Genomic DNA, 226,009 nt, shown 5'->3' on the forward strand with positions numbered 1-226,009 from the left:
GCCGAAGAAGGCGGCGAAGCCTTCCGGGACCCTGCTGAGGAGGCCGCTGCCGGGCCGTCGTATCGGGCCCTCGGTGTCCTTCGCCGGGGCGGCCTCGGCGGTGGCGGTCATGTTCCGACTGTAGGAACTGCCCGGCGACCTCGCCCGTCGGCAGGTGCCCGCGTGACGGCGGGACCGGTGCTTTCCGATAGCCTCCGTGCCGTGACGGAACAGCACTCGCCCCAGTTCGAGCGGGGCACGGACGGGCCGAAGGTCATCGTCGTGGGAGTGGACGGCTCCGACTCCTCCCTCCGGGCCGCGGCCTATGCCGGGGGCCTGGCGCGCCGCCAGCACGCGCTCCTCGCCGTCGTGTACGTACGGCCGGTGATGGCGGGGGGCGCGGCGATGGGCGCGCCGGTCGCCGAGACGACCGACGAGATCGCCGAGGACCTGGTCGCCCAGATCCGGGAGGCCACCGAGCGCACGAAGGGGATATTCGATGTGCGCTGGGAGTTCCACACCTTCCCCGGCGACCCGTACGGCGGTCTGGTGAAGGCGGCGGACGAGCTCAAGGCGGACGCGGTGGTGGTGGGCGCCTCCGAGCAGGCCGGCCACCGCATCGTCGGCTCGGTGGCCGTACGGCTGGTGAAGGCCGGGCGGTGGCCGGTGACGGTGGTGCCCTAGGCGCCCTCGGACACCTCCGGTGATGCCCGGCCCGGAGGTCCCTACAGGTCCCGCAGGAAGTCCAGCAGGAGGCTGTTGAACTCCTCGGGCCGTTCCAGGTTCGGGAAGTGCGCGGCGCCCTCCACGATGACCGAGCGGCCCTTGCGGGCGGTGTGGGCGTAGAGTTCCGCGTCCGCGATCAGGTCCGGTGAGTCGAGCGCGCCGTTGACCATGAGCACCGGCATGTCGAGCGTCCGTACCCGGGGCCAGGTGTCGGTCATGGGGACGTGCCAGTTGCGCTCGCCGGGGGTGTGCTTGGCGATGGTGTGCAGGGCCATCTCGCGCAGCCGGTCCTGAAGTGCGGGGTCGGTGTCCTCCGCCTCGCGGAAGGGGCCCGCCATGCTCCGCAGGAACACCTTCAGCCAGGCCTCGATGTCACCGGAGTGCAGGGTGCGGGCCGACTCGGCGACGATCTCCCGGGTCTTGTCGTAGGTGTACTCGAAGTCGCTGACCGAGGCCCCGCTCAGCACGATCCCGCGGACCAGTTCCGGGTATTCGATGGCGGTGTCGCCCGCGATCGCCCCGCCCATCGACACGCCGGCCAGGACCGCGGGACCGGCGTCGAGGTGTTTGAGCAGGCAGGCGAGATCGTCGGCCCAGCGGAAGGGTTCGCTCGCGTTGGCGGACCAGCCGTGGCCGCGGACGTCCGCGGCGACGACCCGGTACCCGGCTTCGACCAGGGCCGGGGTCTGGTCCTCGAAGAGACGGTGGTCGACGTAGCCGGAGTGGAGCAGGACGACGAGGTCGCCGGTGCCGGTGTCCCGGTAGGCGAGGTCGCCGTCGGTGGACGGGAAGTAGCTGATGTCCGAAGCAGCTGTCATGACACCCAAGGTGTCATCTCTCGAGGGATTTGACAACCAGGTTGTCATGATGAGTTCGGGGCATGATGTCCCGGTGAACGACATCGACGCCCCGCTCCCCCCCGACGAACTCGGTCACCGCGTCTCCGAGGTGTTCGACCTCGTCGGCGCCCTCTACCGCCGCGGCCTGCGCAAACTGGAGCAGAGCGAGAAGGACGAGGGCATCTCCGTCGGCGTCCGGTCCGTGCTCGTCCTGCTGCGCCGGTACGGGCCCATGACGGTGCCTCAGATGGCCCGGATCATGGCGCTGACCCGGCAGTTCGTGCAGCGCATGGTCAACGACGCGGCGGCGGGGGAATGGGTGGAGGTCACGCCGAATCCCGCGCACCAGCGCTCCTCGCTCATCCGGATCACAGGCGCGGGCGAGGAGCTCATCGACGGCGTCCTGGCGCGCGAGCACGCCCTGAACCGGCAGGTCGGAGGGGATCTGACCGAGGCCGAGCTCACGGCGTGCAGGCGCGTCCTGAAGGAGATGCTGCGGACCTTCGACGAGGCGGCCGCCGACTGACCTACTCCCCCATCGTCAGGCCGTCCTGCGCCGCACCCCGGCTCAGCACCACGTCCCGGATGCGGTCGCGCACGCCGGTCAGCTCGGCACCCTCGGCGATGGCCCGGTTGAGGTTCACCACCCGGCCCGCGTCGATGTCGAACAGCTGCGGGATGAACTCGGCCTTCTTCACCTCCCAGCGCCCGCCCGGCTTCTCGGGCGCGGCGAAGGTGAAGCGGCCGATCGTGGACTGATTGCCGCGCGGGTCCTGGGCGCCCTCGTGGTTGAACATCTCGCCGGCGATCTGGTCGCCCATGCCGTAGATCACCCAGGTGCCGTTGACCTTCTCGTACGCCTGCGGGATGTGGGCGTGGGTGCCGAGGATCAGGTCGATGTCGGGGCGGTCGCCGGTGCGGGCGGCGGTGAGCGAGCGGGCCAGGGCGAGCTGGCGGTCGTCGGGGGCGTCCTGCCACTCGGTGCCCCAGTGCACCGAGACCACGACCACGTCGGCGCCCGCCGTCCGGGCGGCCCGGGCGTCGCTCAGGATCCTGTTCTCGTCGATGATGTCGACGGCCCAGGGCTGACCGGCGGGCAGCGGATAGCCGTTCGTGTCATAGGTGTAGGAGAGGTGGGCGACCTTCGCGGCGCCCGCGCGCAGGACCGTGACGGTGCGCGCCTCGTCCTCGGTGCGCGCGGTCCCGGCGTGCCGTACGCCCTGGCGGTCGAGGGCGTCGAGGGTGCGGCGGATGCCCTCGGCGCCGTCGTCGAGGCTGTGGTTGGAGGCGGTGGAGCAGCTGTCGTAGCCGGTGGCGGCGAGCCCCTGGGCGACCTCGGGCGGGGACTTGAAGGCGGGATAGCCGGTGTAGTCGCCGTTCGCCCCGTAGACGGTCTCCATGTGACACAGCGCCAGATCGGCGCGGGAGACGACCGGTTCCACGCCGGAGAGCATCGGGCGGAAGTCGTAGCCGTCGCCGCCCGCGTCGAAGCGGGCGCGGTCGATGATGGAGGAGTGCGGGAGGACGTCACCGGAGGCGACGAGCGTGAAGCCGCGGGCGGTGTCGGCCGACGGGGCCGGATGGCCGCTGCGGGCGGGCGGATCGGGCTTGTCGTGACCCCGGGCCTGACAGGCGGCGCCCGCGGCGAGGAGCGCGGTCAGGGCCAGGGCCACTTGTCGACTGCGTGCAATCATCAGCTCACCCCACTGTGATCATATTTACGCACAAATAGGTACGAAGCTGATGCCGGCCGCAAACGGGCCGGGCCCCTTCATTCGCCCGATGGGCGCGGCATTCGCCCGACGGCGAGGCGGAGGGGACCGTTCGTCGTACCGTTCGTCGACGCGATCGACCGCCCGCCGCAGATCCGCGCGCACGCCCTGTCCCTCACCCCCGCCCTGCGATGCCATACGGCCATGACGGCCGGAACCACGCTCACGAACGGGACGACCGCCGAGCACGAGCTCGCCGCACTGCAGCGGGAGCACGGCCGGCCGCTCTTCGCACTGCTCCTCCGGCTGTGCGACGGCGACCGGCAGCGCGCCGAGGACCTGGTCCAGGAGACCCTCGTACGCGCCTGGCAGCACCCCGAGGCGCTGCGCGCCGACGACTTCGACTCCGTACGGCCGTGGCTGCTGACCGTGGGACGGCGGCTGGCGATCGACGCGCGCCGGGCCCGGCAGGCGCGTCCGCCGGAGGTCGGCGACGCGATCCTGGAGAACGCGCGGGTGTGCGCCGACCACGCCGAGCGGGCCGCCGCGATGCTCGATGTGCGCGAGGCTGTGAAGACACTCACTCCGGAGCACCGTGAAGTCCTGGTGCTCGTGTACTTCCAGGGGGCGAGTGTGGCGGAAGCCGCGCAGACCCTCGGGATTCCGCCCGGTACCGTGAAGTCCCGCGCGTACTACGCGCTGCGCGCCCTGCGCCGGGTCCTCCCGGGCTACGCGGCCGACCTGCGATGAAACTCATGGTGAAGCAAAGCCTTCGCAAAGCGCCTTGCTGAGGACCATGGTTGAGTAATCGGCTGTCTTCATCCGTGTTCCCGACTGGGAGCCCAGCCGCGGGCGACGCGCACGCACCGGAGGAAGGCAGGAAGGGATGCTGCACAGAGGTCAAGAGAGCACGGACGGCGCCGGTGGTGGCGAACTCACCGTTCCCATGGCCTGGTTGTACGCCGAGTACATCGCCGACGAGCTGCTGCGGACCGGCGATCTCATGCCGCCGACGTCCTTCGAGTTCCGTGCCGGGCGGGACGCCCTGGCGCTGACCATTTTCCTGTCCGACACCGACGGCGAGCTGTCCGGCATCCGGGTCGTCTCCCAGCTGGAGACCTGGCTGTCGTTGACCGCGTACGACCAGCCCTGGCAGGACTGGGTGCGCGACCGCATGGCGAGGCTCGCGGCCGAGGCGATCGACTCCGGCGGACCCGACCCCGACCTGGACCTCGCGGAGGCGGCCTGGCGCTGGCTCCAGGAGACCGAGCTGCTCGCCCCCGACCTGAACGCGGTGCCGGGCGGCGGCCCGGTCATCGGCGAGGACGACGGCCCGAAGGTGTGGACACCCGCCTGGCAGCTCGGGCTGCCGCTGGGGCATCTCGCCATCCACCTCTTCTAGCCACGCCGCCGTCCGCGTACATCCGGTCCCGGACTTTTTTTCGAACGGGACCAATCCTCGTGCCCGGCCGCTCCGAACCCCTTGGTTGCGATTCTGTGTGGGGCTTGAGTGATTCGGCGGTCCGGTGCGTACCGGTGGGAGCAAGGAGTGACCCCACCCGCACCCAACGGCACGAGGATTCCGCATGAGGTCCCAGGAGAGGCATCGCGACGTCGCCGCGTACGCGCTCGGCGTGCTGGACGAGGCGGACGCGTTCCGTTTTGAGGACCACCTCATGGAGTGCCCTCGGTGCGCCGCGCATGTCACCGAGTTCGGTCCCATCACCCGGCAGTTGATGCTGTACCGGCGCTCGACACCGCAGTTCGTCCACCCGCTCACCAAGCCGGGCCCCCGGCTGCTGGACCGGCTGCTCTCCGAGGTCGGGGCCCGGCACCGGGCCGGTCGCCGCCGGTTTCTCTGCGCGGTGGCGGCCACCGTGGCCTTCGCGGTCGCGGGCCCGGGTCTCGTGGTCCTCGCGGGCGGCGGGAAGGGCACCGTCCAGATGTCCGCGACCGATGCGCGGTCCGGCGTCTGGGCGCAGGTCACCACCGAGGACTACGCCTCGGGCAGCCAGCTGGAGCTGAAGGTCAAGGACGGTGCGGGCCCCCGCACCTGCCGTCTGGTCATCGTCGGTACGGACGGCTCCGAGGAGACGGTCACCACCTGGAGCGTCCCGCGCCACGACGCCCGCGAACTCACCATGCAGGGCTCCTCGTCCCTGCACCCCGACCAGATCGCCCGCTACGAGGTGCGCTCCTCGGACGGCGAACACCTGGTGACCCTCAAGTCCCGCTGATTCCGGGCGAACGCGGAGCCCGGTTCCCGCGTCTCAGGAGCGATACGGTCCGCCGTCGCCACCGTCCGGTCCTGGGGGAACACATGCGACACCCGTCTGCACATCTCGCGCGAACTCTCGCCCTCCTCCTGCCCCTTGCGCTGCTCGCGGCCGGCTGCGGCAGCGAGCGGGCCGACACCGGCTCCCGGCCCGCCGGCACCGGGGACAGGGCCCGTGAGGTGGCTGCCGCGTGGGACGGCTCCCGGGCTGCCGAGGTGTGGCGCGCGGGCTACTACCCGCTGGCGGACGTCGTCCAGCTTCCCGAGCACGCCTTCCGCAACGACGACGACAAACGGGCGTACTCAGCAGGGAGCTTCGTCCTGAAGGCCGAACTGCCCTCCGGCACACCGGAGAAGGGCAAGGTCGAGTGGGAGAGCGGGAGTTCGCTCAGCCTGCCCTTGATGGACGCGCGGGAGGCCTACGACAGTGTGGCCGCCGGCGGCGGCGACGGACCGCATCTGACCGTGACGGCGGTGCGGCTCGGCGGGACGACCCTCGTCACCAGCCGCGGACCGGCGACCGTACCGGCCTGGCTGTTCACGCTGGACGGGTACGACACCCCCCTGAAGCGGGTCGCGCTGAAGCCGTCGGCCCTGCCCGGGTCACCGATCGAAGCGGTCGGGGAAGTGCCCACGGACGACCTCATGCAGGTCGAACGGCTCGTCGAGGTCAGCGGGGACGGCCGGTCCGTCACGGTCCTCGCCGGGCACGGTGCCTGCGACGACGGGGCCGCCGTGGACGTACTGGAGACGTCCGGGAGCGTGGTGCTGTCGGCGTCGGTCGTCGGGGCGAGCGACGGGGACTGCACCGCCCAGTTGGTGTTGCAGGAGGTCACCGGGGAACTGAAGCGGAAACTCGGCGACCGGGTCCTGCTCGACGCCTTCACGGGGGCGCCGGTCGCGCCACGCCGCGTCCCCACTACTTGAGGAGCCTGGACATCCTGCGGTCCGCCAGCGGCTTTCCGCCGGTCTGGCAGGTGGGGCAGTACTGGAGCGAGGAGTCGCTGAAGGAGACCTCGCGCACGGTGTCGCCACACACCGGGCACGGCTCGCCGGTGCGGCCGTGGACCCTGAGGCCGCTCTTCTTCTCCGCCTTGAGCCGGCCGGCCGCCACGCCGCGCGAGCGCTCGACGGCCTCGCTCAAGGTGGCGCGCAGGGCGGTGTGGAGGCGGGTCGTCTCCTCGGGGGTGAGGGACGCGGCCAGTTTGAACGGGGACATCTTCGCCGCGTGCAGGATCTCGTCGCTGTAGGCGTTGCCGACCCCGGCGATGAGGCTCTGGTCGCGCAGGGCGCCCTTGATCTGGCGGCGTTCGGCGGCCAGGAGCGCCGCGAACCTCGCCTCGTCGAAGTCGTCCGCGAGCGGGTCCGGGCCGAGCCGGGCCACGCCGGGGACCTCCTGAGGGTCCTGGACCACGTACACGGCGAGCCGTTTCTGGGTGCCGGCCTCCGTCAGGTCGAAGCCGGCGCCGGTCTCCAGGGCCACCCGCAGGGCGAGGGGTCCCTTGCCGGGGCGGGGCATGCCGCTGGGCAACTGGTCCTTCCAGTGCAGCCAGCCCGCGCGGGCCAGGTGGGTCACGAAGTGCGGGCCGCCGTCGGTGACCAGGTCGAGGAACTTGCCGTACCGCCGCACCTCGGTGACCTCGTGGCCTTCGAGGGCGGTGAGCGGTGGGTCGTACGTCTTCAGGACGCTGATCGCGACGGGCAGCACCCGGACGATCTCATGGCCGACCAGGTGCTCGGTGAGGAAGTCCTTGAGCGCTTCCACCTCGGGGAGTTCCGGCATACGTCCAGGGTGCCATCCCCCGTCACGCGCGTCCCGGGACGACGAACTCGCACCACACGCACTTGCCGCCGCCCCGCGCCTCCACCCCCCACAGGTCCGTGAGCAGGTCGACGAGGAGGAGGCCGCGGCCGGAGACCCCCGACTCCCCCGCCTCGCGGCGGCGCGGCAGGGCGCTGGAGGAGTCCTCGACCTCGACGCGCAGGCGGCGGTCGGAGCCGGCCAGCACTCTGAGGGTGACGACGGCGGCGCCCTCGGTGTGCATCAGGGCGTTGGTGATCAGTTCGTCGGCGACCAGTTCGATCTCGTCGGCCCGCTCCCCCGAACCCCAGGCCCGGACGGCGGCCCGGATCATGTGCCGGGCCTCGGACAGCGCCTCGGGGTCGCCGGGGGCGACGTGCTGCTGGAGCCGGCCGCCGGACTGCGGGGCGTCCAGGCCCCGGCGGCGCAGCAGGAGCAGGGCCACGTCGTCGTCGCCGCCGCGTTCCTCGGCCACCTCGATCAGCTTGTCGGCGAGGTCGCGCACGTCCGCGGGGCCGGAGCCGATGAGCGCGGTGAGGGTCTGCATGCCGTCGTCGAGGTCGGCGCCGGGCTGCTCGACCAGGCCGTCCGTGCAGAGCAGCAGGGTGTTGCCGGGGTCGAGCTCGACGGTGGCGACGGGGTATTCGAGGCTGCCGAACTCGGCCGACAGCCCGAGCGGCAGCCCGCCCTCGACCGGGACCCGGCGGCAGCTGCCGTCGGCCTGCCGCACCAGGGGGTCGATGTGGCCGGCCCGGACGACCTGGACGACTCCGGTGGCGAGGTCGGCCTCGGCGTAGAGGCAGGTCGCGAAGCGGTCGGTGTCCAGTTCGTGGAGGAAGACGGAGGCGCGGGCCATCACGGTGGCGGGGGTGTGGCCCTCGGCGGCGTAGGCGCGCAGCACGATCCGCAGTTGCCCCATGACGGCGGCGGCGTGCGTGTCGTGGCCCTGGACGTCCCCGATGACCGCGCCGACCCGGCCGCTGGGCAGCGGGATGAGGTCGTACCAGTCGCCGCCGATGTCCCGGCCCAGGGAGCCAGCGGCGGAGCCGGCGCGGTAGCGGACGGCGACGTCGGCGCCGCGCACGCTGGGGATGGTGCGCGGCAGCATGGCCTGTTGCAGGCCCGCGGCGAGGTCCTTCTCCTGTTCGTAGAACATGGCCCGTTGCAGGCTCTGCGCGATGCTGCTGCCGAGGGCGACGAGGACGTTGCGGTCCTCGGGCGAGAAGCCGCGCCGGTCGCTGTAGAGCAGGCCCATGGCGCCGATGGGCCTGGCCTGGGCGATCAGCGGCAGATAGGCGGCCGCGGTGATGTCCAGGCCGGTGATGTGCGGCCACAGGACGGGGTAGCTCTCGGCGAACTCCTCCGGCGACTCGATGAAGCGCGGGGTCAGGGTGCGCACCACCTCGCTCATCGGGTACGGCTCGTCGATGCGGGTGACGTCGGTGCCGGGCACGAAGCTGCCGGCGGGGCCCTCGGCGATCAGCCGGATGCGGCCCGCCTCGACCAGGCCCATGACCAGGCTGGTGGCGCCGAGGTGGGTGAGGCCGTGGGTGTCCTTGAGGACCTCGATGACGTCGTCGACCGTGCGGGCGTAGGCGAGGGCGGCCGTGGTGAGCTGGACGACGTTGGTCTGCTCCTGCCGGGCGGCGTCCAGGCTCGCCTGTTCGCGCCGGGCGGCGAGGTCGTCGAGTTCCTGGGTGGCGTCGCGGACGATGCCGACGATCCGGCGCGGGCGGCCCGTCTCGTCGCGCCGGATGTAGCCCTGGGTGTGGGTCCAGCGCAGTGCGCCGTCGCGGCAGCGGATGCGGAAGTACGTGCCGTAGTTCTCGCTGCCGTCCTTCATGGCCTGGGAGACCAGGGTGTCGAGCCGGTGGCCCTCCGGGGCCGGAACCCGGATCGCGAGGCTCTCGGGGTGCCCGTCGTATTCGTCGGGGCGCAGGTCGAAGACCTCGTGGGCCTGGGCGTCCATGTGGAACAGACCGGTGTCCAGGTCCCAGTCGAAGCTGCCCATGCGGTTGAGCGCCAGAATCGGGTCCGGATGGGCGGGCCAGTCGTCCGGGAGTGACAGGGCGCTCGCTCCCCGATCAACCATGGGGCCACCTTGCCAGGATTTGTCCGATTCTTCGACTGGGGCCGGTCGTCGTCGGTGTCAGCTCCCGAAGACGTCCGTGGGGCTGTCGAAGATGCTGTCGGTGGTCGCCGGCTCGTCGGGCTCGTCCGGGATCAGCCCGCCGCCGTCGGGCAGGTCGGGGGTGTCGGGGACGGTCTCGGGGCCGACCCCCTGCCAGGTGTCCGTGGGCTCCGCGGCCGAAGGCGCGTCGGGGACGGTCTGGGTCTCCGGCGCGGTCTCCGGGGGCGTCGCGGTGACGGTGACCGCGGGGCAGGCGGGGTCCGGTGTGCCGGGCGTCGCGGGGAGGGGGCCGCCGGGGGTGACGGTGACGGTCGGGGTGACGCAGTCGTCCGTCAGCCGCTGCCCGTCGGACGGGGAGGCGGAGTCCTCGTTCCCGCTCCCGCTCCCGCTCTCGCCAGGTGTCACGCTCACGCTCGGCCCGGTTTCCGAGGGACTGGTCGTCGGAGTCGGCGTCGGCGTCGGCGTCGGCGTCGGGACCACCGGTTCCGGCGGCGGTACGACGTGGTCATGGCGTACGTCGTGTCCGCAGCGTCGCTCGATCCAGGTGTGGTGGACGATGTCGATGATCGTGACGTGGGTGATGACCTGGGGCGCCGGGGTCACCACGACCACCTGATCGTGCCGGTAGCCGGACCAGGCCCGTCCCCGGGTCTCCGGGTTCCCGCGCGGTGCCGTCGCGGCCGTCAGCGGGTTGCCGCAGGCGCAGCGGACCCGCGGTACGCCGCGGTTGTCGACGAAAACGGCGGTACCGGCCTGGAGGACCGCCGGGAAGCCGGTGGCCTGCCCGGCCCGGTACCCGTGGTTGGTGACGCGGGTGTCGGCGCGCAGGACGACCGAGGTGAGGGAGCGCAGATAGGCGGGGATCGAGGCCTGAGAGATGCCCGCGGCCTGCGCGAAGGCGCGCCCCTTGGACCGGTCGACGGTCAGGTGGCCGATCTGCCGGTTCACGTCGCAGCTGCCGGTCCGGGCGGTGCCGCCATAGAGGCCGGGTGTGCCGCCGGAGATCGACCGCACGCCCGATGCGCGGGGTTGCTGCGTTCGGGTGACGGGCGCCGGGGAGGCCGCCTTGGTCGCCGTGGACGTGGTGAAGGGGTCCGGCCCCTGGGCCGCGGCGGGCTGGAGGAAGACCTCCTCGCCCGTCCGGCCGTCGCTGCCGCCCGCGCAGCCGGCGACGATCAGCGCCGCCGAGAGCGCGCAGGCCGTGACGAAGGTTCCGGTGGGTGTACGCACCGTTCTCTCCCGCCTCATACCGGGCAATTCATCACTATTGTCTGCGTCACTCACTTGGGTTACGCAAGCGGAGGCACGGTACACGGAGAGTGACATAGGGTTCCCGCGCGACAATGGCAGGGAGGAGCACCTGGCCGTGGACTGGTTCACCGCATCCGACTACTGGCTGAGCCGGCTGGTCTGCCAGCGGGCCCTGGCCGGCGTGTACCTCGTCGCCTTCCTGACGGCGGCTCTCCAGTTCCGGGCGCTGCTCGGCTCACGCGGCCTGCTGCCCGTCCCGCGCCATGTCTCACGGGTCCCCTTCAAGGCGGCCCCGAGCCTGTTCCAGCTCCACTACTCGGACCGCTTCTTCGCCGTGTGCGCCTGGTCCGGCTGCGCGGTCTCGGCGGCGCTGCTCGCGGGCCTCGACGCCCGGCTGCCGTTGTGGGCGGCCATGCTGCTGTGGCTGGTGCCCTGGCTGCTGTATCTGTCGATCGTCAACGTCGGCCAGACCTGGTACGCGTTCGGCTGGGAGTCGCTGCTGCTGGAAGTCGGCTTCCTGGCCGTCTTCCTGGGCAACGACGACGTGGCGCCGCCGATCGTGGTGCTGTTCCTGCTGCGGTGGATCCTGTTCCGGGTGGAGTTCGGCGCGGGGCTGATCAAGATGCGCGGCGACGCGTGCTGGCGGAAGCTGACCTGTCTGGACCACCATCACGAGACGCAGCCGATGCCGGGCCCGCTGAGCTGGTTCTTCCACCATCTGCCGCGCCCGCTGCACCGGGTCGAGGTGGCCGCCAACCACGTCACCCAACTCGTGGTCCCCGTCCTGCTCTTCACTCCGCAGCCGCTCGCCACGGCCGCCGCCGCGCTGATGATCGTCACCCAGTTGTGGCTGGTGCTGTCGGGGAACTTCTCCTGGCTGAACTGGATCACCATCGTGCTCGCCCTGTCCGCGGTGGAGTTCCCGTACGACGCCCCGCCGACGCCCGCCGCCCCGCTCTGGTACGAGATCGTCGTCCTGGCCGTCGCCGCACTGCTCGTCTGCCTCAGCTACCGCCCGGTGACGAACATGGTCTCCCGCCGTCAGATCATGAACCGCTCCTTCGACCCGCTCCACCTGGTCAACACCTACGGAGCCTTCGGCAGCGTCAGCCGTGTCCGCTACGAGGTGGTCGTCGAGGGCACGGCCGACGACGTGCCGCGGGAGGACTCGGACTGGCGGGAGTACGAGTTCAAGGGCAAGCCCGGCGATCCCCGGCACTGGCCGCGCCAGTTCGCGCCGTACCACCTGCGCCTCGACTGGCTGATGTGGTTCGCGGCGCTGTCGCCCGGCTACGCGGGGTCCTGGTTCGGCACGTTCGTGGAGCGGCTGCTGGAGAACGACCGCGACACCCTCAGGCTGCTCCGCCGCTCCCCGTTCCCGCCCGACGCGCCGCCCCGCTTCGTCCGCGCCCGGCTCTTCCGCTACCGGTTCACGAGTTGGCGGGAGCTGCGGGAGACGGGCGCGTGCTGGGAGCGGACGTACGTGCGGGAGTATCTGCCGCCGACGCGGCTGGCCGGGGCGGCTCAGAGGTCGTAGACGCGTTCGGCGGTCGCTCCGAATACCTGGGGGTCGGAGCCCGCCAACCGGCGTGCAGCGGCTAGCACTTCGCCGTAGGTCGCCGCCAGTCGGCAGACCGGCCAGTCCGAGCCCCACATGAGGCGGTCCGGGCCGAAGGCGTCCAGGGCCGTCTCCGCGCAGGGGCGCAGGTCGTCGACGGTCCAGGTCTCGGGGTCGGCCTCGGTGACCAACCCGGAGAGCTTGGCGACCGTGTTGGGCAGAGCCGCGAGGGCCCGCAGGTCGGCGCCCCAGGGCTCCAGGACGCCCGACGCGATCGGCGGCTTGCCCAAGTGGTCCAGGACGAAGGTCAGTTGCGGCAGCAGGGCCGCGGCCTTCGCACACGCCGGCAGCTGATGGGGCAGGACCACCAGGTCGTACACCAGCCCCGCCGCCGCCACCGCGGCGAGTCCCCGCAGCACGTCGGCCCGCAGCAGCCACTCCGGGTCCGGCTCCCCCTGTACCTGGTGCCGGACGCCTTTGAGGAACCGCCCGCCCGGCAGCTCACGCAGTCGCGCCAGTTCGTCGGCCACGGCGGGGCTGGTGAGGTCGGTCCAGCCGACGACACCGGCGATCAGGTCGTGCTCCGCCGCGAGCGCCAGGAACTCGGGGGTCTCCTCGGCGACGGTGACGGTCTGCACGAGCACCGTCCGGCCGACTCCGGCGGCCCGCGCCTCGGCCGCGAGGTCGTCGACCGTGAAGTCCCGGCGGATCGGGCTGACTTCGGGAATCCAGTCCTGGTCGCGCACCGACAGGTCCCAGAGGTGGTGGTGCGCGTCGACGACGGTCACGGCAGCTCCCAGACGACGGGCAGGCCGGCCTCCTGGTCGCCGTAGTCGTGGACGACGTCCAGCAGTTCGGCCATCCTCGCCTGCCAGGCGACGTTGACGGGCAGCTTCTCCAGCTCGGCGAGGAGGCGGCCGTAGTCCTCGCAGTCGAGCACGTGGAAGAGGTCGGTGCCGCTGCGCCAGATCGTCCAGGAGGTCGCGCCCGCGGCGCTGATGGCGTCGGTGAGTTCCTTCGGGACCTCGCGGTGGGCGGCCTCGTACGCGGCGACGCGGTCCGCGCGGACCTTGGTGTGCAGGGCGATCCTCATGACGGCGGCTCCTCGATCAGTCCCGTCTCCCGCAGCTCGTGCCAGAAGGATTCGGGTACGGGTGTCGCGAACTGGTCGGCGCAGTCGTGGACTTCGGCCGCCGAGCGGGCGCCCACGAGGACGCTGGTGACGGCCGGGTGGGCCGCGCAGAAGGCCAGGGCGGCGGCGCGCAGGCTGATGCCGTGCCGGTCGGCGACCGCCTTCATGCGCAGGGCCCGGTCCAGCAACTCCTCCGGAGCCCGCGCGTAGTTGTACGTCGCTCCGGGCTTCGGGTCGGCCAGCAAGCCGGAGTTGAAGGCGCCGCCGATGACGACGGACGTCCCTTTCGCGAGGGCCGCCGGGAGCAGTTCGGTCAGCGCGCTCCGGTCGAGCAGGGTGTAGCGGCCGGCGCACAGCACCACGTCGACGTCCGTCTCACGGACGAAGCGGGCAAGCATCCCGGCCTGGTTCATCCCGGCGCCTATCGCGCCGACGACGCCCTCCGCGCGGAGCTTCTCCAGGGCCGGGTACCCCTCCCGGAAGGCCTGTTCGGCGTGGTCGTCCGGGTCGTGCAGATAGGCGATGTCGACACGGTCCAGGCCGAGGCGTTCCAGGCTGGCGTCGAGGGTGCGTCGGATGCCGTCCGCGGTGAAGTCCCAGACCCGGCGGTGGGTGGCGGGGACGGCGAAGCCGTGGGCCAGGTCGTCGCCGCCGCCGGCCGACGGCTCCAGGCGGCGGCCCACCTTGGTCGAGATCAGGTACTCCTCGCGCGGGTGCTCGCGCAGGGCCGCGCCGAGGCGGCGTTCGGACAGGCCCAGGCCGTAGTGGGGAGCGGTGTCGTAGTAGCGGATGCCGCGGTCCCAGGCGGCGGCGACCGCCGCGTGCGCCTGCTCCTCGGGGACCTCGGTGTAGAGGTTGGCTATGCCGGCGGCTCCGAAGCCCAGGCCCCGCGGGGTCGTCACCGGCCCGCCGGGCGCAGTCGCAGGCCCTGCATGCCGCCGTCGACGGCGAGGGAGGTGCCGGTGGTGGCGCCGGAGAGCGGGCTCGCCAAGTAGGCGATGGCGCCCGCGACTTCGTCGGCGGAGACGAGCCGGCCGGTGGGCTGGCGGGCCTCCAGGGCGGCGCGTTCGGCGGCGGGGTCGGGGGCCTTGTCGAGGAGGCGGCCGATCCACGGGGTGTCCGCCGTGCCGGGGTTGACGCAGTTGACGCGGATGCCCTCGCGGACGTGGTCGGCGGCCATGGCGAGGGTCAGCGAGTACACCGCGCCCTTGGTCGCGCTGTAGAGGGCGCGTTGCGGCAGGCCCGCGGTGGCGGCGATGGAGCAGGTGTTGACGATCGCCGCGTGCTGCGAGGCCCGCAGGTGGGGCAGGGCGGCGCGGGCGACCCGGACCATGCCGACGACGTTGACGTCCAGGACGCGGTGCCATTCGGCGTCGTCGTTGTCCTCGACGGTGCCCTGGGCGCCGATCCCCGCGTTGTTGACCAGGACGTCGAGTCCGCCGAGCTCGGCGACGGCGGCGGCGACCGCCCGGCGGACGGAGGCGTCGTCGGTGACGTCGGCCTGGTGGGCGAGCAGCGGTTTCGGCACGGACGACGGGTCGAGGTCGAGGACGGCGACCTGGGCGCCGCGCGCGGCCAGGAGTTCGGCCGTGGCCCGGCCGATGCCGGAGGCGCCTCCCGTCACCAGCGCCTTGAGACCCTCGAAGTCGCTCATGCCGCGTGTCCCTTCGTGTCGTCCTGCCCGGCGAGGTCGGCGGCCCAGAAGGCGCCGTCCGGGAATGTGTAGCGCGCGATCGACTCGGGCCGCATGGCGGCCGAGAAGCCCGGCGCGGTGGGTGCCGTGTAGTGACCCTCTCCGATCACCACCGGGTCGAGGAAGTGGTCGTGCAGATGATCGACGTACTCGATGACCCGGTCCTCGGTGGTGCCGGTGACGGCGACGTAGTCGAACATCGACAGGTGCTGGACGAGTTCGCACAGGCCGACGCCGCCCGCGTGCGGGCAGACCGGGACGCCGAACTTGGCGGCGAGCAGCAGGATGGCGAGGTTCTCGTTGACGCCGCCGACGCGGGCCGCGTCGATCTGGACGACGTCGACGGCGCCGGCCTGGAGGAGCTGCTTGAACACGACCCGGTTCTGGACGTGTTCGCCGGTGGCGACCTTCACCGGGGCGACGGCCCTGCGGATGGCGGCGTGGCCGAGGACGTCGTCGGGGCTGGTGGGCTCCTCGATCCAGTACGGGTCGAACTCGGCGAGCGCCTTGGTCCAGCGGACCGCCTCCTCGACGTCCCAGCGCTGGTTGGCGTCGATCGCGATGCGGATGTCCGGGCCGACGACGTGGCGGGCGACCCGGCAGCGCCGTATGTCGTCGTCGAGGTCCGCGCCGACCTTCAGCTTGATCTGCCGGAAGCCGTCGGCGACGGCCTGCTCGGCGAGGCGGGTGAGCTTGGCGTCCTCGTAGCCGAGCCAGCCCGGGGAGGTGGTGTAGGCGGGGTAGCCGCGTTCCAGCAGGGTGCTGATCCGTTCCTGCGCGCCCTCCCGCCCGCGGCGCAGCAGGGCCAGCGCCTCCTCGGGCGTCAGCGCGTCCGTGAGGTAGCGGAAGTCGATCTGCCGGACCAGCCACTCGGGATCGGCGTCGGCGAGCAGCCGCCACAGGGGCTTCTCCGCGCGTTTGGCGGCGAGGTCCCACACGGCGTTGACGACCGCGCCGATCGCCATGTGCATCACGCCCTTCTCGGGGCCGAGCCAGCGCAGCTGGCTGTCGCCGATCAGGTCGCGGTTCAGGGTCCCCGGGTCGGCGCACAGCTCCTCGACGGACCGTCCGACCACGTGGTGCCGCAGCGCGTGGACGGCGGCCACCTGGACCTCGTTGCCCCGCCCGATGGTGAAGCTGAAGCCGTGCCCCTCGTGCCCGTCGGCCGCGTCGGTGCGCAGGACGACGTACGCCGCCGAGTAGTCGGGGTCCGGGTTCATCGCGTCGGAGCCGTCGAGCTCGCGCGAGGTCGGGAAACGGATGTCGTGGGTGTCGACCGCGATGATGCGGGCGGGCGTCGCAGACACGAAGGGCCTTTCCGTAGGTGACAGGGGGTCAGTCCTGGGCGCGGCCCGTGGTGACGCGGGCGATCATGAGGGCGAGGAGGATGATTCCGCCGTAGATCGCCTGGATCCAGAAGGACGGCACCTGGGCGAGGGTGAGCAGGTTCTGCACGACGCCCAGCAGGAGTACGCCGGTCAGCGCGCCGAACATGGTGCCCCGGCCGCCGTCCAGGCTGATGCCGCCGATCACCGCCGCCGCGAACACGGTGAAGATCATGTTGTTGCCCTGGTTGGCGCTGATCGCGCCGACGTACCCGGTCTGGATGATGCCGCCGACCGCCGCCAGGGCGCCCGCGACCACGAACACCCCGAGCATCACGCGCTCGACGCGGATGCCCGCGGCGCGCGCGGCGTCGGCGTTGCCGCCGATGGCGTACAGGGCCCGGCCGACGCGGTGGTACTTGAGCACGAACCCGGCGACCGCGAAGGCCAGCGCCGCCAGCCACACCGACATCGGGATGTTCAGGAAGGTGGTGGTGGCCAGCGAGTAGAAGCTGTCCGGCATGCCGAAGAGGGTCTTGCCCTTGGTCGCGCCGACCAGCAGACCGCGCAGCACGATCAGCATGGCGAGCGTCACGATGAACGCGTTGAGCTTGAACTTGACGACCAGGACGCCGTTGAAGGCGCCGACCGCCGCGCCGACCAGGATGACGGCCAACAGGGCGAGGGCGGCCGGGAGTTCGGTGCCCCAGCCGGACTGGGCGGACGGCAGTACCAGCAGCGCCCCGACCGCGGGCGCGATGCCGACGACCGACTCCAGGGACAGGTCGAACTTGCCGGTGATGAGCACCAGCGACTCGGCCAGCACCACCATGGCGAGCGCGGCGGAGGCGCCGAGGATCGAGATGAGGTTGCGTTCGGTGAGGAAGGAGTCGTTCACGACCGCTCCCAGCACCATCAGCAGCAACAGCGCGGGGACGAGGGCCAGTTCGCGGGCGCGGCGCAGCAGGACGGTACGGGCCGAGCGGGGGGCCGCGGTCTTTTCGGGCGCGCGCGGCGGCGCCTGCATCTCAGTCATCCCGGGCCTGCTCTCCTCGGCCGGGGGTCCGGGGGTCGTCCCCCGGGAAGGCGCAGTAGCCATCGTGGTCCACTCCTTCGATGGAGGCGATCAGCTCGTGGTCGCGCCAGCCCGCCGCGTGCTCGGCGACCACGCGGCCGTGGAAGAGGACGAGGACGCGGTCGCAGCGGCGCAGGTCGTCGAGTTCGTCGGAGACGACGAGGACGGCGGTGCCGTCGTCGCGGGCGCTGTCCACGTGGGCGAGCAGCGACTCCTTGGACTTCACGTCCACGCCCGCGGTGGGGTTGATCAGGACGAGGAGACGCGGGTCGGAGGCGAGGGCGCGGGCCATGACGACCTTCTGCGCGTTGCCGCCCGACAGGTCGGAGACGGGCTGGTCGGGGCCCTCGGCATGGATGTCGAGCCGGTCGATCAGCTCGCGGGCGACGCCCCGTTTGCGGTCGCTGCCGACGAAGCCGTGGCGGCCGAGCCGGCCGAGGACGCTCATGGTGGCGTTGTCGCCGATGCTCATGCCGAAGACCAGCCCCTGGCCGTGCCGGTCGCGGGGGACGCATCCGACGCCGGCCTTCAGGGCGGCCTGGACGTCCCCGAACGGGAGGGGTTCACCGGCGAGCCGGGCCGTGCCGCTGGTGGGCGTGTGCAGTCCGGTGAACGACTCGGCGAGCTCGGTCTTCCCGCTGCCGCTGATGCCGGCGAGCCCGACGACCTCGCCGCGGCGGACGGTGAGGTCGATGTCCCGGTAGGCGTCGGAGGTGAGCCCGCGGGCGTCGAGGAGGACCGGAGCCTGCTGGTCGACGGCGGTGCCGCGTGCGGTCTGTTCGGCGACCGTCTCCCCCGCCATGGCCTCCACCAGTGCCGCCCGCGGGAGGTCCGCCACGGGTGCCGTGGTGATCCAGCGGGCGTCGCGCAGGACCGTGACGGTCTGGCAGACCTCGTAGACCTCCTGGAGGTGGTGGGAGATGAACAGGAAGGTGACGCCGGACTCCTGGAGGGCCCGCATCCGGGTGAAGAGCCGTTCGATCTCCCGGTTGTCGAGCTGGGCGGTCGGTTCGTCGAGGACGATGAAGCGGGCGCCGAAACTCAACGCCCGGGCGATCTCCACCATTTGGCGGTCCTCGACCTTGAGGTCGGCGGTACGGGCCTCCGGGTCAACGTGGACGCCCCAGGTGTCGAGGAGTTCGGCGGCGTCGGCGCGCAGTTTGCGCCAGCTGATGAACCCGCGGTGCAGGGGCTGCCGGTTGATGAACAGATTCTCGGCGACGGTGAGTTCGGGGACGACGGTCGGCTTCTGGTAGACGCAGGCGACCTTGCGGCGCCAGGCGTCCCGGTCGGCGAGCGCGGGCGCCGGTTCGCCGTCGAAGCGGACCGTGCCCTCGTCGGGCGACTGGAGGCCGGTGAGGATGTTCACCAGCGTGGACTTCCCGGCGCCGTTGCGGCCGACGAGGGCGTGCGACTCGCGCGGGAGGACGGTGAGGCGGCCGTCGGCGAGGGCGGTGGTGGGGCCGTACCGCTTGACGACGCCGCGGGCTTCGACGAGTGGCGTGGTCATTTGACGGTGTTGCCCCACAGGCCGGGGTCGTCGACGTTGTCCTTGGTGACCAGGGGCGCGGGAAGCTGGTCCTCCAGGATGCCGCTGGGCAGCTTGACGATCGTGGAACCGTGGTCGGTCGGGCCGGGCTGGAAGGTCTTCCCCTGCATCGCGGCCTTGATGTAGTACATGCCGTACTTGGCGTACAGGTCCGCGGGCTGGGAGACGGTGGCGTCGATCTGGCCCTTGCGGATGGCGTCGTACTCCTGCGGGATGCCGTCGTTGGAGACGATCGTGATGTGCCCGGCCTGCCCGGCCGTCTTCAGCATGCCCTTGGACTTGAGGGTCTGGAGGGTCGGCGCGAGGTACACACCGCCGGCCTGCATGTAGATGCCCTTGATGTCGGGGTTGGCGTTCAGCAGGGTGTCGAGCTTGGAGGCGGCCGCGTCGGACTCCCACTTGGCGGGGATCTCCAGCACCTTGAGCTTGGGGAAGTTCTTCTTCACGCAGGCCCGGAACGCCTCCGAGCGGTCCCGGCCGTTGACCGAGGCGAGGTCGCCCATGATCTGCACGACCTTGCCGGAGGGGATCTGCTTGCCGAGGTACTGGCAGGCCTTCTCGCCGTACGCCACGTTGTCCGCGCGGACGACCATCGCGACCTTGCCCTTGTCGGGGGCCACGTCGACGGCGACCACGGGGACGCCCTTGCGTTCCGCCTGGTCCAGGCCCGCTTCGATGGCGGCGCTGTCCAGCGGGGCGACGACCAGGCCCTCGACGCCCTGGTTGAGTTGGGTGTTGATGTCGGTGATCTGCTGCGAGGGATCGCTGTTGGAGTTGACCGTCTTGAGCGCGTCGACGCCCTCGGACTTCGCCATCTTCGGGACGTAGTCGTTGTACGACTGCCAGAACGGCGAGGTGAGCAGGGGCAGGATCACCCCGACCTTGCCGTTGCCGTCGCCACCGGCGCTGGTGGAGCCGCCCGTGTCCTTGGTGCTGCCGCATGCCGTGAGCGCGAGTCCCGCGCAGGCGGCCGCAGCCGTCGTACGCATCGCCCACGCGGATGTTCGCCTGTTGCGCCGTCCGTTCCGCACTGTCCAGCCGGCCATCTCTCAGCTCCTCGTCGAGCGTGATGTCGAGCGTGATGTCGAACGTTTTGTTGAGCGTTTCGTTGAGCGTTTCGTTGAGCGCTCTGTCGAGCGTGGTCTCGAGCGTGATCGAGCGGTCGCCGCATATTTATCAGACCACTTCGCCTCCACAACACCCTCTGGCACCGATTTTCGAGCGTTCTGGCCATAGTGGTCCGACCACCTCCGCGGATAGACTGCCGCGCACGGCGAGTGGAGGAGTGGTGGCGTGGAGGAGACCCCGCAGAAGGGCACGGTGACCCAGCGGGCGATCGAGCAGATCAAGGCGATGATCGCCCAGGGAAGCCTGGAGCCCGGGCAGCGGCTGCCCACGGAACGGGATCTGGCCGCGCAGCTGGGGATCTCGCGCAGCTCGGTGCGGGAGGCGATCCGCGCGCTGACGGTGCTGGGGGTACTGGAGGCCCGGCACGGCTCGGGCATCTACGTCACGCAGTTGGAGGCGGGCGACCTGCTGGAGACGTTCGGCGTGGTCGCCGATCTGTCCCGGGGGCCGCGGCTGGTGGAGCTGCTGGAGGTGCGGCGCATCCTGGAGTCGACGGCGACGGCGCTGGCGGCGGCCCGGATCACCCCGGACCAGCTGGCCGAGGTGGAGAAACACCTCACGGCGATGAACGCCACCGACGACCCCGAGGAGATCCTCGCCCACGACCTGGCCTTCCACCGCGAGATCGCCATGGCCGCCGGCAACGAGACCATGGCCGCGATCCTGGACGGCCTGTCCTCACGCACCTTCCGTGCCCGGGTGTGGCGGGGCTACCAGGAAGAGGGTGCGTTCGAACGGACGCGGCGCGAACACACCGCGATCCACCGGGCGTTGGTGGCCCATGACCCGGAGGCGGCACGGGCCGCCGCGGCGGCGCACGTGGGAGAGGTCGAGCAATGGCTGCGGAGTCAGATCAGCGAGGCCTAGCGCGGTCGGGCCGGCCCTCACCGGTGAGCACCCGCACCTGCGCGTGGGGGAGCTTGCTCCACCAGTGGCCGTAACGGCGGTAGACGGTGGGCTCACGGTCGGCGAGGAAGGCGGTCAGTGCTCGCGCCTCGTCCGACAGCGCGTCCCATGCCGGCGCGGGCAGGCGGTGAAAAGCGGTCGCCTCGATGCCGCCCTCCACCGGGCGCCACACCCCGGCCACATACCCGTCCACCAGCAGTGCCGGCAGGACGTCGCCGTTGGTGCGGATCACCAGCCTGCGGTACTCCGGCGGGATCACCCGGTCGCGGTCGTCGTAGGCCAGCAGAACGCTGTCCCACATGGGCAGCAGACGGGGCGGCGCGGGGGTGTCGGCGGACGGGCGCAGGCCGCCCCGGACGTCGTACAGCGACTGCCTCTCGGGCCCGGCCAGTTCCTCCACCGTCTCCCCGAGCGCCTGCAACGCGTCCCGGACGCGCAGGCGTTGCACCGTGGCGAACTGGGCGATGTCCGCCACCGACGCGGGCCCGAAGGCTGCCAGGTAGCGCAGGACGAGGGTCCGCAGTGCAGCTTCCGGCTCGCCGGTGAAGCGGCCCTCGGGCGCGGCGACGTACGCCGGTGAGTAGCCGAACGACCAGGGGCCGCCGGTCGGCACGTGCACCAGCGGCGCGTACGACCGCAGCCCCCACCACGCCCCGTCCTTCCTCTCCGCGCCCACCCGCTCCGCCAGCCAGCCCGCGAGGTCGCCGTTCGAACGGGGCCGGCCGGCGAACTCCAGCAGCCCCGGCTCCAGTTCGGCGGCGTCCGCCGGGGTGAGGCCGGCGGCGGCGAAGCGGTGACCCAGCCGGGAGGAGTACAGCGTCGGCTGCATCGCCTCCCGGACCGTGCGGTAGTCGTCGGAGTGGACGGCGTGCAGGGTGATGCGGAGCAGGGTCGCCTTGAGGAGGGTGCGGTCGGCGAAGGCGTCGTCCAGCGCGGCCGGGTCGAAGCCGTCGAGCCGGTTCCACAGCGCCAGATAGGGCGACGCGGGCTGCTGCGCCTGGAGGGCGAGGAGCCGTCGGACCGCCTCGGCGGCACCCAGCGGCTCCCGGCGCAGCAGCAGCTGACGGGCGAGGGTGGCCCGGTTGAGTTCCCGCGCGGTGATGGTCACCTTCCGGATTCTGCCCTCCGCCGGCGCCGGGTGCCGGGTCACCGGAGACGCACCTGGCCGCCGTACCGCCCGAGGGCAGCTCAGACCTGTGACTTGTACAGGCCGAACTGCGCGATGTGCACCGCGCCCCGGTGCGCGGTCACCCGCACCCGCCAGCGCCGGGCCCGCACGGCGGCCGGCAGCAGCAGAATCCGGCTCGCCCCGACCGTGCCCGCCGTCGCGGCCTCGCGCCAGGCCCCGTCGTGGTACGCCTCCACCACCAGGCTCTCGATCTGCTGACCGTGCTGGATGTCCTCCGCCAGCCGGACGCGGTCCACGGCGCGCACGGCGCCGAGGTCGACGGTCACCATCTCCTCCGAGGTGGTCGTACGAGCCCCGCGCGCCAGGTCCTCGGGCAGTTCCCGGTCGATGCGCTCCCGGAACTCGCGCAGCCGGGTGACGTCCGCGGCGGGCAGCAACCCGTCCGTGTCCGGAGGGATGTTGAGCAGGAGCACCGAGTTGCGCCCGACGGACCCGAAGTAGATGTCCGTCAACCGGTCGACGCTCTTGGGCTGTTGGTCGGCGTGGTAGAACCAGCCGTCACGGATGGACACATCGCACTCCGCGGGCCACCACTGGAGGTGGTCCGTCCTCGGCTGGGCCGCGACCAGGGCGGCCCGGCTGCCCTCGTCGGGGGTGTCGTAGGACAGCGCCCAGTCGGTGCGCCCGTACTGGTTCTCCTTGACCGGTACGACACTCCACTCGTCCTCGCGGGCCAGTCCGCTCTCGTTGCCGACCCAGCGCAGGTCGGGGCCGGTGACGGCGATCGCCGCGGCCGGGGCGAGGGCGCGGACCAGGGTGTACCAGCTGTCCCAGTCGTAACTCTCCACCTTGTCCGGCGGGATGTGGCCCTGGGCGCCGTCGAACCACACCTCGTCCACCGGGCCGTACTCGGTGAGCACCTCGTAGAGCTGGTTGAGCATGTGGGCGCCGTAGTCGGTGGCGTCCAGGGTGTACGTCGCCGGGGGTGTGCGGTCGTCGCCGTCGACCAGGGTCGGGACGGTCCGGGCGGTGCGGGCGCTGCCGTTGGCGTAGACGCCGTGGAGGTACTGGTTCTCGTCGGCGGGCGAGATGTAGACGCCGACCTTCAGGCCGTGGCGGCGCATGGAGTCGGCGAAGGACCGCAGCACGTCTCCGCGCCCGGCACGCCAACTGCTGCTCGCCACCGAGTGGTCGGTGTAGCGGGAGGGGTAGAGGACGAAGCCGTCGTGGTGCTTGACGGTGAGGATGGCGAGCTTGAAGCCGCCGTCGCGCAGGGCCCTGGCCCACTGGTCGGTGTCCAGGCCGGTGGGCTGGAAGACGTCCGGGTCCTCGTCCCCGGTGCCCCATTCCAGGCCGGTGAAGGTGTTGACGCCGAAGTGCAGGAACGCGGTGCGCTCCAGTTGCTGCCAGGCGATCTGCCGTGCGGTGGGGCGGACTCGGGATGCCTTGCGGACGAGTTCGTCGGGGGTGTCGTCCGGGCTGACGGGGATGCGGTAGGCGGGCTCGGCCGGGGGTGGGGAGCCGAGTGCGGGGGTGGCGGTGAGGCCGGTCGCGACGAGCGCGGAGACCGAGCCGGCGACGAAGGTGCGTCTGGAGACGGTCATGGGAACGGGGCTCCTCAGGTCGACTGCCATACGGCGGGCGGGTGCTGGTCGGGCGGGTACTGCACGATCCGGCCGTCGCCGGTCACGCTCAGGGCCATCCGTGTGATGGCGTTGACGAGGCGGTGTCCGCCGCCCGCCACGGGCTGCACCTCCCACCGCTGCAAGGTGTTCGTGGCGGCGCAGGTGTCCCAGGTGGCCTGGACACCGGGCTGGAGCGGCACGTTGAGGGTGAGCTTGCCGCCGCTCACCGCGAGGCAGCCGGAGGGGCCGCGCAGGGTGACATAGCCGTCCGCGGTGCGGGTCAGCTCGGCGTCGAAGGACGCGCCGTCCGTCCGGAAGGTGTACGACCCGTCCGGCAGCGGCACCGTCGTCAGGTCCCGCCATCCGGGAGCGTGCCCGACGGCCGTGCCGCGCGCGGCGAAACCGGCGTAGGTGAGGTCCGGGTGCGGGTCGCCCCAGGTGGCCTGGGCGAGGTGGCGCAGGGCGGGCCAGAGGCGGCCGGCGACCTCGTTCTCGGTCTCGCCGCGCCCGTTGTCCGGCCACAGGCTGATCTTCGCCCCGGTGACGCCCCTGGCGGAGGTGAGCTTCTCGCCCTCGAAGCTGCGGGGGTCCCAGCTCTGCTCGTACAGGCCCTGGGTGTCGCTGTGGAAGCCGCCGCGGACGAGGTAGAGGGAGTAGGCGGCGTTCATCAACGGATGTCCCTGGGCGATGAGTTGACTGGGTTTGGTCGCCACGTTCAGCCAGTGCTCGACGGTCGTGCCCGCCGCCACCGGGACGGTGTTGGCGCCGGTCAGCCCGTCGTTCCAGATGCGCAGCCGCTTGCCCTTGGCCGCCGCGTAGGCGTGCACGCGGTTGACGAAGTCGATGAAGGCGTCCTGCGGGGTGGCGCCGGAACCGTACGTGTCCTGGGCGTACTTGAGGATCTGCGGGTACTTGGCGAAGTCGGAGCCGAGCATGTACTCGTCGGCGCCCATGTGCCAGGCCGGGGACTTGAAGACCTGGGCGTACTCGTCGATCAGGCCGGCGTAGTAGGCGAAGGCGGCGGGCCGGGTGATGTCGAGCCGCGAGGGCTGCTTGGCGCCGTCGGCGTCGGTGAGCTGGAGATCGGGACGGTTCTCGATCCACGGGTCCATGTGTCCCGGGGAGTTGATCTCCGGGATGATCTCCACGTGGTATTTCTCGCCGAGGGCGACGAGCCGCCGGATCTCGTCCTTGGTGTAGTAGCCCCAGGTGTTGGCCTCGGGGTGGGCGTCGCTCTTCACCTTCAGCTCCAGGAGCAGCTGGTTGAGCTTGTGGTACGCCATCTCGCGGACGAGGTTCTCCAGCCAGGGCAGGGAGATGTGGATGTAGCAGGCGCAGACGCCGACCCCGCGTTCCGTGAAGCGGGGTATGTCGACGGTGTGTCCGGCGGGGACGCGGTCGCCTTGGGCGAGGAGTTGCAGGACGGTGCGGGTGCCGTGGAAGGCGCCGGTCTCGGTGGCGCCGGTCACCGACAGCCGCCCGGCGGCGCGGAGTGCGTACCCCTCGGCGCCGAGTGACTTCCTGGCCGGCTGGATGTCGACAACGATGTCCCCGCTGCGGGCCGCGCCGGCGGCCACCGGGACGGTGCCGTGCCCGGCCGCCCGCAGATCCTCGGCGAGCGTGTCGGCGACTCTCGTCTCGGCGGGGGTGCCCGCGACGATCCGGGTGCCGGTGCCGAAGACGTAACTGCCGGATTCCGGTGTCCAGTCGGTGAGGGCCGGGACGGTGACCGGCGGCTCTGCGGCCTGCTGCCGGGCGAGGGCCGGGACGGGCGACAGGAGCAGGGCCAGTGCCGCGGCGACACCCACGAACCGGCGTCTGGGAAACGTTCTCACACGCCACTCCAATTCATCGGATGGCTGATCATTGGACGGCCCTCAGGGGCTGTCAATGGGAGCGGGAATCAGTCGAGTTGGCCTATTGATCGGATGACCTGGGCCTCTGCGCCGACCGCTTCGCGAAAAGTCCAACAACACCGGCGCGATTGTCCAAGGGAGCCGGCCTCTCGACTCCAAGACCGGGCCGGGGCACAGTTCTCCCTACATACTCGCCAGTACGAGGAGAGACCCGTGACCAGCTGGACCGGCCGGACCGCCGCCGAGATCGCCGCCGCCGTGCGGGAGAAGCGGACCACGCCCCGCGAGGTGGTGGCCGAGCACCTCGCCCGGATCGAGCGGCTGGACAGCCGCGTCGGCGCCTTCCGGACGGTGCGGGCCGAGGCGGCGCTCGCCGAGGCCGACGAGGTGGGGGCCCGCGCCGACCTGGCCGAACTGCCCCTCGCCGGGGTGCCGGTGGCCGTCAAGGACAATCTGGCGGTGCGCGGTGAGTCCAAGCGCATAGGCTCGGCCGCGACGCCCGACACCCCGTCGGCGGAGGACCATGTGACGGTGGCCCGGCTGCGGGCGGCCGGCGCGGTGGTCGTGGGCCTGACCAACGTGCCCGAACTGTGTGTCTTCGGGACGACCGAGGGCGTCCACGGCACCGCCCGCAACCCGTGGGACCCCTCGCGCACGGCGGGCGGCTCCTCCGGCGGCAGCGCGGCCGCGGTCGCCGCCGGCCTCACCCCGATCGCCCTCGGCAACGACGGCATGGGCTCGCTGCGCATCCCGGCGGCCAACTGCGGCCTGGTCACCATCAAGCCGGGCCACGGCGTGGTCCCGGCCGGCGTCAGTGACGGCGACTGGTTCGGCATGTCCGAGAACGGGCCGCTGGCGACGACGGTCGAGGACGCGCGGCTGATGCTGGGCGTCCTGGCGGACACGGAGTTCGCACGGCCGCCCGAGCCCGGTATGCGCAAGGTGGCCGTCTCGCTGCGCAGCCCGATCGCCGGCATCGCGGTCACCGCGCCCTACAAGGCAGCCGCCCGGGAGGCCGCGGCGGTGCTGATGAAGGCCGGCCACCAGGTGCGCCGCGCCGACCCGTCGTACCCGGTGTCCCTGAGCCTGACCTCGCTCGCCCACTGGACGGCCGGGACGTCGGAGGACGTGCGGGGCCTGGACCCGGCGCGGCTGACCCGTCGGACCCGGGTCCACGCGGCGGTCGGACGCCGCTTCGTGCAGCGGGTCGGCACCGGCAGGGGCCGCGAGGAGCTCCGCCGCCGCCTGGAGCCGTTCTTCGAGGAGTACGACGTCCTGCTCACTCCGGCACTGGCGCGCCGCTCCCCCGCGTCGGCGCCCTGGCACGAGCGCGGCTGGCTCCGCAACGTCCTGGCCAACACCAACTACTCGCCCATGACCCCGCCGTGGAACCTCACCGGCTGGCCCGCGATGTCGGTGCCGTTCGGCACGCTGCCGTCCGGCGCGCCCTGTGCCGTACAGCTGGTGGGCCGTCCGGGCGCGGAGGCGTTGCTGCTGGAGACGGCGGAGCAGTTGGAGAAGCTGCAGCCGTGGCAGCGGACGGCGCCGCTGGACTGAGTCCGGCCGGCGCGGGCGAACGCGGCCCCGGACAGGCGGGAGCCGCGGCCGGTTCCCGGCCGCGGCTTCTGTGCTCGGCAGGGGCGTGCGGCTCGCGCGCCCCTGCCGTCGGCGATCGCGACGAAGACCGCCCGCGTCAGTCCACGCTGGGCAGGATGTGCGGCTCGGCCAGGTCTTCTTCGTAGCCCGCGAGGCGGATGGGGGCGGACCGCGCCCACACGTCGAGGCTGCCGAGCTGTCCGGGCCTGCGGCCGGCACGCTCCGTGCGTTCCTTGGGGCGTTGCTCGCGATTCGTCTTCTCCGGTGTCACCGCGCACTCCTTATGTGTCGGGTCACCCTCGGGGCATACCAGCCAGGATGAGGCCTGGCGCCGGACGCCCGCTCGGGTCTGAGTCGAAAACAGTTCGGACGCGGTGGCGCCGGTAACTCTGATGAGTGCAGGCCGTGGTGACCGGCTTGCCCCAGGACGGACCGTGGGTGTGGGTGGGACCCCGTACTGCTGTCCGTCCGCTACAGACTAACCAAATGAGCAGGGGCGCGCTCGATGGGGCTGAAAACAAGGGGTAACCATCACAAGTCGCCCGTGTTCATTGGGCCTTCTATGTGCATGTTTGCCCTCATATGCCCTACGCGCAAGCTCACTCGTTCGGCCTACGCGCCCGGTCGCGCCTTCGAGGACACCTCGCCCCGGCCGCACGGTTCAGGTCCCGTTGGCCGAGACCCCTGTCATCTGACGCCCCGTCATGAGACGGTTCGCCGATGACGTCGTCGTACGGACTGGGTGGGAAGGCCGCCGTCGTCACCGGCGGCACGCGCGGGATCGGGCGCGAGGTCGCCGGGCAGCTGGCCGACGCAGGGGCGCTGGTGTGCGTGACGGCCCGGGACGCGGACGCGGTCCGGCGGACCGCCGCCGAGCTGGGCGGCATCGGTGTGGCGGGCAGTGTGGCCGACCCCGCCCATCTGTCGGAGGTGGCCGCGCTGGCCCTGCGCGCGTTCGGGCGGATCGACGTCGTCGTCAACAACGCGGCGACCAATCAGCCGTTCGGCCCGCTGATGGACGTCGACCCGGACTCCTGGCGTACGGCGTTCACCGTCAACGTCGAGGCGCCGTTGCGGCTGGTGCAGTACGCGTGGCGCGCCTGGATGCGGGAGCACGGCGGCTCGGTGATCAACATCTGCACGGAGGGCGCCGCACACGTCGGGCCGCACGTCGGCGCCTACGGCACCAGCAAGGCGGCGCTCCGCCACCTCACCCGACAGCTCGCCGGGGAACTGGCCCCGCGCGTGCGCGTCAACTCCGTCTCCCCCGGACTGGTGCGCACCGAGATGGCCCGTTTCGTGTGGGAGCCGGGCGAGGCGGAGGTCGCCGCGGGGCTGCCGCTCGGGCGGATCGGGGAGCCGGCGGACGTGGCGCGGGCCGTCGTCTGGCTCGCCTCGGACGCCGCCGAGTGGGTCACCGGCGCGGATCTGCTCGTGGACGGCGGCACGCGGGTCAGGGCGGCGCACCCGGGCGGGTACGCCGTCCACGACCGGCTGCGGTCCGCGGCGCCGCCGCGGGCCTGACAGCGGATCTCTGTCACGGGAAGAGCGCGATCCCCATGAGGACGATCAGCACGACGAACGCGACGAGCGCGATCGTGCCCCAGGTCCAGGGGTGCTTGTAGGGATCGTGGGCGCCGCCGCGGGGCCGGTCCTCCGGGAGGACGGGACGGGCCGGACGGTCGCTCGCGTAGAACTCCTCGTCGGTCGGGTAGTGGTTGCGCGGGTCGTTGAGCGCCCGCGGATCGATGCTGTGGGGACTGGCCATGACTCACTCCTGGCGCGGTACTCAGGAGAGTCCGGGTTCCCCTGTGGGCGCCGGGACACACCTCACGGCCTGCGCGTCACCACTTGCCGGGCGCGTAGTCCTTGAGGAAGACGCCGTACAGGTCCTCGCCCTGCTCGCCGCGCACAATCGGATCGTAGACCCGGGCCGCTCCGTCGACCAGGTCCAGCGGGGCGTGGAAGCCCTCCTCGGCCAGGCGCAGCTTGTCGAAGTGGGGTCGCTCGTCGGTGATCCAGCCGGTGTCGACGGACGTCATGAGGATGCCGTCGGTCTGGAACATCTCCTGGCCACTGGTCCGGGTGACCATGTTCATGGCGGCCTTGGCGGCGTTGGTGTTCGGGTGGCCCGCGCCCTTGTAGCCGCGGCCGAAGACGCCCTCCATGGCGGAGACGTTCACGACGTACGCCCGACCGCTCGCCGCCTTCTTCGCGGCCTCGGCCATGGCCGGGCGGAGCTTGCTGATCAGGATGAACGGCGCCGTGTAGTTGCACAGCTGGGTCTCCAGCAGCTCCACCGGGGAGATCTGCTCGATGGTCTGCACCCAGGTATTGGTGTCGACGACGTCGGGGACCAGGCCGCCCGCGTCGATGGCGGTGCCGTCGAGGTGCCTGGCGACGCTGGCGTTGCCCGCGACCAGCGCGAGGTCGGCGACCTGCTGGGCGTCGAGGCCGGAGATCCCGGCGGGCAGCGAGGCCAGGCCGTCGACCGCGCCGGAGCCGAAGGCGCCGATGACGTGGTGGGCGGGCAGCTCACCGGCGGGCAGCGGGGCGCTCTCGCCCTCGACCAGGGCGGCGTACGCGGACGGCAGGCGGCGTACGGTCTGGGTCGCGTTGTTGACGAGGATGTCGAGCGGGCCGGCCTCGGCGACCTGGTCGGCGAGGGCGACGGCCTGGGCCGGGTCGCGCAGGTCGATGCCGACGACCTCCAGGCGGTGCATCCAGTCCCCGGAGTCGTCCATGGCCTTGAAGCGGCGGATGGCGTCCTTGGGGAAGCGCGTGGTGATGGTGGTGTGGGCGCCGTCGCGCAGCAGTCGCAGCGCGATGTACATGCCGATCTTGGCGCGGCCTCCGGTGAGCAGGGCGCGCTTGCCGGTGAGGTCGGCGCGGGCGTCGCGCTTGCCGCGGTTCAGGCGGGCGCAGTCCGGACAGAGCTGGTGGTAGAAGTAGTCGACTTCCACGTACCGGGTCTTGCAGGTGTAGCAGGAGCGCGGGCGCTGGAGTATCCCCGCGATCCGGCCCTCCTCGGTGATCGACGACGGCAGGATGCCCTCGGTCTCGTCGTCGATGCGCTGGGCGGAGCCGGTGGCGGTGGCCTCGGTGACCGCCTTGTCATGGGCGGTCTTGGCGGCCCGGCGCTCCTGGCGGCGGCGCTGCTTGACGGTGCGGTACACGCCGGCGGTGGCCCGGCGCACGGCGATCGCGTCGGGGTGGTCGACCTCCAGCTTGTCGAGCTCCTCGAGCACGCTGAGGCAGACGGCCAGCCGCTCGGGGTCGATCCCGGGGCCGTACACGACCTCGTCCACGGCCTGGCCCGTGATCGCCGAACCGTCCTCTGTCACCGTCATCGCGCTGCCGTTCCCTGCTGCCCCGTGCGGCGCTCCGACCGCGTCCGCTTTCGAACGGGGAATTCTACGGAGCGCCGGGCCGGTCCTCCAAAAACGAAGGAGGTCAAGCCTCGCAGGCGGTGATGAGCGTCTCGACCTCCTCGGTGACGGCCTGGGCCAGCACGTCCAGGTCCGGCACGGCCTCGGCGTCGGCGACCAGGCCGTAGTGGACGTGGCCGCGGTACGTGGAGACGGCGACCGCCAGGGACTGGCCCCGGGCCAGCGGGGCGAAGGGGAACACCTCGGTGACGGGGTTGCCGCCGAGCTTCAGGCCGAGGCCGGGCAGCGGGACGCTGGTGACGAGGATGTCGAACCAGAGCCGGGCGGCCTGGCTGACCAGCGGGCCGCCGAGCCGGTGGCCCAGGGCGGGGACGTGGTCGGCGAGCAGCGCCACGGCACCCGCGCCGCGGTTCGGCCCCGCGTCCTTGTTGCGGTCCATGGCGGCGCGGACCGTGTCGAGGCGGGCGAGCGGGTCGGGGTCGCCGACCGGGAGCCGTATCAGGTAGCCGGAGAGCCGGTTGCCCTGGGGGTGCGCGCTGCGCGGGCGGCGCTTGGAGACGGGGATCAGGGCGCGGGGCGCGACGCCCTCGCTGCCGTCGCCGCGGTCGTCGAGCCAGCGCCGCAGGGCGCCCGCGACGACCGCGATGAGGACGTCGTTGACGGTCCCTCCCCGGGACTTGCGGACGCGGTGCACGTCGTCGAGGTCGACGACCACGCCCGCGGTGCGCCGGGTACCGCTCGGTTCGGCGGTGAGGGCCGAGGAGGAACGTACGCCGACCGTGGACAGCGCGACGGACGTCCCGATGTCGAGGGCCCGGCCCACGTCGGAGACGGCGCCGCGGACCAGCCCCGGCAGCTTGCGCACGTCCGGGAGGAAGCCCCTCGACGGCTCCTCGGGCCGCGGCTTGCGGGCCGGCAGGTCCATCGGGTCCAGGATCGCCGCGGCGAGCGTCAGGGCGCGCAGACCGTCGGCCAGGGCGTGGTGGAACTTGAAGAGCACGGCGAAGGAGACGCCGTCCTCCCCCGGCAGGACGTGCGCCTCCCACGGGGGCCGGCCGCGTTCCAGCGGGCGTTGCATGAGCCGGCCGGCGTCGGCGTGGAAGTCGGCGGTGGGCGCGTGCAGCCGTACGTGCTCCAGCGGGTCGAAGTCGGGGGCGGGCTCGCGGGTCGCCCCTCCGAAGGACAGCGGCTGCCAGACGTCCCGGATGCGCATCCGGAGGCCGGGCACCGCGGCGGCCCGGGCCGCGAGCAGGTCGGCCGCGTGGGCGCCCGCGGTGGGCGAGTGCGCCGTGAAGACGCCGAGGGCGCCCAGGTGCATGGGGTGTTCGGCGGACTCGATGTTCCAGAACGCCAGGTCGAGAGGGGCGAGCAGGTCAGAAGTCAATGGCTTGCCTCGCGTCGACGACGGGTGGGCAAGCAGTCAATCGCCCTCTGGCGATTACGGTCAAGTACGATCAAGCTACGCACAGTTAACAGCAGATTAAGTCCAGCCATCCGCGTCCCAGGATTCACCGGAGCACCGGACGGCAAGGGGACGACGAGGTCAGGACACCTGCTGGCCCTTCCCGAGTGCGATCACCCCGCCCTTGGAGACCGTGTAGAGCTCGGCGTCCCGCTCCGGGTTCACGCCGATGGTCGCGCCCGGAGGCACCTCCACGTTCTTGTCGAGCACCGCGCCCCGCACCACGGCGCCCCGCCCGATCTTGACGTTGTCGTGCAGCACCGACCCCTGCACGACCGCCCCCGGGTCGACCACCACCCCGGGCGACAGCACGGACCGCGTGACCTGCCCCCGGATGAGGCAGCCCGCGCTGATGATGGACTCGCCGGCGATGCCGCCCGCGTTGAAGCGGGCCGGGGACAGCTGGCCGGAGTGCGTGTAGATGGGCCACTGCCGGTTGTAGAGGTTGAACGCGGGGCGCTCGGCGATGAGGTCCATGTGGGCTTCGTAGTAGGCGTCCAGGGTGCCGACGTCCCGCCAGTAGCCGCGGTCACGGTTGGTCTCGCCGGGGACGTGGTTGGCGCTGAAGTCGTACAGCTGGGCCTCGCCGCGCTCGGTGAGCTGGGGCAGGATCGAGCCGCCCATGTCGTGCACGGAGTGCTCGTCCTCGGCGTCCCGCTGGAGGGCCTCTATCAGGGCCTTGGTGGTGAAGATGTAGTTGCCCATGGAGGCGAAGACGCACTCCGGGTCGTCCGCGAGGCCGGGCGGGTCGGCGGGCTTCTCCAGGAAGCGGTGGACCGTGAGTCCGTCCGAGCCGGGCGTGATCACCCCGAACGAGGAGGACTCCGAGCGCGGGACGCGTATCCCGGCCACCGTCACGCCCGCGCCGCTCTCGATGTGCTGGGCGAGCATCTGGCGCGGGTCCATGCGGTACACGTGGTCGGCGCCGAACACCACGACGTACTCGGGCTGTTCGTCGTGGACGAGGTTGAGGGACTGCAGGATCGCGTCCGCGCTGCCCAGGTACCAGCGCGGACCGAGCCGCTGCTGGGCGGGGACGGGGGTGACGTAGTTGCCGAGCAGGCTGGACATCCGCCAGGTGGTGGTGATGTGCCGGTCGAGCGAGTGCGACTTGTACTGCGTGAGGACGCAGATGCGCAGGATGTCCCCGTTGACGAGGTTGGACAGGACGAAGTCCACCAGGCGATACGTTCCGCCGAAGGTGACCGCGGGTTTCGCGCGGTCCGCGGTCAGGGGCATCAGGCGCTTGCCTTCCCCGCCCGCCAGTACGATCCCGAGCACCGAAGGTCCGCCACGACGCATGGTCGCTCCCCTCACCCTGGTTGTGACCCATGCCTGCCCCTGCCCGGGGCGCACTACGCCTGTTTGCGGATCTCCTCGTAGAGCCGCACCGTACGGCGGGCGACCGCGTCCCAGCCGAACTCCCCCACCGCGCGCTCCCGTCCGGCCTCGCCCATCCGCCGGGCGCCCTCCGGATCGCCGAGGACGGAGTCCAGGGCGCGGGCCAGCGCCGGCTCGAAGTCGTCGTCCACGGGGACGAGCAGCCCGGTCTTGCCGTCGTCGACGACCTCCGGGATGCCACCGACGCGCGAGGCCACCACGGGCGTTCCGCACGCCATGGCTTCGAGGTTGACGATGCCCAGGGGTTCGTACACCGAGGGGCAGACGAACACGGCCGCGTGGGTGAGGAGTTGGATCACATCCGGGCGGGGCAGCATCTGCGGGATCCAGTGCACGCCCTCCCGGGCCCGGCTCAACTCCTCGTACAGCTGCCGGAACTCACGGTCGATCTCCGGGGTGTCCGGCGCTCCGGCGCACAGCACGACCTGGGCGGCCGGGTCGATGTCCCGTACCGCGCGCAGCAGATGGGGCACGCCCTTCTGGCGGGTGATGCGGCCGACGAACAGCACGAACGGCCGGTCCGGGTCGAGGCCGATGCGGGTGAGGGCCTCGGTGCCGTGGTCCGGGCGGTAGAGGGTGGTGTCGATGCCGTTGTGCACGATGTGCACGCGGGCCGGGTCGAGGGCCGGGTAGCAGCTGAGGATGTCCTCGCGCATGGCGCCGGACACGGCGATCACCGCGTCGGCGGCCTCGATCGCGGTGCGCTCGGCCCAGCTCGACAGGGCGTAGCCGCCGCCGAGTTGCTCGGCCTTCCAGGGGCGCAGCGGCTCCAGCGAGTGGGCGGTCATCACGTGCGGGACGCCGTACAGGAGCTTGCCGAGGTGGCCGGCGAGGTTGGCGTACCAGGTGTGGGAGTGCACGAGTTCGCGGCCTTCGAGGCCCGCGGCCATCGCGAGGTCCACGGAGAAGGTGCGCAGCGCGTCGTTGGCGGTGTCCAGCGCGGGCCAGGGGCGGTGGCGTACCACGCCCACGCCGCGGCCCTCGCCCCAGCAGTGCACCTCGACGTCGACCAGGGAGGCCAACTCCCGGGCGAGAAACTCGACATGGACGCCCGCGCCGCCGTACACGTCCGGCGGGTACTCCCGGGTCAGCAGGCCCACTCGCACCCGGAACCCCCTGTTCTCAGCGGCTGGTTGCCCTTCATGGTCACCCAGATGCGGCGCGCGGGGAAGAGCGCGGGGGTCGCGCGAAGCAACAGTCGCCGCACACGCCTCCGCCGGGGACGCGGTAGTAGAGGCAGCAGCTGCGGCGCCGGAACGCGGCACCGGTCAGGGTTCCGGCGCCCGCGAGCAGGGGGTGGGCGAGGAGCTCCGCGGTGCGGGCGCGGGTGCGGGCGGCGGCCTCCGGGCGGGCGTGCGCGCGGGCCCAGCCCTCCAGCTGGCGGGCGGCTCCGGCGAGCGCGGAGGCGGCGTTGCCGCGCAGCAGGCCGGGGGCGAGGCGGTACCGGGCGCGCAGTGCCGCCGCCAGGGGCTCCAGGTGCCCTTCCAGGACGACCGCCGCGAGGGTGCCCGCGTCGCCGGGCAGCGGGCGCACCTCGGTGAGCCACAGGTCGTCGGGCGCGCTGCCGTCGGGGTCCCAGTGCAGGAGCCGGGCGTCGAGGTCGGGCACGTGGCCGTAGAGCACGGCGCAGCCGAGCGCCGCCGACCACAGCCGGGCCGCGAGGCCCTGCTGGGCGATCGAAGCGGCGACCCGCGGCTCGGACACCCGCAGGGTGTCGGCCACCTTCTGGACACGAAAAGTCACGGATTCTTCGTAAACGTCCGATTTTTCGATGCCATACGCGCGTGCGAGGGTCGGCAGCGTTGAACGCGGCGGTGCGGCCGTGCGTAGTAGGAAGAAGCCGCCGAGCGGGCGGAGCGCGGCGAGATCGGCGTCGAGGTCCACGAGGAGCAGTAGTACCAAGGCCCCTAGGGGGCGCCACCAGGGGGGCCGCGGGCAGTGTCACCCACCCTGGGGAGGACTGACCCTCCGTAGTACTCCATCGGCAGTAGGACCCATTGCGTGCTCAGGTACGACGACGGGAATGGCATTTCACGGCATCGTGTTGCACATGGAAGCCGACCGTTCGCCGCGCCGGGGTGACCAACCCCGCTTCACGCAGAGGAGCTGCTGATGAGCGCCCTCGCGTTGTCCGTGGTCCTCTCGCTCGTCTCCGCCGTCGCCTACGCGGGCGGGGCGATCGTCCAGGAGCAGGTCGCGGTGTCCTCCCCCGAGCAGCAGTTCGCGCCGCTGCGCCGGCCGAGCTGGTGGGCGGCGGTCGCGCTGAACGGCCTCGGCGGCCTGCTGCACGTGGTGGCGCTGGCGTACGGCCCCCTCAGCCTGGTCCAGCCGCTGGGCGCGCTGACCATCGTCTTCGCCCTGCCCATGGCTGCGCTGTTCGTCGGCCGCAGGGCCGGGGCCACCGCGTGGCGCGGCGCGATCATGGCGACCGTGGGCCTCGCCGGTCTGCTGTCGCTGGTCGGCGCCTCCGACGCGCAGTCCCTGGACACCACCCAGCGGGTGGCCGTCGCGACGGTGACCGGCGCCGTGGTCGTGGCCCTGATGATCGCGGGCCGGGCGGCCCACCGTCACCCGGCGGTGCGCAGCATCCTGCTGGCCACCGCGTCCGGCATCGCGTTCGGCATGTCCTCGGTGTTCACCAAGACCGTGGCGGTCGACTGGACCGGCGGCGTCTCGGTGGCCGACGTGCCCTCCCTCGCGGTGATCGGCGTCCTGGCCACGGCCGGCATGCTGCTGTCGCAGGCCTCCTACCGGGGCGCCGGACTCGCGGCACCGCTGGCCACGCTGACCGTCGTGAACCCGGTGGTGGCGGCCGTCGTCGGCATCACGATGTTCGGCGAGACGTTCCGCTACGGCACCACGGGCACCGCGCTCGCCCTGAGCTGCGGAGTGGTGGCGGCGGGCGGCCTGATCCTGCTGACGTCGGAGCGGATCGCCCGCACGGAGTCCGTCCCCGAGCCGCAGCCGGTGCGCCTGCCGGCCCAGCCCGAGGCGCTGGAGCCGCCGCGGATCGTCCGGGACGACGAGGTGCGGGTACAGGTGCCCGCCTCGGCGGCGGAGCTGCTCGCGGCCCTGCCCGCGCAGACGGCGGCCCGCGAGGAGGCCCTGGTCGCCGCGGCCGAGTCGGCGGTCCGGGAGGACGTCCTGGTCGCGACCGCCGAGTCGGCCCTGGAGGAAGTGCTCGTCCCGGCGGCGCAGCCGGGCGAGGACGCCGGGGCGCAGGCCGCCGACGAGCACCCGATCTTCTACGTCGGCCCCCTCTACGGCGCCTCCTACATCCCGATGCCGGTCCTCGACCGGCATCGCACCAGGGTCAAATCCTGAGGGTCGGGTCCTGATCCTGACGTCAGACCCTGACCCCGCCGGCCCGGAGATAGGCGACCGGGTCGACATCGGTACCGAAGCCGGGTCCCGTCCGCACCTCGAAGTGCAGATGCGGGCCCGTGCTGTTGCCCGTGGACCCCGAGCGTCCGATGCGCTGCCCGGCGCCGACGCTCTGCCCGCTCTTCACGGAGATCGCGGACAGGTGGGCGTACTGCGTGTAGCGCCCGTCGGAGTGCCGGATGACCACCTGGTACCCGAACGACCCGGCCCAGCCGGAGGCGACCACCCGGCCCGCGGCGACCGCCTTCACGGACGTGCCCGTGGGGACGGCGAAGTCGACGCCGGTGTGATAGCCCTTCGACCAGGCGGAACCGGCCTTGTGGTACGGGGTGCCGGTGGGGGCGTCGACCGGGGCGACGAGGGTGTGACCGGTCTCCTCGGAAGCCGACTTCTCCTTCGCCGGCGCGGTGGACGTGGACGTCTGCGTCGTGCTCGTGGCCGCCTTGCCGCGCAGGCTGAGCCGCTGCCCCGGCAGGATGAGGTCGGGATCGGCCCCGATGGTCTTCCGGTTGGCGGCGTAGAGGCCCCGCCAGCCGCCCCGGACGTCCTCCCGCTCGGCGATGCCGGACAGGGAGTCGCCGCGGACGACGGTGTACATCTCGGCGGAACCGGCCCTGGACTGGGGCGTGGTCTGCGGCTGCACGTCCGGGACGGCGGCCTTGGTGCCCCCGGCCGGATGCACGCCGGGGGTGCCGCCGCCCCGCGTCAGCCCGGCCCGCACCGAACACGTCGGCCAGGCTCCCGGCCCCTGCCCGTCCAGCACCTTCTCGGCCACGGCGATCTGCTGGTCCTTGCCGGCGAGATCGGCGCGCGGGGCGTACCGGGTGCCCCCGAAGGCCTCCCAGGTGGACTGGGTGAACTGGAGTCCGCCGTAATAGCCGTTGCCGGTGTTGATGCTCCAGTTGCCGCTCGACTCGCAGGCGGCGACCTTGTTCCAGGTGTCCACGTCGGCCGCCTGCGCCGTTCCGGCGCCGATGAGGGGGATCGCCATTCCGGCGCCGCCCGCCGTGACGGTGAGCGAGGCGCGGTTGATCCTGTTCGGCTGATACCGGCGGTGCCGGCCGCGTACGGCCATGGAGCGTCCCCCTACGACAGACGTCGGAAGGGCCAAAAGTAAGCGCCCCGAACAGGCCATGACAAGACGGCAATCGGCCGCGTCGTGCCGAATGCCGTTCCCGCAACGGCCCGTTGGGGGCACGCCGACGGCTACACTCCGTCCCATCCGCAGGATTGCGCAGGTGAACGGGGCGGCGGTGGAATACGAGTTCGACGTGTTCGTCAGCTACAGCAGAAGCGCGGGAAACGTCTGCGAGTGGGTCTGGAACCATTTCTATCCGGCCCTCAAACGCTGCCTCGAGGACGAGATCGGCAAGGCCGAGATATTCATCGACCGGCAGCTGGACGAACACATCGGCAAGCCGTGGCCGGACCAGCTCGCCACCTCGCTCGGCAGGAGCAAGCTGCTCGTCCCGGTGCTGTCCGCGCCCTACTTCCGCTCGCCCTGGTGCCGGGCGGAATGGGCGACGATGGAGAAGCGGGAGGAACAGGCGAACAACAACGGGCTGATCTTTCCGGTGGTCTTCGCGGACGGCACGAGTTTCCCGGACGAGGTACAGCGGCGCCAACTCCACAAGCAGTTCAAGAACTACAACGTGCCGTACCCCAAGTACGTGGAATCCGAGGCGTATCCGCACTTCCACCGGGAGGTGCAGAGCCTCGCGGAGCTCATCGCCGTCCGGCTGACGGAGGTTCCCGAGTGGAGCCCCGACTGGCCCGCCCTCAGACCCCCGCTGCCCGACACTCCCCTGCGCGGCCGCCTCCCCCGCTTTGGAGCGTGATGGACACCGGACAGATCGTTACGTTCTACTCCTACAAGGGCGGCGTGGGGCGCAGTTTCGCGCTCGCCAACACGGCCGTGGTGCTGGCTCGTTGGGGCTACCGCGTGCTGTGCGTGGACTGGGATCTGGAGGCGCCGGGGCTGTCGTACTACTTCGACGAGTTCCTGGTCGCCCCGCCGCGGGCCGGTCTGCTGGAGATGATCGAGGAGGCCCGCGAGTCGCCTGAGCTGGCGCGCACCGCCGCCCTGCGGCACCGCACCATGGTCCGGCTCCCGGAAAGCGCCCCCCTGAGCCTGATCACGGCCGGCCGGAAGGACGACGCCACCTACATCTCGCGCCTGCAGCAGGTCGACTGGGAGGCGTTGTACGACGAGCACGACTTCGGCGCGACGCTGGAGTCCTGGCGGGAGGCGTGGATGCGGAACTACGACCTCGTCCTCGTCGACAGCCGCACGGGCATCACCGACGCCGGCGGGATCTGCACCGCTCAGGTGCCCGATGTGCTGGTCTTCGCCTTCACCGCCAACCAGCAGAACGTGGACGGGGTGCTGGACATCGTCGACCGTGCCATGAAGGCCAGGGACGGGTTGCCGTACGACCGGCCCCGGTTGCTGACCGTGCCGCTGCTGAGCCGGTTCGACGCGCAGCCCGAGTACGAGCAGGGCGAGACGTGGCGGCGCAGGCTGGCCGACCGGGTGGAGCCGCGGCTGCGGGACTGGGCCCCGCGGGGCAGTTCCGCGGGGGAGCTGCTGCAACGCCTGACGATCCCCTACTTCCCCGTCTGGTCCTTCGGCGAGTTGCTGCCCGCGCTCAGCGAGAGCCCCCGCAACGCGGAGCAGGTCACGTACAGCGTCGCGAGCCTCGCCGCGCTGCTGGCGCGCCGGCTGGAGGACGTGGGCCTGCTGATCGACAACCGTGACTCGTACGTGGAGACCGCGCGGCAGGCCGCTCGCCGGGACTACGAGGCCGACGTGTTCATCAGCCACAGCAGCGGGGCGGAGGAGCTCGGACGGGCCTTCGAGCTGCTCCTGCGGGAGAACGGCCTGAGCACGCGGGTCGCGGCCGACTTCCCGGACCGCCGGACGAGGATCATCGACGCCTGCCGCCACTTGGTGATGATCGTGGACGAGGACGGCGACGACCCGCTCCAGAACCAGGACACCAGCCACTTCCTGCGCCACTCCGTCAACGCGTCGACCGAGCGGCTCGCCCTTCCCGTCGTCACCACCTCGCAGGCCATCCGCAATCTGCCGCGCCTCGCGCAGTCCCTCCAGGTGTTCAACCTGGAGGACGGCACGCTGCCCCAGGCCGCGCGTGCCATCGCCTCGCGCATCCGGCAGGACTCCCGGTCGCTGGAGCCGCACTCGTCCAGGGGCGGTCGCTACGACGTCTATCTGTCCTATGCCCACGCGGACTCGAACTGGACGCTGGCTCTGGCGGAGAACCTCAAACGGCTCGGGCTGACCGTGTTCGTGGACGAGTGGGAGCTCCAGCCGGGAGACCACTGGCCCTCGCGGCTGGAGGCCGGTCTCCGGAACGCCGACACGGTGGTGCCGGTGGTGAGCACAGCGTGGAACCGGTCGGAGTACGCCTTGCAGGAGTACAACCTGGCCGCCCAGCGGGCCGAACGCCAGCAGTTGATCCCCGTCCTGGTGGGCGACGTCCTCCCCCCGCCGCACGTGGCCGAGCGGAAGAACATCGACTTCCGCCATGCCCTGACACCGCGGGACTACGTGGAGCATGTCCGGTTGCTGGCGCGGGCGGTCCTGCGCCTGCGCGAGGACGATCCGCTCCCCCGCAGCGCCTCGGTCGTCCTCCCGGACACCCTGTTCTAGCTGAACACGACAGGGCCCCCGATCCGTATCTGCGTAGGCTGCTAACCAGCACGGCCGGCATCACCCGGCACCACCGGTACACGACCCACGCGATCCACTGGATCTTTGGCTTTGGGAGCAGACGGTATGAGCACTACAGCGCAGATCGGCGTCACGGGCCTCGCGGTCATGGGCAGTAACCTCGCCCGCAATTTCGCCCGCAACGGCTACACGGTCGCGGTGCACAACCGGACGGCGTCCCGTACGCACGCCCTCGTCGAGGAGCACGGGCACGAGGGCGACTTCATCGCCGCCGAGACGGCCAAGGAGTTCGTCGCCGCCCTGGAGCGGCCGCGGCGGCTGGTCATCATGGTCAAGGCCGGCGACCCGACCGACGCGGTGATCCAGGAGTTCGCCCCGCTCCTGGAGCCCGGCGACATGATCATCGACGGTGGCAACGCGCACTTCGCCGACACCCGGCGCCGCGAGCGCGAGCTCCGCGACAAGGGCATCCACTTCGTCGGCACCGGCATCTCCGGCGGCGAGGAGGGCGCCCTCAACGGGCCGAGCATCATGCCGGGTGGCTCGAAGGAGTCCTACGAGTCCCTGGGCCCGATGCTGGAGAAGATCTCCGCGAAGGCGAAGGACGGGGCGCCCTGCGTGACGCACGTCGGTGCCGACGGCGCCGGGCACTTCGTGAAGATGGTGCACAACGGCATCGAGTACGCCGACATGCAGCTGATCGGCGAGGCGTACCAGCTGTTGCGCGATGTCGCCGGGTACACGCCCGCGCAGATCGCGGAGATCTTCCGGACCTGGAACACCGGCCGGCTGGACTCCTACCTGATCGAGATCACCGCGGAAGTGCTGTCGCACGTGGACGCGGCGACCGGCAAGCCCTTCGTGGACGTGGTGGTGGACCAGGCCGAGCAGAAGGGCACCGGCCGCTGGACCGTGCAGATCGCCCTCGACCTGGGCGTTCCGGTGTCGGGCATCGCCGAGGCGGTCTTCGCCCGGTCGCTGTCCGGGCACGCGGCGCTCAGGGAGGCCTCCCGCGGCCTCGCCGGCCCCTCGGCCACCCCGCTGAGCGAGGCGGAGGCGGGCGCGTTCGCCGACCGGGTCGAGCAGGCGCTGTACGCCTCCAAGATCGTGTCGTACACCCAGGGCTTCCACGAGATCGCGGCCGCGCGCGAGGAGTACGACTGGGACATCGACCTGGGTGCCGTCTCCGCCATCTGGCGCGGAGGCTGCATCATCCGGGCCGCGTTCCTGGACCGCATCCGCGCCGCGTACGACGCCCGCGCGGATCTGCCGAGCCTGCTGTCGGACGAGACGTTCGCGCGGGAGATCGCCGAGGCGCAGGACGACTGGCGTGAGGTCATCGTCGCGGCGACCCGGCAGGGGGTGCCGACTCCGGGCTTCGCGGCGGCGCTCGCCTACTACGACGCGCTGCGTGCGGAGCGGTTGCCCGCGGCGCTCACGCAGGGGCAGCGGGACTTCTTCGGGGCGCACACCTATCGGCGGACCGACCGGGACGGTTCGTTCCACACGCTGTGGGGCGGGGACCGCTCGGAGGTGTCCGCCTGAGCGGGCAGGGCGGCTCGGTCCGAGGCGCACGCGCAGGGGCGCGGGGGCTGCTCGCGCAGTTCCCCGCGCCCCTGCGGCGCATCAGCCGGACCGGCGCCCTCAGCTGAGCGGAGGTCCCGGTTCCGGATTCGGGACCGGCTCCGGGCCCGGTGGGATGGGTGACGGGTCCGGCGTCGGCTGCGGGCCCGGGCCCGGCGGGGGCGTCGGGGTCGGGGGCTGCGGGGGTTCCGGCGTCGGGCCCGGTGTGGGTGTCGGCGCCGGGTCCGGCGTGGGCCCCGGGGTCGGATCCGGATGCACCGGGTCCGGGAACGGGTTCGGGGGGTTCGTCATCGTGTCCTCCAGCCTGGTGTGACGTCGGCCCTGGACTTCTCCCCCGCCTACCCGGTCCGCGTCGGGCCAGTCACCCGGACGGCCGGGTCAGAACCGGCCCGGATGCGCCACCAGCCACTCCTTCGCCGCGCGCAGCAGCTCGAGGTCGGCGGCCGGGGCCTCGTCGGGGTGGCGTTCGGCCCACTTGACGACGTACGGGCACAGCGGGGCGACGACCACGCCCTCGCGCGCGGCGATGCCGTACAGCTCGCGGGCCAGGGAGCCCGCGATGCCCTTTCCCTCGTGGGCCGGTTCCACGATCGTGTGGACGGGGACCAGGGCGCGCTCGGGCGACTCGAGAACGAAGTACTCGATGCGGCCCACGACTTCGCCGTCGCCGACGGCCTCCAGGCGGCCGGCCTCCCGGTCGTCGCGGATCTCGATGTCACTCACGGGCACGCTCCTGGTCTCGACCGTCTCTGACTCAGGCCGGTACGGCCTGCGGGCTGCGCTCCTGGTCCGAGCCCGGCACCGGCGCCGACGGGTCCGCGCCCAGGGCCACGATGCGGTTGTCGTGGTCCACGTGCACGACCCGGGGCTCCAGTGCCCGCGCCTCGGCGTCGGTCACCTGAGCGTAGCTGATGATGATCACCAGATCACCGGGGTGGACGAGATGGGCGGCGGCCCCGTTGATACCGATCACACCGGAGCCGCGCTCGCCCTCGATGACATACGTCTCCAGCCGGGCGCCGTTGGTGATGTCGACGATGTGCACGAGCTCACCGGGCAGCAGGTCGGCGGCGTCGAGCAGGTCCGCGTCGATGGTCACCGATCCCACGTAGTGCAGGTCGGCCTGGGTGACGGTGGCGCGGTGGATCTTGGACTTGAACATGGTGCGCAGCATCAAGGGACTCCCGAGTCGTGGCTCCCTGCCCGCATCGCAGGTCAAGGGCCTTGTACGACAGACAATGCCCTCAGGATACGCAGCGGCGCGCGGCGTGGAAATGAAACGCAGGTCACTCCGTGTCCGGTCGGTCCGTCGCCGTGGGCCGTCGTGAGATCTCGGTCGCCCGGCCCACGTCCGTGATCGGGCGCAGCCGGTAGGTGTAGGCGTAGTCCCGGTCCGCGAACAGCTTGTACTCGTCGTGGGTGTGGGCACCCCAGCTGTTGTCGCCGCCGACGCCCATCTGCCGGTGGTTCACCCGCAGGACGACCTCCTTGCGCGGGGTGAGCTGGTAGTCGTGGCGGGCGCCGACCGAGAGGTCCTCCGGGGTGAAGTGGGAGGCGTTGATCTCCAGGAGCGGCTCGCCGCTCACCAGCAGGCCGGTGCCGTCTGGGCCGGTGAGGGCGGCCCAGCGGACGTCGGTCTTGTTGCCGTTCTCCTGCGGGCGGATGTAGGAGGTCCACTGGTCGGCGACCGAGCCCGCGTACAGGCCCACGTCGGTGCCGTTGTTGCGGTCCCAGTGGTTCTCCTCGGGACCCCGGCCGTAGTAGTGCAGCCGGTCCAGGCGGCCGGGGAGGAAGAGGAGGGTGCCGACCTCGGGGATGTACGGCAGTGAACTCGCGCCGGGGTGCAGGGTGTTGTCGACCTTGATCTCACCGTTGCCGAAGACGGTGTAGGTGGTGGTGTACGTCGACTCCACGGTCGTCGGCAGGGTGCCGGTGACCTTGATCTCGACGGCCCGGTCCCCCAGCGTGCGCACGCTCACACCGGTGACCTCGCGGCGCGCGCCCGCGTCCCGCCACGTCTGGTTGCGGGTGTGCTGGCCGTTGCCGTGGTCGTTGTCGGTGGGCGCCCGCCAGAAGTTCGGGGCGGGGCCCGAGGCGATCAGCGGGACACCCGCCGCCTCGTAGGAGGTGAGGATGCCGCTGCTCTTGTCGACGGTGACGGTGAAGTCCTCGCCGGTGACGGTGACATGGGCGGCACCGTCGTCGTGGGTGAGGGCCGGGACGCCGTCCAGGGGCACCGGCGTGACGGCGGGGCTGCCCGCGTCGAGCGGGAGTTGGGCCTTGGCCACCTCGAAGCCGGCCTCGGCCCACTTCGTGCGCTCCTTGGTGGTGAAGGACAGTTCCAGGAAGTACTCCGCGCCGGGCGCCGGGTTCGACGGCGGCCGCACGGGGACGGTGATCTTCTTGCTGGACAGCGGGGCCACGTCGAGTTGGTCCCGGGTGAGCCTGCCCCGCCGGACCGGTTTCCCGTCGGCCACCAGCGTCCAGGTTCCGGTGAATTCACGGAGGCCGGTGAAGAGGAACTCGTTCGTGAGGGTCAGCGCGTCCGCGTCCCCGGTGACGTTGATCGCCTGGTAGATCCGCTTGATCTCCGCCGCCTTGCCGGTGTGGCCGCGGTCGGCGGTGACGATGCCGTCGGCGACGAAGTTGCCGTCGTTGGGGTTGTCGCCCCAGTCGCCGCCGTAGGCGAAGAAGGTCTTCTCGCGGGGTCGCAGCTGCTCGCGGCCGACGGTCGCCGCGTCGAACCAGAACCGGACGCCCTCGTCGCCGGGCCCCCGGCCCTCGGAGGCCAGTTCCGCCGCGCTCAGGGCGCGGGCGTACACCCGTGCCCTGCGGATGGTGCCGCTCAACTCGCGGGTGATGTTGTCGACGTCGGTGGCGAGGGAGAGGGGAGCGGTGTTGCTGCTGGGGCGCCTGGTGGTGGTGCGGGTGGCCCGGACCGTGCCGTCGACGTGGAGGGTCAGGGTGCCGGTCGAGGCGTCGAAGACTCCGGCGACATGGTGTTCGGTGCCGGTCCAGTCGCCCGGCAGGGCCCAGTCGGCGGAGATCCACTGGCCGCCGCCGTGGATGAAGAACTCCAGGTTGTTGCCGTTCTGCTTCAGGGCGTACTGGGTGTCGCCCTTGGCGATGACGGGCTGGTGGTTGCCGAGCACATGCGGGGTGAACCAGGCTTCCAGGGTCAGCGAGCCGGTGAGGTCGAGGCGGTCGTCCCGGGCGAACACCGTGCCGCCGGAGACGCCCTTGGCCCGGTCGAACGAGCCGCCGGGGGCGATGAGTTCGCCCTTTGTCGCGCCGGGGCCCTGTTCCGTGAAGCGCTGCCGCGCGGGGGTGGGCCAGCTCAGGGACTGGTCCACGAAGTCCCAGATCCAGCCGCCCTGGAGGACGGGGTGGCGGCGGACGACGTCCCAGTACTTCTTGAAGTTGCCGTTGGAGTTCCCCATCGCGTGGCAGTACTCGATCATGACGTACGGCCGGGTGTCCGCCGTGTCCTTGGCGCGCGCCTCGACGCGGGCGGGGCTCTCGTACATCTCGGAGCGGATGTCGCTGACGCCGGGGCTGTCGTCGCCCTCGTACTGCACCACGCGGGTGGTGTCGTAGGACTTGATCCAGTCGTGCATGGCGGTGAACGTGCTGCCCGCGCCGGCCTCGTTGCCGAGGGACCAGATGACGACCGAGGCGTGGTTCTTGTCGCGGTGCACCATGTTCTGGGCGCGCGCGACGCAGGCTGCGGTCCAGTCGGGGTGGTTGCCGGGGTACTCGCCGCGGATGCCGTGGGTCTCCAGGTTGGTCTCGCCGACGAGGTAGAGGCCGTACTCGTCGGCGAGTTCGAGCCACTGGGGGTTGTTCGGGTAGTGCGAGGTGCGGACGGAGTTCATGTTCATCCGCTTGATGATCCTGATGTCCTGGATCATGTCGGCGCGGGTGAGGGCGGTGCCGCGGTCGGGGTGCATCTCGTGGCGGTTGGTGCCGCGGAAGGACACCGGGCGGCCGTTGATGCGCATCAGGCCGTCCTCGAGCGCGAACTCGCGCAGCCCGACCCGGTGGGACAGCGTCTCGGTGATCCTGCCGGCCGGGTCGCGCAGCCGCAGCACGGCCGTGTACAGGTAGGGGTGTTCGGCCGACCACAGGCGCGGCTCGGGCACGGCTCGCGCCGCCTGTACGGTCGTGTCCTCGCCGACCGCCCGCACGTCGGCGGACTGCTGCAGCGGCCGGGTCCAGACGGGGTGCCCGTCGGCGTCGTACAGCTGGGTCTCGACGGTGTAGGTGCCGGCGTGGCCCGCCTCGTAGGCGCGCACGCTCGCCGTCACCGACAGCCGGGCGGAGGTGTGGTCGTCGGCGAGCGGGGTGTCCAGCTTGAAGTCGCGCAGGTGGACGGCCGGGGTGGAGTAGAGGTGGACCGAGCGGAAGATGCCGCTCAGCCGGATCATGTCCTGGTCCTCCAGCCAGTCGCCGTCGGAGTAGCGGTAGACCTCGACGGCGATCTGGTTGGTGCCGGGCCTGAGGTGGTCGGTGATGTCGTACTCGGCGGGGGTGAAGGAGTCCTCGTGGTACCCGACGAGTTCGCCGTTGATCCACACGTAGTGGGCCGACTTCACGCCCTCGAAGTGCAGGAACGTACGCCGCCCGGACCAGCCGCGGGGCACGGTGAAGGTTCTTCTGTACTGGCCGACGGGGTTGTAGCGGGTCGGCGCGGCGGGCGGCTGCGGCTCCTCGCCCAGGCCGTTGGGACCCCAGTAGGGGTAGGTGATGTTGACGTAGATCGGGCGGTCGTAGCCGTGCTTCTGCCAGACGGACGGGACGGGGATGGTGTCCCAGTCGCTGTCGTCGACGTCGGTGGCGTGGAAGTCGGGGTCGCGGTCGTCGGGGCGCTCGGCGTAGGCGAACTTCCATGGGCCGTCGAGGCTCAGCCGGTAGGGCGAGTCGGTGCGGTCGGCGGCGAGCGCCTGGCCGAGGTGCCCGTACGGCATCAGGGTGGTGTGGGGCGGCTGGGTGCCGAGCCGGAAGACGTCGATGCGGCCGTTCCACTCGGGGGAGCCGGCCGCGGCGCGGGCCGTGCCGGTGGTCCAGGCGGGGAGGGCGAGGGCGCCGACGAGGGCGGCCCCGCCCTCCAGGAGCCGGCGGCGGCTGACGGGTGCCCATGCGGGGTGGGCGGGGGTCTCGGGAGTGTGCGACATGACCGTTGCCTTCCTCGGTACGGCCGGGTGGCCGTGCGGCTTTGAGGGAGCGTCAGATCCTGTTCGGTGATGTTGGGAAACCGAACGCACACTAAGGTTGTGAGTCAGATGGTGGCAATGATGCTGTCGGGCTTTGTGTCCTTCTGATCGATGTCTGTGCTGACCTTGGCCGAATCCCGTTCCTCGAACTGGGTCCGGTGCAGTTCGGCGTAGCGCCCGCCGACCGCCAACAGCTCGTCGTGCGTGCCACGTTCGACGATCTGCCCGGCCTCGACGACCAGGATCTGGTCGGCCGCGCGGATCGTGGAGAGCCGGTGGGCGATGACGATCGCGGTCCTGCCCTCCAGCGCCTCCGTCAGCGCCTCCTGCACCGCGGCCTCCGAGGTGTTGTCCAGGTGGGCGGTGGCCTCGTCGAGGATGACGACGCGCTGGCGGGCGAGCAGCAGCCGGGCGATGGTCATGCGCTGGCGTTCGCCGCCGGAGAGGCGGTAGCCGCGCTCGCCGACCACGGTGTCCAGGCCGTCGGGCAGGGACCGTACGAGCTCGTCGAGGCGGGAGCGGCGCAGGGCGTCCCACAGGTCGTCCTCGGTCGCCGCGGGGCGGGCCAGCAGCAGGTTGGCGCGGACCGTGTCGTGGAAGAGGTGGCCGTCCTGGGTGACCATGCCGATCGTCTCCCGCAGGGACTGCGCGGTCAGGTCGCGGATGTCCTGCTCCCCCACCCGCACGGCGCCCGCGTCGACGTCGTACAGACGCGGCAGCAGCTGCGCGATCGTCGACTTCCCGGCGCCGGAGGAGCCGACCAGGGCGACGGTCCGGCCGGGCTCGGCGCGGAAGGAGATGCCCTTGAGGACCTCCTCGCCGCCCCGGGTGTCCAGGGACGCGACCTCCTCCAGGGAGGCCAGGGAGACCTTGTCGGCGGACGGGTAGCCGAAGCGGACGTCGTCGAACTCGACCGCGACCGGGCCGTCCCCGACCTCGCGGGCGTCCTCCTTCTCCTCGATGAGCGGCTTCAGGTCGAGCACCTCGAAGACCCGCTCGAAGCTGACCAGCGCGCTCATCACCTCGACGCGGGCCCCGGCGAGGGAGGTGAGCGGGGCGTACAGCCGGGTCAGCAGCAGGGCGAGGGAGACCACGGCGCCGGGTTCCAGGGTGCCGCGCAGGGCGAACCAGCCGCCGAGGCCGTAGACGAGGGCGAGCGCCAGGGCGGAGACCAGGGTGAGGGCGGTGATGAAGACCGACTGGGCGGTGGCCGTGCGCACCCCGATGTCGGCGACGCGCCTGGCGCGGGCCGCGAACTCCTCGGACTCCTGCTCGGGACGGCCGAAGAGCTTGACCAGGGTGGCGCCGGGCGCCGAGAAGCGCTCGGTCATCCGGGTGCCCATGGCGGCGTTCAGGGCGGCCGCCTCGCGCTGCATGCGGGCCATCCGGCTGCCCATGCGGCGGGCCGGGATCACGAAGACCGGCAGCAGGGCGAGCGCGAGCAGGGTGATCTGCCAGGACAGGGTGAGCATGACGGCGAGTGTCAGCAGCAGGGTGACGAGGTTGCTGACCACTCCGGAGAGTGTGTTGCTGAACGCTCTCTGTGCCCCGATGACGTCGTTGTTGAGTCGGGAGACCAGCGCTCCCGTACGTGTCCGTGTGAAGAACGCGACCGGCATGCGCTGCACATGATCGAACACAGCCGTCCGCAGATCGAGGATGAGTCCCTCTCCGAGCGTGGCCGACAGCCGTCGTCCGAGGATTCCGAGCGCCGCCTCCGCGACCGCGATGAGCGCGATGAGCAGGGCCAGCCGTACGACGGTGCCCTCGTCGTCGCCCGTCACGATCGCGTCCACGACATGGCCGGCGAGGATCGGGGTGGCGACGGCGAGCAGCGCGGTGGCCACCCCGAGCACCACGAACTGGGCGATGCGGGTGCGGTGCGGGCGGGCGAACGCGCCGATGCGGCGCAGCGTGGCGCGGGCGAACGGGCGGGTCTCCGTCTGCGCGTTCATCACGCTGTGCAGCTGTGTCCAGGCTGTGGTTTCCATGCTCATGGGAGCGAACGTATGACCTCAAGCGTTGTTGAGGTCAACGTTCCAGGAAGAATCACTCGCCGTACGTCCCCCTCCCCCTTCGCCTCCCCCTCCTTCTCCTGGCCCCCGTCCCCGCCATCGCCCCGCTCCCCGAAGGATCCGATGACCGTACGCAACGCCCCGTCCGCCCTTCCGCAACCCGCAGTTGGCGCGGCAGGGAAAACCTCTCCGGACGTGAGCCCCCGCCGCCTCTCCGTCCCCCGCCCCGGCCGCCGCGCCCGGCAGATCCTGTGCCTGCTGCCGCTGCTGCTCGTCTCCGTGGTCGCCGTGCGGCACCGCTCGGTGCTCGCCGAGGGCTTCGCCCATCTGGAGTCCGCCGAGTGGCCGTGGCTGCTGGTCGCGGTCTGCGCCACCTGTCTGACCTGGGTCGCCGCGGCCTGCACCCGGCAGGGCGCGGTCGTGGCGCGACTGCCCAGGCGGCGGCTGCTGGCCACGCAGTTCGCGGCGGGTGCCGCCAACCACCTGCTGCCGACGGGCCTCGGCGCGAGCGCGGTCAATCTGCGGTTCATGACGGTGTGCGGGGTGCCGCTCGCCCGTTCCTCGGCGGCCCTCGCGCTGTATCTGCTGGCCGAGTCGGTGGGCCGGCTGGGACTGCTGGCCGCGCTGCTGCTGGCCTTCCCCGACGCCCTGAGTGTCGGCTCGCTGCTGCCCGAGGAGGCGGTCGGCGCACTGCTGCCCGCCCTCGGCGCGGTACTGCTCCTGGTGGCCGGGGTGCTCGTCCTCGTACGACGGGTGCGGACGGCGGTGACGTCGTTCCTGCGGACCGCGCTCGGCGAGCTGCGCGAGGTGCACACCCGGCCGTCCCGGGCGCTGGCGCTGTGGGGCGGGTCCCTCGCCTTCCCCGCGCTCCAGGCGGCGGGGCTGGCCGCGGTGGGACAGGCCATGCGGCTGCCGGTGCCGCCGCTGCACATGGCGGTGGCGTATCTGGCGGCGACGGTCGCGGTCGCGCTGGTGCCGACGCCGGGCGGGCTCGGCTCGGTGGAGGCGGCCCTCGTCGTGGCGCTGGTGGCGGCGGGCGGCCCGGCGGCGGTGGCGACCGCCGTGGTGCTGGCCTACCGGATCATCACCGTGTGGCTGCCGCTGCTGCCGGGGGCGCTGACGCTGGGGGCCCTGGTGCGGCTGAAGGTCATCTGACGGCGGGGATCACGCCACTGCCGGCGACCGGGAGAAGTAGCCTCGGTCGCGGTCGCCGCCGTCAGGAGGAACACGATGTCCGTCCGCACCGAACGCAAGGGCCCCGTCACCACGGTCGTCCTCTCCCGTCCCGAGGCCCGTAACGCGGTCGACGGCCCGACCGCCGCCGAACTCGTCTCCGCCTTCCGGGAGTTCGAGGCGGACGAGGAGGCACGGGTGGCGGTGCTGTGGGGCGAGGGCGGCACGTTCTGCGCGGGCGCCGACCTCAAGGCCCTCGGCACCGAGCGGGGCAACCGGGTCACGGAGGAGGGCGACGGCCCGATGGGGCCGACCCGGCTGCGGCTGACGAAGCCGGTGATCGCCGCGGTCGCCGGGCATGCCGTGGCCGGTGGTCTGGAGCTGGCGCTCTGGTGCGATCTGCGGGTCGCCGAGGAGGACGCCGTGTTCGGAGTCTTCTGCCGCCGCTGGGGAGTTCCGCTGATCGACGGCGGTACGGTACGGCTGCCGCGGCTGATCGGCGCCAGTCGCGCCCTGGACATGATCCTCACCGGGCGGCCGGTCCCGGCCCGCGAGGCCCACGGGTTCGGCCTGGCCAACCGGGTCGTCCCCACCGGCACCGCCCGCACCGCCGCCGAGGAACTGGCCGCCGGGATCGCCGCCTTCCCCCAGGCGTGTCTGCGCGCGGACCGCGCGTCGGTGCTGGACCAGGAGGGCCTGGCCGAGCAGGCCGCGCTGCGCACCGAACTCGGCCATGGCATGGGGGTGTTGGCGGAGAGCCTGGAGGGGGCCGCCCGGTTCGCCTCGGGTGCGGGGCGGCACGGGTCGTTCAAGGACGCATGAGTGCGGCCACCCGGGCACCCGCACGCGCGGCTCCGGCCGCGCTCTCTCCCGGATGCGTCAGTCCTCCGGCGGCGAACACGCCGGGCTGTGAGGTCCGCTGTGCGTCCGGGTCCAGGGTCAGGCCGCCGCGCCGGGCGAGTTCGTGCTCGGCCACGAAGTCACCGGTGAACACCACGGTGTCACAGGCGAGTACGGCCGTACGGCCGTCCCGGCGCCGGACGCGCACGCCCGACAGGCTTCCGTGGCCGAGGAGTTCGGCGACGGTGGTCCCGAGGAGGAGAGGAACGCGCCGCCGGAGCCGGGCGTCCTGGGCGCGGGCGAGGGACGCCTGCGACCGTTCCGCCTCCGTGACCATGGCGACCACCTGTGCTCCCGCCGCCCGTACGGTGTCGGCGGCCCGGTACGACACCGGCTCCGCGCCGACGACCACCGCACGGGTGCCGATCCGCTGTCCGAACAGATGCACCGCCTGCTGGAGTTCCCCGCTCGTGTGGACGCCGGCGGGGCGGGTGCCGGGCACGAGCCGTGCTGCGCGGGGGCGTTCGCGGGCGCCGGTGGCGAGGAGGATCGCGCGGGCCTCGATCGTCTCCGGCCCGCCCGGGCCGACGGTGTTCAGCGCCAGGGGCCCCGCCCAGTCGAGGGCGGTCACACCGGTCCGCACCACCGCCCCGGCGCGCAGCGCGGCCTCGACGAGCCGTCGGGCGTACGCCGGGCCGGTCAGTGGGCGCCGCCAGCTGCCGAAGCCGCCGTGCGCGCAGTGCCGTGGCACTCCCCCGGCCCGCTGCTCACGGTCCAGCACCTCCACCCGCCCGGCCCCGGAGGCCGCGAGGCGGGCGGCGGCACTGAGTCCGGCGGGACCCGCGCCGACGACGAGGACATCGACCTGACGTACCGTCACCGGGGTCACCGGCCTGTCTCCGTCGGCCTGCCTTGCGCCACCGGGATCACCAGTCTGTCTCCGTCGTCCTGACGTACCGTCACCGACCCGCCTCCTCGAACAGTGCGCGCACCGCCGCGCCGCAGTAGAACCCCTGGCAGCGCCCGCCGCGCGCCCTGGTGCGGCGGCGCAGTCCGTCCAGGCTGCCCGGCGGGACCGTACTGGCGAGGGCGTCCCGGATCTCGCCGCGGGAGACGCGTTCGCAGTGACAGACGAGGCTGCCGTACTCCGGGTCGGCGGCGATGAGGTCGGGGAGCTGGTAGGGACGGGGGAACGCCTCGCCGAGGTTGGGCATGCGCACCGGTTCCAGCTCACGTCGTGGCCCCAACTCCATGCCGCTGGAGGCCAGTTGCTCCACCACATACGCGGCGATGGCGAGCGACGCGGTGAGCCCGGTCGAGCGGATGCCGCCCACCGTGAGATACGCCTGCCCGGGGTGGGCGGTGATGCGGTAGTCGTCGTGCTCGGTCGCGGCCCGCAGCCCGGCGTAGACGGCGGTGACCTCCTCGTCGAGGAGGGCGGGCAGGATACGGCGGCCCTTCTCGCGCAGCAGCGCGAGACCGTCGGCGGTCGACTCGGTGGCCCGTTTGTCGTCGAGGTCCTCGGCGGTGGGGCCTAGCAGGACGTTGCCGTACACGGTGGGCGCGACGAGGACGCCCTTGCCGAGTGCCGTCGGGACGGGGAGCAGGATGTGCCGGAGGAGGGCGCGGGCGAACTTGTCGAAGACGACGAGCTGGCCGCGGCGTGGGGTGACGGTGAAGTCGTGGTGGCCGAACCGGCGGTCGAGGGTGTCGGCGTGCAGGCCGGCGGCGTTGATCACCCAGCGGGTGCGCAGGTCACCCCGGTTCGTCGACAGCAGCCCCTGACTCGCCTCCTCCACCCGGCAGTCGAGGTGCAGGTCCACTCCGTGCCGGACGGCCTGGGTGGCGTACGCCAGGGTCGTCGTCCAGGGGCAGATGATGCTCTCGCCGGGCACGTGGAGGGCGCCGAGCGCGCCGGGGCCGAGGTGCGGCTCGCGCGCGTACAGTTCGGCCCGTCCCAGCAGCCGGGTCTCCTTGTGGTCGTTGCGCTCGGCCTTCTCCGCGAGGCGGGGCAGCGCGGCGAGCTGCTCCTCGTCCCAGGCGACGAGCAGGGCGCCGACCGGCTCGACGGGGATGCCAGACTCGGCGGCGTACTCGGCGAGTCGACGCGAGCCCTCGCGGACGAGCCGGGCCTCCAGGGAGCCGGGGACGGCGTCGAAACCGGTGTGCAGGATCGCCGTGTTGGCCTTGGAGCTGCCCTGGCCCACGTCGTCCTGCGCCTCGACGACGGCGACCCTCAGCCGCGCATGGTGTGCCAGTTCGCGGGCGATGGCGCTGCCGACGACGCCGGCGCCGATGACGGTGACGTCGTACGGCGTGGCCGGCAGCGGTCCGCGCGTGGTGACCGTCATGCGGGGGTCCGGTCGAGCAGTGCGGAGACCTCGCCGCGGAAGCGGGCGCGGCGGTCCTCGGCCTCGTCGGGGGTGATCCGGGGTTCGTACACGGCGGCCGGTTTCCAGTCCGGCAGGACCGTGGCGACCGTCTGCCCGGGCTGGGCGCCGAGGCGGGCCAGGGCCGCGACGCCGAGGGCGGTGGCGTCGGGCAGGGCGGAGACCTCAACGGGGCGTTGCAGCAGGTCGGCCTGGGTCTGCATGAGCAGGGCGGAGCGGGTGAGGCCGCCGTCGACGCGCAGCGTGGTGAGCGGTGCGCCGAGGTCGGCACCGGCCGCGTCGGCGAGTTCGGCGACCTGGGCGGCGATGCCGTCGCACAGGGCGCGCACCAGGTGCCCGGCGGTGGTGTCGAGGCCCAGGCCGGTGAGCGAGCCGCGCAGGTCACCGCGCCACCAGGGGGCGGCGAGGCCGGCGAGGGCGGGCACGAAGGTGACGCCGCCGCTGTCGGGGACGGCGCCGCCCACGGTGTCGAGGTCGGCGGCGCCCTGGATGACGCCGAGGTCGGTGAGCCAGCGCACCGCGGAGGCGGCCGTGTAGACCTGGCCGTCGAGGCAGTAGTCGGTGCGTCCGGCGAGCCGCCAGGCGACGCAGCCGACCAGGCCGCTGCCGCCGCGTCTCGGGGTGTCGCCGGTGTGGGCGAGGAGGAAGGCGCCGGTGCCGTAGGTGCACTTGGCACGGCCGGATTCGGTGACGTGCTGGGCGAGCAGCGCCGCCTGTTGGTCGACGGCGAGTCCGGTGAGAGGGATCTCGGGGCCGAACTCACGTGTGGTGCCGACCGGTTGGGCGTTGTCGACGACCTTGGGGAGGCGTTCGTCCGTGAGGCCGTAGAGGTCGAGGGCGCGGGGTGACCAGCCGGCCCGGTCGAGGTCGAGGAGCTGGGTGCGGCCCGCGGTGGCCGCGTCGGTGACGTAGGCGCCGGTGAGGCGGTGGACGAGCCAGGCGTCGGTGGTGGTGACGACGCCCTCGCGGGTGAGATGGCAGCGTATCCAGGCCATCTTGGGCGCGGCGAAGTACGGATCGAGCGGCAGGCCGGTCAGGTCGCGCAACTCGTCCGCGTACGGCGCGAGTTCGTCGCAGACGCTCCCGGCGCGCCGGTCCTGCCAGACGAGGGCGTCGGTGAGCGGGCGGCCGGTGGCGGGGTCCCAGGCGAGCACGGTCTCCCCCTGGTTGGCCAGGCCCAGCGCCACCACGGGTTCGCGGGCCTCGGCGAGGGCTCGCCGGCCGGCCTGGACGACGGACGCGTACAGCTCCTCGGGGTCGGCCTCGACCAGGCCGCCGGGCAGGTGCCGCGGGCGGACCTCGGCGAAGCCGGCGCCGATCACTCCGCGTTCGGGGCAGACGACGAGCGCCTTGGTGCCGGACGTGCCCTGGTCGACGGCCAACACCGGACCGGTCATCGAGCCCTCCCTCGGCGATCAACAGGGCGCCAGCCTGCCGCCGCCCGCCACACCGCGTCAAGCAACATCGACCGTCGGTGAATTTTCAACCACAGTGACGCTCAACGCCCGTGCGTCACAACGGAGTTCGAAGAGATCGAGAAACCGGAGGAGATGCGGAACCGCCGCCTCTATAGTGACCGCCGACCGGTACGAGCTCCTCAACCGCCGCCCGGAGGAGGGCTGTTGTTACTCCACCCCGCCGTCCCACCCCACCCGTCGACGGGGGACGGCTGATGGCCAGAGAAGGAGCACGCCCCGTCTACGATCCGGCGGGCCATGACGCCGCCCTGCGGGCCACCCTCCAGGAGGTACGCGCCGGGCGCTGGATGTCGATGCGCCGGCTGCTCGGGGAGACGACGGCCTGGTGGCAGTGGACACAGCGCACCCAGGTCCTGGGCGCCGCTGCCGCCGGAACCGACGTGGTGCGCACCTGGCTGACGGAGGAGCCGGACAGCGTCCCGGGTGCCGTCATGCACGCCCGGGTCGCCGTGGAGCGGGCGTTGCGGGCGCGCCGCGGGCAGCACGCCAGCACCCTCGACCTGTGGCGGGAGGCCTGGCAGGCAAGCCACGCGGCGGCCGGTGCGGCACCCCAGGACCCCGTTCCGTGGGTGTGTCTGCTGGCCCTGGCCCGGCTGGACCGGGAGCGGCGGTGGGACGAGCACCGGGTGCCGCCGCCGGGGCCGATGCTGCCGCCAGGCCCATGGGGGCTGCTCGCCGAGGCCGACAAGCGGGACCCGTACAACCGCGAGGCCCACCACCGGATGCTCCAGTTCCTCTACGAGCGCGGCACGACGGGCCGGCTCGCCGAGGCGGTCGGCTACGCCCACTGGGCCGCCGACACCGCCCCGCCGGGCTCCGCGCTGCACGTGCTGCCGCTGTACGTCCGGGTCGAGCGCTACCGCCGCTCCGCCGGCCGGGACGCGGCGCTCGACCTGCACTGGGTCACCGAGGACGCCGGCCGCGAGGCGGACCGGGCGCGGTACGCCTGGTTCGAGCAGAGCTTTCCCGCCGAGCGCTCACCGCTGGACCTGAACCACCTCGCGCACGCCCTGTGGGGCGCCCTCCGCTTCCCGGCGGCGGCCCAGGTGTTCGACGCCCTCGGCCCGTACTGGACGCCCGTGCCCTGGACGTACCGCACCCCCGATCCGGGCGACCGCGGCCAGGCCGTGGAGGTGTTCCTCCAGGCCCGGGCGCGCTGCCGCCCCGCGTGACCCGTCCCCCTTTCCTTTTCCGGAGGTTTCCGCATGTCCCGTACCACCGACGGTCCGACACCACCGCGCGACGAGGAACGGCGTCTGCGGGAACTCGGCTACCGGCCCGTCCTCGCCCGCCGCATGGGCGGCTTCGGCAACTTCGCGATCAGCTTCTCGGTGATCTCGATCCTGTCGGGCTGCATGACCCTGTACGGCTTCGGCCTCGGCGCGGGCGGCCCCGCCGTGATGCTGTGGGGCTGGGCGGGCGTCGGCCTGTTCGTGCTGTGCGTGGGCCTGGCGCTCGCCGAGGTCACCAGCGCCTACCCGACCTCGGGCGCCCTGTACTACATGGCCGACCGGCTCGGCGGGCGCCGCTGGGGCTGGTACACCGGCTGGCTGAACCTGCTGGGCCTGCTGGGCGCGATCGCCGGCATCGACTACGGCGCGGCCCTGTTCACCGGCGCGTTCCTGAACCTCCAGTGGGGCTTCGAGCCGACGCCGGAGAAGACGATGCTGATCTTCGTGGCGATCCTGCTGCTGCACGCCGTCCTCAACCTCTTCGGCGTCCGACTGGTCAGCCTGCTCAACTCGGTCAGCGTCTGGTGGCACTTGGCGGGCGTGGCGCTGATCGTGGGCGCGCTCGCGATCGTGCCCGACCACCACCAGTCGCCGTCCTTCGTCTTCACCGAGTTCGTCAACGACACCGGCTGGTCGAGCCCGTTGTACGTGGCGGCGATCGGCCTCCTCCTCGCCCAGTACACCTTCTCCGGTTATGACGCCTCGGCCCATCTGTCGGAGGAGACCTCCAACGCGTCGGTGTCGGCGGCGCGCGGCATCGTGCGGTCCATCTGGGTCTCCTGGATCGCCGGTTTCGTGCTGCTCATGGGACTGACCTTCGCCATCCAGGACTACGACGCCACCCGGGCCACCGACACCGGCGTACCGCCCGCGCAGATCCTGCTGGACGGCCTCGGCACGGACGGGGCCAGCGCGCTCCTGATCGTCGTGATCGTCGCCCAGCTGTTCTGCGGCAACGCCGAAGTCGCCGCCGCCAGCCGCATGGTGTTCGCGTTCAGCCGGGACGGGGCGCTGCCCGGCTCCGGGCTCTGGCGCACGGTCAGCGCCCGCACCCAGACGCCGGTCGCCGCGGTGTGGCTGTCGGTGGCGGTGGCGTGCCTGCTGGCGCTGCCCTCGCTGTACTCGGCGACGGCGTACGGCGCGGTGACCGCCATCAACGTCATCGGCATCACACCGGCGTACGCCATCCCCGTGCTGCTGCGGCTGCGCGCGGGGGACCGTTTTCAGCCGGGTCCGTGGAGTCTGGGCAAGTGGAGCAGGCCGATCGGCTGGACGGCCGTGGTGTGGGTGGCGTTCGTGACGGTGCTGTTCTGTCTGCCGCAGTCGTCGCCGGTGACGGTCGACACGATGAACTACGCGTCCGTGGCCCTGGCAGTCGTCCTGATTCTGGCCACGGTGTGGTGGTACGCGGCCCGTCGCTCGTACGGAACGCCCACCACCGCCGCCTACTCCGACGAGGAGCAGACCGAACTTGCGGAGGGCATCGTCTGAAACCCCGCCGTCCCGCACTGGACCGGCTACGAACTCCTGTGCCCGATACGGCAGGATGAGCGCTCGCGCCGACCACGGAACCCGCACCCGGAATCCACACGGTCGGCGCGAGCGCACATCCAGCAACTCGAACAGGTGGCAACGTGACGGCATTTCAACGGGATCTCACCATGGACGACCTGGTCGTCGCCGGAATCCCCGTGGTCGCGGGCTTGGTGGCGGCGTTCCTGCTGCGCATGGTGCTCAAGTGGCTGGGCAAGCACGCCGACCGCACCAAGTGGACCGGTGACGACGTCATCGTGGCCGCGCTGCGGACGGTGGTGCCGTGGGGCGCGATCGTGGGCGGGGTGGCCGTCGCGGCGGCGGCACTGCCGCTGAGGCCGGGCTTCCAGCGCAACACCAACCAGGTGCTGACCGTCCTGATGATCTTCGTGGTCACGGTGGCGGCGGCCCGGCTGGTCGCCGGTCTGGTGCGGACGGTCACCCAGTCCCGTTCCGGCGTCGCGGGCTCCGCCACGATCTTCGTGAACATCACCCGGGTGCTGGTCCTGGCGATCGGCTTCCTGGTGGTGCTGCAGACGCTGGGCATCTCGATAGCGCCCCTGCTCACCGCCCTCGGCGTCGGCGGTCTCGCGGTCGCCCTCGCCCTCCAGGACACCCTGGCCAACCTCTTCGCGGGCATCCACATCCTCGCCTCCAAGACCGTCCAGCCCGGCGACTACATCCGGCTGAGCAGCGGTGAGGAGGGCTACGTCGAGGACATCAACTGGCGGCAGACGACCGTGCGCGCCCTCTCCAACAACCTGATCGTCATCCCCAACGGCGAGCTCGCCAAGACGAACATGACCAACTTCATGCGTCCCGAGCAGCAGTTGACGATCCTGGTCCAGGTCGGGGTCGCCTACGACAGTGACCTGGACCAGGTCGAGCGGGTCACCTGCGAGGTCGTCAGCGAGGTGATGACCCGGGTCGAGGGCGCCGTGCCGGAGCACGAGCCGCTGGTGCGCTTCCACACCTTCGGCGACTCCCGGATCGGCTTCACGGTGATCCTCGGGGTCGGCGAGTTCAGCGATCAGTTCCGGATCAAGCACGAGTTCATCAAGCAGCTGCACAAGCGGTACCGCCAGGAGGGCATCAGCGTCCCGGCGCCGACCCGGACGGTCTCGCTCCAGCAGGGCGCGGTGGTGATCCCGCAGCAGCGGGTCGCCGAAGAGGCGGGCGAGGTGACCGCCGCCCGCCTCGACTGACCCGACGTCTCAGAGCGTGGCCGAGTTGTCGTGGTGGCCGCTCGGCCGGTTCTGCGGCCGGCGCAGCGAGGAGCTCACCGGCGTCACCGTCCAGTCCGGGTGGCCGGGCATGCGCGGGGTCTTCGTGCCGTAGAGCCAGTCCCGCAGGAAGCCGGACTGGTCGGAGCCGGAGACCTCGGAGGCGACGGCGATGTAGTCCGCGGTCGATGCCGAGGAGTTGCGGAAGCGCTCCAGGAAGGTGCGCTCGATCGCGGTGAAGACGGTCTCGCCGACCTGCTGACGCAGCGCGTACAGGACGAGGACGCCGCCGAGGTAGCGCTGGCTGTCGAAGAGGTTGGCCTCGTTCGGGGCCGCGACCGGGCCGGAGGACTGACGCCACTGGTCGCCCTTGGCGTAGGTGTCCTTCATCCGGGCTTCCATGGTGGTCAGGCCGATCGAGTCGGCCCAGCCGCGCTCGTAGCGGTACAGCAGCCCGTAGAAGTCGGCGTGGCCCTCGTTGATCCACAGGTCGGCCCAGGTGGCGGGGCTGACGCTGTTGCCGAAGTAGGAGTGGACCAGCTCGTGCATCATGTGCGAGCCGATCTTCGGCTCGGCCTGGAGCAGGAAGTTCGGCTTGTACAGGGTCAGGGTCTGGGTCTCCAGGCCCGTGAAGTCGAAGGCCGTCGAGGAGTCGTTGTTGCAGGGCAGCAGGCCGTACGTCTCGAAGGGGTAGGCGCCGAGCCGCTGCTCGATCCAGCCGACCAGGTTCGGGGTGAGGGCGAGCGCCGGCTCCAGGGCCTCGGCGCGGGCGACGGGGACGACGTCGCGCAGCGGCAGCCCGTTCGGGCCCTGCCGGTCCTTGACCACGTAGTCGCCGACCGTGATCTGCACGAGTTCGGTGGCGATGGGCTCGCGGGAGCGGTAGGTGTACGCGGTCCGGCCGTCGCCGAGGTCCTCGGTGCCGGTCAGGCTCCCGCTCGCGACGCCCTTCAGGCCCGCCGGGACGGTGATGCGGACGGTGAAGGCCGCCTTGTCCACCGGGTGGTCGTTGCACGGGAAGACGGTGTGCGCGGAGTTGGGCTGCGGGCAGACCGCGAAGCCGTCCGGGGTGGGCACCCAGGCGGTGTGCGCGAGGGTGCGGCGCGGGTCCGCGGAGTACGCCACGGTGACGGTGACCCGGCGCTTGGCCGGCAGGCAGCGGGCGGGCGTGATGCGCAGCTTCTCCCCCGCCTGCTCGAAGGACGCCGTCCGGCCGGCCACCGTCACGGTGCGTATGTCCAGGCCGAGGGCGTCGAGCGAGAAGCGGGTCAGGGCCTCGGTGGTGACGATCCTGAGGGTGGCGGTGGCGTCGACGAGCTGGGTGCCGGCGTCGTAGGCGAGGTCGAGGTGGTAGGCCGACACGCGGTAGCCGTCGTTGCCGAGGCCCGGGTAGACGGGGTCCCCCAGGGTCTCCGGGCCGGCGACACCGCTCGCGGCGGCGGCCTGCGCCGGGGCTCCCCCGATGGTCAGGGTCGCGGCGGTACCGATCAGGGCGGCGGGTGCCGTCACTCTGGTGCGATATCTCATGGTCCGCTTTCGCTCGGGCGGCCGGGGTGGTCGGGTCCGGCCGTCGGATGAGTGTGATCACCTTCCTTCACTCCGAGATCGGGTGTCCGGGTTGCATGGGATGCCGCGGAAATTCCGGCAGGGCGACCGGCCGGAACCGAGAGCGTGTGCGAGGACCCCTGTCGAGCCGGACCCGATCACGAGATATCTTGATGTCGAGCAATGTTGCAGACGTGGAGCGGAGCACCCGGTGACTGACTCGACCATCATCTATACGCACACTGACGAGGCCCCGGCCCTGGCGACGTATTCCTTCCTGCCGGTGGTCCAGGCGTACGCCTCGCAGGCGGGTGTCGCCGTGGAGACGCGGGACATCTCGCTGGCCGGCCGCATCATCGCGGTGTTCCCGGAGTACCTGACCGAGGACCAGCGCATCCCGGACGCCCTGCACGAGCTGGGCGAGCTGGCGAAGACGCCCGAGGCCAACATCATCAAGCTGCCGAACATCTCGGCGTCGATCCCGCAGCTCAAGGCCGCGATCGCCGAGCTGCAGGCGCAGGGCTACGCGCTGCCGGCCTACCCCGACGACCCCAAGACCGACGAGGAGCGGGAGATCCAGGCCCGCTACGACAAGGTCAAGGGCTCCGCGGTGAACCCGGTCCTGCGTGAGGGCAACTCCGACCGCCGCGCCCCCGCCTCGGTCAAGAACTACGCCAAGACCCACCCGCACCGCATGGGCGCCTGGTCGTCGGAGTCCAGGACCAACGTCGCGACCATGGGGCAGAACGACTTCCGCTCCACCGAGAAGTCCGTCGTGATCTCCGAGGCCGGCGCGCTGAAGATCGAGCTGGTCGCCGAGGACGGCACCACCACGGTCCTGCGCGAGTCCGTCCCCGTCCTGGCGGGCGAGGTCGTCGACGCCTCCGTGCTGCACGTGGCCGCGCTGCGCGAGTTCCTCACCGCGCAGATCGCCGAGGCCAAGGCCCAGGGCGTGCTGTTCTCCGTGCACCTGAAGGCCACGATGATGAAGGTCTCCGACCCGATCATCTTCGGTCACGTGGTGCGCGCGTTCTTCCCGAAGACGTTCGCGAAGTACGGCGAGGTCCTCGCCGGCGCCGGCCTGTCCCCGAACGACGGTCTGGGCGGCATCTTCAAGGGCCTGGAGACGCTCCCGCACTTCGGTGAGGAGATCAGGGCCTCCTTCGACGCCGAGCTCGCCGAGGGTCCGGCCCTGGCGATGGTCGACTCCGACAAGGGCATCACCAACCTGCACGTGCCGTCCGACGTCATCGTCGACGCCTCGATGCCGGCCATGATCCGCACCTCCGGCCACATGTGGGGCCCGGACGGCCAGGAGGCCGACACCCTCGCGGTGCTGCCGGACTCCTCGTACGCCGGTGTCTACCAGGCCGTGATCGAGGACTGCCGCGCCCACGGCGCCTACGACCCGTCGACCATGGGCTCGGTCCCGAACGTCGGCCTGATGGCGCAGAAGGCCGAGGAGTACGGCTCCCACGACAAGACCTTCGAGATCAAGGCGGCCGGCACGGTCCGTCTGGTCGACCAGGCCGGCACCGTCCTCATCGAGCAGCCGGTCGCCGAGGGTGACATCTTCCGCGCCTGCCAGACCAAGGACGCGCCGATCAAGGACTGGGTGAAGCTGGCCGTCACGCGCGCCCGCGCCACCGGCAACCCGGCGGTGTTCTGGCTGGACGAGACCCGCGCCCACGACGCCAACCTGATCGCCAAGGTCAACGCGTACCTGCCGGAGCACGACACCGAGGGCCTGGACATCCGCATCCTCGCCCCGGTGGAGGCCACCAAGCTGTCGGTGGAGCGCATCCGCCGCGGTGAGGACACCATCTCGGTCACGGGCAACGTGCTCCGCGACTACCTCACCGACCTCTTCCCGATCCTGGAGCTGGGCACCAGCGCCAAGATGCTGTCGGTGGTCCCGCTGATGGCGGGCGGCGGCCTGTTCGAGACGGGCGCCGGCGGCTCCGCGCCGAAGCACGTCCAGCAGCTGGTCAAGGAGGACTACCTGCGCTGGGACTCCCTGGGTGAGTTCTTCGCGCTGGTCCCGTCCCTGGAGCAGTACGCGACGGCGACGAACAACCCCAAGGCCAAGGTCCTCGCCGACACCCTGGACCGCGCCACGGCGACCTTCCTCAACGAGGACAAGTCCCCGACCCGTCGCGTCGGCGGCATCGACAACCGCGGCAGCCACTTCTACCTGTCCCTGTACTGGGCCCAGGAGCTGGCGGCGCAGACCGAGGACGCGGACCTGGCGAAGGCCTTCGCGCCGCTCGCCGAGACGCTCGCCGCCAACGAGCAGAAGATCGTCGACGAGCTGATCGCCGTCCAGGGCAAGCCGGCCGACATCGGCGGCTACTACCAGCCCGACCCGGCGAAGGCCGCCGCGGTCATGCGCCCGTCCACCACGTGGAACGAGGCGCTGGCGTCCCTGAGCTGACGCGAGCCCTCATCCGGTGACGCTCCGCCCCGGCCGGCGAACTGCCCGGCCGGGGCGGACGTATGTCATCCCGGAGCCGCCCCGGGCGACCAAGGGACTTCTCCCACGCAATTGCGTGAGCCACATGTCTTGGGCCAACTCCTCGTGGGTACAAGCACATTCGAGGCGGGGCACAATTGCGTCGAGCAATACTCCGCAGTGCCGATTGCGAGAGGTGAGGCGATGGCCACGGCCGGGGGGCCCACGGTACGACGACGCCAGCTCGGCGCGGAACTGCGACGGCTGCGTGAGCAGGCGGGCAGGCGGATCGAGGACGTCGCCACCCACCTGGAGTGCTCGATGTCGAAGATCAGCCGGGTGGAGACGGGCCAGGCCCCGATCAAGGCCCGGGACGTCCGCGATCTGCTGGAGTGGTACGGCGTCGCCGACCCGCAGCACGTCGAGACGGTCATGCAGATCCACAAGGACGCGCAGCAGCAGGGCTGGTGGGCCCATTACGGGGACGTGCTGCCCTCCGGCATGGCCACCTACGCGGGCCTGGAGGCCGACGCCCGGGTCCTGAGGTCGTACGAGTCGATGGTCGTGCACGGACTGCTCCAGACCGAGGAGTACGCCCACGCGGTGATCTCCGCGTTCCAGCCCAACCGGCCCGACGAGACGGACCAGTTGGTGCGCTTCCGCAAGGAGCGCCAGGCCCTGCTCACCCGGCAGCCCGATCCGCTGGAACTGTGGGTGGTGATGGAGGAGAGCGCGTTGCGCCGGCCCGTCGGCGGCAAGGAGGTCATGACCGCCCAGCTGCGCCACCTCGCCGAGGTCACCACCCTGCCGAACGTCACCCTGCAGATCATGCCGACCTCGAAGGGCGCCCATCCGGCGCTGTCCGGGGCCTTCTCCCTGCTGGAGTTCGAGCCCCACACGCCCACGGTGGTCTACGTCAACTCCATGGCAGGCAACGTCTATCTGGAGAAGGAACGCGACGTCCGCTCCTTCATCCAGACCTTCGACCTGCTCCGGGCCGCGGCTCCGGACCCGCAGGAAGCGGCCATCCTGCTGGAACAGCTCACAAGGGAGATGCAGGACTCATGAACACCCGGGGCGGCATACGTCCGCCACTGCGCGGACTCGACAACGCCGTGTGGCACAGGAGCAGTTACAGCGCGGGCAACGGAGCGTGCGTCGAAGTCGCCCGCACCGAGGGCGCCGTCGCGGTCCGGGACTCCAAGGACACCGGCCGGCCGGCGCTGGCCTTCTCACCGCAGGGGTGGCGCGCGTTTCTCCGAGCGGCCGGCGCCGACCGTCCGCACCGAAGCTGACCGACCGGCGCCAGGGGGGCTGCCCGTGTACGACGACCTGTCCACCCGGACCGTCGCGTCCGACTCCTTCTACGCGGCGGACACCTTGGTGGCCGCGGCCGGCGTCGTCGCCGCCTTCATCGGGATCTGGGCCGTGCTGCACGTGGCACACCCCCGGCGACGGCTCAACTACACGGTCAGCCACGCCCCGCTGGTCCCCGATGCCGCCGCCGGCAGTCTGGAGGTCAGTCACAACGGCACCGCGCTCGTCGACCCGCACGTGGTCACCGTGGTCCTCCACAACCCCGGCCGCCGCGACATAGCCAGCAGCGCCTTCGACCGCGGCGAGCCGATCCGGGTGCGCCTGGGCGTGCCGTACGCGAAGCTCCTGACCACCGCGTCGCACCCCAGCGCCGCCCAGGCGCCGCCCGCCCGGGTGCAAGGCTCCGAGCTCCACATAGGTCCCGGGCGGCTCGGGTCCGGCACGACGATCACCTACCGTGTCCTGGTCGACTCCGTCCCCGGCCACGAGTGCCGGCACTCGCTGCTGGACGTACGGGTCGAACGCACCCACGCCGCCACGCCCCTCGCGCTGTGATCGTGCGCCACCTCCGCGACGACGCCCCGGGAGCCACCGCATGACCTCCGCCGCACCCTCCTTCGAGCTGCTGCCCGGCGCCCCGGCGTCCCCCGTGATCCTGCACGTGCCGCACTCGGCCCGGCGCATCCCGGCCGGGGCGCGCGCCGGCATCGTGCTGGACGACGCCGCGCTGGAGCGCGAGCTGGACCACATCGTCGACGCGCACACCGCGGAGCTCGCCGAGCGGGCGGCCGGGCTGGCGGCGGTGACGCCGTGGCGGTTCGTGAACCGGCTCTCCCGGCTGGTCGTCGACCCCGAACGGTTCCCCGACGAGCGGGAGGAGATGCTCGCCGCCGGGATGGGCGCCGTCTACACGCGGACCACGGACCGGCAGGTGCTGCGGCCCGCGCAGACCGACCCCGAGCCGTTGCTCGCGCGGTACTTCCGGCCGTACGCGCGGGCCATGACCGAGGCCGTGGCCGAGCGGCTGGCCGTCGCCGGGCGGGCCGTGATCGTCGACGTGCACTCCTATCCCAGCGCGGTCCTGCCCTACGAGCTGCACGGCGAGGGCCCGCGACCGCCCGTGTGTCTGGGCACCGACTCCTTCCACACCCCGCCGGCGCTGCTCGCCGCGGCCCGCGAGGCCTTCGGGGAGACCGGGGTGGACAGCCCGTTCAGCGGCACGTACGTGCCGCTGGAGTTCCACGGCCGTGATCCCCGGGTCGCGGCGCTGATGGTGGAGATCCGGCGGGACACGTACATGACCGAGCCGGGCGGGCCCGCCGGACCGGGCCTGGGGCGGCTCGCCTCGGCGCTCGCGGCGCTCGTCGACGCCGTGGCCCGCTGACCTCCGGCTGGAGCACTCCCGCGCGACACCCGGCCGTGCCACGGTGAGGGTGGGGGGCATGACCGAGGAAACCACCACGCTCACCGGCCCGCCCGTACGGGACTGGCCCGCCCTCGACCTGGCCGGGACGGAGTTCGACCCGGTGCTCGCGGAGCTGATGCGGGAGGGGCCGCTGACCCGGATCCGGCTGCCGTTCGGGGAGGGGTGGGCGTGGCTGGCCACCCGCTACGAGGACGTCAGGTCGATCACCAACGACCCGCGGTTCAGTCGTGCCGCGGGGGTCGACCGTCAGGTCACCCGGCTCGCCCCGCACTTCGCACCGCGGCCGGGCTCCCTCGCCTGGGCCGACCAGCCCGATCACAACCGGTTGCGCAAGGCCGTGGCCGGGGCGTTCACGGTGAGCGCGATGAAGCGGCTGCGGCCCCGGGCGCAGGAGCTGCTCGATCCGCTGGTGGCGGGTGTCGTACGGGACGGTCCGCCGGCCGATCTCGTCGAGCGGGTCCTCGAACCCTTCCCGGTCGCCCTGATCTCCGAGATCATGGGGGTGCCCGCCGCCGACCAGCCCCGGATGCACGCCTGGGCGGCGCAGATCGTCTCCACCAAGGGCGGGGCCGAGGCCTCCGCGGAGGCCAAGAAGGGCATGTTCGGCTGGATCGCGGACACCGTCCGGGCCCGCGCCGACAGCACCGGCGACGACGTGTACTCGCTGATCGGCGCGGCCCTGCGGCGCGGTGAGATCAGCGCGGAGGAGGCGGTCGGACTGGCCGCGCCCCTGCAGATCGGCGGCGAAGCCGTCACCCACAACTGCGGCCAGACGCTGTTCCTGCTGCTGACGCGCCCCGAGCTGATGGAGCGGATGCGGCACCAGCCCGAGGCCCGGGCGAACGCCCTGGACGAACTGCTGCGCCACGTCCCGCACCGCACCGCGGTCGGGCTCGCCCGCATCGCCCTGGAGGACGTCGAGCTGGGCGGGCAGCGCATCCGCGCGGGCGATCCGGTGTACGTGTCCTACCTCGCCGCCAACCGTGATCCGGACGTCTTCCCCGACCCGGACCGCATCGACCTCGACCGGGACCCCAACCCGCACCTGTCCTTCGGCAACGGCCCGCACTACTGCACGGGCGCGGTCCTCGCGCGGCTCCAGATCGAGCTGATGGTCGGCACGCTCCTCGACCGGCTGCCGGGGCTGCGGCTCGCGGTCCCGGCCGACCAGGTGGTCTGGCGCCGGAAGACGATGATCCGCGGGCCGCAGTCCCTGCCCGTCACCTGGGACTGAGCCGAACGGTCAGCCAGTCGGTGACGATCGCCTCGCTGCCGGTCCGCAGTCGCAGTGCGAAGGGACCGGCGGGGGGCTCGCCGTAGGTGAAGCGCCCCATGTCGTCGGTGGTCAGCGGGGCGCCCGTCTGCGGACCGCTGAGCACCTCGACCAGCGCCTGCTGGGGCGGCAGCACCTGCCCCATCAGCCCCTCCCCGGTGACCTCCACGTCCACGGTGACCTCGCCCGCGCGGAAGGTCAGCATCCGCGGCACGTCCGTGGCTCCCCTGACGGGGATGGCGTCCACCACCGAGTCGAAGGTCAGCTCGGCGATCCGGGCGTCGAGGTCGTGCAGGGCATAGGCCTCCACGGCGATCTGCCGCAGCTGGGCCGGCACCGGGTCGAGGATGCCGGCCGCCCTGCGGAGCTCCTCCTCCAGCAGATCCGCGTCGGCGTCCTGACCGCCGTAGGCCTCGTCGAACGTCTCGTCGTCGTTCATCTCGTCCCTCACACCGCCCCCCGCGCTTCGAGCCGGGCCCGCAGCCGGCGCAGACAGCGCTGACGCAGCGGTCCGATGCTGCCCACGGCGATGCCCAGCGCGGCGGACACCTCCTGGTAACTGGGCGGCGGCGAGGCCATCAGGATGCGCAGCAACTGCCTGCACCGCTCGCCGAGTTCCTCGAACTCCTGCCACAGGTGCCGGATGCGTTCGCTCTCCGCGGCCGCCTCCTCGGAGTCGAGGAAGGTCTGCTCCGGCGTGCGGTCCTCGCTGACCCGGTCGAGCAGCTGCGGATCGTCGGTGGGGGTCAGTCGCCTCAAGCTCTTGAGGACCTTCAGGCACTCGTGCCGTGCGGTGCTGGCCAGCCACGAGCCCGCCTTCTGCGGTTCCCGGATCCGGCCGAGGTGCTGGGCGAATCGGAACCACACCGTCTGGTACACCTCGTGCGCGTCGGCGTCGCTCAGCCGGTGCGCCCGCACGACGGACCACACCAGTGGGCTCAGCCCTTCCACGAGCGCCTTCCAGGCCGCCGCGTCGCCGTCGACGGCGGACTGGACCAGCGCGCCGACATCTGCTCGGTCCACGGCCCCACCCCTCGTGTACGGCAAGTCATCGTACGCCGTGGAGGGGGCGAGTTCGGCCCTCATGCCCCAGGAGAGAGCTGTACGACCGTCCCCTGACGCCAGGTGGGCGGTATGAGCGCCGGGACGTGCGCCCCGCGTACTTCCGCGAACTCGGTGTTGGCCGCGAGCAGTTGCCGGCCCGCGGCGCGCGGGTCGGTCTCCTTGTGGGCGGTCATGTGGGCGGCGACCAGCCCGGCGGCGGCCGGGGTGGCGAAGGAGGTGCCGCTCCAGTGCGCGTACCCGTCGAACATCACCTGGTCGGGCTTGGGGGTGCCGCCGTCGTCGCTCAACACGCCGTTGTGACGCGGGTGTTGGCAGGTGCAGAGGTAGGTGAAGTTGAAGCGGCAGGCGTCGTAGGTGGAGTGCTGGTACACGTACGGCACGGGGGCGTCGAAGCCGGTGAGAGTGCTGGTGAGGCGCTCGCCGGGGGCGTAGGCGTCGACCCAGGAGCCGTGGTTGCTGAAGCAGGCGCCGTGGTCGCCGTCGGTGCGCAGGGCGCCGATCGACAGGACGCTGTCCGCGTAGTCGGGCAGGGCGGCGTAGGCGGCGGGCCAGAAGGGCGTCGCGCTGGCGTTGTTGCCGGCCGCGGCGACCAGCAGGGTGTGCTGCTGCCGCAGTTCCTGCATGAAGGCGTCCAGGCCGAGCAGGCCGTCGGTGCTGCCGTTGGAGGTGCCGGCGGAGAGGCTGATGATGTCGGGCCAGCCGTCCCGGTCGACGGCGGCGAACAGGGCGTCGCCGAAGTCGGATTCGAGGATCGCGCCGGCGTCGTTGAGGGTGTTGCGCACGGTGATGTTCGTGTTGGGGGCGACGGACGCGAGGATGCCCGCGATGAACGTGCCGTGACCGACGTAGATCTTGAGGTTGCCCTGGTCGTCGGTCTCGGTGCCGTGCGGGTCGCCCTGGACGTGCGCGAGCAGCGGGACCAGGGTGTGGTCGTGGGTGAGGCCGTTGTCGATGACCAGGACACGGACGGCGGTGTCCTGGTCGTACCCGGCCTCCGCGGGGGCCGGGTTGGTGCCGCCGGTGAGCGGGGCGGGCACCGGCTCGTCGCCGGGGCAGGAGTTGACCGCGATGGACACCACGTGGTTGCGGCTGACCAGCCGGCGTCCGGCGCGGCCCTCCGGCTCCCGCATGGCGCGCAGGGCGTTCGCGACGGCCCGGTCGGCGCGGCGGTCGCCGTGGCCGGGGTCGCCGACCTGGATACGGGTGATGCCCGAGCGGTTGGTCTGCGGGCTCGCGCGGCGCACCTGGTCGCCGCTGAGGCCGGTCGCCGCGGTGAAGTGGTCGCGGACCGTGTTCTCGACGAGGGCCGCCTCCTCACCGTCCCGGGCGAGGACCACACCTTTCTCGTAGATGAACTCGGCCGCGTCGTCCGGTCCCATCGCGAGGGGGACGTCGGGCATCGATCGCTGGATCTGCTCGAACTGCTCCGGGAATCGCTGAGGTGCCATGGCGTGTCCTCCCACTTGAGCGGTGGTCGTCAGTCAGAGTCTCGGAGCCGCTGATTGATACAGCTCCGAACCGGTGTCGCACACGACCCGGAGCACTACCATCCGTGGAGTGACAGCGGGAAGCGACACGGTTCTCGAACTGCTGCCCATGGTGTTCGCCGCGCCCCGGCAGGCGCTGGCGAGGGCAGAGGAAGTAATCGGCTCCGATCCCTCACCGCTGCATGCCTCCGTGGCCCATCAGGTGATCGGCATCTGGCAGCGCGACTGGGGCGACATGAAGCTCGCGCTGCACCATCTGCGCCGCGCCCGCGATCTCGCCGTGCGCGCCGAGTCGGCCGACCGGGAGGCGGATGTCCTGGCCGCGCTCGGCGTGGCGCTGGTGACCGCGGGGCGTACCCGGCAGGGCCTGGACGCGCTGGAGCGCGGGGTCTCGGTGAGCAGTGGGCACACCCGCGCGCGCGTGCTCTTCCGGCGGGCCTACGCCTCCTGGGTGCTCGGCCGGCACCGGGAGGCCCTGGAGGACGTGCGCCGGGCGATTCCCGTGCTGCGGCAGATGGACGACGTGATCTGGACGGCGCGGGCGCTGACGCTGCGCGCGACCGTGCACCTGGCGGTCGGTGCGGTGGAGCGGGCCGAGGCCGACTTCGCGGCGGCGGAGACGCTGTTCGACACCACGGGCCAGGAGCACGACAAGGCGGACGGGGTGGAGAGCCGGGGGCTCGCCGCGTTCCGGTCCGGTGACGTCCCGGCCGCGCTGCGGCTGTTCGACGAGGCCGGGGAGCGGTACGCCAAGCTCGGCACGCCGTCGTTCATGCTCTACATCCGGCGCTGCGAGGTGCTGATGGCGGCCGGGCTCGCGCCGGAGGCGCTGGCGGAGGCGGACGCGGCGATCGCCGTGCTCGACGGGATCGGCGGGCAGTCCACCCTCAAGGCCGAGTTGCTGCTGGCCGCGGCGCGGGCGGCCCGGCGGACGGGTGATCCGCACACCGCGATCGCGCGCGCGGCACTCGCGGTGCGGCTGTTCGCCGCGCAGCGGCGGCCCTGGTGGGAGGCGCACGCCCGGCTGGTGCTGGTCGAGGCGCGGCTCGCGGCGGGACGCGGGTCGGGGCGGCTGGTGGCCGACGCGGCCGAGGTCGCCGAGCGGCTGGCCGGGTTCGGCGCGCCGGCCGCGCCGGAGGCCTCGCTGCTGGCGGGGCGGATCGCGCTGGGCCTTGGCTGGACGGCGGACGCCGAGCGGCATCTGGCCGTGGCCGCCCGCAGCCGGCGCAGCGGTCCTCCGCTGGCGCGGATGACGGGCTGGGCGGCGCAGGCGCTGCGGGCCCGGGCCGCCGGGTCGCAGCGGGGCGTGCTGGAGGCGTGCCGACGTGGTCTGGACGTGCTCGACGACCATCGGATGACGCTGGGGGCCTCGGAGTTGCGCGCCCGGGCCACCGAACAGGGTGCGGAACTGGCCGCGTTGGCGCAGCGGGCGAGTCTGGACTCCGGCAGCCCGCGCCGGTTGCTGGTGTGGAGCGAGCGCTGGCGGGCGACCGCGCTGGCGGCGCCGCCGACCCGTCCGCCCGCCGATCCGGCGCTGCTGGGCGATCTGACGGCGTTCCGGGAGATCGCGGCCCGCGCGGAGGCGGCCCGCATGGAGGGCCGTCCCCTGCCGGTCCTGGAGCGTGAACAGCGGCGTCTGGAGCGGGAGATCCGCGCCCGGACCCTGCACATCCGCGGGGACGCGCCCGGTATCGGCAGCCGCTTCGACCCGGGCGGGCTGCTGGAGCGGCTCGGGGACGACGTCCTGCTGGTCGAACTCGCCGTGCTAGACGGGCGGGTTCAGGTGCTGTTGTGCGGGCAGGGGCGGGTGCGGCGGTTCGAGGCGGGGCTGCTCGCGGCGGCGGAGACCGAGGCGGAGCATGTGCAGGCCGGGCTGCGGCGGCTGGCCCATCCCGGGGCGGAGGCACGTCTTCCGGTGGTGGAGGCCATGGGCCGCCGTCTGGAGGAGCTGCTGCTCGGCCCGGCGGCGGCGCAGCTGGGCTCCGGTCCGGTCGTGGTGGTGCCGCCGGGGCGTCTGCACCGGGTGCCGTGGGCGCTGCTGCCGTCGCTGCGGGAGCGGGTGCTCAGCGTGTCGCCGTCGGCGAGCAGCTGGCTGCGGGCCCGCGGGACCGAGCCGCCGCCGGGTGGACGCCATGTGCTGGTCCGGGGGCCGGGGTTGGCGACCGAGGGCGCCGAGGTACCCGAACTGGCGCGCCGGTACGGCGGGTCGACCGTGCTGGAGGAGGACGAGGCGCGGGTGCCGCGGGTGTTGGCGGAGCTCGACGGGGCCGCGCTGGCGCACATCGCCGCGCACGGCACCTTCCGGGCGGACAGTCCGCTGTTCTCGTCGTTGCGGATGGCCGACGGGCCGATCGTCGTGCACGACTTCGAGCGGCTGGCCCGCAGCCCGTACCGGATCATCCTGTCCTGCTGCGACACCGCCCGGTTCGCGTCCGTCGGCGCGGACGAGCTGCTCGGTCTGGTCACCGCGCTGCTGCCGCTCGGCACGGCGGGTGTGGTGGCGTGCACCGCGCCGGTCAACGACGCGGCGGTGGTGCCGCTGATGCTGGCGCTGCACAAGGCGTTGAGCAGCGGGCTGTCCCTGGCGGAGGCATTGCGCGACGCGCGGGCGGCGCTGCCGGGTGACGCCACGCACCAGGCGACGGGGTGGGCGTTCTCGGCGTTCGGCGCCGCGTGAGAGCCGCTGTGGCGGGTGGGGCGGCGGCCTGACCCCTCCCCCGATCACGGGGGTCAGACCGCCGGTCGGTGGGCCGGCTCAGGCCGGCTGTGCGGCGGGCAGTTCCACCAGCCACGGCAGCGCGCCGCGGTCGCTGGCGCCGAGGCGGGCGTACGCGCTGTAGAGGTGGTTGCCGACGGTGCGGATCGACAGCGTCAGCTTCTCCGCGATCTGCCGGTTGCTGAGTCCGGCGGCGGCGAGCGTGACGATCTGCCGCTGGCGGGCGGTGAGTTCGCCGAGGACCAGCCCGGACAGGGCCGGGGTGCGGGCGCCCTGGCAGCGGCGGGCGAGGGCGACGGCACGGGTGCGCGAGGTCCGGGCGGCACGCGGGTCGCGGTGGGCGCGGACCGCCTGCGCATGTGCCTCGGCGGCGAACAGCAGGAACCCGCGCTCCTCCAGCCGCTCGGCCGCCCGGTCCAGCGCGGGGCCGTCGTTGCGGGCGAGGGCGTCGGCGTGCTGCGCGAACACGTCGTCACCGGGCAGCCGCCGACTCGCCCGCCCGGGCGACCCCAGCCGTACGGCGTCGTAGGCACCGTCGCCGACGGCGGCCAGCGCGGCGTCAAGGTCCCCGCGCGCGGCGGCCAGCCAGACGGCGGCACGGGCGTCGGGGACGGTGCCGACGGCGGTGTGGGCGGGGTGGGCGTCGGCGTCAGGGTCACCGTCGAGGCGCGCCGCGCAGGAGTCGGCGTCGCTGCCGCCGTCCAGGCCGGTCTCCTCGCCGGAGCTTTTCGCGCGGGCGCTTGCTTCGCATCCGGTCGGCTCGCCCGACTGCGCGGCTGCCAGGGCGAGTTCGGCACGGCAGGCCGGGTCGCCGGCCGTTTCCCGCAGTCCCTCCCTCGCCCAGGCCGCCGCCTCCCGCAGCTCTCCGCGCAGCCGTGCGAACCGCGCCCGTACGGCCGCGTACCGGGCCGGGACGGGCCGGCCTTCCGCCACCAGCCACTCCCCCACCGGCGCGTCCGTGGTCCGTACGTCGGCCCGCTCGATCCTGTCCGCCAGCGCCGCGGCCTCGGCGGCCAGCGCCGCCGCGCACTGCTCGGGCCGACGGGCCAGTCGCCTCGCCCGCAGCCGGCCGGCCGCGGCCCGCAGCACCGGGCCGTGCAGCGGGTGGGCGAGGCGTACGGCCCCGTCGTCGTCGACGCGCACCAGGCCGTCGGCTTCGAGGCGTTCGAGGGCGTCCAGGTCCAGGTCGTCCATCGCCAGCGGCAACGGCTCGGCGAACGCGAGGAGTTCGAGCGTCCCGCGGTCGGCGCCCTCCAGGACCCGTGCCGCCTGCTCCCGCACGGTCGCCGTCACCGGCACCGGCCCCCGCCATGCCCAGTCGTCCGTCCCGGGCAGCCGGGTGAGCAGCCCGCCCTCCCGGACCGCGCCGAGCAGATCGCGCAGCAGCCGCAGGTCTCCGCGGCACAGCCGGTGCAGCCGCTGGACGGTGAGCGGCTCCGGACCGCCGCCCACGCCGGCCGCGGCGAGCTGGGCCGTCTCCTCCTGCGGCAGCGGTTCCAGCACCAGGCGGGGCAGCAGCTCGCCGGTCCACAGCCGGGAGACGGCGGAGGGCACCGAGTCGCCGTCGGTGGCGACGACCAGCAGCCGGGTGCGGCCGTGCACGGCGAGCTGGTGGACGAGCGCGGCCGAGGCGTCGTCGAGCCACTGCGCGTCGTCGACCATCAGCAGCCGGACGGTGGAGAGGAGTTGGACCGCCCGGTGCAGGGACACCGCCTCGGGCAGCAGATGGGCGAAGGCGGCGAACGGGATGTGACGGGTCTCCGGCGTCCCGGCGACCCTGGCGCAGTCGGTGCCGCGGACGGCCTCCGTCACGAGCCGGGTCTTGCCGCACCCCGCCGGACCGGTCACCACGATGCCGTGGTGACCGGCCGACGACGACCGGCGGATCAGCTCGATCTCGTCCTCCCGGCCGGTGAACGGCCAGGGCAGCTCCAGGGTTTTCGCGTCCCGTTCGAAAGTCATCACACCTACATGAGCGCGAGTACTCACGCTTGATACACAGGGACTTGAGTAGCCCTCGACTCAGGCGTCCGCGGACGGCCGACGGCACTCTTGGCGCATGGCTTCCCGCTACTGCTCCCTCGCGCAGCAGTCGGCCCCCGTCTTCACACCGGGACTGACCGCCGAGCGGCTGAGCGCGCTCATCGGCGGGAGCCGGATGTGGGTGAACAACACCGTCCTGCACTACTGCTTCTTCGACGGCGAGTCGGACGCCTCGGTGATCGCGGTGCCCGGCAGCGGGGCGACCCGACGGGTGTCGTGGGTCGGCGCGGAGGAGCAGCGGGACGTCGTACGGGAGTGCTTCACGCAGTGGCAGGACCTCGGCATCGGGGTCACGTTCACCGAGGTCGGCGACCGGTCCGAGGCGGAGCTGCGGATCGGGTTCCAGCTCGGCGACGGCTCGTGGTCGACCGTGGGCAAGGACGCGCTCCAGGTCGGACTGCACGAGCGCACCATGAACTTCGGGTGGGACCTCACCGCGCCGGGGGAGCGCGGGACGGCCCTGCACGAGATCGGGCACGCGCTCGGCATGCACCACGAGCACCAGAACCCGTTCGCCGGCATCCACTGGGACGACGAGGCCGTCTACGCCGAGCTGTCGGGTCCGCCGAACTTCTGGACCCGGGACAAGACGTTCTTCAACATCCTGCGCAAGCTCGACCCCAGCGAGGTGAGCGGCTCCGCCTGGGACCCTCAGTCGATCATGGAGTTTCCGTTCTCGGCGGGGCTGATCCTGGAGCCGGAGCAGTTCCGTGCGGGGCTGGCCCCGCCGGGTACGCTCTCGCCCTCCGACAAGGAGTTCGTCCAGCGCTGGTACCCGTCGGCCGGTCCCACACTGCCGCCCGCGCTGGTGCCGTTCCGCTCGGCGCCGCTCGGTCTCGGACCGGGCGGGCAGGCCGACTTCACCGTCCTGCCGCCGGAGACCCGCGAGTACAGCGTGGGCACCTTCGGCGACAGCGACACCGTGGTCGTGGTCTTCGAGGAGCGGGACGGGGAACCCCGCTACCTCGCCGGCCAGGACGACGGCGGAACACCGCACAACGCCACCGTCAGGGCCCGTCTCGTCAAGGGCCGCCGCTACTTCGTCCGTGTGCGCCTGTACTCCGCGTGGGGTTCGGGGGAAACCGCGGTCATGTGCTGGTGACAGCACGTACGGGCCGCACACGGGCGAGGCTGGACCACTGTCCGGCGCCGGGGGAATGGCCGGTCGATCGTCGCCTTCGGGGGAGGGAGACGATCGGCCGGCCACGCGGTGTGGCACGGGCCTCGCGACGAGCGGCGGTCGCGGCTACGATCCGCTCATGTTTGCGACGGAAGGCAGCACGGTCCCGGAGCTGGAGCACCATCTCCGGCTGTTCCTCTGGCTGTTGCCGATCACCGCGGTGCTGTGCGCCGCCTTCTGTGTCTCGTCCCTCGGCGCGATGCGACGGTCGCGTGCCGCCGGGGAGGCTCAAGTGGCCACGGCCAAGGGCCGGAACGCGACGGCGACCGCGCTGCTCGCCGCGTTTCTGGCGGCGGCCTGGGGCGCCGCCGCTCTGCTGATCCGGTAGCGGGCGACCGCCCGGCGTCACCCTACGGCCGTACCGTGGCCCGGGCCACGGCGGAGGAGACTGCACATGATCAACGGTTACGTCCTCGGCGAGAGCCTGCGCCCCGGCGCGGAGTTCGCCCCGCCCGGCCTCCGCGTCCGTGCCGTGCGCCGGATGGATGTCTCGGAGAGTGCCGCGGCCGGTCAGCCCCCGCTGTGGACCCTCGTCGAGTGGGAGGCCGACGACGATGCCGACGTCACCGTGATCGCCGACGCGCTCGCCGGGGTGCTGGAGCCGGAGTGCGGGTGGTACGCCGACTTCACCGCCGGTGACGAGTGCCTGGTCGTCTTCGCCGGAAAGGTGTTCCGGTACCGGCGCGGCGATCCGCACGGCCGTGCCGAGGCGGTGGCGTACGGCCGGTCCGTGGGCACTCCGGAGCATCAGCTCGACTGGCGGGAGTGATCCCGTCGCCGTTCGCGGGTTCGTCGTCGGCGATCCACTCGTAGGCTGGAGCCCTCTCGTCAGGAGGCACAGTCCCCATGCAGCTCGTCTTCACCGGCCAGGTCATCGAGTGGCGCGGCCCCGCGCCGTACTACTTCGTGCCCGTGCCGGACGAGGAGTCCGCCGACATCCAGGAGGTGGCCGCGCAGGCCAGCTACGGCTGGGGTGTCGTCCCGGTCGAGGCCCGGATCGGCGGGACCGCGTTCACGACCTCGCTCTTCCCCAAGGACGGCCGCTATCTGCTGCCGCTCAAGGCCGCTGTGCGCAGACCGCGGGACATCTCGACCGGTGACGACGTGTCGGTGGAACTGACCGTCCTGCTGTGACCGCGGCGCCGGGCCGCCACCGGCTCACCGCCCGGTCGTGTACCGCCGGTTCAGGCGATCGCCTCGGCCAGCAGGTCGATCTGGTCGAGCCCTGACCCCGTGGGCACGAAGATGAGCTCGTCGCAGCCCGCCGCCTCGAACGCGGCGACATAGGAGGCGGCCATCTCCGCGCTCACCGCGGCGCTCCCCGCGACCTGCTGGGCGAAGTCGCCGAGGAAACCGTAGTAGTCGAGCAGATAGCCGTCGGCCTGGGCGCGGGCGTCGGGGCCGAGGCCGAAGTAGGCCAGGGACAGCTTGCGCGGCGATCCCGACCGGCCCGCCTTCTGCCAGGCCGCGTCGACGCCGGCCGCGGCCTCGGCGAACATCTCCGGCGTGCCGCCGCCCATGATCCAGCCGTCTGCGAACTCGGCGACCCGCCGGAAACTGGCCTCCGCCGAGCCGCCCAGGATCAGCTCGGGGCCGCCTTCGCGCACGGGCCGCGGCCCGATCGCTCCGGCGAATCCGCGCTCCTCCCCCGCCCACACGCGCTTCAACTCGCCGAGCTGCTCCTCCAGTCGGCGCCCCTTGCCCTTCGTGGACAGCCCGCTGGCCTCGAAGTCGTCGTCGCGTCCGCCCAGACCGAGGCCCAGGACGAACCGGCCCCCCGATATGCGTTCCAGCGAGGCCGCCTGCTTCGCGAGCAGCGCGGGGTTGGTGTACAGCGGCGAGAGCAGCACGCTGGTCGTCAGCCGGATGCGGCTGGTCACCGCGGCGGCGGCCGTCAGGGCGATCAGCTCCTCGTAACCGCCGTACACCAGGCGCCCGATGGTGCCGAGGGTGCTGAATCCGGCGTCCTCCGCGCGCCTCGCCCAGTCGAGGAGGGTCTGTGCCTCGGTGCCGGGCACCGTGTTGGGAAGGCCGATCCCGATGTCCATCCGCGCTCCGTTCCGTGCATAGGGAACTCACAGTCCCCGCCATCATGCATCCCATCGGAGCGTTGCGGGCGGGGCATGGGTGACGACACGCTGACAACTCCCTTCCCTCACGGCTTACTTCACCCCTTGACGGTACTGGTCCAGACCTTTAGGTTCCGGGTCAGCAACGCACCGTGTGACGCCCGCCCACCCCCCGACACCCCCCTCAGGAGCGTCTCCACCATGCCCCTTCCCTCTCGCGTCGGCCGGTTCTCCTCCCTGGCCGCGTTGTTCGCCGTCCTCACCGCGCTGCTCACCGTGACCCCCGCGCACGCCGCCAGCGGCTCGATCTCCGGCCTCGCCGGCAAGTGCGTCGACGTGGCGGGCGCGAGCACCGCGAACGGCACCGCCGTACAGCTCTACGACTGCAACGGCACCGGCGCCCAGATCTGGTCCAACTCCGGTGACGGCACGCTCCGGGCGCTCGGCAAGTGTCTGGACGTCGTCGACCGCAGCACCGCCGACGGCGCGGCGGTTCAGCTGTGGGACTGCTCCGGCGGCGCCAACCAGCAGTGGGTGGTGACCGCGGCGCGCGACATCGTCAACCCGGCCGCGGACAAGTGCCTGGACGTCCGGGACAACAACAGCGCCAACGGCACCCGGTTGCAGATCTGGACCTGCGCCGGGACGGCCAACCAGAAGTGGAACGCCCCCGCGAGCGGCGGCGCCGGCACCCCGTCCGGGTTCGTCGTCTCCGAGGCGCAGTTCAACCAGATGTTCCCGAACCGGAATTCCTTCTACACCTACAGCGGCCTCGTCGCGGCGCTCAGCTCCTACCCCGGCTTCGCGACCACCGGCAGCGACACGGTGAAGAAGCAGGAGGCCGCCGCCTTCCTCGCCAACGTCAACCACGAGACGGGCGGGCTGGTCCACATCGTCGAGCAGAACACCGCCAACTACCCCACCTACTGCGACTGGAGCAAGCCGTACGGCTGCCCGGCCGGCCAGGCCGCGTACTACGGCCGCGGCCCGATCCAGCTCAGCTGGAACTTCAACTACAAGGCGGCCGGGGACGCGTTGGGCCTGGATCTGCTCAACAACCCCTGGCTGGTGCAGAACGACGCGTCCGTGGCCTGGCGGACCGGCCTGTGGTACTGGAACACCCAGACCGGTCCCGGCACCATGACCCCGCACAACGCCATGGTCGACCAGGCCGGTTTCGGGCAGACGATCCGCAGCATCAACGGCTCCCTGGAGTGCGACGGCAAGAACCCGGCCCAGGTGCAGAGCCGCGTCGACGCCTACAACCGGTTCACCTCCCTCCTCGGCGTCTCGCCGGGCGGCAACCTCTACTGCTGACAAGGAGCCCCTGCCGTGCCCAAGTTGAGATCGTTCGCCACGGCGTTCCTCGGTGCGCTGGCCCTGGTCGTGGCCGCCCCGCTGTCCGCCCGCGCCGACGTCCTGACCCTGCTCCCCCAGAACGCCGACGGCCTGGAACAGACCTTCTCCCCCGCCTACGACTACGACGGCGACGGCTGCTACGCCACCGCCGCGATCGGCGCCGACGGCACCCTCAACCCCGGTCTGAAATTGGGGGGTGACGTCAACGGCCACTGCCACGACTACGCCCAGCTGGCCAATGCCAACACCTACTCACGGGCCAAGTGCAACAACGGCTGGTGCGCGGTGATGTACGCCAGTTACTTCGAGAAGGACCAGGCCACCCTGGGCCCGGCGGCCATCGGGCACCGGCACGACTGGGAGCACGTGGTGGTGTGGGTGTACGGCGACCAGGTCCAGTACGTGTCGGTGTCCCAGCACAGCGGCTACCAGGTGGCCGGCCGCTCGTCGGTCCGTTTCGACGGCACCCATCCGAAGATCGTCTACCACAAGGACGGTGTGTCCACCCACTGCTTCCGCTTCGCCACCGGCAACGACGAGCCGCCGGAGAACGTCACGGGCGGCTGGTTCTTCCCCCGCCTCGTCGGCTGGAACGGCTATCCGGCCGGTTACCGCGACAAGCTGCTGGGCGCCGACTTCGGATCGGCCACCCTCAAGATCGACGACGGCGACTTCCAGTACGCCCTCGGGCTGTCGAAGCCGTCCGGGATCGCCTTCGACCCGAACGCCTGAGACGACCCGGGGCGGATACGGAAGGGGCCCCGCGAGCTGTCGCCCGCGGGGCCCCTTCCCTGCCGTCGGGACGACAGGATTTGAACCTGCGACCCCTTGACCCCCAGTCAAGTGCGCTACCAAGCTGCGCCACGTCCCGGCCGCGCCCCGCACGGGTGTTCCGTGTGAACGCGCAGGTAAACCCTACCTCACACGTGCGGCCGGTCCGACTGGCGGGGCGTCAGCCCCGGGTGCCGACCGTCTCCACGGGTGCCGGGGCCGCCACGGTGACCCGGCGCGCGGCCCGTCCGACCGGGACGAGGAGCGCGGCCAGGGCCGCCCCGAGCAGCAGCAGCGCCAGCAGCGTGAAGCCGTGCGTGTACCCGGACTCGTACGGCAGACCGGAAGGCTGGAGGTGGCCGGTCACCAGGACGCTGGTGACGGCGGCGCCGATGGAGCCGCCGATGGTGCGGATGTTGGCGTTCATGCCGGTCGCGGCCCCCGTCTGGTCGGCCGGGACACTGCCCACGATCAGGTTCGCCATGGAGGCGAAGGCGAGGCCGATTCCGAGGCCGAACAGGCCGGCGACGAGGGCGACCTGCCACTGCTCGTCGTGCCACAGGGCGAGGAGGCCGACGGCCGCCGCACCGAGCGCGGCACCCGTCACCAGCAGCGTCTTCGCACCGAGCGCCGGCTCCAGACGGCCGCCGAGCACACCGGAGAGGAACATCGCCACCAGCATCGGCAGCATGAGCAGCCCGGCCCCGGTGACGCTCGCGCCGAAGCCGTACCCGGCCGCCGTCGGCGTCTGGACGAAGGCCGGCAGGAAGGACCACAGCGCGTACATGCCCGCGCCGAACAGCAGCGCCACGGTGTTCGTGGTCCACACGGCGGGCAGGCGCATCACCCGCAGGTCGATCAGCGGGGTGCGGGAGCGGGCCTCGGAGTACAGCCACAGCGCGAACAGGACGACGGCCAGGGCGAACAGGCCGAGGACACGGGCCGATCCCCAGCCCCAGCGGGTCGCCTGGCTGAGCGGCAGCAGCAGCGCGACGAGCCAGGCCGACAGCAGCACGGCACCGAGCCAGTTGACGCTGCCCTCGGCCCTGGTGCGCGACTCGGGCACGTACCGTACGGCGATCAGGGTGGCGACCGCGACGACGGCGACCGGGATCCAGAACAGCCAGCGGTAGTCGAGCGCGGACACGATCGGTCCGGCCGCGACGATGCCGACGCCACCGCCCGCGGCGATCACCGCGGACAGGTTGCTGATGCTGCCGCTGACCCGGGCCGGGGCGAACTCGTCCCGGATGATGCCGAAGGAGAGCGGGAACAGGGCGCCGCCGACGCCCTGGACCACCCGGGCGATGATCAGGACGCCGATGTTCGGTGCCAGCGCGGCCAGCAGGCACCCGGCCCCCACTGTCGCCAGGACGGCGACGAGGGTGCGCTTCTTGCCGACCAGGTCGCCGACCCGGCCGAGGATCGGGGTGAAGATCGACGCGGACAGCAGATACGCGGTCATCACCCAGGTCGCGGTGGACTGCGAGGTGTGCAGCGCGTGCTGGACGGTCGGCAGGGCCGGGGCGATCAGCGACTGGAGCATGGCGAACACGCCGGCACCGGTCGCGAGGACCGCGAAGGTGAGGCGAGTGGAGTTGCGGGGCATGGAGAAGCCTCTCCGAGCACGGGGTGCGGCCGGAGCCTCTTGGGAAGCGGTCGCGCGAAGGACAAAGGACAGGGGAAGCACCTCGACTGTTAAAGTGGAGGTACGCCTCCACTCTATCGGAGGCACCCCTCCGCTTCAACCCGTAACGGAGGTGCACCTCCGCTTCGCCTTCGGGAGGCTTCCGTGACCACCCCGTCCTTCCCCGTCACCGAGCTGGTCGCGGCGCGCCGCCCCACCCGCAAGGACGCCGCCCGCAACTACGACGCGCTGCTGGCCGCCGCGCGGGAGGCGTTCGCCGAGCACGGGGCCGACGCGTCCCTGGAGGACGTCGCACGGCGCGCGGGGGTCGGCATCGGCACCCTGTACCGGAACTTCCCCACCCGGCGGCATCTCTTCGAGACCGTGTACGCGGACGACGTCAACGCGCTGTGCCGGCTGGCGGTGGAGGTGGCGGACCGGGAGCCCTGGGAGGCGCTGACGGTCTGGCTCGACCGGTTCGCCGGCTACATGGTGACCAAGCGGGCGGTGCGTGAGGCCCTCGACGGCGAGTCGGAGGTCTTCGCCGCGTGCCGGGAGTCGATGTACGCCGCGGGCGGCCCCCTGTTCGCGCGGGCCCAGGAGGCGGGCGAGGCGCGGCGGGACATGGAGTTCGGGGATCTGCTGCGGATGGTCGCGGGGATCATGGCCACCGCGTTCGAGGACGAGGCGCAGCGGGATCGGGTGCTGGCGATTGCGCTGGACGGCGTGCGCAAGGACCCGGGCGCCTGAGCGCTCGGGTCCTGCTCGCCGTTCGCGGGTGCGGGCCGTGGGGGCCGATCGCGCCCTCCCCCGCCCTTCTCAGGCGGGCACGGGCACTCCCAGTCGTTCAGCTCGCTCCGTCAACTCACGCCACACCTTCGGGGACACCGGGATGCCCCTCTCCCCTCGTTCCTCCGCCAGAGCCGCGCTGCGCTCCCCCGGGTAGTGGACGCCGTCGTCGCTCGGGAGGGTCTTCAGCGTTCCCAGCGTGGCGTCGACCGCCGCCACAAACGCGTCCTGGTCGCCGAAAGCCGCCGGATCGATCGCGATCAGCAGCGCGTTCTGGCGATGCTTCCGCCCCTTCGGGTCGTCCGAGTGGAAGGACGCGAAGATCGGGGCGCCCACCAGGACGCCGGTGAGGAGTTCGAAGGCCAGGGACATGCCCGAACCCTTCGCACCGCCCAGCGGCAGGGGCATGACCGCCAGTGCGGGGTCGGTCGTCGGGGTGCCGTCCTCCATGGCCGCAGCGCCCTCCGGGAGGGGGGTCCCGCTTGCCTTCGCCTGGCGGATCCTGCCCAGGGCGATGGTGGCGGTGGCCATGTCGAGGAGCAGCGGGGCGTGGGTGCGCGCCGGTACGGCGATCGCGAGCGGGCTCGTGGCCACCGCCGCGCCCTTGACGCCGGTGTAGCCCATGTTGGGCATGCCGGCCACGAATCCGAGGCCGACCAGGCCCTGTCCGGCGATCTTCGAGACGTAGTAGCCGATGGCGCCGGTGTGGACGGTCTCGCGTACGCCCACGGTGGCGATGCCGGTCGTACGGGCCCGCCGTGCCGCCTCTTCCGCCGCCGCGCTCAGGGCCACCGGGCCGGGGGCGCGGTCGGCGTGGAGGACTGCGGCGGCGGGCGTCGTCGACTCGACCCTGATCTCGGGAGCGGCGTTCGCGACGCCCTTGGCCAGCAGGTCCAGGTAGGCCGGGACGCGGGCGGTGCCGTGCGAGTCGACGCCGCGCCGGGCCGCCCAGACGAACACGTCGGCGGTGGTGCGGGCGTGCTCGGGGCTCAGGCCGCCCTTCACCAGGAGGGCGGCGGAGAAGGCGCGCAGGTCGTCGGCGGGGACGAGCACCTTCTGGGGGGTGGTGGACATGAGGATCTCCTAGCGAGTGACGAGGACGTCGACCACGGCCGTCGTGCCCCCGGCCACGGACTTGAGGGCGCGCTCCAGCGCCGGGGCGAGCGCGGCCGGGGTGTCGACGGTCTCGGCGTGCAGGCCGAACGGCTCGGCGAAGGACGCCAGTCGGGGCAGCCGGTGCAGATCGGTGCCGAGCCACTCCCCCGTCTCGGCGGCAGCGCCCTCGGGGTAGAAGCGGCGGTGGTTGAGGTTCATCGACTTGTAGACGCGGTTGTTGAACACCACGATCAGCAGCGGGAGTTCGTACGCCTTCGACGCGTCGTACGACGGGATGACCGGGTTGTAGGTGAACGCGCCGTCCCCGATCGTGAGGACCACCGGGCGGTCCCGGGCGGCGAGTTTGACTCCCAGCGCCACCGCGATGCCCTGGCCCAGTCCGCCCTGGACGTAGAAGTACGAGTCGGGGGCGTCGGTCTGGATGTGCCGCTTCACCACGCGGCTGTGGGTGATGGTCTCGTCGACGACGATCCCGTCGCGGCCGTCGAGGAGCTTGCGCAGGGTCGCGGCGACCAGCACCGGGTCGATGCCCTCCGCCTGACCGGCCTTCGCCTCGGCTGCTGCGATCGACGCCTGCTCGGCTGCCTGCCGTTCCTCCTGCGCCGCCCGGCGGCGCGCCAGCACCCCCTCGTCCAGATCCTTCGCCCGCTTGGTCAGCTGGCGCAGGGTCTGGGTGACGTTGCCCTCCAGGTACCGGTCCGCGAACAGGACTTGGTAGACCACGTGCGGGCGTTGCGGCACCTCGTCGATCACCACGACCTTCGCCTTCGCGGGGCGGCGCGACGGCGGGTAGAAGGGGGCGCGGCAGTTGACCAGGAGGATGAGGTCAGCCTCGTCCGTCCAGGGGCCGATGTCGCTGCCGGCGTGCAGCGGGTGGGTGCGCGGGAAGTTGCCGCACACCGCCGAGTCCGGCTCGACGACCGGGATGCCCCATGCCTCGGCGAAAGCGACGAGGGCCTCGAAGCCGCCTGCCTCACGAGCGGCGGTCTCGGTGACGACGACCGGGTTCTTCGCGTCCCTGATCAGCTGGGCGACCGGGTCGACCTCGTCCGGTGAGCTGTGCGTGGAGCCGGGCGGGACGACGGGCTTGGCCTCGCGGCCGTCCCAGTCCTCCAGCAGGATCTCCAGCGGGATGTTGAGGTACGCCGGTCCCGCCGGGGCCCGCCAGGACAGTTCCGCCGCCCGCGTGACCATCGTCGGGAGCGTGTGCACGCTCGCCGCCTCGGTGGCCCACTTGGTGAAGGGCTGGGCCACCTGGTGCGGGCCGCCCACGATGGACAGGTTGCGGTACCACTGGCCGCCCGGGTCCTGCCCGGGGCCGTCGCCGTACGTGGTCGACTCCGAGGAGCTGACCACCATCGGGACGCCCGCGAGCAGCGCCCCGTGGACCGCCATCGAGCCCTGGAGGAGTCCGGGGGCCGCGTGCAGCAGCACGCCCTGGGGGCGGCGCCTGAGCAGGCCGTAGCCGGTGGCCATGCCGACCGCGACCGTCTCGTGGGTGAGGTCGAGGTACGCGGGGCAGGGCAGCCCGTCCCGGTGGCGGCGGGCCAGGGACTCCCACACCGGGGCCCATTCGGACCCCGAGGAGCAGAAGAGGTAGTCGGCGCCGACGGCGTTGAAGGCGGAGACGAGAGCGTCGCCGCCGTCGGCGCCCGGGGAGGTGGTGGTGTCGGTCATCTCTCGCGCTTCCTCAGCCCTCGATCGGCCAGTTCAGGACCTCGGAGATACCGCGGCCCATGATCCATTCAAGTTCCTCGGGCGTGAAGTCCCAGTGCTTGGTGAACTGCTCGATCGTGTCGGTGTAGGTGATGCCGTGGCCGAGCAGGCGGGTGATGTCGGTGCCGTAGAAGCAGCGCTGCGGACCCATCCTGTCGACCATCTCGCGCACGTACTTCTGGATGTTGTTGTTGGGGAAGGGCTGGGTGGAGTAGCCGGGCAGCGCCGAGACCTTGACGTAGATGTTGGGATGGGCGGCCAGATCGGCGGTCTCCGAGACCCAGTAGCCGATGGCGTCGTCGACGCAGCGGGCCATGATGCCCATGTGGTCGATGATGATCTTCAGCTCGGGGTGCTTGGCGGCGATCTCACCGAGCTCACGCTTCCAGATCGGGGCGTGGACCATGGTGGGGATGCGCAGCTCCTCGGCGATCGGCCAGTACCAGTCGTTGGTGCCGTCGATCATCCAGTTGCGGTCGATGGGCCGGTGGAACGTCAGGCGCGTACCCTTCACGTGCGGGTTCTGCGCGAAGTCCGTCAGCATGGCCTTGCCCTCTTCGGGCTTGTTCTGCGGGATGCGGGCCATGATGCCGAAGCGGTCGGGGTGCGCCTCGCACGCCTCCAGGGCGTAGTCGATGCGGTCGCCCTCCCAGGACGGCGGCAGGATCAGCGCGCGGTTGACGCCGGCCTCGTCCATCAGCTCCAGGGCCTCCTCGTAGGAGAAGGGGTCCTCGCGGTGGCCGTTGAGGCGGATGCGCTCCCGTGCGCCGGGGACCCAGGGGCGGTCCGGGGTCTCTTCCAGCCAGATGTGGATCTGCGTGTCGACAACGAACATCGTCGGGCTCTTTCTCTTCGAAGGGAGGTGGCGCTGTGGTGCGGGGGGAACGCTAGGTGGGTTCCGGGGCCTTGCGGAGTCCCCGGGAGCGCAACCACTTGTTGCACTCAAGTGACCTGTGAGCAGGGCATCTTCAGGTTGCGTAAACGGACTCGACGATGTGCTCGGCGATCGCCATGGACGCCGTGGCGGCCGGCGAGGGCGCGTTGCGGACGGCGGTGATCCGGCCGGCGGCGTGGATGCGGAAGTCGTCGACGAGGGTGCCGTCTCGGTCCAGGGCCTGGGCACGGACACCCGTGCCGCCGCGGACCACGTCGTCGACGCCGACGCCGGGGACGTACAGCTCGGCGTCCTTCATGAAGGCCGCCCGCGACAGGGCGCCGCGGTACTCCTTGATGCCCGTGCGCCAGTGCCGGGCGGCCATCCGCCAGGTGCCGGGGTACGCGGCGATGCCCAGGAGGTCCTTCGGGGAGATCCGGCCGAGCGTGTAGCCCTCCCTCGCCAGGGCCAGGACGGCGTTCGGACCGACCTCGACCGAGCCGTCGACGCGTGGGGTGAAGTGCACGCCGAGGAAGGGGTAGCGGGGGTCGGGGACCGGGTAGACGAGGCCCCGTACGAGGTCGGTCCGGTCCGGCTTGAGGAGCATGTACTCGCCGCGGAACGGGATGATCCGCGGACCGGTCCTGTCCTGCGCGAGCCTCGCCACTGCGTCCGACTGCAAGCCGGCGCACAGGATCAGCCGGTCGACCTTGATCCGTTCCTGGCCGGAGGCGACCTCGATGCCGCCCGGGACCCGGGTGATCGAGGTGACGGGGAAGCCCGGCCGCACCTCGCCGCCGCAGACCTCGACGTCCTTGGCGAACTCCTGGGCGATCGCCGTGTAGTCGGTGATCGCGGTGCGCGGCGAGTGCAGGGCCGCGATGCCGCCGGCGTTCGGCTCGATCTCCTTGATCTCGTCCCGGGACACCTTGCGCAGGTCCGGCACATGGTTGTGCCTGGCCCGCTCGTGGAGGTTCTCCATGCGGCCGAGTTCGTCCTCCCGCACGGCGACGACGAGCTTGCCTATCTCCTGGTAGGGCAGCGCTCGTTCCTGGCAGTACTCCCGCAGCAGCGACACACCCCGTACGCACAGGTCCGCCTTCAGGCTGCCCGGCGCGTAGTAGAGGCCCGCGTGCACGACGCCGGAGTTGTGGCCGGTCTGGTGGACGGCGACGGCCCGTTCCTTCTCCAGCACCACGACCCGGGTGCCGGGGCGGCGCAGGGCGATCTCCCGGGCGGTGGCCAGCCCTACGATCCCGGCGCCGACGACGCCGACGGTCTCGTCAGCCACGCGCCGCCTCCCCGATGTGCACGGCGACGGTCTTGACGCGGGTGGAGAAGCGCAGCACCTCGTCGCCCTGCTCCTTGTACGCGGTACCGGAGTCGCGGAAGCCGCCGAAGGGAAGGTGGACGTCCCAGCCGGTGGTGGTCGTGTTGACGGCGACCTGACCGCACTCGACCTCGTCGGCGAACCGGTACGCGCTCGCGAGATCACGGGTGAAGACCGCGGCGGCGAGCCCGAAGTCGGAGTCGTTGACCGCGTCGACGGCCTCGGCGAAGTCGTCCACCGCGCGCAGGGCGAGGACGGGGCCGAAGACCTCCTCGCGCCAGATCGCCATGTCCGGGGTGACGTCGGTCAGCACGGTCGGCCGGACGTGGCAGCCGTGCGGACGGTCCGTGTCGGCCGTGCCGCCGGTGCAGACGGTCGCCCCCTCGTCGATCGCCCTGCCGACGGCGGCGAGGACGCTGTCGCGCTGCCTCGGGCTCGACAGCGGGCACAGCGTGGTGGCCGGGTCGCTTCCCGGGCCGGTCATGAGCGCCTCGACCCGGTCGAGCAGCAGGCGGGTGAACGCGTCGTAGACCGGCCGCTCGACGACGACCCGGCTGGTCGCGGTGCACCGCTGCCCGGCCTGCCCGAAGGAGGCGGCGACGACGGCCTGCGCGGCTGCGGGGAGATCGGCGTCACGCAGCACCACCGAGGCGTTCTTGCCGCCGAGTTCGCCCTGGAAGCGGACGTTGCGGTCGGCGAGGCGGCGGCGGATGCGGTTGCCCACGGCGTTGGAGCCGGTGAAGGTGATGCCGGCGATGCGCGGGTCGTCGAGCAGGGCCTCCTCCAGTTCGGAGGTGCGGCCCGTGACGACGTTCAGCACTCCGGCGGGCAGACCCGCGTCATGCAGGGCACGGGCGAAGTGCACTCCGGACAGCGGGGTTTCGCCGGCCGGCTTGAACACGGCCGTGTTGCCGGCCGCGAGCAGCGGGGCGAGCTTGCGGGCCGGGGTGATCAACGGGTCGTTCCACGGACTGATGACCAGGATCACGCCGATGGGCTCGCGCTGGGTGTGCGTACGGTGATTCGGGCGTACGTCGTGCAGGAGGGTGCCGTAGCCCTGGCGGGCCAGACCGGCGTAGTAGTCGAGGAAGTCGGCGGCCTTGAGGGTCTCGCCGCGCGCCTCGGCGGCGGTCTTGCCGTTCTCGGCGGTGACGTCCGCGGCGATCTCGTCGACGCGCTCACGGATCAGCCGGGCCGCCTCGGTGAGGACCCGGGCCCGCTCGAAGGGGCTGGTGCGCTTCCAGCCGGTGAAGGCCCGCTCGGCGTGGTCGTAGGCGCGGGTGACGTCCTTGGCTGTGAGGGCGGGGACGCGGGCGACCGGGGTGCGGACGTCGGCCGGGTCGTGGACGTCGATCCACTCGCCGGTCGTCACCCACTCGCCGCCGGAGAGGATTTCGAGAGTACGCATGCGGTTCACGACACCTCACGGGTCGGCGATGGGACCAGCTCCGGGGCGGCAGACATTGCTTGCGCTCCGTGCGAGCCGCTCATCAGGGGATTCATGGTGGGATCGGTGGCCCGGACGATCCATGAGGAGGAACCCGATGGCCTACGCAGTCATCGCCCGTTACCACTGCGCCGCCGACGACGAGGCGAGCGTGCGGGCCGCGCTGCTGAAGGTGCGCGAGCACACCCGCGCCGAGCCCGCGAACCTGGCGTACGAGGTGCACGCGGAAGTGAACGAGACCGGCTGTTTCGTGTTGTACGAGCAGTACGCCGACCAGGCGGGCTTCGAGGCGCACAAGGCGGCGAGCCACTTCAAGGAGCTGATCGTGGAGACGGTGTGGCCGCTGCTCACCGGCCGGTCGGTGACGTTCGCCGAAGTGCTGTGAAGCGAAGTGCCGGGCAACTCTGCCGAGTTGCCCGGCACTTGTCAGAACTCGTTGCCCCAGACGTACCGGGCGAGTGTCTCGACCAGGACCAGTTTCCTGCGCTGCTGCTCCGCGGTGAGGGAAGGCCTGTTCGCCACGTCGGCGAAGCCTCTCGACGGGGACAGGGCCGCGTCCTCCAGGTCCTTGAGTTCGCCTGCCGCGTCGATGCGGGTCAGTACGGTGTCGAGGTCTTCCGGCTCGGGCACCGTCGCGTCGACCACGCCCAGGCAGACGTCCCGGTCCTCCGGCAAGGCCCTGACCAGGTCCAGTTCGGCCTCGCTGCCCTCCAGCAGGGGCAGGCTCCAGCGGTCGGCGGGGATCTCGCCGTAGAGCCTCTCGAGGCGTGCCCGGTCCGCCTCCGCCGGCGCCGTCCAGCCGGGGCAGACGCCGATCCGTACGCCCTCCGGGCGGTCGTCCAGCCGTACCGCCGACGCGTCCACCGCCAAGGCGTCCTCGTAGGAGAGGGGGCCGAGGTCGGCGTCCAGCAGGAGCGGGTTGTTGAGCTGGATCAGGCGTACGCCCTTGGAAACCAGGAGTGCGATCTCCGCCCGGATGATCTCCGCGAGGGCCTCACCCAGTTCACGGGCGCAGGAGACGCCGAGGCCGGGCTGGTAGGTCGTGGCGGCGAGATACGCCGGGGACGGCAGCGCCACCTTGGGGGCGATCACCGTCAGCTCCGAGAGCCTGGCGGCCCAGCCCGCCACGAGCGGGCCGTCGGCCCGTGGGAGGGACTCGGCCACCCAGCGGACCAGGCCTTCCGGTCCGGTCTCGTCCGTGCGGCGCAGGCCTGACACTCCGTCAAGGACCGCGCTGCGGAAGTCCTCCCGTGGGAAGTCGCCGTCGGTGACGACCGTGGAGCGCAGCTTGCGCTGGAGGACGACCGCGTCCTGGACCGCCTGGTCCGTGCCCGTCGCCGCGAGGTCGGGCGGGCGGACCAGGCTGCCGTGGTGGTCGATGCGGTAGTTGAACGTGTCTGCCATGGTGTTTCCTCAGCCCTTTCCGCCGCTCACGCCCCACGCGGCGAACTCCAGTTCGTATCCGAGGGACTTGAGGGCGTCCTCGGCGATCTGCTGGTCCTCGGCCGCAGTCCCGCCGGCGATGCCGAGGCCGCCGATGATCTCGCCGTCCTTCTTGATGGTGACGCTGCCCTCGGTGGCCATGATCGGCATGGCGGCGCCGGGGAGTTGGGAGAGCTGGGAGAAGAACACGGGCTGGCTCTCCTGCCACTTCTTCAGCATGGTGCCGGGGCGCTGCATGATCGCCGCGGTGTAGGCCTTGGCGCGGGCGATGTCGGGGGTGAGGGGGCGGGCCCCGTCGGGGCGGCGGATGGCGACGGGGAAGCCGGCCGCGTCGACCACGGCCACGCTCACCGCCTTGCCGATCGCCCGGGCGCGTTGCTGGGCTGCGTCGAGGATCTTCTCGGCGGCGTCCAGGGTGAGGCTGGTCATACGGAGTCCTTCGGTGCGGTGAGGGTGCGGCGCAGGCGGGCGACGGCCGCGTTGTAGGGGCCGGGCGTCTCCCAGTACATGGAGTGCGGGGCGCCCTCGACGACCTCCAGGTGCGAGCCGGGCAGCAGTTCGTGGGCGCGGGTGACGGTCTTCACGCTGAGCACCGCGTCCTTCTCGCCGGCGAGGAAGGCGACCCTGACGCCGGAGGCCTGGATCTCCTCCAGGCTCGGGCCGTCGGTGTCGAGGTTGCGCAGGTCCTGCATCCTGGCCACATTGAAGGTGCCCATCTGCTGGAACAGGAAGGTCATGTCGGCGCGCTCGGTCTGGAAGGGCCTGGTGAGCAGGCGGTCGATGACCGGCAGCCTGACGGCCTCGGCGCGGTCGGCGGCGGCCAGCTCCTTCAGCTCGGGGTGGCCGATGCCGCCCAGGGAGTGGCCGAGGACGACGGAGGTGACGCGTTCGGGGCGGAGCAGAGCGGCGCGCAGGGCGGCGACGGAGCCGATGGACTGGCCGACGAGCATCACGTCGGTCAGGTCCTCCTGGTCCAGCACGGCGACGACGTCACCGGGGAAGTCCTGGCCGTCGAACTCGGGCATGGCCGAGTCGGACTTGCCGAAGCCGCGCAGGTCGACGGTGACGACGGTGAACTCGTCGCGCAGCGCGGCCACTTGCTGCCACCAGGCGGCGTGGTGGCCGCCGCTGCCGTGCACGAACAGGATCGCGGGGCCGTTGCCGTGGCGCTCGTAATAGATGGCGGTGCCGTCGGAGTCGGCGATGGGCATGGAGTGAACTCCCGTTGCTACAGGCTCAGTTGGGGCGCTTGGCGTGATGGACCAGCTCGATCATGGTGTGGTCGGGGTCGTGGATGTAGCAGAACTTCGACTGGTTCTCCGGGCGCTGGATCGGGCGGGTGTGCCGGATGCCCAGCTCCCTGAGGTGGTCCAGGAAGTCGTCCCAGTCGTCGACCTCGACGGCGAAGTGGTAGGGCGCCATGCGCTCCATCTCCTCGACGGGCGTGAAGTGGAGGTCGAAGTTGCCCCGGGTCATCAGCACCACACGGGTGTTGGACTTGGGCATGATCCGCTTCATCCCGAAGACCTTCGCGTACCACTCGGCGGTCCGGTCGGGGTCGGTGGTGGGGAAGTTGACGTGGTGGATGTAACGGGGTTCCCGGCTCATGGGTGGTTCCCTTCGAGGTGTACGGGGTTGGAGAGCACGCCGATGCCGCTGATCTCGACGTCCACGGTGTCGCCCGGCTCCAGTTGGCAGGTCGACTCGGCGCCCATCCAGAGCACGTCACCGGGCTGGACGGTCAGGTGCCTGGTGATCTCGACGAGGTGGTCGAAGGGGTCGAACACCATGTCGCCGGTGGGGAATCGGGACCGGACCTCGCCGTTGACCCGGAGCGTCGTCGTCTGGGCGAGCGCGTCGACGTCCGTCTCGATCCAGGGGCCCATCGGCTTGAAGGTGTCGCTGTTCTTGCTGCGCCAGAACGAGCGGTCCTGGTGCTGCCAGGTGCGGGCGCTGACGTCGTTGCCGATGGTCCAGCCGAAGACGGCCGCACGGGCCTCGTCGTACGTGGCGTGGCGCAGCGTTCGGCCGATGACGGCGACGAGTTCGGGTTCGGCCTCGAAGCGTCCCGTCACCTCGCGCGGTTTGACGATCGCCGAGAGGTGCCCCGTGAGCGCGTTGTTGGCGCGGTAGCCGACCTCGGGCCGGTCCGGTGCGGCGACCCCGGTGTGGGCGATGTGCCGGGGGTAGTTCATGCCGACGGCGTAGAAGACGCCAGGCACGACGGGCGGCAGCCACACGGCCGTTGCCCGCGGCACGGTTCCGATCACGTCCGGCCGCTCCCCCAGCGGGCAGCCGGACAACAACGCGACCTCGGTCTCCCCCACCCGGCCCCAGACGGCCCGCCCGCCGACCGAGAGGCGCGCGTACCTCACGGCACCAGCAGGTGGGAGACGCGCTTGGTGACCAGGTAGGCGTCGAGGGCCTCGGGTCCGCCCTCGCGGCCGTACCCGCTCTCCTTCACCCCGCCGGACGGTGCCTCGTGCACGGAGCCGCCGCAGTGGTTGATGGAGAGGATGCCGGCCTCCAACGCGCCCGCGAGGCGCTCGGCGGTGGCGGCGGAGTCGGTGTAGCCGTAGGCGGCGAGGCCGTACGGCAGCTCGTTGGCGGTGTGCAGGGCCTCGTCCAGGTCGGCGAAGGGCACGATGGGGGCGATCGGCCCGAACGGCTCCTCGTGCAGGACGTCCGCGTCCGGCGGTACGTCGGTCAGCACGGTGGGGGCGAAGAAGTACCCGGCGCGGTCGAGGCGTTCGCCTCCGGTGCGGACGGTGGCGCCGCGGGCGACGGCGTCGGCGGTGAGACGGCGCATTGCGTCCAGGCGGCGTTCGTTGGCGAGGGGGCCCATGGTGGTGCACTCGCTGAGGCCGTCGCCGACGGTCACCGCCTCCGCGGCCTTCACGAACTCGGCGGTGAAGTCCTCGGCCAGGCTCTCGTGGACCAGGAAGCGGCTCGGCGACGTACAGACCTGGCCTGCATTGACGAACTTGGCCCGGGCCGCGCTGCGGGCGGCGGTGGCCGGGTCGGCGTCCGGGCAGACGATCACCGGGGCGTGGCCGCCGAGTTCCATGAGGGAGGGCTTCATGACCTTGCCGGCCTCGGCGGCGAGGAGCTTGCCGACCGGGACCGAGCCGGTGAAGGCGATCAGCCGGGTGACCGGGGAGGCGATGAGGTGCGCGGAGACCTCGGCGGGCGCACCGAAGACCAGGTTGAGGACACCGGCGGGCAGACCGGCGTCCGCGAAGCAGCGGACCAGTTCGGCGGCGGTCGCCGGGGTCTCCTCGGCGGCCTTGATGACGATCGAGCAGCCCGCGGTGAGGGCGGCGGACATCTTCCGCATCGGGCCGCCCGCCGGGAAGTTCCACGGCACGAACGCGGCGACCGGTCCGACGGGCGCGCGGCGCACGCTCAGCAGGGTGCCGGGTGCGGAGGGGATGATCCGCCCGTAGGCGCGGCGGGCGTCCTCGATGTGCCAGCGCAGGGTGTCGGCGACCCGGCGCACCTCGCCGGTGGACTCCGCGAGCGGCTTGCCCTGCTCCAGGGTCATGATCCGGCCGACCTCGGCGGCCCGCCCCGTGAGCAGGTCGGCGGCGGTGTGCAGGATCTGGCTGCGCCGGGCGACGGGGGTGTCGCGCCAGATGCGGAAGCCCTCGTCGGCGGCCTTCAGGGCGCGGTCGAGATCGGCGGGGGTCGCCAGCGGTACGGCTCCGATCACCTCTTCGGTGGCCGGGTTCACGATCGGGGCGGTACGTCCGGTGCCGCCCTGGCACCACTCGCCCGCTATGTACATGCGGACGGCGGGGTAGCCGTGGTCGGTCGTCATGGGTGGGTGCCCTCTCAAGAGGCTTCGTTGTCGCGGTTGGTGCGCAGGGCCCAGATGTGGTGGGGCGGGGTGGTGGCGTGCACCCGGGTCTCGTAGGAGTCGTCGACCCGGTCCATGTCGGCGGCGTACTCGACGCGGCCCCCGCTCGGGGCGTGCAGGAAGCGGAAGACGTTGGAGCCGATGGTGTGGCGGCCGAGCCTGCGGGCCTCGCGCCAGCCGCGTTCGATCATGTGATTGCCGCCTTCGACGACGTCGTCGAAGCCCGGCACCTCGTAGGCGATGTGGTTGATCCCGGCGCGGTCGGGGCGGTGGCAGAGCAGCATGGTGTGCTGGTCGTCGTCGCCGGGGGCCTGCATGAAGACGCCCATGGGTTCGACCACGTCGGTGGGCCGGAAGCCGAGGAGATCGGTGTAGAAGGCGACGGCCTCGTGCCTGCCCGGCTTCGGGATGTTGAGGGCCACGTGGCACATGCGCAGCGGGCGGACCCGTTCGATCGGCTCCAGGGCGGTGTTCCAGCGGTGGACGCCGCCCGGCGTGTTGGCGGGGCGTGGGGTGACCGGCGCCGGCTTCGGGCGGGCCAGGGTCAGGCCGACGCCGAAGCCCGTCTCGTCGACGGTGTGGTGGACGCCGTCGGCGCTCGCGCGGACCTCGCGGTGTTTGCCGACCGCGGCGACCAGCCGGTCCAGTTCCTCCTGGGTGTCGACGCCCCACACGACCTCGCGCAGAGTGGGGCCGCTCTCCACCGGCGGCGGCAGCAGGCTCGGCCAGGCGTCGAGGTGGAGGGTCTGGCCGGTGCGCGTCTCCAACACCGCGTGGTCGTCGGTCCGCTCCACCAGGAACAGTCCGAAATCGTCGTAGAACCGGACGCATTCGTGCAGGTCGTCGCTGCTGTAGGTGACCGATTCGATTCTCTGGATTCCCATGGATTCCTCGTTTCCGGGTCGCCTCGTGAGCGTAGATTTCCGTGCGCGCGGGCCTCAATGGCCCGAGCTTCACGAGGTGCGCAATCGTTTCTTGCAGTCAGGGCCGGATTGCCGGAATGGGGTTCTGCGAGAACCATTCGGCGAGGAAGTCCAGGAAGACGCTGATCTTACGGGGGGTGTCATGGCCCGGACCGTAGATCGCGTACAGCGGGCGGTCGGGGACCGCCAGCTCCGGCAGCAGCACCTGGAGGGCGCCGGAGACGAGGTCGTCGTAGGCCGGGCGCTGCGGCAGCAGGGCGAGGCCGCGGCCGTGCACGGCGGCTTTCTGCAGGGCGATGTAGGAGTTGGACGAGAACGCGATGTTACGGATCTTGTGCAGGGTGCTCGCGTGTCCGTGGCCGATGCGCCAGACCGGATCGTTGACGTGCACCAGGCAGTCGTGGTTCGCGAGGTCGTTGGGGTGGGAGAGCTCGCCGTGCCGCTCGATGTACGTCTTCGACGCGCACAGCACGAACGGCAAGGACGAGATCTTCTTCAGCCGGACGCTCGAATCGCGGAGATCTCGGGTATGGAATGCGATGTCGAATCCGCTGTCCAGAAAGTCGTACGTCCGGTCCGACATACCGCCGAGTTCGAATCGCACCTGGATTTTGGGATAAGCGGCGGAGAACGCCGCGATGGCATCGCCGAGATCCAGGCTCCCTATCCATTTCGGGCAGATGATGCTGAGCGTCCCCTCGGCGCGGTCGTGCGACTGCGCGATTCCCGCGTCCTCGGCCTCGATCTCGTCCAGGATGCGGGCGGCAAACTCGGCGTACCGCTGGCCCGGCTCGGTGAGGCTCACCGAGCGGGCCGTGCGGTTGACCAGCCGGACGCCCACCTGCCGTTCCAGCTCGGCGACGTGCCGGGAGACCAGCGAGCCGGAGGAGCCCAGCTTCTTGGCGGCTCCGCTGAAGCTGCCGACCTGTGCGACGGTGACGAAGCTGTGCATGAGGAGCAGGCGGTCCATGGTGGGCTCCTTACTTGGGGCAGTACTGCGGCGCTTCGTCCACGGTGTCCTTGGTGACCAAGACAAGAGGAATGTTGGCAATCTTGTCAACGCTCTTGTCCTTGTCGAGCAGGGCGATCGTGTTCCTGACCGCGGTCCGCCCGATGGTCATCGCCGAGTTGGCGACGGTCGCGGACAGCTCCCCGCTCCTCACCGCGGCGACGCCGTCCTCTGTGCCGTTCACGCTGACGATCCGCACGTCCTCGGCGCCGGCCGCGTCGAAGGCCTTGCGGACGGCGAAGGCCATCTCCTCGTTGGCGACGAAGGCGTAGTCGAGGTCGGGGTGCGCCTGGATCATGTTCTCGGCGACGTCCTGGGCCTTGGCCGGGTTGAACATGCCGGGCTGGTTCGCGACCACCTTCGCGGTGCTCGGCAGCGCGTCCTCGAAGCCGCCCACCAGCAGGTCGGAGGCGGCACCGGGGGCCCCGGCGACGATCCCGACCGTGACGTCCTTCCCGGCGGCGTCCTTCTCGATCCAGCCGGCGTCCAGCGCGCCGACCTGCTTCAGGTCGACCTTGGCCACGCCCAGCACGTCGGACATGTCGTCGGTGGCGACGGAGGTGAGGAAGACCGGGATGCCGGCGCTCTTGGCCTTGGCTATGTCGCCTTCCAGGGCGTCGACGTTGACGGTCTGCACGATCAGGGCGTCCACGTTGCGGGAGATCATGTCCTCGATGTTGGAGAGCTCGGTCCCGGCGTCCTGTTTGGAGTTGGCCGAGTAGAGCCTGGCGTCCTCGGACTTCGCCGTCTGCTCCACGGCCTTCAGCAGGCAGGTGTGGAAGTGGGTGGCGGCGCCGTTGACGAAGCCGAGGGTGACCGCGCCGTCGGCAGCGCCCGCGGCGTCGTCCTCGGTGCCGCAGCCGGAGAGCATCAGCGCGGCGGCGCCGAGGAGGGAGACCGCGGCGGCACGGCGCCGGCGGGGAGTGCGATTCATGGGTACGCCTTTCCTGCGACATTGAAGAGAAGGGGCGACAGATGGATGGCGGTCAGCGGCGGTTGTGGCGGTGGCAGCTCAGTGCCCCGGCGACGACCTCCGCTGGAACTCGTTGACGACCGCCGCGACGAGCAGCACACCGCCGGTCACGACGTACTGGTAATTGCCGTCGACCTGGAGGAGGTTGAGGGCGTTGGCGACCACCCCCAGCAGCACCGCGCCGAGGACCGTGCCGACGATGCTGCCGTGGCCGCCCGCCAGCGAGGTGCCGCCGATGACGACCGCGGCCACGGCCGTCAACTGGGTCATCAGGCCTGCCGTGTTGGGGGCGGCGGCGCCCAGTCGGGACAGCAGCATGAGACCGGCCAGGCCGGCGAGGGCGCCGGCGAGGGCGTACAGCGCGAGTTTGCGGCCCGCGACGTTGATGCCGCTGAGCCGGGCGACGTGCTCGTTGCCGCCCATGGCGTAGGCGTCGCGGCCGAAGGTGGTGAACCGCATCGACAGACCGACCCCGGCGAGCACCAGCACCGCCACGACGGTCAGATACGGGATGCCGAGGATCTTGTCGTTGCCGAGCGCCGTCAGCCGGTCCCCGATGGTGACGCTCATGCCGTCGAGGACGAGCAGGGCCACCCCGTCGAGCAGCATGGCGGAAGCGAGGGTGGCGACGAAGGGGGCGACCCGGGTGAAGGTCACGACGACTCCGTTGACCAGGCCGATCAGGGTCGCCAGCAGCAGGCTGACCAGGACCGCGGCGGTCGTCGACCAGCCGTCGTGCAGGAGTTGCGCGGCCACCGACAGGGTGACGGCCGCGTTGCTGCCCATGGAGAAGTCCATGCCGCCGGCCGTCATCAGCAGGGTGAGTCCGGCCGCGATGACGGCGTTCACGCTGATCTGCCGGAGCACGTTCAGCAGGTTCTGCGAGGTGGTGAAGGAGTCCGCCTGGACTGCGGTGAACACCGCCACGAGGACGAGGACGACGACGAGCCCGCCGTGCGGAATGTGCAGCAACGCCCGCGGGGACCTTCGCGGTGCGGCGGGTCCGGCCACGGTGTCCGGGGCGGCCGAGGGGGTCTTGAGGCTCACTTCGGCTGACCTCCGAGTGCGGTGGCGACGAGCTCGTCGCGGGTGATGGCGGTGATGTCGTGTTCGGCGACGGTGCGCCCGGCGCTCACGACGACGACCCGGTCGGCGAGGCGCAGGACCTCCTCGGCGGAGGAGGAGGCGAGCAGCACGGCGACGCCGCGCGAGGCGAGCTCGTCGACGAGGGTGTGGATGTCGGCCATGGCCGCGACGTCCACCCCGTTGGTCGGGTCCTCCAGGAAGCAGGCGACCGGCTCGGTCTCCAGCCACTTGGCGAGCAGGACCTTCTGCTGGTTGCCGCCGGACAGGGTGCCGACGGGCGGGTTCCCGGTGAGGGCGACCACGCCGTAGCCGGCGCGCAACGGGGCCGCGCGGCGGGCGAGTTCGTGCCGGCGGTGCAGCCGTCGGCGGGCGAAGCGGTCACCGGCCAGCATCAGGTTCTCGTCGACGCTCATGCCCTGGACCAGGCCGAGGGCGCGCCGGTCGCCGGTGACGCAGCGCAGGCCGCTGGCGAGCGAGGCCGCCACCCGGCCGAAGGGCACGGCCCGCCCGTCGACGTACAGGTCACCGGCGTCCGGGCGCCGCCGCCCGGACAGCAGGTCGAACAACCGGGACTGGGCGTCGCCCGCGGGCCCGAGGACGGCGACGATCTCGCCCTTGCGCACCTCGACGCCGAAGTCCCGCACGGCCCGGCCGTGGCTGAGCCCCCGGACGCACAGCCCGCTCTCCGGTTTCGGGCCGGGCCGCTCGGGCCGCCGCGAGACGACGTCCCGCCCGACCATGCTGCGCACCAGCGAGGCCGGCTCCATCTCGGCGGCCGGGGCGCTGGTCACCACCGCGCCGTCGCGCAGCACGGTGAGCCGGTCGGCGACGGCCATCACCTCGTCGATGTAGTGCGAGATGTAGACGACGGCGACCCCGTCGTCCCGCAGCGTCCGCACCAACTCCCTTATCCGGTCGGCGTCGTCGGCGCCGAGGCAGGCCGTCGGCTCGTCGAGGATGAGGATGCGGCCACCGCGGCGGACCTCGCGGGCCACCTCGACCATGGTCTGTTCGGCGACGGTGAGGGTGCCGGCGACGCGCGCCACGTCGATGTCGATGCCGAGCCCGCAAAGTGCCGCGCGGGCCTGCTCCTTGACGGCCTTCCACCGGACGGCACAGCCGTGGGTGGGCAGGTCGCCCAGCATGACGTTCTCGGCGACGGTCAGCCCCATGGCCAGTTCGCGGCGCTGCGGGACGCAGGCGATGCCGAGGCTGCGCGCCTTGCGCACGGTGAGCCCGTAGTGCTTGCCGCCGCCCACCTCGATGGTGCCGTCGTCGGCCGGGTGGGCTCCGGAGAGGATCTGCACCAGGGTCGACTTGCCGGCCCCGTTCATGCCCATCAGCGCGTGGATCTCACCGGGGTACAGGTCGAGGTCGACGCCCTTGAGGGCGGCGGCCCCGCCGAAGCTCTTGGTGACGCCCCGGACGCGGAGTACCGGAGTCACGGCCGGTCACCCGCGGGGGCCACGCGTCCGTAGCCGCGGATGTCCGGGAACGGGGGCTCCTTGTCGGCCTGGAGGTCCACCTGGAAGGTGTTGAGGCACATGCCGAGCATGGTGAAGTTGCCGAGCGCGCCGATGGCGTCGACCAGCCCCTTGGAGCCGAAGTGGGCGAGGGCCCGGGCGAAGGTCCCGTCGCTGACGAAGTGCTCTTCCAGGACCTCCCGGCAGAACTGGTAGAAGGCCTGGTCGGCCTCGGTGCCGAGGACCGCCTCACGCCGCTCCGCGATGGCCTGCACGGCGGTCTCCGGGATGCCCGCCCCGATCGCCTGGTGGACATGTGCGTTCCAGGAGTACTGGGCGTCCCAGTTGCGGGCGGCCATCAGCAGCGTCAGCTCGCGCAGATGCCTGGGCAGGCTGCAGTCGAACCGGGCGAACGCGCCGAGCGACTCGGCCCGTTCGCACATCTCCGGGCTGTGCAGCCAGACCCGGAACGGCCCACGGACGGCACCTCGGCGACCGGCGATACGGGCGGCCAGCTCCTGCTGCCGCGGGTCCATTTCCTCTTGGCTGAGAACGGGGAGCCTCATGTGGCCGATACCTGCCTTTTCTTTCCGGCGCGTTTCCGGCACGGATCCGAAAGCCGTGCGATGCGAGCCGACCGTACAGCCGTGTCCGAGAAGCTCACCCCTCCCGAAATGCAAGGTAAAGGTGCACGCCAGAGGGCACCGGCCGCGGCGCGCGCGACCTAACGTCGGTCGGCACAGCACCGTGAAGTGGAGAGGAACTCCGGATGACCACGATCATCAAGGCCGCGTCGGTCCCCCTGCTCGACCGGGGCGGGGCCGTGGTGACCACGCCACTGATCACCACGCCGTCGGCGGGCGGGGAGAACCTGATCACCAGCGGCATGAGCGTGTATCCGGTCGGTTCCGGGGCCCCGCTGCACTCGCACAACTGCGACGAGCACGTCACGGTGCTGGAGGGCGAGGCGGAGGTGTGGGTCGACGGCGAGGTGACGCAGCTGGCGCGCTTCGACACCACGTACATCCCCTCCCCCGTCCCTCACCTGTTCCGCAACATCGGGGACACCCCGCTGCGCATCCTGTGGGTGTACTCCTCGGGACACGTCACCCGGACGTTCACGGAGACGGGCAGGACGGTGGAACACCTGTCGGCCGAGGACCAGATGGGCGACGACTGACGTCAACTAAGCTGCGGTGACATGCGATTGACCGTTCTCGGCGGCTGCGGCGCCTGGCCCACCGCGGATCAGGCGTGCAGCGGCTACCTCGTCGAGTACGAGGGTTTCCGCCTGCTGATCGATCCCGGTCACGCGACGATGCCCAGGCTGCTCCGGCACATCCAGGCCGACGCGGTCGACGCCGTCCTGGTCAGCCACGGGCACCCCGATCACTGCGCCGACCTCAACCCCCTGCTGCGGGCACGGGGGTTGAGTGACGTTCCGCCGCCCGCGCTGCCGGTGTACGCGCCGCACGGGGCACTGGACGCCGTACTCGCCCTCGACCGGCCGGGCATGCTGGCGGCGGCGTACGACCTCCATGAGTTCCGGCCCGGCGACGACCTGCGCATCGGCCCCTTCACCGCCGGGACCTGTCTCCTGCCGCACTTCGTGCCCAATGCCGGCATCCGCCTCGCCACCCCGGACGCCGTCCTCGCGTACACCGGCGACACCGGCCCCAGCCCCGGCATCCCGCGCCTGGCGGCGGGCGCGGACCTGTTCCTGTCGGAGGCGACGTACGTGGAGAAGGTGCCGGACGCCGACGCGCCGTACCTGCTCACCGCACGGCTCGCGGGCGAGTACGCCCAACAGGCAGGTGCCGGACGTCTGTTGCTCACGCATCTCTGGCCCGGAACGGACCCCGCGGCCGCGCTCCGGACCGCCGCCGGGGCCTTCTCCGGACCTGTCGACGTCGCCGCTCCCGACCTCACGCGGGAAGCCGGCCACCGCCCCTGACGCGCGCGGTGGCCGGCTTCGGCCTTTCCCCCTGTGACGGCTCAGGTCAGTGCGAGCCGACCAGTTCCTGCCCGCTCGTGGCCGGCGCGCCCTGCTTGGCGCTGCGCAGGGCCGCGACGCCGATGAAGACCATCGACCAGACACCGGTGATCGCGAAGGCGGTGAAGCCCCAGTCGCCGTTGCCCGCGGCGAGCAGCTGGCCGCCCAGCCACGGGCCGAAGACGGCACCGAAACGGCCCATTCCGGAGGTCCAGCCGACGGCGGTGGCACGGTTGTCCGGGGTGGAGCGGATGGACACCGTCGCGTAGATCATCGTCTGGGCGCTGTTGAGGAAGACGCCGGTGAGGAAGACGATGACCATGGTCAGGGTCTGGTTCATGTGGACGCCGAGCAGGAAGACCCCGACCGCCGTCAGCGCGAACCACAGGGCCGAGATGCGCGGGGCGCCGAACGCGTCGGCGGCCCGGCCGGCGACGAGCATGCCCACGATGCCGCCGATGTTGAAGACGACCACGAAGGTCAGGGCGTCGGCCAGCGCGTAGCCCTCGGCGCGCATCAGGGTGGGCAGCCAGGTGGCGACGCCGTAGACCAGGAGCAGACCGCCGAAGGAGGCGAACCAGTACAGCAGGGTCTGCAGCCACTCGCCGCCGCGGAACAGGTTGACCAGGGCGTCCCAGCGGTCGGCGGCCGTCTTCCGGCCGCCCGCGGCGGGCAGTTCGACGTCGTACCGGGTGGCCAGCGCCCGCGCCTCCTCCGTGCGGCCCTTGGCGACCAGGAAGCTCAGCGACTCGGGCAGGAACTTGGCGAGCACCGGCGCGAACAGCAGCGGCAGCACGCAGACCCAGAACGCCGCACGCCAGCCGACCGGGTCGATGAGCCACTTGGCGACGTAGGCGGAGAGGATGCCGCCGGCGTGGTGGGCGGTCATCAGCACACCGATGGTGATGGCGGCACGGCCGCGCGGGGCGTAGTCGGAGACCATGCTGATCGCGGTGGGCAGCAGACCGCCGAGGCCGACGCCCGCGAGGGTCCGGCCGAGGCCGAAGACCTCGACGCTGCCCGACACGGCGCACAGGCCGGAGGCGAGCGAGAAGAGGGTCACGCAGGCGACCATCAGCTTCTTGCGGCCGATCCGGTCGGCGACGGTGCCCGCGGTCAGCGCGCCGACCAGCATGCCGAAGGTGGCGTACGAGCCGAGGTCGCCGGCCTGGTCGGCGGTGAGGCCGAAGGTCTTCGTGGCGAGCAGGTGCGGCAGCACCGAGCCGTAGATGAACATGTCGAGGCCGTCGAAGAGGACGGCCAGCCAGCACAGTCCGACGACCAGCTTGGCCAGTCCGATGCCGCGGGCGGATGCGGCCGGGGAGGGGGAGGAAGACATCGTTGGTTACCTCTCGTACTTGGTGCGCTAGACGCTAAGGAGCCGCCCGCCAAACGTCAACGTTTTTGTCAACAATCTCATCGACAGTTTTGGCGGGCGGCTCGCACAGCGCCCGGTGGGCGCACAGAAGCCCTGGTCAGGCGACCGGCGGTGTCCCGTGCGTGTGGAACGACTCGATGGTCTTCAGGCCCCAGGCCTGCCCCTTCTTCCGCTCCTCCTCGGTCCAGGTGATCAGCGGCCAGTCGGGCGCCAGCACCAGCCGGGTGAGCGGGTTGCACAGCTCGATGCGGTTGCCGCCCGGCTCGTAGACGTAGAGGAAGAACGTCTGCTGGATGGCGTGCTTGTGCGGGCCCGTCTCGATGAACACCCCGCTGTCGATGGCGAGATCGGCGGCGCGCAGGATGTCCTCGCGGGTGTCGGTCGCGAAGGCGAGGTGGTGCAGCCGTCCGGCGCTGCCGGTCCAGTCGGAGGTGTAGACGACGTCGTACGACTTGTTCGTGTACGTCAGCCAGCGCGCCGCGATCTTCCCGCTGTCGAGCCGGATCTGCTCCGTCGGCCGGGCACCGAGGACGTTCTGCTGGAACTCGGCGTTGGCGAGGACGTCGGCGGCGAGGAAGTTGATGTGGTCCAGGCGCCGGACGCCCACGCCCCGGTTGGGTTTGGCCTGGGGCTGGTTCTTCAGCGCGGGCCTGAGTTCCGCGGGCGCCCGGTAGTGCTCGCTCTCCCAGTACAGGGCGTGCTCGTGGCCGTCCGGGTCGGTGGTGACGTAGAGCTTGCCGAGGCCGGGTTCGTCCTCGACCCAGGTACCGGTGCCGCCCGCCGCCTCGTTCGCCTCGATGCGGCGGTGGAGGGCCTCCTCGCTGGAGGTGCGCAGGGCGAGCCGGCCGAGGCCGGGCTGCTCGCGGGCGGTGAGGACCAGGCTGTGGTGCTCGTAGTCGTCGAAGGTCCGCAGGTACACGGTGTCGCCCTGCCGGCCGTTGACCGTCAGGCCAAGGTAGTCGGTGAAGAAGGCGACGCTGGCGTCCAGGTCGGGGGTGAACAGCTGGGCGTGGCCGATGTGCGCGATGTCGCCGAGGGGCGGAGTCATCGGTGACCTCCTTGGGGTAGTGCGGCGGCCCGGGGGAAGACGGTGCCGTCGAAGATCTTGCGGGCCGTGCGCACCACGGCGGTGCGGCGGGCGGAGGGCAGGCCGTCGGGGCCGGTGCCGAGGCTGCTGTCGATATCCAGGAATCCGGTGGGATGTTCTATGCGCGTCCGGTCACTGCCGGGCGTGAGCTCCGCGAGCCCCGCACCCACCCCGCCCTCGATCCGCAGCCCGGCGGCCACCCCTGCCGCGCCGAGCACACCGATGGAGGTGTGGCAGCGGACGGGGATGAACGTGCGGGTGCAGATCGCACCGCCCTCGCGGGGCGCGGCGAGCAGGGTGAGCTTGGGGACCGTCGTGTCCGACACGTCGCCGAGGCCCATCAGACGGCCGGCTTCCAGGCGGATCTCGCGCAGCCGGTCGGCGAGCGCCAGATCCTCCTCCAGGTCCTTGGGCGTCTCGTACCCGGTGACCTTCAGGTCCGCGGCGGCGACCAGCACGACCGGCATGCCGTTGTCCACGCAGGTGACCGGGACACCGCCGATGGTGTCGCGGACCTTGCCGGTGGGCAGCAACGTCCCCGCACCGGCCGGGAATTCGATGACCACCGGAGCCGCCGTGCCGGGTACCCCGGCGATCCTGGCGTCGCCGGTGTAGTCGACCCGGCCGCCGGGGGTGCGGAAGGTCGCGGTGGCCAGGTCACCGGAGTTGACCATGTGGATGCGGACGGAGGTGGACTCCTCCCCCGCCGGGACCAGGCCGCGCTCGACGGCGAACGGGCCGACGCCGGCGAGGATGTTCCCGCAGTTCTGACGGTCGCTCACCTCCGGCCGGTCGACGACGACTTGGAGGAAGAGGTAGTCGACGTCGGCCTCGGGGCGGGACGAGGGCGAGACCACGGCCACCTTGCTGGTGAGCGGATGGGCCCCGCCGAGGCCGTCGATCTGCCGTTCGTCGGGGCTGCCCATGATGCGCAGCAGCAGCTCGGCGCGGGCGGCCGGGTCGGCGGGCAGGTCGTCGGCCAGGAAGTAGGCGCCCTTGGAGGTGCCGCCGCGCATCAGCAGGCAGGGCACCTCCTCGGGCACGGAGGTCACGGCCGCTCTCCTTCGTACTCCGCGTACGTCCGGTACTCGACGCCGAGGCTCTTCAGCTTGTCCCGCAACCCGTAGCGGTCCAGGCCGAGTTGGCCGTCGAGGAAGGCGGCGCGGGTGGCGGCCTCCTTGGCCTCGCGGGCCTCGGACCTCTCGACGGTCTCCCGGACCCGCTCGCGCGGGACGACCACCACCCCGTCGTCGTCGGCGAGGATCGCGTCACCGGGGCGGATCACCTGGCCGTCGATGGCGATGGGGACGTTGACCGAACCGCCGGTGGCCTTGACGGTGCCCTGCGAGGAGATTGCGCGGGACCAGGCGGCGAAGCCCATGTCACGCAGTTCCTGGGTGTCACGGATGCCGGTGCCGAGGACGACTCCGCGCACCCCGCGCTGTTTGAGGGCGGTGGCGAACAGCTCGCCGAACAGGCCGTCGGTGCACGGGGAGGTGGTGGTGACGACCAGGATGTCGCCCGCGCCGCACTGCTCGACGGCGGCGTGGATCATGAGGTTGTCGCCGGGCCAGCTGAGCACGGTGACGGCGGTCCCGGCGACCCGCACGCCCTGCTGGACGGGGCGGATCTCCGGGCCCAGCAGGCCCGTTCGCCCCATGGCCTCGCTCACGGTCGCCACGCCGTAACCGGCCAGCGCGTCGACGTCCTTCAGGTCCGCCTTGGGCGGGTCGGTGACGATCACGCCGCTCATGCCAGCTCCTTCGCGATCTGCGGGTAGGGGCGCATGTACGCCTCGGCCATGGTCCGGTGCGCGAGGCCCAGGTTCGGGCCGGCGTTCCGCTTGAGCTGGACGCCGCGGCGGACGGCGAGGTCGGTGTAGTAGTCCCACAGGTGCTGCTGGGCGCCGAGGCACTCCATGGCCTTGCGCTTGGTGTCCCACACCTCGGTGATGTCGAGGAGGACCTCGGGCTTGAAGCCGCTCATCTCGGGCTGGTGCGGCTCGAAGAAGAAGACGGGCGGGGCGCCGATGATCTCGCCGGGGGCGGGGTAGCCGATGGCCTGGGCGAGGACGCGGGCCTCCAGGGCCATGCGGTTGGCGGCCGGGTGGTCGCCGTTGTACGGGTCCTCGGTGGGGTGGGTGAGCACGACGTCGGGCTGGGTGTCGCGGTACACCTCCACGAGCCGGTCGGTCAGCTCGGGCGTGACCAGCAGCGGGTAGTCGCCGGCGTCGAAGAAGCGGACCTCGGCGCCCAGGGTGGCGGCCGCGCGCTCGGCCTCGTCCCGGCGTATCGCCTTGATCTCCTCCAGCTTCTTCCCCTCGCGCCACGCCTTGGCGGACTCGCCGCGCTCACCGAAGGTCAGACAGGCGATGGTGACCTTCTCGCCGCGCGAGGCGGCCAGGGCGATGGCCCCGCCCGCACGCCACACGAAGTCGCCGGCGTGTGCGGTGATGACGAGTGTGGAACGTGGGCTGGCGGGCGCGTTGGCCTGGGTCATTGCTGCAATCTCCCTTGATGACAGGTGTGCGCCCGCCCCGCACCGTCGCGATCAGTCGCGCAGCGCCTCGATCACGCTGGTGAGGTGGGCGCGGACGGCCGCTTCGGCCGCCTGCGGGTCCCTGGCCCTGATCGCGTCGATCATCGCCAGGTGCTCGTTCAGGGAGTGCTGCGGACGCCCCGGGCGCAGCGCCAACTGGAACCGGTGGCGCACCAGTTGGGCGTTGAGCCGCTCCAGCAGGTCCACGGCCGTCTGCTGGCCGGAGTACTCCCGGACCTTGGCGTGGAGCTCCTGGTTGAGCTCGGAGTAGGTCACCGGCTCGCCGTCGGCCACGGCCTTGGTCATCGCCGTGCCCAGCTCCGTCAGCTCGGCGAGCTGCTCGTCGCTGGCGGCGACGGCGGCCTTGGCCGCGCACAGTCCTTCGAGGACCATCCGGCACTCGGTGATGGCGACCGCCTCCTCGACGGTCACCACCCGCACCCGGGAACCCCGGTTGCGGATCCGCTCGACGAGGCCCTGGGCCTCCAGATCGATGAGTGCCGCACGGATGCTGGCCCGTGTCACACCGAACTGCTCGGCGAGCTCGTTCTCCACCAGCCGCTGCGCCGGTGCCATCTCGCCGTGCAGGATCGCCTGCCGCAGCTGCGCGAGCGCATGCTGCTTGGCCTGCTCCCCGGTGCTCGGACGGGCTTCTTTCGGCATCGTGCCCTCCCTGAGTGAGTGCCTGTCGAACCTAAATCTAGCCAAACAAGATTGTCAACAATTTTGTCTGCCGTATTGCTTGCATCGCTCGGACCCCTACCCGGCCCGTCCCGCGTTCAGCCGTCCCGGTACAGGGCCGTGAGCAGTTCCATCACTGCCTGGGTCGCCGGATGCGGATCGTCCCGCCACCAGGCGAGCCGCACCGCGATCGGCTCCCCGTCGCGCACCGGCCGGTAGACGACCCCGGGCCGCGGGTACTGGTTGGCGGTGGACTCGGCCGTCATCCCGACACAGCGGCCGGTGGAGATCACGTTCAGCCAGTCGTCGACGTCGTGCGTCTCCTCGGTGGCCGGGCGAGCCTCCGGCGGCCACAGGTCCGGGGTGGTGGTGCCGGTACGGCGGTCCACCAGCAGCGTCCGCCCCGCGAGGTCGGCCATCCGCACCGAGCGGCGCCGGACCAGCGGATCGTCGGCGGCCATCGCGCACAGCCGCCGCTCCAGCCCGACGATGGCCGACTCGAACCGCCGGTCGTCCAGGGCCCGGCGTACGACGGCCAGATCGCAGGCGCCCTCCGCGAGCCCCGCGGTCGTCGAATTGACGCGCACCAGGTGCAGGTCGGTCTCCGGACGCTCCCTCCCCCACCGGCGCTGGAAGGGCAGCGTGTGCCGGCCGAGCGCCGCCCAGGCGTAGCCGATGCGCAGGTGGGCGTGGCCCGAGGTGGCGTCCCGGACCAGGTCCGCCACCTCGGCGAGCACCCGCCTGGCCTGCGCGACGACCCGCGCCCCGGCCACGGTCGGGGTCACTTCTCGCGAGGTCCGCCGCAACAGCCGTACGCCCAGGGCGCGTTCGAGCGAGGCCAGAGTGCGGGAGACGGCCGCCTGGGACACCCCGAGGGTGAGCGCGGCGTCGGTGAAGGTGCCCTCGTCGACGATGGCGACGAGACAGCGCAGCTGCCGGAGCTCCACATCCGCATCCACATCCATGACGCAAGCGTATAGATCGTCGCACAGATGCATTTTGCGCAAGCATGCCCGGCCCGCACGATCGGCGTATGCAAGGAGCCCCCGCACGCCCCGCCGCGCCCTCTCCCCTGCCCACCGCCCCGGAACGCGCAACCGTCCCCGTCGCCGGGGTGGCCACGATGGTCGGCAGCGGCCTGTCCAACCAGGTCGGCGCCGCGGTCGGATCGCTCGCCTTCCCGGTCATCGGCCCCGTGGGCGTGGTGACGGTACGTCAATACGTGGCCGCGGCAGTACTGTTGGCCGTCGGAAGGCCGCGGCTGAGGTCGTTCACCTGGCGCCAGTGGTGGCCGGTGCTGCTGCTGGCCGTGGTGTTCGGGACGATGAACCTGTCCCTCTACACGGCCGTCGACCGGATCGGCCTCGGACTGGCGGTGACCCTGGAGTTCCTCGGCCCGCTGGGCATCGCGCTGGCGACCACCCGGCGGCGGGTGGACGCGTGCTGCGCGCTGTTCGCGACCGCGGGGGTCGTCACGCTGATGCGGCCGCGGCCCTCCGCCGACTACCTCGGCATGGGGCTCGGTCTGCTCGCCGCCCTCTGCTGGGCGTCGTACATCCTCCTCAACCGCACCGTCGGCAGCCGGCTGCCCGGGGCGCAGGGGTCGGCGGCCGCGGCCATGGTGTCGGCGCTGATGTTCCTGCCGGTCGGGATCGCGGCCGCCGTACGCCACCCGCCGACCGCGGGGGCGGCCGGCTGCGCGGTGGCCGCGGGCGTGCTGTCCTCGGCGGTTCCCTACCTCGCCGACCTGTTCACCCTGCGACGGGTGCCGGCCCCGGTGTTCGGCCTGTTCATGAGCGTCAACCCGGTCCTGGCGGCCCTGGTCGGGTGGGTGGTCCTGGGGCAGGGGCTGGGATGGCCGGAGTGGACGGGCGTCGCGGCGGTGGTCGGGGCGAACGCGATCGGCATCCTCACGGCACGAGCGACGGCGTGAGCGAGAACGAGAGCGTGAGAGACGGTGAGAGCGTGAGAGACGGCGTGAGCGTGAGAGACGGCGTGAGCGGCGGCGCGACCGACGGTGCGAACGGAGCACGGCGGTCCGACTCGGCGATCCGGACGGGCTTGGTGACGTAGTCCTCCCCGCCGGGGCCGAGTTCGGCAGCAGACGGTGCAGGGCGTCGCAGGAGGCCAGGTAGAGCCGTGGGGGGCGATCGGCGGGGGCGATGCGGCGCCGTGGGCGAGGTCCGCGAGGTCCGCGAGGTCCGCGAGGTCCGCGAGGTCCGCGAGGTCCGCGAGGTCCGCGAGGTCCGGCAGCGTGGCGTCGAGGACGACCAGGTCGTACCGCTGCCGGGTGAGCCGCACCATGCCCTCGGCGCCGGTACCCGCGGTGCCGACCCGGCACAGTTTCGGCGCCCTCCGCCAGAAACCACGCCCGGCCCCAGCGGCCCTCCCTGGGAACCGCGACCGGCCCCGGCCCGCTCTCCCCCACCCCGGAAACCGCGACCGGCCCCAGCGGCTCCCTCGGAGTCCGCGCTCCGAGGAGCCCGCTCATCTCCTACGACGGCTTCGGCGCCCCGCCCTCGAACGCCGCCCGCAGCAGCGCCAGCACCCCGTCCGCCGTGACTTCCGCGGGGTTGGGGTAGGACTGACCCGCCGTCTGCGCGGCCGCCACCGCCAGGTCGGTCTCCTTCAGGCCCAGTTCCGCGAGCGAGCGCGGTGCGCCCAGGTCACCGGCCAGGCGCCACAGGGCCGTTGGGGCGTCGGCCGCGTCCAGGGCCCGGGCGACGGCCGCCGCCGCCTCGGGGGCCGCGGCGGCGTTGTACGCCAGGGCGTACGGGAGGACCACGGTGTGCGTGTCCGCGTGGGGCAGGCCGAAGGTGCCGCCGAGGACGTGGCACAGCTTGTGGTGCAGGCCCATGGTGGTGGCGCCCAGGCAGGAGCCGCAGAGCCAGGCGCCGTAGAGGGCGCGGCTGCGGGCGTCCAGGCTGCGCGGGTCTGCGGCCAGCCGGGGCAGCGCGCCCGCCATGGCGCGGACGCCCTCCTCCGCGGTCAGCGCGATCAGGGGTGAGGTGTCGGGGGCGTACAGGGCCTCGACGGCGTGCGCGAGGGCGTTGACGCCGCTGGTGACGGAGAGCGGGACGGGGAGGGTGAGGGTGAGCTCGGGGTCGTAGACGATGGCGCGGGGCAGCACGGACGGGTCGCGTCCGGTGCGTTTGGCGCCGTGTTCGGTCAGGCCCCACACCGGGGTCGCCTCGGAGCCGGAGTACGTGGAGGGGACCGCGATCAGGGGCAGGCCGGTGCGCAGGGCGATCGCCTTGCCGAGGCCGATGGCGGAACCGCCGCCGACCGCGACACAGCCGTCGGCGTCCACGGCCCGGGCCACCGCCACGGCCCGCTCGGCGACTTCGGCGGGGACGTGCATCCTGGCCCCGGTGTGCAGGCCGGCGCAGGCCGGGCCGAGGGAGTCGGCGACCGCCCGCGCGGTGTCGGCGCCGTGGGCGCCGGAGACCACCAACAGCCGCCGCAGACCGAGCCGTTGGGCCTCCCCCGCGGTCGCGGTCGTCGCGCCGCCGGGACGGAAGACGACCCGGACGGGCGGCGTCTCGTGGATGAAGTCCGCGAGGGGGTTCACACGCGCTCCAGTACGAGGTCGATGTGCGCGTGCCGGAAGGGGGTCGGCACGCCCGACTCCGCTGCCAGAGCGGGGTCGTCGGTCGGTGCGAAGTCGCGGACCAGGCTCTGCTTGACGGCGAACACCGCGTCCGAGTCGAGGTACTCGTCGCCCGCCACGAAGATGTGGGTGGTGACCGGGGTGTGGTCCGGGGCCGAGGCGATGAAGTGGATGTGGGCCGGGCGGTAGGGGTGCCGGCGGGTGGCCCTGAGCAGGTCGCCGACCGGGCCGTCGGTGGGGATCGGGTACGAGCTCGGCACGCAGGTGCGGCAGCGGAAGCGGCCCTCGCTGTCCGTGGTGAACAGGCCGCGGCCGTTGCCCGGCGGCTGGACGTCCGGCTGCTGGACGTCGTAGAAGCCGTTGCCGTCGGCCTGCCAGACGTCGACGGCCGCGCCGGGCAGCGGGGTGCCGTCGGCGGACAGGACACGGCCGCTGACCACACAGGGCTCGCCGTCGCCGACGAGGTCGATGTTCGCGCCGGGTTCGCGGGCCGGGGAGGCGGTCATGTGGAAGGGGCCGAGGACGGTCGACTCGGTGGCGGCGGGCGAGCCGTGGCCGTGGAGGGTCTCCAGCAGCATCGACAGGCCGAGCACGTCCGACAGGAGGATGAACTCCTGTCGCGTGTCCGTGCAGGTCTGTCCCGTCGCCGTGAGGAAGCGGATCGCCGCCGCCCACTCCTCCTGCGTCAGCCGGGTCTCGCGGGCGAAGTCGTGCAGATGGCGGACGAGGGCGGTGAGCAGCTCGCGCAGGCGCGGGTCGGCCGTGTCGCGCAGGCTGCGGATCGCCTCGTCGGTGACGTCGGTGGTCATGAGGGCTCCCTTCCCCGGCAGGCCCCGACCTTACGCTCCGTCACTTGATGACGGCGTTGGCCACGACCACCCCCACCCCCAGCAGCGCGTCCACCGCGCCGATCAGCACGGCCGCGGTCCACGAGCGGTGCGCCCGGCGGGCCGTCACCAGCCCGAGGGTGAACAGCAGGGTGATGTTCAGGGTGAACGCCGGGTACTCCACCCCTTTCGCGGGCCACCAGCCCCAGCCCGCCCCCGCCAGTACCGCGACCGTGGGGAGGACCGCGGCGATCAGCGGCCACTCGTTGACCAGCGTGCGCAGGGCGTCCCCGCGGCGGTGCGGGGTGCGTTCGGCGATGTAGTGGGCGTAGCCGTGGGCGAGGGCGGAGGCGAGGGCCGTGACCAGCAGCCACAGGGCGTCGTAGCGGCGGCTGTCCTGGGAGGTGTGGCCGTACTGGGTGAGCGCGGCGACCATCGAGCAGGCGAGGACGGCGCCGTAGACGCCGCCGAACAGGACGGCCTCGCGGGTGTCGTGCGGGTGCGGTGCGTCGGCGGGCTCCGCCGCGGCCTGTGCCATGTCTCCCACGATCACGTGCCTCGCGGCCGGCCGCCAGTCGCGACGAAGTGTCCTCCCACCTGGACCGATACCCCACACCCTGTCCACGGCCCAGGGGTGTGCGCGCTGGCTAGGGTCCTCCCATGAGCACCGTGAGCCACAGTTTCGCCGTCCACATCCCCGACGCCGAGCTCGAACCCGAGCCCCTCGACCCCGATCAGATCGTGTCCGGGACGCCCGAGGTGACCGGGAAGGTGCTCTGGGAGTCGGCGGACGGCAAGCAGATCCGCGGCATCTGGCAGATCACGCCGGGTGTCGTCACCGACACCGAGGCGGACGAGCTGTTCGTGGTGATCAGCGGGTCGGCCACCGTCGAGGTGGCGGGCGGGCCGACGCTGGAGGTCGGGCCCGACGACCTGGCCGTCCTGCGCGCGGGCGACCGTACGACGTGGACGGTGCACGAGACGCTGCGCAAGGCGTACGCGATCAATCTCAGCTAGGCCGTACGCCGCCGGCGGCGGTGCGTCCTCAATCCCGGCTCGGCATGTTGTACGGGGTCACGACCTGGATCGGGGACGGCAGCGTCGGCCCGGCGGGCGGCAGCGCGCCGTGGGCCCGCATGACGAGGTGGCAGGCCTCGCGGAGGTCCTGGCGCAGGTCGTGGTGGAGGACCGCGGAGAGGCGGTGCTCGCTCAGCAGGCGGGTGTTGTCGTGGTCGAGGTCGTGGGCGACGAACACCACGCACGCGCGGCCCAGGTCCGCGAAGGCGCGCAGGGTCGCGATGTTGCCGCCGCCGATGGAGTAGACGGCACGGATGTCCGGGTCGCGGGCGAGGGCGGCGCGGACGAGGTCGTACTGGGTGGCGTCCAGGCCCTGGCCCTCGGCGATCTCGACGAGGGTGCGGTCGGGGTGGTGGGCGCGCATGGCGCTGCGGAAGCCCATCTCACGCTCCTCCTCGTTGCGGAAGAAGCCGCTGCTGAGGCTGGTGAGGACGTTGCCGGGCCGGTCGCCGAGCCACTGGCCCATGAGGTACGCGGCCGTCGCCCCGGCCGCCCTGTTGTCTATGCCGACGTAGCCGAGGCGGGCGCTGGCGGGCAGGTCGGTGACCAGGGTGACGACCGGGATGCCCGCGGCCACCAGGCGTCCGACGGCCGCGGTGACCTCGGGGACGTCCGGCGCCTTGAGGATCACGCCCTGGGAGCCGCGCCGGGCTATCCGGTCCAGGGTGCGGACCTGCTCCTCGACCGGGCCGGTCTCCCGGAAGTGGAAGCGGGACCGCACGACCGCCGGGTGCAGGGCGGGCAGTTCCGCCTCCAGCGCGGCACGGACCGCGGTGCTGAAGCGCTCCGGCGCCTGCATCACTATGTCGATCATGAAGGTGCGGCCCACCAGCCGGACCTGCGTGCGCTGCCGGTCGAGGTCGGCGATGGCCTGCCGGACCTCGCGGGCGGTGCTCTCCCGGACGCCGCCCCTGCCGTTCAGGACACGGTCGACCGTGGCCTCGCTCAGACCTGCCTGACGTGCGATTTCCCGGATCGGGAAGGGGTGGCCCATGGGCAGGCTCCTTGAGGGGTTTTTGATGGCTCCGTGCCGGTTGTTCGACGGGTTTGTACTGACAAGAATGACAGCGTTGCGTCGCCCCTGTCACCGAAGCGCTGCTCGCCCTGTCATCGAGAGGACGTCGATGTCCTTCACCGCCGTACACCGCCGTGCCTGGCTGTCCGAGCAGGACTGCGACCTCGCCGCCCTGCGCCCGCTCGTCGAGCGCACCACCGACCCGGCCGACTACCCGTACGCCGACGCCGTGGAGCGGAGCGTCCTGCTCTACGACAGCGAGCGCGTCGGGGCCGCCGCGGACCGCCGTGCGGTCCAGGAGGAGCTGGTACGGGCCCTGACGGACGGGCCCGGCGTCGTGGTCTTCCGGGGCGCGTTCTGGGACCTCGCGGTCGTCGACCGGGCGACCGCCGTCTTCGAGGCGCTGATCCGCGAGCAGGACGCGGCGGGCGCCACCGCCGGGGACCACTTCGCGAAGCCCGGCGCCAACGAGCGGGTGTGGAACGCGCTGGAGAAGGCCGCCCTGTACGACCCGGCGGCGTTCGCCGACTACTACGCCAACCCCGTCCTCGCCCTGGCCGCCGAGGCCTGGCTCGGCCCCGGCTACCAGGTCACCTCCCAGGTCAACGTGGTCAACCCGGGCGGCCTCGCGCAGACCGCGCACCGCGACTACCACCTCGGCTTCCTGTCCGACGAGGTCGCCGCCGCCTACCCGTCCCATGTGCACCGCCTCTCCCCCGTGCTCACCCTTCAGGGCGCGGTGGCGCACTGCGACATGCCGGTGGAGTCGGGGCCGACGCTGTACCTGCCGTACTCGCAGACGTTCGAGCCGGGGTATCTGGCGTGGCGGCGGCCGGAGTTCCAGGCGTACTTCAAGGAGCATCACGTCCAGCTGCCGCTGGCCAAGGGCGACGCCGTCTTCTTCAACCCGGCGCTGTTCCACGCGGCCGGCACCAACCGCACCACCGATGTGCGGCGCGTCGCCAATCTGCTCCAGGTGTCCTCGGCGTTCGGGCGGGCCATGGAGACCGTGGACCGGGAGACGATGGCGAACGCGGTCTACCCGGTGCTGCTGCGGCGGGCGACGGAGGGGGCGAGCGAGGAGTGGCTGGCGAACGTCATCGCCGCGAGCGCCGAGGGCTACCCCTTCCCCACCAACCTCGACAGCGATCCGCCCATCGACGGGCTCGCCCCGCCCTCGCAGGCCGACCTGGTCCGGCGGGCCCTGCGCGAGCGGTGGACGCCGCGGACGCTGCGGGACGAGCTGCGGGCGGCGGCCGAGCGGCGCGCGAGCTGAAAGGAACGTACTCCCATGGCACTTCAGGGACTTCTGGAGGACAAGGTCGTCCTCGTCAACGGCGGCAGCCAGGGCGTGGGCGCCGCGATCGCGCGGGCCGCGGTGCGTGAGGGCGCGGTCGTGGCCGTGTCCGGTCGGCGCCCGGAGCCGGGCGAGGCGCTGGTGGCCGAGCTGACGGCGGCCGGCGGCAAGGCCATGTTCGTGCGGGCCGACCTCGCGGACGCCGAGCAGGCGAAGGCGTCGGTGGCGTCGGTGGTCGCCGTGTACGGCCGGATCGACTGCCTGGTGAACTCCGCGGGCCTGACCTCCCGGGGCACGCTGCTCGACACCACGCCCGAGCTGTTCGACCAGCACATCGCCATCAACCTCAAGGCGCCGTTCTTCGCGATGCAGGCCGCGGTCGCCGACATGGTGGCCCGCGAGGCGCCCGGCACGGTGGTCAACATCATCACGTCCTCGGCGCACGGCGGGCAGCCGTTCCTCGCCCCGTACGTGGCCGCGAAGGCCGGGCTGATCGGCCTGACCCGCAACGCCGCGCACGCGCACCGCTGGGACCGGGTACGGATCAACGGGCTGAACATCGGCTGGACGGCGACCGAGGGCGAGGACGCCACGCAGAGGACGTTCCACGGCGCCGCGGACGACTGGCGCGAGCAGGCCGCCGCGAGGCTGCCCATGGGCAAGCTCGGCCAGCCGGACGAGATCGCCGACTTCGTGGTCCTGCTGCTGTCCGACCGGTCGGGCGTGGTCACCGGCTCGGTGATCGACTGGGACCAGAACGTCCTCGGCGGCCTGGACTGAACCTCACCAGCACTGTCACTGCAAGAACCCTCAAGGAGCTGCACCCCCCATGCGCATCGGAATCCTCGGCCTCGGCCGCATCGGCGCCTTCCACGCCGAGACCCTCTCCGGACTCGACGCGGTCGACTCGCTCGTCCTCACCGACCCGTTCGCGGACGCCGCCAAGGCCGCCGCGGAGAAGTTCGGCGGCGAGGTCGTGGACTCGCCGGAGGCGCTGCTGGCCGCCGGGGTGGACGGCATCGTCGTGGCCGCCGCCACCGACGCCCACCCGGCGCTGATCCTGGCCGGCGTCGAGGCCGGCATCCCCGTCTTCTGCGAGAAGCCCGTCGCCAAGCACATGAGCGAGGGCGTGGAGGTCCTCAAGGCGATCCGGGGTACGGACGTGCCGATCCAGATCGGCTACAACCGGCGCTTCGACGCCGGATTCGTCGCGGCCCGGGCCGCCGTGCACTCGGGCGAGCTGGGCAAGCTGCACACGGTCCGCTCCACGACCCTCGACCCGGCGCCGCCGCCCGCCGCGTACGTCGCCGCCTCCGGTGGCATCTTCCGGGACTGCTCGGTGCACGACTTCGACATCATCCGCTGGGTGACCGGGCGCGAGGTGACCGAGGTGTACGCCGTCGGCGGCAACCGCGGCGCCGACTACATCAAGGCCGCGGGCGACGCCGACACCACCGGCGCGATCCTCACCCTGGACGACGGCACGATCGCGGTGGTCTCCAACTCCCGCCACAACAAGCGGGGTTACGACGTCCGCATGGAGCTGCACGGCTTCGAGGACTCGATCGCCGTCGGCCTGGAGGACAAGCTGCCGCTGCGCTCGGTGGAGCCCGGGGTGACCTTCCCGGCCGGGACGCCGCACGACTTCTTCATGGACCGCTTCACCGCCGCCTACCGCGCCGAACTCACCGCTTTCACCGAGGTCGTGGCGGGCAGCCGTCCCTCCCCGTGCACGGTGGAGGACGCCCTGGAGGCCGGCTGGATCGCCGAGGCCTGCACACTGTCCCTGCACGAGCACCGTCCCGTCACCATCGAGGAGGTACGGCAGGCATGAGCGAGCCGGGCCGGGAACCACTGCGCATCGGAGTCCTGGGAGCCGCGCGGATCACCGCGGGCTCCCTCATCGCCCCGGCCCGGACGACCGGCCACCGCGTCGTCGCGGTGGCCGCCCGCGACCGGTCCCGCGCCGAGGAGTTCGCGCGCGAGCACGGCGTGGAGCGGGTCGTGGACTCCTACGCCGATCTGATCGCGGACCCCGAGGTCGAGGCCGTCTACAACCCCCTGGCGAACGGCCTGCACGGGCCGTGGAACCTGGCCGCCCTCGCGGCGGGCAAGCACGTGCTGTCGGAGAAGCCGTCGGCGAGCAACGCCGAGGAGGCCGCCGAGGTGCGGGAGGCGGCGGCGAAGTCCGGGACCGTCTTCATGGAGGCGTTCCACTACCTCTTCCACCCGGTCACGCGGCGCCTGCACGAGCTCCTCGGGAGCGGTGAACTCGGCGAGCTGCAGAGGGTGGAGACGATGGTCGCCATCGCCGCGCCCCCGGACACCGACCCGCGCTGGTCGCTGCCGCTGGCCGGCGGTGCCGTGATGGATCTGGGCTGCTACAGCCTGCACGCCGTGCGCATGCTGGCCCCGTTCGGCGGCGGCACGCCCCGGCTGGTCTCCGCACGCGGCGGCGAGCGGGCGGGGGCGCCGGGCGTGGACGAATGGCTGGACGCGGAGCTGGAGTTCCCCGGCGGGGCCACGGCGTCCGCGCGCTGCCACATGGCGTACGACGGCCTCGACATGAGCTGCCGGATCGTCGGCAGCCGGGGCGAGGCGTACGCGCCCAACTTCGTGCTGCCGCACCTCGACGACCGGGTGGTGGTGCGCACCGCCGCGGGCGAGCGCACCGAGCGGCTCGGCACCAGGTCGTCGTACACCTACCAGTTGGACGCGTTCGCGGCGCGGGTCCGGGAGGGGACGCCGGTGCCGCTCGACGCGGACGACGCGGTGGCGACGATGGAGCTGATCGACGCGGGCTACCGGGCGGCGGGCTTCGAGCCGCGGCCCCGGTCGGTGGTCGCGCGCCTGGCATGATCGAGGGCATGGCCGCACCCATCGCTCCCGCTCACGTCACCGACATCCAGCAGGTGCTGGCGGACCACTCCCGCTACTGGGGCGAGCGCGACCTGCGCTCGCTCCATCTCCTGGCCCTGGTGCAGGAGTTCGGGTCGACGTGCCTGGTCGCCCGCGACGACACCGGCATCCTGGGCTACCTCGTCGGGTTCGTCACGCCCGACGCCACCGGGTACGTCCATCTGATCGCCACCCGTGACGACGCGCGCGGCACCGGGCTCGGCCGCCGGCTGTACGACGCCTTCACCGAGGCCGCGCGGAAGCAGGGCGCGGTCCGGCTGAAGGCCATCACCTCCGTGACCAACACGGGATCGGTCGCCTTCCACCGAAGTCTGGGCTTCGACGCCCGTGTCCAGGAGGACTACAACGGTCCCGGTCAGCCGATGGTGGTCTTCACCCGCCCGCTCCCCGAACCCGGTCAGGCGTAGAGCCCCGGGCGCTCCACCAGCTCGACCTCCATCCGCCCGCCGTCCGTCAGCGCCCGCACCCCGGCCTCGCAGACGGCGGCGGCCGCGTACCCGTCCCAGACGCTCGGCCCGGTGACCTCGCCCCGGCGGGTGGCGTCGGCCCAGGCCTGGAGCTCGCGGTCGTAGGCGTCGGCGAAGCGGTCGGTGAAGTCCTGGGCGATGGTGCCGCCCCAGCGGCCGGCCATGTTGGTGACCATGGCGTGGCCGTCGCCGATGCGGGCGGTGCCGCGTTCGCAGACCGCCTCGGCCTGGACCTGGTAGCCGAAGCCGCAGTTGACGAAGATCTCCACGTCGGCGACCGCGCCGCCGTCCGTCTCGAACACCACGAACTGCGGGTCCTGCAAGGCGTCCGGCGCGTTCGCCGAGCGTCTCGGCCGCAGCACGGTGACGGCGGTGATCTCCTCGTCGAGCAGCCAGCGGGTGACGTCCGCCTCGTGCGCCACCGAGTCGCTGATGAGCATCTCGCTGGTGAAGAAGGGCGGGCTGGCCGCGTTGCGGTGCCGGTTGTGGAGGAGCAGCGGGCGGCCCAACTGGCCCGTGTCCAGCAGGGCCTTGAGGCGCACGTACTCGGGGTCGTAGCGCCGCATGAAGCCGACCTGGACCCGCCGGTGGCCGAGTCTCCGTTCGGCTTCCAGGACCCGTAGGGCCGAGGCCGCGTCCGGGGTGAGCGGCTTCTCGCACAGCACCGGGAGGTCGCGTTCGAGGGCGGCCAGCAGCGCGGCCTCGTGCGCGGGCCCCGGGGAGGCGATCAGTACGGCGTCCACGTCGTCGGCGGTCATCGCCGACAGCGGGTCGGTGTAGGCGGTGCAGCCGTCGACGCGGGCCGCCACGGCCTTGGCGCGCTCCGCGTCGGTGTCGACGACGGCGCTCACCCGGGCGCCGCTGACGACGCCCTGGATGCGCCGCACATGGTCGGCGCCCATCTTTCCCGTTCCGATGACGGCGACTCGGAGAATGTCGCTCGGCGTCATGACGTCGCCCCCTTCAGGCGCCGCAGGACCTCAGGTACTTGCGGGTGCGCACCGCGATCGGCAGTGGCTTGTCCGGCTCGCACGGGTACATGTCCTGCTCGACGATCGCGAACAGGTCCACGCCCAGCTTCTGTGCCGCCACCAGGACCGGCTCCAACTCCGGTACACCGGAAGGCGGCTCGCACATCACGCCGCGCTGCACGGCCGGTCCGAACGGCACCTCGTCCGCCACCACGTCGGCGAGGATCGCGGGGTCGACCTGCTTGAGGTGCAGATAGCCGATGCGTTCGCCGTACGTCTCGATCAGCTTGACGCTGTCGCCGCCGCAGTAGGCGTAATGCCCGGTGTCCAGGCAGAGGTTGACGAGTTCGGAGTCGGTCGAGTCGAGGAAGCGCTCGACGTGGTCCTCGGTGTCGAGGTGGGTGTCGGCGTGCGGGTGGACGACGATGTCGAGGCCGTACGCCTCCTTCACCTCGTGTCCGAGCCGCTCCATGCCCTTGGTGAGGTGGGCCCACTGCTCGTGGGTCAGCTCCGGGGGTTCGAGGAGCTCGGCGGTCTTGTCGTCCCGCCAGAAGGACGGGATGACGACGAGGTGCTGCGCGCCCATCGCCTGGGTGAGGGCGGCGACCTGGCTGACGTGTTCCCAGGTCGGCTCCCAGACCGAGGGGCCGCGATGCAGGCCGGTGAAGACGGTGCCCGCCGAGATCTTGAGGTCGCGCTTCGCGACCTCGTCGGTGAGCCGGGCCGGGTCGGTCGGCAGATAGCCGTACGGACCCAGCTCGATCCACGCGTAGCCGGCCTCGGCGACCTCGTCCAGGAACCGTCGCCACGGCACCTGTTGCGGGTCGTCGGGGAACCAGACGCCCCAGGAGTCGGGGGCGGAGCCGACCCGGATGCGGTCCAGGGGGGTCACGACGGGTCTTCCTCGGTCGTCACCACCGGTGCGGTGAGGTCGCCCGCCTCGGGCAGCTCTTCGACGTCGACGCCGCGGACCTGGGCCAGCTCGTGCTTGAGGGCGGCCAGTTCGGAGCCGCCGGCCATGTGGTTGGTGAGCTCCTCCAGGCTGACCTCGTCGCGGGAGGCGTTGAGTTCCATGGTGCCCAGGCGCAGCACGCTGAAGTGGTCGCCGACCATGTAGGCGTGGTGCGGGTTGTGGGTGATGAAGATGACGCCCAGTCCGCGGTCGCGGGCGGCGGCGATGTACTTCAGCACCACACCGGACTGCTTCACGCCGAGCGCGGCGGTGGGCTCGTCCAGGATGAGGACGCGGGCGCCGAAGTGGACGGCGCGGGCGATCGCCACGCACTGGCGCTGGCCGCCGGACAGCGTGCCGATCGGCTGCTCCAGGTCGTCCAGGACGATGCCCATGTTGCGCAGCTCCGCGTCGGCGGTCTGCTTCATCTTCTCGATGTCCAGGCGCCGCAGCGGCCAGGGGCCCTTGGTCAGCTCGGAGCCGAGGAAGAAGTTGCGCCACACCGGCATGAGCGGGACCACGGCCAGGTCCTGGTACACGGTGGCGATGCCCTTGTCGAGGGCCTCGCGCGGGGTGGTGAAGCGTACCGGGGCGCCGTCGACGAGGAACTCGCCCTCGGTGTGCTGGTGCAGCCCCGAGATGATTTTGATCAGGGTCGACTTTCCGGCGCCGTTGTCGCCCAGCACACAGGTGACCTGGCTGGGGTGGACCTTGAGGTCGACACCGTGCAGGGCGCGGATGTTGCCGTACGACTTGCCCGCGTTGCGGAGTTCGACGATCGCGCCGTCGCTCCCCTGGGGGACGGTGTCGGCGAGGACGGCCCCGTGGGTTCCGTTGGATGTCATCACGTCACCTCCGGGTCGCCGTACGGCTGACCCACAGATTGATCAGGACGGCGCCGAGCAGCATCACGCCCAGGAAGGCCTTGAACCAGTCCGGGTTCCAACCGGCGTACACGATGCCCTGCTGCACCATGCCGAACATGAACGCCCCGAAGACCGGGCCGATCGCGGAGCCGGCACCACCGGTCAGCAGACAGCCGCCGATGACGGCCGCGGAGATGTAGATGAGCTCCTGGCCCACGCCTTCACCGGACTGCACGGTGTTGAAGGAGAACAGGTTGTGCATGCCGACGAACCAGGCGCCGAACCCGACCAGCATGAACAGCGAGATCTTCGTGAAGGTCACCGGCACACCGACGGCCCGGGCGGAGTCCTTGTTGCCGCCGACGGCGAAGATCCAGTTGCCGTACTTGGTGCGCAGCAGCACCCAGGTCGCCAGCGCGGCGAAGACCAGCCAGTACACGATCGTGATCTTGATCTGGACGCCGCCGACCTCGAAGGACGACGCGAAGATCTTCTTGGCCTGGTCGAAGCCGTCCATGTCGGAGATGTCGTCGGTGGCCACGTTGCCGGTGACGAGCTTGGTGACCGCCAGGTTCACGCCCTGGAGGATCAGGAAGGAGCCCAGGGTGATCAGGAAGCTCGGCAGACCGGTCTTGACGACCAGCCAGCCGTTGAGGAACCCGATGGCGAGCGACACGACCAGGGCGGCGACCACGCCCATCCACACGTTCAGCGTGAGCTCGTAGGCGAGCATGCTCGCGGTCAGCGCGGAGGTGATGACCGCGACGCCGGACGACAGGTCGAACTCGCCGCCGATCATCAGCAGCGCGACCGGCAGGGCCATGATCCCGATGGTCGACGACTGGTAGAGGATGTTGGCCATCGAGCTGCCCTCGCGCACCGGCGGTGCGGAGACCAGGAAGAAGACGTAGACGGCGACGGCGCCGAGGAAGACGCCGACCTCGGGGCGGGCCAACAGCCGCAGGGCAAGGGGACGTCGGGCGGTCCGGCCGTCGGTCTCCTTCGGGCCGGGGGCCGGCGGTGTGGTCACCGCCGGCTCGGCGTGCTGGGTCATACTGATCACCGGGTGCCCTTCGCGGCGTACTTGGCGACCGCGTCGACGTTGGACTTGTCCACGAAGGCGGGGCCGGTCAGTACCGGCTGCTCGCCGCCGCCCATGTAGTTGCCGTTGTTCTTGTAGAGCCAGAGCGAGTCGACCGAAAGGTAGCCCTGGAGGTACGGCTGCTGGTCGACGGCGAAGGCGATGCTGCCCTTGCTGATGGCGCCGGTCAGGTCCTTGTTGAGGTCGAAGGTGGCGACCTTGGCCTTGCTGCCGGCGTCGGACACCGACTGCGCGGCGGTCAGCGCGATGGGGGCGCCGAGGGCGACGACGTAGTCGATGGACTTGTCCTGGCTGAGCTTGGCGGTGATGGTCGACTTCACGGACGGCATGTCGGCGCCGTTGACGTTGACCGTCTGGAACTTGCCCTCGAAGGTCTTCTTCACGCCGTCGCAGCGCTGGGTCAGACCGATGTTGCCCTGCTCCTGGATGACACAGACGGCGCTCTTGGCGCCCTCCTCGTTCAGCCGCTTGCCGAGGGCCTCACCGGCGACGGTCTCGTCCTGGCCGAAGAACTCCATCAGGCCGAGCTTCTGCCACTCGCTGACACCGGAGTTGAGGCCGACGACGGGTATGTTCTTGGCCTTCGCCTTGGCGATGACGTCCTTCAGGGCGTCGGGCTTGGCCAGGGTGACCGCGATGCCGTCGACCTTCTGGTCGATGGCGTTCTGCACCAGGGTGGCCTGGCCTCCGGCGCTCGGGTCGTTCGTGTAGATCAGCTTGACGTTGTCCTTGGCGGCGGCGGCCTCGGCGCCCTTGCGGACGATGTCCCAGAAGGTGTCGCCGGGCGACTGGTGCGTGATCAGGGCGACCGTCATGCGCGGGGTGCTGGCCTTGCCGGCGGAGGCGCCGTCCGCGCTCTCCTCCGACTTCTTGCCCCCGGAGCTGCTGGAGCAGCCGGCGAGGGTCAGGGCAGCGGCCGCGGCCAGCGCCACAACGGGGGTCAGTCTGCGGGACTGGGAGCGAGAAGAGCGGTCCATCTTTCCTGCACCTCACTGTGCTTTGCGGGGGAAAGGAAGAGAGATCTCGGTGATCCGAGGCCCGGGATCTTGGCATGTCCGGGTCGCGGGCCGCAAATACGGCGGTTGCGCTGGGACGGAATCCAATCCCTGGGCGTGGCCCCTGTCAATACTTTGTTAAGACATCATTTCACGTACAGGTCCGAATGTAAGTACAAAGTATTGACAGGGTCACCTCCCGCGTCCTACACCTGAGACTCGCAGGCCCCCGCGCGGGCCGCACGTCAGCCGAGTCCGAGGAGCGTCGCGCATGGTCGTACCCGCCCAGCCCTTCGACTTGATCACGATCGGTCGCACCGGAGTCGATCCTCACGCACGGCAGCCGGGCATGGCGTCGGACGATGTGCAGACCTCCGGGACGTTCCTGGGCGGTTCTGCGGCGAACACGGCCGTCGCCCCCCGGCTCACCTCCTCCTCCACCATGCCGACGCGGCCGGAGGTCGAGAGCCTCCTGACAGCGGCGGCATCTTGGACAGCACCTCGTGCGGCGCCTTGAGCGACACCGTCCACGACCGGCCCGAGCACCCCGGCCCCCGCCCCCGACCCCCGGAGAAGTCCTGATGAGCAGCCCCACCCGCCGCCTGACCGTCGCCCAGGCCCTGGTGCGTTTCCTGTCCGTGCAGTACACCGAGCGCGACGGTGTGCGGCAGCGGCTGATCGCCGGCACCTGGGGCATCTTCGGCCACGGCAATGTCGCGGGCGTCGGCCAGGCGCTCCTGGAGGCGGGCGAGGAGGCGATGCCGTTCCACCAGGGCCGCAACGAACAGGCCATGGTGCACGCGGCCGTCGGCTACGCCCGCCAGCTCGACCGCCTCTCCGCGCAGGCGGTGACGACGTCCATCGGCCCGGGCGCCACGAACCTCGTCACCGGCGCCGCCCTGGCCACCATCAACCGGCTCCCGGTCCTCCTCCTGCCCGGCGACTACTTCGCCTCGCACGCCCCCGACCCGCTGCTCCAGCAACTGGAGCACCCCACCGAGGCGGACGTGTCGGTCAACGACACCCTGCGCCCGGTCTCCCGCTACTTCGACCGGATCACCCGCCCCGAGGCCCTGATCCCGTCCGCCCTCAACGCCATGCGGGTCCTCGCCGACCCCGCCGAGACCGGCGCGGTGACCCTGGCCCTGCCGCAGGACGTGCAGGCCGAGGCGTACGACTGGCCGGAGGAGTTCTTCGCCGAGCGCGTGTGGCACGTACGGCGGCCCGCGCCCGACCCCTACGAGCTGGCGGCGGCCGTGGCGGCGATCCGGGCCGCCGAGCGCCCCCTGATCGTCGCGGGCGGCGGGGTGCACCACAGCAGGGCCGAGGAGGCCTTGAAGACGTTCGCCGACGCCACCGGCATCCCGGTCGCCTCCACGCAGGCCGGCAAGGGCTCCCTGCGCCACGACCACCCGGCCGACCTCGGCGGCATCGGCCACACCGGCACCGCGGTCGGCGACGCCCTCGCCCGCACCGCGGACCTGGTGATCGGCGTCGGCACCCGCTACACGGACTTCACCACCGCCTCCGGCACCCTCTTCCAGAATCCGGGCGTCAGGTTCGTCAACCTCAACATCACCGCGTTCGACGCCCACAAGCTGGCGGCACGGACTCTGGTGTGCGACGCCCGGACGGGGCTGACTGCGTTGACGGAGGCGTTGGCGGGTCATCGCGTGAACTCGGTTCACGAGGCGGAGTACCGCGCCGGGAAGGAACGTTGGGAGCAGGTGGTCGACACGGCTTTCAGCGCCCCCGACGACCACGCCGTACCGACCCAGACCCAGGTGCTCGGCGCGCTGGACGCGGTCGTGGGCGACGACGACGTGGTCATCAACGCGGCCGGTTCGCTCCCCGGCGACCTGCACAAGCTGTGGCGGGCCCGCAGCCCGCGCCAGTACCACCTGGAGTACGGCTACTCCTGCATGGGCTACGAGATCCCGGCCGCCATCGGCGTCCAGCACGCCACTCCCGACACGCCCGTGTGGGCGCTGGTCGGCGACGGCACCTATCTGATGATGCCGACCGAGATCGTCACGGCCGTGCAGGAGGGCCTGCCGATCAACCTGGTCCTCATCCAGAACCACGGCTACGCCTCCATCGGCGGCCTGTCGGAGTCGGTCGGCGGGGAGCGCTTCGGCACCGCCTACCGCTACCGCTCCGCCGACGGCACCTTCTCCGGCGCGCCGCTCCCCGTCGACCTGGCCGCCAACGCGGGCAGCCTCGGTATGGACGTGCTGCGCGCCAAGACGGTCCGCGAGCTGCGCGAGGCACTCGCCACGGCCCGCGCCTCCGACCGCCCCACCTGCGTCTACGTCGAGACGGGCCCCGCCGGTCCGGCCGCTCCCCCGGCCGAGGCCTGGTGGGACGTGCCGGTGGCCGCGACCGCGTCCCGCGAGGCCGCCGTACGGGCCAGGGAGGAGTACGACCGGCAGGTCGCCGCCCGCCGCACCCATCTGTGACGCCCCGCGCCCGCTCCACCGAGGGAGGTACCCCCATGGCGAAGACCGGCGGTCGCTCACGCACCGCTCCCCCTGCCGCCTCCGCGCTCGACTCCGTGCACTTCGCCCTGGACCGGAGCAGTCCGGTGCCCCTCTACTACCAGCTCGCCCAGCAGCTGGAGGCGGCGATCGAGCACGGCGTCCTCGCCCCGGGGAACCTCCTGGGCAACGAGATCGACCTCTCCGTACGCCTCGGCCTGTCCCGCCCGACGGTCCGCCAGGCCATCCAGACCCTGGTCGACAAGGGCCTGCTGGTGCGGCGGCGCGGGGTGGGCACGCAGGTGGTGCACAGCCAGGTCAAGCGAGGACTCGAACTGAGCAGTCTCTACGACGACCTGGAGACGGCCGGGCAGGGGCCGACCACACAGGTGCTGCGCAACGAACACGTCCCGGCCGCCGCCGACGTCGCCGCCGCCCTCGGCATCGCGGAGGGCGCCGACGTCGTCGTACTGGAACGACTGCGCTGTACCCACGGCCAGCCGGTGGCGTTCCTGTGCAACTACCTGCCGGCGACCCTCCTCGAACTCGACACCCCGAGACTGGAGTCGACGGGCCTGTACCGGTTGATGCGCTCGGCGGGCATCACCCTGCACAGCGCCCGCCAGACCGTCGGCGCCCGCAGCGCCACCGCCGAGGAGGCGGCCCGCCTCGGCGAGCGGGAGGGCACCGCGCTGCTGACCATGCAGCGCACGGCCTACGACGACACCGGACGGCCGGTGGAGTACGGCACGCACATCTACCGCGCGTCCCGGTACGCGTTCGACTTCCAGTTGCTCGTCCGCCCCTGAGACCGCGCCGGACGCGACGACCTAGTGGGCGCCGTCCAGGCGGGCCCGCTGGTCCCCGGTCAGTTCCAGGTCGACGGCGGCCAGGTTCTCCTCCAGCTGGGCCAGGGACGACACCCCGGCCAGCGGGAGGATCGGCAGGGCGCCGCCGATCTGCCAGGCCAGCACGACCTGGTTGACCGTCGCGCCGGTCTCCCGGGCCACCTCCCGGAGGACCTTGAGCCGGGCGGCGGTGCCGGGGTGGTCGAAGTCGGCGGGGAGGCGGTCGGGGTGGGCGTAGGCGCCCTTGAGCAGGGGTGAGTACGCGACGAGGGTGAGGGCGGGCTCCGCGCGCAGATACGACAGGAGCTCCGCGCCCGCGTGCCCGAGGCTGCCGTCGGGCCAGAAGTCGTCGGGCACGTCGAGACGGGGCCGCAGATGGCTGTGGGCGTACTGGAGCACCTCGTAGCCGGGCAGTCCCGCCGCGGCGGCGATCGCGCGGGCCCGCTCCACCCGCCACACGGCGTGGTTGCTGGCGCCGAGCAGGCCGACGGTGCCCTCGTCGACGAGTTCGGCGAAGCCCTCGACGGTCTCCCGCAGCGGCACGTCGTAGTCCTCGATGTGCGCGTAGAGCAGGTCCAGCTTCGCCACGCCCAGCCGTTCCCGGCTGCGCTCGGCGGACTCGCGGATCACCTTCGCCGAGAGGCCCTCGGCGTTGTCGGTGTAGCTGGTGCCGGGGGCCAGGGGGCGGGCGCCGAGCTTGGTGGCGATGAAGACCTCCTCGCCGATGCCGCGGCTGCGCCGCCAGCGCCCGAGGAGTTCCTCGCTCTGGCCGCCCTGGCCGCCGTCGACCCAGAACGCGTAGTTGTCGGACGTGTCGATGAAGTTGCCGCCCGCCTCCACATAGCGGTCGAGCAGCGCGAAGGACGTCGCCTCGTCCGTGCGCGAGCCGAACAGCATCGCGCCGAGGGCGAGGACGCTGACCTCGCGGCGGTTCTTCGGGTCGGTGCCGATGGTGCGGTACTTCATGGGACTCCCCTCCCGTTCACGCGCCCTCGGTCGGGGTGCGCGAACGGGAGTCTTCCTGCTGGAGCGCACTTCAAGTCAAGGGACCACGTCCCGGCTCACGAGGACGCGAACGGCCCTTCCAGCGCGGCCCATTGGAGGAGCATGATCGTCTTGGCGTCGGCGATCTCGCCGGTGCGGATCATCTCCAGGGCCCTGCGGAAGGGCAGTTCGAGGATCTCGATGTCCTCGCCCTCCTCGTCGAGGCCGCCGCCCTCGTGGGTGCGGGTCGACGGACCGTACGCGGCGGCGTAGAAGCTGACGCGCTCGGTGACCGAACCGGGGCTCATGTAGACGTCGAAGACGTGCCGGACCTCGCCGATGGTGTGCCCGGTCTCCTCCACCACCTCGCGCCGCACCGCGATCTCCGGGTGCTCGTCCTCGTCGTCGAGCACTCCGCCCGGGGTCTCGACGAGCATGCCGTCGGGGTGGCCGTTGACGTACACGGGGAAGCGGAACTGCCGGGTGAGCAGGACGGTTTCCCGGTCGGCGTCGTAGAGGAGCATGGTGGCGCCGTTGCCGCGGTCGTGCGTCTCGCGCTGCTGGGTGCTCCAACTGCCGTCGGCGCGCTGCAGGTCGAAGGTGGTGGCCCGCTCGACGTACCAGTGGCTGGAGAGCAGTTTCACGTCACGGACCTTGACGCGGGGGTTGCCGGTCAGGTCCAGGCCGGTGCGGTCGAGCCCGGTGCGGCCCCGGCCGTCGGGGGTGTCGACGCCGGCGGTCATCGGGCACCGGCCGGGCGGAGCGGGGGGAGCGAGTTGGTCATGTGGGCCTTCTATCATCCCGCGACGCCGGAACGCCGCGGGACGGCGGCGGCGCCTGCGCGAGCACGCAGCGTCGCATCGTGTTAGACTTTCAGAGTTGCAGTTGTGGTACCCATGAACCTATGTGCGCCTGACGGGAATGCTTATCCTCAGGCGCATTATTTGTTTTCCCGGCATCTCCGGATGGGGCCTCTGCCTACTGAAGGAGAAAGTCATGGCACAGGGAACCGTCAAGTGGTTCAACTCTGAAAAGGGTTTCGGCTTCATCGAGCAGGACGGCGGCGGCCCCGACGTCTTCGCCCACTACTCGAACATCGCGACCCAGGGCTTCCGTGAGCTGCAGGAGGGCCAGCGGGTCTCCTTCGACGTCACGCAGGGCCAGAAGGGCCCGCAGGCGGAGAACATCGTCCCCGCCTGATCGCCGGACGCGTATTCCGCTCACCGGGGTCCGCACCGTCTTGGTGCGGACCCCGGTTTGTGCTGTTTCCAGGAAGGCAGACCACCGCATGTCCCGCAGGCCCCAGAAGTCGAACCGGCGCGCCTCGTCCCCCTCACCGTCCGTGTCGCCGCCGAAGGAATTCCGGCTGCCGGAAACCACGACACCCGCACTTCCCGCCGTCGAGGACTTCGCCGACCTGGACATGCCCGCGGGGCTGCTGAAGACCCTCACCGCACAGGGCGTGACCACGCCCTTCCCGATCCAGGCCGCGACGCTGCCGAACTCGCTCGCCGGGCGTGACCTGCTCGGACGCGGACGCACCGGCTCCGGCAAAACCCTCGCCTTCGGTCTGGCGCTGCTGGCCCGTACGGCCGGACAGCGCGCGCAGCCCAAGGCTCCGCTGGGCCTCGTCCTGGTGCCCACCCGGGAACTTGCCCAGCAGGTGACGGACGCCCTGACGCCTTACGCGACGGCGGTCAACCTCCGGATGGCCACTGTGGTCGGCGGTCTCTCCATCACCCGGCAGGCCGCCACGATCCGGCGCGGCGCCGAGGTGCTGGTGGCGACACCGGGCCGGCTCAACGATCTCGTGGAGCGCGGGGACTGTGTCCTCGACCAGGTCGGCATCACGGTGCTGGACGAGGCCGACCAGATGACCGACATGGGGTTCCTGCCCCAGATCACCAAGCTGATCCAGCAGGTACGGGCCGACGGGCAGCGGATGCTGTTCTCGGCCACCCTGGACCGCAACATCGACCGTCTGGTGCAGCGGTTCCTGACCGACCCGGTGGTCCACTCGGTGGACCCGTCCGCGGGCGCGGTGACCACCATGGAGCATCACGTGCTCCACGTCCTGGACGAGACCGACAAGAAGGCCGTCACCACGCGCATCGCGGCCCGCGACGGCCGGGTCATCCTCTTCCTCGACACCAAGCGGTCCGCGGACCGGCTCACCAAGCGGCTGCTGTCCGTCGGCGTCCGGGCGGCGGCGCTGCACGGCGGCCGCTCCCAGCCGCAGCGCAACCGCACCCTGGAGCAGTTCAAGAACGGCCAGGTCACGGCACTGGTGGCGACGAACGTCGCGGCTCGTGGCATACACGTGGACGACCTCGACCTCGTCGTGAACGTCGATCCCCCGACCGACCACAAGGACTACCTCCACCGGGGCGGTCGCACCGCCCGCGCCGGCGGTTCCGGCAGCGTGGTCACGCTGGTCCTGCCCGACCAGAAGCGCGACGTCACGCGTCTGATGTCGGACGCGGGCATCCGCCCCCGGACGGCCCGGATCACGTCCGGGGACGCGGCCCTGGCCACGATCACCGGAGCCCGCGAGCCCTCCGGTGTGGCCGTCACCATCGAGATCCCCCAGCCGACACCGTCGACGGCGTCCCGACCGGACCGGAAGACCGGCGCCAAGCCCGGAAGCCGGTCCGGCCGCCGGCGCCGCAACGGCGCCGAGTCCCAGGGGCAGCCCGGCACCCAGGCCCAGTCCGGGGCCCGTTCCTCGTCGGGCGGTGCCGCGAGGGCCGGGAACGAGGGCTCCGCCCGCCGGGCCGGCGCGGGAGCCGGGAAGGCCAAGAGCGGCGCCGCCGCGGCGGGCGGCCGGACCGCCCCCCGCCGGTCCCCGGCCGGCGCCTCGGGCCGCGCCGCCTCCGGCCAGGCCGGCCGCGCGTCCGGTGGCCGCCGGACAGCGTCCCGCAGGTCCACCGGGGGCGCTGCGTAGCTCCCTGGGGGCCGGTCTCCGGCCGGCCCCCGAAAACAACCTCAGGAAACAACCGCAGGGAACAACCGCAGAGAACAGAAGAGAACAACCGAAAGGCCGTTTCAGATGCCTCTGAAACGGCCTTCGTGTTACTGCTCCACGACTTCGAAAAGTCGGGACGACAGGATTTGAACCTGCGACCCCTTGACCCCCAGTCAAGTGCGCTACCAAGCTGCGCCACGTCCCGGTGCGTCTCGCGCGGTGGAACCGCGTGATCACGCGTTGAGTACTTTACCCCACGCCGGGGACCGCTTCGAAGAGGGCCCGGTGAGGAGGGCCGGTGAGGCGAGCCCCGGTGCGCGCGGGACAATCGGCGTATGGGCAGCACATCCTCAGGACGGCCGACCGGGGCACGCGACCGCGACGACGAGGGCCGGGCGCGCAACGCCCGGCCGCGGGACGGGCTCGGCAGGCCCCTGCCGTACGGGGCGGAGGGCGTGGCCCGGCAGCCCGAGGGCGTGCTCCGTACGCCGGAGCGGAGCGTCGTGGAGGCGCAGGAGCTGCTGGACGCGGGGAAGCCGTTCCACGCTCACGAGGTGTTCGAGGACGCCTGGAAGTCGGGGCCCGAGGAGGAACGGGGGCTGTGGCGGGGCCTGGCCCAGCTCGCGGTGGGGCTCACGCACGCGGCCCGGGGCAACGTCACCGGCGGGGCGCGGTTGCTGCGGCGCGGGGCGGGGGCGGTGGAGGAGTGGGCGTCGCGCGGGGGACGGGCACGGCCGTACGGGATGGATCTCGGCGGTCTCGCCGCATGGGCGCGGCAGCTCGCCGGGGAGGTGGAACGCGGGGACACGGCCGTGGACGCCCGCGCCCGGGCACCCCGGCTGCGGCCTTGACCTGGGACTCGGTGCCGTCGCCGTCAGTGGCGTACGGCAGACTCGGGGGGTGCGAAAGATTCATGTCATCGGTATCGGCGCGGGCGACCCCGACCAGCTGACCCTCCAGGCGGTCAAGGCGCTGCGGAGCACGGACGTGTTCTTCGTCCTCGACAAGGGCGAGGTGAAGAGCGATCTCACCGACCTGCGCCGGGACATGCTCCAGGCGCACATACCCGAGGGGACGTACCGCGTCGTCGAGGCCCGTGACCCCGACCGTGACCGCACGGCGGGCGGCGCGGCCTACTCCCCCGCCGTCGGGGACTGGCGCAGCGCGCGTGCCGCGATCTACGAGCGGCTGATCGCCGAGGAGCTGGGCGAGGACGAGAGCGGCGCGTTCCTGGTGTGGGGCGACCCCGCGTTGTACGACAGCACGCTCGGCATCCTGGAGGAGATCCTGGAGCGCGGCGCGGTGGCCTTCGCGTACGACGTCGTCCCCGGCATCAGCAGCGTCTCCGCGCTGGTGGCCCGGCACTGCACCGGCCTGAACCGGGTCGCGCGGCCGGTGCAGATCACCACCGGGCGGCGGCTCGCCGAGGGCTTCCCGGAGGGGGTGGACGACGTGGTGGTGATGCTGGACGCGCACCAGGCCTTCCGGCAGTACGCCGAGGACGACATCGACATCTACTGGGGCGCGTACATCGGCACCCCGGACGAGATCCTCGTCTCCGGGCCGATCGCCGAGGCCGGGCCGCGCATCGAGCGGCTGCGGGCGGAGGCACGGGAGCGCAAGGGCTGGATCATGGACACCTATCTGCTGCGCCGCAACCCCGCGCGCGGATAGGGCACCCGAGCGGGCCCCTCCGGCATGCGCGGCTGGGCCGCCGGTGTGATCGTGACCTCGTGACCCTCACCGAGCACACCGCGCCGCCCGCCGCCGAGCCGCCGGTGCTGGACAAGCGTCAGCGCAACGTCGTCTTCGTGACGATCATGCTGGGGGTGCTGCTGGCGGCCCTGGACCAGACGATCGTGGGCACCGCGCTGCCGACCATCGTGTCGGACCTGGGCGGGGCCGCGCACATGTCGTGGGTGGTCACGGCCTATCTGCTCGCGGAGACCGTGTCGACCGTCCTGGTGGGCAAGTTCGGCGACCTCTTCGGCCGCAAGCTGGTCTTCCAGGTCTCGGCGATCGTGTTCATCACGGGCTCGTTCCTGTGCGGTCTCGCCGGGAACATGACGCTGCTGATCGCCTGGCGGGCCGTGCAGGGCATCGGCGCGGGCGGGCTGATGGTCACGGCGACGGCGCTGATCGCCGACGTCATCCCGCTGCGTGAGCGCGGCAAGTACCAGGGCGCGATCGGCGCCGTGTTCGGGGTGGCCACGGTCATCGGGCCGCTGCTGGGCGGGCTGTTCACCGACCATCTGACCTGGCGCTGGGCGTTCTACGTCAACGTCCCGATCGCGATCGTCGTCGTGATCGCCGCGGCCCGCACGATCCCCGTCGTGAAGTCGGTGTCCCGGCCGGTCGTCGACTACCTCGGCATCGCGCTGGTCGCGGCGGGCGCGAGCGCGCTGATCCTGGCGACGAGCTGGGGCGGCAACGAGTACGCGTGGGGCTCGGGCGTCATCATCGGCCTGTTCGTCGGCGGCGCGCTCGCGCTGGGCCTGTTCTGCTGGGCCGAGACCCGGGCGAAGGAACCGATGCTGCCGATGCGGCTGTTCGCCAACCCGGTGTTCACGGTCTGCTCGATCCTCAGCTTCGTCGTCGGCTTCGCCATGCTCGGCGCGATGACGTATCTGCCGAGCTATCTCCAGTACGTCGACGGCGACTCGGCCACGATCTCCGGCGTCCGCACCCTGCCCCTGGTCATCGGGCTGCTCATCGCGTCCGTCTTCAGCGGCAACGTGGTCAGCAAGACCGGGCAGTACCGGCTCTTCCCCATCGTCGGCTCGCTGGTGACGGGGCTCGGGCTGTATCTGATGTCGCTGATGGGGCCGGACACCGGGGCGTGGCTGGAGTCGCTGTACATGTTCGTGCTGGGTACCGGCATCGGGCTGTGCATGCAGGTGCTGACGATCGCCGTGCAGAACACCGTCGACTACGCCGACCTCGGCACCGCGACCTCCGGGGTCACCTTCTTCCGCACGCTGGGCAGTTCGTTCGGCACCGCCGTCTTCGGCACGATCTACGCCAACTCCCTCACGCCTAACCTGAAGGACGCCGTCGCGACGGCCGCGCAGGCGGGCAGCGGGGTCGATCCCGCGGCGATCGCCAAGGCGGCGACGAGTCCGGAGGGCGTGCACCGGCTGCCGCCGGCCGCGGCCTCGCCGATCATCGACGCCTACGCCGACACGATCCAGACCGTCTTCCTGTGGACGGTGCCGGTCGCGGTCCTCGGCTTCGTCGTCGCCCTGTTCCTCAAGCAGGTCGAGCTGCGCGACAGTGCCCGGGCGGGCTCGACCGACATGGGCGAAGGGTTCGGGCAGCCGTCCGGGGCGGACTCGCAGCGACTGCTGGAGGCGGCTGTCGGGAAGATCATCGGCGGTGCGGATCTCCAGACCGCCCGCCGGATCATCGCGGACTCCGACACCCGGCTGGACGTGGCGGGCGCCTGGGCTGTGATGCAGGTGGAGCTGTTCACGCGGATGGTCGGGCACGCCGGCCTCGGGCTGATCGCCGCCCGCCGTCACATGCCGCCCGAGGTGCTGCTGCCGGTCTTCGACCGGATGGTCGAGGAGGGCTATCTGACCCGCGCGGGTTCCCTCTTCTCGCACACCGAGGCGGGCGCCCGCGAGGCCCGCGTCATCGGCAAGGCGTGGGCCACGTGGCTGGAGGCGCGGGTGCAGCAGGACATCGGCCGCCCGGCGGGCACGGATCTGCGGGCCGCGGTGGACACGATCTCCAAGCGGCTGCTGGTGGAGGACCTCAGCAACGGGCTGCCGCAGCGGCAGCCGGAGTTGGCCGCCAGCCGCTGAAAACCAGGTGCCGGGCGGGCCTGTCGGTGGTCATACTCCCGGCATGCCTCCCGTCCGCTTCCACGATCCCGGCCTGATCTGCCACGACTTCGCCGGCTCGGTGCTGGTCCGCTGCCCACGCTGCGACCGGATCGCGCACCACGAGCGGCGGGCACCCGCCGGGCCCCGCGTGATCTGCCGGTCGTGCGGCCTGTGCCGGTCCCCGGACTCCCGTTCCTGGCCGGGCCTGTGGCTGGAGACGCGGACTCGGCACGGCGAGCTCTGGGCGTACAACCTCGCGCATCTCGACCTGATCCGCCGGTTCGTGGCGGCGGACCTGCGGGAGCGGGACCCCTGGTACGAGGACGGCCGGAAGATGACCGCCGTGGGCCGGCTGCCCGCCTGGATCAAGAGCGCCAAGAACCGCGCCGAGGTGCTGCGGGCGATCGACCGGATGCGGGCCTCGGTCATCGCGGGCTGAGGCCGAGCCGCTCCAGGACCGCGGGCACATCGGGTACGGCCGTCACGTCCGCGGGCAGCGCGGGACGCCGTACGACCACGACCGGGAGCGCGAGTCGGCGGGCGGCCGTGAGTTTGGCGGCCGTGGCCGCTCCCCCGCTGTCCTTCGTCACCACGACGTCGACGCAGTGGGTGGTGAGCAGGGTGGTCTCGTCGTCGACGGTGAACGGGCCGCGGGCCAGCAGCACTTCGGTGCGCGGCGGCATGGGCGGCTCGGGCAACTCGACGGAGCGTACGGCGAAGTGAAGCTCCGTCAGGTGGGCGAAGGCCGCAAGGCCCAGGCGTCCGGTGGTGAGGAACACGCGGGGGCCGAGCAGCGGCAGCAGTCCGGCGGCCTCGGACAGGGAACCGACCTGGAACCAGCGGTCCTCGGGGCCGGGTCGCCAGCCCGGGCGGCGCAGCACCACCGCGGGAACGCCGGTCACCGCGGCGGCCCGGGCGGCGTGGGCGGTGATCGCCTGAGCGAAGGGGTGGGTGGCGTCGACCAGGGCGTCCACGCGCTGTTCCCGCAGCCACGCGGCGAGCCCGTCCGCGCCGCCGAAGCCGCCGATGCGGATGTCCCCGGTGACGGTGCCCGGGCGGGTCACGCGGCCCGCCAGCGAGGTGGTGACGCGGACGCCGGGCAGTGCGGTGAGCGCGGCGGCGAGTTCCCGGGCCTCGGTGGTGCCGCCGAGGATGAGCACGTGGGGGGACATGGGGCAGAGCCTACGGTGGTCGCCGGACGCACTCTCGCTATGGTCCGGGCATGACGTCTGTGCGTGCTGTGCTCATCGACATCGACGGTGTGCTGACCGTCTCCTGGCAGCCGCTGCCCGGTGCCGTGGACGCCCTGCGGGAGCTCCGGGCGGCCGGGCTGGGGGTGGCGCTGGTGACCAACACGACCTCGCGGACGCGGGCGTCGATCGCCGGGACGCTCGCGGCGGCCGGGTTCCCGGTGACGGCGGAGGACATCCTGACGGCACCGGCGGTGACGGCCGCGTATCTCGCCGAGCACTTCCCGGGGGCGGGGTGCGCGCTGCTGAACAGTGGGGACGTGCGGGAGGACCTGGAGGGTGTCCGGCTCGTCGACGACGATCCGGACGTCGTGGTGCTGGGGGGTGCCGGGGAGGAGTTCGGGTACGCGGCGCTGGACCGGGCGTTCGGGCAGCTGCAGCGCGGGGCACGGCTCGTCGCGATGCACCGCAATCTGTACTGGCGTACCGAGGACGGGTTGCGGCTGGACTCCGGGGCGTTCCTGGCCGGTCTGGAACGGGCGGCCGGTGTGGAGGCCGTGGTGACCGGGAAGCCGTCGCGGGCCTTCTTCGGCGCCGCGCTCGCCCGGCTGGGGGTGGGGGCGGACGAGGCGGTGATGGTCGGTGACGACGTGGAGTCGGACGTGCTGGCGGCGCAGGCCGCGGGGGTCACCGGGGTGCTGGTGCGGACCGGGAAGTTCCTGCCGGGGGCGCTGCGGGACGCGAGCGGCACCCCTGATCATGTGATCGACTCGTTCGCGGAGCTGCCGGCGCTGCTGCGGGCATGGGCCGCGCGGGAGTAGGCGCCGAGGGAGGTGCCGCCGTCAGCGCAGGAGCAGTTGCAGGCCGCCGACGATCGTCGCCGCGATCACGAGTTGTTCGAAGAGTCGCTGGTTGATCCTGTTCACAGCCCATTTGCCGAGCAACGCGCCGGGCACCACGAACGCCACGAGCGCGGCGTCGAGGAGCAGCGAGTGGCCGTCGATCAGTCCGAGTCCCACGCTGAAGGGCACCTTGGACGTGTTGACGATCAGGAAGAAGAAGGCGGACGTGCCGAGGAAGCCGAGCTTGCGGAAGCCGGCCGACAGCAGGTACATCGACATCACCGGGCCGCCCGCGTTGGCGACCATGGTGGTGAAGCCGCCGAGGACGCCGTAGGAGCGGGCCTTGACGCGGCCTGCCCTGGTGGTGACCGCGTCCGGGTCGTCGCCGGCGTCGACGGTGCGGCGGCGCCAGATCGTCACGGCCGCCATCAGCAGCAGGATCGCGCCGATCGACGTCCGTACGATCGCGTCGTCGGCCCACATCAGGAACAGCGTGCCGAACACCACGCCGGCCGCGACCGCCGGGAACAGCCGCCACAGGGTGGGCCAGTGGGCGTGCCGCCGGTAGGTGAGGACGGCGAGCACGTCCCCGGCGATCAGGATGGGCAGCAGCACACCGGTGGAGGCGCGGGCGGGCAGGACCGCGGCGAAGATGGCGAGACTGACCGTGTTGGCCCCGCTCACGGCGGTCTTGGAGAAGCCGACGAGCAGCGCCGCGAAGGCGAGTGCGGCGAACTCCGAGCCGGAGAGGTGCCAGAGCGTCATCGTGTTCATGCGGAGACCGATGCTATGCGCAGCTATCCGGTCGCTGTAAGGAGCGTCTCGCCGATCGGGCCTTCCCGGGCGGTACCACGCCGGGGGTCCCTCACGGCCGGTCCGTCGCGTACGCCGACCTGAGCTCCCGCTTGAGGACCTTCATGCTCGGCCCCAGCGGCAGCTCCTGCGTGAACTCCACGCGCCGCGGGTACTTGTGCCGGCCGAGGTGCTCCTTGGACCACTCGGTGATGCCGGCGGCGTCCGGGGTCGCGTCCGGCGCCGGGACGACGACCGCGCACACCTCCTCGCCGTGCAGTTCGTCGGGCAGGCCGATCACCGCGACCTGGGCGACGCCGGGGTGGCGCATCAGCACCTCCTCGACCTCCCTCGGGTAGACGTTGTAGCCGCCGCGGATGATGACGTCCTTCTTGCGGTCGACGATCCGCAGGAACCCGTCGGCGTCCTTGGTGCCGAGGTCGCCGGTGCGGAACCAGCCGTCGACGAGGGCCTCGGCGGTGGCCTCGGGGCGGCCGAGGTAGCCGGTGAACACGTTGTGGCCGCGGATGACGACCTCGCCGAGTTCGTCCGGCGGCAGGAGTTCGACGCGGCCCTCGATCTCGGCGCGGGCGATCTCGACCTCGACACCCCACAGCGGGTGCCCGATGGTGCCGGGGCGGGTGCCGAACACCGGCTGGTTCACGGTCGCGGTCGGCGAGGTCTCCGACAGTCCGTACCCCTCGTAGATCCGCGCGCCGAAGGCGGTCTCGAACCGCTCCAGGACGGCCGTCGGCAGCGAGGCGCCGCCAGAGATGCAGACCCGCAGGCCGGGCAGGGCGTCGGCGTCGGCCGCGGCGGCCGTGAGGGCGACGAACATCGTCGGCACCCCGTGGAAGGTGTTGACCCGCTCCTTCACCATGAGCTCGATCGCGCGGGCCGCGTCGAAGCGGGGCAGCAGGACGAGGGTGGCGCCCGCCCGCCAGGTGGAGTTGAGGGACACCGTCTGCCCGAAGGCGTGGAACAGCGGGAGGGCGCCGAGGGCGATGTCGTCGGGGCGGATGTCGTTGGCGTCGAAGGCGTTGACGGTGGCGTTCATCACCAGGTTGAAATGGCTGAGGACGGCGCCCTTCGGGACGCCGGTCGTGCCGCTGGTGTAGAAGACCACGGCCGGGTCGTCGGCATCGCGGGTGACGTACGACGGCAGCGGTTCGGCGGCCGCCGCGAGCTGCTCGAACTCGCTGCCCAGGGTGAGGACCCGGACACCCACGCCCTGCGCGGCAGGCGTGCCGGTCGCCGCCTGGGCCGGGTGGCACAGCAGCAGGGTGGCCCCGCTGTCCCTGAGGACGTGCTCGACCTCGGACGCCGACAGCAGCAGGTGGACGGGGACGACGACCGCGCCGGCCGCCGCGATCGCGTAGTAGGCCACCGGGAACTCGGCCGTGTTCGGCGCCATCAGCGCGACCCGGTCCCCCGGCCGGACCCCCAGCTCGACGAGGGCTCCGGCCTGGGCGCGGGCCCGCCGCCACACGTCGGCGAAGCTCAGCCGCAGGTCGCCCTCGACGAGGGCGGTGCGGTCGGGGCGGCGCCGGGCGTTCTCGGCGAGGACGGCGGCGAGGGACAGGGTGGCCATGGTGTGTTGCTCCGTTCCGTTTCCTTTTGGCGTCCGTTCGGCGGGCCGGGAGGTCCCGGCCGTCGCCAGGGCCGGTGGCGAAGGTCCCGCCTGCCCCGCCCTTCGAGCGGACGACGCGACCTTCACCACAGGCCCTAATGCCGTTCCACCAGTACCGCGCTGCCCTGCCCCACCCCCACGCACATGGTGGCCAGCCCGCGCTCCGCTCCCGTGCGGCGCATCCGGTGCAGCAGGGTCGTCAGGATGCGGGCGCCCGAGCAGCCCAGCGGATGGCCGAGGGCGATGGCGCCGCCGCTCGGGTTGACCAGTTCGGGGTCGATGCCCAGCTGGTCCACGCACGCCAACGCCTGCGCCGCGAACGCCTCGTTGAACTCGGCCTCCTGGAGGTCGCCGACGCTCCAGCCGGCGCGGGCCAGCACCTTGCGCGTGGCGGGGACGGGGCCGATGCCCATGACGTCGGGGTGGACGCCCGCGGAGGCGCCGGCGACATAGCGGCCGAGCGACTCCAACCCCAGGTCGTTCAGGGCCTCTTCGCTCACCAGCAGCAGCCCCGCCGCGCCGTCGTTCATCGGCGAGGCGTTGCCCGCGGTGACGGTGCCGTCCTTCCGGAACACCGGTTTGAGGCGGGCGAGTTTCTCCACCGAGGTGTCCTCGCGGATGCATTCGTCGGCGTCGACGACGACGCCGTCCGGACGTGCCACGGGCAGGAGTTCGTCGTCGAAGTGGCCGTCCTTGCGGGCCTGGGCGGCGAGTCGGTGACTGCGAAGGGCGAACTCGTCCTGCCGGTCGCGGGAGACGCCGTGGCGGGCGGCGACCTCCTCCGCGGTCTCGCCCATCGAGAGCAGGCCGTGGAGTTCCTTCATCGCCGGGTTGACCAGGCGCCAGCCGAGGCGCGTGTCGACGGTCTCGATGCGGTGCGGGAGGGCCTCGTCGGGGCGGGGCAGCACGAAGGGGGCGCGGCTCATCGACTCGGAGCCGCCCGCGAGCACGATGTCGGCCTCGCCCGCGGCGATGGCGCGGGCGGCGGTCGTGACGGCTTCGAGGCCGGAGGCGCACAGCCGGTTGACGGTGGCGCCGGGCACGGACTCGGGCAGGCCGGCGAGGAGCACGGCCATGCGGGCGACGTTGCGGTTGTCCTCGCCGGCCTGGTTGGCGGCGCCCCAGTAGACGTCGTCGATGCGTGCCGGGTCGAGCGCGGGCACGTCGGCGACGAGGCCGCGGATGACGGTCGCGGCGAGGTCGTCGGGGCGTACCGCGGACAGGGCTCCGCGCAGTTTGCCGAGGGGGGTGCGGCGGGCGGCCGCGAAGTGGACGGGGCGCACGACAGGACTCCTGACTGACCGGCGTCGCTCAGCGGGATCTTCGGCTGGGCACGGAACAATTAATTAGCACTGCTAGTTTTGGACTATAGACCGCCCGACCGCCACCTGGGAAGATCTCCCCGGACCTTCACCGACGCAGCTGGAGGAGACATGACCGAGGCCCGCGAGCACGCCCTCCCGGGAGTCGTCGTACGGGAGTGGCCGAACGAGCGGCCCCGGTACCTCGCCCTGGTGGTGCACGGCTACGGAGAGCACATCGGCCGGTACGAGGAGCTCGCCGGCGTGCTCGTGGCGCACGGCGCGGCCGTGTTCGGCCCCGATCACCGGGGCCACGGGAAGTCGGCGGGCGAGCGGGTGCTGGTCGGGGACTTCGAGGACGTGGTCACCGATGTGCACGCGGTGGCCGACCTGGCCCGCGCCGCCCACCCGGGCACCCCGCTGGTCATGGTCGGGCACTCGATGGGCGGTCTGATCGCGGCCCGCTTCGCGCAGCGGTACGGCGCCGAGCTCACCGCGCTGGTGCTGTCCGGGCCGGTCATCGGGGACTGGTACCTGCCCCGGCGGCTGCTCGCCCTCGACGAGATCCCGGACACGCCCATCAGCCCGGACTCGCTCTCCCGCGACCCGGCGGTCGGGGCGGCGTACGCGGCGGACCCGCTGGTGTGGCACGGGCCGATGAAGCGGCCGACGGTGGAGGCGTTCGAACGGACGCTGGAGACCGTGGCGAAGGGCGGCGACGTCGGCCGGCTCCCGCTGCTGTGGCTGCACGGCGACGACGACCGGCTGGTGCCGCTGCCGGGCAGTCGTGCCGGGGTGGAGCGGCTCGACGGGGGCGCCCTGACCGAACGGATCTACCCGGGCGCCCGGCACGAGGTGTTCAACGAGACCAACCGGGCGGAGGTCTTCGCGGACCTCACGCGCTTCCTGGAGGGCGTGTTCCACGGCTGATCGTCGCGGCGTTTGCACCGGTTCGCCCTGGGCACCCGCGCCCGCATGGAGTGGATGCGGCATGCCGCCTGCGTGGGAGAGGACCCCGAGCTGTTCTTTCCCGTGGGCACCCAAGGGCCCGCGCTGCGGGAGATCGCGGCGGCCAAACGCGTCTGTGCCCGCTGCCCGGTGGCCTCCGAATGTCTGGACTGGGCGCTCCGCAGCGGACAGACCTCGGGTGTCTGGGGCGGCACCTGCGAACAGGAGCGTGCCGCGCTGCTCCGTACCGGCACGGACCATGCCAGAAGGAGGAGCACCGTATGACCGTGGTGAAGAGCACCCTGCCCGACGCGGCCCGTGAGGTGGCCGGGGAGGCGCTGCAGAGCACCCTCGTGGATCTGCTGGGGATCTCGCTCGTCGGCAAGCAGGCGCACTGGAACATCGTCGGCCCGCGGTTCCGGTCAATCCACCTGCAACTGGACGAGGTGGTCTCGACCGCCCGCGCGTACTCCGACACGGTGGCGGAGCGTGCCGCCGCGCTCGGCCTGCCGCCCGACGGCCGCCCCGAGACGGTCGCCGCCGCCTACGCCCTGCCCGGCACGAAGGAGGGCTGGCTGCGCGACGACGAGGTGGTCCGGCTGATGGTCGAGACGCTGGAGTCCGCGATCGGCCGGCTGCGCGACCGCATCGACGCCACCGACAAGCCCGACCCGGTCACCCAGGACCTGCTGATCGGCATCACCGCCGAACTGGAGAAGCAGCGCTGGATGTTCGAGGCCGAGAACTGGCCCCGGGACTGACCGCGTACGCGACAGGCGAGCGCGCATGAGGCGAGTGCGCAAGAACCGAGTGCGCAGGACGAAGGTGCGCACGGAGAAAGGGGCACGCCATGACCGACGCCCTCGAACTCGACGCGCTGTGGGAGGACTTCCACCGTGTCGTCAACATGACCTCGCAGGAGCTGGCCGCCTGGCTGCGCGTCAGCGACGCCGACGAGGAGACGGAACCCGTGCCGGAGCACGCCGGCACCCCCACCGGGCAGCACGTCCTCGCGATCCTGCAGAAGCGGCGCACGGACCTCACCGACGACGACATCCAGGTGATGTACGAGGTGGTGGACGCCGTCACCGCGCAGGCGGACGTCGAGAACGAACCCGAGCCGGAGGAGACCCGGCGGCGGCATCAGCTGATGACCCTCGGACACGACCCGCTCAAGCCGTAACCTCCGTGCGGCCGGGCCGCATTGGCGCGAATGAGGTGGCCGAGGACCGACTCCGTCCCGCGCGGATGATCGTGAAACACTGCTCGCAGTCCTGCCGAGCGAGCAGAGGAGTCACACGTGTCCGGGACCGAGCCGGCCGCCTTTCGGATCGACACCACCAAGCCGCACCCGGCCCGGGTCTACGACTGGTATCTCGGCGGCAAGGACAACTACCCGGTCGACGAGGAACTGGGCCGCCGGATCGCCTCGTTGAACGGGGACGCGCCGCGGGCCGCGCGGGCCAACCGCTGGTTCATGCACCGGGCAACGCGGCGGCTCGTCGGCTCGTCGGGCATCCGCCAGTTCCTCGACATCGGCACCGGCATCCCCACCGAGCCCAATCTGCATCAGATCGCCCAGCGGGTGGCCCCGGACGCCCGGGTCGTCTACGTCGACAACGACCCGATCGTCCTCGCCCACGCCGGCGCCCTGCTGCGCGGCACCGACGACGGCGTGACGGAGTACGTCCAGGCCGACGCCCGTGACCCGCAGCAGATCATCGAACAGGCCGGGAAGATCATCGACTTCGAGCGTCCCGTCGCTCTCTCGCTGATCGCCCTGATGCACTTCATCGCGGACGAGGACGGCGCCTACGACATCGTCGACACCCTGGTCGGTGCGCTGGCGCCGGGCAGTTGTCTGGTGCTGTCGTGCATGACGGCCGACTTCGAACCGGAACAGGTGCACGAGGGCATCGCCGCCTACAAGGCGTCGGGCGTCACCCTCGTCGCCCGCGACCAGGCCCAAGTGGGCCGCTTCTTCCGGGGACTCGACCTCGTCGAGCCCGGGATCGTGTCCGTGCGGGACTGGCGCCCCGAGCTCGCGGAGGGCGAGTCCGACCTGGGCCCCGGGCCGGTGTCGCTCTACGGCGCGGTCGGCGTCAAGCCTTGACGGCGGCCCGCGTCAGGCCGTGACCGCGAGGCGGCTCAGCGCCGCCGATGCCAGCGCCCGCACGCCGGGCGCCAGCACCGACAGGTCCGGGGCGAAGAACGGGCTGTGGTTGTCGGGCACGTTCCCGAACCGCTCCTCGTCCGTCTCGCCCGGCACCGTCTCCCACACGGCGGGCGGTGTCGAGGTGACGTACCAGTAGTCGTACGGCACTCCCGTCGGCGCGAGCAGCGAGAAGTCCTAGCTGCCCATCTCCGGTCCGAAGTCGAACACCGCCTCGGCGCCGAAGAGTTCACGGTGCACGGCCGCGATCTCCCGGTCGAGGGCGGCGTCGTTGACGGTGTTCGGGTAGCCGGGGACCACCGTGATCTCGGGCGCCACCGGACAGCCCGCCGCCAGGCACTCGCCCTCGACGATGCGCCGCACCGCGGTGAGGATGCGCTCCCGCACCCGGTCGTCCTGGCTGCGCAGGTTCAGCGACAGCCGCGCCTCGGCGGGGATGATGTTGCTCTTCGTACCGGCGTGGAACTGCCCCACCGTCAGCACCGCGGAGTCCTTCGCGGCGACCTCCCGGGAGACCACGGTCTGGAGCCGGGTGACGATGTGCGCGGCGGTGACGACGGGGTCGACGGTGGACTCGGGGCGCGAGCCGTGGCCGCCGACGCCGGGCACGACGACCTCGACGCCGTCGGACGCGGACATGATCAGGCCGGGGGTGTGGGAGCAGCAGCCGCTGCGTCCGGGCACGACGTGCTGGCCGAGGACCACGTCCGGGTACGGGAAGCGCTCGTGCACCCCTTCGGCGGCCATCACGCCCGCACCGCCGCCGGTCTCCTCGGCGGGCTGCCCGACCGCCACCAGGGTCCCCGACCAGGTGGTACGCCCGGCGGCGAGCGCCTCGGCGGCGCCCGCGAGCCAGGTGACGTGGCAGTCGTGCCCGCACGCGTGCATCACGCCGTCGACGGTCGAGGCGTACGGCAGCCCGGTCGCCTCCCGTACCGGCAGCGCGTCCATGTCGCCGCGCAGCCACACCACGGGCCCGTCCCCGTTGACCAGCACCCCGACCACGCCGGTGCGGCCGACGCCCTCGGTCACCTCGAACCCGGCCGAGCGCAGCCGCGCGGCGAGGCGGGCGGCGGTGCGGTGCTCCTGGAAGGACAGCTCGGGGTGGCGGTGCAGGTCGCGGTAGAAGTCCTCCAGGTCACCGGGCTTCAGCCCGGACGTCAGCTCCTCGGTGAGCCGGGCGACGGCGGCGGGTTCGGTCGTGGCGGTCATGCGGCGCTCCCCTCTCCTGCGAGGTCGGGACACGGCCCGTAGGGCCTGCCGGACGGGTTCCCCACCAGGGCGAATCCAGAGCGGAACCGGGTCAGCCCAGCAGCCGGCCCCCGTCCACGGCGAGCCCCACCGCGTTCACGGCCGGCCGCTCCTTGGCCTGCCCTCCGGACAGCACGATCGCGCTTCGTGCAGCCCGGGCCGCAGGGCGTGCACGGTCTCGGTGCAGCCGGCGAGCCTGAGGGTGACGAGGTGGACGGCGGCGCGGCGATCTTCGGTCCCGGGACAGTCAGCGCCCAGTTCCCGGGGCCTGCGAGTGCTGGGCGCCGAAGCCGAGCCCGCCGCCGTTGGCGGTGCGAACGACGAGGGGCACGGTGACCTGACCGCCCGTCATGTAACGCACTCTGGGTATCTCGTGGGCGAGGTAGTCCCAACGGCAGGCCAAAGAGTCCGAGAACATGATCTCCGCGACCGGGCGCATCCCGGCATCGGCCGAACCGACGAGAGCCGGGCACGACGGTCGCGGCGGTCATGGCCGGACGGCCGCTGCTCGCGGAGGCGGTCCGGGGTGCCCCCTCAACGACCATGCGCGAAAAATGGATTGACGGTCCGTCAGCCTCCGGAGCGGATGAGCCCGGTCAGATAGCGCCACAGGGAGGACCGCCGTGTGACCGCGCGGCTCGGGTCATCCGGCACGTCCGGCACGTCCGGCACGTCCGGCACGTCCGGCAGGGCGGCGTCGGGCTCCGGCGCGGCCGGTACGTCCGGTCCGCTCAGCTCGTACCGCACCGGCAGCGACCGCAGTCCCCGCATGAATGGCGAGGAACGCCACGGCAGTTGGTCGACGGGAAGGGCGAGCTCCAGGTGCCCGAACCGCTCGAAGAGCCGGCCCACGCCCACGGCGGCGATCGTCGAGGCCAGTTCCCGCGCCGGGCACTGCCGCGGCCCCGCGCCCCACGACAGATGGGCCCGGCTGCTGATGGTGGCGGAGCCCGGGGTCAGCTGTCCGGCGAAGAGGGGGTCGGCGTGTGCCGCGGCGGCGGACACCCACACCGGGTCACCGGCCCGGACGGTGTAGTTGCCGAGCGGGGTGTCCGCGGCAGCGAATCTCGGCACGAAGTTGACCAGCGGCGGCTTGCGCATGGCGACCCGGTTCATGGTCTCCCGGACCATCCCGGCGGACAGCGTGGTGCGCACGCCGCCCTCGCTGTCCCCGCAGATCACCTCGACGACGGTGTTGGAGATGAGGATGCCGACGTGATCGGAGGTCATGCCGAGCAGCATGAACAGCTCCCTGGCCAGTTCGTCGACCGTGAGGTCGGGGTGGGCGGCGACCAGGTGGGAGGGGAAGTCGTCGCCCGGTCTCTCGACCTTGGCGGCGGCGAGTTCACGGAGCGTCACCAGCAGCCGGGCCAGGGCGGGTTCGGCGTCCGGTCCGGCGTCCAGGACCCGCCACATGTCCATGAGGGCGTCGTCGCCCTGGGAGCCGGGAAAACCGAGGAGATGACTGGCCGCCATCAGCGGCAGCGGCCGGGAGAACTGGGCCGACAGGTCGGCGAGGCCGGCCCGGCCGCCCTGTGCGAGCAGGGTGATGAGCTCGTCGGCGCAGCCCGTGACGGCGTTCCTCAGCCGCTTGGCCTGCGGATTGCGGGGGTCCTGGAAGGGGCGCAGGGCGGCGTCCCAGGCCGCGCGCAGCGGGCGGTAGCCGTCGCCGCCCTGGATCAGGACGTGGTTGACCTCCAGGGAGGGGCCGAGCGGCCAGTCCGCGGGGACCCGGCCCTCCGACCGGGCCCGCCAGTTCTCCAGGCCCTTCGGCCAGCCGGTGTCGTCCTGCAGCACCTGGAGCGACTCGCGGTAGCCGAGGACGAGCCAGGCGGGCACGCCCAGCAGGTCGACCGGCGCCACCGGTCCGTGCCGCTCGCGCAGCCGCTCGTAGACGAGCGCGGGACGGGTCTCGTAGTCCCGGGTGAGCAGCGGCTCGGGGTCGAGGTCCGCCAGCGGTGTGCCGTCCGGCACCGGCTCCGTCTCGTCGACGACGTGGATACCCATGGCGCTGACGCCCCCTCCGACACCCGCTCCGGCCCGAATCGCAGGGGACCCTACCCGAGGGGGCGAGCGCCCCGGGCGCCGGGGTACTCGCCGGTAGCCTTCGGGGCCGTTCGCTCTCGCCGGGCGGCGGCGCGGTCGTGGCGGCCGGCCGGGATCGCGCTGTCCGGCATGCCCGTCGCCGCGCCGCCCACCCGGTCGGCAGGAGCGAGCGCCTGTGCCGATTCCCGGGACATCGTGATCATCCGGCGGCACAATGGCCCCTGCGGTCGGCGGTACCTCGATCGCAGGGGCGAGGAGAGGACGGACGAGGTGAGTGACACCCCCTCCGGCGGGTCGTCGAGGCTCAACACCGGCGTCGCGCACAACGCGCGCGTGTGGAACTACTGGATCGGCGGCAAGGACAACTACGAGGTCGACCAGCAGGTCGGCGAGCACGTCGCCACGATGTTCCCGATCATCCGGGACATCGCCCGCGCCGACCGCGAGTTCCTCGGCCGCGCGGTGCGCCACCTGACCGCCGACCGAGGGGTTCGGCAGTTCCTGGACATCGGCACCGGTCTGCCCACCGTCGACAACACCCACGAGATCGCCCAGCGCGTCGCGCCGGACGCGCGGATCGTCTACGTCGACAACGACCCCATCGTCCTCGCCCACGCCCGCACCCTGCTGACCAGCACCCGCGAGGGCGTCACCGACTACATCGACGCCGACGTCCACGACCCGGCCGCGATCCTCGAACGGGCCGGGCGGACCCTGGACCTCAGCCGTCCGGTCGCCGTGATGATGCTGGGCATCCTCAACTTCGTCCTCGACTACGACAAGGCCCGGGACATCGTCCGCCAGGTGCTGGCCGCGGTCCCGTCCGGCAGCTACCTGGTGCTGACCCACCCCACCTTCGACGACGAGCTCGGCGGCGCGGGCCAGATCCCGGCGATGGAGTTCTGGAACGAGAACGCCACGCCGCCGATCACGGCCCGCAGCGGCACGGACATCGCCGCGTTCTTCGAGGGTCTCGACTTCCTCGACCCGGGCCTGGTGTCGTGCTCGCAGTGGCGGGCCGACGTGAACTCACCTGTCTTGGTACCGCAGTTCGGCGCGGTGGCCGTGAAACCCTGACGCGGGACCCCTACCGGCCGAGCCCGTCGTGGAGGACGTATGACCACCCTTGCCGACCCCGTACCCGGCGGACGTCCCGGTGACGTCGACCGCGCCACCGCGCTGAGCGGCGAGCTGTCCGGGAGAGGCGTGCACGGGGTGGTCCTGAGCTACGTGGACACCGCGGGCGTCGGCCGGGTGAAGACGATCCCCACGGCGAAGCTCGCCGCGGCGGCGGCCTGGGGTGTCGGCATGTCCCCGGTGTTCGACACGTTCCTCGCGAACGATTCCGTCGTGACGACCGACGTCCTGGGCTCCCCCGACGGCGACCTGCGTCTCTACCCCGACCTGGACCACCTGGTGGTGCTCGCGGGGCAGCCGGGCTGGGCATGGGCGCCGGTGGACCGGATCACCCAGGAGGGCGAGCGGCATCCCGGCTGCACCCGCACGCTGCTGCGCCGGGTCGTCGCGGACGCGGAGCGGCGGCACGGCATCACCTTCAGGGCGGCCGTCGAGGTGGAGTGGTCGGTGGGTCAAGGCCCGGCGGCCGAGGGGGACTTCAGGCCCGCGCTGTCCGGTCCGGCCTACGGGGCCGTCCGGCAGGTCGAGTTGAGCGACTGCACGGCCGATCTGCTGGCCGCGTTCGCGGCCCAGGGGGTGGACGTCGACCAGCTCCATCCCGAGTACGCGGCGGGGCAGTTCGAGGTCTCGGTGGGTGCCCTGGACCCGGTGGCGGCGGCCGACCGGAGCGTGCTGGTACGGCAGACGATCCGCGCGGTCGCCGCGCGGCACGGTCTCGTCGTCTCCTTCTCCCCCGCCGTCCTCGCCGAGGGCGTCGGCAACGGCGGCCACCTCCACCTGTCCGCCTGGCGCGGGGGCAGCAATCTGCACACTGGCGGCGAGGGCCGGTACGGCATGACGGCGGACGCGGAGGCGTTCGCGGCCGGGCTGCTGTCCCGTCTCCCGGCGCTCACGGCCGTCACCGCCCCGAGCCCGGCCAGCTATCTGCGGCTCAAACCCTCCCAGTGGGCCGGGGTGTTCACCGCCTGGGGCCGCGAGACCCGCGAGGCGGCGATCCGGGTGGTGACCGGCACCCTGGGCCTGCGCGACCAGGCCGCCAACCTGGAGGTCAAGCCGGTCGACCTGGCCGCGAACCCCTATCTGGCCCTCGCCGCCGTCATCGCGGCGGGTCTGGAGGGCGTCTCCTCGGCCGCCGTGCTGCCCGAGGAGATCACCGGCGATCCGGCCCGGCTCGGCGCGGAGCGGGCGGCGGCGCAGGGCGTCCGCCGGCTGCCTGCCTCGCTCACCGAGGCGGTCGCCGAGTTCCGCAAGGACGAGTGCCTGCGGAACGCGCTCGGCCCGGTCCTCGCCGACGCCGTGATCGCGGTACGGGAGGGCGAGATCGCGTCCGTGGCGGGGCTGGACGACGACGGCATCGCGGCGGCGTACCGCTGGAAGTACTGACATGACCGCCGTCCACGAGGCGCTCGCCGCGCTGAGCCTGGTCGACCACCACTGTCATGGCGTGGTCACGGCGGACCTGGACCGGGACGGCTTCGAGACGCTCCTCACCGAGGGCGGCCGATGGCCGGGCAGCGGCATCTCGCCCTTCGACACCCCGGTGGGCGTCTCGGTGCGCCGCCACTGCGCACCCCTGCTGGACCTGGACCGGCACGCCCCGGCGGAGGTGTACCTGGCCCGCCGGGCGGAGCTGGGCCCGCGGGAAGTCAACCGGCGCTTCCTCGAGGCGTCGGGCACCGGCACGTACTGCGTGGACACCGGCTTCGGGCCGGCCGGTCCGGTCGCGGACGACGTGTACGAGGTCGTACGGCTGGAGAGCGTCGAGGAGGCAATGGTGGCGGAGGGCGTCGAGCCCGGCGACTACGCCGACGCCTTCCGCGCTGCCGCCCTCCAGGCCGTGGAGCGCCCGCGGGTGGTGGCGGTGAAGTCCGTGGCCGCCTACCGCACGGGCTTCGACCTGGACCCGGCCCGCCCGTCCGCCGCGGAGGTGGAGCGGGCGGCGCGGCGGCGGCTCGCCGCGGGCGGGCGGCTGGCGGACCCGGTCCTGGTACGGCACCTGCTGTGGACCGCCGTCGACCTGGGGCTGCCGCTCCAACTCCACACGGGCTTCGGCGACAACGACATCCGCCTGCACCGGGTGGACCCCACCCTCCTCACGGACTGGCTGCACCTGACCGCGGGCACGATCCCGGTGCTGCTGCTGCACTGCTGGCCGTACCAGCGGCAGGCCGCCTATCTGGCGGCGGTCTTCGAGCAGGTCCACCTGGACGTCGGTCTCACGCTGCATCACGTGGGCCCCGCGCGTGCCCGGGCCGTGTTGGAGGAGGCACTGGAGATCACACCGTTCCGCAAACTGCTGTACAGCTCCGACGCCTACGGTCTTGCCGAGTTCTACCGGCTCGGCGCGCTGGCGTTCCGCCGGGGACTGGGCGAACTGCTCCAGGACCGGGTGGACGCCGACGAACTGAGCCTGCCCGACGCCCTGCGGCTCGCAGAGTGGGCGGGAGCACACAATGCCCGCCGGGTCTACCGCCTTCCCGGCCCCTCCTGAAAGTATGATCAAGCAATGTCTGACATGACCGAAACCACGCCCGGCTGGCTGACGACCGACGACCTGGAGCAGGCGCGGGCCCGGATGCCGATCCTGTACGTCGAGGCCGTGCCCGTGCGCGTCGACGACAGCGGCGAAGTCACCAGCGTCGGCCTGCTGCTGCGCATCGGTCCCGACGGAACGGTCAGCCGGACGCTGGTCTCCGGCCGGGTCCTGCACCACGAGCGGGTCCGCGACGCGCTGCTGCGCCATCTGGAGAAGGACCTCGGCCCGGTGGCCCTGCCCCGCATCCCGGCCGCCCCGCAGCCGTTCACGGTGGCGGAGTACTTCCCGACCCAGGGCATCACGCCGTACCACGACCCCCGTCAGCACGCGGTCTCGCTGGCCTATGTCGTCCCGGTCACCGGCGACTGCCGGCCCCGGCAGGACGCCCTGGACCTGGTCTGGTTCAGCCCGCACGAGGCGGTGTCGGAGGCGGTGCAGTCCGAGATGCCGGGCGGGCACGGGGTGCTGCTGAAGCAGGCGCTGGCGCATGTGGGGTGCATGATCTGACCGGCCGGGCCGCCCGGCCTTGACGCCCCCGGGCCACGCGTGCACAGTCGTAGGTATACGTCGTAAACATACGTCGTTCTTGCGGCCTCTCGGGAGCGTCGTGCCATGACGCGCAGCGGCCCCGGCCCCCGTCCACCGTCCTCGTGACGGGCGGAGCCGGTTTCATCGGTTCCCACGCCTGCGTCGAGCTGCTCGACCACGGCTACGAACTGATCGTGGTCGACGACTACTCCAACAGCACGCCCGAGGTCCTCACCCGCGTGGAGCGGATCGCCGGCCGCTTCGTCGGCGCCGTCTACGAACTCGACATACGGGACCGGCGCTCCCTGTCGGCCGTCTTCGACCGGCACGCCGCCGACGCCGTGGTGCACTTCGCCGCGCTCAAGGCCGTCGGCGCCTCGATGCGCAGGCCCACGGAGTACTACGACACCAATGTCGGCGGCACCACCGCGCTGCTGCGGGCCATGCACGAGCACGGCGTGCACCGCCTGGTGTTCTCCTCGTCCTGCTCGCTCTACGGCGACGCCGGCCCCGGCCCCCTCGACGAGTCGGTCCCCGCCCGGCCCGCCAACCCCTACGCCGCCTCGAAGTGACTGTGCGAGCAGATCCTCGCCGACGTCTGCCGCCGCCGCCCCGAGTGGACCGTGCTGAGTCTGCGCCACTTCAACCCGGCCGGCGCCCACCCCAGTGGACTGCTCGGCGAGGACCCGCGCGGCGAGCCGGACAACCTGATGCCGTACATGGCCCAAGTGGCCTCCGGCCGACGGCCGTTGCTGCGCGTCTTCGGCGGCGACTACCCCACGCACGACGGAACCGCGGTCCGTGACTACTTCCACGTCATGGACACCGTCGAGGCGCACCGTGTGGCACTGGGCCACCTGGCCGGCTCGGCCGGTATGCGGGTGTTCAACCTCGGTGTGGGCAGGGGCAGTTCGGTGCTGGACGCGGTCGCCGCGTACCGGCACGCGGCAGGCCGCGAGGTGCCGTACGAGATCGTGGACCGGCGTCCGGGTGACGTGGCCGAGCTGGTCGCCGACGCGTCCGCCGTCGCCCGCGCCTGGGGCTGGCGGCCCACCCGGGACCTGGCGGACATGTGCCGGGACTCGTGGCGGTTCCGGCAGCTCAACCCGCGGGGGTACGCGGGGTCGGCGCGGCATCCGAAGGGAAAGCGGTGAGCGCGCACGCCGCCTCGGCGAGGGCGATGCGGCGGGTGGTCACGGCCGCTCCCGGTCGGGCGGCTGCCCGCGCGGCCGGTCGCAGGAGCCGGCGATCACCGTTCCGGCTCCTGCGACGGCCGGTCCGACGATGCGGCGGCCCAACACCTGGGCGCCGTCGTCGGTCCGGACCCGTGGTCACCCAGCCGGAGGCGAGGACACGGCGCGCCGCCCGCCGGGCGGCGAAGGGCACTCCCCGCGCGCCGGCTCCCCGGTCCTGCCGGAGCCGGGGCCGGGGCCGCGACCGGTGGACTGTCATCGCTTGCTCCAAAGAGCGTATATTTACGCCGTATACGTACACCTTGCCCCCGTGGGTGCATAGAGTCAACACGAGTGAGCGCGGTACAGGGCAGCGACCGATCAGCAGGAGGCAGGGCATGGCCAAGGACCGGGCGAGGGCGGGCAAGCAGGACGGCGAGAGCGCCGCACCGGCCCGCCGCGCCGGCGACCGCGGCCGCTACGGCCGCCTCAGCCGTGAACGCGTCCTCGCCAGCGCCCTCGACCTCGTCGACCGCGAGGGACTCTCCGCGCTGAGCATGCGCCGCCTCGGTGCCGAGCTCGGGGTGGAGGCGATGGCCCTCTACCGGTACGCGGCCGGCAAGGACGCCCTCCTGGACGGCCTGGTCGAGGCGCTCCACCTGGAACTGGAGGAACGGCTGACCGCCGGCACCGCCGCCTCCGACTGGCGGGCCGAGCTCGGACGGATCGCCCGCGCGACCTACGACGTCTGCCTCGCCCATCCCCAGGTCGTACCGCTGCTCGCCACCCGCATGCTGGCCGTCCCCCTGGCCCGTCGGCCACTCGCCACCCTGCGGCACCACGAGCGGGTGATCGCCCTGCTGGAGGAGGCCGGGCTCGGGACGGACCGTTCCGTCGGCGTGTTCCGCGTCTTCACCGCCTGGGTGCTGGGCTATGTGTCCGTCGAGCTCCAGGCCATGGTCGACAGCCCCGAGGAGCCCGACCCCGCCTTCCGCCTCGGCCTGCACCACATGCCGCCGCAGGAGCTGCCCCGCCTGCGCGCGGCGGCACCCGGCCTCGCGGCACGGGGCGGGCCGGAGGGGCTGGTGGCAGGGCTGGACGCGCTGCTCGACCGTTTCACCGACGGGGTGTGAACACCGGCTTCCGCAAGGGCTGTGGACACCGGGTCGGTCAGGGGTGGTGGGCAGCGGTTGACCGAGGCGCTGTGAACGCCGGGACAGATGTGCTGTACAACCGTTCGGCACGCGCGAGCGTCTGATCTTCGGGAACGCGTTCCCCCACGTTCATCCGTCCGGCACTCTCCCCCCACCCGAAGGACCTTCATGCTCCCCGCCGCCCCCGGCACCCGCACGCTCCGACAGGCCACCGGCGCGCTCGGCACCCTCGGCGCCGTCGCGCTGATGGCGCTGGGCGCCGCGCCCGCGGTCGCCGCCGGCCCCGCCCCCACCCCTACCCCCTCGTCGACGCCCGAGCTGGTGCTGGGCGAGATGGCGCCGACGGTCGACGGCCTGCGGCCGGGCGGCACCTACGACGTCCCGGTCAGCTTCACCAACACCGGCGCCCAGGCGCTCGACAAGGTCTACCTCGAGTACTCCGTCACCCACGGGCTGAGTCACACGGAGCTGCCCTCCAACTGCGTCCGCTTCGACGTCGGTTCCTACGACGAGCTGCCGGACAAGTCCTACGCGATCTGCGAGTTCGACCAGACCATCGAGCCCGGTGTCGTCTACGCCCCGAGAAGCCGCTGAAACTCGACGTGCTCGGCCACGCCCTGCACGACGAACTCCGCGTGGTGGTGGACACCGACGGTTCGCTCCCCGGTGACGGCGGCGGCGAGCCGGTGCCCGGTACCGGTCCGGCCGTGAAGCTCGTCGAGCGGCCGGACGAGACCCCGGCCGAGCCGGGCAGCGCCGAGCACGAGGGCTGGGACGACGCCGACGTGTCGGTGAACGCGACGAACACCGCCGACCTCCGGGTCACCGACGCGATGCTCAGCGGCAAGGTCGGCGACACGGTGCCGCTGGAGGTGAAGCTCGTCAACGCCGGTCCCGCCTGGGTGCTCGGCAAGCAGGACACTCCGGTGACCAAGGTCCGCGTCACGATCCCGGAGGGCGCGACCGTCACCAAGAGCCCTTGTGCCAAGGTCGCGACCGGGGTCTACGAGTGCGGCACGGCCCAGCGCTGGCTGAACGAGAACGCCGTCGAGACCCACACCTTCAAGCTGCGGCTCGACAAGGCGGTCTCCGGCGCCAAGGGCTCGCTGAAGCTGACGGGGCAGGCCCGGCCGTACGACAAGACCCCCGAGAACGACACCGCCGAGATCACGCTCAACGTCACCGGCGGCTCGTCCGGCTCCGACGGCGGGTCGTCGAGCACCGGCGGCGGCTCGGCGTCGTCCACGGGCGGCGGCTCCGGCTCCAGCGGCGGCGCCACGGACTCCGGCGGCTCCCCGGCCTCCGGCACCACCGGCACCACCGGCACCACGACGGCCGACGGCGACCTGGCGAGCACCGGTTCCGGCGCGGCGCTGCCGCTCGCGGGCGCGGCCGCCGCGGCGCTCACCGTGGGCGCGGGCGCGGTCGTGGCCGTACGGCGGCGCAGGGCGGCCCAGCGGTAACTCCCTCGGCCGCCGGGAGGGAGCTCTGACGCAGCGAGCAACGCGGGGCTCCCTCTCATCGCCCTCCCACCCGCACCGCCCCCGCACTCGCCGCCACCACCATCCCGATCGCCCCGCACTGCGGCAGCGACAGCCCCTGCCCCAGCACCAGCCAGCCCGCCGTCGCGGCGAGCGCCGGCGCCAGACTCATCAGGACCGCGAAGGTCGCGGCGGACAGCCGCCGCAGGGCGAGCAGTTCGAGGGTGTACGGCACTCCGGAGCTCAGCACCGCGATGGCGAGGCCCAACCCGAGCACCCCAGGCTCCAGCAGTGCCGCCCCCGACGCCCCGACACCGAGCGGCAGACTGACGAGCGCGGCGACGCACATCGCGATCGCGAGGCCGTCCAGGCGCGGGAAGCGGGCACCCGCGCGGGCGTTGAGCAGGATGTACGCCGCCCACATCGCCCCGGCGCCCAGCGCGAAGGCCGCTCCTACAGGGTCGATGCTCCCGAAGTCGCCGCCGCCGAGCAGGCAGACGCCCGTGAGCGCGAGCCCGGCCCACAGGAAGCTCGCCGCGCGACGGGAGACCAGCACGGACAGCAGGAGCGGGCCGAGGACCTCCAGGGTGACGGCCGCGCCCAGCGGGATGCGGGCGATGGCCTGGTAGAAGAGGAGATTCATGCCGCCGAGGGCCAGGCCGAAGCCGGTGACCACCGCCCAGTCGGCGCGCGAGTGGCCGCGCAGCCGGGGCCGGGTGACGGTCAGCAGCAGCACCGCGGCGAACGCGATCCGCAGCGCGACCGTGCCGAGCGCCCCGGCGCGCGGGAACAGGAGCGCGGCACAGGCCGACCCGAACTGGACGGACACCGCCCCGACCAGCACCAGGCCGACGCCGCCGAGGCTGCCCCGCCCCGCGGGGTGCCGGACGACAGCGGGCGAACTGGTCACCGTAGAGGTCATGGCGTTCACGCTAGGCAGCCCACGGCTCGGCGTGAAATGCCGATTTCCCTGTGGTTATGCTCTGGACGCATGACCGTGGAACTGCGGCACCTGCGGGCCTTCCTCGTCATCGCCGAGGAGGGCAGCATCACCCGTGCCGCCGCCCGCCTCCATATGAGCCAGCCCGCGCTGTCGCGCACGCTGCGCCAGGTGGAGGACCATCTGGGCGCCCGGCTCGTCGACCGTTCCACCCATCATCTGGAGCTGACCGCGCAGGGCCGGGTCTTCCGTGACAAGGCCGCCGCCGCGGTGTCCGCGGTCGACACCGCCCTGGACCCGGGCGGGCTGAGCAGCTGGCCGCTGCGGCTCGGCCATCCCTGGGCGGCGCTCGGCGACCACACCGTCACGCTGCTGCGCCGCTGGGACGAGACCCACCCCGGCACCCGGCTCGAACTGCTCCGCGTCGACGACCGCACGGCGGGCCTCACCCGGGGCCGGGTGGACGCCGCCCTGCTGCGGGGCGCGGTCACCGCGCCGGGGCTGCGCACCGAGTTGCTGGCCTGGGAGGAGCGGGTGGCGGTCCTGCCGTCCGACAGCCCGCTGACGGCACTCCCCCGGGTCACCCTGGCCGACCTGGTCGACAGCCCGATCGCGCTGAACACCGTGGCCGGTACGACGACCATGGACCTGTGGCCGCCGACGGCCCGCCCCTTGGCGACCATCGAGGTGACGAACACCGACGAGTGGCTGATGACCATCGCGGCGGGCCGCGCGGTGGGGATCTCCACGACGGCCACCCCCGGCAGCCACGCCCACCCCTCGCTGGTCTACCGCCCGCTCACCGGCGCGCCGCCCGTCCCCGTCGTCCTCGCCTGGCGGGAGGGAGCGGGTCACCCGGCCATCCCCGACCTGGTCACGCTCGCCCACGAGGTCCTCGCCGCCGCTCGGCCCTGATCTCCCGCCGCGCGCCACACCGACGTATTGTTCGGCCCGTGGTTGAGAGCGCACCCATGCGGCCGATGCGACTGCCCGACATGCCGCTGCACGATCCGTTCGTCGTCGCCGACGAAGAGACCCGCACCTACTACCTCTACACCTCCAACGAGCCGTCGGTGTCGGGCGTGCAGGGCACCGGCACAATGGCCTACCGCAGCCACGACCTGCGGGACTGGACGCCTCCCGTGCCGGTCTTCCGCACCGCCGACCAGACGAACATCTGGGCCACGGACGGTGGTTGGGCGCCCGAGGTGCACAAGTGGGCGGGCCGGTACTACCTGTTCACCACCCTCCACGACGAGCACCGGCCGCTCCCGGTGCCGCCGCCGACCCGATGGGGCACCCCGTTCCAGCTCCGGAACCACCTGCGCGGCACCGTCACCGCCGTATCGGACTCCCTGCTGGGCCCGTTCACCGTCGTCGACCCCGAACGCCCCACCCCACCCGCGCACTTGATGACCCTCGACGGCACGCTCCACGTCGACCGGGACGGGCAGCCCTGGATGGTCTACGCGCACGAGTGGCTGCAGACCGTCGACGGAACCATGGAGGCGATCCGGCTGGCCCCGGACCTGACGCGGACCGTCAGCGATCCGGTGCACCTCTTCAAGGCCTCCGACGCCCCCTGGCTCGGCGAGCAGATCCCCGCCGGCGTCCCGGCCCAGCTCCCGCCGTACATCACCGACGGCCCCCAGCTGTACCCCACCCCCGACGGCTCGCTGCTCATGCTGTGGTCGACGTACGAGAAGAACGTGGTGGGTCCGGACGGGAACATCAGCGGCGGCTACGTCCAGACGTACGCCGTCTCCGAGTCGGGTGACCTGCGCGGGCCCTGGCGGCAGCGGCGGCCGCTGGTCCGCGACGACAGCGGGCACGGCATGCTGTTCCGCACCTTCGAGGGACGGCTGATGATGATCCTGCACCGGCCGTTCGAGAACGCGCGGGGCAAGCTGTACGAGATGGAGCTCGACGGCCATGAGCTGCGCGTGGTCCGCCAGTGCACCGAGCTCGACGGCGGCGGCTGACCTCCACGGCGAGGGCATGACCGCACCACGCCGGCTGCTGGACGAGGAGGGGCGGCGCGCCCGGGACGCCTGCGCGAGACGCGCATGAGCGCGCTCACCGTGGCGTTGTGCAGCACCAGGAGCGGACTGACGTACCGGGCAGGCCAGTTGGAGAGTTCGGCGGTGCCGGGGCGTGTGGCGCTCGTCCGCGAGCTGCTCATCGACGTGCCGACTCCGGAGCAACTCGGCTGGCTCGCCGGCGGTCGGGCGGGGCCGACCGGCGCAGGCGGGCCGGCTAGCGGGGCGGCGTCGTGCTGCCGCGCACCTCCAGGACGGGCGTGGCGAGCTCGACCTCGCGCGGCCGGTCCGGGTCGTCGATCCGGTCCAGGAGCCGCTGGGCGGCCCGCCGGCCCACGTCCCGGCTGGCGTTGTCCACGGTGGTCAGCCACAGGTGGCGCAGCCGGGACAGGTAGGTGTTGTCGTAGCCGACGAGGGACAGGTCCCGCGGCACCCGCAGGCCGCTCTCCTCGGCGGCGGACAGCGCGCCGACACAGGTCATGTCGTTGGCCGCGAAGATCGCGGTGGGGGGCCGCGGGCGGCTGAGCAGGCGCACGGTGGCCCGGTAGCCGCCCTCCTCGGTCAGGTCGCCCTGTTCCGTGACCGCCGTAGCGGCCAGCCCGTGCTCGCGCATCACCGCCTCGAAGCTGCGCCGGCGCAGTGCGCCCACGGCGCCCTGGGCGGCGATGTGCGCGATGTGCCGGTGGCCGAGCCCGATGAGGTGCTCGGTGGCCAGGCGGGCGCCCTGTTCGTCGTCGTTGGCGACGACGTCCACGCCGGGCAGCTCCGGTTCGCGGGCGCCCGCGACGACGGTCGGGACCTGCCCGGCGGCGGTGCGCAGGGCCTCGGGGTCCTGGAGCGTGCCGACCGCGATCAGGCCGTCGACGCGCAGCTCGGTGAAGGTGCGGGTGAGGTCCTCGCCGAGGCGGCGGTTGAGGTGCCCGTCGGCGAGCAGCATGTGCAGGCCGCTGTCGTACAGCCGCGAGTTGAGTCCGTCGAGGAGCTCCACGAACCAGGGGTTGCGCAGGTCGTTCAGGAGCACGCCGACCGTGCGGGTGCGGCGTTCGCTGAGGCTGCGGGCGGCGGCGTTGGGCCGGTATCCGAGTTCCTCGACGGCGGCGAGGACGGCCGCGCGCTTCTCCGGACGGACGCCCTCGGAGCCGCGCAGCACCAGCGAGACCAGCGACTTGGACACGCCGGCTCGGTCGGCGACGTCGCGGATGGTCGGGGTCCTCATGCTGTGGACCGTTCCATACACACCCCTCGCCCGGCAAGACCTTGACACCTGCTGCTGCCGGTCCCATCGTGGGCCGACAAGGGTTTGGAACGGTCCAAAACCGGGTCCGAGGAAGGGCGGTCAACGTGGACAGGCTCGGCATCGCCGTGGTGGGTTTCGGCTGGATGGGGCGGGTGCACACCCAGGCCTACGCCCGGCTGCCGCACCACTTCCCGCAGCTGCCGCTGCGGCCGGAGCTGGTGACGGTCGCCGACGAGGTCCCCGGCCGCGCCGAGCAGGCGGCGGGGCAGTACGGCTTCGGCTCCGCGACCCGCGACTGGCACGAGGTGGCCGCCGACCCACGGGTCGCGGCCGTGAGCATCACCGCCCCGAACTTCCTGCACCGCGAGATCGGCGTCGCGATGGCCGAGGCGGGCAAGCACCTCTGGATCGAGAAGCCGGTCGGCCTGACGGCCGGGGACGCGGGCGCGGTGGCGGGCGCGGCCGCCAAGGCCGGTGTCCAGGGCACGGTCGGCTTCAACTACCGCAACGCCCCCGCCGTCCAGGCCGCCCGGGAGCTGATCGCCGCCGGTGAGATCGGCACCGTCACGCACCTCCGCATCCGTCTCTTCAGCGACTACGCCGCCCACCCCGAGGGTGCCCTGACCTGGCGGTACGAGCTGGAGCGGGGCGGCAGCGGAGTGCTGGGCGACCTCGCCTCGCACGGCGTCGACCTGGCCCGCCACCTCCTCGGCGACATCGAGTCGCTGACCGCCGACACCGCGATCTTCGTCCCCGAGCGGGCCCGCCCCACCGGCGCCACCGCCGGCCACACCCGCGCGACCGGCGGCGCGCCGGGCCCGGTCGAGAACGACGACTACGTCAACTGCCTGCTGCGTTTCGCCTCCGGCGCCCGGGGCGTCCTGGAGGCCTGCCGGGTCTCGGTCGGCGAGCAGAACAACTACGGCTTCGAGATCCACGGCACGACGGGCGCGGTCTTCTGGGACTACCGCCGCATGGGCGAGCTGGGCGTCAGCCGCGGCACGGCCTACCAGGACCAGCCGGTCAGCACGGTCTACGTCGGCCCGGGGGCGGGCGAGTTCGGCGCCTTCCAGCCGGGCGCGGCCAACACGATGGGCTACGACGACCTGAAGGTGATCGAGGCGTACGGGTTCCTGCGGTCGATCGCCGAGGGCACGCCGTACGGGGCGACCCTCGTCGACGCCGTGGCGAGCGCGACGGCGCTGGACGCGATGACGCGTTCCGCGGAGCGGCGCACGTGGGTGAGCCTCGCGTGAGCGTAAACGTGGGTGCGCTGCGCGGCACCGTACCCACGGCGAGGCACAGGGTGGCGCGAGGCGGCGGGGCCGGTGGACCAGCACGACTTGGGGAGAACAAGAAGAAGGGCCCCCACAGGCTGTCGCCTGTGAAGGCCCTTCACACCGTCGGGACGACAGGATTTGAACCTGCGACCCCTTGACCCCCAGTCAAGTGCGCTACCAAGCTGCGCCACGTCCCGGTGTCCGTCTGACCTGGGGTTTCCCCCGGCCGAACGTGCAGGGAAACAATACCGCACTCGGGTCAGTGGTCGCGCACCCGTTTATCGACGACGACGGTATCGACGCGCACGAGGTTGCGGATCGCCGGCACCGCGAGCAACGCACCGCAGACCACCAGGCTCATCACCCCGGCGACGAGCAGGACGTGGTCGGCGCCGAGGGCCGCTGCGGACGGGCCCGCGAGCGCCTGGCCCACCGGCATCAGGGCGAGGGAGCCCGCGACGTCGTAGGCGTGGATGCGGTTGAGGGCGTCGGGCGGGACCTGGGTCTGGATGCTGGTCGACCACATGACGCTCCAGAACGCCATGCCCGTACCGGCGACGGCGGCTCCGGCCATCATGGCGGGCAGGCCGAGGCCCGCGCCGACGGCCGCGGGGAAGGCTCCGAAGCCGACCAGGGCGATCGACCCGGCGCGCAGCATCCGGCGGGGGCGCAGCCGCAGGGCGAGGAGTCCGCCGACGACGGTCCCGGCGCCGAGCGCGGAGTTCACCAGGCCGTAGGCGCGCGGGCCGTGGTCCTGGACGACCTCGGTGGCGACCAGGGGCGTGGTCGGGCCGGACACGGAGATCATGTACAGGCCCCAGATGGCTATCACGCCCCACAGCCAGGTGCGGGCTCTGAACTCCCGCCAGCCGGTGACCAGATCGGCCCGGAAGGTGCTCGCCGCGCGCGGGGCCGGCCCGTCGTCGAGGGCGCGTGGTGGCAGCCGGAGCGCCAGCAGGCACAGGGCGCTGACCGCGTACATGGCGGCGTCGACGGCGAAGACCCCACCGGCCGAGGCGAAGCCGACGAGCAGTCCGGCGAGGGCGGGTCCGGCGAGCTGGGCGCCGGCCTCCGCGATGCGTATCGCGCCGTTCGCGCCCTGGACGTCGGTGGCGAGGCGGGGGACGGTGCTGGCGACACCGGGCTGGAACAGGGCCCCGGCCACGCCGTTCACGAAGCCGATGGCGCAGATCTGCCACAGCACCACATGCCCGGCGAAGAAGAGCGCCGCGGCGAGGGTCTGGGTGCCCAGCCGCACCAGGTCGGCGCCGATCATCACCTTGCGGGTGTCGAAGCGGTCGGCAATGACGCCGCCGAAGACCACGAGCCCGGCGAAGGACGCGGCCGAGGAGGCCATCGCGAGACCCACCGCGCCCGCGCCGTAGCCGTGCTGGAGCAGGCCGGCGGCGAGGGCGACGGGCAGGACGGTGTGGCCGAGGGCGGCGACCGCACGCGCCACGAAGAACAGGGCGAAGTCACGCGACCAGACGGCGGGCCGGGCCCCTTCGCCCCTGCGGCGCCGGGCGACGTCGTCGGCACGCGTGCCGTGCGCCTCCGCCTCGCCCTTCGACGACACCCCGGTCATCCCTCACGCCCCTCCCCGGCACCATCCGCACCCCGCGACGAACGAAGACCCGTCCTCTCCACCCGTCACGCCTTCGGATCATGCCACGGGGCACTGACAGCCCCCGGGGTATTTCACTCCACGGCCGGACGCCCCAACTCGGGATAGCTGTCGAGGAGTCGGGGCGGGGCGGCCTGGCGCCAGGAGTCGGCCAGGATGTCCCGCAGCTCGTCCTCGTCCTCCAGGGCGGCGAGGCGGGCCCGCACCCAGGCGAACTGCGCCTCGTGGTCGGCGATCCAGAACTTCCCCGGCTCGGCGAGCACCAGTTCGTCCCGCTCCTCCTTGGGGCAGCGCACCGCGAGGGAGGTCTCCTCCTCGGGCAGCGTGGCGAACATCTTCCCCGCGACCCGGAACGTGGGCATGCTCCAGGCGATCTTCTCCGTGGTGTCCGGCAGGGACAGGGCGATACGGCGTACGTCTTCGGCATCCGGCATGACACGCACCGTAGCGTCCGGCACTGACAATCACCTGGTGGGAGCGGTCGTCCGCAGGTGCTTGTAGTAGAGGGTGGTGCCGCGGAGCACCCCGCCCGGGTCCGCCGCGTAGTCGGGGATCACGCCGGCCCTGGTCCATCCCGCCGAGGCGTAGAGGCGCTCGGCCGGGCTGTCGGTCTCGGTGTCGAGGTGGAGCAGGGTGAGGCCGGCCTCGGCGGCGGCCTGTTCGGCGGTCGCCAGGAGCATGCGTCCCAGGCCGCGCCCCCGCGCGTCCCGGTGCACCATCAGCTTGACCAGCTCGGCGCGGTGGCGGCTGTTGGGCTTGTCGGGGAAGGCCAGGCTGACGGTGCCGAGGGTCCGGTCGTCGTCACGTGCGACCCATACGGCGAGGTGTCCGGCCGCCGCGCCGGCGGCCCGTTCCTGCCACCAGGCGACGGCCGCCGCTCGGTCCAGGGGCGCGAGGAATCCGATCGAGGCGCCGCCGTCCACGGTGTCGACCACGAGGTCGGCCAACTCCTCTGCGTGCAGCAGGACTTGATCCGCGTCGAGTCGTTCGACGATCACGGCAGCACCACCGCCAGCACATAGCGCACCGGCTCCGGCCCGGCGCACCGGAACCGCGTCGGTCCCCACACCCGCAGGCGCAGGCAGTCTCCCGTGTCGAGCCGGTGCTCGACGTCCTGGGCGGTCAGGGCGAGAGCGCCCTCCAGCACCCAGATGTGCTGTTCGAGGCCGGGCACGGGTGGCCGGTCGTAGGCGATGTCGGAGCCCGGGGCGAGCCGTCCCTCGACGAGTTCGCCGCGCAGTCCGCTGTGCGGCGGCGACACGGATCGGCGTACGAAACCGGAGGCGCGGTCCTCCCACACGGGCTGCTCGGCGGCCCGGACCAGGAGCACGGGCTCGGTCTCGACCTCGCTGAGCAACTGGGACATGGTCCGCCCGTAGACCGCGCACAGGCGGTTCAGCAGGGAGGCGGTGGGACTGGTCTCCGCGCGCTCCGCCCGGGACAGGGTCGACTTGCTCACTCCGGTGCGGTCCGCCAACTCGCCCAGGGACCAGCCGCGTTCGGCGCGCAGTTCGGCCAGGCGGGCACCCAGGCGGGTGTCGACGGGGTCCGGAGCGGTCTCGGCTTCCGTTTGTTTCATATCCGGGACGCTATCCCAAATGTGAAACAGGTAGGTTACGTACCGCTCTCAGCCGCCCCCGCCAGCGCCTCCACCACCGGGCGGATCAGCGGATGCCCCTCCGCGCCCCGCCGCACCGCCGCGAACACCCGCCGGGTGGGTGCGACGCCGTCGACCGGTCGTACGACCACGCCCGTCAGGTCCATGCCGATCAGCGCCGAGCGCGGGACGAGCGCCACGCCCGCCCCGGCCGAGGCCAGGGCGACGACCGCGCGGAAGTCGTCCGAGGAGTGTTCGAGGCTGGGCTGGAAGCCCGCGTTCTCGCAGGCCAGGACGACCACCTCATGGCAGGGATTGCCCGGGTAGGGGCCGATCCACGGGTCCTTGGCCAGCTCGCCCAAGGGCACCTCGCCGGCGTCCGCCAGCCGGTGGCTCACCGGGACGACCGCGTCGAAGGGCTCGGCGTACAGGGGCACGTGCGTCAGCCGGGGGTCGTCGGCCGGGGGCGCGCCGCGGTACTCCACGGCGACCGCGACGTCGACCTGCCGGTCCAGCACCATCGGCAGACTGGCGTCGCCCTCGGCGTCCTGGACGCGGATGCGGATGCCGGGCGAGGTGACGGCGAGCCTCGCCACCGCCGGGGCCACGACCAGGGCGATCCCGGTCGCGAAGGAGGCGACGGTGACGGTGCCGGCCTCGCCCGACCCGTACGCGGCGAGCTCGGCCTCCGCGCGCTCCAGCTGGGCGAGGACGGCGTTGGTGTGGTTCAGCAGGATCTCGCCGGCCGCGGTGAGCCGTACGCCCTTCGCGCCGCGTTCGACCAGGCGGTGCCCGGTCTCCTGCTCCAGGGCCGTGAGCTGCTGGGACACGGCCGAGGGGGTGAGATACAGCGCGGCGGCAGCCGCCGTCACCGTACGGTGGTCGGCCACCGCCCGGAGGATGTGCAGCCGCCGCGCCTCGATCATGGGATCGATTGTCTCAAATGCCCCCGTGTGCTCGGGCTCAGCCTTCCAGTTCGGCCCGGGCCGCGACGAAGGCGTCCACCGCGCGGTTCACGTCCTGGGTGGAGTGGGCGGCCGACAGCTGGACGCGGATGCGGGCCTGGCCCTGCGGCACCACCGGGTAGGAGAAGCCGATCACGTACACGCCGCGCTCCAGGAGCAGCTCGGCGAGGCGGCCCGCCTTGGCCGCGTCGCCGATCATCACGGGGGCGATGGCGTGGTCGCCGGGGAGGATCTCGAAGCCCTCCTCGGTCATCCGGCGGCGGAACAGGGCCGTGTTCTCGTTCAGCCGGACGCGCAGGTCGTCGGCCGACTCCAGCAGGTCGAGGACCTTGAGGGAGGCGGCGGCGATCACCGGGGCGAGGGTGTTGGAGAACAGGTACGGGCGGGAGCGCTGGCGCAGCAGGGCGACGATCTCCGCGCGGGCGGCCACATAGCCGCCGGACGCGCCGCCGAGCGCCTTGCCGAGGGTGCCGGTGATGATGTCCACGCGGTCCATGACGCCGTGCAGCTCGGGGGTGCCGCGACCGCCGGGACCGACGAAGCCGACGGCGTGCGAGTCGTCGACCATGACCATGGCGCCGTACCGGTCGGCGAGGTCGCAGATCTCGGCGAGCGGGGCCACGTAGCCGTCCATGGAGAACACGCCGTCGGTGACGATCAGGCGGCGGCGCGCGTCGGACGCGTCCTTCAACTGCCGTTCCAGGTCGGCCATGTCGCGGTTGGCGTAGCGGAAGCGGCGGGCCTTGGACAGGCGGATGCCGTCGATGATCGACGCGTGGTTGAGGGCGTCGGAGATCACCGCGTCCTCGGGGCCGAGGAGGGTTTCGAAGACGCCGCCGTTGGCGTCGAAGCAGGAGGAGTAGAGGATCGTGTCCTCCTGGCCGAGGAAGGCCGACAGCCGTGCCTCCAGCTCCTTGTGCACCTCCTGCGTGCCGCAGATGAAGCGCACGGACGCCATGCCGTAGCCCCAGCGGTCCAGCGCCTCGTGGGCGGCGGCGACGACCTCGGGGTGGTCGGCGAGACCGAGGTAGTTGTTGGCGCAGAAGTTGAGGACCTCGCCGGGGCGGCCGCCCGCGGTGACGTTGACGGTCGCGGACTGCGGGGTGCCGATGACGCGCTCGGGCTTGTGCAGACCGGCGGCGCGGATCTCGTCGAGGGTGGCGCGGAGATCGTCACGGACGTTGTCGAACATGGGAAAGGCTCCTAAAGAGTTACGCAGTCCAGTGAGGGTTACGCAGTCCAGTCGAGGATGACCTTGCCGCCGCGGCCGCTCGCGGCATCCGCGAACGCCGCCTCGAAGTCGCGGTAGCCGTACCGGCCGGTGATCACGGGGGCGAGGTCGAGGCCGCCCTCCAGGAGCACCGACATCGCGTACCAGGTCTCGAACATCTCGCGGCCGTAGATGCCCTTGATGGTGATCATCGAGGTGACGATCCGGGCCCAGTCGACCGGGAACTCCTCGGCCGGCAGACCGAGCATGGCGATCCGGCCGCCGTGCGTCATGTTGGCGATCATGTCGCGCATCGCGACGGGGTTGCCGGACATCTCCAGGCCGATGTCGAAGCCCTCACGCAGTCCGAGCGAACGCTGGCCGTCGGCGATCGTGGACCCGGTGACGTCGAGGGCGAGGCTGACGCCGATCTTGCGGGCGAGGTCGAGGCGCTCCTCGCTGACGTCGGTGATCACGACGTTGCGGGCACCCGCGTGCTTGGCCACGGCCGCCGCCATCAGGCCGATCGGGCCGGCCCCGGTGATCAGCACGTCCTCACCGACCAGCGGGAAGGACAGCGCGGTGTGCACGGCGTTGCCGAACGGGTCGAAGATCGCGGCCACGTCGAGGTCCACGGGGACCCGGTGCACCCACACGTTCGAGGCGGGCAGGGCGACGTACTCCGCGAAGGCCCCGTCCCGGCCGACGCCCAGCCCGACCGTGGCCCGGCACAGGTGACGGCGGCCGGCGAGACAGTTGCGGCACTTGCCGCAGACGAGGTGCCCCTCGCCGCTCACCCGGTCCCCCACGGCGATGTCCACGACGTCACGGCCGGTCTCCACGACCTCGCCGACGAACTCGTGCCCGAGCACCAGCGGCGTACGGATCGTCTGCTGCGCCCACCCGTCCCAGGACCGGATGTGCAGATCGGTGCCGCAGATGCCGGTGCGCAGCACCTTGATCAGTACGTCGCCGGGTCCCACGGCGGGCTCGGGAACGTCCGCGAGCCACAGCCCGGGCTCCGCCTTCTCCTTGACCAGCGCCTTCACCGCTACGGCTCCTGTGGGTGCGTTCCCGTTCCACGCGCACGCCGAAGCGGCCCGCAGCCGGGAAGAGGGGTGGGATCGCGTAGCAATCTGCCGCACGACGCCCCCTCAGGTCCATCGAGGTTTTCTTAAGCGGCGCCGCAGATCTTCTTCACGCCCCCTGAGGGGAACATCGCCGCCGACCTGCCCGTTGAGATGGCCGTGGACGTCCATGCGGGACCTGGGACCGATCGATCTGGAGCCGCTCATGAACACCGCACGTGATCTCGCGATCGCCGCCCTGGAGGCGGGCCCCGGCAGATCCGTGGAGCAGGGCGACCTGTCGCTGGCGCTCGCGGCGTCCGAGCTGCTCGACCTCGTGGAGGCGGGGGTGCTCCGGGTGGACGGCGACCGGGTCGTGCCCGGCGCGCAGTCGGCGCCCGTCGACCCCCTGCTGACCGAGGCCGCCGCCACCGCCGTACACCAGGAGCCGTACGAGTCGGTCGAGGACTGGCTGTGGCGGCGGGGCCGCGGACTGGCCTCGGCTTACGACTCCGCCATGGAACAGGAGGGGCTGACGGCCCGCCCGCGCGGGCTGCTGATCGCGCGGCGGGCCGGACACGCCGCGCTGGTGGACTCCCCGGAGCGGCGGCGTGCCGAGGAACGCCGCGCCTCGGGCGAGCCGGTGTTCGCCGCCCTGGCCGCCGCGGCCGGCATCCAGGACGAACCGGCCGGGGACCCGACGGACCTCACCGACGACACCGTCACGACCGTGCTGGCGGCCGTCGGGGACGCGGTGATGGAACTGGAGGCGGTGCGGCAGCGGCGGGCGATCGAGAACGCCGCGTTCGACAACATCTGGCGGGGCGGGGTGTGAGGCGGCCCTGACGACGAGAAGCCGGCGTGGCCGCACACAAGTTCATAGCGGAACACAAGTTCACAGAGGCAGGCCGTCCGCCTCCATCCGCTCCACGCGCGCGACCAGCTCCGCCGCCGCCGACTTGATGGTCTCCAGACCGGTCCGGCCCCAGGGCCGCGGCTCCACATCGGCCACGCACACCGTGCCGAGGACCATTCCGTGGCGGTCGATGAGCGGGGCACCCAGATAGGAGCGGATGCCGAACTCGTCGACGACGGGATTGCCGGCGAACCTCGGATAGTCGCTGACGTCCTCCAGGACCAGCGCCTTGCGCCGCACGACCACATGCGGGCAGAAGCCGTGGTCACGCGCCAGCCGGCGGCCGAGTTCCGGCTTGGTCTCGTCGGCGTCGACGAGGACCGGCCGGACGGCGGGGACGTGCAGCCCGGCGAAGAACTGCTGGTGCTCGTCGATGAAGTTCACCATGGCGTACGGCGCACCGGTCAGCTGCGCGAGCCGGTCCGCGAACGCGTCGAGCACGGGCTCCGGGCGCTGCCCCAGGCCGAGCCCGTACAGTCGGCGGGCCCGGGCGGGGGCCTCCTTGTCCTCGGGGGTGAGCAGCAGGCGACCGGCGGGACGCACCGGGTCGTAGCTCATCGGCGGGTTCCGTCGCGTTGGGTGAAGGTCATATGCGGCTCCGTGGAGTTGAGGGCGGCAAAGGGTGGGCGGCGGTCACATGTGGGCGCCGTGGCTCGGCGCGGGCGCCGGGGCGTGGGCGATGAGGTGGCGTACGAGGGTCAGCAGGGTCTGCACGCCCGAGCTGGAGATCCGGGCGTCGCAGCGGACGATGGGGATTTCGGGGGCGAGGTCGATGGCGGCGCGGACCTCCTCGGGGTCGTAGCGGTACGAGCCGTCGAACTCGTTGATCGCGACGATGAATCCGAGGCCGCGCTGCTCGAAGAAGTCGACGGCGGCGAAGCAGTCCTCCAGGCGCCGGGTGTCGGCGAGGATGACCGCGCCGAGCGCGCCCTCGGAGAGTTCGTCCCACATGAACCAGAACCGCTCCTGCCCGGGCGTGCCGAACAGATAGAGCACATGTTCCGGATCGAGGGTGATGCGGCCGAAGTCCATGGCCACCGTCGTCTCGACCTTGTTCTCGATGCCGTCGAGATTGTCGGTCGCGGCGCTGACCGTGGTGAGCAGTTCCTCCGTGCTGAGCGGGGCGATCTCGCTGACCGCACCCACGAAGGTCGTCTTGCCTACTCCGAACCCGCCCGCCACCAGGATCTTGAGTGCGGTGGGGAAGGGATCAGAGCTGTCGTCGTAGTCCATCGAGCACTGCCTCCAGAAGAGCCCGGTCAGTCGGGTTGTGGTGGAACTCCGGGGGTTTGGTGGTGAGCGCCCCGCAGTCGACGAGATCCGACAGCAGCACCTTGGTGACCGCGGCCGGCAGCTTCAGATGGGCGGCGACCTCGGCGACCGAGACGGGCCCGCGGCACAGGTCGAGTGCCTGCGTGTGCTCGGGGCCGAGGTAGCCGAGGGGGGTGGCGCCGGTGGCCATCACCTGCGAGAGGAGGTCGAGCGCGACGCTGGGCCGGGTACGGCCGTTGCTGACCGTGAAGGGGCGCACCAGGCGTCCGGCCGCGTCGTCGAGCCAGGGCCCGTCGCCGGCCGCCGCCACGCTCAAGGCCTCATCACCGGGGACGCCGGGGATTCGACGGCGTGCCGGCGGGGCGCTGTCACCAGGTAGGGGCGGACGCTCTTGACGAGCATGGCCATCTCGTAGCCGAGGACGGCCGCGTCGGCCTCGCGGCCGGCGAGCACGGCGAGACAGGTGCCGGAGCCCGCGGTGGTCACGAACAGCAGGGTCGAGTCGAGTTCGACGACCACCTGACGGACGTCCCCGCCGTCCCCGAAGCGGACGCCCGCGCTGCGTCCGAGGGAGTACAGGCCGGAGGCCAGGGCTGCCATGTGGTCGGCGCTGTCGGTGTCGAGCCCGTGGACCGACTTCACGAGCCCGTCGCAGGACAGCAGGACCGCGCTGGTGGTGTGCGGTACGCGCTGCACGAGTCCGCTCATCAGCCAGTCGAGATCGGATGCATGGCCGGTCGGCGCTTCGCTCGCCATGGTGGATCGACTCCTTGAGGTACGAAGGTCTGCGGGAGCGCTGGGTGTGGGGGTGGGGGCGTGGGCGGTGGCAAAGGTGGTCATCCGGCTGATGCGCTCCCGTCGTGCCGGGTGGGGGTGTGGTCGGGGTGGGCCGCGGACATGCGGTCGTGGACCACGGGGGCGGAGGCCGGCGCGGGCCGCGCCTCAGCCGTCCGGGCCGCGTCCAGGGCCGATACGTCCATGGCGGCGTGCGGGGCCGTGGCCGTGACGCCGGGGTGGGGGACGTCGGGGTGGGTGAGGTCGGGGTGGGTGAGGTCGGTGTATCCCGGCCCGGTGAGGGAGGTGTCCCGCTGCGGCACCCCCAGGTGCACCGCCCCTGTGGAATACGCGCCGGGGTCCGGGACGCCGCTGGTCTCGGCCTCCAGGTGCTGCTGTGCCTCGGCGAGGCCGATGCCTCGCTGGAAGGCCGCCATCAGGCCCGGGTCGTGTCCGGCGACATGCTCGCTGTCCGGCCGTGGTGCCGCCGGGCCGTCGCGGAGCTGGGGGACGATGTGCTCCTGGGCACGTCGGCGGGGCAGTTGGGGCTTGCCCATGGTGCCGCGGACGGGGCCCGTGCGCGGGGTCGGCGGCGTGGCGGTGCTCTGGGCGACGAGCCGCCGGTCGTCGGGCCGGATGCCAGGCACGGCCTCCGCCGGATTGGGCCGCTCCTGGTGACTGCCCCGCACGGGCAGCGGCACTGCGGGCCCCTCCCCGTTCGCCGCCGGTCCCGCACTGTGCGGGACGTCCATCGGCAGCGGGGACCGTACGGTGGGGCCGGCGTCGGGCACGACCCGCTGCGGCCCGGTGTCCGCCAGGCCGCCCGCCCCGGCTCCGCCCTGCGGATACTGCAGCGGCGGCACGGCGGTGTCCGGCGCGGACGGCCGCGCACCCTGCGCACCCGGAACCGGCCGCGGCGCCGCGGACTGCGTCGAGCCCATCTCCGCGCCCCCGCCGCCGGGTCCGGCGAACCCCGTCCCGTCCGAGACCGCCGGTACGGCTCCGGGTACCCCCGGCTCCACGCCCAACAGCTCCTGCGGTACGACGAGTACGGCCTGGACACCGCCGTAGATGTTGGTCTGCAACCGGACGTTGATGCCGTGCCGCCGGGCGAGCTGCGAGACCACGAACAGTCCGATGCGGCCGTCCGCCAGCAGGCTTCCCACGTTGACCTGGTCGGGGTCGGTGAGCAGGGCGTTCATCCTGCTCTGTTCGGTGACGGGCATGCCGAGGCCGCGGTCCTCGACCTCGACGGCAAGTCCGGAGGTGACGAGGTTGGCGCGCAGCAGGACCTGGGTGTGCGGGGCGGAGAACACCGTGGCGTTCTCGACGAGTTCGGCGAGCAGGTGGATGACGTCGGCGACCGCGTGGCCGCGCAGGGTGCCGTCGATGGGGGGCACGAGTTTGACGCGGGAGTACTGCTCGACCTCGGCGATGGCCGAGCGCAGCACCTCGGTCATGGAGACGGGGTGGCTCCACTGCCGCCGCGAGACGGCACCGCCGAGCACGGCGAGGTTCTCGGCGTGGCGCCGGATGCGGGTGGCGAGGTGGTCGACGTGGAAGAGGCCCTTGAGCAGATCGGGGTCCTCGATCTCGTTCTCCAGCTCGTCGAGGATGGAGATCTCCCGGTGCACCAGGGACTGCAGGCGCCGGGCGAGGTTGAGGAAGACCTCCAGCTTCTGCTCGCTGCCCGCCTGGCTGGAGAGTTGGGCGGCCTGGACGACGGCGGTGACGGCGCCGTCGTGGGCACGGGCCAGGTCGGCGGCGAGCAGTTCGAAGTCGTCGGCGCCGTCCGCGGGCCCGCCGCACGGTGTGCGCTGAGGCGGCCCGTCGCCGCGACGCAACGCCTCGACGAGGGCCCGCAGATCGGCCTCGCCCCGTGCGGTGCTGCGGCGCAGCGCGCCGATGCGGTCGGTGACCGACTTGGCGGCGCGGTCGGCGGCGACGGCCGCGATGAGAATGCCGGCGAGCGCCACCGAGACCGCGCCGGCGAGGACGCCCCAGAGGGTGAGGCTCGGTCGGGCGCCGGTGGAGCGGACGGTGAAGAGGACGGCAGCGGAGGCGGCGAGGGCGACCGCGATGGGCGGCAGCACGGCGAGCCGCAGCAGTTGGGGCCGTATGTGAGTCTCGGGCAGCGCGATCGCGGGCCGGGCGGCGGGCCTGCCGTGCCGGCCTCCCTCACGGCGGTCGGAGCGCGCCGCCGGTGCGCGGAGCTGAGACATCGGTGTCCTCGTCGTGCTGGTCCGTGTACTGGCCCGGCGGGCCTGGTCGCCGGACGGGCCCGGCCGGCCACGGCCGGGCTGACTCGCGGGGCCACGGCCGGGCTCCCGGGGCCCGGTGCGCGCTCCCGCCGGTTCCCGGGTGCGCCCGCCACGGTCGGCACGCACTCCGACGCGATCGTCGGTCACCGGCTTCCCCCGGCTCCCGGTCGCGGTCGAGCTGGGGGGATCCCCATCGCGTCGACTCCCTCCTCCGGTCTGGTCCTCACGGCACGGTGTCGGTCGAGAGCGCCGGGATTTCGGCCCTGCGTCGCCCGACGGACACTCACAGTAGTCGGCAACGCATCATGTGCGGTGGGCAGTTGACAAACTCGTACGGGGAGCGTCCCGCTCTGGTATGAGGGTTCGTACGACAGCCCGATAAACCCGCCGACGGGCCGGGCAGTTCACTGCAGGGATCGATCAACGCTGGTCAGAGGCGGTCACAAACGGAACGCCCGAACCTGTGCCGCACACCCGTCCGACCGCCGCCTCAGGCCATGGAAGCGCCGCTCGGTCACGCCTCGACGCCCGGACGAGCACCCCCACAGGCTTCACTCTCCGTAGTGCCTCGGGTGGGGCTACGGGGACGCGGGGGGCGAGATCCGCAGCGAAGGCAGGACGGACTTCTCAGCCGCATTGAGGACGACGGAATACGGGCCGCCGCGCACCGCCACATCACCCGTCTGCGGTCGAGGCAGCCCGGAAAGGCCCCGGCGGGGACGGAACAGCAGACAGGGATGCATCGAGAGCACCTGACCGGTCCACAGCCGCAGGGCGTCCTCGTTGCGCCCCAAGGACACCGGCTCCACCGCCCCGTCCCGGCCCCGTCGACTCGGCCTCCCCCTTCGCCGGCCCGCCCCGCCCGCCCCGCCCGCACCCCCCTGCGGCCCGCGGGACCCTCCGTCCCCGCCGACCGGAACGTGACCCGGCCTGTCAGGCCACGGGTACCGCCTCCGGTTCCCCGCTCCCCTCCCCCTTGCGCTCCGCCGCCGCCTCGGCGGCCGTCTCGATCGCGGCCTCGCTGACCGGCTCGGCCGCGGGCCAACCGCCGGTGGGCGCCTCGGCGACCTGGCGCCACCACGGCGCGACCGGCACCCCCTCGCCCGCCGGCTCGAACGGCTCGCCCGGCCGCGGCAGGGCGATGCGCGCGCCCTCCGCGTGGGCCGCCGCGACCGTCCCCTCCCCCGGCTCCGCCCACGCGTGGGTGGCCAGGTTGAACGTGGCCCAGTGGATCGGCAGCATCGGACCGGCCGACGGGCCGCCCTGGAGGTCGAGGTGGGCGCGCATGCCCTCCGCCGGCGTCATGTGGATGTCCGGCCAGAAGTCGCTGTACGCGCCGATCTGGATCATCGTGGCGTCGAACGGGCCGTGTTCGGCACCGATCTCCTTGAAGCCGTCGAAGTAGCCGGTGTCGCCGCTGTGGTAGATCCGGTGTGCGTCACCCGCGACGGCCCAGGACGCCCAGAGCGTGTGCTGGGTGTTGCGCAGACCGCGGCCGCAGAAGTGGCGGGCCGGGGTGGCGGTGAGGGTGAGGCCGCCGACCTTGGTCGACTCGTGCCAGTCCAGCTCGCGCAGCCGGTCGGCGGAGACGCCCCAGTGTTCGAGGTGGGCGCCGACGCCGAGAGGGACGGCGAACAGGGTGTCCGTGTCGGCCAGCGCCTTGATGGTCGGCATGTCCAGGTGGTCGTAGTGGTCGTGGGAGATGACGACCACGTCGACCGGGCCGAGGGCGGCCAGGGGCAGCGGCACCGGATGCAGCCGCTTCGGTCCCGCGAACGGGAACGGGGAGCAGCGCTCGCCCCAGACCGGATCGAACAGCACCCGGTGCCCGTCGATCTCGGCGAGCACGCTGGAGTGGCCCATCCAGGTCAGCCGCAGCCCGGTGGCGGGCGGCCGGGCGATGTCGGCGAGGGTGGTGGGGTGCACCGGAATCGTGCCCTTGGGGCTGCGGCGAGGGCGCTCCTCCTTGTCGAAGAAGACCTTCGCGAACTCCAGCGTCGATCCGGAGGGCCGGATCCGGGCCGCACCGCCGGGATTCTGGAAGACCCCGTCCTTGAAATGGGGTGATCTGCGGATGCGTGCGAGGCGCTCACCGCTCGGGTCCACGCCGAAGGCCTCGGGCTGGAGGCCGCGAAGCCCTGAGCTCAGGGAACGGAAAGCGGACACGGTACCTCCAGGTGGAGTCGGTGAGGCTGTCCATTATGGTCGCCCCCTCCGACAGTCCGGGATCAGCCTGGTCACGGCCGCATGAACTGCGCCTCGGACTCGCCCCACTCCGTGACGTCCACCACGTCCCCCACCGCCACCTTCCCCGGCCGCAGCACGGAGAACTTCGCGCCGAACACCGTGCCGACGGCGGCACGGCGGTATCGGGCCAGCGTACGGATGGGTTCGTGGCCGGCCTTCGCCCCGCGTTCCTGGTCCACCAGGGTGACGGCACAGCGCATGGCGGGCTTCGCGTACGCCAGGCCGGTGTCGCCGATCAGCAGGTGACGGGCGCGGTCCTCGGTGTGCGGGACCTCCCAGCCGTCGATCACGATGTTGGGGCGGAACCGGTTCATCGCCAGCGGCTGCGCGCCGTGTTCGGCGATCTTCTGGTTCAGCAGGTCGAGGCTGGACCGGGACAGGACGTGCAGTGCCCCGCTGTCCGCCCAGCCCGCGGTTCCCGGTGTCCTGCCGTCGGTCACCCGGTCGTGCTCCGGCGGCACCCGCACCAGCCTGCTCGGGGTGCCGAGCACCGCGGTGAGCCACTCCGCCGCGGTGTCGCCCTGGTCGATGCCCCGGTACGGCGTGCCGAACAGGTCGACCGGTCGCCGTACCCCGGTGGTGTCGACGTCGACGGCCACCTCGCCGTGGTCCGGCGCCCGCAGCGTGAGCCGCTCGCCGGCGGCGTCGATGCCGGGGCGGATCAGCGCGAGCCGTGGATCGCGCCGTTGGGTCCGGAACACCCCCTCCTCGTTCACGACCATGAAGGACCGGTCGTGCGCGAGTCCGGCGGGCGTCACCGCCGCCTCGCTCGCCGGGACCCCGGCGCAGCCCTTGACGGGGTAGTACGTGAGCTCGACGACCGTGGCCATGCCCGCCCCCTCCGGCGATCAGTACGTTCCCAAAGGAAACCTATCGGGGCCGTCCGGAGGTCCGCCAATGGCTTTTCACGCGCGTTGACAGCCGCCGCCCGCTGTCAAGATACTGACTCACCATTCAGTAATCCGACCAGGAGCCCTCATGACCACCCCCCTGCTGTCGCTCACCTGGACCGACCACGTCACCGGTCGCCAGGGCTTCCTGGTCGTCGACCGGCTGGTGCGCGGGGTCTCCAGCGGGGGGCTGCGCATGCGGGCGGGCTGCACCCTGGACGAGGTCACCGGGCTCGCCCGCGGCATGACCATGAAGGAGGCGCTGCACTACGACCCGGAGGCCCGTTACGTCCCGTTGGGCGGCGCCAAGGGCGGCATCGACTGCGATCCCCGGGACCCGGCGGCGTACGAGCTGCTCGTGCGCTTCCTGCGCGCGATGCGACCGTACGTCGAGCGCTTCTGGACCACCGGTGAGGATCTGGGCCTGACTCAGGACCTGGTGGACCGGGCGGCGGCCGAGGCGGGGCTCGTGTCGTCGATCCAGGCCGTCTATCCGCTGCTGGACGACGAGGCAGCGGCCCGTGAGCGGCTGGCCGACGCGTTCGCCGTCGAGGTGGACGGCATCGGGCTCGACGAACTGGTCGGCGGCTGCGGGGTCGCCGAGTCGGCGCTCGCCGCCCTGGACCGGGCCGGGATGCCGTACGCCGGGACCCGGGTCGCCGTGCAGGGGCTCGGCACGATGGGCGGGGCCACGGCGAGGTTCCTCGCGCGCGCGGGGCTCACGATCGTCGCCGTCGCCGACATCAAGGGCACGATCGCCAACCCCGAGGGGCTGGACATCGAGGCGCTGCTCGCCGCCCGGGACGCCCACGGCACCGTCGACCGCGCCGTCCTGCGGCCCGGCGACCGCGAACTGCCGGGCGACGCCTGGCTGGCCGCCGACGCGGAGGTGCTGGTGCCGGCCGCGGTGTCGTACGCCATCGACGCCACGAACCAGGAGCGCGTCACCGCCCGCTGGATCGTCGAGGCCGCCAACATGCCCGTCCTGCCCGCGGCGGAGGCGCTGCTGGCCACGCGGTCCGTCACGGTGCTGCCGGACGTGGTCGTGAACTCCGGTACGAACGCCTGGTGGTGGTGGACCCTCTTCGGCGACATCGGCGCGGACGCGGACGAGGCCTTCGCCCACGTACGCCGCTCGATGCGCACCCTCGTCGACCGGATGCTGGCCCGCGCGGAGGCCGACGGGACGTCGCCGCGGGCCGCCGCGCACGCGATCGTCGCGGACCGGCTGCCGGTGATCGCCGAGCGGTTCGGGTGGTACCGGTAGGGCCGGAGGCCGCGTCTGCCTGCCCGGCGTCACGGATTAAGGTGACCGCGTGGCGAGAGTGCGGTTGAGCGTGGCCGAGCGGCGCGAGGAGTTGCTGCGGGCCGCCATCGGGCAGATCGAGGCGCGCGGCGTGGCGGCCGTTCGGATCTCCGACGTGGCCTCGTCGCTCGGGGTGAGCAACGCGCTGGTGCTGTACCACTTCTCGACCAAGGAGAAGCTGGTCGCCGCCGCGTTCGCGTACGCCGCCGAGGACGACCTCGCCCAGTTGCGCAAGCTGCTCGGCCGCCGGACCACGGCGCTGCGCCGGCTGCGGTCGGCCGTGCGCTGGTACGCACCCACGGGTCAGGCCAAGGGCTGGCGGCTGTGGATCGAGGGCTGGGCGGCGGCCCTGCGCGAGCCGGTCCTCCAGGAGGTCACCCGCGACCTCGACATGCGGTGGAAGGCGGCGATCGCCGAGGTCATCGAGGAGGGGGTCGCCGCGGGCGAGTTCGGGTGCCCGGACCCGCGGGCCGCGGCCCTGCGCCTCACCGCCCTGCTCGACGGACTCGCCGTCCAGTTGACGTCGTATCCGGGCGCCGTGTCACGCGCGCGTGCCCAGGAGTGGGCGGACGAGGCGCTGGCCCGGGAACTCGGGCTGGGGGCCGACGCGTTGAGCGCCCGGGAGCGCTGAGGGGTCGGCCCGTCGAGGCGGGACCGGCCTCACTCAGACCAGCTCGTACACCGCCGTGACCGTCGCCGTCGCCTTGATCTCCCCCTGTGCCAGCGGCACACCGCCGAAGCCGGCCGGGGCGTCCGCGGAGACCGAGGGGGACGGGGTGACGTAACCCGCGCCGCCCTCGCTCAGGGAGACGAGGCGGCCGAGGTGCAGGCCGCTGAGGCGGGCGTACTGCGCCGCCTTGGCGTGGGCGTCGTCGTGCGCGGCCGCGCGGGCGCGGGCCTGGAGCGGGCGCCGGTCGTCGAGGTCGAAGACGACGGAGTCGATGCGGCCCGCGTTGCCGGTCGCGTCGGTGATCGCCTGGAGGAGCGCGCCGGTGGCGGCCGGCTTGCGCACCTTGATCGAGAAGGTCTGGGCGGCCTGGTAGCCCTTCAGCGTGGACTCGCCGTCCGTGTAGTCGTAGACGGGGCCGAGGGAGACGTTCTCGGTACGGATGTCCTCGTCGGCGATCCCCTGGGCGCGCACCGCCCTCAGCAGCGCGGCGGACGCCGTGTTCTGCGCCTTCAGCGCGGCCTGCGTCGTCTTGGCGACGGCCTCCACACCGGCGCCGACCAGCGCGATGTCGGGGTCGCCGACGGCGCTGCCCTCGCCGGTGACGGTGACGGTGGCGGGGGCCGCGGCGGTGCGGGCCGCGGGGGTGTGACCGCCTGCGGTGACGGCGGCGGCCGTCGTCGGCGCGACGAGGGCGGGCAGCCCCAGGGCGAGGAGGGTCACGGCGATCGCCGTGACCGGCGTACGGGGAACGGGCATGCGCGTCCGGTCCTTCCGGGGTGGGGTGACAGTGCGGTCATCCCAACATCACGTCACGGACCGGACCGCACACCACTCCCGCGCGGTCACCTCACTGGTGGAGCGTGCCTGCGCCCGACGCCGAGTACGTCGGGCGACCGAGCCGGCACCGGCGGCGTCAGGCCACCGCGGAGATCCGCATCCTGATGTCGTCCGGCGACAGCGTGCCCTTGGCCGTCACGTGGTCGCCCGAGGACTCGCCGCGCAACCGTCGTCCGATCCACGGCACCAGGTACTCCCGCGCCCAGTGGACGTCGTCCCGCCGTACGTCGAGCGTGCCGCGGGGCGGCAGCGGGGGCCACGGCTGGTCGGGGTCGGCCGGGACCTCCAGGCCGAGCACCTGACCCGCGCGGAGCGCCACGCGCGTGTGCCCCTCGGGAGAGAGGTGGAGCCGGTCGCCGTCCCAGGCCCGGCGGTCCTGCACGGTCTTCAGGGACCACAGGTCGAGCACGGGACAGCCGTACCGGTCGGCGATGGCCCGGACATGCCCGTTGTACGTGGCGATCTTGCCGCGCAGATGCTTGAGCACGGGCACGCCACGGGTGTCGAAACCGGTCGTCACCATGACGGTGCCGGCGACGGAGGTGAGTCGTTCGATCGCCCGCTCGAAGCGCTCGGCGACCTCGTCGGGGTCGGTGCCGGGCCGGATGATGTCGTTGCCGCCCGCGCAGAAGGAGACCAGGTCGGGGGCGAGTTCCACGGCCTTCGGGAGCTGGTCCTCGACGATCTGGTCGAGGAGCTTCCCGCGTACGGCGAGGTTGGTGTACCGGAAGTCGCCCTCGGGCCGCCCGTCCGCGAGAAGCACCGCGAACCGGTCGGCCCAGCCGACGAACGCCCCGTCCGGGCCGGGGTCGCCCACGCCCTCGGTGAAGCTGTCCCCCACCGCAACGTACGACCCGATCACTGCTCTGCTGTCACTCTTCGAATCGTCTGCCACATAGGCCCATGATTCCCTTTCGAATGTGACCTACGCGACCGTAAGGAGGGGTTGACGTGCGGTGAGATAAGCCACTCCTAAAGTGTTGGCCAAACCCGGAATACCTCTCCGATCAGGGATGTTGTGGGCTCAACCGCCATACCCGGAAGTCGCTGAAGCGGAAGTGGCTCCAAGTCGTGCGGAAGGCGAAATGGCCACGGGTGTACGGCTCCGGGTCGGTGTGGTCGAAGACGAGCGTCCCGTTGACCCACCACCGCTGGGCGGAACCGCGGGAGACGATGCGGACCCGGTGGGGTTCGTTGGCGGCGAGCAGCGGCTGCGTGTAGTCGTAGACCAGCGGGCGCACCCCGGCCTCGCCGACGTACCGGCGCAGCCGCGTGGTGGTGTTGTAGTTGGCGCCGTAGCCGGAGTAGTACGTCGTGAGGCAGTCGTACTCGGCCAGGGCGCCGCCCCGCCTCGTGGCGAAGAGGTCGTCGGGGGACCGGACGTCGGTGGCGTTCCAGAAGTTGTTGAGGTCGGAGACCCGGTCGTTGACACCGCCCTCGGACACGGGCACCGCCGTGTACTCGATGGCGTAGGGACCTTCGAGCCGCTTCCTGAACCAGATCGTCGCACCGGCGGGCACGTCGGACTCCAGGACACCGCGGGCGGCGGTGACGGTGCCGCCCTTCTCCAGTTCGACGGCCCACTGGCCGAGGCCGTGGCGGAAGTTGTCGTGGGCGATGAGTCGGCGGTGGCCCGGGGTCGCGCTCGCGCCGGTCGCGGGGGCGAGGGCCGCGAGGGCGGCGCCTGCGGCGAGGGTTCCGAAGGCTCTGCGCGTGGTGGTCACGGGACGACGGCTCCTTCCGGGAGGTCGGTCGAGGTGGTGCGGGCGGTGCGCTGCTGCTCCGCCGTGAGGAGGGCGCCGAGCCGGCCGGCCGCCTTGCGGTGGCCTTGGGCACCGGGATGGACGGCTCCGTTGAACTCACTCCGCGAGGGGTCGAGCAGGCGGCGGGTGTCGACGAACCCGGTGCGCCGATCGGCGAGTTCGTCGGCGACGACGGCGATGTCGTCGCCGTGCGCCCCGTTGAGGGGCCGCAACGCGAGGACGCGGGAGTGCGGTGCGGCGGTCCCCAGCGTGTCCAGGTGGGCGCGACAGGCGGCACGGGACCTGACGCCCCGTTTGACGGAGTCGCCGTAGACATCAAACAGGGCGTGGACACTGCCGCCGGTGCAGCCAGAACTCGCACGCCTCATGACTCGATCCCGGTGAGCGGTGCGCCGCCGGAGGCCGCTGCTGCGGCGGACTCGCCGCGGTGCGCGGGTCGGCGCCGGGCACGGGGACCTCCGGGTGCGAGTGGCACGGGGACCTCCGGTTGCGAGTGGCACGGGGACCTCCGGTTGCGAGTACGGGCAGAAAGCGCTTGCGTCGCTGCGGAGATCACTGTGGCCCCACCGCCCCCTCCTTGTCGACCGTAAGGACGGCCGCGCCACGAGACCGCAATGAAACGCCCGCGCAGCGGCACGACTTCGCACCGAAGGCCGGACCCGGGGATCGGGGTCCGGCCTTCGGTGGCATCGGGGAGGGCGGAGCGTCAGCCGACGGCGACGCCCTTCGAGCGGAGGTAGGCGACCGGGTCGACGTCCGAGCCGTAGTCCGGCGTGGTGCGGATCTCGAAGTGGAGGTGCGGACCAGTGACGTTGCCGGTGGCGCCGGAGAGGCCGACCTGCTGGCCCTCGGTGACGGTCTGGCCGGACGAGACCGAGAGCGAGGACAGGTGGGCGTACTGCGCGTAGTAGCCGTCGGCGAGCTTGATGACGACCTGGTTGCCGTACGCGCCGCCCCAGCCGGCGGAGACCACGGTGCCCGCGCCCACGGCCTTCAGCGAGGTGCCGGTCGGGACGACGAAGTCGACGCCCGTGTGGTAACCGCTGGACCACATGCTGCCCGCCGTGCGGTACGCCGTGCCGACGGTGGCGCCGGAGACGGGGAGCATGAAGCCGCTGGAGCCGGTCGTCTCATTGCTCTGCGTGGCCGCCGTGTCCGCCGAGGACGACTGCGAGGAGGCGGGCGAATCGGACGACGAGGACTTCTGGTTACTGCCCGACGCGCTCGCGGACTTCTCGGTGCTCGCCGCCGCCTTCTTGCCCAGCGTGAGCTTCAGCCCGGGGTGGATGAGCGAGGGGTCGGAACCGACGGCCTCGCGGTTGTCCGAGTAGAGCTTCTTCCAGCCGCCGGTGACGTTCTGCTCCTCGGCGATCTTCGAGAGATAATCGCCGGCCTTCACCGCATAGGTGCGCACGGTCGCGGTGTTCGCGGCGCCCTTCTGCTGCGCGGCCTTTTCCGGAACCGACTGCGAAACCGACTGCGCGACCGATTCCGACACGGCCTTCGGGACCGACTGCGAAGTGGCCGCATGGGCGCCGGCGGCACCCATCAGAGGCAGGGCGAGTGCGGCGCCACCGGTTCCGGCGACGGCGATCGAGCGGGTGAGCCGCTGGGACTTCGGGCGGCGGTGCTTACCCTTCGCGGGCATGGCGAATTCCTCTCCGGCGCCTGCGAGGTGAGCTGTCGGGTGCGAGCTGGAGATGCCCGGACGCACCGAGGTGCGACTTAACCCCAAGCCTTTTCCGGAAGACCGGTCCAGGCGGTTGTACCTGTGGGTCCCCCGCTCCTGCCGTTCACGGGTGAGTGGTGCGGGCTCCGGGCGGCGGCAGGATTGGGCGTCCGTCCGGATTGGTGGCGAACGTAAGCGAGGAAGACGCAAAGCGACAAGTAAGAGGTTCCGGGGTGATTGCGTTCCTCTTGATCCGCTGTGGAATTCACGGTCACCCTCCGTACATCAGGAGACCTTCGCGGAACGCAAACACCCAGCTTTTGAGCGCGGATTACGTGAGCATGACGGGCGACACAGGGTCACCGGTATGACGCTCCTCACGTGCCGCATTCACAGCTCCCCTTATTCCAGAGCGAGTTGGAATGAAGGCTACGGAACCCATCAATTCGGACAGACGGCTCAGATGCGGCGCAGTCGGATTACCGTCGCATCCATATCGCCCCGCAATCCCACCCGCAGCCCGTGATGCAGCAGTACGGCACCTCTGTGAATTTCGCCCGTTTCACGGCATTCATACGACGCCGTCGGGTCGAGGCCCCGCAGGCGCAGGGCCGGTACGGGTTCGCCGTGGCGCTGCGCCTGGAGCCAGGCCAGGACGACGGTCTCGTCCCCGAGGACGTACTGCACGGCGCTCAGACCGTCTCCCTGCGGCGCCCGCAGCCGGTACTGGTCGCCGCGCTGCACGAGGGGCCGGATGCCCTTGTAGAGCTCCACCCACTCGCGGGCCTCGGCGAGTTCCTCCTCGGTCCACCGGGTGAGGTCGCCGCCGACGCCGAGCACGCCCGCCATGGCGCTGACGAAGCGGAAGCGCAGGGAGCTGACCCGGCCGTTGAGCATGGCGTTCGGGCTGTCGGTGACCCAGGCGGCCATCACGCGCGCGGGGTGGATCTGGCTGAAGCCGTGCTGGATGGCGAGCCGGTCGAGGGGGTCGGTGTTGTCGGAGGTCCACACCTGGTCGGTGCGGCCCAGGACGCCGAGGTCGATCCGGCCACCGCCGCCCGAGCAGGACTCGAAGGCGACGTCGGGGTGAGCGGCCCGCAGCCGGTCCAACAGGGCATAGAAGGCGTGCACATGATCGACCCAGAGGCGCTGCGGGTAGGGATCGCCGGGCCAGCCGGCGTCCGTGAAGCAGCGGTTGAAGTCCCACTTCACGTAGTCGATCGGGGCGCTCGACAGGAGGGCGTCGAGCTGCCCCCACAAGTACTCCTGGACGTCCTCGCGCGCGAGGTTCAGCACCAGCTGATTGCGGAGTTCCGTCCGCTTTCGCCCCGGTTGGTACTGCACCCAGTCCGGGTGCGCCCGGTACAGGTCGCTGTCCGGGTTGACCATCTCGGGCTCGACCCAGATGCCGAACTGCATCCCGAGGGCGTGCACCTGGTCGGCGAGGGGCTTCAGACCGCCCGGGAAGCGGTCGCGGTTGACCGTCCAGTCGCCGAGTCCGGCGCGGTCGCTGGTGCGGGTGCCGAACCAGCCGTCGTCGACCACGAACAGTTCGACGCCGATGGCCGCGGCCCGCCGCGCGAGGTTCTGCTGCTGCTCCTCGGAGATGTCGAACTCGGTGGCCTCCCAGGAGTTGAAGAGCACCGGCCGGTCCTGGTCGGCGCCCGGGATCACGTGCGCCCGCTGGTAGGCGTGCCACGCGCGGCTGGCGCCGCCGAAGCCGGCGTCGCTCCACAGTCCGGCGAAGACGGGCGTGCTGAACGACTCCCCCGCCGCCAGCCGCAGCAGCCCCGAGTCGTCGTAGCCGGCACCGCCGGTGATCTGCACGCGCGCGTCGGGAAGCTGGGCCACCGCGATCCGCCAGGAACCCGACCAGCCGAGGGCGCAGCCGTAGACCTCGCCGCGTTCCTCGGTGGCGTCGGTGTCGAGGGCGACCCAGGGCAGGTGCTGGTGGCCGGTGTGGCCGCGGCGGCTGCCGATGACCTTCTCGCCATAGGTGAGGGGGGCGCGCACGAGCCGGGACTCGGCGGCCCAGCGGCCGTGCAGCTGGGAGAGCCGCCAGTCCTCGCGGTCGGGCAGGGTCCAGGTGGCGGAGTCGGCGCGGAGCAGCTCCAGGGGGTCGTCCCCTCGGTTCTCCAAGGTGGTCCAGCGCTCCACCACGTCGCCGCGCATCCGGTAGTGCAGCGTGACGACGAGTCCGGCGTCCCGGAACCGCAGCCGCAGCTCGTCGGCATCGGCCTCGTACGCCTCGAAGCGCCATTCGGTGCCGCGGCGCTCGTCGGTGCGGACGGACAGGGCGGGCCGGACGAAGCGGGGGCCGCCCTCGACCGGGTACTCCTCGCGGCCGTCCAGGGGGGATTCGAAGGGCCAGTAGTCGGGCAGCGGGCGGACGGCGAGAGCCTCGGCGTCGGCCAGCGCGATCGCCGGGCCCCAGTGCAGATGGAGCAGCTCGTCGCCCTCGGTGAGGTGGACGGCGTAGCTACTGGTGGGCCCGGTCAGGAGCCAGGTGCGGCCGGTGGCGGAGCTCTCCAGCATGAAACCTCACAGATGCGAACAGGGTCGAACAGTGGCACTCAAGTACCAACATCATCGAGGTCAGAGGGTCCCTGATGCAACGCCTGTGGACAACTCATTGCCCCAGGTACCCATGTCGTATCGTCGAGAGCGTGCCCGTCGGCGAACCGCGGCGACGGGGCCGGCTGGGAGGAGCCCCCGTGACGCAGCAGATCCCGTCGACCGAGCCCGACCTCTCCGGAGTCCGCAACTTCCGCGACGTGGGCGGCCTCCCGACCGAGAACGGCCGACGGGTGCGCCACGGAGTGCTGTTCCGCAGCGGCCACCTCGCGCACGCGACCGACGAGGACGCCGCGTTCCTCGGTTCCCTCGGCCTGCACACGATCTTCGACTTCCGCAACGCCTCGGACCAGAAGCTGGAGGGTCCTGACGTCGAGCTGCCGGGCGTGCGCAATGTGAACCTCCCGCTGAGCGACCCGGCGGACGGCGCGGAGTTCTGGAAGATGGTCCGGGACGGCGAGATCGAGCAGCTGCGCGAGATCCTCGGCGACGGCAAGGCGGCGAACCGGATGATCGCCTCGTACCGGCAGATCGTGACGGAGCGCACCGCCGAGCACGCGCGCGTGCTGCACTCCCTCGCCGAGGACAGCGTCCCCGCACTGATGCACTGCGCGGCCGGCAAGGACCGCGCGGGCCTGTCGATAGCCGTGACGCTGCTGGCGCTCGGCGTGGAGCGCGAGGCGATCCTCGCCGACTACCTGGAGTCCAACGCCAAGCACCGCCGCTACAAGGTGCACCGCAGCAGCAGCTCGGCCGCCGGCTACTCCCCCGAGGTCATGGAGCTGCTCGCGCCGCTCTTCGACGCCCGCGCCGAGTATCTGCACGCCGCCTTCGAGACCATCGAGGAGACCTGGGGCGGCGTCGACGCCTATCTGGAGCAGGGCCTCGGCGTCACGCCGGAGATCCGGGAGCGGCTGCACCAGCGCCTGCTCGACTGACCGGTCACTGCCCGGCGCCCGCCTGGAGCAGCGGGGCTCACTGCCCGGCCCCGACCTCGAACAGCAGGTAGATGAAGGCCGCGAACACATGCCCGACGGCGATGTAGATGATCAGCCGCACCCACAGTGCGCGCGGGAACTTCTCCTCCATGTCGGTCATGGCGTCTCTCCAGGGGTCGGGCCCAGGCACAGGGTGGCCGTGGGGCTCTGCAGCAGGGTGTGGACGAAGAGCAGCTCGGTCCCGTCGGGGTCCTGGGCCGCGATGCGGTGCGGGGTGAGCGAGTCGAAGTGGGCGCTGTCGCCGGGGCCGAGCTGGTGCGTGGTGTCCCCGAGGCGCAGCCGGAGACGGCCGCGCAGCACGTACAGCCACTCCTCACCGGGATGCACGCGCACGATGTCGCCCTGTGAGCCGTACGGCACCTGCACCCGCAGCGCCTGCATGCCGCGCCCGGCGGAACCGGCCTGCCAATAGGTCCAGCCACCGGCGGCCGTGGGTTCCATGTCGGCGGCGCGCACCACGGCGTCCCGTTCGGCGACCGTCTCGCCGAGCAGTTCGGAGACCGTCGTACCGTAGATACGGGCGAGCGCGAGCAGCATCGGCAGCGAGGGCTGGCGCTGCCCGGTCTCCAGCCGGGAGAGGTGCGCGGGCGAGAGCCCGGCGGCCCGGGCCGCGGCCTCCAGCGTCAGGGAGGCCCGGCGGCGCAGCGCACGCAGCTGCGGTGCGACGGCGGGCAGCGCGTCGACGGACGGGGCGTCGGCCGGGCCCGGCTCGGCTTCCGGAGAGCTCATGCTCTCCATTCAGCCGGAGCCTTGCCCCCGGGGCAAATTTCTTGCCTCAGAGGCAAAGCCCCGTCGGTGACTCGGTCACCTGTTGGCCACGGCCTGCTTGACCAGCGTCTTGCCGAAGTCCCACATCAGCCCACCACCGCCGTGGGCGTCATCCATGATCTCCGTGAAGGCCTCGACGAACCGGTCCACCTCCCGCTCCCCCACGGTCAGCGGCGGGATCAGCTTGATCACCTCCAGGTGGTCGCCGGAGACCTGGGTGAGGATGCGGTGCCGCTGGAGCAGCGGCACGACCACCATCTGGGCGAACAGCCCCTTGCGGGCGGCCTGGAGCATCGTCCAACGGCTGCGCAGCCCCAGCGACTTGGGGCGGCCGAACTCGATGCCGACCATCAGGCCCCGGCCGCGGACGTCGGCGAGCAGCTCGTACTTGTCGACGAGCGCCGCGAGCCGGGACTTCAGCAGTTCGCCGGTCGCGCGGGCGTTCGCGACGATCTGCTCGTTCTCCATGACGGACAGCACCGCGAGGCCCGCCGCCATGGCCTGCGCGTTGGAGCCGAAGCTCGCCGAGTGGACCAGGACCCGGTCGATCGACGAGTAGACCTTCTTGAAGATCCAGTCCTTGCCGAGCGTGGCGCCCACCGGCACGTACCCGCCGGACAGCGCCTTCGCCACGCAGACCAGGTCGGGTTCGACGCCGTCCTCGTGCTGGTAGGCGTAGAAGTCGCCGGTGCGCCCGAGCCCGGTCTGCACCTCGTCCGCGATCAGCAGCGCCTTGTGCTTGTGCAGCAGTTCCTGCGCGGCGCGCAGATAGCCGGGCGGGGCCTCGTGGACGCCCTTGCCCTGGATCGGCTCGACGATCAGGGCGGCGACGTCGCCCTTCTTCACCTCCCTTGCCAGAGCGTCGAGATCACCGAGGGGAACGGCGGTGTCGGGCAGCAGCGGTGCGAAGCCGTCGCGGAAGCCGTCCTCGCCGTTGACCGACAGCGAGCCGGTGGTGAGCCCGTGGAAGGCGTGCTCGCAGTACAGGACACGGGGCTTGCCGGTGGCGCGGCGGGCGAACTTCAGCGCGGTCTCCACCGCCTCGGTGCCGCTGTTGCCGAAGAACACCCGGTCCAGGTGCGGGCTGTACGCGAGCAGCTTCTCCGCCAGCAGCCCGGGCAGCGGCTGGCAGTCGAAGCGGGTGAGGTCGGCGAGCCGGGCGTCGAGGACGTCGTGCAGCGCCTTGCGGACGACGGGGTGGTGGCGGCCCAGGCCCATCACCCCGAACCCGGCGAGCATGTCCAGGTAGTCGTTGCCGTCCGCGTCCCAGAAGTAGGCGCCCTCGGCCCGCTCGTAGACCTTGTCGAAGCCGATGGTGTGCAGCATGCGCGGGAGCTGGTGGTTCAGGTACTTGGTGTGCAGCTCGTAGCGCTCGGCTCCGCGTTCGGCGAGGAGTCTGCCGAGGTCGAACTCCGTGGTCATGCGGGCATCTCCGTCGTCATTCGGGCTTCTCCTTGAGTGGGCCGTCGGCCGGTTCGGTACGGGCGAGCGCGTCCTCGGCCTCCTTGGCGGCCAGCGTGTCCTCGGCCTCCTTGACGGCGAGGCTCGCGCTGATCCGTCCGGCGACCTCGACCGGCGTGAGACCGATGTCCGCCAGCACCTCGCCCCGCTTGGCGTGCGCGAGGAACTGCTCCGGAATCCCGAACCGCCGTACCGGCACGTCGACTTCGGCGTCCCCCAGGGCCAGCGCGACCGCGGCGCCGACGCCGGCCGCACGGCTGTTGTCCTCGACGACGGCCACCAGCCGGTGTGCGGCGGCGAGGCCGGGCAGCGCCGGGTCGACGGGCTTGATCCAGCGCGGGTCGACGACCGTGCAGGTGATGCCGCGGGCTTCCAGCAACTCGGCTGCCTGAAGGCAGACGGGTGCCATGACGCCGACGGCGACCAGCAGGACGTCCGGCTCACCGGGCGCGCGGTGCAGCACGTCCATGCCGCCGACGTGGTCGACCGCAGCGATCGACGGACCGACGGACTCCTTCGGGAACCGCACCAATGTCGGCGCGTCGTCCACCGCGACGGCTTCCCGCAGCTGCGCCCGCAGCTGGTCGGCGTCACGGGGCGCGGCGATCCGCAGCCCGGGGACGACCTGGAGGATCGACAGGTCCCACATGCCGTTGTGGGAGGCCCCGTCGACGCCCGTGACCCCGGCCCGGTCCAGGACGAAGGTGACTCCGCAGCGGTGCAGGGCGACGTCCATCAGCAACTGGTCGAAGGCACGGTTCAGGAACGTCGCGTACACGGCGACGACGGGATGCAGGCCGCCGGTCGCGAGCCCGGCCGCCGACACGGCCGCGTGCTGCTCGGCGATGCCGACGTCCCACACCCGGCCGGGGAAGCGTTCGGCGAACTTGCCGAGCCCCACCGGGTGCAGCATGGCCGCCGTGATCGCCACGACGTCCGCGCGCTCCTCCCCGATCCTGACCATCTCGTCACCGAACACCGAGGTCCAGGAGGGCCCGTTGGACGGCGCGAGCGGCTCGCAGGTGAGCGGGTCCATCACGCCGACGGTGTGGAAGTGGTCCTCCTCGTGGGCGAGGGCGGGTTCGTAGCCGCGGCCCTTCTCCGTGAGGCAGTGGACGAGGACCGGCCCGTGGAAGCGTTTCGCGCGGCGCAGCGCCGACTCGACGGCCCCGATGTCGTGGCCGTCGATCGGGCCGAGGTACTTCAGGCCCAGGTCCTCGAAGAGTCCCTGCGGCGCGAAGGCGTCCTTGAAGCCCTTCTTGGCGCCGTGGAGTGCCTCGTACACCGTCATGCCGACGACCGGGGTGCGCTGGAGGACATCCTTGCCCCAGGCCAGCACCCGCTCGTAGCTGTCGGTCGTGCGCAGGGTGGCCAGGTGGTTGGCGAGGCCGCCGATGGTCGGCGCGTACGACCGCTCGTTGTCGTTGACGACGATGATCAGCGGCCGGTCCTTGGCGGCCGCGATGTTGTTCAGCGCCTCCCAGGCCATGCCGCCGGTGAGCGCGCCGTCGCCGATGACCGCGACCACGTGCCCCTTCTCGCCCTGCACCTGGCGGGCCTTGGCGAGTCCGTCGGCCCAGCCGAGCGCGGTGGAGGCGTGGCTGTTCTCGACGATGTCGTGCTCGGACTCCTCGCGCGAGGGGTAGCCGGACAGGCCGCCCTTGCCGCGCAGCTTGGAAAAGTCCTGACGCCCCGTCAGGATCTTGTGGACATAGCTCTGATGGCCGGTGTCCCACACGATGCGGTCGACCGGCGACTCGAAGACCCGGTGGAGCGCGATGGAGAGTTCCACCACCCCCAGGTTGGGCCCGAGGTGTCCGCCGGTCCTGGCGACCGCGTGCACCAGGAACTCCCTGATCTCTTCGGACAGTTCACCGAGTTCCGCCTCGGACAGCGCCTTCAGGTCGCGTGGTCCCCGGATGTTCTCCAGAATCGTCACGCTCGGGCCCCCTTCGGTCCGTGCTGGTTCAGCTCACGGTGACGGCCGGCTCCCCCGACGCGACGCCGTCCTGCTCCATCTGTTCGGCGATCTTCATCGCCTCCTCGATGAGGGTCTCCACGATCTTCGACTCGGGGACGGTCTTGATGACCTCGCCCTTCACGAAGATCTGCCCCTTGCCGTTGCCGGAGGCGACCCCCAGGTCCGCCTCCCGCGCCTCTCCGGGGCCGTTGACCACACAACCCATCACGGCTACCCGCAGGGGCACTTCCATGCCCTCCAGGCCCGCCGTGACCTCCTCGGCCAGCTTGTAGACGTCGACCTGGGCGCGCCCGCAGGACGGGCACGACACGATCTCCAGACGGCGTTGCCGAAGGCCCAGGGACTCCAGGATCTGGATGCCGACCTTGACCTCCTCGGCGGGCGGCGCGGACAGCGACACCCGGATGGTGTCGCCGATGCCCCTGCTGAGGAGCGCCCCGAAGGCGACCGCCGACTTGATCGTCCCCTGGAAGGCGGGCCCGGCCTCGGTGACGCCGAGGTGCAGCGGGTAGTCGCACTGCTCGGCGAGCAGCGTGTAGGCCCCCACCATCACCACGGGGTCGTTGTGCTTCACGGAGATCTTGATGTCCCGGAAGCCGTGCTCCTCGAAGAGCGACGCCTCCCACAGCGCCGACTCCACCAGCGCCTCCGGCGTCGCCTTGCCGTACTTCTGGAGCAACCGCCGGTCCAGAGAACCGGCGTTGACCCCGATCCGGATCGGCGTGCCGTGATCGCGGGCGGCCCGCGCGATCTCCTTGACCTGGTCGTCGAACTTCTTGATGTTGCCGGGATTGACGCGGACGGCGGCGCAGCCGGCCTCGATCGCCGCGAACACGTACTTGGGCTGGAAGTGGATGTCGGCGATCACCGGGATCTGCGACTTGCGGGCGATGGTGGCCAGCGCGTCCGCGTCGTCCTGCGTGGGGCAGGCGACGCGGACGATCTGGCAGCCGGACGCGGTGAGTTCGGCGATCTGCTGGAGGGTGGCGCCGATGTCGGAGGTGCGGGTCGTCGTCATCGACTGCACCGACACCGGGGCCCCGCCCCCGACCGCCACCGGCCCGACCTGGATCTGCCGCGACACACGCCGCTCTGCGATCGGCCGGACCGGCATCCCGGGGACGCCCAGGGAGACGGCGGTCATGGCCTCACTCCCGGTTCCCGGAGACCGTCTCGCGCATCGCGCGCAGCGACTCCTTGAGCGAGCCCATGGTGGCGAGGACGGCGGTGGGCTCGTAGCCGCAGTGCGCCATGCAGTTGGCGCAGCGCGGGTCCTTGCCGCGGCCGTACTTGTCCCAGTCGGTGTCCTCGATGAGCTCGCGGTACGTGGGCACGTAGCCGTCGCTCATCAGGTAGCAGGGGCGCTGCCAGCCGAACAGGGAGTAGTTCGGGATCGCCCAGGCGGTGCAGGGGAAGTCGACCTTGCCTTCCAGGAAGTCCAGGAAGAGCGGCGAGTGGTTGAGCCGCCACTTGCGCCGGTTGCCGCCCGCGAAGGCCTTCTTGAACAGCTCGCGGGTCTGCTCCACGCCGAGGAAGTGCTCCTGGTCCGGGGCCTTCTCGTAGGCGTAGGCGGGCGAGATCATCATCTCGTCGACCTTCAGGTCGTCGTTGAGGAAGTTGAGCACCTCGATGATGGTCTGCGGGGTGTCGGTGTTGAAGAAGGTCGAGTTGGTGGTGACCCGGAAGCCGCGCCGCTTGGCCTCCTTGATCGCCTCGACGGCCTCGTCGAACACACCCTCCTTGGCCACGGACTCGTCGTGCCGCTCGCGCAGCCCGTCGATGTGCACGGCGAAGGCGAAGTAGGGCGAGGGCTTGAACTTGTCGATCTTCTTGCGCAGCAGCATCGCATTGGTGCAGAGGAAGACGTACTTCTTCTTCGCCACCAACTGCCGCACGATCTCGTCGATCTGAGGGTGCATCAGCGGCTCACCGCCGGCGATGGACACCATCGGCGCACCCGACTCAAGGACCGCCCCGACGGCCTGCGCCACCGGCATGCGCTGCTTGAGCACGCCCGCCGGATGCTGGATCTTGCCGCAGCCCTCGCACTTCAGGTTGCACGCGAAGAGGGGTTCCAGCTCCACGATCAGCGGGAACTTGTCCCGCTTGCGGAGCTTCTGTTCGGCCAAGTATGTAGCGACCTTGATGGACTGACGCAGCGGCATGGCCATCTGGCTCACCTCCTGGGGAGCAGCAAGGAACGGTGCCATTCATAGAAAGCGGGAAGGACGGAACGAAGGACGCGGAAAGCCGATATTCCACCGCGCACCGTGCCGATCCGGACGAGTTCATGTTCTGGAGCGTCCACGACCACCCGGACGGCCGCAACGGGGCGCGGGCCCGCGCGGACGGCGCTGTGGAGCGTGGCCGCTGACTCCATGTCGACCGCGATCGCGCCGGTCGCCAGCAGGTCGGAGCGTTCGTGACCGCGTACGACGTGATCGGAGCCGGTGAGCGGTCCGGTGTGGACGGTACGTCCGGGTACGGTCCGGACCAGCTCCTTGACGAGTAGGTCGGTCCCGACGCACGGAACGGTTCCCGCCGCATCCCGGATCTCCTCGGCGACCACGAGGTCGCCCGGGTGCATGCCGGGCGCGAGACCGGCGCAGAAGCCGGTGGCCAGCACGGCGGCGGCGCGCAGACCGGGCTCCGCGAGGGCCCGGGTGACGGCCCGCTGGGCCGCCTTGGGGCCCATGCCGGTGCGGAGCACGGTCACCGGCCCGTCGGCCCCGCTCCGGTCGCCGCTGCGCAGGGCCAAGTGCTCGATGCCGAGCGCACAGGCGATCAGCAGCGGGGCCGGGGCGGGCGGGGTGCTCATCTCATCCCTCCCCCACCTGCGCGAACGGCTCGCCGTGGACGTACCGGCCGAGTGCCGTGAGCGGGAAGACCTGGCGGTAGAGGTGGTAGTTGATGGAGAAGTCCCACGGGAAGCCCGTGCCGGTGAAGTAGGGCTCGTCCCAGGAGCCGTCCTCGCGCTGGGTGGCCGCGAGCCACTCGACGCCGCGCTCGACGGCCTTGGAGTCCTTCTCGCCGGCCGCGAGCAGCGCCATCAGCGCCCACGCTGTCTGCGAGGCGGTTGAGGCGCCTCGGCCGGACCACTCCTTGGCGTCCTTGTAGGAGCGCAGGTCCTCGCCCCAGCCGCCGTCGTCGTTCTGCACGGACTCCAGCCAGGTCACGGCCCGCCGGATCGCGGGGTGCGCGGCCGGGATTCCGGCGGCGACCAGCGCGGGGACCACGGACCCCGTGCCGTAGACGTAGTTGACGCCCCAGCGCCCGAACCACGAGCCGTCCGGCTCCTGTTCGGCGAGCAGCCACTCGATGCCGCGCCGGGTGCGCGGATCGTGGGCGAGTCCCTCCACGGCCAGCATCTCCACCACATGGGCGGTGACGTCCGCGGACGGCGGGTCGATGACCTCGCCGAAGTCGCAGAACGGCAGCCGGTTGGGGAACGGGCTGGTGTTGTCGACGTCGAAGGCGCCCCAGGCCCCGTTCTTGGACTGCATGCCGAGGTTCCAGCGCACCCCGCGCCCGATCGCGTTCTCCAGCCGCTCCGGGTCGTGGTGCTTGACCCGGCGCAGCGCGAGGACCACCTCGGCCGTGTCGTCGATGTCGGGGTAGTTGTCGTTGTGGAACTCGAACGCCCAGCCACCCGGCGGCAGTTGCGGCCGCTTCACGGCCCAGTCGCCCGGCCGGACGATCTCCTCGCCCAGCATCCAGTCCGCCGCCTTGACGAGCTGCGGATGATCGGGCGCCACCCCGGCGTCGACGAGGGCAATGGTGGCGAGGCAGGTGTCCCACACCGGTGACTGGCAGGCCTCGATCATCCGGGCCCCGTCCTCGCGCCAGACGGCGAAACGGTCCAGCGACGCCAGCCCCTCGCGCATCACGGGGTGCTGGAGATCGTAGCCGAGCAGGTGCAGCGCGATGATCGAGTACACGGCCGGCGGCTGGATGCCGCCCCAGCAGCCGTCGTTCTCCTGCCGCTCGATGATCCAGCGGGCGGCGGTGTTCATGGCCGCCTTGCGCAGCCTGCGCGGGGCGACCTTGCGCAGCTGGTGCAGCGCCTTGTCCAGCCGCTGGAAGGCGCCGTCCCAACTCACCGCCGGAGCCAGGGGCTTGGGCGGGTTCGGGCGGGCCGGGTCGGTGTGCAGCTCGTCCAGCGGGAAGGGCGCGGGCCGCACCGGCCGCTTGGCGGAGACGATCGTCAGCGGCACGATGGTCTGCCGGGCCCAGCAGCCGAAGTCGTAGATGTTGAGCGGCACCCACTTCGGGAAGTAGATGAGCTCGGGCGGGAGTTCGGGCAGGTCCTCCCACTTCCACCAGCCGAACAGGGCGAGCCAGATCCGGGTGAAGACCCGCGCGGCGGCGATGCCGCCCTGCTCCCGGACCCACGCCGACGCCTTCGCCATGTGCGGGGCGTCCGGCGCGTCGCCGGCCAGCCGCAGGGCGACGTATGCCTCGATGGTGGTGGAGAGTTCGCCGGGGCCGCCGTAGAAGGAGGCCCACGTGCCGTCCTCGCGCTGCTCGCCGCGGATGAACAGTCCGGCGGCGCGGGTGGTCGACTCGTCGCGGATGCCGAGGAACTGACGGAGCAGCAGGTCCTCGGCGTCCATGGTGACGTTGGTCTCCAGGTCGCCCTTCCACCAGCCCTGGGCGTCCTGCCGCGCCAGCAGGAAGTCGGTGGCACGCTGCACCGCGTGTGCGGCGGCTTCTTGTACCCCGGCCGCCGCGGGGGTGCGGATGTCGGTTTCGCTGGCCGCGGCAGCGCGGGGCGGCAGCGCCCCGGTGCTTCCGTCGGTCGTCGCTGTCATGGCTTCCCCTTCGTGCAGTGTGCAAGTGGTGCTCTGCTGTGGGTCCGCCGTCGGCCGGTGGCCCGTTGGTGCCTTCGGCACCGGCCGGCGACTACGCGAGGGCTATTCGACCGATAGTGATCATCTCTTCCGTACGACGACGAAGTCGGCGAGCGCCGTGAACTGCGCCCGTACCCGGTCGGGCATGTCGATGGCGTCCAGCGCTCCGAGGGCGATGGTGTACTGCCGGCGCGCTTCCTGGGCCGTCCACTCCCGGCCGCCCGCCTCCTCGATGAGGGCGGCGCGGGCCGCGAACTCCTCCTCGGAGAAGTTCTCGAAGTCGCTGCTCTTGGCGTCGGCGGCGAGGATCTCGCCGAGCCGCTCGGCGGCGGGGCCGTCCGCCGCGAGCGCGGCCACGACCGGCAGGGACTTCTTGCGCTGGCGCAGGTCGCTCCAGGTCTGCTTGCCGGTGGAGTCCGGGTCGCCCCAGATGCCGAGGAGGTCGTCCACGGCCTGGAACGCGAGGCCCAGGTGGTAGCCGTACTTCTCCAGGGTGTCGGCGGTGCGCTCGTCCGCGCCGCCGAGGACGGCGCCGATGGAGCTGGCGCAGGCCAGCAGGGCGCCGGTCTTGTTGCCCTCCATCTCCAGGCACTCCTCGACGCTGACGCGGTCGCGGTGCTCGTAGGAGATGTCCTGGGCCTGGCCGTCGATGAGCGCGCGGGTGGCGCTGGTCAGCCGGCGGGTGGCGCGGCCGGCCTCGACCGTGCCGAGTTCCAGCAGCACCTCGTTGGCGAGCGCGAACAGGGCGTCGCCGACGAGGATCGCCTGGGCGGGGCCGTGCACCTTCCAGACGGTGTCGCGGTGGCGGCGCTGTTCGTCGCCGTCCATCAGGTCGTCGTGCAGCAGCGAGAAGTTGTGGACCAGTTCGACGGCGACGGCGCCGGGGATGCCGACCTCGGGCGCGGCTCCGGTGACCTCGGCGGAGAGCACGGCGAGGGCGGGACGCACGGCCTTGCCCCCGTCGCCGGCCGTCGGGTTGCCCGCGGCGTCGATCCAGCCGAAGTGGTAGGCGGAAACGGTGTCCATGGGAGCCGCCAGACGGTCGATCGCCGCCCGCAGTACCGGTGTGGCCAGGGTCCGGCCGCGCTCCAGGAGCGCGGTCACGTCCACCGCGTCGGCAGCCTTCGAGGCCGGGGGCACAGTGGGCACAGTCTCTCCTCTTGTTGCGGTACCGGGGGTGCGGGGGCCTGCCGCGTGCTGATCGAGCATCAGGCCGCCTCCTCGACGTCGAAGAGGTGGCTCGGGCGGGGCCGGCCCAGGGCGCTCAGCGCGGCGTCGGCCGCGCCGACACCGCTGCGGACCGCACTCTCCATGGTCGCGGGCCACCCTGTGGCGGTCCACGCTCCGGCCAGGTAGAGGCCGGGTGCTCTGGTGCGGGCGCCGGGCCGCAGCCGTCCGACGCCGGGGGCGGGATCGAACGTCGCGGTCCGCTCCCTGGTCACGAAGAAGTCCTTCACCTCGGCACCCCGGGTACCGGGCAGCAGGCGCTCCAGCTCGGGGAGGTAGCGCTCCCGCAGTGCGGCGACGGGCTCGTCGATCTCGTCCTGCGCCGCCGACTGCGACAGCGCGAGGTACTGGCCCGCGCGCAGCCCGGAGGCGTCGGTGCGGTCGAAGACCCACTGCACGGGGGTGCCGAGGGCCGCGAAGAAAGGCTTTTCCAGCACCTTGCGGTCATAGACGACGTGCACGTTGAGGATCGGCGCGGTCCCGATCCGCAGAAGATTTTCCGGAGCGTCGAGCGCACCCTCGGGCAGCAGGTCATGGGCCTCGCGCTGGGGTACGGCGAGGACGACCGTGTCCGCCCGCAGCGTCTCGCCGGGAACCTGGACGGTCCATGTCCCGTTCTCGTCAGTGGAGATGGAGGTGACGCGTGTACGGACCTCGGTACGCACGCCCGCTGAGTCGAGCGCCTTGCGGGCGAGCCGGTCATGCAGTTCGCCCAGCGGGACGTGCGCCCATCCGATGTCGGCCGCACCCGGGTCGGACAGCAGACCGGTCTTGAAGACCATCGCGGCGAGCCCCAGCGAGGCGTCGCCCGCGACCGCGTTGAGGGTGGCGACCCCGACCAGGTCCCACAGGGCCTCGACGGCACGCGCCGACTGACCGTGCGCGGTCAGCCAGCTGCCGAAGTCCTGGGTGTCCAGGTCCGGATCGGCGAGGTCGAGCCCCTTGAGCGCGAGCGCGGCCCGCCCCACCTTGGCGCGTTCGGCGAGCGAGAGATGAGGGTATGTGGCGAGGCTGCGCCCCAGATGCAGGGGCACCGGCAGCGCGTCCCGCCGCAGCCTGCCCAGCCGCCGCCCCTCGGGCTTGCCGACGTCGAGTACGGGCACGTCGAGACGATCCTGCAACGGCGCCAGCGCGGTCCCCTCGATGCGGTCGAGGAACCAGCGGTAGGCGGTGCAGCAGCGCAGATAGACGTGCTGTCCGTTGTCGACGGTCAGCTCGCCGCGCCGGAAGGAGAAGGCGAGCCCGCCCAGCCGCGGCCGGCCTTCGAGCAGGGTGACGCGGACACCCGCGTCGGCGAGGGCGAGCGCGGCGGTGATGCCGGCGAGCCCGCCGCCGATCACGACGGCGTCCCGCCCGGACTGCTGGCCGTCGGTCATCGTGCGCCCTCCCCTGCCCGGCCGCCGTGGTGCTTGAACGCTGCACGGTCGGCCGTTGCAGTCAGGGACGCCCTGCCCCGCCGGAGGGTTGCCTGCCACTTTCCTCCGGTGGCATCACCTTGGACCGTTTTGTCCATCAGGCGCGCCTCCTGACGGTCCTGCGCGTCACATGCCGGGTGTCCAGGCCGGACAGTCCGCGTACGGCGACGTACGCCTTCTCCCGGCCGGGCAGCGAGACCCGGCCGCGCAGCACGGCCTCGGGGTCGCGTTCGATGCGGTCCAGGAGGCGGCGGTAGATGCCGGCCATGGCGGCGACGCAGGCGCCGCTGCGCCGGTCGAGCATGGGGAGCAGCCGGTAGCCCTCGGCGAAAAGGGCGCGGGCCCGTCGCACTTCGAAGTGCACGAGGCCCGCGAAGTCGGAGCCCTCCGGTGGCTTCGGCCCGCTGAACCCGGCCGAGCAGCCGAACTTCGCGAGGTCGTCGGCGGGGAGATAGGTACGCCCGCCCACCGCATCCTCACGGACGTCCCTGAGGATGTTGGTGAGCTGGAGCGCGAGCCCGAGCGTGTCGGCGTACTCCGGCGCGCGCTCGACGCCGCGCGCTCCTGGTTCCGTACCGAACACACCGAGCGAGAGCCGCCCGATGGCGCCCGCGACACAGCGGCAGTAGACCTTCAGGTCGTCCCAGGTCTCGTAGGTCTCGCCGCGGACGTCCATGAGCACGCCGTCGATCAGCTCGTCCAGGCCGCCCAGCGGGACCGGGAAGGCCGTGGCGGCGTGGGTGAGGGCGACCGCGACCGGGTCGGTGTCGTCCTCGTCGACCGCACCCTCGCGCACCCGGGCCAGCATCGCCCGGGTGTCCTCGAGTCTGGCGGCCTTGACCTCGGGCGCGAGCGTGCCGTCGCCGATGTCGTCGACGCGGCGCGAGAAGGCGTACAACGCCGACATCGCGCGGCGCTTGGACATCGGCAGCAGCCTGATGCCGTACGCGAAGTTCCGTGCCTGCTGTCCGGTGACGGCCTCGCAGTAGCTGTAGGCGGCGAGTACCGGTGCGGACACGTGTGGTTCGGCCTCCACGGTCCGGATCACCCCTCTCCTCGCAGAGTCACGCCCGCCTCACGCAGCAGCCGGAGCTTGCCGGGCTTGGGCGGGCCGGGAAGTACGTCGTATTCGGCGGCGGCGATCGCACCGATCGCCGCCCTTCCCCCCGCCACGAATCCCGCGAGCAGCAGCTTCAACCTGCCGTGGACGCTACCCACCAGGGGGGCGCCTTCATTCAGGAGACAGCGGGCGCGTTCTGCTTCGTACGCAACCAGTGCGCGCACCGATGCGCCTGCGCTCCTCGTGGCGAGATCCGCCTCCTGGACATGGAAACGCTTCATGTCCTCGGCGGGCAGATAAATGCGGTCGCGGCCGAGGTCCTCGGCCACGTCCTGGAGGTGTTCGACGATCTGGAGCGCCGTGCAGATCGCGTCGGAGAGGCGGACCCGCTCCGGGGTGGAGGTGCCGGTGACCCCGAGGACCAGGCGGCCGACGGGGTTGGCCGACAGTTCGCAGTACGCGAGCAGGTCGTCGCAGGTCTCGTACCGCTTGACCAGCTGGTCCTGGCGGTTGGCGGCGATCAGGCCCAGGAAGGGCTCGGGGGTGAGCGCGCGGCGGCGGACCGTGGGCTGGAGGCGGCGCAGCAGGGGGTGACGGGGTTCTCCCGTGAAGACCCGGTCGAGGTCGGCCTCGAAGGCGTCCAGCATCACCAGGCGGTCGTCGGCCTCCGCCGGGGAGACGCCGAGGAGGCGGGCGTCGGCGCCGCCGGGGGCGAGGTCGCCGTCGCCGATGTCGTCGACGAGGCGGGCGAAGCCGTAGACGGCCATGAGGTCGGCGCGCCAGGCCCGGGGCAGGAAGAAGGGGGCCACGGGGAAGTTCTCACCCGCGGCCTTGTCGAGCGTGCCACGCTCCGGATCCGAGGCGCGCGCCACGTCGGCTCCCGTCACCGCCGGCTGCCCGGGACGCGGACGGCACACGCGTTGAGCTGGGGAGTTTCCGTAGCCATAGCCGTCATGTCTCCCGTTCTACACCGCCGACCCAATACACACTATTTCGGACACGCCGCCCGGCCTTCCGCGCGGCAGCCCTGCCTGAGGGTGTCGGGCATTATCGCCCCACTTGCCGCGATTCGGGACCGGTACAGCTTACGTTGTACAGCGCAGCGCGGATCGCCGGGGTGTCCTGCACATCACAACAACACACCGATTGATTTCAAGATTCCTGCGGGGCATCGAAGTTGACGTTTCCTTTGCAGACGCGGGGCCCCGCCGGAGCAGTTCCGGCGGGGCCCCGCGAAGCGTCATGACCCGGTTCGTCCAGGCCGTGGTGGACTACTTGCCCGTGAACTTCTCGTACTCCTTGAGGACCTCGTCGGTCGGGCCGTCCATGCGCAGCTCGCCGCGCTCCAGCCACAGGACACGGTTGCAGGTGTCACGGATCGACTTGTTGTTGTGACTGACCAGAAACACCGTGCCGGCCTCCTTGCGCAGCTCCCGGATACGCGCCTCGGAACGCTTCTGGAACTTGCGGTCACCCGTGGCCAGGGCCTCGTCGATCATCAGCACGTCGTGGTCCTTGGCGGCGGCGATGGAGAAGCGGAGCCGGGCCGCCATGCCGGAGGAGTACGTGCGCATCGGGAGGGTGATGAAGTCGCCCTTCTCGTTGATGCCGGAGAAGTCGACGATCTCCTGGTAGCGCTCCTTGATCTGCTCACGGGACATGCCCATGGCGAGCCCGCCCAATATGACGTTGCGCTCGCCGGTGAGGTCGTTCATCAGGGCCGCGTTGACGCCGAGCAGCGAGGGCTGGCCGTCGGTGTAGACCTTGCCGCTCTCGGCGGGCAGCAGCCCGGCGATGGCGCGCAGCAGGGTCGACTTGCCGGAGCCGTTGGAGCCGATGAGGCCGATGGCCTCACCGCGGTAGGCGACGAAGGAGACGCCGCGCACGGCGTGCACCTTGCGGACGCCGCGCTCCTCGCCGCGCTTGAGGATGCGGCTGAGGGCGGCGGTGGCGCTGCCCTTGCCGGACTTGGCGCCGTTGACGCGGTAGACGATGTGCAGGTCGTCCGCGATGACGGTGGGGCGGGGGTCCTGGGGAGCCGCCTTCTGCTCGGTCTCAGCCACGGCCGTACCTCTCTTCCGCCTTCCAGAAGTACACGAACCCGAACGCGCCGGCGACCAGCGCCCAGCCGAGGGCGAACAGCCACACGTGCGGGGGCAGGTACTCGGAGCCGTAGCCGTCGATCAGCGCGAAGCGGATCAGGTCCATGTAGATGGCGGCGGGGTTCCACTGGAGGACCTCGGTGACCCAGCCCGGCAGGTCCTTGTCGGCGAGCATGGCCGGGATGCTGAACATCACGCCCGAGGCGTACATCCAGGTACGCAGGACGAACGGCATCAGCTGGGCGAGGTCGGGGGTCTTGCTGCCCATGCGGGCGAAGATCAGCGCGAGGCCGGTGTTGAACACGAAGTGCAGGACCAGCGCGGGGACCACCAGGAGCCAGGACAGGCCGGGGTAGCTGCCGAACGCCACCATGACCACGACCAGCACGATCATGGAGTAGAGCAGCTGCTGGAGCTGCTGGAGCGCGAAGGAGATCGGCAGGGAGGCGCGCGGGAAGTGCAGCGCCCGCACCAGGCCCAGGTTGCCGGAGATGGCCCGCACGCCCGCGAGGACCGAGCTCTGCGTGAACGTGAACACGAACACGCCGGTCACCAGGAACGGCACGTAGATGTCGTGCGGGATGCCCTTCCGGGCACCCAGCAGCAGACCGAAGATGAAGAAGTAGACGAGCGCGTTCAGCAACGGAGTGGCCACCTGCCACAGCTGGCCGAGCTTGGCCTGGCTGTACTGGGCGGTCAGCTTCGCCCGCGAGAACGCGAGGATGAAGTGGCGCCGGTCCCAGAGCTGGCGGACGTACTCGACGAGCGAGGGGCGGGCACCGCTCACGGACAGCCCGTACTTGGCGGCGAGCTGTGCCGCGTCAAGGCCCTCGTCGGGCGACGGAGGCGCGGTCACCGCGACTCCGCCGTCATGCGTTGTCTCACTCACTGGTGGAAACTTTCGTCTTCGAGATGCGCAGCCTGTGCGGGCTTGGGCATGAGCCGGGGCCGGGGGTCGGGCCCGGCCGCTCTCTGGTTCGAGCTTGTCAGATGACCGGGGGCCGGCCCAGTCGGGTCAGCCGCCACACGGTACGCCACTTCATGGGCTTGCGTGGACCGCACGCGGTGGTCCAGCCTTCCCGGAACCCGCCGAACCATGCCTTGAGCGCGGGCCGGGAGGGGCGGCGCAGCAGGGTGAGCAGCATCCAGACCCCGAGGTAGACGGGGACCAGCGGGGCGGGCAGGTTGCGGCGGGCGAGCCAGACCCGGTTGCGGGCGACCATGCGGTGGTAGACCGCGTGCCGCGAGGGCGCGGTCGTCGGGTGGTACAGCACCATGTCGGACCGGTAGTCGATCATCCAGCCCGCGTCGAGAGCCCGCCATGCCAGGTCGGTTTCCTCGTGGGCGTAGAAGAATTCGTCCGGGAGGCCGCCGACTTCGGCGAAGACCTGGGTGCGGACGGCGTTGGCGCCGCCGAGGAAGGTCGTCACCCGGGAGGAGCGCATCGGGTCCGCGGCGCGCAGGCGCGGGACATGGCGGCGCTGGGTGACCCCGGTGTCCGGGTCGGCGATGCGGAAGCTGACGATGCCGAGCTCGGGGTCCTCGGCGAACGCCGTGCGGCACAGCTCGGCGGTGTCGTGGTGGGCGAGGAGGCCGTCGTCGTCGAGGAAGAGCAATATGTCGACATCGCGACCGCTGGGGCCGAACGCCTCGATGCCGACGTTGCGGCCACCGGGGATGCCGAGGTTCTCGGGCAGCTCGATCGTGCGGACGCCCGCGGGGACGTCCGGGACGGGCGAGCCGTTGCCGACGACCACCACCTCGACGCGGTCGCCGTCCTGCTTGGCGACCGAGTCGAGGAGGGCGCGGAGCTCATCGGGGCGGTTGCCCATGGTGATGATGACCGCGCCGACCTTCAGTGGCGCGCTGGCGGGGGCGGTCACTTCAGCCTGCTCGAAGCGAGGATGGACACCAGGTGCAGCAGGGTCTGCAGCAGCGCGATGCCGGCCAGGACGGCGACGCCGAGGCGGGACCAGAACAGGTCGCCGCGCAGGGTGTCCGCGATCGCCAGGACCAGGATGAGCAGGGAGGCCTCGATGCCGAGGATGAGGCGGTGGAACTTGAGCATGGCGGCGGCCCTGCGGGCCAGCGCCATGCCGGAGGAGCGCATCTCGGCCGCCGACTCCTGGACGGGCGGCTTGCCGGCCTGGTGGCGGGCGACACCGACGAGGTCGGTCTCCGCCTTGATCAGGATGGCGCCGAGGGCGGCCAGGGTGCCAAGGAACGCCCACAGCCAGTCGATACGGCCGCTGCCGAACAGGTCGGCCGCGCGCAGACCGAAGCCGACGAGGACGGCGGCGTCGGTGAGGTAGGCGCCGACCCGGTCCAGGTAGACGCCGTTGAGCGAGTACTGCTTCTTCCAGCGCGCGATCTCGCCGTCGACGCAGTCCAGCAGCAGGTACATCTGCACGCAGACCACACCGAGGACGGCCCCCGGGATCCCCGGCACGAGCAGTGCCGGGGCCGCGAGGACGCCGAAGACGGTCATCAGGTACGTGAGCTGGTTGGGCGTGACCCTGGTGTTCACCAGGTAGCGGTCCACCCGCAGGGACACCTCGCGCATGTAGAGGCGTCCCATCCAGTGCTCACCGCTGCGCCGGTCCTTCACCCCAGCGGGGTGCACGACCGGACGGAGTTCAGCTACCGATGGTCTTGACATAGTCGACGTAGAGATCCTTGATCTGGTCGGTCTTGAGGTCGAGGTGTTCGAGGATCGTGTACCGGCCGGGCCGGGTCTCGGGGGCGAACTCCACGGCGCGGACGAACTCCTCCACGCTGAAGCCGATCTCCTCCGGGAGCACCGGGAGGCCGTGCCGGCGCAGCACCGAGGCCATGTACGCCGACTCCTCGTGAGCGCCCCGCAGGAACATCGCGAAGGCCGCGCCGAGGCCGCACTGCTCGCCATGGGCGGCGGCGCGCATGGGGAAGAGCAGGTCGAAGGCGTGGTTGATCTCGTGGCAGGCGCCGGAGGACGGGCGGGAGTCGCCCGAGACCGACATGGCGATGCCGCTGAGCACGAGCGCCTCGGCGAGCACCTGGAGGAAGTCCGTGTCCCCTATGCCGCCGGGGTGCCGCAGGACCGCCTCGCCGGCCTGGCGGGCGATGGCGGCGGCGAGGCCGTCGATCTTCTCGCCCTTGACACGGTTGGCCAGCTCCCAGTCCGCGATCGCGGAGATGTTGGAGATGGCGTCGCCGATGCCGGCGCGCACGAAACGGGCCGGGGCCTCGTGGATGACATCCAGGTCGATGACGACCGCGATCGGATTCGGGACACCGTAGGAGCCGCGCCCCGCGTCGTTGTCCAGGGTGGCCACCGGCGAGCACAGACCGTCGTGCGCGAGGTTCGTCGGCACGGCGACCAGCGGCAGGCCGACGCGCGCCGCGGCGAACTTGGCGCAGTCGATGATCTTGCCGCCGCCGAGGCCCACGACGGCGTCGTAGTGGCCGGCCTTTATGTCGCTCGCCAGCCGCACGGCGTCGTCGAGGGTCCCGCCCCCGACCTCGTACCAGCTGGCACCGGGCAGCGAGGGCTCCAGCCGCTGCCGCAGGCGGGCGCCGGAGCCCCCGCTGACGGCCACGGCGAGCCGACCGGAGTGCGAGATGCGCTCGTCGAAGAGCACGCCGACCAGGTCGTCGAGGGCACCCGCGCGGATGTCGACGACGACCGGCGAGGGAATCAGCCGGGTCAGTACTGGCACGCGATCTCCCGTCCGCGGGCGAGATCGTCGTGGTTGTCGATCTCCACCCACTGAACGTCGCCGATCGGCGCGACATCGATCTTGAAGCCGCGGTTCACGAGCTCCTGGTACCCGTGCTCGTAGAACTGCTGCGGGTCGGTCTCCCAGACCGTCTTCAGCGCGTCGGCCAGCTCGGGGGCGGCGTCGCCCTCGATGAGGGTGACACCGATGTACTCGCCGGTCGCCTCGGCGGGGTCCATCAGCTTGGTGATCTTCGTGACGCCCTTGGCGGGGTCGACGACGACCTTCATCTCCTCGTCGGCGAGGGACTTCACGGCGTCCAGCGCGAGGATGATCTTCTTGCCCTCGCCGCGGGCGGCGAGCAGCGTCTTCTCGACGGAGACCGGGTGCACGGTGTCGCCGTTGGCGAGGATCACACCGTCCTTGAGGGCGTCACGGCCGCACCACAGGGAGTACGCGTTGTTCCACTCCTCGGCCTTGTCGTTGTCGATGAGGGTGAGCTTGAGGCCGTACTTCGCCTCCAGGGCCTCCTTGCGCGCGTACACGGCCTCCTTGCGGTAGCCGACGATGACCGCGACCTCGGTCAGACCGATCTCCGCGAAGTTGCCGAGAGTGAGGTCGAGAACCGTGGGTTCGCCCTCTATGCCCGCGGGGCCCACCGGCACCAGAGCCTTGGGAAGGCTGTCGGTGTAGGGGCGCAGACGCCGTCCGGCGCCGGCCGCCAGCACGAGGCCGATCATGCGGGTTCTCCTTCATCGTGTACGGCGGGCGCCCCGGAGGACACCCAGAAGCGGATGCTCTCGACGAGCACCACCAGGGCGACGGCCACGGCCAGAGCCGTGAGCGCGACCTTGAACTGCGAGGCGGTGAGCGCGGCGGCCAGGACGGTGACGAGCAGCGTCCGCCCTTCGTGCCCCCCGATGGCGCGAACCAGCCAGGCCGGGGACGCGCCGGCGTTGCCGCGGATGCGGTACACCGTGTCGTAGTGATGGTAGGCGACCGCCGCCACCAGCCCGAAAGCCGCAGGAAGGGCTCCGTTCACGTCCGCCTTGGCCGCGAGGATCAGGACGGTGCCGTACTCGGCGGCGCGGAAGAAGGGCGGGACGAGCCAGTCGAGGGCGCCCTTGAGGGGGCGCTGCAAGGCCACGGGGGACAGCAGTACGTAGACGCCGGCGCCCAGGACGGGCCACCAGCTGCCGTACGGGGAGAGTGCGGCACCGAGCACGACGAGGGCTCCGGCGGCGAAGGCGACGTAGGCCGGCCCACGGCCGGGGAGGCCGCGCGTGAAGCGGCTGAGCAGCTCGGCGAGGGGACCGGAGTCCGTGAGATCGGCGAGGGCCTTCGCCGCCCGGTCCGTGCGCTGCGCCTTGCGGGTCAGCGACCGCAGCACCCGGCCCGCCGTGGTGTACGTCGCCGCGAACGCGCAGCCGATGAGCAGCGCGTAGAAGGTGATGCGCGGGGTGGTCAGCGCCGTGAGGACCGCGATCATCGCCCAGCGCTCGCCGATCGGCAGCACAATCATCCGCCGTACCCACACCGTCCAGCCGACGCTGTCGAGCTTGTCGGAGAGGGCGGCGGTGGGGCTGGTGTTGGCGGTGGCGTCGTGGTTGGCCTCGTTGAAGGAGAAGTCGACGACGTGGCGGCAGGTCTGCAGGACCATCGCACCGAGGGCGAGGGCCCATACGTCGTCGCCGCCGCGAGCGGCGCCCAGCGCCAGACCCGCGTAGTAGGCGTACTCCTTGGCCCGGTCGAAGGTGGCGTCCAGCCAGGCACCGAGCGTGGAGTACTGCAGGGAGTAGCGGGCCAGCTGGCCGTCGGTGCAGTCCAGGACGAAGGAGAAGATCAGCAGCAGACCGGCCGCGACGAAACCGACCCGTGTGCCGGTGGCCGCACAGCCTGCCGCGATCAGCGCGGTGACGAGCGAGGCCGTGGTGACCTGGTTCGGGGTGAGGCCCCGGCGGGCGCACCAGCGGGCGATGTAGCGGGAGTACGGGCTGATGCAGTACGTGGTGAAGAAGCCGTCCCGGGACTTCACGGCCGACTTCAGGCGTACGGCTTCGTCGTCGACGGCGGCGACGGCCTGCCGTGCCTCGTTGCGGGCCTGGGGGTCGGACGGGACGACGGCGACGAGGCTGCCGAGCTCCGGGTGGTGGACGCCGGCGTCGTCCGCGTCCAGCGCCGTGACGATGCGGTCGGCGAGGTTGTCGACGGCGATCGCCGTGCCGCCGCCCGCGCTGTTCTCCCGGGCCATCGCGCGGGTCAGGGCCTGACGGCCGGCCGGCTGGGCCGTGACGGCGCCGGGGATCGCGGCGAGCGGGAAGCGGGGGTCGGTCAGGCCGAGGCGCAGGGCGTGCAGGTGGCCGACGAAACCGGCGTCGACGACGGCGACCCGCTGGTCACCGGGCACCTGGGCGAGGAGGGTCTCGGTCTCGGCGGCGTCGGAGGCGGTCCGGACGTCGAAGCCGAGGGACCGCAGATCGCCCTCGATCGACGATCCGGGGACCGGCTGACCGGTGAGGATGGCGGTCGACAACCGAACTCACTCCCTGGGTGCCGACGCCTGGACGCCGGTCGAGTACACGGTGGGGGCGCCCCTTGCCGGTGACGGCCGGGCGGCATGTCGGCAGAGGCTATCGGATGCCGGGAAGCCCGCGTTCACCGCCCGTTCACGGGCCGATCCACGGCGGCTCCCCCGGCCTTTGCCGCGATCATCATGGGTGATCACGGGCCCCGCCCACAAACCGCGGCCGAGCGGATCGGGCATCCGGGACATAGCGTCGGCCGTCGTCGCCTCCGCTTAGGGTGGACGACCATGACATGGCTGATCACAGGCGGAGCGGGATACATCGGGGCCCATGTGGCGCGGACCATGGTGGAGGCCGGTGAGCGGGTCCTCGCGCTGGACGACCTCTCGGCAGGGGTTCCCGCACGGCTGCCCGCGGACGTACCGCTGGTGCGGGGTTCGTCGCTCGACGCCGAGCTGCTCAAGCGGGTCCTCGCCGAGCACGCGGTGACCGGGGTCGTGCACCTGGCCGCCCGCAAGCAGGTCGCCGAGTCGGTGGCGCAGCCGACGCGCTACTACCAGGAGAACGTCGGCGGGCTGGCGACGCTGCTGGAGGCGGTCGCCGAGGCCGGGGTCGGGCGGTTCGTGTTCTCCTCGTCGGCGGCCGTCTACGGCAATCCGGACGTGGCGCTGATCACGGAGGACACTCCGTGCGCCCCGGTGAACCCTTACGGGGAGACCAAGCTCGCCGGGGAGTGGCTGGTGCGGGCGGCGGGGCAGGCGCACGGGATCTCCACCGTATGCCTGCGGTATTTCAACGTGGCCGGGGCCGCGGCGCCCGAGCTGGCCGACACGGGCGTCTTCAACATCGTGCCGATGGTCTTCGACCGGCTCACCCGCGAGGACGCCCCGCGGATCTTCGGCGACGACTATCCGACGCCGGACGGCACCTGCATCCGGGACTACATCCATGTCGCGGACCTCGCCGAGGCGCATCTCGCGGCCGCGCGACGGGTCGGGGAGCGCGACGGCGACCTGACCGTCAACATCGGCCGTGGCGAGGGGGTGTCCGTACGGGAGATGGTCACGGTCATCGGGGAGGTCACCGGCGACCGGCGGGAGCCGGTCGTGGAGGCCCGGCGTCCCGGTGACGCACCGGTCTCGGTCGCCTCGGCCGGGCTGGCCGCCCGGGAACTCGGCTGGACCGCCCGGCGCGGGGTGCGCGAGATGATCGAGTCGGCCTGGGCAGGCTGGCGGCTGCACCACGGCAAGTGAGCTGAGGCTGCCCTGACCTGCGCTTCGTCCCCTCCCCGAGCCGATGTTCGTTTGCGCAGGTCAGGGCACATGACAACGGTGTTCAGTGCCGCGTTGCCCGATACCCCCCACCCGTAGTTCACTGTGAAGCCGAGCGGATCACAGGAGGCGGCTTTCATGGGGGCTGGGCACGACCACGGGCACGCACACACGCCGGCCGGCGGTACGGCGACCGCGGCGTACCGCGGCAGGCTGCGGGTGGCGCTGTCGATCACGCTCACCGTCATGGTGGTCGAGATCGTCGGCGGGATCGTGGCGGACTCCCTCGCGCTGGTCGCGGACGCGGCCCACATGGCGACGGACGCGCTGGGCCTCGGCATGGCGCTGATGGCGATCCACTTCGCGAGTCTCCCGCCGAGCGGGAAGCGCACCTTCGGGTACGCCCGCGCCGAGATCCTCGCCGCGCTCGCCAACTGTCTGCTGCTGCTCGGCGTCGGCGGCTACGTCCTGTACGAGGCGGTCCAGCGGTTCATCACGCCGGCCGGCACCGAGGGCGGGCTGACCATCGTGTTCGGCGCGATCGGCCTGGTCGCGAACATGATCTCCCTCACCCTGCTGATGCGCGGGCAGAAGGAGAGCCTGAACGTGCGGGGCGCCTTCCTGGAGGTCGCCGCGGACGCGCTCGGTTCGGTCGCGGTGATCATCTCGGCGGTGGTGATCCTGGCCACGGGCTGGCAGGCCGCCGACCCGATCGCCTCCCTCGTCATCGGCCTGATGATCGTGCCCCGCACCTGGAAGCTGCTGCGGGAGACCCTCGACGTGCTGCTGGAGGCGGCCCCGAAGAACGTCGACATGGACGAGGTGCGGGCCCACATCCTGGCCCTGGACGGCGTCGAGGACGTCCACGACCTGCACGCCTGGACGATCACCTCGGGGATGCCGGTGGTCTCCGCGCACGTGGTGGTGCGCACCGACGTCCTGAACGCGATCGGGCACGAGAAGATGCTCCACGAGCTCCAGGGCTGCCTCGGCGACCACTTCGACGTGGAGCACTGCACCTTCCAGCTGGAGCCCGGCGGGCACGCCGAGCACGAGGCGCGGCTCTGCCACTGAAGGCCCGGCGGGTCCGGCCGCGTCCGGCCGCGTCCAGCCGAGGACGGAATGCAGCGATCCGGCGCGCGGTTGCGTCCTTCACCGCACAGCACCGCCCCGGACGGTTCCCCGCCCGCCGCGCCGGGCACGATCAACGGCTCGGAGTGCCGTGTCCGTACGGCACACTTGGGGCGCGTAGGACCGATGCGAAGGATGGGTATGCCGATCACACCTGCCACCGCGACGCACAGCTCGTCGAACGGCACCGCTGACCCGATTCTGCTGGAACTGGTCGACGAGGACGGCGTCACGATCGGCACCGCGGAGAAGCTCGCCGCCCATCAGCCACCCGGGCAGCTGCACCGCGCCTTCTCCGTGTTCCTCTTCGACGAGCAGGGGCGGCTGCTGCTCCAGCAGCGCGCCCTGGGCAAGTACCACTCCCCCGGCGTGTGGTCCAACACCTGCTGCGGCCACCCCTACCCCGGCGAGGCACCCTTCGCGGCGGCGGCCCGGCGGACCTACGAGGAGCTGGGCGCGTCCCCGTCGCTGCTCGCGGAGGCGGGCACCGTGCGCTACAACCACCCGGACCCGGACTCGGGGCTGGTGGAGCAGGAGTACAACCACCTCTTCGTCGGGCTGGTGCAGGCGCCGCTGCGCCCGGACCCGGAGGAGGTCGGCTCGACGGCCTTCGTGACCCCGGCCGAGCTGGCCGAGCGGCACGCCGAGGACACCTTCTCGTCCTGGTTCATGACGGTGCTGGACGCGGCCCGGCCCGCGGTACGGGAACTGACGGGGCCGAAGGCCGGCTGGTAGCCGGGCCTACGGCACCCGCACCGGTGTGAGCGGCAGGGCGGCCCAGATCACCTTGCCGCCGTTCGCCGTCTGCTCCACGTCGCAGACGCCGCCCGCCTCGCGCGTGACCTCACGCACCAGCAGCAGCCCACGGCCGTTCTCACCGCTGTGGTCGGCCTCCAGGGCGATCGGGCGGTACGGGTGGTTGTCCTCGACGGACACCCGCACCCACTCCGCTCCGACGGCCACCTCCACGGCGAGCATCGGCGACAGCAGGGCCGCGTGCCGCACCGCATTGGTGACCAGCTCCGAGACGATCAGCAGCAGCCCCTGCACCAGGTCGTCCGAGACGGGCACCCCCTGACGCAGCAGCAGATCGCGCACGGCGTGCCGTGCCTGGGGTACGGAGGCGTCCACGGCGGGGGCGGTGAACCGCCAGACGCCCTCGTAAGGCAGCGGGTCCGCGTCCACGCCGCCCGGTGGGCGCGGGCCTGACCCGCGCCCGTGGTTCTCCATCGTCCGGTCGCCACCCTCACGCTCGATTGTCACCACACCTCGAGTGTTGGTAACGCGTCACCGCGCTCCGGATGGCTGAACACAAGTCAGCGGATATCGAGCGTTTGTGATCGCCGACGCAAGACTTGAGTCGATACGGGATCGCTCCCGCCCTCGTTGTGCCGGGTTCGCGAACTATTCCGGTGGCGTGGGTTCGGCGGGTGCCTCGTCCGGCGCGCGCCGTGTGCCGTCCTCGGCGGTGAGCCGGTCGGAGACCATGCCGACGATGCGCCGGCCGCCGTAGCCGGTGGCGATCAGGCCGAGGCCGTCGAAGAGGAGCGCGAGGGAGAAGAAGCAGCCGATGACGTACTTGCTGCTGCTCGGCCAGGAGCTCAGCACGAGGATGCCGAGCAGCAGGCCGAAGGCGCCCTGCACCAGCGTCCAGCCGAACTGCGGGCCGCGCACCACCAGGCTGCCGACCAGCCGGAACACCCCGCCGGTGAGGAAGAGCAGCGCGGCGAACATGGTCAGCGCCTCGGCCGCCGCCTCGGGCCTGCGGATGACGACCACGCCGGCCGCGATGTTCAGGGCGGCGACGACCACCCCGAGCCAGAAGAAGTTGGTGCCGCGCGCCTGGATCGCGTGCAGCAGGCCCACGGCGCCGCCGATGAGCAGCAGCCAGCCGAACAGCAGCATCGAGGTGAGTGTGGCCACGCCGGTGTAGATCAGCCCGACGAGTCCCGCGAGGACCAGGATCACGCCGAGCGCGGCCAGCCAGCCGAAGCCCCGGCTCAGTTTCGCGGTCTCGTCCTTGCCCTTGCCCTTGCCGTCCTTGACCTTGCCGTCCCTGACCATCGGCGCCTCCTCGCACGGGGCCCCTCCCCGATCGTACGGTCGGCGGGTGCGGTTAGCATCCGGCCATGGAGCCCCAGCTGCAGCACAGCGTGACCGATTCGGTCGCCACCGTCGTCATCCACCACCCGGCCAAGCGCAACGCCATGACGGCCGCGATGTGGCGGTCGCTGCCGCCGCTGCTCGACACGCTGGCCGCCGACGCGGACGTACGGGCGCTGGTGCTGACCGGTGAGGGCGGGACGTTCTGCGCGGGCGCCGACATCTCCACCCTCCAGGGGTCTGCGGAGGAGGCGCAGGGGCTGGCGGTCGCGGCCGAGGAGGCGCTCGCGGCGTTCCCGAAGCCGACGCTGGCGGTGATCCGGGGGCACTGCGTGGGCGGCGGGTCGCAGCTCGCGGCGGCCTGCGACCTGCGGTTCGCGGCGGAGGGCGCCCTGTTCGGGGTGACGCCGGCCAAGCTGGGGATCGTGTATCCGGCCTCCTCCACGCGGCGGTTGGTGGCGCTGGTCGGGCCGGCCGCCGCCAAGTACCTGCTCTTCTCGGGCGAGTTGATCGATGCGGAGCGGGCGCTGCGTACGGGCCTGGTGGACGAGGTGCCGGCGGAGGGTGAACTCGACAAGCGGGTCGCCGAGTTCACCCGCATCCTGGTGTCCCGCTCGCAGTTGACGCAGGCGGCGGCGAAGGAGTTCGCCAACGGCCGCACGGACCGGGACGGTTACTGGGCCGAGCGGGCGCGCGACAGCGGCGACACCGCGGAGGGCGTCGCCGCGTTCCTGGAGCGCAGGCAGCCGCGCTTCACCTGGACGACGTCGGGATGAGACCCAGGTCAGGACGGTGCCTGCGTCAGGATGAGGCCTACGTCAGGATGAAGCGGCTCTTGGTGCGGAACTCCGCCACGAGGTGGGCCGGGGCCTTCTCCGGCGAGCCGGCGTCGTAGGGCGGCTGCGGGTCGTACTCGGTCAACAGCTGGACGGCCTGGGCGTGTTCGTCGCCGGCGATCCTGCCGAGCAGGGTGAGACCCATGTCGATGCCGGAGGAGACGCCGGCGGCGGTGACGTACTTGCCGTCGAGGACGACCCGCTCCCCCGTGGGCTCGGCGCCGTACTGCTTCAGGACGTCCAGGGCCAGCCAGTGCGAGGTCGCGCGGCGGCCCGCCAGCAGTCCGGCGGCGGCCAGCAGCAGGGAGCCGGTGCACACGGACGTCGTCCAGGTGCTGGTGGCGTCGGCGGCGCGCAGCCAGTCGAGCAGCACCGGGTTCTCCATCTGCGGGGTCTGGCCGGGTCCGCCGGGCACGATCACGATGTCGGGGTTCGGCACCTCGGCCAAGCTCTTGTCGGCGGTGAGGGCGAGGTGCCCGGTGTCGGTGCGGACCGGGCCGGTGCGCTCGGCGACGAAGACGGTCTCCGCGTCGGGGAGGCGGCCGAGGGTCTCGTAGGGCCCGACCGCGTCGAGGGCGGTGAAGCGGTCGAAGAGGACGATGGCGATCTGCACGTCTGTGTGGTCCTTTCAGTGAGCCGGTACCGGGTGGAACCGGCGGCGGTACTCGGCCGGTGGCGCGCCGAGCGAGCGGACGAAGGCGCGGCGCATGGCCTCGGGCGTGCCGTAGCCGCTGGCGCGGGAGATCTCCTCGACGCCGTCGGCGGTGTCCTCCAGCAGGCGCCGGGCGTGTTCGAGGCGGACCCGGTCGACGTAGCGGCCGGGGGTCATGCCGGTCTCGGCCCGGAAGGCGCGGGCGAAGTGGCGTGGGGAGAGCCGCGCGCGGGCGGCGAGGGACTCGACTCCGAGGTCGCCGTCCGGGTGCTCGGTGATCCACTGCTGGACCTCGCGCAGCGGCTCGCGCCGCGCGGTCTGGCCGGCCAACTGGGCGCTGAACTGGGCCTGGTTGCCGGGCCGGCGGAGGAAGACGACCAGATGGCGGGCGATCGTCAGGGCTACGTCCCGGTCCAGGTCCTCCTCGACGAGGGCGAGCGCGAGATCGATGCCGGCGGTGACTCCGGCGGACGTGGCGACGTTGCCGTCCCGGATGTAGATCGGATCGGGTTCGACGTCGACCGCCGGGTGATCGCGGGCGAGCGTGTCGCTGTACGCCCAGTGGGTGGTGACGCGGTGACCGTCCAGCAGGCCCGCGGCGGCGAGCAGGATCGCCCCGGTGCACACCGAGACCAGCCGCCGGGCGCGTGGCCCGTGCGCCCGCAGCCAGTCGGTCAGCCGGGGGTCGGGGCTGCGCGTGCCCTCCCCGCCCGGGACGAGGAGGGTGTGCGGGGCCGGGGCGTCGGGCAGGGCGAGGTCCGGTACGACGGTCAGGCCGCTGGAGGTGCGCACGGGGGCGCCGTCCAGGGAGGCGGTGCGGATGCGGTAGGTGCCCGGCGTGTGGTGCTCGGCCCCGGTGAACACCTCCAGGGGGCCGGTGACGTCGAGGCTCTGCACGCCGTCGAAGAGGACGACGAGGACGGTTCGCTGCGTCATGTCGTCGATTCTTGGCGGCCCGCGCGATGGCCGCAATGACGAGCAGCCCACCTTTTCTGCCATCGCGGACGGCCCCCTGGGCGACGTACCAAGCGGTTGGTAACCTCCCCGGCATGACTACTGCCGTCATCGAGCCGCGGGCCGGCCGCCGCTGTCAGAACGTCCTCAACGCGCTGCACGCCACGTCCTACTTCGCCCCCGAGCTGGGCGAGGAGATGGCCGGGATCGGGATCACGCACCGCCACGCCGTCAACTTCGCGGTGCGGGCCGCCGCGATGGGGGCGGTGGGGGCCGGGGTGGTCACGGCGGCCTTCTACAACTACAAGCACGAACTGGTGGCCCGGCACGTCCCCGCCGTGTGGGAGACCGCCTCCCCGCAGGCCGTGCTGGCGGCACGCGCGCGTGCCGTCGACACGCTGCTGCGCCGGCTGCTGGGCGAGGAGGCGGTGGCGTCCCCTGAACTGGCCGAGGCCGCCGAGCTGGCGCTGCGCGCCACCGAGGGCTGCTCGCGCAGCGCCCGCCCGCTGTACGCGGCGCACGCGGACCTGCCGGTGCCCGAGGAGCCGCACCTGGCGTACTTCCACGCCGCGACCCTGCTGCGCGAGCACCGGGGCGACGGGCATCTCGCCGCACTGCTGGCGGCGGGCCTGGACGGTCTGGAGGCCGTGGTCACCCACACCGCGACCGGCAAGGGCATCGCGCCGAAGTGGGTGTTCACCACCCGCGGCTGGACCCAGGAGGACTGGGACGCGGCGTCCGACCGGCTCCGGGACCGCGGCCTGCTGGACGGGACCGGCGAGCTGACCGGGCGGGGCGTCGCCCTGCGTGCGGAGATCGAGGACATGACCGACCGCCTGGACCGGGCGCCGTACGAACTCCTGGGCGCCCGGGGCGTGTCGCGACTCACCGAGCTGGCCTCGGGATTCGCGCGCACGGCGATGGCGGCGGGAGCCTATCCGGCGGACCTGTTCGGCAAGGGCTGAGCGGTCCCGGCTCCGCGCCGTCCGCCGTCGCGCGCATGTCAGTGCGAAGGTGCGGTACCCGGTCCTCGTCCGGTCGCCGTGACCGGGCGAGGAAAGGAGACACCTGTGTTCCGTGCCATCGCTGATGTCCTGCGCCAGATCGGCGGCGCCGTCGCCACCGTCGTGACGCTGCCCTTCCGGGCCCTGGCCCGCCTCTTCGGCGGAGCCTCGGGTTCCGCACGGGGTCGCCGGGCCTGATGGCCGCGCCCTGAGCCCCGACTGTCCGTGCCACCTGCCACAATTGCCGCGCAACCTCAGTGAGAAGGCGGTACGGGATCGTGACGACACGCACCCCCATCGGCGTTGGGTCCATCGAAGGAAGGATCGCCGAGGAGCTCGGCGTACGGGAGCGGCAGGTCAAGGCCGCCGTGGAGCTGCTCGACGGCGGTTCGACGGTGCCTTTCATCGCCCGCTACCGCAAGGAAGCGACCGAGATGCTCGACGACGCGCAGCTGCGCACGATCGAGGAGCGGCTGCGCTATCTGCGGGAGCTGGAGGAGCGGCGGACGGCGATCCTCGAGTCGGTGCGTGAGCAGGGCAAGCTCACCGAGGAGCTGGAGGCGCAGATCCGCGGCGCCGAGACCAAGGCGCGCCTCGAGGACATCTACCTGCCGTACAAGCCCAAGCGGCGGACCAAGGCGCAGATCGCGCGCGAGGCCGGGCTGGAGCCGCTGGCGGACGGGCTGCTCGGTGACCCGACGGTCGACCCGCTCGCCGCTGCCGCCGCGTTCGTCGACGCCGACAAGGGTGTCGCCGACCCGCAGGCGGCGCTGGACGGCGCCCGGGCGATCCTCACCGAGCGGTTCTCCGAGGACGCCGACCTGATCGGCGAGCTGCGCGAGCGCATGTGGGTGCGGGGGCGGCTGGCGGCGAAGGTGAAGGACGGCAAGGAGGAGGCGGGCGCCAAGTTCGCCGACTACTTCGACTTCGCCGAGCCGTTCAAGGAGCTGCCCTCGCACCGCGTCCTGGCGATGCTGCGCGGCGAGAAGGAGGAGGTCCTCGACCTCGTCCTGGAGCCCGAGGAGCCCACCGACGGGCCGTCGTCCTACGAGGGGATCGTCGCCCACAAGTTCGGTATTGCCGACCGAGGGCGCCCCGCCGACAAGTGGCTCAAGGACACCGTCCGTTGGGCCTGGCGGACCCGCATCCTCGTGCACCTCGGCATCGACCTGCGGCTGCGGCTGCGCACGGCAGCCGAGGACGAGGCGGTGGACGTGTTCGCGAAGAACCTCCGCGACCTGCTGCTCGCCGCCCCGGCCGGCACGCGCGCGACGCTGGGCCTGGACCCCGGCTTCCGTACGGGCGTGAAGGTCGCCGTCGTCGACGCCACCGGCAAGGTCGTCGCCACGGACGTCATCTACCCGCACGTCCCGGCCAACAAGTGGGACGAGGCGCTCGCCAAGCTGGCCGTGCTCGCCGCCCGCCACTCGGTCGAGCTGATCGCGATCGGCAACGGCACCGCGTCCCGCGAGACCGACAAGCTCGCCGGTGAACTCATTTCCAAGCACCCGGAGTTGAAGCTCACCAAGGTGATGGTGTCCGAGGCGGGCGCGTCCGTGTACTCGGCCTCCGCGTTCGCCTCGCAGGAGTTGCCCGACATGGACGTGTCGCTGCGCGGCGCGGTCTCCATCGCCCGCCGCCTCCAGGACCCGCTGGCCGAGCTGGTGAAGATCGACCCGAAGTCGATCGGCGTCGGCCAGTACCAGCACGACCTGTCCGAGGTGAAGCTGTCGCGCTCGCTGGACGCGGTGGTCGAGGACTGTGTGAACGGCGTCGGCGTGGACGTGAACACCGCCTCCGCCCCGCTGCTCGCCCGGGTCTCCGGCATCACCTCCGGGCTCGCCGAGAACATCGTGTCGCACCGCGACGCCAACGGGCCGTTCACGTCCCGTACCGAGCTGAAGAAGGTCGCGCGGCTCGGGCCCAAGGCCTACGAGCAGTGCGCGGGCTTCCTGCGCATCCGCGGCGGCGCCGACCCGCTGGACGCGTCCAGCGTCCACCCGGAGGCGTACCCGGTCGTGCGGCGCATGGTGAAGACGGCCGGTCAGGACGTCGCCTCCCTGATCGGCAACACGGGTGTGCTGCGCTCGCTGCGGCCGCAGGAGTTCGTGGACGAGACGTTCGGTCTGCCGACCGTGACCGACATCCTCAAGGAGCTGGAGAAGCCGGGGCGCGACCCGCGGCCCGCGTTCAAGACGGCGACCTTCAAGGAAGGCGTCGAGAAGATCGGCGACCTGGCTCCCGGGATGATCCTGGAGGGCGTCGTGACGAACGTGGCCGCGTTCGGGGCGTTCATCGACATCGGTGTCCACCAGGACGGTCTGGCGCATGTCTCGGCGCTGTCGAAGACGTTCGTGAAGGACCCGCGCGATGTGGTCAAGCCCGGTGACATCGTCAAGGTGAAGGTCCTCGACGTCGACATTCCGCGCAAGCGGATCTCGCTGACGCTGCGGCTCGACGACGAGAAGGCTCCGCAGGGTGCGCAGGGGGGCGGGGGTGAGCGTCGGCAGCGGGGTGGGCGGCCGCCTCAGCAGCGCCAGCAGCGCCAGGCTCCGCCGCCGGCCAACGGTGCGATGGCTGACGCCCTCAGGCGTGCGGGGTTGCTGGACCCGAAGAACAAGGGGCGGTAGCGGTTCTTGGGGAACTGCGGGGCCGGTGGTGGCTGGTCGCGCAGTTCCCCGCGCCCCTACGGGGTTTCAGTCACCTTGCCCGCTGAGACCTCCAAGCGGCGGGTCACCCTCACGGCATCCAGCATTCTGCGGTCATGGGTGACCAGCAGGAGCGTGCCCTCGTAGGCGTCCAGGGCCTGTTCCAGCTGTTCGATCGCCGGTAGGTCCAGGTGGTTCGTCGGCTCGTCCAGGACCAGGAGGTTGACGCCCCTGCCCTGGAGCAGGGCCAGTGCCGCGCGCGTGCGCTCGCCCGGGGACAGGGTCGCCGCCGAGCGCAGCACGTGGTCCGCCTTCAGGCCGAACTTGGCCAGCAGCGTGCGCACTTCCGCCGGTTCGGTGTCGGGGACGGCCGCGCCGAAGGCGTCCAGCAGGGTCTCCTCGCCGTGGAAGAGCTTGCGGGCCTGGTCGACCTCGCCGATCAGGACGCCCGAGCCGAGGGAGGCCGTGCCGCTGTCGACGGGGACGCGGCCCAGGAGGGCGGCCAGCAGGGTCGACTTGCCGGCGCCGTTCGCACCCGTCACCGCGACCCGGTCCGCCCAGTCGATCTGGAGGGAGACGGGGCCGAGGGTGAAGTCGCCGCGCCGCACCTCCGCGTCGCGCAGGGTCGCCACGACCGACCCCGAGCGCGGGGCCGACGCGATCTCCATGCGCAGTTCCCACTCCTTGCGGGGCTCCTCGACGACGTCGAGGCGTTCGATCATGCGCTGGGTCTGGCGGGCCTTCGCGGCCTGCTTCTCGCTGGCCTCGCTGCGGAACTTGCGGCCGATCTTGTCGTTGTCGTTGTTCGCCTTGCGGCGCGCGTTCTTGACGCCCTTGTCCATCCAGGAGCGCTGCATCTGCGCCCGGTCCTGGAGGGCGGCCTTCTTGTCGGCGTACTCCTCGTAGTCGTCGCGGGCGTGCCGGCGGGCGACCGCGCGTTCCTCCAGGTAGGCCTCGTAGCCGCCGCCGTAGAGGTTGATCTGGCCCTGGGCGAGGTCGAGTTCGAGGACCTTGGTGACCGTGCGGGTGAGGAACTCACGGTCGTGGCTGACCACGACGGTGCCGGCGCGCAGGCCTCCGACGAAGCGTTCCAGGCGCTCCAGGCCGTCGAGGTCGAGGTCGTTGGTGGGCTCGTCGAGGAGGAAGACGTCGTATCGGGACAGGAGCAGGGAGGCGAGTCCGGCGCGGGCCGCCTGGCCGCCGGACAGGGACGTCATCGGCTGGTCGAGGTCGACCGCGAGGCCGAGGGTGTCGGCGATCTCCTCGGCCCGTTCGTCGAGGTCGGCGCCGCCGAGGTCGAGCCACCGTTCCAGGCTGGTGGCGTAGGCGTCGTCCGCGCCGGGCGCGCCGTCGACGAGCGCCTGGGTCGCCTCGTCCATGAGCCGCTGGGCCTCGGCGACACCGGTGCGGCGGGCCAGGAAGGCGCGGATCGTCTCGCCGGGGCGGCGCTCCGGCTCCTGCGGGAGGTGGCCGACGGTCGCGGTCGGCGGGGAGAGCCTGAGCTCGCCCTCCTCCGGCGCGGTCAGCCCGGCGAGCAGCCTGAGCAGGGTGGACTTGCCCGCGCCGTTGGCGCCGACCAGCCCGATGACGTCGCCGGGCGCGACGACGAGGTCGAGCCCGGTGAACAGGGAGCGGTCGCCGTGGCCGGCGGCGAGGTTCTTGGCGACGAGGGTGGCAGTCATCAGGGGATCGATTTTAGCGAGGGTGATCGGGCGGTGTCCCTCGCGTTCCGGCGGTGTCCGCCTGCCGCCCGTCAGTGCGCCATCGCCTCCACCAGCACGCTCCCCGATGTCCGTGCCACCACGAAGGCCTCCCCCTTCACCGCCTTGGCGTCCAGGGCGATGCGATGCCGCCCGGCCTCCAGGACACCGTCGAAGACCTCCTCGGCGTGGGTGCGCAGGAGCCGGTCGAGGCGGTACGCGGTGAGGCGTACCCGGCAGGGCGAGGTGACCTCGACGCCCGCCTCGCCGTCGGCGGCGACCAGGCGGGTGAGGCGGCGCTGTTCCTCGGGGCTGCGGTCGAGGGCGTGCTCGATCTGCGCGACTAGGAGGGGGACGATCGGGGCGAGTCCGTCGACGTACGTCACGTCCACGCCCGCGCGGTCGAAGGCGCGGCGCACGGAGGCACGCTCCTCCTCGCCGGCGCCCCGGCCGAAGGCGACGGCTCCGTAGCCGCGCAGTTCGTCGGCGGGGACGCCGTCGGCGTCGTGCGCGATGTCGGCGCCGATGCCGATGGTGCGCAGGGCGGCGGCGAGCTTGGCCAGCAGGGCGACGCGGGCGCCGATCAGCAGGACGCGGCGGCGCGGGCCCGCCGTGCCGGAGGCGAGCAGGGAGTCGAGGGCCGCGCGGTACTCGGCGCCGCGGAACCGGAAGGGACCGATGCCGTCGTAGCCGTTGAACTCCAGGTCGGCCACGGCATCGGTCTGCCAGGCGAAGTCCCGCCAGATGAAGTCGTCGCCCGCCTTCTCGATGACGGCGGTGACGGCACCGCAGGCGAGGTCCTCGCACTCGGGACAGCCGTAGATGACATAGCGCCCGCCCGGAAGCGGGGCGTCCGTCTCCAGCAGGAGGCTGCGGACCTGGGCGGTGAAGATCGAGGGCGGTACGTCCGAGGCGAGGGGGGAGACGGCGTCGAGGTCGGAGAGCTGGAAGAGCAACGGTCGTCCGTCGACGATGAAGTCCACGAAGTCGCGGTGGACTTGGTAGTCACCGTTGACGAGGACGCCACCGGCACGCATCGCCGGTGCCAGGCCGAAGGTCGCGTACTCGGCAGACATGCTGCGAGTATTCCCGCAGCAAGCGCCCTCTGAGCACGGCATGACACATTCCGCTACGGTCCGCTCGTGGACACTGAGCTGAGCGGCGAGGTCGTGGTGGTCGGCGGTGGCGTGATCGGGCTGACGACCGCCGTGGTGCTGGCCGAACGCGGTCACCGGGTGCGGGTGTGGACCCGGGACCCCGTGGAGCGGACCACCTCGGCCGTTGCCGGGGCGCTGTGGTGGCCGTACCGGATCGAGCCGGTCGGACTGGCGCGCGCGTGGGCGCTGCGCTCGCTGGACGTGTACGAGGAACTGGCGGCCGACCCGGACCGTACCGGCGTACGCATGGTCGAAGGGGTACTGGGCGAGGAGGAGCTGGACGACGGGTTCGCCTGGCTGACCGGGCGGCTGCCGGGGCTGCGGGCGGCCACGGCCGAGGAGTACGCCGGGACCGGGCTGTGGGCGCGGCTGCCGCTGATCGACATGGCGGCCCATCTGCCGTGGCTGCGGCGGCGGTTGCTGGCGGCGGGCGGGTCCGTCGAGACGCGTACGGTGTCCGATCTCGCGGCGGTCGGGGCGTCCGTGGTGGTGAACTGCACGGGGCTCGGTGCGCGTGAGCTGGTGGCGGACACGTCGATGGTGCCGGTGCGGGGGCAGTTGGTCGTGGTGGAGAACCCGGGCATCCGGACGTGGGTGGTGTCGAAGGGCGCCGACGGGGAGATGGCGTACTTCTTCCCGCAGCCCGGCCGGCTGCTGCTGGGCGGGACGGCGGACGACGGCGCGTGGTCCACGGAACCGGACGCGGCGGTGGCCGCGGCGATCGTACGGCGGTGTGCGGCACTGCAGCCGGAGATCGCCGGGGCGCGCGTGCTGGACCACCGGGTGGGGCTGCGGCCCGCGCGGGACGCGGTCCGGCTGGAGCGTGAACTCCTGCCGGGCGGAGGGATGTTGGTGCACAACTACGGGCACGGCGGGGCGGGCGTGACGGTGGCGTGGGGGTGCGCGGAGGAGGCCGCGGGGCTGGCCTCCTCCTGAACCGCCCTGGTCAGCCGTGGTCGTGGCCCAGCGGGTCGCCCTCCGTCTCCGTGCCCGGACCCGGGCCGACCTTGATCTCGAACTCGCCGTCGTATTTCCTGTGGCCCTCGATCACGGCGAGTTCGACGGCCTCCGAGCCCATCGCGCCGCGCACGACGACCGGGTCGCGGCGCAAGTCGCGCATGAGGGCGACGCACATGCCGATCATCACCAGGACGAAGGGCGCGGCGGCCAGGATCGTCAGGTTCTGCAGGCCGGTGAGGGCGTCGCCCTGGCCGCTGCCGACGAGCAGCATGATGGCGGCGACGGCCCCGGTGACGACGCCCCAGAACACCACGACGAACCGGCCGGGTTCGAGGGCGCCCTTCTGGGAGAGCGTGCCCATCACGATGGAGGCGGCGTCGGCTCCCGACACGAAAAAGATGCCGACGAGGATCATCACCAGCAGGCTGGTCCCCGTGGCGATGGGGAACTCCTGGAGCACGCCGAAGAGTTGCCCCTCCGGGGTGTCCTCGCCGCCGAGCGCGCCGCCCTCCTTCAGCTTCATCGCCGAACCGCCGAAGACGGCGAACCAGATCAGGCTGACCGTGCTGGGGACGAGGATGACGCCGCCGACGAACTGGCGGATGGTGCGGCCGCGGCTGATGCGGGCGATGAACATGCCGACGAAGGGCGTCCAGGAGATCCACCAGGCCCAGTAGAAGACCGTCCAGCTGCCGAGCCAGTCCGCGACACCCTTGCCGCCGCTCGCCTCGGTACGGCCGGCGAGCTGGGGCAGGTCGCCGAGGTAGGCGAAGACCGAGGTGGGCAGCAGGTCCAGGACGATGATCGTGGGCCCGGCGACGAACACGAACACGGCGAGGATCAGGGCGAGCACCATGTTGGTGTTGGACAGCCACTGGATGCCCCGCTCGACACCGGAGACGGCGGAGGCGACGAAGGCCAGGGTGAGGACGGCGATGATGGCGACGAGCAGACCGGTGCTCACGTCGTCCATCCAGTCCAACTCCCGGAAGCCGGAGCCGATCTGGAGCGCGCCGAGGCCGAGGGAGGCCGCGGAGCCGAAGACGGTGGCGATGATCGCGAGGATGTCGATGACCCGCCCCACACCGCCGTCGGCGTGCCGCTCCCCGATGAGCGGGGTGAACACCGCGCTGATGGTCTGGCGGCGGCGCTTGCGGTAGGCGCTGTAGGCGATGCCGAGGCCGACCACCGCGTAGATCGCCCAGGGGTGGAGCGTCCAGTGGAAGAGGGTGGTGGCCATCGCCGTCTCCATGCGGTCACCGGAGTCGGCGGGGTCGGTACCCGGCGGCGGGGTGGTGTAGTGGGCGAGCGGCTCGCTCACGCCGTAGAACATCAGACCGATGCCCATGCCGGCGCTGAACATCATCGCGACCCACGACACGGTCCGGAACTCGGGCTCCTCGCCCTCGGCGCCGAGGTGGATGCGGCCGTAGCGGCTGACCGCGAGCCACAGGGCGAAGACCACGAAGCCCGAGGCGGCCAGCATGAAAGCCCAACCGCCGTTCTTGATCAGGCCGTTGAGCATCTTCGTGGAGACGCTCTCCAACGAGTCCGTCGCCGTGGCGCCCCAGACCACGAAGGCCACGGTGATGACGGCGGTGACACCGAACACCACACGGTCGGTGGTGTGGTCGCGGGGAAGGCCCGTCGTGCCTTCCCCGCGACCCCTTTTCTTCACGTCTTCCGTCATGTGCGGCACTTTCTCCCGAAACCCATGGGTACGACCTACCACAGGTGCCGCAGATGACCCGGGTTTCACCCGGTGGTGTCGCGCTCCCCGGGGACGCGCTGGACGGTCCGCGGCGCCTGGAGGCCGTCGAGAGGCGTGGCCTGCGGTACGGCGGTGGCGGCGCCGTCGGTGGCGTGCGCGAAGGCCGGGGCGCCGCCGACCAGCGGGACGCTGGCCTTCGTGCGGGACAGGTCGAGGGTGAGCGTCGGGGTGGTCGACGGCGGGTCGATCAGGTCCTTGTCAGTCCCCGCGACGATCAGGGCCAGACGGTGACCCGCCGGGACGACGTGGTCGGTGGCCGCCAGGTCGAGGGTGATCGTGTACGCCTTGCCCGGGGTGAGCGGGACGCCCTTGCCGGGGTTCGCCCAGGTGCCGAGGTCGGCCCAGCCGCGGCTGACCACCTCGTGGTCGACGTCGGCCGTCTTCGCCTGCGTCACCTTGAAGCAGGCGCTGTCACCAGCGGTGCTGACGCCCCAGCAGGTGCGCTCGGTGAGCGTGGTGATGCCCTCGCCGCTCGCCGCGTAGTCCCGGATGGTGTTCGGGCCGAGGTCCACGAGGACGGCGGAGAGGTGGGCCGTCGAGGTGGTGGGCGTGGCGGTGACGGTGACCTTCGAGGAGCCGGAGATGCGCAGGTCCCGGGTGAGCGCGCCGGTGGCGAAGCCCGCCTTGTCGGGGGTGGGGGTGTCGATCTGCGCGGCCCAGTCGGCCTCGCTCAGCGCCGGGTTGTCGGTGAAGGTCTCGGCGCCGCTGCCCTTGGTGAGGCCCAGGGTGCCGACGCCCTGCTGCGTGCCCCGGTCGGGGCGCAGGGTGGTGGCGCTGGTGCCGCGCGGGGGCCAGACCTTGGAGGTGACCCACTGGTCGGGGTGGCGCTCGATGTCGGCCATCGGCTCGCGGTCGATGCCGTTGTCGTAGCCGAGGAGTTCGTGGTCGAACCAGCGGTGCAGGGTGTCGACCCAGGCGGCGCGGCGGAAGTCGAAGGGGTCGACGTGGCCGGTCTGGGAGAGCCAGATCTTGCGCTCGACGCCGTTCTTCGCCAGGGCGTTCCACCACTGGCCGAGGTGCTTCATACGGACGTTGAGGTCCTGCTGACCGTGGATGGCGAAGACGCTGGCCTTCACCTTGGAGGCGTCCTTGACGTAGTCGCGCTCGGTCCAGAAGCCGGTCCAGTCGCCGGTGCGCGGGGCGCCGTCGACGATCCTCTGCTGCACGGCGGCGCACTTGGCGCGGGCGTCGGGGCTGTCGACGTAGTCGGAGAGCCAGTCGGGGCCGGAGTCGTAGAGCGGGGCGCCCTGCTGGAAGTAGTAGTCGTACCAGGAGGAGATGGCGCTGATCGGGACGATGGTCTTCAGGCCCTCGACGCCGGTCGCGGCGACGCCGTTGGCTATGGTGCCGTCCCAGCTCTTGCCGATCATGCCGGTTCTGCCGTTGGTCCAGGAGGCTTTGGTCTTCGTCGTGCCGGCCCGGGTCGTGTAGGCGGTGGCCCGGCCGTTCAGCCAGTCGACGACCGCTTTCGCCGACCGGATGTCCGAGCGGCCGCCGACGTCCACACAGCCGTCCGAGCGGTTGGTGCCGGCGAGGTCGACGCCGACGAAGGCGTAGCCGCGCGGCACGAAGTAGTTGTCGTAGAACAGCGGCATCTGGACGACGTCGCCGCTCGCGTCGTACGTCTTCTTCTGGCTCTCGTTGCCGCGCCCGCAGCAGGAGTAGTACGGGCTGGCGTCCATGATGACCGGCACCTTGCGGCCCTGCGCGGCGGGTTCGCGGGGGCGGACGATGTCGACGGCCACGCGGTCGTTCTTGCCGTCACCGTCCCCGTCGAGGCCGGTGTCCACCCAGACGGCCTCGCGGACGGCGTTCTCGTAGGAGTAGACGGGTCGGCTCTCCCGCGGCGCGGCCTGTGCGGCGGCCGGGGTGAGGAACGTGGCCAGCAGGGCGGCGGTGGCCGCCGTCGCGAGCGGTCTCCAGATCGTGAAGCGCGTGCGTATCGGCATGCGCGGACGGTACAGCGGTCAACTCCCGCGCAAAAGAGGGCCGATGGGGGGACGGAAGGTGTGGCCGGAAAGGTGCGTGGGGCGGGGTCGCTCATGACGGCCGAATGGCGATCGTGTGACGGGGGTGGCCATGGACATGATTGCGCCCACAGGTGATGAATAGGCTGCGAACAGACCTCGTGCCCCTACGACTTGGAGCTTTCGTGCACCGCAGACTCATCGCGCCGGGCGCACTCGCCGCCGCGTCCGTCCTGCTGGCGATCCCGGCATCGGCCGCGAGCTGGTCCCCTGGCGCCCCGGGCATCGGCGACCCCTACTACCCGGCCTACGGCAATGGCGGATACGACGTCTCCCACTACGACCTGCGGCTGAAGTACCAGCCGGCGACGGACGAACTGGAGGGCACGGCAACCCTCCTGGCCCGCACCACGCAGGACCTGTCCCGGTTCGACCTGGACTTCCTGCTCGACGTCTCCGAGGTGCGGGTCAACGGTGCGAAGGCGTCGTTCACCACCTCCGGCGAGCACGAACTGGAGATCACACCGAAGTCGCCGCTGCCCAAGGGGACTTCGGTGACCATCGTGGTGCGCTACCGCGGCGTGCCGTCGTCGAAGCAGGCGTACGGCTTCACCAGTTGGCACCGCACGCCGGACGGCGGGGTCGGCGCGAACGAGCCCGAGGCGGCCTGGTGGTGGTTCCCGAGCAACGACCACCCGCTGGACAAGGCGACCTACGACGTGTCCGTCCTCGTCCCGGACGGCACCCAGGCCATCTCCAACGGCACGCTCCAGTCCACGAGTTCACGCCTGGGCTGGACCCGTTACAACTGGCGCTCCGACAAGCCGCAGGCCACCTACCTCGCGACACTGGCCGTGGGCAGGTTCGACCTCACGACGGGTACGACGGAGAGCGGCATTCCCGTCATCAACGCCTACAGCAAGGACCTCGGCGCCAACGACGGGGCCGCGCGGGCCAGCATCGAGCGGACCGGGGAGGTCGCCGACTGGCTGAGCGGGTACTTCGGGCCGTATCCCTACAACGCGCTCGGCGGGTACGTGCCGAACACCACGACCGGGTACGCGCTGGAGACGCAGACCCGGCCGTTCTACAGCCCGCGGCAGTTCGCGAACGGGTCCAATGTGTCGGTGGTCGTGCACGAGCTCGCCCACCAGTGGTACGGCGACCTGGTGTCGGTCGCCGGGTGGAAGGACATCTGGATCAACGAGGGCTTCGCCCGGTACGCGCAGTGGCTGTGGTCCGAGCACGAGGACGAGGGCACCGCGCAGGAGCTCGCGGACTACGTGTACGCCTCGCACCCGGCCGACGACCCGTTCTGGACCGTGAAGCCGGGTGACCCGGGGCCGGAGAACCAGTTCGACATCGCCGTCTACGACCGTGGCGCGCTGGCGCTCCAGGCGCTGCGCAACGAGATCGGGGACGACGCGTTCTTCGCCGTCCTGAAGGGCTGGCCGCAGAAGTACGCGTACGGCAACGCGTCGGTGGCGGACTTCCGGAAGTACGCCGAGGAGGTGTCCGGGCAGTCGCTGTCGGCGCTCTTCGACACGTGGCTGTTCCTGCCGTCGAAGCCGTCCGCTCCGGCGGCGCGGAGCGCGTCCGTCGCGGGCACCTCGGGCCCGGCGGCGGCTGTGCAGCCGAAGTCGTGGAAGAAGATCGCGGCGACGAACCACGTGCACGAGCGGGAACACCGGCGCTGAGGGGGTACTCGGCAGGTGGTGCGGGGCGCCTCGCCCGACGTGGGCTGCCGCGCTCCGCGCCCTCCCGCGGTCTGCGGCGGGCCCACGCGCCGGACGCGTGGACCGGCCGGAGCCGCCTGACGAGGGAGTCGGAGTGCGGGACGTCGCGATCATCGAGGCACCGTCCGTACTGGGGCTGCGGCCGACCGGCGTCGAGGAGCTGCCCCGGGCGCTGCTCGACGCG

Annotated in this window: 209 protein-coding genes, 3 tRNA genes, 3 pseudogenes and 1 riboswitch (2 of these 216 cut by a window edge); of the genes and pseudogenes, 82 read left to right on the forward strand and 133 right to left on the reverse strand. The window is 71.9% G+C overall.

The window, feature by feature from the left end; translation table 11 throughout:
* Positions 1–111: the 5' portion of a bifunctional lysylphosphatidylglycerol synthetase/lysine--tRNA ligase LysX gene (lysX, locus tag DI272_RS06835; RefSeq protein ID WP_109494385.1), read on the reverse strand. Its footprint begins 3,162 nt before the window's first position; only the first 111 of its 3,273 coding nucleotides appear in the window; the start codon lies at positions 109–111; the stop codon falls past the left edge of the window.
* 90 nt (positions 112–201) lie between these two features.
* Between lysX and DI272_RS06840 the strand changes: the two genes are divergently transcribed.
* Positions 202–663, forward strand: a complete 462-nt coding sequence (locus tag DI272_RS06840; RefSeq protein ID WP_109494387.1) for a universal stress protein — start codon at positions 202–204, stop codon at positions 661–663.
* Positions 664–704: 41 nt separating this feature from the next.
* Here the strand turns inward: DI272_RS06840 and DI272_RS06845 are convergent, their stop codons facing one another.
* Entirely contained in the window at positions 705–1,523 is an 819-nt protein-coding gene (locus DI272_RS06845) for an alpha/beta fold hydrolase (RefSeq protein WP_109494389.1), read from the reverse strand.
* A gap of 73 nt (positions 1,524–1,596) precedes the next feature.
* Between DI272_RS06845 and DI272_RS06850 the strand changes: the two genes are divergently transcribed.
* Positions 1,597–2,070: a MarR family winged helix-turn-helix transcriptional regulator gene (locus tag DI272_RS06850; RefSeq protein ID WP_109494391.1), complete on the forward strand. Its 474-nt coding sequence runs from the start codon at positions 1,597–1,599 to the stop codon at positions 2,068–2,070.
* 1 nt (position 2,071) lies between these two features.
* Here DI272_RS06850 and DI272_RS06855 read toward each other — a convergent pair whose 3' ends face one another.
* Positions 2,072–3,238, reverse strand: coding sequence for a CapA family protein (locus DI272_RS06855; protein WP_109494393.1), 1,167 nt, complete (start codon positions 3,236–3,238; stop codon positions 2,072–2,074).
* Positions 3,239–3,460: 222 nt separating this feature from the next.
* Here DI272_RS06855 and DI272_RS06860 point away from each other — a divergent pair, with 222 nt between their 5' ends.
* The 4 genes from DI272_RS06860 (at position 3,461) to DI272_RS06875 (ending at position 6,458) form a co-directional block, all read left to right on the forward strand.
* Positions 3,461–4,006, forward strand: coding sequence for a sigma-70 family RNA polymerase sigma factor (locus tag DI272_RS06860; protein WP_109494395.1), 546 nt, complete (start codon positions 3,461–3,463; stop codon positions 4,004–4,006).
* 136 nt (positions 4,007–4,142) lie between these two features.
* The gene (locus tag DI272_RS06865; RefSeq protein WP_109494397.1) at positions 4,143–4,658 is read left to right on the forward strand and encodes a hypothetical protein; all 516 of its coding nucleotides are present in this window, start codon (positions 4,143–4,145) and stop codon (positions 4,656–4,658) included.
* Positions 4,659–4,842: 184 nt separating this feature from the next.
* Positions 4,843–5,493: a zf-HC2 domain-containing protein gene (locus DI272_RS06870; RefSeq protein ID WP_109494398.1), complete on the forward strand. Its 651-nt coding sequence runs from the start codon at positions 4,843–4,845 to the stop codon at positions 5,491–5,493.
* 83 nt (positions 5,494–5,576) lie between these two features.
* Positions 5,577–6,458, forward strand: coding sequence for a hypothetical protein (locus tag DI272_RS06875; protein ID WP_109494400.1), 882 nt, complete (start codon positions 5,577–5,579; stop codon positions 6,456–6,458).
* Here DI272_RS06875 and DI272_RS06880 read toward each other — a convergent pair.
* From DI272_RS06880 to DI272_RS06890, 3 genes are read right to left on the reverse strand one after another with little or no spacing between them, the layout of a single operon-like run.
* Positions 6,451–7,314, reverse strand: a complete 864-nt coding sequence (locus DI272_RS06880) for an Fpg/Nei family DNA glycosylase (RefSeq protein WP_109494402.1) — start codon at positions 7,312–7,314, stop codon at positions 6,451–6,453. The genes DI272_RS06875 and DI272_RS06880 overlap by 8 nt on opposite strands.
* A gap of 22 nt (positions 7,315–7,336) precedes the next feature.
* On the reverse strand, positions 7,337–9,424 hold the full coding sequence (locus DI272_RS06885) for a SpoIIE family protein phosphatase (RefSeq protein ID WP_109494404.1): 2,088 nt from the start codon (positions 9,422–9,424) through the stop codon (positions 7,337–7,339).
* Between the two features lie 57 nt (positions 9,425–9,481).
* The gene (locus tag DI272_RS06890; protein WP_109494406.1) at positions 9,482–10,693 is read right to left on the reverse strand and encodes a DUF6777 domain-containing protein; all 1,212 of its coding nucleotides are present in this window, start codon (positions 10,691–10,693) and stop codon (positions 9,482–9,484) included.
* 136 nt (positions 10,694–10,829) lie between these two features.
* On the opposite strand from DI272_RS06890, the gene DI272_RS06895 reads away from it, so the two are divergent.
* Positions 10,830–12,251 carry a lipase maturation factor family protein gene (locus DI272_RS06895; RefSeq protein WP_109494408.1) on the forward strand — a complete coding sequence of 474 codons (1,422 nt, stop codon included), beginning with the start codon at positions 10,830–10,832 and terminating at the stop codon, positions 12,249–12,251.
* Here the strand turns inward: DI272_RS06895 and DI272_RS06900 are convergent.
* Genes DI272_RS06900 through DI272_RS06935 form a run of 8 tightly spaced genes read right to left on the reverse strand, consistent with a single transcriptional unit; the run spans position 12,239 to position 20,092 of the window.
* Positions 12,239–13,060 carry an amidohydrolase gene (locus tag DI272_RS06900; protein ID WP_109494409.1) on the reverse strand — a complete coding sequence of 274 codons (822 nt, stop codon included), beginning with the start codon at positions 13,058–13,060 and terminating at the stop codon, positions 12,239–12,241. The genes DI272_RS06895 and DI272_RS06900 overlap by 13 nt on opposite strands.
* Positions 13,057–13,365: an L-rhamnose mutarotase gene (locus DI272_RS06905; RefSeq protein ID WP_109494410.1), complete on the reverse strand. Its 309-nt coding sequence runs from the start codon at positions 13,363–13,365 to the stop codon at positions 13,057–13,059. The genes DI272_RS06900 and DI272_RS06905 overlap by 4 nt, the downstream gene beginning before the upstream one ends.
* Complete coding sequence (locus DI272_RS06910) at positions 13,362–14,306, reverse strand: aldo/keto reductase (RefSeq protein WP_109494411.1); 945 nt, start codon at positions 14,304–14,306, stop codon at positions 13,362–13,364. Before DI272_RS06910 ends, DI272_RS06905 begins: the two co-directional genes overlap by 4 nt.
* A complete protein-coding gene (locus DI272_RS06915; protein WP_109494412.1) occupies positions 14,303–15,058 on the reverse strand; it encodes an SDR family NAD(P)-dependent oxidoreductase in 756 nt (251 codons plus the stop codon). The genes DI272_RS06910 and DI272_RS06915 overlap by 4 nt, the downstream gene beginning before the upstream one ends.
* Complete coding sequence (locus tag DI272_RS06920) at positions 15,055–16,404, reverse strand: L-fuconate dehydratase (protein WP_109494413.1); 1,350 nt, start codon at positions 16,402–16,404, stop codon at positions 15,055–15,057. Before DI272_RS06920 ends, DI272_RS06915 begins: the two co-directional genes overlap by 4 nt.
* A 28-nt stretch (positions 16,405–16,432) precedes the next feature.
* Complete coding sequence (locus DI272_RS06925) at positions 16,433–17,458, reverse strand: ABC transporter permease (RefSeq protein WP_109494414.1); 1,026 nt, start codon at positions 17,456–17,458, stop codon at positions 16,433–16,435.
* Entirely contained in the window at positions 17,451–19,007 is a 1,557-nt protein-coding gene (locus DI272_RS06930; protein WP_109494415.1) for a sugar ABC transporter ATP-binding protein, read from the reverse strand. The genes DI272_RS06925 and DI272_RS06930 overlap by 8 nt, the downstream gene beginning before the upstream one ends.
* Positions 19,004–20,092, reverse strand: a complete 1,089-nt coding sequence (locus DI272_RS06935; RefSeq protein ID WP_109494416.1) for a sugar ABC transporter substrate-binding protein — start codon at positions 20,090–20,092, stop codon at positions 19,004–19,006. Before DI272_RS06935 ends, DI272_RS06930 begins: the two co-directional genes overlap by 4 nt.
* A 247-nt stretch (positions 20,093–20,339) precedes the next feature.
* On the opposite strand from DI272_RS06935, the gene DI272_RS06940 reads away from it, so the two are divergent.
* A complete protein-coding gene (locus tag DI272_RS06940; RefSeq protein WP_109494417.1) occupies positions 20,340–21,041 on the forward strand; it encodes a FadR/GntR family transcriptional regulator in 702 nt (233 codons plus the stop codon).
* Here the strand turns inward: DI272_RS06940 and DI272_RS06945 are convergent.
* From DI272_RS06945 to DI272_RS06955, 3 genes are all read right to left on the reverse strand, one after another.
* Positions 21,028–22,188 carry a winged helix DNA-binding domain-containing protein gene (locus DI272_RS06945; RefSeq protein ID WP_109500719.1) on the reverse strand — a complete coding sequence of 387 codons (1,161 nt, stop codon included), beginning with the start codon at positions 22,186–22,188 and terminating at the stop codon, positions 21,028–21,030. The genes DI272_RS06940 and DI272_RS06945 overlap by 14 nt on opposite strands.
* A gap of 80 nt (positions 22,189–22,268) precedes the next feature.
* Positions 22,269–23,813 (reverse strand): alpha-L-fucosidase, encoded by a 1,545-nt coding sequence (locus DI272_RS06950; RefSeq protein WP_109494418.1) that lies wholly within the window; start codon positions 23,811–23,813, stop codon positions 22,269–22,271.
* A 14-nt stretch (positions 23,814–23,827) separates the two neighbouring features.
* Entirely contained in the window at positions 23,828–25,669 is a 1,842-nt protein-coding gene (locus DI272_RS06955; protein ID WP_109494420.1) for a family 20 glycosylhydrolase, read from the reverse strand.
* A 234-nt stretch (positions 25,670–25,903) separates the two neighbouring features.
* Between DI272_RS06955 and DI272_RS06960 the strand changes: the two genes are divergently transcribed.
* Entirely contained in the window at positions 25,904–27,247 is a 1,344-nt protein-coding gene (locus DI272_RS06960; protein WP_109494422.1) for an amidase, read from the forward strand.
* Between the two features lie 136 nt (positions 27,248–27,383).
* On the opposite strand, the gene DI272_RS06965 is transcribed toward DI272_RS06960, so the two are convergent.
* Positions 27,384–27,557, reverse strand: coding sequence for a hypothetical protein (locus DI272_RS06965; protein ID WP_109494424.1), 174 nt, complete (start codon positions 27,555–27,557; stop codon positions 27,384–27,386).
* Between the two features lie 449 nt (positions 27,558–28,006).
* Between DI272_RS06965 and DI272_RS06970 the strand changes: the two genes are divergently transcribed.
* On the forward strand, positions 28,007–28,810 hold the full coding sequence (locus DI272_RS06970) for an SDR family oxidoreductase (protein WP_109494425.1): 804 nt from the start codon (positions 28,007–28,009) through the stop codon (positions 28,808–28,810).
* Positions 28,811–28,823: 13 nt separating this feature from the next.
* Here the strand turns inward: DI272_RS06970 and DI272_RS06975 are convergent, their stop codons facing one another.
* The 6 genes from DI272_RS06975 to DI272_RS07000 all read right to left on the reverse strand — a co-directional run bounded on the left by DI272_RS06975 (position 28,824) and on the right by DI272_RS07000 (position 35,440).
* On the reverse strand, positions 28,824–29,054 hold the full coding sequence (locus DI272_RS06975; RefSeq protein ID WP_109494427.1) for a hypothetical protein: 231 nt from the start codon (positions 29,052–29,054) through the stop codon (positions 28,824–28,826).
* A gap of 76 nt (positions 29,055–29,130) precedes the next feature.
* Positions 29,131–30,636, reverse strand: coding sequence for an SDR family NAD(P)-dependent oxidoreductase (locus DI272_RS06980; RefSeq protein ID WP_109494429.1), 1,506 nt, complete (start codon positions 30,634–30,636; stop codon positions 29,131–29,133).
* A gap of 103 nt (positions 30,637–30,739) precedes the next feature.
* Complete coding sequence (locus tag DI272_RS06985) at positions 30,740–32,059, reverse strand: wax ester/triacylglycerol synthase family O-acyltransferase (RefSeq protein WP_109494431.1); 1,320 nt, start codon at positions 32,057–32,059, stop codon at positions 30,740–30,742.
* 159 nt (positions 32,060–32,218) lie between these two features.
* Positions 32,219–33,439: a glucose-1-phosphate adenylyltransferase gene (gene glgC, locus DI272_RS06990; RefSeq protein WP_109494433.1), complete on the reverse strand. Its 1,221-nt coding sequence runs from the start codon at positions 33,437–33,439 to the stop codon at positions 32,219–32,221.
* Positions 33,440–33,492: 53 nt separating this feature from the next.
* Entirely contained in the window at positions 33,493–34,644 is a 1,152-nt protein-coding gene (gene glgA / locus DI272_RS06995) for a glycogen synthase (protein ID WP_109494434.1), read from the reverse strand.
* 40 nt (positions 34,645–34,684) lie between these two features.
* A complete protein-coding gene (locus DI272_RS07000) occupies positions 34,685–35,440 on the reverse strand; it encodes a (2Fe-2S)-binding protein (protein ID WP_109494436.1) in 756 nt (251 codons plus the stop codon).
* A 210-nt stretch (positions 35,441–35,650) separates the two neighbouring features.
* Here DI272_RS07000 and DI272_RS07005 point away from each other — a divergent pair, with 210 nt between their 5' ends.
* Positions 35,651–36,862 carry a DMT family transporter gene (locus DI272_RS07005; protein WP_109494438.1) on the forward strand — a complete coding sequence of 404 codons (1,212 nt, stop codon included), beginning with the start codon at positions 35,651–35,653 and terminating at the stop codon, positions 36,860–36,862.
* Positions 36,863–36,884: 22 nt separating this feature from the next.
* Here the strand turns inward: DI272_RS07005 and DI272_RS07010 are convergent, their stop codons facing one another.
* Positions 36,885–37,997, reverse strand: a complete 1,113-nt coding sequence (locus tag DI272_RS07010; RefSeq protein WP_109494440.1) for a transglycosylase family protein — start codon at positions 37,995–37,997, stop codon at positions 36,885–36,887.
* 163 nt (positions 37,998–38,160) lie between these two features.
* Here DI272_RS07010 and DI272_RS07015 point away from each other — a divergent pair, with 163 nt between their 5' ends.
* The 3 genes from DI272_RS07015 to gndA all read left to right on the forward strand — a co-directional run bounded on the left by DI272_RS07015 (position 38,161) and on the right by gndA (position 42,161).
* Positions 38,161–38,760 carry a TIR domain-containing protein gene (locus DI272_RS07015; protein ID WP_181387109.1) on the forward strand — a complete coding sequence of 200 codons (600 nt, stop codon included), beginning with the start codon at positions 38,161–38,163 and terminating at the stop codon, positions 38,758–38,760.
* Positions 38,760–40,595, forward strand: coding sequence for a KGGVGR-motif variant AAA ATPase (locus DI272_RS07020; RefSeq protein WP_109494444.1), 1,836 nt, complete (start codon positions 38,760–38,762; stop codon positions 40,593–40,595). Before DI272_RS07015 ends, DI272_RS07020 begins: the two co-directional genes overlap by 1 nt.
* A 126-nt stretch (positions 40,596–40,721) precedes the next feature.
* The gene (gene gndA / locus DI272_RS07025) at positions 40,722–42,161 is read left to right on the forward strand and encodes an NADP-dependent phosphogluconate dehydrogenase (RefSeq protein WP_109494446.1); all 1,440 of its coding nucleotides are present in this window, start codon (positions 40,722–40,724) and stop codon (positions 42,159–42,161) included.
* A 417-nt stretch (positions 42,162–42,578) separates the two neighbouring features.
* On the opposite strand, the gene DI272_RS07035 is transcribed toward gndA, so the two are convergent.
* The 4 genes from DI272_RS07035 to DI272_RS07050 all read right to left on the reverse strand — a co-directional run bounded on the left by DI272_RS07035 (position 42,579) and on the right by DI272_RS07050 (position 49,404).
* Positions 42,579–42,923: a GNAT family N-acetyltransferase gene (locus DI272_RS07035; RefSeq protein ID WP_181387110.1), complete on the reverse strand. Its 345-nt coding sequence runs from the start codon at positions 42,921–42,923 to the stop codon at positions 42,579–42,581.
* A gap of 31 nt (positions 42,924–42,954) precedes the next feature.
* Positions 42,955–43,374, reverse strand: coding sequence for an aspartate 1-decarboxylase (gene panD / locus DI272_RS07040; protein WP_109494452.1), 420 nt, complete (start codon positions 43,372–43,374; stop codon positions 42,955–42,957).
* A 112-nt stretch (positions 43,375–43,486) separates the two neighbouring features.
* Positions 43,487–47,374 carry a glycoside hydrolase family 2 TIM barrel-domain containing protein gene (locus DI272_RS07045; RefSeq protein WP_109494454.1) on the reverse strand — a complete coding sequence of 1,296 codons (3,888 nt, stop codon included), beginning with the start codon at positions 47,372–47,374 and terminating at the stop codon, positions 43,487–43,489.
* Positions 47,375–47,478: 104 nt separating this feature from the next.
* Positions 47,479–49,404 (reverse strand): ABC transporter ATP-binding protein, encoded by a 1,926-nt coding sequence (locus DI272_RS07050; RefSeq protein ID WP_109494456.1) that lies wholly within the window; start codon positions 49,402–49,404, stop codon positions 47,479–47,481.
* Positions 49,405–49,551: 147 nt separating this feature from the next.
* On the opposite strand from DI272_RS07050, the gene DI272_RS07055 reads away from it, so the two are divergent.
* On the forward strand, positions 49,552–50,583 hold the full coding sequence (locus tag DI272_RS07055) for a lysylphosphatidylglycerol synthase transmembrane domain-containing protein (RefSeq protein WP_109494458.1): 1,032 nt from the start codon (positions 49,552–49,554) through the stop codon (positions 50,581–50,583).
* A 75-nt stretch (positions 50,584–50,658) separates the two neighbouring features.
* Positions 50,659–51,423, forward strand: a complete 765-nt coding sequence (locus tag DI272_RS07060) for a crotonase/enoyl-CoA hydratase family protein (protein WP_109494460.1) — start codon at positions 50,659–50,661, stop codon at positions 51,421–51,423.
* A 4-nt stretch (positions 51,424–51,427) separates the two neighbouring features.
* Here the strand turns inward: DI272_RS07060 and DI272_RS07065 are convergent.
* The 3 genes and pseudogenes from DI272_RS07065 to DI272_RS07075 form a co-directional block, all read right to left on the reverse strand.
* Positions 51,428–52,321 (reverse strand): annotated as a pseudogene (locus tag DI272_RS07065) (FAD-dependent oxidoreductase); the annotation flags it as partial.
* A gap of 79 nt (positions 52,322–52,400) precedes the next feature.
* A complete protein-coding gene (locus tag DI272_RS07070) occupies positions 52,401–53,792 on the reverse strand; it encodes an FAD-dependent oxidoreductase (RefSeq protein WP_109494461.1) in 1,392 nt (463 codons plus the stop codon).
* Positions 53,789–55,228 carry an FGGY family carbohydrate kinase gene (locus DI272_RS07075; protein WP_109494463.1) on the reverse strand — a complete coding sequence of 480 codons (1,440 nt, stop codon included), beginning with the start codon at positions 55,226–55,228 and terminating at the stop codon, positions 53,789–53,791. Before DI272_RS07075 ends, DI272_RS07070 begins: the two co-directional genes overlap by 4 nt.
* A 275-nt stretch (positions 55,229–55,503) precedes the next feature.
* Between DI272_RS07075 and DI272_RS07080 the strand changes: the two genes are divergently transcribed.
* The 3 genes from DI272_RS07080 to DI272_RS07090 all read left to right on the forward strand — a co-directional run bounded on the left by DI272_RS07080 (position 55,504) and on the right by DI272_RS07090 (position 59,279).
* Positions 55,504–56,481, forward strand: a complete 978-nt coding sequence (locus tag DI272_RS07080) for a hypothetical protein (RefSeq protein WP_109494465.1) — start codon at positions 55,504–55,506, stop codon at positions 56,479–56,481.
* 33 nt (positions 56,482–56,514) lie between these two features.
* Positions 56,515–58,032: an amino acid permease gene (locus tag DI272_RS07085; protein ID WP_109494467.1), complete on the forward strand. Its 1,518-nt coding sequence runs from the start codon at positions 56,515–56,517 to the stop codon at positions 58,030–58,032.
* Between the two features lie 170 nt (positions 58,033–58,202).
* Positions 58,203–59,279: a mechanosensitive ion channel family protein gene (locus DI272_RS07090; protein WP_109494468.1), complete on the forward strand. Its 1,077-nt coding sequence runs from the start codon at positions 58,203–58,205 to the stop codon at positions 59,277–59,279.
* A gap of 9 nt (positions 59,280–59,288) precedes the next feature.
* Here DI272_RS07090 and DI272_RS07095 read toward each other — a convergent pair whose 3' ends face one another.
* On the reverse strand, positions 59,289–60,824 hold the full coding sequence (locus DI272_RS07095) for a M1 family metallopeptidase (RefSeq protein WP_109494470.1): 1,536 nt from the start codon (positions 60,822–60,824) through the stop codon (positions 59,289–59,291).
* A 229-nt stretch (positions 60,825–61,053) separates the two neighbouring features.
* Between DI272_RS07095 and DI272_RS07100 the strand changes: the two genes are divergently transcribed.
* The 6 genes from DI272_RS07100 (at position 61,054) to DI272_RS07125 (ending at position 67,271) form a co-directional block, all read left to right on the forward strand.
* Entirely contained in the window at positions 61,054–63,276 is a 2,223-nt protein-coding gene (locus DI272_RS07100) for an NADP-dependent isocitrate dehydrogenase (RefSeq protein WP_109494472.1), read from the forward strand.
* Positions 63,277–63,498: 222 nt separating this feature from the next.
* Positions 63,499–64,362: a helix-turn-helix transcriptional regulator gene (locus DI272_RS07105; RefSeq protein WP_109494474.1), complete on the forward strand. Its 864-nt coding sequence runs from the start codon at positions 63,499–63,501 to the stop codon at positions 64,360–64,362.
* Positions 64,359–64,589 (forward strand): DUF397 domain-containing protein, encoded by a 231-nt coding sequence (locus tag DI272_RS07110; protein ID WP_109494475.1) that lies wholly within the window; start codon positions 64,359–64,361, stop codon positions 64,587–64,589. Before DI272_RS07105 ends, DI272_RS07110 begins: the two co-directional genes overlap by 4 nt.
* 25 nt (positions 64,590–64,614) lie before the next feature.
* Complete coding sequence (locus DI272_RS07115) at positions 64,615–65,166, forward strand: hypothetical protein (protein WP_109494477.1); 552 nt, start codon at positions 64,615–64,617, stop codon at positions 65,164–65,166.
* A 40-nt stretch (positions 65,167–65,206) separates the two neighbouring features.
* Complete coding sequence (locus tag DI272_RS07120) at positions 65,207–65,995, forward strand: N-formylglutamate amidohydrolase (protein ID WP_109494479.1); 789 nt, start codon at positions 65,207–65,209, stop codon at positions 65,993–65,995.
* A 58-nt stretch (positions 65,996–66,053) separates the two neighbouring features.
* Complete coding sequence (locus DI272_RS07125) at positions 66,054–67,271, forward strand: cytochrome P450 (RefSeq protein ID WP_109494481.1); 1,218 nt, start codon at positions 66,054–66,056, stop codon at positions 67,269–67,271.
* Here the strand turns inward: DI272_RS07125 and DI272_RS07130 are convergent.
* The 3 genes from DI272_RS07130 to DI272_RS07140 are packed head-to-tail and all read right to left on the reverse strand — an operon-like array spanning position 67,258 to position 69,823.
* The gene (locus DI272_RS07130; RefSeq protein ID WP_109494483.1) at positions 67,258–67,749 is read right to left on the reverse strand and encodes a hypothetical protein; all 492 of its coding nucleotides are present in this window, start codon (positions 67,747–67,749) and stop codon (positions 67,258–67,260) included. The genes DI272_RS07125 and DI272_RS07130 overlap by 14 nt on opposite strands.
* Positions 67,750–67,757: 8 nt before the next feature.
* A complete protein-coding gene (locus DI272_RS07135; protein WP_109494485.1) occupies positions 67,758–68,333 on the reverse strand; it encodes an RNA polymerase sigma factor in 576 nt (191 codons plus the stop codon).
* A gap of 59 nt (positions 68,334–68,392) precedes the next feature.
* Positions 68,393–69,823 (reverse strand): S8/S53 family peptidase, encoded by a 1,431-nt coding sequence (locus DI272_RS07140; protein ID WP_109494486.1) that lies wholly within the window; start codon positions 69,821–69,823, stop codon positions 68,393–68,395.
* A 148-nt stretch (positions 69,824–69,971) separates the two neighbouring features.
* On the opposite strand from DI272_RS07140, the gene DI272_RS07145 reads away from it, so the two are divergent.
* Positions 69,972–72,539, forward strand: coding sequence for a CHAT domain-containing protein (locus DI272_RS07145; RefSeq protein ID WP_109500721.1), 2,568 nt, complete (start codon positions 69,972–69,974; stop codon positions 72,537–72,539).
* A gap of 78 nt (positions 72,540–72,617) precedes the next feature.
* On the opposite strand, the gene DI272_RS07150 is transcribed toward DI272_RS07145, so the two are convergent.
* Positions 72,618–74,540 (reverse strand): LuxR C-terminal-related transcriptional regulator, encoded by a 1,923-nt coding sequence (locus tag DI272_RS07150; RefSeq protein WP_109494488.1) that lies wholly within the window; start codon positions 74,538–74,540, stop codon positions 72,618–72,620.
* A gap of 97 nt (positions 74,541–74,637) precedes the next feature.
* Between DI272_RS07150 and DI272_RS07155 the strand changes: the two genes are divergently transcribed.
* The 4 genes from DI272_RS07155 (at position 74,638) to DI272_RS07170 (ending at position 76,935) form a co-directional block, all read left to right on the forward strand.
* Entirely contained in the window at positions 74,638–75,723 is a 1,086-nt protein-coding gene (locus DI272_RS07155) for a M12 family metallopeptidase (RefSeq protein WP_109494490.1), read from the forward strand.
* 157 nt (positions 75,724–75,880) lie between these two features.
* Positions 75,881–76,129: a hypothetical protein gene (locus DI272_RS07160; RefSeq protein WP_109494491.1), complete on the forward strand. Its 249-nt coding sequence runs from the start codon at positions 75,881–75,883 to the stop codon at positions 76,127–76,129.
* A 66-nt stretch (positions 76,130–76,195) separates the two neighbouring features.
* Entirely contained in the window at positions 76,196–76,570 is a 375-nt protein-coding gene (locus DI272_RS07165; protein ID WP_109494493.1) for a hypothetical protein, read from the forward strand.
* Between the two features lie 77 nt (positions 76,571–76,647).
* Positions 76,648–76,935, forward strand: coding sequence for a DUF1905 domain-containing protein (locus DI272_RS07170; protein ID WP_109494495.1), 288 nt, complete (start codon positions 76,648–76,650; stop codon positions 76,933–76,935).
* Positions 76,936–76,985: 50 nt separating this feature from the next.
* Here DI272_RS07170 and DI272_RS07175 read toward each other — a convergent pair whose 3' ends face one another.
* The gene (locus DI272_RS07175; protein ID WP_109494497.1) at positions 76,986–77,849 is read right to left on the reverse strand and encodes an LLM class flavin-dependent oxidoreductase; all 864 of its coding nucleotides are present in this window, start codon (positions 77,847–77,849) and stop codon (positions 76,986–76,988) included.
* Between the two features lie 222 nt (positions 77,850–78,071).
* Between DI272_RS07175 and DI272_RS07180 the strand changes: the two genes are divergently transcribed.
* Positions 78,072–79,187: a chitinase gene (locus tag DI272_RS07180; RefSeq protein ID WP_109494499.1), complete on the forward strand. Its 1,116-nt coding sequence runs from the start codon at positions 78,072–78,074 to the stop codon at positions 79,185–79,187.
* A gap of 15 nt (positions 79,188–79,202) precedes the next feature.
* Positions 79,203–79,961 carry an NPP1 family protein gene (locus DI272_RS07185; RefSeq protein WP_109494501.1) on the forward strand — a complete coding sequence of 253 codons (759 nt, stop codon included), beginning with the start codon at positions 79,203–79,205 and terminating at the stop codon, positions 79,959–79,961.
* A 65-nt stretch (positions 79,962–80,026) separates the two neighbouring features.
* Here DI272_RS07185 and DI272_RS07190 read toward each other — a convergent pair.
* Together DI272_RS07190 and DI272_RS07195 are read right to left on the reverse strand one after the other, a co-directional pair.
* Positions 80,027–80,100, reverse strand: a tRNA-Pro gene (locus DI272_RS07190).
* 81 nt (positions 80,101–80,181) lie between these two features.
* A complete protein-coding gene (locus DI272_RS07195; protein ID WP_109494503.1) occupies positions 80,182–81,609 on the reverse strand; it encodes an MFS transporter in 1,428 nt (475 codons plus the stop codon).
* A 183-nt stretch (positions 81,610–81,792) separates the two neighbouring features.
* Between DI272_RS07195 and DI272_RS07200 the strand changes: the two genes are divergently transcribed.
* Positions 81,793–82,377, forward strand: a complete 585-nt coding sequence (locus DI272_RS07200; RefSeq protein WP_109494505.1) for a TetR/AcrR family transcriptional regulator — start codon at positions 81,793–81,795, stop codon at positions 82,375–82,377.
* A 69-nt stretch (positions 82,378–82,446) separates the two neighbouring features.
* Here the strand turns inward: DI272_RS07200 and DI272_RS07205 are convergent, their stop codons facing one another.
* From DI272_RS07205 to DI272_RS07225, 5 genes are all read right to left on the reverse strand, one after another.
* Complete coding sequence (locus DI272_RS07205; RefSeq protein WP_109494507.1) at positions 82,447–83,490, reverse strand: Ldh family oxidoreductase; 1,044 nt, start codon at positions 83,488–83,490, stop codon at positions 82,447–82,449.
* 9 nt (positions 83,491–83,499) lie between these two features.
* Positions 83,500–85,209, reverse strand: coding sequence for a thiamine pyrophosphate-dependent enzyme (locus DI272_RS07210; protein WP_109494509.1), 1,710 nt, complete (start codon positions 85,207–85,209; stop codon positions 83,500–83,502).
* A gap of 13 nt (positions 85,210–85,222) precedes the next feature.
* Positions 85,223–86,083 (reverse strand): amidohydrolase, encoded by an 861-nt coding sequence (locus tag DI272_RS07215; RefSeq protein WP_109494511.1) that lies wholly within the window; start codon positions 86,081–86,083, stop codon positions 85,223–85,225.
* 133 nt (positions 86,084–86,216) lie between these two features.
* Positions 86,217–87,413, reverse strand: a complete 1,197-nt coding sequence (lhgO, locus tag DI272_RS07220) for an L-2-hydroxyglutarate oxidase (RefSeq protein ID WP_109494512.1) — start codon at positions 87,411–87,413, stop codon at positions 86,217–86,219.
* Positions 87,406–88,860, reverse strand: a complete 1,455-nt coding sequence (locus tag DI272_RS07225) for an aldehyde dehydrogenase (protein ID WP_181387111.1) — start codon at positions 88,858–88,860, stop codon at positions 87,406–87,408. Before DI272_RS07225 ends, lhgO begins: the two co-directional genes overlap by 8 nt.
* 136 nt (positions 88,861–88,996) lie before the next feature.
* On the opposite strand from DI272_RS07225, the gene DI272_RS07230 reads away from it, so the two are divergent.
* Positions 88,997–89,284 (forward strand): putative quinol monooxygenase, encoded by a 288-nt coding sequence (locus DI272_RS07230; protein ID WP_109494516.1) that lies wholly within the window; start codon positions 88,997–88,999, stop codon positions 89,282–89,284.
* Between the two features lie 41 nt (positions 89,285–89,325).
* Here the strand turns inward: DI272_RS07230 and DI272_RS07235 are convergent, their stop codons facing one another.
* The 12 genes from DI272_RS07235 to DI272_RS07290 form a co-directional block, all read right to left on the reverse strand.
* Complete coding sequence (locus DI272_RS07235) at positions 89,326–90,303, reverse strand: methionine synthase II (cobalamin-independent)-like protein (RefSeq protein WP_109494518.1); 978 nt, start codon at positions 90,301–90,303, stop codon at positions 89,326–89,328.
* A 9-nt stretch (positions 90,304–90,312) separates the two neighbouring features.
* Positions 90,313–90,771, reverse strand: coding sequence for a heme-binding protein (locus tag DI272_RS07240; RefSeq protein ID WP_109494520.1), 459 nt, complete (start codon positions 90,769–90,771; stop codon positions 90,313–90,315).
* The gene (locus tag DI272_RS07245; RefSeq protein WP_109494522.1) at positions 90,768–91,553 is read right to left on the reverse strand and encodes an alpha/beta fold hydrolase; all 786 of its coding nucleotides are present in this window, start codon (positions 91,551–91,553) and stop codon (positions 90,768–90,770) included. Before DI272_RS07245 ends, DI272_RS07240 begins: the two co-directional genes overlap by 4 nt.
* Positions 91,554–91,578: 25 nt before the next feature.
* Positions 91,579–91,950 (reverse strand): VOC family protein, encoded by a 372-nt coding sequence (locus DI272_RS07250; RefSeq protein ID WP_109494523.1) that lies wholly within the window; start codon positions 91,948–91,950, stop codon positions 91,579–91,581.
* The gene (locus DI272_RS07255) at positions 91,947–92,717 is read right to left on the reverse strand and encodes a fumarylacetoacetate hydrolase family protein (protein ID WP_109494525.1); all 771 of its coding nucleotides are present in this window, start codon (positions 92,715–92,717) and stop codon (positions 91,947–91,949) included. The genes DI272_RS07250 and DI272_RS07255 overlap by 4 nt, the downstream gene beginning before the upstream one ends.
* Positions 92,714–94,162 carry an NAD-dependent succinate-semialdehyde dehydrogenase gene (locus tag DI272_RS07260; protein WP_109494527.1) on the reverse strand — a complete coding sequence of 483 codons (1,449 nt, stop codon included), beginning with the start codon at positions 94,160–94,162 and terminating at the stop codon, positions 92,714–92,716. Before DI272_RS07260 ends, DI272_RS07255 begins: the two co-directional genes overlap by 4 nt.
* Before the next feature lie 14 nt (positions 94,163–94,176).
* Positions 94,177–95,085: a VOC family protein gene (locus DI272_RS07265; RefSeq protein WP_109494529.1), complete on the reverse strand. Its 909-nt coding sequence runs from the start codon at positions 95,083–95,085 to the stop codon at positions 94,177–94,179.
* A 97-nt stretch (positions 95,086–95,182) separates the two neighbouring features.
* The gene (locus DI272_RS07270; protein WP_109494531.1) at positions 95,183–96,094 is read right to left on the reverse strand and encodes a LysR family transcriptional regulator; all 912 of its coding nucleotides are present in this window, start codon (positions 96,092–96,094) and stop codon (positions 95,183–95,185) included.
* A gap of 10 nt (positions 96,095–96,104) precedes the next feature.
* Positions 96,105–97,067, reverse strand: a complete 963-nt coding sequence (locus DI272_RS07275) for a sugar ABC transporter substrate-binding protein (protein WP_109494533.1) — start codon at positions 97,065–97,067, stop codon at positions 96,105–96,107.
* A 78-nt stretch (positions 97,068–97,145) separates the two neighbouring features.
* Positions 97,146–98,153 carry an ABC transporter permease gene (locus DI272_RS07280; protein WP_109494535.1) on the reverse strand — a complete coding sequence of 336 codons (1,008 nt, stop codon included), beginning with the start codon at positions 98,151–98,153 and terminating at the stop codon, positions 97,146–97,148.
* On the reverse strand, positions 98,150–99,637 hold the full coding sequence (locus DI272_RS07285) for a sugar ABC transporter ATP-binding protein (protein ID WP_109494536.1): 1,488 nt from the start codon (positions 99,635–99,637) through the stop codon (positions 98,150–98,152). Before DI272_RS07285 ends, DI272_RS07280 begins: the two co-directional genes overlap by 4 nt.
* The gene (locus DI272_RS07290) at positions 99,634–100,191 is read right to left on the reverse strand and encodes a carboxymuconolactone decarboxylase family protein (protein ID WP_109494538.1); all 558 of its coding nucleotides are present in this window, start codon (positions 100,189–100,191) and stop codon (positions 99,634–99,636) included. The genes DI272_RS07285 and DI272_RS07290 overlap by 4 nt, the downstream gene beginning before the upstream one ends.
* Positions 100,192–100,424: 233 nt before the next feature.
* Between DI272_RS07290 and DI272_RS07295 the strand changes: the two genes are divergently transcribed.
* Together DI272_RS07295 and DI272_RS07300 are read left to right on the forward strand one after the other, a co-directional pair.
* Positions 100,425–100,835 (forward strand): cupin domain-containing protein, encoded by a 411-nt coding sequence (locus DI272_RS07295; protein WP_109494539.1) that lies wholly within the window; start codon positions 100,425–100,427, stop codon positions 100,833–100,835.
* 21 nt (positions 100,836–100,856) lie between these two features.
* Positions 100,857–101,609 (forward strand): MBL fold metallo-hydrolase, encoded by a 753-nt coding sequence (locus tag DI272_RS07300; RefSeq protein ID WP_109494541.1) that lies wholly within the window; start codon positions 100,857–100,859, stop codon positions 101,607–101,609.
* Between the two features lie 46 nt (positions 101,610–101,655).
* On the opposite strand, the gene DI272_RS07305 is transcribed toward DI272_RS07300, so the two are convergent.
* The 7 genes from DI272_RS07305 to DI272_RS07335 all read right to left on the reverse strand — a co-directional run bounded on the left by DI272_RS07305 (position 101,656) and on the right by DI272_RS07335 (position 108,297).
* Complete coding sequence (locus DI272_RS07305; protein WP_109494543.1) at positions 101,656–102,987, reverse strand: aromatic acid/H+ symport family MFS transporter; 1,332 nt, start codon at positions 102,985–102,987, stop codon at positions 101,656–101,658.
* Between the two features lie 136 nt (positions 102,988–103,123).
* Complete coding sequence (locus tag DI272_RS07310) at positions 103,124–104,074, reverse strand: catechol 2,3-dioxygenase (protein ID WP_109494545.1); 951 nt, start codon at positions 104,072–104,074, stop codon at positions 103,124–103,126.
* Positions 104,071–105,129, reverse strand: a complete 1,059-nt coding sequence (locus DI272_RS07315; RefSeq protein WP_109500722.1) for a 4-oxalomesaconate tautomerase — start codon at positions 105,127–105,129, stop codon at positions 104,071–104,073. Before DI272_RS07315 ends, DI272_RS07310 begins: the two co-directional genes overlap by 4 nt.
* Positions 105,130–105,161: 32 nt before the next feature.
* A complete protein-coding gene (locus DI272_RS07320; protein ID WP_109494547.1) occupies positions 105,162–105,866 on the reverse strand; it encodes a 4-carboxy-4-hydroxy-2-oxoadipate aldolase/oxaloacetate decarboxylase in 705 nt (234 codons plus the stop codon).
* Positions 105,863–106,612 (reverse strand): PIG-L deacetylase family protein, encoded by a 750-nt coding sequence (locus DI272_RS07325; RefSeq protein WP_109494548.1) that lies wholly within the window; start codon positions 106,610–106,612, stop codon positions 105,863–105,865. The genes DI272_RS07320 and DI272_RS07325 overlap by 4 nt, the downstream gene beginning before the upstream one ends.
* Before the next feature lie 51 nt (positions 106,613–106,663).
* Positions 106,664–107,314 carry a GntR family transcriptional regulator gene (locus DI272_RS07330; RefSeq protein ID WP_109494550.1) on the reverse strand — a complete coding sequence of 217 codons (651 nt, stop codon included), beginning with the start codon at positions 107,312–107,314 and terminating at the stop codon, positions 106,664–106,666.
* A gap of 116 nt (positions 107,315–107,430) precedes the next feature.
* Positions 107,431–108,297, reverse strand: a complete 867-nt coding sequence (locus DI272_RS07335) for a LysR family transcriptional regulator (RefSeq protein ID WP_109494551.1) — start codon at positions 108,295–108,297, stop codon at positions 107,431–107,433.
* A 68-nt stretch (positions 108,298–108,365) separates the two neighbouring features.
* Here DI272_RS07335 and DI272_RS07340 point away from each other — a divergent pair, with 68 nt between their 5' ends.
* Positions 108,366–109,265: a DMT family transporter gene (locus tag DI272_RS07340; protein ID WP_109494553.1), complete on the forward strand. Its 900-nt coding sequence runs from the start codon at positions 108,366–108,368 to the stop codon at positions 109,263–109,265.
* Between the two features lie 561 nt (positions 109,266–109,826).
* Here the strand turns inward: DI272_RS07340 and DI272_RS07345 are convergent.
* From DI272_RS07345 to DI272_RS07355, 3 genes are read right to left on the reverse strand one after another with little or no spacing between them, the layout of a single operon-like run.
* Positions 109,827–110,903, reverse strand: coding sequence for a maleylacetate reductase (locus tag DI272_RS07345; protein WP_109494554.1), 1,077 nt, complete (start codon positions 110,901–110,903; stop codon positions 109,827–109,829).
* On the reverse strand, positions 110,900–111,751 hold the full coding sequence (locus DI272_RS07350) for a dioxygenase (RefSeq protein WP_109494555.1): 852 nt from the start codon (positions 111,749–111,751) through the stop codon (positions 110,900–110,902). Before DI272_RS07350 ends, DI272_RS07345 begins: the two co-directional genes overlap by 4 nt.
* A 40-nt stretch (positions 111,752–111,791) precedes the next feature.
* The gene (locus tag DI272_RS07355; RefSeq protein WP_109500724.1) at positions 111,792–112,307 is read right to left on the reverse strand and encodes a hypothetical protein; all 516 of its coding nucleotides are present in this window, start codon (positions 112,305–112,307) and stop codon (positions 111,792–111,794) included.
* 131 nt (positions 112,308–112,438) lie between these two features.
* Between DI272_RS07355 and DI272_RS07360 the strand changes: the two genes are divergently transcribed.
* Positions 112,439–112,786, forward strand: a complete 348-nt coding sequence (locus tag DI272_RS07360) for a cupin domain-containing protein (protein WP_109500723.1) — start codon at positions 112,439–112,441, stop codon at positions 112,784–112,786.
* Between the two features lie 28 nt (positions 112,787–112,814).
* Here DI272_RS07360 and DI272_RS07365 read toward each other — a convergent pair whose 3' ends face one another.
* Positions 112,815–113,840: a LacI family DNA-binding transcriptional regulator gene (locus DI272_RS07365; protein ID WP_109494557.1), complete on the reverse strand. Its 1,026-nt coding sequence runs from the start codon at positions 113,838–113,840 to the stop codon at positions 112,815–112,817.
* 130 nt (positions 113,841–113,970) lie between these two features.
* On the opposite strand from DI272_RS07365, the gene DI272_RS07370 reads away from it, so the two are divergent.
* Genes DI272_RS07370 through DI272_RS07390 form a run of 5 tightly spaced genes read left to right on the forward strand, consistent with a single transcriptional unit; the run spans position 113,971 to position 118,484 of the window.
* Entirely contained in the window at positions 113,971–115,137 is a 1,167-nt protein-coding gene (locus DI272_RS07370) for a phytanoyl-CoA dioxygenase family protein (protein WP_109494558.1), read from the forward strand.
* A 15-nt stretch (positions 115,138–115,152) separates the two neighbouring features.
* Positions 115,153–115,938: an SDR family oxidoreductase gene (locus DI272_RS07375; protein ID WP_109494560.1), complete on the forward strand. Its 786-nt coding sequence runs from the start codon at positions 115,153–115,155 to the stop codon at positions 115,936–115,938.
* Between the two features lie 49 nt (positions 115,939–115,987).
* Positions 115,988–116,992 carry a Gfo/Idh/MocA family oxidoreductase gene (locus DI272_RS07380; protein ID WP_109494562.1) on the forward strand — a complete coding sequence of 335 codons (1,005 nt, stop codon included), beginning with the start codon at positions 115,988–115,990 and terminating at the stop codon, positions 116,990–116,992.
* On the forward strand, positions 116,989–118,017 hold the full coding sequence (locus DI272_RS07385) for a Gfo/Idh/MocA family protein (RefSeq protein WP_109494563.1): 1,029 nt from the start codon (positions 116,989–116,991) through the stop codon (positions 118,015–118,017). Before DI272_RS07380 ends, DI272_RS07385 begins: the two co-directional genes overlap by 4 nt.
* Positions 118,018–118,025: 8 nt before the next feature.
* Positions 118,026–118,484 carry a GNAT family N-acetyltransferase gene (locus tag DI272_RS07390; protein WP_109494564.1) on the forward strand — a complete coding sequence of 153 codons (459 nt, stop codon included), beginning with the start codon at positions 118,026–118,028 and terminating at the stop codon, positions 118,482–118,484.
* Here the strand turns inward: DI272_RS07390 and DI272_RS07395 are convergent.
* Genes DI272_RS07395 through DI272_RS07415 form a run of 5 tightly spaced genes read right to left on the reverse strand, consistent with a single transcriptional unit; the run spans position 118,475 to position 123,412 of the window.
* Positions 118,475–119,494 carry a Gfo/Idh/MocA family protein gene (locus tag DI272_RS07395; protein ID WP_109494565.1) on the reverse strand — a complete coding sequence of 340 codons (1,020 nt, stop codon included), beginning with the start codon at positions 119,492–119,494 and terminating at the stop codon, positions 118,475–118,477. The two genes, DI272_RS07390 and DI272_RS07395, sit on opposite strands and share 10 nt — an antisense overlap.
* Before the next feature lie 13 nt (positions 119,495–119,507).
* Positions 119,508–120,407, reverse strand: coding sequence for a sugar phosphate isomerase/epimerase (locus DI272_RS07400; protein WP_109494566.1), 900 nt, complete (start codon positions 120,405–120,407; stop codon positions 119,508–119,510).
* A complete protein-coding gene (locus tag DI272_RS07405; protein WP_109500725.1) occupies positions 120,404–121,312 on the reverse strand; it encodes an ATP-binding cassette domain-containing protein in 909 nt (302 codons plus the stop codon). The genes DI272_RS07400 and DI272_RS07405 overlap by 4 nt, the downstream gene beginning before the upstream one ends.
* 4 nt (positions 121,313–121,316) lie before the next feature.
* Complete coding sequence (locus tag DI272_RS07410) at positions 121,317–122,393, reverse strand: ABC transporter permease (RefSeq protein ID WP_181387516.1); 1,077 nt, start codon at positions 122,391–122,393, stop codon at positions 121,317–121,319.
* Positions 122,393–123,412 (reverse strand): sugar ABC transporter substrate-binding protein, encoded by a 1,020-nt coding sequence (locus DI272_RS07415; protein WP_109494568.1) that lies wholly within the window; start codon positions 123,410–123,412, stop codon positions 122,393–122,395. The genes DI272_RS07410 and DI272_RS07415 overlap by 1 nt, the downstream gene beginning before the upstream one ends.
* 599 nt (positions 123,413–124,011) lie before the next feature.
* Between DI272_RS07415 and iolD the strand changes: the two genes are divergently transcribed.
* Both iolD and DI272_RS07430 read left to right on the forward strand, forming a co-directional pair.
* The gene (gene iolD, locus DI272_RS07425; protein WP_109494570.1) at positions 124,012–125,889 is read left to right on the forward strand and encodes a 3D-(3,5/4)-trihydroxycyclohexane-1,2-dione acylhydrolase (decyclizing); all 1,878 of its coding nucleotides are present in this window, start codon (positions 124,012–124,014) and stop codon (positions 125,887–125,889) included.
* A 35-nt stretch (positions 125,890–125,924) separates the two neighbouring features.
* Entirely contained in the window at positions 125,925–126,716 is a 792-nt protein-coding gene (locus DI272_RS07430; protein ID WP_109494571.1) for a GntR family transcriptional regulator, read from the forward strand.
* A 21-nt stretch (positions 126,717–126,737) separates the two neighbouring features.
* On the opposite strand, the gene DI272_RS07435 is transcribed toward DI272_RS07430, so the two are convergent.
* Positions 126,738–127,721, reverse strand: a complete 984-nt coding sequence (locus DI272_RS07435) for an aldo/keto reductase (protein WP_109494572.1) — start codon at positions 127,719–127,721, stop codon at positions 126,738–126,740.
* 95 nt (positions 127,722–127,816) lie between these two features.
* A complete protein-coding gene (locus DI272_RS07440) occupies positions 127,817–128,482 on the reverse strand; it encodes an NUDIX domain-containing protein (RefSeq protein ID WP_109494573.1) in 666 nt (221 codons plus the stop codon).
* A gap of 253 nt (positions 128,483–128,735) precedes the next feature.
* Between DI272_RS07440 and DI272_RS07445 the strand changes: the two genes are divergently transcribed.
* On the forward strand, positions 128,736–128,939 hold the full coding sequence (locus tag DI272_RS07445) for a cold-shock protein (protein ID WP_007502648.1): 204 nt from the start codon (positions 128,736–128,738) through the stop codon (positions 128,937–128,939).
* An 88-nt stretch (positions 128,940–129,027) separates the two neighbouring features.
* Positions 129,028–130,683, forward strand: a complete 1,656-nt coding sequence (locus DI272_RS07450) for a DEAD/DEAH box helicase (RefSeq protein WP_109494574.1) — start codon at positions 129,028–129,030, stop codon at positions 130,681–130,683.
* A 152-nt stretch (positions 130,684–130,835) separates the two neighbouring features.
* Here the strand turns inward: DI272_RS07450 and DI272_RS07455 are convergent.
* Positions 130,836–130,909: transfer RNA gene (locus tag DI272_RS07455), tRNA-Pro, on the reverse strand.
* Positions 130,910–131,039: 130 nt separating this feature from the next.
* Here DI272_RS07455 and DI272_RS07460 point away from each other — a divergent pair.
* The 4 genes from DI272_RS07460 to DI272_RS07475 are packed head-to-tail and all read left to right on the forward strand — an operon-like array spanning position 131,040 to position 134,970.
* Positions 131,040–131,555 carry a DUF309 domain-containing protein gene (locus DI272_RS07460; RefSeq protein WP_109494575.1) on the forward strand — a complete coding sequence of 172 codons (516 nt, stop codon included), beginning with the start codon at positions 131,040–131,042 and terminating at the stop codon, positions 131,553–131,555.
* A 49-nt stretch (positions 131,556–131,604) separates the two neighbouring features.
* Positions 131,605–132,378, forward strand: coding sequence for a precorrin-6A synthase (deacetylating) (gene cobF / locus DI272_RS07465; RefSeq protein WP_181387112.1), 774 nt, complete (start codon positions 131,605–131,607; stop codon positions 132,376–132,378).
* A 59-nt stretch (positions 132,379–132,437) separates the two neighbouring features.
* On the forward strand, positions 132,438–134,510 hold the full coding sequence (locus DI272_RS07470) for an MDR family MFS transporter (RefSeq protein WP_181387113.1): 2,073 nt from the start codon (positions 132,438–132,440) through the stop codon (positions 134,508–134,510).
* A gap of 43 nt (positions 134,511–134,553) precedes the next feature.
* Positions 134,554–134,970 carry a hypothetical protein gene (locus DI272_RS07475; protein ID WP_109494576.1) on the forward strand — a complete coding sequence of 139 codons (417 nt, stop codon included), beginning with the start codon at positions 134,554–134,556 and terminating at the stop codon, positions 134,968–134,970.
* Here DI272_RS07475 and DI272_RS07480 read toward each other — a convergent pair.
* Positions 134,957–135,703 carry a cobalt-precorrin-6A reductase gene (locus tag DI272_RS07480; RefSeq protein WP_109494577.1) on the reverse strand — a complete coding sequence of 249 codons (747 nt, stop codon included), beginning with the start codon at positions 135,701–135,703 and terminating at the stop codon, positions 134,957–134,959. The genes DI272_RS07475 and DI272_RS07480 overlap by 14 nt on opposite strands.
* Positions 135,704–135,753: 50 nt before the next feature.
* On the opposite strand from DI272_RS07480, the gene DI272_RS07485 reads away from it, so the two are divergent.
* A complete protein-coding gene (locus DI272_RS07485; RefSeq protein ID WP_109494578.1) occupies positions 135,754–136,542 on the forward strand; it encodes a TIGR01458 family HAD-type hydrolase in 789 nt (262 codons plus the stop codon).
* Between the two features lie 21 nt (positions 136,543–136,563).
* Here the strand turns inward: DI272_RS07485 and DI272_RS07490 are convergent, their stop codons facing one another.
* The 3 genes from DI272_RS07490 to DI272_RS07500 all read right to left on the reverse strand — a co-directional run bounded on the left by DI272_RS07490 (position 136,564) and on the right by DI272_RS07500 (position 140,268).
* Positions 136,564–137,337, reverse strand: coding sequence for a sulfite exporter TauE/SafE family protein (locus DI272_RS07490; protein WP_109494579.1), 774 nt, complete (start codon positions 137,335–137,337; stop codon positions 136,564–136,566).
* 91 nt (positions 137,338–137,428) lie between these two features.
* Positions 137,429–138,946, reverse strand: coding sequence for a long-chain fatty acid--CoA ligase (locus DI272_RS07495; protein WP_109494580.1), 1,518 nt, complete (start codon positions 138,944–138,946; stop codon positions 137,429–137,431).
* A gap of 134 nt (positions 138,947–139,080) precedes the next feature.
* A complete protein-coding gene (locus tag DI272_RS07500; protein WP_109494581.1) occupies positions 139,081–140,268 on the reverse strand; it encodes a thiolase family protein in 1,188 nt (395 codons plus the stop codon).
* 150 nt (positions 140,269–140,418) lie between these two features.
* On the opposite strand from DI272_RS07500, the gene DI272_RS07505 reads away from it, so the two are divergent.
* The 5 genes from DI272_RS07505 to DI272_RS07525 all read left to right on the forward strand — a co-directional run bounded on the left by DI272_RS07505 (position 140,419) and on the right by DI272_RS07525 (position 143,347).
* Positions 140,419–141,216: an alpha/beta hydrolase gene (locus DI272_RS07505; protein WP_109494582.1), complete on the forward strand. Its 798-nt coding sequence runs from the start codon at positions 140,419–140,421 to the stop codon at positions 141,214–141,216.
* A gap of 12 nt (positions 141,217–141,228) precedes the next feature.
* A complete protein-coding gene (locus DI272_RS07510) occupies positions 141,229–141,519 on the forward strand; it encodes a WhiB family transcriptional regulator (RefSeq protein WP_375138032.1) in 291 nt (96 codons plus the stop codon).
* Complete coding sequence (locus DI272_RS07515; RefSeq protein ID WP_109494583.1) at positions 141,516–141,995, forward strand: Dps family protein; 480 nt, start codon at positions 141,516–141,518, stop codon at positions 141,993–141,995. Before DI272_RS07510 ends, DI272_RS07515 begins: the two co-directional genes overlap by 4 nt.
* Before the next feature lie 89 nt (positions 141,996–142,084).
* Positions 142,085–142,417, forward strand: a complete 333-nt coding sequence (locus DI272_RS07520; protein ID WP_109494584.1) for a DUF3140 domain-containing protein — start codon at positions 142,085–142,087, stop codon at positions 142,415–142,417.
* Positions 142,418–142,534: 117 nt separating this feature from the next.
* A complete protein-coding gene (locus tag DI272_RS07525; protein ID WP_109494585.1) occupies positions 142,535–143,347 on the forward strand; it encodes an SAM-dependent methyltransferase in 813 nt (270 codons plus the stop codon).
* Between the two features lie 12 nt (positions 143,348–143,359).
* Here the strand turns inward: DI272_RS07525 and DI272_RS07530 are convergent.
* Together DI272_RS07530 and DI272_RS07540 are read right to left on the reverse strand one after the other, a co-directional pair.
* A pseudogene (locus DI272_RS07530) lies at positions 143,360–144,619 on the reverse strand (amidohydrolase).
* A 609-nt stretch (positions 144,620–145,228) separates the two neighbouring features.
* Positions 145,229–146,665 carry a cytochrome P450 gene (locus tag DI272_RS07540; protein ID WP_109494586.1) on the reverse strand — a complete coding sequence of 479 codons (1,437 nt, stop codon included), beginning with the start codon at positions 146,663–146,665 and terminating at the stop codon, positions 145,229–145,231.
* A 309-nt stretch (positions 146,666–146,974) separates the two neighbouring features.
* Between DI272_RS07540 and DI272_RS07545 the strand changes: the two genes are divergently transcribed.
* The 8 genes and pseudogenes from DI272_RS07545 (at position 146,975) to DI272_RS07580 (ending at position 154,694) form a co-directional block, all read left to right on the forward strand.
* Complete coding sequence (locus tag DI272_RS07545) at positions 146,975–147,781, forward strand: SAM-dependent methyltransferase (RefSeq protein WP_258314484.1); 807 nt, start codon at positions 146,975–146,977, stop codon at positions 147,779–147,781.
* Positions 147,782–147,820: 39 nt separating this feature from the next.
* Complete coding sequence (locus DI272_RS07550) at positions 147,821–149,224, forward strand: glutamine synthetase family protein (protein ID WP_109494588.1); 1,404 nt, start codon at positions 147,821–147,823, stop codon at positions 149,222–149,224.
* Position 149,225: 1 nt separating this feature from the next.
* Positions 149,226–150,332: an amidohydrolase family protein gene (locus tag DI272_RS07555; RefSeq protein ID WP_109494589.1), complete on the forward strand. Its 1,107-nt coding sequence runs from the start codon at positions 149,226–149,228 to the stop codon at positions 150,330–150,332.
* Positions 150,333–150,347: 15 nt separating this feature from the next.
* Positions 150,348–150,884, forward strand: coding sequence for an NUDIX hydrolase family protein (locus DI272_RS07560; protein ID WP_109494590.1), 537 nt, complete (start codon positions 150,348–150,350; stop codon positions 150,882–150,884).
* A 143-nt stretch (positions 150,885–151,027) separates the two neighbouring features.
* Positions 151,028–152,059 (forward strand): annotated as a pseudogene (galE, locus tag DI272_RS07565) (UDP-glucose 4-epimerase GalE).
* Positions 152,060–152,475: 416 nt separating this feature from the next.
* A complete protein-coding gene (locus tag DI272_RS07570; RefSeq protein ID WP_109494591.1) occupies positions 152,476–153,210 on the forward strand; it encodes a TetR/AcrR family transcriptional regulator in 735 nt (244 codons plus the stop codon).
* Between the two features lie 189 nt (positions 153,211–153,399).
* The gene (locus DI272_RS07575) at positions 153,400–153,825 is read left to right on the forward strand and encodes a hypothetical protein (RefSeq protein ID WP_109494592.1); all 426 of its coding nucleotides are present in this window, start codon (positions 153,400–153,402) and stop codon (positions 153,823–153,825) included.
* A gap of 8 nt (positions 153,826–153,833) precedes the next feature.
* Positions 153,834–154,694, forward strand: coding sequence for a hypothetical protein (locus DI272_RS07580; RefSeq protein ID WP_109494593.1), 861 nt, complete (start codon positions 153,834–153,836; stop codon positions 154,692–154,694).
* A 55-nt stretch (positions 154,695–154,749) separates the two neighbouring features.
* On the opposite strand, the gene DI272_RS07585 is transcribed toward DI272_RS07580, so the two are convergent.
* Positions 154,750–155,634, reverse strand: a complete 885-nt coding sequence (locus DI272_RS07585) for a DMT family transporter (RefSeq protein ID WP_109494594.1) — start codon at positions 155,632–155,634, stop codon at positions 154,750–154,752.
* Between the two features lie 69 nt (positions 155,635–155,703).
* Between DI272_RS07585 and DI272_RS07590 the strand changes: the two genes are divergently transcribed.
* Together DI272_RS07590 and DI272_RS07595 are read left to right on the forward strand one after the other, a co-directional pair.
* Positions 155,704–156,567 carry a LysR family transcriptional regulator gene (locus DI272_RS07590; RefSeq protein WP_109494595.1) on the forward strand — a complete coding sequence of 288 codons (864 nt, stop codon included), beginning with the start codon at positions 155,704–155,706 and terminating at the stop codon, positions 156,565–156,567.
* 56 nt (positions 156,568–156,623) lie between these two features.
* Complete coding sequence (locus tag DI272_RS07595; RefSeq protein WP_109494596.1) at positions 156,624–157,634, forward strand: glycoside hydrolase family 43 protein; 1,011 nt, start codon at positions 156,624–156,626, stop codon at positions 157,632–157,634.
* 274 nt (positions 157,635–157,908) lie between these two features.
* Here the strand turns inward: DI272_RS07595 and DI272_RS07600 are convergent, their stop codons facing one another.
* Positions 157,909–158,907, reverse strand: a complete 999-nt coding sequence (locus DI272_RS07600) for a LacI family DNA-binding transcriptional regulator (RefSeq protein WP_109494597.1) — start codon at positions 158,905–158,907, stop codon at positions 157,909–157,911.
* Between the two features lie 125 nt (positions 158,908–159,032).
* Here DI272_RS07600 and DI272_RS07605 point away from each other — a divergent pair, with 125 nt between their 5' ends.
* Positions 159,033–160,184 (forward strand): Gfo/Idh/MocA family protein, encoded by a 1,152-nt coding sequence (locus DI272_RS07605; RefSeq protein ID WP_258314485.1) that lies wholly within the window; start codon positions 159,033–159,035, stop codon positions 160,182–160,184.
* 147 nt (positions 160,185–160,331) lie between these two features.
* Here the strand turns inward: DI272_RS07605 and DI272_RS07610 are convergent.
* The 8 genes from DI272_RS07610 to tdh form a co-directional block, all read right to left on the reverse strand.
* A tRNA-Pro gene (locus DI272_RS07610) sits at positions 160,332–160,405 on the reverse strand.
* Between the two features lie 62 nt (positions 160,406–160,467).
* Positions 160,468–161,793, reverse strand: a complete 1,326-nt coding sequence (locus tag DI272_RS07615) for an MFS transporter (RefSeq protein ID WP_109494598.1) — start codon at positions 161,791–161,793, stop codon at positions 160,468–160,470.
* Between the two features lie 113 nt (positions 161,794–161,906).
* On the reverse strand, positions 161,907–162,266 hold the full coding sequence (locus tag DI272_RS07620; protein WP_181387114.1) for an MmcQ/YjbR family DNA-binding protein: 360 nt from the start codon (positions 162,264–162,266) through the stop codon (positions 161,907–161,909).
* A gap of 30 nt (positions 162,267–162,296) precedes the next feature.
* On the reverse strand, positions 162,297–162,830 hold the full coding sequence (locus DI272_RS07625; RefSeq protein WP_109494600.1) for a GNAT family N-acetyltransferase: 534 nt from the start codon (positions 162,828–162,830) through the stop codon (positions 162,297–162,299).
* Entirely contained in the window at positions 162,827–163,411 is a 585-nt protein-coding gene (locus DI272_RS07630; protein ID WP_109494601.1) for a helix-turn-helix domain-containing protein, read from the reverse strand. The genes DI272_RS07625 and DI272_RS07630 overlap by 4 nt, the downstream gene beginning before the upstream one ends.
* A 35-nt stretch (positions 163,412–163,446) precedes the next feature.
* The gene (locus tag DI272_RS07635) at positions 163,447–164,355 is read right to left on the reverse strand and encodes a LysR family transcriptional regulator (RefSeq protein WP_109494602.1); all 909 of its coding nucleotides are present in this window, start codon (positions 164,353–164,355) and stop codon (positions 163,447–163,449) included.
* Positions 164,356–164,392: 37 nt separating this feature from the next.
* Complete coding sequence (locus tag DI272_RS07640) at positions 164,393–165,586, reverse strand: glycine C-acetyltransferase (protein ID WP_109494603.1); 1,194 nt, start codon at positions 165,584–165,586, stop codon at positions 164,393–164,395.
* A gap of 38 nt (positions 165,587–165,624) precedes the next feature.
* Positions 165,625–166,653, reverse strand: coding sequence for an L-threonine 3-dehydrogenase (tdh, locus tag DI272_RS07645; protein WP_109494604.1), 1,029 nt, complete (start codon positions 166,651–166,653; stop codon positions 165,625–165,627).
* 244 nt (positions 166,654–166,897) lie between these two features.
* On the opposite strand from tdh, the gene DI272_RS07650 reads away from it, so the two are divergent.
* Positions 166,898–167,506: a GPP34 family phosphoprotein gene (locus DI272_RS07650; protein ID WP_109500730.1), complete on the forward strand. Its 609-nt coding sequence runs from the start codon at positions 166,898–166,900 to the stop codon at positions 167,504–167,506.
* A gap of 60 nt (positions 167,507–167,566) precedes the next feature.
* Here the strand turns inward: DI272_RS07650 and DI272_RS07655 are convergent, their stop codons facing one another.
* The 7 genes from DI272_RS07655 to DI272_RS07685 form a co-directional block, all read right to left on the reverse strand.
* Entirely contained in the window at positions 167,567–168,145 is a 579-nt protein-coding gene (locus DI272_RS07655) for a GAF domain-containing protein (RefSeq protein WP_109494605.1), read from the reverse strand.
* Positions 168,146–168,220: 75 nt separating this feature from the next.
* On the reverse strand, positions 168,221–168,820 hold the full coding sequence (locus DI272_RS07660; RefSeq protein ID WP_046257443.1) for an ATP/GTP-binding protein: 600 nt from the start codon (positions 168,818–168,820) through the stop codon (positions 168,221–168,223).
* Positions 168,798–169,169: a DUF742 domain-containing protein gene (locus DI272_RS07665; protein ID WP_109494606.1), complete on the reverse strand. Its 372-nt coding sequence runs from the start codon at positions 169,167–169,169 to the stop codon at positions 168,798–168,800. Before DI272_RS07665 ends, DI272_RS07660 begins: the two co-directional genes overlap by 23 nt.
* A gap of 2 nt (positions 169,170–169,171) precedes the next feature.
* Positions 169,172–169,615, reverse strand: coding sequence for a roadblock/LC7 domain-containing protein (locus DI272_RS07670; RefSeq protein ID WP_109494607.1), 444 nt, complete (start codon positions 169,613–169,615; stop codon positions 169,172–169,174).
* 80 nt (positions 169,616–169,695) lie between these two features.
* Positions 169,696–171,855, reverse strand: a complete 2,160-nt coding sequence (locus DI272_RS07675) for a sensor histidine kinase KdpD (RefSeq protein WP_109494608.1) — start codon at positions 171,853–171,855, stop codon at positions 169,696–169,698.
* A 972-nt stretch (positions 171,856–172,827) separates the two neighbouring features.
* Entirely contained in the window at positions 172,828–174,060 is a 1,233-nt protein-coding gene (locus tag DI272_RS07680; protein WP_109494609.1) for an MBL fold metallo-hydrolase, read from the reverse strand.
* A 71-nt stretch (positions 174,061–174,131) separates the two neighbouring features.
* Entirely contained in the window at positions 174,132–174,971 is an 840-nt protein-coding gene (locus tag DI272_RS07685) for an MOSC domain-containing protein (protein WP_109494610.1), read from the reverse strand.
* A gap of 148 nt (positions 174,972–175,119) precedes the next feature.
* Between DI272_RS07685 and DI272_RS07690 the strand changes: the two genes are divergently transcribed.
* Both DI272_RS07690 and DI272_RS07695 read left to right on the forward strand, forming a co-directional pair.
* Complete coding sequence (locus DI272_RS07690; protein WP_109494611.1) at positions 175,120–176,298, forward strand: glutamate dehydrogenase; 1,179 nt, start codon at positions 175,120–175,122, stop codon at positions 176,296–176,298.
* 49 nt (positions 176,299–176,347) lie between these two features.
* On the forward strand, positions 176,348–176,968 hold the full coding sequence (locus DI272_RS07695) for a TetR/AcrR family transcriptional regulator (protein ID WP_181387115.1): 621 nt from the start codon (positions 176,348–176,350) through the stop codon (positions 176,966–176,968).
* Positions 176,969–177,001: 33 nt separating this feature from the next.
* Here the strand turns inward: DI272_RS07695 and DI272_RS07700 are convergent, their stop codons facing one another.
* The 6 genes from DI272_RS07700 to DI272_RS07725 form a co-directional block, all read right to left on the reverse strand.
* Positions 177,002–177,763, reverse strand: coding sequence for an SIMPL domain-containing protein (locus DI272_RS07700; RefSeq protein ID WP_109494613.1), 762 nt, complete (start codon positions 177,761–177,763; stop codon positions 177,002–177,004).
* Between the two features lie 157 nt (positions 177,764–177,920).
* The gene (locus DI272_RS07705) at positions 177,921–178,706 is read right to left on the reverse strand and encodes an SGNH/GDSL hydrolase family protein (RefSeq protein WP_109494614.1); all 786 of its coding nucleotides are present in this window, start codon (positions 178,704–178,706) and stop codon (positions 177,921–177,923) included.
* A gap of 145 nt (positions 178,707–178,851) precedes the next feature.
* Positions 178,852–179,568, reverse strand: a complete 717-nt coding sequence (locus DI272_RS07710) for a DUF6250 domain-containing protein (protein ID WP_109494615.1) — start codon at positions 179,566–179,568, stop codon at positions 178,852–178,854.
* Entirely contained in the window at positions 179,565–179,975 is a 411-nt protein-coding gene (locus tag DI272_RS07715) for a hypothetical protein (RefSeq protein WP_109494616.1), read from the reverse strand. Before DI272_RS07715 ends, DI272_RS07710 begins: the two co-directional genes overlap by 4 nt.
* Positions 179,976–180,313: 338 nt before the next feature.
* Positions 180,314–181,255: a LysM peptidoglycan-binding domain-containing M23 family metallopeptidase gene (locus DI272_RS07720; protein WP_109494617.1), complete on the reverse strand. Its 942-nt coding sequence runs from the start codon at positions 181,253–181,255 to the stop codon at positions 180,314–180,316.
* 4 nt (positions 181,256–181,259) lie between these two features.
* A riboswitch (cyclic di-AMP (ydaO/yuaA leader) is annotated at positions 181,260–181,426 on the reverse strand.
* A 309-nt stretch (positions 181,427–181,735) separates the two neighbouring features.
* Positions 181,736–183,811, reverse strand: a complete 2,076-nt coding sequence (locus DI272_RS07725; protein WP_109494618.1) for an alpha-galactosidase — start codon at positions 183,809–183,811, stop codon at positions 181,736–181,738.
* A 179-nt stretch (positions 183,812–183,990) separates the two neighbouring features.
* Here DI272_RS07725 and DI272_RS07730 point away from each other — a divergent pair, with 179 nt between their 5' ends.
* On the forward strand, positions 183,991–184,788 hold the full coding sequence (locus DI272_RS07730; RefSeq protein WP_109494619.1) for a tyrosine-protein phosphatase: 798 nt from the start codon (positions 183,991–183,993) through the stop codon (positions 184,786–184,788).
* 37 nt (positions 184,789–184,825) lie between these two features.
* On the opposite strand, the gene DI272_RS07735 is transcribed toward DI272_RS07730, so the two are convergent.
* From DI272_RS07735 to DI272_RS07825, 20 genes are all read right to left on the reverse strand, one after another.
* Entirely contained in the window at positions 184,826–184,948 is a 123-nt protein-coding gene (locus DI272_RS07735) for a DUF6126 family protein (protein WP_079308396.1), read from the reverse strand.
* A complete protein-coding gene (locus DI272_RS07740; protein ID WP_109494620.1) occupies positions 184,945–185,577 on the reverse strand; it encodes a helix-turn-helix domain-containing protein in 633 nt (210 codons plus the stop codon). The genes DI272_RS07735 and DI272_RS07740 overlap by 4 nt, the downstream gene beginning before the upstream one ends.
* A 75-nt stretch (positions 185,578–185,652) precedes the next feature.
* The gene (locus DI272_RS07745; protein WP_109494621.1) at positions 185,653–187,038 is read right to left on the reverse strand and encodes an aspartate aminotransferase family protein; all 1,386 of its coding nucleotides are present in this window, start codon (positions 187,036–187,038) and stop codon (positions 185,653–185,655) included.
* Between the two features lie 16 nt (positions 187,039–187,054).
* Positions 187,055–189,016, reverse strand: coding sequence for a 1-deoxy-D-xylulose-5-phosphate synthase (gene dxs / locus DI272_RS07750; protein WP_109494622.1), 1,962 nt, complete (start codon positions 189,014–189,016; stop codon positions 187,055–187,057).
* A gap of 28 nt (positions 189,017–189,044) precedes the next feature.
* Positions 189,045–190,202, reverse strand: coding sequence for a flavodoxin-dependent (E)-4-hydroxy-3-methylbut-2-enyl-diphosphate synthase (gene ispG, locus DI272_RS07755; RefSeq protein ID WP_109494623.1), 1,158 nt, complete (start codon positions 190,200–190,202; stop codon positions 189,045–189,047).
* Between the two features lie 4 nt (positions 190,203–190,206).
* Positions 190,207–191,229, reverse strand: coding sequence for an adenosyl-hopene transferase HpnH (hpnH, locus tag DI272_RS07760; RefSeq protein ID WP_109494624.1), 1,023 nt, complete (start codon positions 191,227–191,229; stop codon positions 190,207–190,209).
* Between the two features lie 5 nt (positions 191,230–191,234).
* On the reverse strand, positions 191,235–191,876 hold the full coding sequence (locus DI272_RS07765) for a 1-hydroxy-2-methyl-2-butenyl 4-diphosphate reductase (protein WP_109494625.1): 642 nt from the start codon (positions 191,874–191,876) through the stop codon (positions 191,235–191,237).
* Between the two features lies 1 nt (position 191,877).
* Complete coding sequence (gene shc / locus DI272_RS07770; protein WP_109494626.1) at positions 191,878–193,869, reverse strand: squalene--hopene cyclase; 1,992 nt, start codon at positions 193,867–193,869, stop codon at positions 191,878–191,880.
* Positions 193,870–193,989: 120 nt separating this feature from the next.
* Positions 193,990–195,117: a polyprenyl synthetase family protein gene (locus DI272_RS07775; RefSeq protein WP_109494627.1), complete on the reverse strand. Its 1,128-nt coding sequence runs from the start codon at positions 195,115–195,117 to the stop codon at positions 193,990–193,992.
* Positions 195,117–196,511: a hydroxysqualene dehydroxylase HpnE gene (gene hpnE, locus DI272_RS07780; RefSeq protein ID WP_109494628.1), complete on the reverse strand. Its 1,395-nt coding sequence runs from the start codon at positions 196,509–196,511 to the stop codon at positions 195,117–195,119. The genes DI272_RS07775 and hpnE overlap by 1 nt, the downstream gene beginning before the upstream one ends.
* Positions 196,508–196,648 carry a DUF6380 family protein gene (locus DI272_RS44890; protein WP_219933841.1) on the reverse strand — a complete coding sequence of 47 codons (141 nt, stop codon included), beginning with the start codon at positions 196,646–196,648 and terminating at the stop codon, positions 196,508–196,510. Before DI272_RS44890 ends, hpnE begins: the two co-directional genes overlap by 4 nt.
* Positions 196,648–197,598, reverse strand: a complete 951-nt coding sequence (gene hpnD, locus DI272_RS07785; protein WP_109494629.1) for a presqualene diphosphate synthase HpnD — start codon at positions 197,596–197,598, stop codon at positions 196,648–196,650. Before hpnD ends, DI272_RS44890 begins: the two co-directional genes overlap by 1 nt.
* Positions 197,595–198,482, reverse strand: coding sequence for a squalene synthase HpnC (gene hpnC, locus DI272_RS07790; RefSeq protein ID WP_375138033.1), 888 nt, complete (start codon positions 198,480–198,482; stop codon positions 197,595–197,597). The genes hpnD and hpnC overlap by 4 nt, the downstream gene beginning before the upstream one ends.
* A 399-nt stretch (positions 198,483–198,881) precedes the next feature.
* Positions 198,882–199,673, reverse strand: a complete 792-nt coding sequence (locus DI272_RS07795) for an ABC transporter ATP-binding protein (RefSeq protein ID WP_109494630.1) — start codon at positions 199,671–199,673, stop codon at positions 198,882–198,884.
* Positions 199,666–200,601 (reverse strand): ABC transporter permease, encoded by a 936-nt coding sequence (locus DI272_RS07800; protein WP_109494631.1) that lies wholly within the window; start codon positions 200,599–200,601, stop codon positions 199,666–199,668. Before DI272_RS07800 ends, DI272_RS07795 begins: the two co-directional genes overlap by 8 nt.
* A 97-nt stretch (positions 200,602–200,698) precedes the next feature.
* Entirely contained in the window at positions 200,699–201,544 is an 846-nt protein-coding gene (locus DI272_RS07805) for a glycosyltransferase family 2 protein (RefSeq protein ID WP_109500732.1), read from the reverse strand.
* A gap of 47 nt (positions 201,545–201,591) precedes the next feature.
* Positions 201,592–202,371, reverse strand: coding sequence for a CDP-alcohol phosphatidyltransferase family protein (locus DI272_RS07810; protein WP_181387116.1), 780 nt, complete (start codon positions 202,369–202,371; stop codon positions 201,592–201,594).
* A complete protein-coding gene (locus DI272_RS07815) occupies positions 202,349–203,410 on the reverse strand; it encodes an iron-containing alcohol dehydrogenase family protein (RefSeq protein WP_109494633.1) in 1,062 nt (353 codons plus the stop codon). The genes DI272_RS07810 and DI272_RS07815 overlap by 23 nt, the downstream gene beginning before the upstream one ends.
* On the reverse strand, positions 203,398–204,150 hold the full coding sequence (locus tag DI272_RS07820) for a sugar phosphate nucleotidyltransferase (protein ID WP_109494634.1): 753 nt from the start codon (positions 204,148–204,150) through the stop codon (positions 203,398–203,400). Before DI272_RS07820 ends, DI272_RS07815 begins: the two co-directional genes overlap by 13 nt.
* Positions 204,147–205,943 (reverse strand): DUF5941 domain-containing protein, encoded by a 1,797-nt coding sequence (locus DI272_RS07825; RefSeq protein WP_109494635.1) that lies wholly within the window; start codon positions 205,941–205,943, stop codon positions 204,147–204,149. The genes DI272_RS07820 and DI272_RS07825 overlap by 4 nt, the downstream gene beginning before the upstream one ends.
* A 279-nt stretch (positions 205,944–206,222) precedes the next feature.
* Between DI272_RS07825 and galE (DI272_RS07830) the strand changes: the two genes are divergently transcribed.
* The 3 genes from galE (DI272_RS07830) (at position 206,223) to idi (ending at position 209,072) form a co-directional block, all read left to right on the forward strand.
* Positions 206,223–207,188 carry a UDP-glucose 4-epimerase GalE gene (gene galE, locus DI272_RS07830; protein WP_109494636.1) on the forward strand — a complete coding sequence of 322 codons (966 nt, stop codon included), beginning with the start codon at positions 206,223–206,225 and terminating at the stop codon, positions 207,186–207,188.
* Between the two features lie 156 nt (positions 207,189–207,344).
* Positions 207,345–208,280, forward strand: coding sequence for a cation diffusion facilitator family transporter (locus DI272_RS07835; RefSeq protein WP_109494637.1), 936 nt, complete (start codon positions 207,345–207,347; stop codon positions 208,278–208,280).
* Positions 208,281–208,478: 198 nt separating this feature from the next.
* Positions 208,479–209,072, forward strand: a complete 594-nt coding sequence (gene idi, locus DI272_RS07840; RefSeq protein ID WP_109494638.1) for an isopentenyl-diphosphate Delta-isomerase — start codon at positions 208,479–208,481, stop codon at positions 209,070–209,072.
* 6 nt (positions 209,073–209,078) lie between these two features.
* On the opposite strand, the gene DI272_RS07845 is transcribed toward idi, so the two are convergent.
* On the reverse strand, positions 209,079–209,567 hold the full coding sequence (locus DI272_RS07845; protein WP_109494639.1) for an ATP-binding protein: 489 nt from the start codon (positions 209,565–209,567) through the stop codon (positions 209,079–209,081).
* A 174-nt stretch (positions 209,568–209,741) separates the two neighbouring features.
* On the reverse strand, positions 209,742–210,401 hold the full coding sequence (locus DI272_RS07850; RefSeq protein ID WP_109494640.1) for an HdeD family acid-resistance protein: 660 nt from the start codon (positions 210,399–210,401) through the stop codon (positions 209,742–209,744).
* Between the two features lie 65 nt (positions 210,402–210,466).
* On the opposite strand from DI272_RS07850, the gene DI272_RS07855 reads away from it, so the two are divergent.
* Entirely contained in the window at positions 210,467–211,216 is a 750-nt protein-coding gene (locus DI272_RS07855; protein ID WP_109494641.1) for an enoyl-CoA hydratase/isomerase family protein, read from the forward strand.
* Between the two features lie 37 nt (positions 211,217–211,253).
* Here DI272_RS07855 and DI272_RS07860 read toward each other — a convergent pair whose 3' ends face one another.
* Both DI272_RS07860 and DI272_RS07865 read right to left on the reverse strand, forming a co-directional pair.
* Positions 211,254–211,889, reverse strand: a complete 636-nt coding sequence (locus tag DI272_RS07860; protein ID WP_109494642.1) for a DJ-1/PfpI family protein — start codon at positions 211,887–211,889, stop codon at positions 211,254–211,256.
* A gap of 15 nt (positions 211,890–211,904) precedes the next feature.
* A complete protein-coding gene (locus DI272_RS07865) occupies positions 211,905–212,864 on the reverse strand; it encodes a GlxA family transcriptional regulator (RefSeq protein WP_109494643.1) in 960 nt (319 codons plus the stop codon).
* A gap of 113 nt (positions 212,865–212,977) precedes the next feature.
* On the opposite strand from DI272_RS07865, the gene DI272_RS07870 reads away from it, so the two are divergent.
* From DI272_RS07870 to DI272_RS07875, 3 genes are all read left to right on the forward strand, one after another.
* Positions 212,978–213,847, forward strand: coding sequence for a hypothetical protein (locus DI272_RS07870; RefSeq protein WP_109494644.1), 870 nt, complete (start codon positions 212,978–212,980; stop codon positions 213,845–213,847).
* Positions 213,848–213,952: 105 nt separating this feature from the next.
* Entirely contained in the window at positions 213,953–214,084 is a 132-nt protein-coding gene (locus DI272_RS45150) for an LPFR motif small protein (RefSeq protein WP_258314486.1), read from the forward strand.
* An 80-nt stretch (positions 214,085–214,164) separates the two neighbouring features.
* Positions 214,165–216,516, forward strand: coding sequence for a Tex family protein (locus DI272_RS07875; RefSeq protein WP_109494645.1), 2,352 nt, complete (start codon positions 214,165–214,167; stop codon positions 216,514–216,516).
* A 56-nt stretch (positions 216,517–216,572) separates the two neighbouring features.
* On the opposite strand, the gene DI272_RS07880 is transcribed toward DI272_RS07875, so the two are convergent.
* Both DI272_RS07880 and DI272_RS07885 read right to left on the reverse strand, forming a co-directional pair.
* Positions 216,573–218,216, reverse strand: coding sequence for an ABC-F family ATP-binding cassette domain-containing protein (locus DI272_RS07880; protein ID WP_109494646.1), 1,644 nt, complete (start codon positions 218,214–218,216; stop codon positions 216,573–216,575).
* A gap of 71 nt (positions 218,217–218,287) precedes the next feature.
* On the reverse strand, positions 218,288–219,310 hold the full coding sequence (locus DI272_RS07885; RefSeq protein ID WP_109494647.1) for an oxidoreductase: 1,023 nt from the start codon (positions 219,308–219,310) through the stop codon (positions 218,288–218,290).
* 66 nt (positions 219,311–219,376) lie between these two features.
* Between DI272_RS07885 and DI272_RS07890 the strand changes: the two genes are divergently transcribed.
* Entirely contained in the window at positions 219,377–220,327 is a 951-nt protein-coding gene (locus DI272_RS07890) for an FAD-dependent oxidoreductase (RefSeq protein WP_109494648.1), read from the forward strand.
* 10 nt (positions 220,328–220,337) lie between these two features.
* Here DI272_RS07890 and DI272_RS07895 read toward each other — a convergent pair whose 3' ends face one another.
* Together DI272_RS07895 and DI272_RS07900 are read right to left on the reverse strand one after the other, a co-directional pair.
* The gene (locus DI272_RS07895) at positions 220,338–222,041 is read right to left on the reverse strand and encodes a BCCT family transporter (RefSeq protein ID WP_109494649.1); all 1,704 of its coding nucleotides are present in this window, start codon (positions 222,039–222,041) and stop codon (positions 220,338–220,340) included.
* 65 nt (positions 222,042–222,106) lie between these two features.
* Positions 222,107–224,071, reverse strand: coding sequence for a Xaa-Pro dipeptidyl-peptidase (locus tag DI272_RS07900; RefSeq protein ID WP_109494650.1), 1,965 nt, complete (start codon positions 224,069–224,071; stop codon positions 222,107–222,109).
* A gap of 203 nt (positions 224,072–224,274) precedes the next feature.
* On the opposite strand from DI272_RS07900, the gene DI272_RS07905 reads away from it, so the two are divergent.
* Both DI272_RS07905 and DI272_RS07910 read left to right on the forward strand, forming a co-directional pair.
* Positions 224,275–225,786 (forward strand): M1 family metallopeptidase, encoded by a 1,512-nt coding sequence (locus DI272_RS07905; protein ID WP_181387117.1) that lies wholly within the window; start codon positions 224,275–224,277, stop codon positions 225,784–225,786.
* A 133-nt stretch (positions 225,787–225,919) separates the two neighbouring features.
* Positions 225,920–226,009: the start of an arginase family protein gene (locus tag DI272_RS07910; protein WP_109494652.1), read on the forward strand. It continues 894 nt past the right edge of the window; 90 of the gene's 984 nt are visible here — the first part of the coding sequence; it begins with the start codon at positions 225,920–225,922; its stop codon lies beyond the right edge, outside the window.

Origin of the sequence: Streptomyces sp. Act143 (genome assembly GCF_003143935.1) — a bacterium.
Classification (GTDB): domain Bacteria; phylum Actinomycetota; class Actinomycetes; order Streptomycetales; family Streptomycetaceae; genus Streptomyces.

Bases quoted from the DNA above. Each gene is read 5' to 3' on its own strand.
- DI272_RS07585 (WP_109494594.1), bottom strand. From the start codon at position 155,634: ATGACCTCTACGGTGACCAGTTCGCCCGCTGTCGTCCGGCACCCCGCG.
- DI272_RS07440 (WP_109494573.1), bottom strand. From the start codon at position 128,482: ATGACCGCCGGCGTCGACACCCCCGACGGCCGGGGCCGCACCGGGCTC.
- DI272_RS07635 (WP_109494602.1), bottom strand. From the start codon at position 164,355: ATGATCGAGGCGCGGCGGCTGCACATCCTCCGGGCGGTGGCCGACCAC.
- DI272_RS06980 (WP_109494429.1), bottom strand. From the start codon at position 30,636: ATGACGGTGACAGAGGACGGTTCGGCGATCACGGGCCAGGCCGTGGAC.
- DI272_RS07145 (WP_109500721.1), top strand. From the start codon at position 69,972: ATGGTGTTCGCCGCGCCCCGGCAGGCGCTGGCGAGGGCAGAGGAAGTA.
- DI272_RS07550 (WP_109494588.1), top strand. From the start codon at position 147,821: ATGACCACCCTTGCCGACCCCGTACCCGGCGGACGTCCCGGTGACGTC.
- DI272_RS44890 (WP_219933841.1), bottom strand. From the start codon at position 196,648: ATGGACAAAACGGTCCAAGGTGATGCCACCGGAGGAAAGTGGCAGGCA.
- DI272_RS07235 (WP_109494518.1), bottom strand. From the start codon at position 90,303: ATGGCAGACACGTTCAACTACCGCATCGACCACCACGGCAGCCTGGTC.
- DI272_RS07250 (WP_109494523.1), bottom strand. From the start codon at position 91,950: ATGAGCCGGGAACCCCGTTACATCCACCACGTCAACTTCCCCACCACC.
- DI272_RS07380 (WP_109494562.1), top strand. From the start codon at position 115,988: ATGCGCATCGGAATCCTCGGCCTCGGCCGCATCGGCGCCTTCCACGCC.
- DI272_RS07485 (WP_109494578.1), top strand. From the start codon at position 135,754: ATGACGTCTGTGCGTGCTGTGCTCATCGACATCGACGGTGTGCTGACC.
- DI272_RS07870 (WP_109494644.1), top strand. From the start codon at position 212,978: ATGACTACTGCCGTCATCGAGCCGCGGGCCGGCCGCCGCTGTCAGAAC.
- DI272_RS07570 (WP_109494591.1), top strand. From the start codon at position 152,476: ATGGCCAAGGACCGGGCGAGGGCGGGCAAGCAGGACGGCGAGAGCGCC.
- DI272_RS06930 (WP_109494415.1), bottom strand. From the start codon at position 19,007: ATGACCACGCCACTCGTCGAAGCCCGCGGCGTCGTCAAGCGGTACGGC.
- DI272_RS07385 (WP_109494563.1), top strand. From the start codon at position 116,989: ATGAGCGAGCCGGGCCGGGAACCACTGCGCATCGGAGTCCTGGGAGCC.
- gndA (WP_109494446.1), top strand. From the start codon at position 40,722: ATGAGCACTACAGCGCAGATCGGCGTCACGGGCCTCGCGGTCATGGGC.
- iolD (WP_109494570.1), top strand. From the start codon at position 124,012: ATGAGCAGCCCCACCCGCCGCCTGACCGTCGCCCAGGCCCTGGTGCGT.
- DI272_RS07055 (WP_109494458.1), top strand. From the start codon at position 49,552: ATGACCGTACGCAACGCCCCGTCCGCCCTTCCGCAACCCGCAGTTGGC.
- DI272_RS07900 (WP_109494650.1), bottom strand. From the start codon at position 224,071: ATGCCGATACGCACGCGCTTCACGATCTGGAGACCGCTCGCGACGGCG.
- DI272_RS07105 (WP_109494474.1), top strand. From the start codon at position 63,499: ATGGCCACGGCCGGGGGGCCCACGGTACGACGACGCCAGCTCGGCGCG.
- DI272_RS06915 (WP_109494412.1), bottom strand. From the start codon at position 15,058: ATGAGCGACTTCGAGGGTCTCAAGGCGCTGGTGACGGGAGGCGCCTCC.
- DI272_RS07110 (WP_109494475.1), top strand. From the start codon at position 64,359: ATGAACACCCGGGGCGGCATACGTCCGCCACTGCGCGGACTCGACAAC.
- hpnE (WP_109494628.1), bottom strand. From the start codon at position 196,511: ATGACCGACGGCCAGCAGTCCGGGCGGGACGCCGTCGTGATCGGCGGC.
- DI272_RS07390 (WP_109494564.1), top strand. From the start codon at position 118,026: ATGGCCGCACCCATCGCTCCCGCTCACGTCACCGACATCCAGCAGGTG.
- DI272_RS07225 (WP_181387111.1), bottom strand. From the start codon at position 88,860: ATGCGTACTCTCGAAATCCTCTCCGGCGGCGAGTGGGTGACGACCGGC.
- DI272_RS07615 (WP_109494598.1), bottom strand. From the start codon at position 161,793: ATGACCGGGGTGTCGTCGAAGGGCGAGGCGGAGGCGCACGGCACGCGT.
- DI272_RS07355 (WP_109500724.1), bottom strand. From the start codon at position 112,307: ATGGCACAGGCCGCGGCGGAGCCCGCCGACGCACCGCACCCGCACGAC.
- DI272_RS07480 (WP_109494577.1), bottom strand. From the start codon at position 135,703: ATGTCCCCCCACGTGCTCATCCTCGGCGGCACCACCGAGGCCCGGGAA.
- DI272_RS07865 (WP_109494643.1), bottom strand. From the start codon at position 212,864: ATGACGCAGCGAACCGTCCTCGTCGTCCTCTTCGACGGCGTGCAGAGC.
- DI272_RS07415 (WP_109494568.1), bottom strand. From the start codon at position 123,412: ATGGACCGCTCTTCTCGCTCCCAGTCCCGCAGACTGACCCCCGTTGTG.
- ispG (WP_109494623.1), bottom strand. From the start codon at position 190,202: ATGACCGCCGTCTCCCTGGGCGTCCCCGGGATGCCGGTCCGGCCGATC.
- DI272_RS07395 (WP_109494565.1), bottom strand. From the start codon at position 119,494: ATGACGCCGAGCGACATTCTCCGAGTCGCCGTCATCGGAACGGGAAAG.
- DI272_RS07245 (WP_109494522.1), bottom strand. From the start codon at position 91,553: ATGCCCATCGCCGACTCCGACGGCACCGCCATCTATTACGAGCGCCAC.
- DI272_RS07140 (WP_109494486.1), bottom strand. From the start codon at position 69,823: ATGGCACCTCAGCGATTCCCGGAGCAGTTCGAGCAGATCCAGCGATCG.
- DI272_RS06975 (WP_109494427.1), bottom strand. From the start codon at position 29,054: ATGGCCAGTCCCCACAGCATCGATCCGCGGGCGCTCAACGACCCGCGC.
- DI272_RS07600 (WP_109494597.1), bottom strand. From the start codon at position 158,907: ATGAGGACCCCGACCATCCGCGACGTCGCCGACCGAGCCGGCGTGTCC.
- DI272_RS07265 (WP_109494529.1), bottom strand. From the start codon at position 95,085: ATGGGAATCCAGAGAATCGAATCGGTCACCTACAGCAGCGACGACCTG.
- DI272_RS07375 (WP_109494560.1), top strand. From the start codon at position 115,153: ATGGCACTTCAGGGACTTCTGGAGGACAAGGTCGTCCTCGTCAACGGC.
- glgC (WP_109494433.1), bottom strand. From the start codon at position 33,439: ATGCGTCGTGGCGGACCTTCGGTGCTCGGGATCGTACTGGCGGGCGGG.
- DI272_RS07240 (WP_109494520.1), bottom strand. From the start codon at position 90,771: ATGACCAGCCTCACCCTGGACGCCGCCGAGAAGATCCTCGACGCAGCC.
- DI272_RS07575 (WP_109494592.1), top strand. From the start codon at position 153,400: ATGCTCCCCGCCGCCCCCGGCACCCGCACGCTCCGACAGGCCACCGGC.
- DI272_RS07445 (WP_007502648.1), top strand. From the start codon at position 128,736: ATGGCACAGGGAACCGTCAAGTGGTTCAACTCTGAAAAGGGTTTCGGC.
- DI272_RS07660 (WP_046257443.1), bottom strand. From the start codon at position 168,820: ATGGACTACGACGACAGCTCTGATCCCTTCCCCACCGCACTCAAGATC.
- DI272_RS07150 (WP_109494488.1), bottom strand. From the start codon at position 74,540: ATGACTTTCGAACGGGACGCGAAAACCCTGGAGCTGCCCTGGCCGTTC.
- DI272_RS07745 (WP_109494621.1), bottom strand. From the start codon at position 187,038: ATGACCACGGAGTTCGACCTCGGCAGACTCCTCGCCGAACGCGGAGCC.
- DI272_RS07305 (WP_109494543.1), bottom strand. From the start codon at position 102,987: ATGTCTTCCTCCCCCTCCCCGGCCGCATCCGCCCGCGGCATCGGACTG.
- DI272_RS07315 (WP_109500722.1), bottom strand. From the start codon at position 105,129: ATGCGCGGCGGCACCTCCAAGGGCGCCTACTTCCTGGCCGACGACCTG.
- DI272_RS07855 (WP_109494641.1), top strand. From the start codon at position 210,467: ATGGAGCCCCAGCTGCAGCACAGCGTGACCGATTCGGTCGCCACCGTC.
- DI272_RS07820 (WP_109494634.1), bottom strand. From the start codon at position 204,150: ATGATCGGCCTCGTGCTGGCGGCCGGCGCCGGACGGCGTCTGCGCCCC.
- DI272_RS07405 (WP_109500725.1), bottom strand. From the start codon at position 121,312: ATGACATCCAACGGAACCCACGGGGCCGTCCTCGCCGACACCGTCCCC.
- DI272_RS07460 (WP_109494575.1), top strand. From the start codon at position 131,040: ATGGGCAGCACATCCTCAGGACGGCCGACCGGGGCACGCGACCGCGAC.
- DI272_RS07475 (WP_109494576.1), top strand. From the start codon at position 134,554: ATGCCTCCCGTCCGCTTCCACGATCCCGGCCTGATCTGCCACGACTTC.
- DI272_RS07130 (WP_109494483.1), bottom strand. From the start codon at position 67,749: ATGAACGACGACGAGACGTTCGACGAGGCCTACGGCGGTCAGGACGCC.
- DI272_RS07310 (WP_109494545.1), bottom strand. From the start codon at position 104,074: ATGACTCCGCCCCTCGGCGACATCGCGCACATCGGCCACGCCCAGCTG.
- DI272_RS07430 (WP_109494571.1), top strand. From the start codon at position 125,925: ATGGCGAAGACCGGCGGTCGCTCACGCACCGCTCCCCCTGCCGCCTCC.
- DI272_RS07675 (WP_109494608.1), bottom strand. From the start codon at position 171,855: ATGTCTCAGCTCCGCGCACCGGCGGCGCGCTCCGACCGCCGTGAGGGA.
- DI272_RS07655 (WP_109494605.1), bottom strand. From the start codon at position 168,145: ATGAGCTACGACCCGGTGCGTCCCGCCGGTCGCCTGCTGCTCACCCCC.
- galE (WP_109494636.1), top strand. From the start codon at position 206,223: ATGACATGGCTGATCACAGGCGGAGCGGGATACATCGGGGCCCATGTG.
- DI272_RS07700 (WP_109494613.1), bottom strand. From the start codon at position 177,763: ATGCCCGTTCCCCGTACGCCGGTCACGGCGATCGCCGTGACCCTCCTC.
- DI272_RS07300 (WP_109494541.1), top strand. From the start codon at position 100,857: ATGCGATTGACCGTTCTCGGCGGCTGCGGCGCCTGGCCCACCGCGGAT.
- DI272_RS07495 (WP_109494580.1), bottom strand. From the start codon at position 138,946: ATGGCCACCCTGTCCCTCGCCGCCGTCCTCGCCGAGAACGCCCGGCGC.
- DI272_RS07330 (WP_109494550.1), bottom strand. From the start codon at position 107,314: ATGCCGAAAGAAGCCCGTCCGAGCACCGGGGAGCAGGCCAAGCAGCAT.
- DI272_RS07325 (WP_109494548.1), bottom strand. From the start codon at position 106,612: ATGACCCAGGCCAACGCGCCCGCCAGCCCACGTTCCACACTCGTCATC.
- DI272_RS06935 (WP_109494416.1), bottom strand. From the start codon at position 20,092: ATGGCCGGCTGGACAGTGCGGAACGGACGGCGCAACAGGCGAACATCC.
- DI272_RS07350 (WP_109494555.1), bottom strand. From the start codon at position 111,751: ATGACCACCGACGTCACCGACGAGGCGATCCGCAGCCTGCGCGACACG.
- DI272_RS07160 (WP_109494491.1), top strand. From the start codon at position 75,881: ATGTTTGCGACGGAAGGCAGCACGGTCCCGGAGCTGGAGCACCATCTC.
- DI272_RS07175 (WP_109494497.1), bottom strand. From the start codon at position 77,849: ATGGACATCGGGATCGGCCTTCCCAACACGGTGCCCGGCACCGAGGCA.
- DI272_RS07270 (WP_109494531.1), bottom strand. From the start codon at position 96,094: ATGGACCGCCTGCTCCTCATGCACAGCTTCGTCACCGTCGCACAGGTC.
- DI272_RS07685 (WP_109494610.1), bottom strand. From the start codon at position 174,971: ATGGCCACGGTCGTCGAGCTCACGTACTACCCCGTCAAGGGCTGCGCC.
- DI272_RS07170 (WP_109494495.1), top strand. From the start codon at position 76,648: ATGCAGCTCGTCTTCACCGGCCAGGTCATCGAGTGGCGCGGCCCCGCG.
- DI272_RS07620 (WP_181387114.1), bottom strand. From the start codon at position 162,266: ATGCCGGATGCCGAAGACGTACGCCGTATCGCCCTGTCCCTGCCGGAC.
- DI272_RS07885 (WP_109494647.1), bottom strand. From the start codon at position 219,310: ATGTCTGCCGAGTACGCGACCTTCGGCCTGGCACCGGCGATGCGTGCC.
- DI272_RS07670 (WP_109494607.1), bottom strand. From the start codon at position 169,615: ATGGCGAGCGAAGCGCCGACCGGCCATGCATCCGATCTCGACTGGCTG.
- DI272_RS07690 (WP_109494611.1), top strand. From the start codon at position 175,120: ATGACCACCCCCCTGCTGTCGCTCACCTGGACCGACCACGTCACCGGT.
- DI272_RS07520 (WP_109494584.1), top strand. From the start codon at position 142,085: ATGACCGACGCCCTCGAACTCGACGCGCTGTGGGAGGACTTCCACCGT.
- DI272_RS07435 (WP_109494572.1), bottom strand. From the start codon at position 127,721: ATGAAGTACCGCACCATCGGCACCGACCCGAAGAACCGCCGCGAGGTC.
- DI272_RS07295 (WP_109494539.1), top strand. From the start codon at position 100,425: ATGACCACGATCATCAAGGCCGCGTCGGTCCCCCTGCTCGACCGGGGC.
- DI272_RS07120 (WP_109494479.1), top strand. From the start codon at position 65,207: ATGACCTCCGCCGCACCCTCCTTCGAGCTGCTGCCCGGCGCCCCGGCG.
- DI272_RS07880 (WP_109494646.1), bottom strand. From the start codon at position 218,216: ATGACTGCCACCCTCGTCGCCAAGAACCTCGCCGCCGGCCACGGCGAC.
- DI272_RS06855 (WP_109494393.1), bottom strand. From the start codon at position 3,238: ATGATTGCACGCAGTCGACAAGTGGCCCTGGCCCTGACCGCGCTCCTC.
- DI272_RS07155 (WP_109494490.1), top strand. From the start codon at position 74,638: ATGGCTTCCCGCTACTGCTCCCTCGCGCAGCAGTCGGCCCCCGTCTTC.
- DI272_RS07450 (WP_109494574.1), top strand. From the start codon at position 129,028: ATGTCCCGCAGGCCCCAGAAGTCGAACCGGCGCGCCTCGTCCCCCTCA.
- DI272_RS07845 (WP_109494639.1), bottom strand. From the start codon at position 209,567: ATGGAGAACCACGGGCGCGGGTCAGGCCCGCGCCCACCGGGCGGCGTG.
- DI272_RS07765 (WP_109494625.1), bottom strand. From the start codon at position 191,876: ATGAGCACCCCGCCCGCCCCGGCCCCGCTGCTGATCGCCTGTGCGCTC.
- DI272_RS07320 (WP_109494547.1), bottom strand. From the start codon at position 105,866: ATGAGCGGCGTGATCGTCACCGACCCGCCCAAGGCGGACCTGAAGGAC.
- DI272_RS07735 (WP_079308396.1), bottom strand. From the start codon at position 184,948: ATGACCGACATGGAGGAGAAGTTCCCGCGCGCACTGTGGGTGCGGCTG.
- DI272_RS06970 (WP_109494425.1), top strand. From the start codon at position 28,007: ATGACGTCGTCGTACGGACTGGGTGGGAAGGCCGCCGTCGTCACCGGC.
- DI272_RS07630 (WP_109494601.1), bottom strand. From the start codon at position 163,411: ATGAAACAAACGGAAGCCGAGACCGCTCCGGACCCCGTCGACACCCGC.
- DI272_RS06880 (WP_109494402.1), bottom strand. From the start codon at position 7,314: ATGCCGGAACTCCCCGAGGTGGAAGCGCTCAAGGACTTCCTCACCGAG.
- DI272_RS07215 (WP_109494511.1), bottom strand. From the start codon at position 86,083: ATGTTCGTTGTCGACACGCAGATCCACATCTGGCTGGAAGAGACCCCG.
- DI272_RS07070 (WP_109494461.1), bottom strand. From the start codon at position 53,792: ATGACGGTCACCACGCGCGGACCGCTGCCGGCCACGCCGTACGACGTC.
- DI272_RS07275 (WP_109494533.1), bottom strand. From the start codon at position 97,067: ATGAATCGCACTCCCCGCCGGCGCCGTGCCGCCGCGGTCTCCCTCCTC.
- DI272_RS07515 (WP_109494583.1), top strand. From the start codon at position 141,516: ATGACCGTGGTGAAGAGCACCCTGCCCGACGCGGCCCGTGAGGTGGCC.
- DI272_RS07740 (WP_109494620.1), bottom strand. From the start codon at position 185,577: ATGAGCTCTCCGGAAGCCGAGCCGGGCCCGGCCGACGCCCCGTCCGTC.
- shc (WP_109494626.1), bottom strand. From the start codon at position 193,869: ATGACAGCGACGACCGACGGAAGCACCGGGGCGCTGCCGCCCCGCGCT.
- DI272_RS07045 (WP_109494454.1), bottom strand. From the start codon at position 47,374: ATGTCGCACACTCCCGAGACCCCCGCCCACCCCGCATGGGCACCCGTC.
- DI272_RS07125 (WP_109494481.1), top strand. From the start codon at position 66,054: ATGACCGAGGAAACCACCACGCTCACCGGCCCGCCCGTACGGGACTGG.
- DI272_RS07555 (WP_109494589.1), top strand. From the start codon at position 149,226: ATGACCGCCGTCCACGAGGCGCTCGCCGCGCTGAGCCTGGTCGACCAC.
- DI272_RS07205 (WP_109494507.1), bottom strand. From the start codon at position 83,490: ATGTCCACCACCCCCCAGAAGGTGCTCGTCCCCGCCGACGACCTGCGC.
- DI272_RS07715 (WP_109494616.1), bottom strand. From the start codon at position 179,975: ATGAGGCGTGCGAGTTCTGGCTGCACCGGCGGCAGTGTCCACGCCCTG.
- DI272_RS07370 (WP_109494558.1), top strand. From the start codon at position 113,971: ATGTCCTTCACCGCCGTACACCGCCGTGCCTGGCTGTCCGAGCAGGAC.
- DI272_RS07595 (WP_109494596.1), top strand. From the start codon at position 156,624: ATGCGGCCGATGCGACTGCCCGACATGCCGCTGCACGATCCGTTCGTC.
- DI272_RS07095 (WP_109494470.1), bottom strand. From the start codon at position 60,824: ATGAGATATCGCACCAGAGTGACGGCACCCGCCGCCCTGATCGGTACC.
- DI272_RS07725 (WP_109494618.1), bottom strand. From the start codon at position 183,811: ATGCTGGAGAGCTCCGCCACCGGCCGCACCTGGCTCCTGACCGGGCCC.
- DI272_RS06950 (WP_109494418.1), bottom strand. From the start codon at position 23,813: ATGACCGTCTCCAGACGCACCTTCGTCGCCGGCTCGGTCTCCGCGCTC.
- DI272_RS06860 (WP_109494395.1), top strand. From the start codon at position 3,461: ATGACGGCCGGAACCACGCTCACGAACGGGACGACCGCCGAGCACGAG.
- DI272_RS07505 (WP_109494582.1), top strand. From the start codon at position 140,419: ATGACCGAGGCCCGCGAGCACGCCCTCCCGGGAGTCGTCGTACGGGAG.
- DI272_RS07590 (WP_109494595.1), top strand. From the start codon at position 155,704: ATGACCGTGGAACTGCGGCACCTGCGGGCCTTCCTCGTCATCGCCGAG.
- DI272_RS07195 (WP_109494503.1), bottom strand. From the start codon at position 81,609: ATGCCCCGCAACTCCACTCGCCTCACCTTCGCGGTCCTCGCGACCGGT.
- DI272_RS07835 (WP_109494637.1), top strand. From the start codon at position 207,345: ATGGGGGCTGGGCACGACCACGGGCACGCACACACGCCGGCCGGCGGT.
- DI272_RS07560 (WP_109494590.1), top strand. From the start codon at position 150,348: ATGTCTGACATGACCGAAACCACGCCCGGCTGGCTGACGACCGACGAC.
- DI272_RS07805 (WP_109500732.1), bottom strand. From the start codon at position 201,544: ATGGGCAACCGCCCCGATGAGCTCCGCGCCCTCCTCGACTCGGTCGCC.
- DI272_RS07810 (WP_181387116.1), bottom strand. From the start codon at position 202,371: ATGTCAAGACCATCGGTAGCTGAACTCCGTCCGGTCGTGCACCCCGCT.
- DI272_RS07290 (WP_109494538.1), bottom strand. From the start codon at position 100,191: ATGGACCCGCGGCAGCAGGAGCTGGCCGCCCGTATCGCCGGTCGCCGA.
- DI272_RS07085 (WP_109494467.1), top strand. From the start codon at position 56,515: ATGTCCCGTACCACCGACGGTCCGACACCACCGCGCGACGAGGAACGG.
- DI272_RS06885 (WP_109494404.1), bottom strand. From the start codon at position 9,424: ATGGTTGATCGGGGAGCGAGCGCCCTGTCACTCCCGGACGACTGGCCC.
- DI272_RS07895 (WP_109494649.1), bottom strand. From the start codon at position 222,041: ATGACGGAAGACGTGAAGAAAAGGGGTCGCGGGGAAGGCACGACGGGC.
- DI272_RS07020 (WP_109494444.1), top strand. From the start codon at position 38,760: ATGGACACCGGACAGATCGTTACGTTCTACTCCTACAAGGGCGGCGTG.
- DI272_RS07850 (WP_109494640.1), bottom strand. From the start codon at position 210,401: ATGGTCAGGGACGGCAAGGTCAAGGACGGCAAGGGCAAGGGCAAGGAC.
- DI272_RS06865 (WP_109494397.1), top strand. From the start codon at position 4,143: ATGCTGCACAGAGGTCAAGAGAGCACGGACGGCGCCGGTGGTGGCGAA.
- DI272_RS06870 (WP_109494398.1), top strand. From the start codon at position 4,843: ATGAGGTCCCAGGAGAGGCATCGCGACGTCGCCGCGTACGCGCTCGGC.
- DI272_RS07335 (WP_109494551.1), bottom strand. From the start codon at position 108,297: ATGGATGTGGATGCGGATGTGGAGCTCCGGCAGCTGCGCTGTCTCGTC.
- DI272_RS07365 (WP_109494557.1), bottom strand. From the start codon at position 113,840: ATGGGCCACCCCTTCCCGATCCGGGAAATCGCACGTCAGGCAGGTCTG.
- DI272_RS07005 (WP_109494438.1), top strand. From the start codon at position 35,651: ATGAGCGCCCTCGCGTTGTCCGTGGTCCTCTCGCTCGTCTCCGCCGTC.
- DI272_RS07640 (WP_109494603.1), bottom strand. From the start codon at position 165,586: ATGTTCGACAACGTCCGTGACGATCTCCGCGCCACCCTCGACGAGATC.
- DI272_RS07060 (WP_109494460.1), top strand. From the start codon at position 50,659: ATGTCCGTCCGCACCGAACGCAAGGGCCCCGTCACCACGGTCGTCCTC.
- DI272_RS07050 (WP_109494456.1), bottom strand. From the start codon at position 49,404: ATGGAAACCACAGCCTGGACACAGCTGCACAGCGTGATGAACGCGCAG.
- DI272_RS06875 (WP_109494400.1), top strand. From the start codon at position 5,577: ATGCGACACCCGTCTGCACATCTCGCGCGAACTCTCGCCCTCCTCCTG.
- DI272_RS06925 (WP_109494414.1), bottom strand. From the start codon at position 17,458: ATGACTGAGATGCAGGCGCCGCCGCGCGCGCCCGAAAAGACCGCGGCC.
- DI272_RS07340 (WP_109494553.1), top strand. From the start codon at position 108,366: ATGCAAGGAGCCCCCGCACGCCCCGCCGCGCCCTCTCCCCTGCCCACC.
- DI272_RS07165 (WP_109494493.1), top strand. From the start codon at position 76,196: ATGATCAACGGTTACGTCCTCGGCGAGAGCCTGCGCCCCGGCGCGGAG.
- panD (WP_109494452.1), bottom strand. From the start codon at position 43,374: ATGCTGCGCACCATGTTCAAGTCCAAGATCCACCGCGCCACCGTCACC.
- DI272_RS07210 (WP_109494509.1), bottom strand. From the start codon at position 85,209: ATGACCGACACCACCACCTCCCCGGGCGCCGACGGCGGCGACGCTCTC.
- DI272_RS07650 (WP_109500730.1), top strand. From the start codon at position 166,898: ATGAACACCGCACGTGATCTCGCGATCGCCGCCCTGGAGGCGGGCCCC.
- DI272_RS07775 (WP_109494627.1), bottom strand. From the start codon at position 195,117: ATGCTCGATCAGCACGCGGCAGGCCCCCGCACCCCCGGTACCGCAACA.
- DI272_RS07010 (WP_109494440.1), bottom strand. From the start codon at position 37,997: ATGGCCGTACGCGGCCGGCACCGCCGGTATCAGCCGAACAGGATCAAC.
- DI272_RS07230 (WP_109494516.1), top strand. From the start codon at position 88,997: ATGGCCTACGCAGTCATCGCCCGTTACCACTGCGCCGCCGACGACGAG.
- DI272_RS07720 (WP_109494617.1), bottom strand. From the start codon at position 181,255: ATGCCCGCGAAGGGTAAGCACCGCCGCCCGAAGTCCCAGCGGCTCACC.
- hpnH (WP_109494624.1), bottom strand. From the start codon at position 191,229: ATGGCCATGCCGCTGCGTCAGTCCATCAAGGTCGCTACATACTTGGCC.
- DI272_RS07490 (WP_109494579.1), bottom strand. From the start codon at position 137,337: ATGAACACGATGACGCTCTGGCACCTCTCCGGCTCGGAGTTCGCCGCA.
- DI272_RS07090 (WP_109494468.1), top strand. From the start codon at position 58,203: ATGGACGACCTGGTCGTCGCCGGAATCCCCGTGGTCGCGGGCTTGGTG.
- DI272_RS07260 (WP_109494527.1), bottom strand. From the start codon at position 94,162: ATGACGACCGACCACGGCTACCCCGCCGTCCGCATGTACATAGCGGGC.
- DI272_RS06905 (WP_109494410.1), bottom strand. From the start codon at position 13,365: ATGAGGATCGCCCTGCACACCAAGGTCCGCGCGGACCGCGTCGCCGCG.
- idi (WP_109494638.1), top strand. From the start codon at position 208,479: ATGCCGATCACACCTGCCACCGCGACGCACAGCTCGTCGAACGGCACC.
- DI272_RS06845 (WP_109494389.1), bottom strand. From the start codon at position 1,523: ATGACAGCTGCTTCGGACATCAGCTACTTCCCGTCCACCGACGGCGAC.
- DI272_RS07540 (WP_109494586.1), bottom strand. From the start codon at position 146,665: ATGGGTATCCACGTCGTCGACGAGACGGAGCCGGTGCCGGACGGCACA.
- DI272_RS07075 (WP_109494463.1), bottom strand. From the start codon at position 55,228: ATGACCGGTCCGGTGTTGGCCGTCGACCAGGGCACGTCCGGCACCAAG.
- DI272_RS07180 (WP_109494499.1), top strand. From the start codon at position 78,072: ATGCCCCTTCCCTCTCGCGTCGGCCGGTTCTCCTCCCTGGCCGCGTTG.
- DI272_RS07080 (WP_109494465.1), top strand. From the start codon at position 55,504: ATGGCCAGAGAAGGAGCACGCCCCGTCTACGATCCGGCGGGCCATGAC.